Source organism: Chlorobaculum thiosulfatiphilum, from assembly GCF_006265165.1.
GTDB lineage: Bacteria > Bacteroidota > Chlorobiia > Chlorobiales > Chlorobiaceae > Chlorobaculum > Chlorobaculum thiosulfatiphilum.
In genome coordinates, this window is the sequence record NZ_VDCH01000003.1 from 1 (window position 1) to 162,615 (window position 162,615).

Annotated in this window: 166 protein-coding genes and 1 pseudogene; 85 read left to right on the forward strand and 82 right to left on the reverse strand. The window is 57.7% G+C overall.

Annotation, left to right across the window (positions count from 1 at the left end; genetic code table 11):
• Positions 1-221: 221 nt before the first annotated feature.
• The 5 genes from FGF66_RS02220 (at position 222) to FGF66_RS02240 (ending at position 3,990) form a co-directional block, all read left to right on the forward strand.
• Positions 222-1,904 carry a cation:proton antiporter gene (locus FGF66_RS02220; protein WP_211341965.1) on the forward strand — a complete coding sequence of 561 codons (1,683 nt, stop codon included), beginning with the start codon at positions 222-224 and terminating at the stop codon, positions 1,902-1,904.
• A gap of 43 nt (positions 1,905-1,947) precedes the next feature.
• Positions 1,948-2,145 carry a hypothetical protein gene (locus FGF66_RS02225; RefSeq protein WP_170181171.1) on the forward strand — a complete coding sequence of 66 codons (198 nt, stop codon included), beginning with the start codon at positions 1,948-1,950 and terminating at the stop codon, positions 2,143-2,145.
• 242 nt (positions 2,146-2,387) lie between these two features.
• The gene (locus tag FGF66_RS02230; protein ID WP_139456082.1) at positions 2,388-2,648 is read left to right on the forward strand and encodes a CopG family ribbon-helix-helix protein; all 261 of its coding nucleotides are present in this window, start codon (positions 2,388-2,390) and stop codon (positions 2,646-2,648) included.
• Positions 2,629-2,910, forward strand: coding sequence for a type II toxin-antitoxin system RelE/ParE family toxin (locus FGF66_RS02235; RefSeq protein WP_139456083.1), 282 nt, complete (start codon positions 2,629-2,631; stop codon positions 2,908-2,910). Before FGF66_RS02230 ends, FGF66_RS02235 begins: the two co-directional genes overlap by 20 nt.
• Positions 2,911-2,988: 78 nt before the next feature.
• Positions 2,989-3,990 carry a toll/interleukin-1 receptor domain-containing protein gene (locus FGF66_RS02240; RefSeq protein ID WP_170181172.1) on the forward strand — a complete coding sequence of 334 codons (1,002 nt, stop codon included), beginning with the start codon at positions 2,989-2,991 and terminating at the stop codon, positions 3,988-3,990.
• Positions 3,991-4,005: 15 nt separating this feature from the next.
• Here the strand turns inward: FGF66_RS02240 and modC are convergent, their stop codons facing one another.
• The 4 genes from modC to modD are packed head-to-tail and all read right to left on the reverse strand — an operon-like array spanning position 4,006 to position 7,390.
• Positions 4,006-5,061: a molybdenum ABC transporter ATP-binding protein gene (modC, locus tag FGF66_RS02245; RefSeq protein ID WP_139456085.1), complete on the reverse strand. Its 1,056-nt coding sequence runs from the start codon at positions 5,059-5,061 to the stop codon at positions 4,006-4,008.
• The gene (gene modB / locus FGF66_RS02250; protein WP_139456086.1) at positions 5,058-5,744 is read right to left on the reverse strand and encodes a molybdate ABC transporter permease subunit; all 687 of its coding nucleotides are present in this window, start codon (positions 5,742-5,744) and stop codon (positions 5,058-5,060) included. The genes modC and modB overlap by 4 nt, the downstream gene beginning before the upstream one ends.
• Before the next feature lie 22 nt (positions 5,745-5,766).
• A complete protein-coding gene (gene modA / locus FGF66_RS02255) occupies positions 5,767-6,516 on the reverse strand; it encodes a molybdate ABC transporter substrate-binding protein (RefSeq protein WP_139456225.1) in 750 nt (249 codons plus the stop codon).
• Between the two features lie 16 nt (positions 6,517-6,532).
• Complete coding sequence (modD, locus tag FGF66_RS02260) at positions 6,533-7,390, reverse strand: ModD protein (RefSeq protein WP_139456087.1); 858 nt, start codon at positions 7,388-7,390, stop codon at positions 6,533-6,535.
• 440 nt (positions 7,391-7,830) lie between these two features.
• Between modD and FGF66_RS02270 the strand changes: the two genes are divergently transcribed.
• The 6 genes from FGF66_RS02270 (at position 7,831) to FGF66_RS02295 (ending at position 14,175) form a co-directional block, all read left to right on the forward strand.
• Entirely contained in the window at positions 7,831-8,544 is a 714-nt protein-coding gene (locus FGF66_RS02270) for an ABC transporter ATP-binding protein (protein ID WP_139456089.1), read from the forward strand.
• Between the two features lie 19 nt (positions 8,545-8,563).
• Positions 8,564-10,102, forward strand: a complete 1,539-nt coding sequence (locus FGF66_RS02275) for an NAD(P)/FAD-dependent oxidoreductase (RefSeq protein WP_139456090.1) — start codon at positions 8,564-8,566, stop codon at positions 10,100-10,102.
• A 5-nt stretch (positions 10,103-10,107) separates the two neighbouring features.
• Positions 10,108-12,132: an NAD-dependent DNA ligase LigA gene (gene ligA / locus FGF66_RS02280; RefSeq protein ID WP_139456091.1), complete on the forward strand. Its 2,025-nt coding sequence runs from the start codon at positions 10,108-10,110 to the stop codon at positions 12,130-12,132.
• Positions 12,133-12,175: 43 nt separating this feature from the next.
• Complete coding sequence (locus FGF66_RS02285; protein WP_139456092.1) at positions 12,176-12,832, forward strand: DUF4145 domain-containing protein; 657 nt, start codon at positions 12,176-12,178, stop codon at positions 12,830-12,832.
• A gap of 33 nt (positions 12,833-12,865) precedes the next feature.
• Positions 12,866-13,498 (forward strand): LOG family protein, encoded by a 633-nt coding sequence (locus tag FGF66_RS02290; protein ID WP_139456093.1) that lies wholly within the window; start codon positions 12,866-12,868, stop codon positions 13,496-13,498.
• Positions 13,499-13,614: 116 nt separating this feature from the next.
• Positions 13,615-14,175, forward strand: coding sequence for a four helix bundle suffix domain-containing protein (locus tag FGF66_RS02295; protein WP_139456094.1), 561 nt, complete (start codon positions 13,615-13,617; stop codon positions 14,173-14,175).
• Positions 14,176-14,234: 59 nt separating this feature from the next.
• Here FGF66_RS02295 and ubiE read toward each other — a convergent pair whose 3' ends face one another.
• Together ubiE and hisI are read right to left on the reverse strand one after the other, a co-directional pair.
• On the reverse strand, positions 14,235-14,960 hold the full coding sequence (gene ubiE, locus FGF66_RS02300; RefSeq protein ID WP_139456095.1) for a bifunctional demethylmenaquinone methyltransferase/2-methoxy-6-polyprenyl-1,4-benzoquinol methylase UbiE: 726 nt from the start codon (positions 14,958-14,960) through the stop codon (positions 14,235-14,237).
• Positions 14,961-14,966: 6 nt separating this feature from the next.
• Complete coding sequence (hisI, locus tag FGF66_RS02305; protein WP_129051747.1) at positions 14,967-15,380, reverse strand: phosphoribosyl-AMP cyclohydrolase; 414 nt, start codon at positions 15,378-15,380, stop codon at positions 14,967-14,969.
• A gap of 227 nt (positions 15,381-15,607) precedes the next feature.
• Between hisI and FGF66_RS02310 the strand changes: the two genes are divergently transcribed.
• From FGF66_RS02310 to FGF66_RS02325, 4 genes and pseudogenes are all read left to right on the forward strand, one after another.
• Entirely contained in the window at positions 15,608-16,699 is a 1,092-nt protein-coding gene (locus tag FGF66_RS02310; RefSeq protein WP_139456096.1) for an efflux RND transporter periplasmic adaptor subunit, read from the forward strand.
• A gap of 9 nt (positions 16,700-16,708) precedes the next feature.
• Entirely contained in the window at positions 16,709-17,725 is a 1,017-nt protein-coding gene (locus FGF66_RS02315) for a ferrochelatase (protein ID WP_139456097.1), read from the forward strand.
• Between the two features lie 192 nt (positions 17,726-17,917).
• A pseudogene (locus FGF66_RS13085) lies at positions 17,918-18,715 on the forward strand (NYN domain-containing protein); the annotation flags it as partial.
• Positions 18,716-19,734: 1,019 nt separating this feature from the next.
• Positions 19,735-20,442 (forward strand): hypothetical protein, encoded by a 708-nt coding sequence (locus FGF66_RS02325; protein ID WP_139456099.1) that lies wholly within the window; start codon positions 19,735-19,737, stop codon positions 20,440-20,442.
• A gap of 97 nt (positions 20,443-20,539) precedes the next feature.
• Here FGF66_RS02325 and FGF66_RS02330 read toward each other — a convergent pair whose 3' ends face one another.
• The 9 genes from FGF66_RS02330 to FGF66_RS02370 form a co-directional block, all read right to left on the reverse strand.
• Positions 20,540-20,803, reverse strand: a complete 264-nt coding sequence (locus FGF66_RS02330) for a hypothetical protein (protein WP_139456100.1) — start codon at positions 20,801-20,803, stop codon at positions 20,540-20,542.
• Positions 20,800-21,126: a hypothetical protein gene (locus FGF66_RS02335; RefSeq protein WP_139456101.1), complete on the reverse strand. Its 327-nt coding sequence runs from the start codon at positions 21,124-21,126 to the stop codon at positions 20,800-20,802. The genes FGF66_RS02330 and FGF66_RS02335 overlap by 4 nt, the downstream gene beginning before the upstream one ends.
• A gap of 69 nt (positions 21,127-21,195) precedes the next feature.
• Positions 21,196-21,918, reverse strand: coding sequence for an energy-coupling factor ABC transporter ATP-binding protein (locus tag FGF66_RS02340; protein ID WP_139456102.1), 723 nt, complete (start codon positions 21,916-21,918; stop codon positions 21,196-21,198).
• A 27-nt stretch (positions 21,919-21,945) separates the two neighbouring features.
• Positions 21,946-22,698 (reverse strand): energy-coupling factor transporter transmembrane component T, encoded by a 753-nt coding sequence (locus FGF66_RS02345; protein WP_139456103.1) that lies wholly within the window; start codon positions 22,696-22,698, stop codon positions 21,946-21,948.
• Positions 22,695-23,714, reverse strand: coding sequence for an energy-coupling factor ABC transporter permease (locus tag FGF66_RS02350; protein ID WP_139456104.1), 1,020 nt, complete (start codon positions 23,712-23,714; stop codon positions 22,695-22,697). The genes FGF66_RS02345 and FGF66_RS02350 overlap by 4 nt, the downstream gene beginning before the upstream one ends.
• 22 nt (positions 23,715-23,736) lie before the next feature.
• A complete protein-coding gene (locus tag FGF66_RS02355; RefSeq protein ID WP_139456105.1) occupies positions 23,737-24,531 on the reverse strand; it encodes a transporter in 795 nt (264 codons plus the stop codon).
• Positions 24,532-24,654: 123 nt separating this feature from the next.
• Positions 24,655-25,059, reverse strand: a complete 405-nt coding sequence (nikR, locus tag FGF66_RS02360) for a nickel-responsive transcriptional regulator NikR (protein WP_139456106.1) — start codon at positions 25,057-25,059, stop codon at positions 24,655-24,657.
• Positions 25,060-25,063: 4 nt separating this feature from the next.
• Complete coding sequence (gltA, locus tag FGF66_RS02365; RefSeq protein WP_170181173.1) at positions 25,064-26,515, reverse strand: NADPH-dependent glutamate synthase; 1,452 nt, start codon at positions 26,513-26,515, stop codon at positions 25,064-25,066.
• Between the two features lie 120 nt (positions 26,516-26,635).
• Positions 26,636-27,481 (reverse strand): sulfide/dihydroorotate dehydrogenase-like FAD/NAD-binding protein, encoded by an 846-nt coding sequence (locus FGF66_RS02370; RefSeq protein WP_139456107.1) that lies wholly within the window; start codon positions 27,479-27,481, stop codon positions 26,636-26,638.
• A gap of 194 nt (positions 27,482-27,675) precedes the next feature.
• Here FGF66_RS02370 and hisH point away from each other — a divergent pair, with 194 nt between their 5' ends.
• From hisH to FGF66_RS02405, 6 genes are all read left to right on the forward strand, one after another.
• Positions 27,676-28,281 (forward strand): imidazole glycerol phosphate synthase subunit HisH, encoded by a 606-nt coding sequence (hisH, locus tag FGF66_RS02380; RefSeq protein WP_139456108.1) that lies wholly within the window; start codon positions 27,676-27,678, stop codon positions 28,279-28,281.
• A gap of 21 nt (positions 28,282-28,302) precedes the next feature.
• A complete protein-coding gene (gene hisA / locus FGF66_RS02385; protein WP_139456109.1) occupies positions 28,303-29,085 on the forward strand; it encodes a 1-(5-phosphoribosyl)-5-[(5-phosphoribosylamino)methylideneamino]imidazole-4-carboxamide isomerase in 783 nt (260 codons plus the stop codon).
• A 38-nt stretch (positions 29,086-29,123) separates the two neighbouring features.
• A complete protein-coding gene (scpB, locus tag FGF66_RS02390) occupies positions 29,124-29,750 on the forward strand; it encodes an SMC-Scp complex subunit ScpB (RefSeq protein WP_139456227.1) in 627 nt (208 codons plus the stop codon).
• The gene (locus FGF66_RS02395) at positions 29,747-30,490 is read left to right on the forward strand and encodes a pseudouridine synthase (RefSeq protein ID WP_139456110.1); all 744 of its coding nucleotides are present in this window, start codon (positions 29,747-29,749) and stop codon (positions 30,488-30,490) included. The genes scpB and FGF66_RS02395 overlap by 4 nt, the downstream gene beginning before the upstream one ends.
• A gap of 74 nt (positions 30,491-30,564) precedes the next feature.
• Entirely contained in the window at positions 30,565-32,565 is a 2,001-nt protein-coding gene (locus FGF66_RS02400; protein ID WP_139456111.1) for a ComEA family DNA-binding protein, read from the forward strand.
• A gap of 195 nt (positions 32,566-32,760) precedes the next feature.
• Positions 32,761-33,402, forward strand: coding sequence for a MarC family protein (locus tag FGF66_RS02405; protein WP_139456112.1), 642 nt, complete (start codon positions 32,761-32,763; stop codon positions 33,400-33,402).
• Positions 33,403-33,699: 297 nt separating this feature from the next.
• Here FGF66_RS02405 and FGF66_RS02415 read toward each other — a convergent pair whose 3' ends face one another.
• Positions 33,700-34,380, reverse strand: a complete 681-nt coding sequence (locus tag FGF66_RS02415; RefSeq protein WP_139456113.1) for a uracil-DNA glycosylase family protein — start codon at positions 34,378-34,380, stop codon at positions 33,700-33,702.
• A gap of 273 nt (positions 34,381-34,653) precedes the next feature.
• Here FGF66_RS02415 and FGF66_RS02420 point away from each other — a divergent pair, with 273 nt between their 5' ends.
• From FGF66_RS02420 to FGF66_RS02430, 3 genes are all read left to right on the forward strand, one after another.
• A complete protein-coding gene (locus FGF66_RS02420) occupies positions 34,654-37,050 on the forward strand; it encodes an endonuclease MutS2 (protein ID WP_139456114.1) in 2,397 nt (798 codons plus the stop codon).
• Between the two features lie 227 nt (positions 37,051-37,277).
• Positions 37,278-37,874 (forward strand): CDP-diacylglycerol--glycerol-3-phosphate 3-phosphatidyltransferase, encoded by a 597-nt coding sequence (gene pgsA, locus FGF66_RS02425; RefSeq protein WP_139456115.1) that lies wholly within the window; start codon positions 37,278-37,280, stop codon positions 37,872-37,874.
• The gene (locus FGF66_RS02430; RefSeq protein ID WP_342779627.1) at positions 37,846-38,355 is read left to right on the forward strand and encodes a phosphatidylglycerophosphatase A family protein; all 510 of its coding nucleotides are present in this window, start codon (positions 37,846-37,848) and stop codon (positions 38,353-38,355) included. Before pgsA ends, FGF66_RS02430 begins: the two co-directional genes overlap by 29 nt.
• A 180-nt stretch (positions 38,356-38,535) precedes the next feature.
• Here the strand turns inward: FGF66_RS02430 and dxs are convergent, their stop codons facing one another.
• The 3 genes from dxs to FGF66_RS02445 form a co-directional block, all read right to left on the reverse strand.
• Complete coding sequence (gene dxs / locus FGF66_RS02435) at positions 38,536-40,470, reverse strand: 1-deoxy-D-xylulose-5-phosphate synthase (protein ID WP_139456116.1); 1,935 nt, start codon at positions 40,468-40,470, stop codon at positions 38,536-38,538.
• A 308-nt stretch (positions 40,471-40,778) separates the two neighbouring features.
• Positions 40,779-41,204 carry a secondary thiamine-phosphate synthase enzyme YjbQ gene (locus tag FGF66_RS02440; RefSeq protein ID WP_139456117.1) on the reverse strand — a complete coding sequence of 142 codons (426 nt, stop codon included), beginning with the start codon at positions 41,202-41,204 and terminating at the stop codon, positions 40,779-40,781.
• A gap of 48 nt (positions 41,205-41,252) precedes the next feature.
• The gene (locus FGF66_RS02445; protein WP_170181175.1) at positions 41,253-42,701 is read right to left on the reverse strand and encodes an alpha-amylase family glycosyl hydrolase; all 1,449 of its coding nucleotides are present in this window, start codon (positions 42,699-42,701) and stop codon (positions 41,253-41,255) included.
• A gap of 241 nt (positions 42,702-42,942) precedes the next feature.
• Here FGF66_RS02445 and FGF66_RS02455 point away from each other — a divergent pair, with 241 nt between their 5' ends.
• A complete protein-coding gene (locus tag FGF66_RS02455; RefSeq protein ID WP_139456118.1) occupies positions 42,943-43,284 on the forward strand; it encodes a 4a-hydroxytetrahydrobiopterin dehydratase in 342 nt (113 codons plus the stop codon).
• Positions 43,285-43,468: 184 nt separating this feature from the next.
• Complete coding sequence (locus tag FGF66_RS02460) at positions 43,469-45,712, forward strand: ATP-dependent helicase (protein WP_139456119.1); 2,244 nt, start codon at positions 43,469-43,471, stop codon at positions 45,710-45,712.
• A 130-nt stretch (positions 45,713-45,842) separates the two neighbouring features.
• On the opposite strand, the gene FGF66_RS02465 is transcribed toward FGF66_RS02460, so the two are convergent.
• On the reverse strand, positions 45,843-46,583 hold the full coding sequence (locus FGF66_RS02465; protein ID WP_139456120.1) for a PmeII family type II restriction endonuclease: 741 nt from the start codon (positions 46,581-46,583) through the stop codon (positions 45,843-45,845).
• Positions 46,543-47,424: a DNA-methyltransferase gene (locus FGF66_RS02470; RefSeq protein ID WP_139456121.1), complete on the reverse strand. Its 882-nt coding sequence runs from the start codon at positions 47,422-47,424 to the stop codon at positions 46,543-46,545. Before FGF66_RS02470 ends, FGF66_RS02465 begins: the two co-directional genes overlap by 41 nt.
• A gap of 233 nt (positions 47,425-47,657) precedes the next feature.
• On the opposite strand from FGF66_RS02470, the gene FGF66_RS02475 reads away from it, so the two are divergent.
• The 8 genes from FGF66_RS02475 (at position 47,658) to FGF66_RS02510 (ending at position 56,705) form a co-directional block, all read left to right on the forward strand.
• Positions 47,658-48,707 carry a glycosyltransferase family protein gene (locus FGF66_RS02475; protein ID WP_170181176.1) on the forward strand — a complete coding sequence of 350 codons (1,050 nt, stop codon included), beginning with the start codon at positions 47,658-47,660 and terminating at the stop codon, positions 48,705-48,707.
• Positions 48,704-49,300, forward strand: a complete 597-nt coding sequence (locus FGF66_RS02480; protein WP_170181177.1) for a nitroreductase family protein — start codon at positions 48,704-48,706, stop codon at positions 49,298-49,300. Before FGF66_RS02475 ends, FGF66_RS02480 begins: the two co-directional genes overlap by 4 nt.
• 21 nt (positions 49,301-49,321) lie before the next feature.
• A complete protein-coding gene (gene aat / locus FGF66_RS02485; RefSeq protein WP_139456123.1) occupies positions 49,322-49,906 on the forward strand; it encodes a leucyl/phenylalanyl-tRNA--protein transferase in 585 nt (194 codons plus the stop codon).
• 212 nt (positions 49,907-50,118) lie between these two features.
• Entirely contained in the window at positions 50,119-50,529 is a 411-nt protein-coding gene (locus FGF66_RS13130; RefSeq protein ID WP_246046520.1) for a hypothetical protein, read from the forward strand.
• 118 nt (positions 50,530-50,647) lie between these two features.
• The gene (locus FGF66_RS02495; protein WP_170181178.1) at positions 50,648-51,334 is read left to right on the forward strand and encodes a hypothetical protein; all 687 of its coding nucleotides are present in this window, start codon (positions 50,648-50,650) and stop codon (positions 51,332-51,334) included.
• A gap of 413 nt (positions 51,335-51,747) precedes the next feature.
• Entirely contained in the window at positions 51,748-53,049 is a 1,302-nt protein-coding gene (locus tag FGF66_RS02500) for an ArsA family ATPase (protein WP_139456125.1), read from the forward strand.
• Positions 53,050-53,279: 230 nt separating this feature from the next.
• Positions 53,280-54,152: an enoyl-ACP reductase gene (locus FGF66_RS02505; RefSeq protein WP_139456126.1), complete on the forward strand. Its 873-nt coding sequence runs from the start codon at positions 53,280-53,282 to the stop codon at positions 54,150-54,152.
• A gap of 327 nt (positions 54,153-54,479) precedes the next feature.
• The gene (locus FGF66_RS02510; protein ID WP_139456127.1) at positions 54,480-56,705 is read left to right on the forward strand and encodes an NADP-dependent isocitrate dehydrogenase; all 2,226 of its coding nucleotides are present in this window, start codon (positions 54,480-54,482) and stop codon (positions 56,703-56,705) included.
• A 56-nt stretch (positions 56,706-56,761) separates the two neighbouring features.
• Here FGF66_RS02510 and FGF66_RS02515 read toward each other — a convergent pair whose 3' ends face one another.
• Both FGF66_RS02515 and FGF66_RS02520 read right to left on the reverse strand, forming a co-directional pair.
• Complete coding sequence (locus FGF66_RS02515) at positions 56,762-57,415, reverse strand: murein L,D-transpeptidase catalytic domain family protein (protein ID WP_407923804.1); 654 nt, start codon at positions 57,413-57,415, stop codon at positions 56,762-56,764.
• A gap of 88 nt (positions 57,416-57,503) precedes the next feature.
• Positions 57,504-58,412 carry a pirin family protein gene (locus FGF66_RS02520; protein ID WP_139456128.1) on the reverse strand — a complete coding sequence of 303 codons (909 nt, stop codon included), beginning with the start codon at positions 58,410-58,412 and terminating at the stop codon, positions 57,504-57,506.
• Positions 58,413-58,629: 217 nt separating this feature from the next.
• Between FGF66_RS02520 and FGF66_RS02525 the strand changes: the two genes are divergently transcribed.
• Positions 58,630-59,451, forward strand: coding sequence for a TIGR00282 family metallophosphoesterase (locus tag FGF66_RS02525; protein ID WP_139456129.1), 822 nt, complete (start codon positions 58,630-58,632; stop codon positions 59,449-59,451).
• Between the two features lie 146 nt (positions 59,452-59,597).
• On the opposite strand, the gene FGF66_RS02530 is transcribed toward FGF66_RS02525, so the two are convergent.
• Positions 59,598-60,281, reverse strand: coding sequence for a PEP-CTERM sorting domain-containing protein (locus tag FGF66_RS02530; RefSeq protein WP_139456130.1), 684 nt, complete (start codon positions 60,279-60,281; stop codon positions 59,598-59,600).
• A gap of 504 nt (positions 60,282-60,785) precedes the next feature.
• Positions 60,786-61,787: a class 1 fructose-bisphosphatase gene (gene fbp / locus FGF66_RS02535; protein ID WP_139456131.1), complete on the reverse strand. Its 1,002-nt coding sequence runs from the start codon at positions 61,785-61,787 to the stop codon at positions 60,786-60,788.
• Between the two features lie 201 nt (positions 61,788-61,988).
• Here fbp and recJ point away from each other — a divergent pair, with 201 nt between their 5' ends.
• Positions 61,989-63,704, forward strand: coding sequence for a single-stranded-DNA-specific exonuclease RecJ (gene recJ, locus FGF66_RS02540; protein WP_139456132.1), 1,716 nt, complete (start codon positions 61,989-61,991; stop codon positions 63,702-63,704).
• A gap of 83 nt (positions 63,705-63,787) precedes the next feature.
• On the opposite strand, the gene FGF66_RS02545 is transcribed toward recJ, so the two are convergent.
• The 4 genes from FGF66_RS02545 to FGF66_RS02560 are packed head-to-tail and all read right to left on the reverse strand — an operon-like array spanning position 63,788 to position 67,769.
• Positions 63,788-64,681 (reverse strand): lysylphosphatidylglycerol synthase transmembrane domain-containing protein, encoded by an 894-nt coding sequence (locus tag FGF66_RS02545; RefSeq protein ID WP_170181179.1) that lies wholly within the window; start codon positions 64,679-64,681, stop codon positions 63,788-63,790.
• Positions 64,665-65,600, reverse strand: a complete 936-nt coding sequence (locus FGF66_RS02550) for a glycosyltransferase family 2 protein (protein ID WP_139456133.1) — start codon at positions 65,598-65,600, stop codon at positions 64,665-64,667. The genes FGF66_RS02545 and FGF66_RS02550 overlap by 17 nt, the downstream gene beginning before the upstream one ends.
• On the reverse strand, positions 65,597-67,162 hold the full coding sequence (locus FGF66_RS02555; RefSeq protein WP_139456134.1) for an ArnT family glycosyltransferase: 1,566 nt from the start codon (positions 67,160-67,162) through the stop codon (positions 65,597-65,599). The genes FGF66_RS02550 and FGF66_RS02555 overlap by 4 nt, the downstream gene beginning before the upstream one ends.
• The gene (locus FGF66_RS02560; RefSeq protein WP_246046523.1) at positions 67,143-67,769 is read right to left on the reverse strand and encodes a phosphatase PAP2 family protein; all 627 of its coding nucleotides are present in this window, start codon (positions 67,767-67,769) and stop codon (positions 67,143-67,145) included. Before FGF66_RS02560 ends, FGF66_RS02555 begins: the two co-directional genes overlap by 20 nt.
• Positions 67,770-68,205: 436 nt before the next feature.
• Here FGF66_RS02560 and FGF66_RS02565 point away from each other — a divergent pair, with 436 nt between their 5' ends.
• A complete protein-coding gene (locus FGF66_RS02565; RefSeq protein ID WP_246046524.1) occupies positions 68,206-70,011 on the forward strand; it encodes a S8 family serine peptidase in 1,806 nt (601 codons plus the stop codon).
• Here FGF66_RS02565 and FGF66_RS02570 read toward each other — a convergent pair.
• Positions 69,990-70,199 carry a hypothetical protein gene (locus FGF66_RS02570; RefSeq protein ID WP_139456136.1) on the reverse strand — a complete coding sequence of 70 codons (210 nt, stop codon included), beginning with the start codon at positions 70,197-70,199 and terminating at the stop codon, positions 69,990-69,992. The genes FGF66_RS02565 and FGF66_RS02570 overlap by 22 nt on opposite strands.
• Here FGF66_RS02570 and purU point away from each other — a divergent pair.
• From purU to FGF66_RS02590, 4 genes are all read left to right on the forward strand, one after another.
• Positions 70,198-71,067 (forward strand): formyltetrahydrofolate deformylase, encoded by an 870-nt coding sequence (gene purU, locus FGF66_RS02575; protein ID WP_139456137.1) that lies wholly within the window; start codon positions 70,198-70,200, stop codon positions 71,065-71,067. The two genes, FGF66_RS02570 and purU, sit on opposite strands and share 2 nt — an antisense overlap.
• Positions 71,068-71,124: 57 nt before the next feature.
• The gene (locus tag FGF66_RS02580; RefSeq protein WP_139456138.1) at positions 71,125-72,048 is read left to right on the forward strand and encodes a cation diffusion facilitator family transporter; all 924 of its coding nucleotides are present in this window, start codon (positions 71,125-71,127) and stop codon (positions 72,046-72,048) included.
• Positions 72,049-72,198: 150 nt separating this feature from the next.
• Positions 72,199-72,381, forward strand: coding sequence for a hypothetical protein (locus tag FGF66_RS02585; protein WP_139456139.1), 183 nt, complete (start codon positions 72,199-72,201; stop codon positions 72,379-72,381).
• 99 nt (positions 72,382-72,480) lie between these two features.
• Positions 72,481-73,194 (forward strand): zinc ribbon domain-containing protein, encoded by a 714-nt coding sequence (locus FGF66_RS02590; protein WP_139456140.1) that lies wholly within the window; start codon positions 72,481-72,483, stop codon positions 73,192-73,194.
• Positions 73,195-73,265: 71 nt separating this feature from the next.
• On the opposite strand, the gene FGF66_RS02595 is transcribed toward FGF66_RS02590, so the two are convergent.
• Positions 73,266-73,928, reverse strand: a complete 663-nt coding sequence (locus FGF66_RS02595; RefSeq protein WP_139456141.1) for a DUF6988 family protein — start codon at positions 73,926-73,928, stop codon at positions 73,266-73,268.
• An 89-nt stretch (positions 73,929-74,017) separates the two neighbouring features.
• Positions 74,018-74,338: a hypothetical protein gene (locus FGF66_RS02600; RefSeq protein ID WP_139456142.1), complete on the reverse strand. Its 321-nt coding sequence runs from the start codon at positions 74,336-74,338 to the stop codon at positions 74,018-74,020.
• Positions 74,339-74,648: 310 nt separating this feature from the next.
• On the opposite strand from FGF66_RS02600, the gene FGF66_RS02605 reads away from it, so the two are divergent.
• Together FGF66_RS02605 and FGF66_RS02610 are read left to right on the forward strand one after the other, a co-directional pair.
• Entirely contained in the window at positions 74,649-75,182 is a 534-nt protein-coding gene (locus FGF66_RS02605; RefSeq protein WP_139456143.1) for a lipocalin family protein, read from the forward strand.
• A gap of 92 nt (positions 75,183-75,274) precedes the next feature.
• Entirely contained in the window at positions 75,275-75,727 is a 453-nt protein-coding gene (locus FGF66_RS02610) for a RipA family octameric membrane protein (protein ID WP_139456144.1), read from the forward strand.
• 59 nt (positions 75,728-75,786) lie between these two features.
• Here FGF66_RS02610 and cydC read toward each other — a convergent pair whose 3' ends face one another.
• Together cydC and cydD are read right to left on the reverse strand one after the other, a co-directional pair.
• Positions 75,787-77,508, reverse strand: a complete 1,722-nt coding sequence (gene cydC, locus FGF66_RS02615) for a thiol reductant ABC exporter subunit CydC (RefSeq protein WP_139456145.1) — start codon at positions 77,506-77,508, stop codon at positions 75,787-75,789.
• A complete protein-coding gene (gene cydD, locus FGF66_RS02620; protein WP_139456146.1) occupies positions 77,505-79,247 on the reverse strand; it encodes a thiol reductant ABC exporter subunit CydD in 1,743 nt (580 codons plus the stop codon). The genes cydC and cydD overlap by 4 nt, the downstream gene beginning before the upstream one ends.
• 32 nt (positions 79,248-79,279) lie before the next feature.
• Here cydD and FGF66_RS12550 point away from each other — a divergent pair, with 32 nt between their 5' ends.
• Genes FGF66_RS12550 through FGF66_RS02630 form a run of 3 tightly spaced genes read left to right on the forward strand, consistent with a single transcriptional unit; the run spans position 79,280 to position 82,059 of the window.
• A complete protein-coding gene (locus FGF66_RS12550; RefSeq protein ID WP_170181170.1) occupies positions 79,280-79,528 on the forward strand; it encodes a hypothetical protein in 249 nt (82 codons plus the stop codon).
• Positions 79,529-79,562: 34 nt separating this feature from the next.
• Positions 79,563-80,534 (forward strand): AccI family restriction endonuclease, encoded by a 972-nt coding sequence (locus tag FGF66_RS02625; protein WP_211341966.1) that lies wholly within the window; start codon positions 79,563-79,565, stop codon positions 80,532-80,534.
• A complete protein-coding gene (locus tag FGF66_RS02630) occupies positions 80,527-82,059 on the forward strand; it encodes an HsdM family class I SAM-dependent methyltransferase (protein ID WP_170181181.1) in 1,533 nt (510 codons plus the stop codon). The genes FGF66_RS02625 and FGF66_RS02630 overlap by 8 nt, the downstream gene beginning before the upstream one ends.
• A 182-nt stretch (positions 82,060-82,241) precedes the next feature.
• On the opposite strand, the gene cydB is transcribed toward FGF66_RS02630, so the two are convergent.
• The 26 genes from cydB to FGF66_RS02760 all read right to left on the reverse strand — a co-directional run bounded on the left by cydB (position 82,242) and on the right by FGF66_RS02760 (position 107,508).
• Complete coding sequence (cydB, locus tag FGF66_RS02635; RefSeq protein ID WP_139456148.1) at positions 82,242-83,264, reverse strand: cytochrome d ubiquinol oxidase subunit II; 1,023 nt, start codon at positions 83,262-83,264, stop codon at positions 82,242-82,244.
• Positions 83,265-83,282: 18 nt separating this feature from the next.
• The gene (locus FGF66_RS02640) at positions 83,283-84,638 is read right to left on the reverse strand and encodes a cytochrome ubiquinol oxidase subunit I (protein WP_139456149.1); all 1,356 of its coding nucleotides are present in this window, start codon (positions 84,636-84,638) and stop codon (positions 83,283-83,285) included.
• Positions 84,639-84,830: 192 nt separating this feature from the next.
• Positions 84,831-85,511 (reverse strand): sulfite exporter TauE/SafE family protein, encoded by a 681-nt coding sequence (locus FGF66_RS02645; RefSeq protein WP_139456150.1) that lies wholly within the window; start codon positions 85,509-85,511, stop codon positions 84,831-84,833.
• 185 nt (positions 85,512-85,696) lie between these two features.
• Positions 85,697-85,882 carry a cbb3-type cytochrome oxidase assembly protein CcoS gene (ccoS, locus tag FGF66_RS02650; RefSeq protein ID WP_139456151.1) on the reverse strand — a complete coding sequence of 62 codons (186 nt, stop codon included), beginning with the start codon at positions 85,880-85,882 and terminating at the stop codon, positions 85,697-85,699.
• A 10-nt stretch (positions 85,883-85,892) separates the two neighbouring features.
• On the reverse strand, positions 85,893-88,307 hold the full coding sequence (locus tag FGF66_RS02655) for a heavy metal translocating P-type ATPase (protein WP_281279042.1): 2,415 nt from the start codon (positions 88,305-88,307) through the stop codon (positions 85,893-85,895).
• A gap of 185 nt (positions 88,308-88,492) precedes the next feature.
• Positions 88,493-88,924, reverse strand: a complete 432-nt coding sequence (locus FGF66_RS02660; protein WP_139456152.1) for a hypothetical protein — start codon at positions 88,922-88,924, stop codon at positions 88,493-88,495.
• Positions 88,903-89,340: a FixH family protein gene (locus FGF66_RS02665; protein ID WP_139456153.1), complete on the reverse strand. Its 438-nt coding sequence runs from the start codon at positions 89,338-89,340 to the stop codon at positions 88,903-88,905. Before FGF66_RS02665 ends, FGF66_RS02660 begins: the two co-directional genes overlap by 22 nt.
• Positions 89,337-90,449, reverse strand: a complete 1,113-nt coding sequence (locus FGF66_RS02670; RefSeq protein ID WP_139456154.1) for a 4Fe-4S dicluster domain-containing protein — start codon at positions 90,447-90,449, stop codon at positions 89,337-89,339. Before FGF66_RS02670 ends, FGF66_RS02665 begins: the two co-directional genes overlap by 4 nt.
• 80 nt (positions 90,450-90,529) lie before the next feature.
• On the reverse strand, positions 90,530-90,991 hold the full coding sequence (locus FGF66_RS02675; RefSeq protein ID WP_139456155.1) for a c-type cytochrome: 462 nt from the start codon (positions 90,989-90,991) through the stop codon (positions 90,530-90,532).
• 39 nt (positions 90,992-91,030) lie between these two features.
• A complete protein-coding gene (locus tag FGF66_RS02680) occupies positions 91,031-91,192 on the reverse strand; it encodes a cbb3-type cytochrome c oxidase subunit 3 (RefSeq protein ID WP_129050744.1) in 162 nt (53 codons plus the stop codon).
• Positions 91,189-91,860, reverse strand: a complete 672-nt coding sequence (gene ccoO, locus FGF66_RS02685) for a cytochrome-c oxidase, cbb3-type subunit II (protein WP_139456156.1) — start codon at positions 91,858-91,860, stop codon at positions 91,189-91,191. Before ccoO ends, FGF66_RS02680 begins: the two co-directional genes overlap by 4 nt.
• A gap of 30 nt (positions 91,861-91,890) precedes the next feature.
• Positions 91,891-93,285 (reverse strand): cbb3-type cytochrome c oxidase subunit I, encoded by a 1,395-nt coding sequence (locus FGF66_RS02690; RefSeq protein ID WP_139456157.1) that lies wholly within the window; start codon positions 93,283-93,285, stop codon positions 91,891-91,893.
• A gap of 329 nt (positions 93,286-93,614) precedes the next feature.
• Positions 93,615-94,679 carry an S-methyl-5-thioribose-1-phosphate isomerase gene (gene mtnA, locus FGF66_RS02695; RefSeq protein WP_139456158.1) on the reverse strand — a complete coding sequence of 355 codons (1,065 nt, stop codon included), beginning with the start codon at positions 94,677-94,679 and terminating at the stop codon, positions 93,615-93,617.
• Positions 94,680-94,703: 24 nt separating this feature from the next.
• Positions 94,704-95,525 carry a purine-nucleoside phosphorylase gene (locus FGF66_RS02700; RefSeq protein WP_139456159.1) on the reverse strand — a complete coding sequence of 274 codons (822 nt, stop codon included), beginning with the start codon at positions 95,523-95,525 and terminating at the stop codon, positions 94,704-94,706.
• A gap of 225 nt (positions 95,526-95,750) precedes the next feature.
• Positions 95,751-96,440, reverse strand: a complete 690-nt coding sequence (locus FGF66_RS02705) for a YggS family pyridoxal phosphate-dependent enzyme (protein WP_139456160.1) — start codon at positions 96,438-96,440, stop codon at positions 95,751-95,753.
• A gap of 11 nt (positions 96,441-96,451) precedes the next feature.
• On the reverse strand, positions 96,452-96,940 hold the full coding sequence (locus FGF66_RS02710; protein WP_139456161.1) for a peptidylprolyl isomerase: 489 nt from the start codon (positions 96,938-96,940) through the stop codon (positions 96,452-96,454).
• Positions 96,941-96,973: 33 nt separating this feature from the next.
• Complete coding sequence (locus FGF66_RS02715; RefSeq protein WP_139456162.1) at positions 96,974-97,663, reverse strand: tetratricopeptide repeat protein; 690 nt, start codon at positions 97,661-97,663, stop codon at positions 96,974-96,976.
• A 124-nt stretch (positions 97,664-97,787) separates the two neighbouring features.
• Complete coding sequence (locus FGF66_RS02720; RefSeq protein WP_139456163.1) at positions 97,788-98,567, reverse strand: TatD family hydrolase; 780 nt, start codon at positions 98,565-98,567, stop codon at positions 97,788-97,790.
• Positions 98,564-99,046 (reverse strand): signal peptidase II, encoded by a 483-nt coding sequence (gene lspA, locus FGF66_RS02725; RefSeq protein ID WP_139456164.1) that lies wholly within the window; start codon positions 99,044-99,046, stop codon positions 98,564-98,566. Before lspA ends, FGF66_RS02720 begins: the two co-directional genes overlap by 4 nt.
• Positions 99,047-99,124: 78 nt before the next feature.
• Entirely contained in the window at positions 99,125-100,012 is an 888-nt protein-coding gene (aroE, locus tag FGF66_RS02730; RefSeq protein ID WP_139456165.1) for a shikimate dehydrogenase, read from the reverse strand.
• Between the two features lie 21 nt (positions 100,013-100,033).
• Entirely contained in the window at positions 100,034-101,431 is a 1,398-nt protein-coding gene (locus FGF66_RS02735; protein ID WP_139456166.1) for a tetratricopeptide repeat protein, read from the reverse strand.
• A 90-nt stretch (positions 101,432-101,521) separates the two neighbouring features.
• Entirely contained in the window at positions 101,522-103,396 is a 1,875-nt protein-coding gene (gene uvrC / locus FGF66_RS02740) for an excinuclease ABC subunit UvrC (RefSeq protein ID WP_139456167.1), read from the reverse strand.
• Positions 103,397-103,560: 164 nt separating this feature from the next.
• On the reverse strand, positions 103,561-103,785 hold the full coding sequence (locus FGF66_RS02745; protein WP_139456168.1) for a DUF6814 family protein: 225 nt from the start codon (positions 103,783-103,785) through the stop codon (positions 103,561-103,563).
• A gap of 27 nt (positions 103,786-103,812) precedes the next feature.
• Positions 103,813-105,438 (reverse strand): MFS transporter, encoded by a 1,626-nt coding sequence (locus FGF66_RS02750; RefSeq protein ID WP_139456169.1) that lies wholly within the window; start codon positions 105,436-105,438, stop codon positions 103,813-103,815.
• Between the two features lie 75 nt (positions 105,439-105,513).
• The gene (locus FGF66_RS02755; protein WP_139456170.1) at positions 105,514-105,951 is read right to left on the reverse strand and encodes a universal stress protein; all 438 of its coding nucleotides are present in this window, start codon (positions 105,949-105,951) and stop codon (positions 105,514-105,516) included.
• Positions 105,952-106,383: 432 nt separating this feature from the next.
• Positions 106,384-107,508, reverse strand: a complete 1,125-nt coding sequence (locus FGF66_RS02760; protein WP_139456171.1) for a porin — start codon at positions 107,506-107,508, stop codon at positions 106,384-106,386.
• Between the two features lie 444 nt (positions 107,509-107,952).
• Here FGF66_RS02760 and FGF66_RS02765 point away from each other — a divergent pair, with 444 nt between their 5' ends.
• On the forward strand, positions 107,953-108,474 hold the full coding sequence (locus FGF66_RS02765) for an NUDIX domain-containing protein (protein ID WP_139456172.1): 522 nt from the start codon (positions 107,953-107,955) through the stop codon (positions 108,472-108,474).
• 211 nt (positions 108,475-108,685) lie between these two features.
• On the opposite strand, the gene FGF66_RS02770 is transcribed toward FGF66_RS02765, so the two are convergent.
• Both FGF66_RS02770 and FGF66_RS02775 read right to left on the reverse strand, forming a co-directional pair.
• Positions 108,686-109,561, reverse strand: coding sequence for a hypothetical protein (locus FGF66_RS02770; RefSeq protein ID WP_139456173.1), 876 nt, complete (start codon positions 109,559-109,561; stop codon positions 108,686-108,688).
• 69 nt (positions 109,562-109,630) lie between these two features.
• Entirely contained in the window at positions 109,631-110,557 is a 927-nt protein-coding gene (locus tag FGF66_RS02775; RefSeq protein ID WP_139456174.1) for an aspartate carbamoyltransferase catalytic subunit, read from the reverse strand.
• 156 nt (positions 110,558-110,713) lie between these two features.
• Here FGF66_RS02775 and hypA point away from each other — a divergent pair, with 156 nt between their 5' ends.
• The 15 genes from hypA (at position 110,714) to FGF66_RS02850 (ending at position 125,786) form a co-directional block, all read left to right on the forward strand.
• On the forward strand, positions 110,714-111,055 hold the full coding sequence (hypA, locus tag FGF66_RS02780) for a hydrogenase maturation nickel metallochaperone HypA (RefSeq protein WP_139456175.1): 342 nt from the start codon (positions 110,714-110,716) through the stop codon (positions 111,053-111,055).
• An 80-nt stretch (positions 111,056-111,135) separates the two neighbouring features.
• Positions 111,136-111,966 (forward strand): hydrogenase nickel incorporation protein HypB, encoded by an 831-nt coding sequence (gene hypB, locus FGF66_RS02785; protein WP_139456176.1) that lies wholly within the window; start codon positions 111,136-111,138, stop codon positions 111,964-111,966.
• Positions 111,936-114,266, forward strand: a complete 2,331-nt coding sequence (gene hypF / locus FGF66_RS02790; protein ID WP_139456177.1) for a carbamoyltransferase HypF — start codon at positions 111,936-111,938, stop codon at positions 114,264-114,266. Before hypB ends, hypF begins: the two co-directional genes overlap by 31 nt.
• A 94-nt stretch (positions 114,267-114,360) precedes the next feature.
• A complete protein-coding gene (locus tag FGF66_RS02795) occupies positions 114,361-114,627 on the forward strand; it encodes a HypC/HybG/HupF family hydrogenase formation chaperone (RefSeq protein ID WP_139456178.1) in 267 nt (88 codons plus the stop codon).
• A 6-nt stretch (positions 114,628-114,633) separates the two neighbouring features.
• Positions 114,634-115,722, forward strand: coding sequence for a hydrogenase formation protein HypD (gene hypD / locus FGF66_RS02800; protein WP_139456179.1), 1,089 nt, complete (start codon positions 114,634-114,636; stop codon positions 115,720-115,722).
• Entirely contained in the window at positions 115,686-116,801 is a 1,116-nt protein-coding gene (locus FGF66_RS02805; protein WP_246046528.1) for a toll/interleukin-1 receptor domain-containing protein, read from the forward strand. The genes hypD and FGF66_RS02805 overlap by 37 nt, the downstream gene beginning before the upstream one ends.
• Positions 116,802-116,821: 20 nt before the next feature.
• Entirely contained in the window at positions 116,822-117,859 is a 1,038-nt protein-coding gene (gene hypE / locus FGF66_RS02810; protein ID WP_139456180.1) for a hydrogenase expression/formation protein HypE, read from the forward strand.
• A gap of 154 nt (positions 117,860-118,013) precedes the next feature.
• Positions 118,014-118,232 (forward strand): CsbD family protein, encoded by a 219-nt coding sequence (locus tag FGF66_RS02815; protein WP_139456181.1) that lies wholly within the window; start codon positions 118,014-118,016, stop codon positions 118,230-118,232.
• Between the two features lie 56 nt (positions 118,233-118,288).
• The gene (locus FGF66_RS02820; RefSeq protein ID WP_139456182.1) at positions 118,289-118,468 is read left to right on the forward strand and encodes a PLDc N-terminal domain-containing protein; all 180 of its coding nucleotides are present in this window, start codon (positions 118,289-118,291) and stop codon (positions 118,466-118,468) included.
• Between the two features lie 315 nt (positions 118,469-118,783).
• Complete coding sequence (locus tag FGF66_RS02825) at positions 118,784-119,806, forward strand: class I fructose-bisphosphate aldolase (RefSeq protein ID WP_139456183.1); 1,023 nt, start codon at positions 118,784-118,786, stop codon at positions 119,804-119,806.
• Between the two features lie 230 nt (positions 119,807-120,036).
• Positions 120,037-120,624 carry a LemA family protein gene (locus FGF66_RS02830; protein ID WP_139456184.1) on the forward strand — a complete coding sequence of 196 codons (588 nt, stop codon included), beginning with the start codon at positions 120,037-120,039 and terminating at the stop codon, positions 120,622-120,624.
• Positions 120,625-120,635: 11 nt separating this feature from the next.
• Positions 120,636-121,397: a TPM domain-containing protein gene (locus FGF66_RS02835; RefSeq protein WP_139456185.1), complete on the forward strand. Its 762-nt coding sequence runs from the start codon at positions 120,636-120,638 to the stop codon at positions 121,395-121,397.
• A 27-nt stretch (positions 121,398-121,424) separates the two neighbouring features.
• A complete protein-coding gene (locus FGF66_RS02840) occupies positions 121,425-122,060 on the forward strand; it encodes a TPM domain-containing protein (protein WP_139456186.1) in 636 nt (211 codons plus the stop codon).
• A gap of 108 nt (positions 122,061-122,168) precedes the next feature.
• On the forward strand, positions 122,169-123,266 hold the full coding sequence (gene gcvT / locus FGF66_RS02845) for a glycine cleavage system aminomethyltransferase GcvT (RefSeq protein ID WP_139456187.1): 1,098 nt from the start codon (positions 122,169-122,171) through the stop codon (positions 123,264-123,266).
• Positions 123,267-123,302: 36 nt separating this feature from the next.
• On the forward strand, positions 123,303-125,786 hold the full coding sequence (locus FGF66_RS02850) for a DNA translocase FtsK (RefSeq protein WP_281279043.1): 2,484 nt from the start codon (positions 123,303-123,305) through the stop codon (positions 125,784-125,786).
• A gap of 125 nt (positions 125,787-125,911) precedes the next feature.
• Here the strand turns inward: FGF66_RS02850 and FGF66_RS02855 are convergent, their stop codons facing one another.
• The 3 genes from FGF66_RS02855 to der all read right to left on the reverse strand — a co-directional run bounded on the left by FGF66_RS02855 (position 125,912) and on the right by der (position 128,896).
• Positions 125,912-126,163: a NifU family protein gene (locus FGF66_RS02855; RefSeq protein ID WP_139456188.1), complete on the reverse strand. Its 252-nt coding sequence runs from the start codon at positions 126,161-126,163 to the stop codon at positions 125,912-125,914.
• 141 nt (positions 126,164-126,304) lie between these two features.
• Positions 126,305-127,444 (reverse strand): Mrp/NBP35 family ATP-binding protein, encoded by a 1,140-nt coding sequence (locus tag FGF66_RS02860; protein WP_139456189.1) that lies wholly within the window; start codon positions 127,442-127,444, stop codon positions 126,305-126,307.
• A gap of 138 nt (positions 127,445-127,582) precedes the next feature.
• A complete protein-coding gene (der, locus tag FGF66_RS02865) occupies positions 127,583-128,896 on the reverse strand; it encodes a ribosome biogenesis GTPase Der (RefSeq protein WP_139456190.1) in 1,314 nt (437 codons plus the stop codon).
• A gap of 295 nt (positions 128,897-129,191) precedes the next feature.
• Here der and rplM point away from each other — a divergent pair, with 295 nt between their 5' ends.
• The 5 genes from rplM (at position 129,192) to pyrH (ending at position 132,712) form a co-directional block, all read left to right on the forward strand.
• Positions 129,192-129,644 carry a 50S ribosomal protein L13 gene (gene rplM, locus FGF66_RS02870; protein WP_139456191.1) on the forward strand — a complete coding sequence of 151 codons (453 nt, stop codon included), beginning with the start codon at positions 129,192-129,194 and terminating at the stop codon, positions 129,642-129,644.
• 15 nt (positions 129,645-129,659) lie between these two features.
• A complete protein-coding gene (rpsI, locus tag FGF66_RS02875; protein WP_139456192.1) occupies positions 129,660-130,049 on the forward strand; it encodes a 30S ribosomal protein S9 in 390 nt (129 codons plus the stop codon).
• A gap of 141 nt (positions 130,050-130,190) precedes the next feature.
• A complete protein-coding gene (rpsB, locus tag FGF66_RS02880; protein ID WP_139456193.1) occupies positions 130,191-130,937 on the forward strand; it encodes a 30S ribosomal protein S2 in 747 nt (248 codons plus the stop codon).
• Between the two features lie 85 nt (positions 130,938-131,022).
• Entirely contained in the window at positions 131,023-131,889 is an 867-nt protein-coding gene (tsf, locus tag FGF66_RS02885) for a translation elongation factor Ts (protein ID WP_139456194.1), read from the forward strand.
• A 103-nt stretch (positions 131,890-131,992) separates the two neighbouring features.
• Positions 131,993-132,712 (forward strand): UMP kinase, encoded by a 720-nt coding sequence (pyrH, locus tag FGF66_RS02890; protein ID WP_139456195.1) that lies wholly within the window; start codon positions 131,993-131,995, stop codon positions 132,710-132,712.
• Positions 132,713-132,799: 87 nt separating this feature from the next.
• Here the strand turns inward: pyrH and recX are convergent, their stop codons facing one another.
• Positions 132,800-133,264: a recombination regulator RecX gene (recX, locus tag FGF66_RS02895; protein ID WP_139456196.1), complete on the reverse strand. Its 465-nt coding sequence runs from the start codon at positions 133,262-133,264 to the stop codon at positions 132,800-132,802.
• Complete coding sequence (locus tag FGF66_RS02900; protein WP_170181182.1) at positions 133,257-134,678, reverse strand: B12-binding domain-containing radical SAM protein; 1,422 nt, start codon at positions 134,676-134,678, stop codon at positions 133,257-133,259. The genes recX and FGF66_RS02900 overlap by 8 nt, the downstream gene beginning before the upstream one ends.
• Before the next feature lie 306 nt (positions 134,679-134,984).
• On the opposite strand from FGF66_RS02900, the gene bchF reads away from it, so the two are divergent.
• From bchF to FGF66_RS02935, 7 genes are all read left to right on the forward strand, one after another.
• Positions 134,985-135,458: a 2-vinyl bacteriochlorophyllide hydratase gene (gene bchF / locus FGF66_RS02905; protein ID WP_139456197.1), complete on the forward strand. Its 474-nt coding sequence runs from the start codon at positions 134,985-134,987 to the stop codon at positions 135,456-135,458.
• Positions 135,459-135,502: 44 nt separating this feature from the next.
• A complete protein-coding gene (locus FGF66_RS02910) occupies positions 135,503-135,724 on the forward strand; it encodes a hypothetical protein (RefSeq protein ID WP_139456198.1) in 222 nt (73 codons plus the stop codon).
• Positions 135,725-135,772: 48 nt separating this feature from the next.
• A complete protein-coding gene (locus FGF66_RS02915; protein WP_139456199.1) occupies positions 135,773-137,893 on the forward strand; it encodes a bifunctional aldolase/short-chain dehydrogenase in 2,121 nt (706 codons plus the stop codon).
• A 53-nt stretch (positions 137,894-137,946) separates the two neighbouring features.
• On the forward strand, positions 137,947-138,828 hold the full coding sequence (gene lsrF / locus FGF66_RS02920; RefSeq protein ID WP_139456200.1) for a 3-hydroxy-5-phosphonooxypentane-2,4-dione thiolase: 882 nt from the start codon (positions 137,947-137,949) through the stop codon (positions 138,826-138,828).
• A 99-nt stretch (positions 138,829-138,927) separates the two neighbouring features.
• Positions 138,928-140,235 (forward strand): RuBisCO large subunit C-terminal-like domain-containing protein, encoded by a 1,308-nt coding sequence (locus tag FGF66_RS02925; RefSeq protein WP_139456201.1) that lies wholly within the window; start codon positions 138,928-138,930, stop codon positions 140,233-140,235.
• Between the two features lie 34 nt (positions 140,236-140,269).
• Positions 140,270-141,094 carry an SDR family NAD(P)-dependent oxidoreductase gene (locus tag FGF66_RS02930; protein ID WP_139456202.1) on the forward strand — a complete coding sequence of 275 codons (825 nt, stop codon included), beginning with the start codon at positions 140,270-140,272 and terminating at the stop codon, positions 141,092-141,094.
• 11 nt (positions 141,095-141,105) lie between these two features.
• Positions 141,106-141,615 (forward strand): LptE family protein, encoded by a 510-nt coding sequence (locus tag FGF66_RS02935; protein ID WP_139456203.1) that lies wholly within the window; start codon positions 141,106-141,108, stop codon positions 141,613-141,615.
• A gap of 88 nt (positions 141,616-141,703) precedes the next feature.
• Here the strand turns inward: FGF66_RS02935 and FGF66_RS02940 are convergent, their stop codons facing one another.
• From FGF66_RS02940 to FGF66_RS02965, 6 genes are all read right to left on the reverse strand, one after another.
• Positions 141,704-142,117, reverse strand: a complete 414-nt coding sequence (locus FGF66_RS02940) for a Clp protease/crotonase-like domain-containing protein (RefSeq protein ID WP_139456204.1) — start codon at positions 142,115-142,117, stop codon at positions 141,704-141,706.
• Positions 142,101-142,499: a phage holin family protein gene (locus FGF66_RS02945; protein ID WP_407923805.1), complete on the reverse strand. Its 399-nt coding sequence runs from the start codon at positions 142,497-142,499 to the stop codon at positions 142,101-142,103. Before FGF66_RS02945 ends, FGF66_RS02940 begins: the two co-directional genes overlap by 17 nt.
• A 27-nt stretch (positions 142,500-142,526) precedes the next feature.
• Positions 142,527-142,793, reverse strand: coding sequence for a DUF883 family protein (locus FGF66_RS02950; protein WP_139456206.1), 267 nt, complete (start codon positions 142,791-142,793; stop codon positions 142,527-142,529).
• A 213-nt stretch (positions 142,794-143,006) separates the two neighbouring features.
• Positions 143,007-143,744, reverse strand: coding sequence for an SDR family NAD(P)-dependent oxidoreductase (locus FGF66_RS02955; protein WP_139456207.1), 738 nt, complete (start codon positions 143,742-143,744; stop codon positions 143,007-143,009).
• A gap of 147 nt (positions 143,745-143,891) precedes the next feature.
• The gene (locus tag FGF66_RS02960; protein WP_139456208.1) at positions 143,892-144,659 is read right to left on the reverse strand and encodes a response regulator transcription factor; all 768 of its coding nucleotides are present in this window, start codon (positions 144,657-144,659) and stop codon (positions 143,892-143,894) included.
• 15 nt (positions 144,660-144,674) lie between these two features.
• The gene (locus FGF66_RS02965; RefSeq protein ID WP_170181183.1) at positions 144,675-147,074 is read right to left on the reverse strand and encodes a PAS domain-containing sensor histidine kinase; all 2,400 of its coding nucleotides are present in this window, start codon (positions 147,072-147,074) and stop codon (positions 144,675-144,677) included.
• Positions 147,075-147,089: 15 nt separating this feature from the next.
• On the opposite strand from FGF66_RS02965, the gene FGF66_RS12555 reads away from it, so the two are divergent.
• Complete coding sequence (locus FGF66_RS12555) at positions 147,090-147,422, forward strand: hypothetical protein (RefSeq protein ID WP_170181184.1); 333 nt, start codon at positions 147,090-147,092, stop codon at positions 147,420-147,422.
• A 140-nt stretch (positions 147,423-147,562) separates the two neighbouring features.
• Here the strand turns inward: FGF66_RS12555 and FGF66_RS02970 are convergent, their stop codons facing one another.
• From FGF66_RS02970 to FGF66_RS02980, 3 genes are all read right to left on the reverse strand, one after another.
• Positions 147,563-148,576 carry a UbiA family prenyltransferase gene (locus FGF66_RS02970; protein WP_139456210.1) on the reverse strand — a complete coding sequence of 338 codons (1,014 nt, stop codon included), beginning with the start codon at positions 148,574-148,576 and terminating at the stop codon, positions 147,563-147,565.
• Between the two features lie 37 nt (positions 148,577-148,613).
• Positions 148,614-149,996 carry a B12-binding domain-containing radical SAM protein gene (locus FGF66_RS02975; RefSeq protein WP_139456211.1) on the reverse strand — a complete coding sequence of 461 codons (1,383 nt, stop codon included), beginning with the start codon at positions 149,994-149,996 and terminating at the stop codon, positions 148,614-148,616.
• Between the two features lie 74 nt (positions 149,997-150,070).
• Positions 150,071-150,313 carry a bacteriochlorophyll c-binding family protein gene (locus FGF66_RS02980; protein WP_342779629.1) on the reverse strand — a complete coding sequence of 81 codons (243 nt, stop codon included), beginning with the start codon at positions 150,311-150,313 and terminating at the stop codon, positions 150,071-150,073.
• 430 nt (positions 150,314-150,743) lie between these two features.
• On the opposite strand from FGF66_RS02980, the gene FGF66_RS02985 reads away from it, so the two are divergent.
• From FGF66_RS02985 to FGF66_RS03000, 4 genes are all read left to right on the forward strand, one after another.
• Positions 150,744-150,971, forward strand: a complete 228-nt coding sequence (locus tag FGF66_RS02985) for a chlorosome envelope protein B (RefSeq protein WP_139456212.1) — start codon at positions 150,744-150,746, stop codon at positions 150,969-150,971.
• Positions 150,972-151,079: 108 nt separating this feature from the next.
• Positions 151,080-151,427: a hypothetical protein gene (locus FGF66_RS02990; RefSeq protein ID WP_139456213.1), complete on the forward strand. Its 348-nt coding sequence runs from the start codon at positions 151,080-151,082 to the stop codon at positions 151,425-151,427.
• Positions 151,428-151,450: 23 nt separating this feature from the next.
• Positions 151,451-151,687: a hypothetical protein gene (locus FGF66_RS02995; RefSeq protein ID WP_139456214.1), complete on the forward strand. Its 237-nt coding sequence runs from the start codon at positions 151,451-151,453 to the stop codon at positions 151,685-151,687.
• Positions 151,684-151,869: a hypothetical protein gene (locus tag FGF66_RS03000; RefSeq protein ID WP_139456215.1), complete on the forward strand. Its 186-nt coding sequence runs from the start codon at positions 151,684-151,686 to the stop codon at positions 151,867-151,869. Before FGF66_RS02995 ends, FGF66_RS03000 begins: the two co-directional genes overlap by 4 nt.
• A gap of 534 nt (positions 151,870-152,403) precedes the next feature.
• Here the strand turns inward: FGF66_RS03000 and FGF66_RS12560 are convergent.
• Together FGF66_RS12560 and FGF66_RS03005 are read right to left on the reverse strand one after the other, a co-directional pair.
• Entirely contained in the window at positions 152,404-152,631 is a 228-nt protein-coding gene (locus FGF66_RS12560; RefSeq protein ID WP_170181185.1) for a hypothetical protein, read from the reverse strand.
• Positions 152,632-152,677: 46 nt separating this feature from the next.
• A complete protein-coding gene (locus FGF66_RS03005) occupies positions 152,678-153,325 on the reverse strand; it encodes a PEP-CTERM sorting domain-containing protein (protein ID WP_139456216.1) in 648 nt (215 codons plus the stop codon).
• Between the two features lie 241 nt (positions 153,326-153,566).
• Between FGF66_RS03005 and FGF66_RS03010 the strand changes: the two genes are divergently transcribed.
• The gene (locus FGF66_RS03010; RefSeq protein ID WP_139456217.1) at positions 153,567-154,646 is read left to right on the forward strand and encodes a radical SAM/SPASM domain-containing protein; all 1,080 of its coding nucleotides are present in this window, start codon (positions 153,567-153,569) and stop codon (positions 154,644-154,646) included.
• 27 nt (positions 154,647-154,673) lie between these two features.
• The gene (locus tag FGF66_RS03015; RefSeq protein ID WP_139456218.1) at positions 154,674-155,468 is read left to right on the forward strand and encodes a methyltransferase domain-containing protein; all 795 of its coding nucleotides are present in this window, start codon (positions 154,674-154,676) and stop codon (positions 155,466-155,468) included.
• Positions 155,469-155,566: 98 nt separating this feature from the next.
• Here the strand turns inward: FGF66_RS03015 and FGF66_RS03020 are convergent, their stop codons facing one another.
• Positions 155,567-156,241: a peroxiredoxin gene (locus tag FGF66_RS03020; RefSeq protein WP_139456219.1), complete on the reverse strand. Its 675-nt coding sequence runs from the start codon at positions 156,239-156,241 to the stop codon at positions 155,567-155,569.
• Positions 156,242-156,399: 158 nt separating this feature from the next.
• Between FGF66_RS03020 and FGF66_RS03025 the strand changes: the two genes are divergently transcribed.
• The 3 genes from FGF66_RS03025 (at position 156,400) to FGF66_RS03035 (ending at position 157,843) form a co-directional block, all read left to right on the forward strand.
• The gene (locus tag FGF66_RS03025) at positions 156,400-156,585 is read left to right on the forward strand and encodes a DUF2023 family protein (RefSeq protein WP_246046532.1); all 186 of its coding nucleotides are present in this window, start codon (positions 156,400-156,402) and stop codon (positions 156,583-156,585) included.
• A gap of 330 nt (positions 156,586-156,915) precedes the next feature.
• Positions 156,916-157,122: a type II toxin-antitoxin system HicB family antitoxin gene (locus tag FGF66_RS03030; RefSeq protein WP_139456220.1), complete on the forward strand. Its 207-nt coding sequence runs from the start codon at positions 156,916-156,918 to the stop codon at positions 157,120-157,122.
• 166 nt (positions 157,123-157,288) lie between these two features.
• On the forward strand, positions 157,289-157,843 hold the full coding sequence (locus tag FGF66_RS03035; protein WP_139456221.1) for an NYN domain-containing protein: 555 nt from the start codon (positions 157,289-157,291) through the stop codon (positions 157,841-157,843).
• Between the two features lie 278 nt (positions 157,844-158,121).
• Here the strand turns inward: FGF66_RS03035 and FGF66_RS03040 are convergent, their stop codons facing one another.
• Genes FGF66_RS03040 through FGF66_RS13135 form a run of 3 tightly spaced genes read right to left on the reverse strand, consistent with a single transcriptional unit; the run spans position 158,122 to position 160,954 of the window.
• Positions 158,122-160,230 carry an intermembrane phospholipid transport protein YdbH family protein gene (locus FGF66_RS03040; RefSeq protein ID WP_139456222.1) on the reverse strand — a complete coding sequence of 703 codons (2,109 nt, stop codon included), beginning with the start codon at positions 160,228-160,230 and terminating at the stop codon, positions 158,122-158,124.
• A gap of 10 nt (positions 160,231-160,240) precedes the next feature.
• Positions 160,241-160,597, reverse strand: coding sequence for a YdbL family protein (locus FGF66_RS03045; protein ID WP_139456223.1), 357 nt, complete (start codon positions 160,595-160,597; stop codon positions 160,241-160,243).
• A 15-nt stretch (positions 160,598-160,612) separates the two neighbouring features.
• The gene (locus tag FGF66_RS13135; protein ID WP_407923806.1) at positions 160,613-160,954 is read right to left on the reverse strand and encodes a YnbE family lipoprotein; all 342 of its coding nucleotides are present in this window, start codon (positions 160,952-160,954) and stop codon (positions 160,613-160,615) included.
• A 446-nt stretch (positions 160,955-161,400) separates the two neighbouring features.
• Between FGF66_RS13135 and FGF66_RS03055 the strand changes: the two genes are divergently transcribed.
• Positions 161,401-162,330: a dihydrodipicolinate synthase family protein gene (locus FGF66_RS03055; protein ID WP_139456224.1), complete on the forward strand. Its 930-nt coding sequence runs from the start codon at positions 161,401-161,403 to the stop codon at positions 162,328-162,330.
• The last annotated feature ends 285 nt before the right edge of the window (positions 162,331-162,615 follow it).

Here is a 162,615-nt window from a genome sequence, read left to right on the forward strand (position 1 = left end):
GCAAAGTCGAAAAACTGTTTGATCATCCCAATGTTCGCTATGCCAAGAATTGATACCTTTATTGGCCGGAGTAATAAGCGTTTGGCATCTGGCCGTGACGGGTGGCGTCGAAGGTGCATGAAAGGCGGGGTCTGTCGGATCGATTGGCCGTGCCTCCTGAACGTACAAAATTCACCATGAGAACAGCCTCGGTCGTGGCGTTCTCGACCCGATAAACCATCATGGAGCATTTCGCGAGTATTCTCTTGCTGCTGTTCGTGGCGATTAGCGTTGTGCTGACCTTTCAGCGTATGCATGTTCCGACCAGCCTTGGCTATCTGCTGGTTGGCGTGATTCTTGGGCCGCATACGCTTGGGCCGACCGTCACGGTGCCGGAGCTTGAAACGCTCGCCGAATTCGGCGTCGTCTTTCTGATGTTTACCATCGGGCTCAATTTTTCCCTGCCGCAATTGCAGGCTTTGCGCCATCAGGTTCTCGGTCTCGGAACCGGGCAGGTCGCCTTCACCACGCTGCTTGTCGGCCTCATTGTGTGGCTTTCGGAGGTTCCGGCGGCCTCGGCCTTCGTGTTCGGCGCGGTGTTCGCACAGTCCTCGACCAGCATCATCGCCAGCCTTCTGAGCGAGCAGGGGGAGGACAACGCCAAACATGGACGGCTCGGCCTTGCCATGTCTGTGTTTCAGGACGTCACAGCGGTTCCTTTTCTGGTGATCATTCCCGTGCTGGGAACATCGGTCGCTGCGGATGTGCTTGCCGGGGCGCTTGGGTGGGCGCTGGCCAAAGCCGTGCTTGCGTTCGTGCTGGTGTTCATCGCTGGCCGCTGGTTGCTGCATCCGCTGTTTCATTTTATCTCCCGCCGCCGTTCGCTTGAAATGTTCACGCTCGCCGTGCTTCTGGTCGCCCTGGTCGCTGCGTGGGCTACCAACAGCCTCGGCCTGTCGCTCGCTTTTGGCGGATTTCTTGCCGGTATGATACTCGGAGAGACGGAGTTCCGCCATCAGGTCGAATCGAGCATCCGCCCGTTCCGCGATGTTTTGCTAGGCCTGTTCTTTATCGGCATCGGCATGAGGTTCGACCCTGCGGCGGTGCTTCCGATCTGGCATCTGGCCATGCTCGGCGCGTTGCTCATCATGGCGGCCAAAACGCTGATCGTCGCGGCGATGGTGCGGCGAATGGGCGTTGCCCTCCAGGACGCCTGGCGTACCGGCATATTGTTGAGCGTGGGCGGCGAGTTCGGCCTCGCGCTCGTTGCCATTGCGCTGGATTCAAAAGTCTTCGATCTTCGGCAGGGGCAGGTCGCGATCACCTCGGTGCTGCTGGCGATGGTGCTTGGCGCGGTGCTCGTCCGGTTCAACGGCGCGATAGCGTCCCGGCTGGTCAAGGCGCGTCCCGCCGAAACCGGAACGACGCCGGAGTTGCAGGAGGAGACCGGGCGGCAGGTCGTGATCGGCGGTTATGGCCGCGTGGGCCACGCCATCGCCGTGCTGCTGCATTCGAGCGGCATTCCGTGCGTGGCTTTCGATACCGATCTGGCCAGGATCGCGCAGGGCAAACAGGACGGTATTCCGGTATCGTTCGGCGATATTTCCGATCCCGAACTGCTGTCGGCCATTCATGTGGAGCGCTCGTCGCTCGTCGTGTTTACGATCGATTGTTCCGACACCGCGTTGCGAGCGATTTCCCACTTGAGGAGAATGTATCCGCAGGTTCCGGTGATCGCAAGGGCGCGTGACCTGAAGGCCAGCGGTCAGCTTCTGGAGGCCGGTGCGATACACGCCTATCCCGAAACAATCGAAGCGAGCCTCCGCCTCGGCGCAACGGCCCTGAAAATACTCGATGTTCCGACGGAGGATATCGATGAAGTGATTCAGGGCGTGAGAAACTGGGGATACAAGCCGGTGCTGTAATGATTTCGATGGATTCTGTCTTTGCCATCGCCGGTTTGTACTGTTGCGCGAGGCGTCGAGAGTGACCCGGCGCGGCGGCAAGGTGGTGACGGTCTTTTCGCACCGCTGGTTTCCGGGCAAGGAGATTCGGCTCTGGCCGGAGCGGCACCCCTTCGAGCGCCTCGGCCTGGTGCTCGGCTGCTACCGCAAGTCTGGCGGTCAGCACCGAAACCGTGCGCGGCAATTTGAGGCCGGACGATGACCGCCATATCCGGGAAAGTATCTATTCCGACCCGCTGTTCGCGGTGTGGGGGAGCGTCGGAGCATGAGGGTGACGGGGGCGGCGATGTCAGAAATCAGAAATATCGATTGATGCGACGGTCTGGCGGCAGGACGAGGGTTGCGTTCTTCTCTGCGATTGAACGCAGAATTGGAGAAGAGTCAGTGATCGCGTACTTTGATGAAGTGCGATGAAATACGATAAACTTCGATGGAGCAAGCACCATGACGACAACCGCAAAACGTGAACAGGTCAGCTTCAAGCTTGACGCCAACACCAAGAGGCGGCTAGAAGCCCTTGCCGTCGCCACCAGAAGAACCCGGACTTTTGTTCTCGAAGAGGCCATCAATCAATACCTCGATCTCAATGAATGGCAGCTCAAAAGCATCGAAGAGGGGTTGGCTGATGCGAAGGAAGGCAAGGTCATTGACAGCGAAACTCTCGTGAAGCAACTGGAGGCGCGAGTTGAAAGTAGTCTGGACTGAGACGGCGCTGAAACGCCTCGATGAAATCGAAGCGTACATCAAGCAGGAGAGTGAGCGGGCAGCCAGAAAAACGATTTTAAGTCTGGTCAACAAAACCATAGACCAGTTGACCCTCTATCCCGGAAGCGGCAAGCCCGGACGTCTCTACGGTACGCGAGAGTTGTTTTTTGTGGATATTTCTTATCTGGTTGTTTACACAGCCGATACCGAAAACGTGACAGTCATTACCGTGTTCCATACCGCTCAAAATTACCAGCCGTAGTTGGCGAGAGGCTTTTGATTGAGAGTTGGTGGAGTGATTTCTTATAATAAATTGTTTTTTTTCAAGAGGATGCGTGCTATGAAAGAGCATTTAAGGATTCTGGAATTGGCTGCAAAAAATGGTTTACCTGAAGAGATGGACAGCGCTTCTGAGCTGTCTATTGAAGTGGTTCAGGAGTTGGTTGAGGTGGGTTATCTTAAGGCAATTGATGCCTCGTCGGATGATGGAATATCTTATTTAGAACCTAAAATTACATTGGCTGGTAGAGAATATTTGCAAGGACTTATATCACGGAAGAAGCAAGAAAATATGCAAGAAAATAAATCAGAAATCCGTTTGTTCATTAGCCATAGCAGCACGGATTCAGTATTAGTTGAACACTTAGTTGAATTTCTGCAAGTGGCCCTAAATCTTTCAGCTTCAAAAATTAGATGTACGAGTATTAACGGTTATCGTCTTCCTGGAGGCGTGAATACGGACGAACAGTTAAAGCGTGAAGTACATGAAGCGGATGTGCTAATCGGCGTTATTTCTTCCGATAGTCTTCAGTCCTTGTATGTTGTTTTTGAATTAGGTGCACGCTGGGGCGCTGGTCGCCTATTGTATCCTCTGCTTGTTCCTGGCACGACTGCAAAAATCCTCGGAGGGCCTCTTGCAGGTCTCAACGCATTGAGTATTGGCGATCGATCACAATTGCATCAATTGGTTGCAGAGTTAGGACATGTTTTAGACATTCAACCAGAAATGCCTGCTGTATATGATCGATATATTGATGCTATTGTAAAGCAAAATAAATCAGTAACCTCCAAAGCCGAAGAGTCATCAAATCGCTTTGATTCTGATGATCTAACAGCGGAACAAACGAAGATATTACAGCTTCTTGCCCGCGCTGGTGACAAACAGTTATTTCTTCAGCAAATCTCAAAAACTATTCAAGAGAGTGATACTCGGGCAGAATACCATGTTGAACAACTAATTGACAAGACGCTAATAAGCCCTTCTTATGCAATAGGAGAACCTCCCACCTATTGTTTGTCGAAAAATGGTCGTGCTTATCTGGTTGAGAGAAATCTCGTATAATTATATCCTTCCCTCTCACCCCAACCGCCGGAACGCCGAGGCTTTGATCGCGGCGAAGAGCGTTGTGCCGGTCGCGATTTCCAGCTCTTCGGCGGCGGCGCGGACGATTTCGGCGACGAGCCTCTTGCCGCCGGATTCGAGCACCACGCCTTTGCGGCCGTCCGAGTCGAAGAGTTCGGCGACGCAGCATTCGAGCAGGTTGCGGGCGCTGATCGCTTCGGGGTGCTGCTTGAAGAGGATGATGTCGCGCGACGAAAGTTCAAAAAGCGACTCTTCGCCGGTGCGCCCCTCCGAGATGATCAGTTCGCTGTTGCCCCAAGGGCAGTGGAAGAGACCGTCTTGCTTCTTCGCGCCATTCAGGCGCAGCAGATTGAGATAACCTTTCGGGTTGCTTGCCATGCCTGCGCGGGCGAGCTGGTCGGGGGTCGAAATGCCCTCGATGCGCCCCTCTGAGACCACCATCACCTGGTCGGTCATAAGCTGCATTTCGGAGATCGAGTGCGAGATGAAGAGGTAGGGAACGCCAAACTCTTCGCTGACGCTGCGCAGGTAGGGGATGATCTGGTAGCGGAGCGAGTCGTCGAGCGCCGAGAGCGGTTCGTCCATGACGAGCAGGCGCGGGTTGGCGAGCACCGCGCGACCGAGGGCGACGCGCTGCTTTTCGCCGCCGGAGAGCTTGTTGACGCCGCGTGTCATCAGGTGGCCGAGGTTGAGCACCTCGATGAGCGCTTCGGGGCTGATTTTGCGATGTTCCGGGCGGCACCGCTTGTAGCCGTAGAAGAGGTTCGCCTTGACGCCGAGATGCGGGAAGAGCCGCGCATGTTGAAAAACGATGGCGATGCGCCGCTTTTCGGGCGAGAGGTTGATGCGCTTGCGGCTGCTGAAGAGGCAGATGTCGTCGAGGTGCAGCTCGCCGGAATCGGGCGTCATCAGCCCGGAGATCATGTGCACCAGCGTTGACTTGCCGCTGCCGGACGCGCCGAAGATGCCGGAGTGGTCGCCCTCGATGACGCTTTGCATGGCAAGGTCGAACGAACCGAGTCTCTTTCGGATGTCGATGCTGAGCTTCATGCCTCCCTCCTCGTTTCGAGCTGCTTGCCAATCACTTCATGCAGCAGCAGTATGATCACCGATAGCGCAACCGATACGCCGCAGAGCGACAGGGCCATCGACGTACCGGTCGGCGAGCTGGCGTAATCGTAGATGGCGAGCGGGATGGTCTGCGTCACGCCGGGAATGTTGCCCGCGACGATGATGGTCGCGCCGAATTCGCCGAGGCTGCGGGCGAACATGAGCGACGAACCGGCGATCATCCCCCGCAAGGAGAGCGGCAGCACGACCGTGAAAAGCGTGTCGTACCAGGTCGCGCCGAGGCTTCGCGACGCTTGGAGAAGCTGCCGGTCGATCGACTCCATGCCGAGCCGGATCGAGCGCACGAGCAGCGGAAAACCGACGGTGGCCGAGGCCACGACCGCGGCTTTCCAGGTGAAGATGAACTCGATGCCGGCGCTCTTGAGCATTGCGCCGCCCCAGCCGTTGCGCCCGAAGAAGAGCAGCAGGAAGTAGCCGATCACCACCGGCGGCAGGGTGAGCGGCAGATTGACCAGCACTTCGAGCAGCACCTTGCCCCGGAAATGCCGGAACATCATGAGCCATGCCGTCGCGAATCCGAAGGGCAACGAAAGAAGCGTTGCCGTCACGGCGATCTTCATCGAGAGCAGAATAGCCGTTATGTCTTGCGGCGACAGGTTCATGGTGTTCGTCAGGAACGAAAGATTACTTCAGGATAAAACCGTATTTCTTCAGGATCGATTTTGCCTCGCCGCCCTGAATCCAGGCGAAGAAGGCTTTGGCATCGGCATTGCCAGCTCCGCTCACCGTCAGCGCCATCGGATAGACCACTCGTGCGTGGAGCTTTTCGGGCACGACAAAGCGAATTTTCGCCTTTTTGGCCTGCATTGCGTCCGTGCGATAGACAAACGAGCCGTCAACCTCGCCCATCTCGGCGTAGGTCAGACACTCCCGCACATCCTTGGCCATCACGAGCTTCGCGGCGAGCTTCTTGTCGAGTCCCGAATTTTTCATCGATTCCATCGCATACTCGCCCGCCGGAACGCTTTTCGGGCTGCCGATGGCGATCCTGTCGAGCTTCGTCAGGTCACTCATGCCGGAGACCTTTTTGGTGGTCGCGCCAGCAAAGACGAGCGCATTATACGCGAAATTCTTCCGGCTTTTTGCGTCGAGCATTTTTTTGTTCAAAAGATAATCGATCCACTCGGTGCTTGCCGAAATGAAAATGTCGGAGGGAGCGCCGTTCTCGATCTGACCGGCCAGCGCGCCCGACGCGCCGAAGTTTTTCACGATGGTCGTGCCTGCGTGAGTGGCCGTGAATTTGTCCGCCATCTCGTTGATCGCCTCCTTGAGGCTTGCGGCTGCCGAGATGCTGACTTGTCCCGCCATAGCCGGAACGGCGGTTAACATGAGGGCGAGGAGCGCGGCGATAATGCGCGGCATTCGGAATTGCATGGTTTTCATGGTTGCGTCAGGGTTTTGGTTTTGGGTTGATGCCGGTGGAAAAATCCGCTGGTTTGCCGAAATAGACCGATGAGAGCACGAGAATGTCGATGCCGGTCGCGGCGTAGCTGGCGGCGTTCTCGCCGTTGATGCCGCCCGCCGCCGAGATGGCCACGCCGGGAAAGCGGCTGCGGATCTCCGTGACCAGCGCCGCGAGATCGGCGACGGGCATCTTGTCCACCTGCACCACGTCCGCTCCCGCCGCCGCGATGCGGAGCGCCTCTTCGGCGCTGTCCGCCTCGACGAGAATTTTCTGTTCTGGAGCGCGGCTCTTCAGCTCCGGGAGCTTTTCGAGGAACGCATCGAGTCCGCCGAGGAACGCCGTGTGCTGGCTGAAGACGAGGATCGACTCCGAAAGTCCGAGGCGATGGGGAAAGGCGCCGCCCGCCATGATCGCCTTGATGGCGATCTTTTTGGTGCCGGGAAAGGATTTGCGCGTCGTCACGACGCTGACGCCCTGATTGGCGGCGCGCGCGCGTTCGACGATGGAGGCGGTGCGCGTCGAGATGCCGGAGGCGTATTCGAGCAGGTTCATCGCCACTTTCCAGCCCGCGTGCAGCGCCGCCGCCGGGCCGGAGGCTCTCAGAATCACCGTGCCCGGCGCGGCGACCGTGCCCGACGGAAGCGCGAAGAGCACCTCCGCGCCGCATTTCGCGAGCACCCGCCCGGCCTCCTCGGTGCAGCAAAGCACCGTCCGCTCACGCGTGGTGAAGGCGATCTCGCCCGGCTCCGCGCCAATGCCGAGCAGGGTAGTCGTCAAATCACCGTAAGGCGCGTCCTCTTCGATATATCGTTCAATTTCGCTGTCGGGAGTGAGGCTGTACATTCGTGAATATTTTAGAACGTTATGTGATTTCTGTTATAGCGTAAAGCGCAGGTTCTGGAATTTCTGTGTCGTCCGCGTAATCGTTCTGTTCTCGTGCTTTTCGGTGATGGCCCTGATAAATTTAGGGATAAATGCGATTAATCCTAAGAATATTTGTGTTGCGCGTTGCGATGACTTTGAAAAACCTACGGATATGTTGTCGCGCCTGTTTTCGGTATGTTTTACGGGAAATAACGAATTCTTCCTGACATTGGCAAAAGTGTCCTGGAGCGATGGATTGTCAGGTGGAATGGAGGCTCCTGATCTGACTCCTTGTTCAGCGCAGTTGTTGCCGGGTAATAAACGGAGCTTTTTTCTTATACTTCAAGGCGCTCGGAGCTTTCGATTTCGATCTGAATGGAGTGGAGCGTGATCCGTAACGATGAACCAAACCCAAGTCGATGGCTGAATCGATTCTCAGGCTTGAAGGAGTCCGCAGGGAGCTCGAACTGTCGCGAGATGTGCGTCAGACGATCATTCCGAATCTTTCGCTCGATATTTTCGCGGGTGAGTTCGTGGCCATCACCGGGCCGTCGGGGTCGGGCAAATCGACGCTGCTCTACATCATGGGCGGCCTCGACAAGCCGACTTTCGGCAAGGTGTGGCTCGACGGGCAGGAGATTACCGGCCTCGACGAGGCCGAGATGACCGTGATCCGGAACCAGAAGATCGGTTTCATCTACCAGTTCCACTTCCTGCTTCCCGAGTTCAGCGCGGTCGATAATGTGATGATGCCGATGCTGATTCGCCGCAAATACGGCAAGAAGGAGATTCGCGAGCGGGCGATGCAGTTGCTCGACATGGTCGGCCTCGAAGACAAGTACACGAACAAGCCGAACCAGCTCTCCGGCGGCCAGCAGCAGCGCGTGGCGATTGCGCGGGCGCTGGCCAACGAGCCGAAGGTGCTGCTCGGCGACGAGCCGACCGGCAACCTCGACACCCGCTCGGCTAACAATGTCTATGAACTTTTCGCCCGGCTGAACCGCGAACTGAACCAGACCGTGATTGTCGTCACGCACGACGAGGAGTTCGCCAACCGCGCGGGCCGCCGCATCCACCTCGTTGACGGCAAGATCGAGAGCGATTCGCACACGCCGCAACCAGCATCCGCCTGAAACCACACGGAGACGATCCATGCTCGAACAGATCAGGAACACCCATCCGCTTGTCTATAAAAACTTTAGCGCCCTGCCCGACGGCGAGCGTCATCTTTGCGCCATCCTCGCCATCGACCGCTACTGGGAGAATCTCGACCTTCCGGTACCCGACGTGATCCGTGACGGCTCGCGTCTTCCTGTCGGCGTACAAATCGAAGGCGAGTTCGACATTCTCTACGCGGGCGGTACGCTGGGCCTGCTCCACGCGGCGGTAATGGCGAAAAAGTACGGGCGCAAGGTGACGGTGATCGACCGCGCCGAACCGGGGCGCACCACGCGCGACTGGAACATTTCGGAGGGCGAGCTTTTCCGGCTTGCCGACACCGGGGTTTTCTCGCGGTCGGAGCTAGACTCGACCATCGTGCGGCGCTACAAAACCGGCTGGGTCGAATTCCACGCGCCCGTCGAAAAGCGCAAGCGGCTCTACATCGACGAGGTGCTCGACTGCGCGGTCGATGCCGACAAGCTGCTCGGCATGGCTCGCGACAAGCTGCTCGCCAGCAGCGGCTCGCAAGTGCTGGGGCGCACCAGCTTCGTCGGCTGCTACCAGTTTTCGGATCATCTCGTCGTCCACGTCGAGGACTCATCCGGCCAGCCGCGCTACTTCCGGACGCAGGTGCTGGTCGATGCGATGGGCATCGTTTCGCCGATAGCGATGCAGCTCAACCAGGGCCGCCCGCAGACGCATGTCTGCCCGACGGCGGGCACTATCGCCAGCGGCTTCGAGGGGGTCGATTTCGAGGTGGGCGAAATTCTCGCCAGCACCGAGGACGCCGAGGTCTCCGGCAAGCGCGGACGGCAGCTCATCTGGGAGGGCTTCCCGGCCAGGGGCGACGAGTACATCACCTATCTCTTCTTTTACGACAAGGTCGATTCGCCGAACGACAAGTCGCTGCTTGCTCTGTTCGAGGCGTACTTCCGCAAGCTGCCGGAGTACAAAAAGCCGGGGGCGAATTTCAAGATTCACCGCCCGGTTTACGGCATCATTCCGGCGTATTTCCACGACGGCGCGGGGTGCACACGGGTGGTGTCGGATGAGCGCATCGCATTGCTCGGCGATGCGGCCTCGCTCTCATCGCCGCTCACCTTCTGCGGCTTCGGCTCGGTGGTGCGCAACCTCGACCGCATGACCTCCGGCCTCGATCGGGCGATGCGCGGCGGCCACCTCGGCGCGGCGGATCTCGCGAAAATCAGCGCCTACGAGCCGAACGTGGCCTCGATGGCAAACCTCATGAAATACATGTGTTACGACCCGGAGACCGACGAGCCGGGCTTCGTCAACGAGATGATGAACGAGGTGATGATCGTGCTCGACGAGCTGCCACAGCGCTACCGCCAGGCGATGTTCCGCGACGAGATGAAGGTCGAGGAGCTGGTGACGGTGATGTTGAAAGTCGCGTGGCGCTACCCGAAAATCCTCAAGGCGACCTGGGACAAACTCGGCGTCGGCGGGTCGGTCGGCTTCGTGAAGAACCTTGCCGGATGGGCAGTGTCGCAGAACGATAAACGCAGTTGAAATCGATGGATAAAGCGAAAGCACAGCAGGAGATTGGCAGGCTCCGGACGGAGATCGAGCGGCACAATCGGCTCTACTACGTCGAAGCCAAACCGGAGATTTCGGATTTCGAGTTCGACAAGCTGCTCGAACGGCTGATCGCGCTCGAACAGGAGTTCCCGGAACTCGTGACGCCCGACAGCCCGTCGCAGCGCGTCGGCGGCGGCATTACCAAGGAGTTCCCGACGGTCATCCACCGCGAGCCGATGCTCAGCCTCTCCAACACCTACTCCATCACGGAGGTGACGGACTTCTGCAATCGCGTCGAAAAGCTGGTCGAGGCCGAGGGGGGCGGTACGCCGGAATACGTCGCCGAGTTGAAGTTCGATGGCGTAGCGATCAGCCTGCTCTACCGCGATGGCCTGCTCGTTCGCGGCTCCACGCGCGGCGACGGTCGGCAGGGCGACGAGATTACGGCGAATCTCAAAACTATCTCGACCATCCCGCTCCGGCTCGACTCTCCGGGCGGCTCGCTCTTCGACTCGGTGGTCAGCGGCGAGATCGAGGTGCGCGGCGAGGTGTACATGCGCAAGGCCGATTTCGACCGGCTCAACGAGGAGCGCCCGGAGGAGGAGCGCTTCGCCAATCCGCGCAACGCCACCGCCGGAACGCTCAAGTTGCAGGACTCGGCGGAGGTCGCCCGGCGCAGGATGCACTTCGTGGCCTACTTCCTCAAGGGGATTGCCGACGAATCGACGCCGCACATCCAGCGCCTGCAACGACTTGAAAGCATGGGCTTCGCGACCGGCAAGCACTACAAGCTCTGCAAAAGCGTCGCGCAGGTCGCCGCCTTCATCGACGAGTGGGCTGATAAGCGCCACACGCTGCCGTACGAGACCGACGGCGTGGTGCTCAAGCTGAACGACGTCACGCTCTGGGATCGCCTCGGCGCAACCGCAAAAAGTCCCCGCTGGGCCATCGCCTACAAGTACCCGGCGCAGCAGGCCAAGACCGTGCTGCAAGGCGTGACCTTCCAGGTCGGGCGGCTCGGCACCATCACGCCGGTGGCCGAACTCAAGCCGGTGAAGCTCGCCGGATCGACCGTGTCGCGCTCAACGTTGCACAACTTCGACGAAATCGAACGGCTTGGCGTGCGGGTCGGCGATTACGTCATGATTGAAAAATCTGGAGAAGTAATTCCCAAGGTGGTGAGCGTCGTCCTCGACGAACGTCCGGAGGCGGCTGATGCCATCGAGGTGCCGGAAGAGTGTCCGGAGTGCCACACGAAGCTGGAGCGGCCCGAAGGGGAGGTGAGCTGGTACTGCCCGAACGAAGAGGCATGTCCCGCCCAGAGGCGTGGCCGCATTCTGCACTTCGCCTCGCGCAATGCCCTCGACATCCAGAACCTCGGCGAATCGCTCGTGGCGCAGCTCGTTGAGCGCGGCCTCGCGAGCGACGCGGGCGACCTCTACAAACTCACGCTGGAGCAGCTCGCGGGCCTCGATCGCATGGCCGCCAAATCGGCCCGTAACGTGCTCGACGCGCTCGAAAAGAGCAAGACGCGCCCCTACGCCCGCCTGCTTTTCGCCCTCGGTATCCGTCACGTCGGTGCGGCTACGGCGCGTGAGCTGGCCCACGCCTGCCCCTCCATCGACCACCTCCGCGAGATGGGCGAAGAGGAACTCGCCGCCGTGCCCGACATCGGCCCGGTCATCGCCGCCAGCATCCGCGACTTCTTCGCCAAACCCTGGGCGCAAGCGATGCTCGAAAAGCTCGCCAAAGCCGGACTGCCGATGCAGGCGGGAGCCGCCAAAGCGCTGATAAACAACAACTTCGAAGGCCAAAGCGTCATCTTCACTGGCGGCCTGGAACGCCACGTCCGCCAGCAAGCCGAAGAAATGGTGCGGGAAAGAGGCGGTAGAATCGTCAGCTCGGTGAGTAAAAAAACAACGCTCGTCGTTGCCGGGAGCGAGGCTGGAAGCAAGCTGGAGAAGGCGATAAAGCTGGGAGTGAAGGTGATAAGCGAGGATGAGTTTGAGCGGATGCTGTGAAATGTATATTTTTGATTGATAACATCATCAAGCAAGCAATATTATGCTACAAAAATTATCCGATAGATTTGATCAGCTTTTGTCTGAATTGACAGCAATAGAGTTGACAATAAAAGAAGGACGTAATGGACATGGAACACTCTACAAGTCTATGGATAAAGAGAAAGCCTTGACTTGGAAGGTTAAAGTCAAAAACTTGTTGATTGCTACTTGTGGCGAGAAGTCTCAGCATTTTCAAGAGATTACAAAGATTGAGGATGCAAAAGAATATTATGAAGTAGATCGGTTTAAAAAAATGAAAGCAGTATTTATTGCTGCGATGGATGATTATAAAGGTGGATATTTGACGTCGATTAAAAATCTCATTCAAGCGGATGTTTTCGATAGCGAACTTGACCAAGCCAATGGGCTTCTTTCGAATGGATATAAGCTTGCGGCAGCAGTGATTGCCGGTGTCGTTTTGGAGACGTCTTTAAGAGATTTATGCAACAAGGAAAGCCTTCCGATAGGGAAGCTTGATAAAATGAATGCTGATTTAGCGAAAGCAGGAATCTATAATAAGCTTCAACAAAAAAGAATTACTGCACTTGCTGATATTCGGAATAGTGCAGCTCATGGCAAACCCGAAGAGTTTACAGAGTCAGATGTAGAAACTATGATTCGCGACATAGAACAATTTTTGGCTACTCATTTAGCTTAATAATGTTTTTAAACTGGAATCAATCATAAATTCATGGAACCGCATTATCGTGTAACCATTTTCGGGTCGGCCCGGATCAGTGAGGGGGACAAGGAATATCGGGATGTTTTTGAAATCGCCAAGGGGCTGGCTGCCGAGGGATTCGACATTGTGACCGGCGGCGGGCCGGGGTTGATGCAGGCGGCGAATTCCGGGTCGAAGAGCGTGTCGAACGGTGGGCAGTCGATCGGGTTGAACATCAAATTGCCGCACGAGCAGCATTCCAATCCCTGGCTCGACATCAAAGAGGAGTTCGACCGGTTCAGCGGTCGCCTCGACGCCTTCATGGCCATTTCCGACGCGGTGGTCGTTGCGCCCGGCGGCATCGGCACGCTGCTCGAACTTTTCTACTCCTGGCAGCTCGTGCAGGTGCAGCACCTTTGCGAAACGCCGATCATCCTCTTCGGCGAAATCTGGACCAGCCTGCTGCTCTGGCTCGAAACCGAAGTGCTGCCGCGCCACCTCTTCGAGCGCAAGGACATGCACTCGATATTCCACGTCATGGAGCCGTCGGAGGTGGTCGATCTCATTATCAAAATCCACAAAGAGCGTTTTCAAATGGAGCATGTGTGCCGGAATTTCAACAAGTACCGGCTTGAGATTGCCGGGGAGGCAGGAAAAACGTGAAATATGCGTTCTGGGACGATAGGGACTTTTGGGACGAGTGGGATAAGAGGATGATGGGATTGTGGCGGGTTTTGTATATTGTGTGCAATACCCCTGCAATTTCCAAGTGACAACAGATGGCTGGTTCGGGGCGGATTATTCTGCCGCATGGCAGCTATAAAAAGCTGCATTCGTACCGGAAAACCGAGATCATCTATGATCTGACGGTACGGTTTTGCCGGAGATTTCTTTCGGTTCGCGACCGCACGGTTGACCAGATGGTTCAGGCGGCCCGCTCCGGCAAGCAGAATATCGTCGAGGGTTGCATGGCTTCCGGCACTTCAAAGGAGATGGAGATCAAGCTGGTGAATGTGGCCCGCGCGAGCCTTGAGGAGTTGCTGGAAGATTATTGCGATTTTCTGCGGACGCGCGATCTGTCGGTTTGGGAGAAAAATTCACGAGAAGCGCTGTTCGTCAGAAAGCTCTCGCGCGAGAGCGGCGTGAGTTACGAGTCGTTTCGCGAGTTCGTTGAAACCCGCCCTGCCGAAGTGGTTGCCAACATCGCGATCTGCCTGATCAACCAGGCAAGTTTTCTGCTCAAACGCCAACTCGAAACGCTCGAACAGCGGTTCATCGAAGAGGGCGGCATCCGCGAGCGAATGACCAAAGCCCGCCTCGACTCCCGTCAGAAAAGGTGAGAACCCATACATCTCTTCCGTCCCACCAGTCCCAATCGTCCCAAAAGTCCTACCAACCACTACTTCGTCGCCACGTACAAAATTGAGGTCTCGAAGGTCATCGGGAAATACTCAGCCTTTTTGAAGCCAGCGTTCTTCAGGATTTTCGTGAAGGCTTCGGTCTGCGGGAACTGCTCGACCGAGTTGGGCAGGTAGTCGTAAGCGAAGGTCGATTTGCTGAACATTCCGGCGATTTTCGGCAGGACGTTCTTGAAGTAGATCAGGTAGAGCTTTTTCATCACCGGGTTGCGCGGAATCATCGGCTCGATGATGTAGGCCCGTCCGCCCGGCTTGAGGACGCGGTGGAACTCCTTCATGCCCTGTTCGAGGTTCTCGAAGTTCCGGACGCCGAAGCCCGCGCTGACGACGTGGAAGCTCCGGTCGGCGAAGGGCATCTTTTCGGCGAAGCCTTCGATGAACTCGATTGACGGGTACTTCTTGCGCGCGATGGCGAGCATCTCTGGCGAGAGATCGTAGCCGGTCACTTTCGCGCCGGGAATCTTCGCCATCGAGGCGGCCAGGTCGCCCGTGCCGGTGGCGACGTCGAGAATTTTCGGCTCACGCTCGCCTTCCACCTGCTTCCGCGCCTTTTTTGCGGCAACGACGCGCCAGTAGTTGTCGATGCCGAGGCTCAGGAGGTGGTTGAGGAAGTCGTAGGTCGGCGCGACCTCGTCGAACATATTTTTGATCGAGGAGCGCGACTTGGTTTGTATGAGGGACTTTGCGGTCTCTTTGGAACTGCTCATCTGCGGTCAGCTTTGTTTGCCGTAAACCTCTTCGGGATCGAACATCAGCGTGTCGCAAATCTCCATCGACTCGCCGTCCACCGTTTTGCGGTAGAAGCAGGAGTGGTAGCCGACGTGGCACGCGCCGCCTTTCTGCGAAACTTTCAGCAAAAGCGTGTCGCCGTCGCAGTCGATGAGGATGTCGCGCACCTCCTGCATGTTGCCGGACGATTCGCCTTTGAGCCAGAGCTTGTTGCGGCTGCGGCTCCAGTAACACGCCTTTTTCTTTTCGAGGGTCATTTTGAGGCTTTCGAGGTTCATCCAGGCCATCATCAGCACCTTGCCGGTTTCGTGATCCTGAACTATCGCGGGAACCAGTCCCTTGCTGTCGAATTTGACCGTTTCGAGAAAGCTCTTCTGCGTCTCTTGATTCTCGCCCATTGAAGCTGTAGATTAGAATTTTTTCCGTAATGCCTGCGTTCAATTCAGCCGAAAGAGCCATTAGAAAACGCCCGGCAGAAAGATTTGCAAGATTGTTAAAAATATTGAAAAACCAAGGCTGCAACCGGGAAAAAATCACCAGCTTTCCGACGCGGCCTTTTTGAAAAAACTGCCTGGCCTCGTCCGCCTGGCAGATTGGTAACGCTCAATTCCCATTCTCTCACGATATGCAGAATTTGCAGAAGATGCTTCCGAAGTTCTCGATAGCCCTGGCCGTGGTGTTCGCCGCGACCATTGGCTATCTGCTTACCCGAGGCAACAGCGTCGATGTCGAGGCGCGCAAGATTTCGAGATCGGAACTGGTCGAGGCGATCTATGCAACCGGCTACGTCGAGGCGGAGAACATCGCCAACCTCAGTGCCGAGTTCTCCGGCACGGTTCGCTCCATCGGCGCGCTCGAAGGGCAGCAAGTCTCGAAAGGGCAGGCGATCATCGTCTTCGACAGCGTCCAGCCGCGCCTGGCTGTCAACGAAGCGCGGGCGGCGGTGGCCGAAGAGCTGGCCGCCGTGCGCGACAACAACCTCCGGCTGCAACGGAACCGCTCGCTGTTCCAGGCCGGCGCGATTTCCCGACAGGATTTCGAGGCGGCGGAGCGCAACAGTGTGCAGTCCGGCGAATCGCTCCGGCAGCGCCAGATGCAGCTCAAGAGCCGCGAGGATGACCTGAACAAGCTCCAGGTGGTCGCACCCTTCGCCGGGATTCTGACGCTTCAGAATGTCAAGGAGGGTGATTACGTCCAGTCCGGTACGCTCGTGGCGACCGTCACCGATCCCGCCCGCTACCTCGTGGTGGTCGAGGTGGATGAACTCGACGTGCCGCGCCTGCGCACCGGCCTCAAGGCGGTGATCGCCTTCGACTCGATGCCCGAAAAGCGCTTCAATGCCGCGGTGGTGCGGATCGTGCCGCAGACCGACCGCGTGACGAAGACCTCGCGCGTCTATCTGCGCCTCGCCGAGCCGGTTCCGGCGATTCAGGGCGGCATGACCGCGACGGCCAACATCGTTTACAACACGCGCAAAGGAGCGCTTCTGGTCAGCAAAAGCGCCGTGTTCGAGGAGGAGCGTCAGAGCTACGTCTGGAAGATCGTCGATGGCAAGCTGAAAAAGCAGCCGATTCGCACCGGCGACAGCGATCTCGTCTATATCGAGGTGGTCAAGGGCCTCGATGCCGGGGATGTCGTCGTGACCTCGCCGCAGGAAAACTTCCGCGATGGCATGGAGACGCGGCTCGTCAAGGATACGCCGAAAAAGCAGTCCTGAGCGTAATCCGTGAGCGCGAAGCGAATGGCCGTGGTGCTGGCAGCCCACGGAGAGGCCGAAACCAGCGGGTTTTTCGAGAATTATCAGGTGAGCCTGCACACCCTTCAACGCGCCTCGGAGGTGATTCACGTGCCCGCGCCTCTGCGCCATTTCATCTCCTTCAGCTCATCGGTCAGAAAAAAGATCGGCAGAAAAACATCCGGATCGCCGCAGAATCCCCTGACGCGCCTTCAGGCTCGCGCGTTGCAAGCGCATCTCGACGCGACGTGTGCCGACGTCGAGTTCGAGGTGATGGCGGCGTTTTCGGCTTCGGAACCGGGCGTCGAAGCGGTGCTCGACAAGCGCCACGGTTATGACGGCCTGATCGTGGCGCCAATGGCTCCGGTGGACAATGCCATGAGCTGCGGGTTGCTCTGCGCCCATCTTTCGAAGTGTTGCTCGCCCGGGGAGCTTGCCCGCACACGAGTGATCGGGCGGCTGTGGGAGGACGAAACGCTGCATCGCGGTTATCTCGACTATCTCTTCGGAAGCGGGCGGGCGCTGCCGAGTGGCCCGAAAGAGCGGAATGCGCTGATGCTGCTCTTTCACGGCACGCTCGTCGAGGATCGCAACGGCGCTCCGCCCGCGTTCCACACCGGTCACGCGGAGACGGTCGAGTTCGCGCGGCGGCTCACGGCTCTCATCGAAGCCGATCCGCGAACGCCGTGGGGCACGGTCACGACCGCATTTCTGAACCACGCCGTGGGCGGCAAGTGGAGCACTCCGTCATTTGACGAGGCCGCGCGGATGGTGATCGGCAAAGGATTCCGGCATGTGTCGCTCTTCGCCGCCGGGTACTTTTCCGATGGCAACGAGACGCTGCATCGTGAATCGGCGTTCTCCGCCATCGCGCCATCCGTGAGCGTCGAAACGATTCCCTGCCTGAACGATTCGCCGCATCTGATCGCGTGCCTTGCCGGAAGAGTCGTCGCCGCATCGCGGCAGATTCTGGCTTTTTCCGGCGATTTGCAAAGCCGGGCCGTATGAATCGAACATTCGCGGCTTTATATTGCAAAAGGTGAAAAATTTTGCTTACCGCTCAGTAAATGCCATTTGGGGAGCGGGGCTGCCGACACCTTTCAACTGCCCGCGTCTCCTTCTGTTAGAAAGATGCCGGGTTTTCAACTATTTCTTTCCGCTTCCTGACGAGGGGCCGGTAAGACCAACGAGGATACCATTATGGAGCATAGCCGGGAAACGATTGCAATGCTTATCGATGCCGACAATTCGCCGAGCGACAAAATCGATTTCATTCTGGCCGAGATGGCCAAATACGGCGTGGTCAACATCCGCAGGGCCTACGGCAACTGGAAGAGCCACTCGCTGAAGGGGTGGGAGGACAAACTGCACGATTACGCCATCCGCCCGATCCAGCAGTTCGATTACACCAAGGGCAAGAACGCCACCGACATGGCGATGACCATTGACGGCATGGATCTGCTCTTCAGCAAGAAGCTCGACGCTTTCTGCATTGTGTCGAGCGATAGCGATTTTACGCCACTTGTCATGCGTATTCTTTCGGAAGGTTTGAACGTTTACGGGTTTGGACAGAAATCGACCCCGTCGCCATTCGTGAACGCTTGCTCGACCTTTCTCTATATCGATTCGCTCGGTGGCGAGAAGGAGCAGACCAAAAGCGACAGCTTCCGCCGCAAGAGCAGCCACGAGCTGCGGAGCGACGGCAAGCTCCGGACGCTGCTGCTCAACGCCGTGGACAGCGCGCAGGAGGATGATGGCTGGTCGAACCTGGCCAAGATCGGCAAGAACATCGCCAACCAGGCGTCGTTCGATCCGAGAAACTACGGTTACAAAAGGCTTTCCGACTTGGTGCGCTCCATCGACATGTTCGATATCGAGTTCCGCAACAATCACTCTGAACTCTACATCCGCGACAAACGCAAGGGCCGGAAGCCCGATGCGCTGCCTGCCGAAGCTTCGGCGGCAGCTCCGGTTTCGGTCGCGTTTGAACCGGTAGCCGCAAAACCGGTTGCGCCGCAGGCGGAAGAGCCGAAACAGGCTGCGCCGGAACCCGCTCCGAAGAGCGCGTCCGTACTGTCGTCGGCCGCACCCGAAGCGGCTGCTCGAAAGTCCGGCGTTCCGGCATTGTCAGCTCCGAAGCAGGGTTCCGCGAAGCCAGTCAGGGCGGACGCTCCGAAATCCGCCAGGCCGGAGCCAGCGCCTGAAAAGCCAGTTGCGCCGGAAGCCTCCGCATCCGGGGCACAGGTGACGGAGTCCGCTGCCGAGCCTCCAGCCTCGACCGAAGCCAAGCCGAAGAGATCGACGAGGTCACGAGCGACCAAGCCGCGCGCGACCTCCACGCGGAAGCCGAAGGCTGCCGATGCGACGGCGGATGAAGCGCCAAAGCTCGCCGCGTCACCAGCGCCGAAACCAGCACCAGAACCCTTGAGCGTCGCAGTCCCCGAGGTTGTTCCGGCAACAGCCGAAGCGCCCGAGCCGGAGAAGAAAACCCGCCGTCCTGCACGTCGCCGCACGACTCGCAAAAAGAGCGAGCCGGAGAGCGGAGCTGCAACGGAAGAGTAGGACGGATAGGTCAGATAGGACGGAGGGGATGGAAGAGATGAAGAGGATTTTTTCGGATTTTTGATTTTACGCTGTAGGGGCGGGTTTTATGCCCGCCCTGTTTTTTTTGGCGCAGTAGTGTTGCAAGCATTTTGGCCACGTTGACCTAATAAAACCTGCATTTTATTAGGTCAACGTCTGTATAAATAACAATCTCACCCTATAATGAGCTATAGCCGACAAAAGCAAGGAGATAAAAATATTTACCTTGCTGTTTTATGAATCAAGTCACGATATTCTTGATAGAGCTTTTGATTAAAAAATGTAACAAATGGCTTAAGGGCATCTCTAAAAAGTCGAATACTCCTCTGAAAATCACCTAAAAAACTTTATTAATACATCTGTAAAATCGCTTACACACTGCAATTCTCACTAATTCAGCTACCTCATAAGACTTTTTAGAGATGCCCTTAAATATGAAAAAAATAAAAGAATCAACTGAAAGACTTATTGCCTATTTATCCCTTTGTGTTAATTTTGTATTTAAAGATTTTTTTAAAAAAGTTGATGCAGTTTTTGGAAGCATCTTTGTCACTGTGATTTTTTTATTTATTCAGCATTATCATTGGTTTTCGGATTCGGATTTTAAAAATTCACTATTCTGCATCATTTTTGGAATTCTTTTGCTGGTTTTTATTCGGTTTTCATTTGCTCCATATTATGTTTGGGGTAAAGACCAAGATGCAATTTATGAACTCTTAAAAATAGATAAAAGTGATTTGGAAAATATGTTGGGCGGAAGGTTTATTTTTCAAAACACATTTTTATATGGTGGTGATATTAATATATGCAAGAGCTATGTTGGGACAAAAGAGATTATGAGCTTAAATAATGTCTATACGGCCGTTAAAGTAAGAGCGCCAAAAAACTCTTTGGCAAAAATCAAGATAAATACGACATACTGTTCATTTTGTGGGCAATGCAGATTTTATTATAAGTCTAACAATAAGGAAGAATTTTTTATGGATGATGCTTGTGATTCACATGGATTTTTTGATGTTTACATAGATGATAATTCACGCTTTTTTTTGAAAATGATATGCGATGATAATATTACTGTTGAGAATGATAGTACTCTTTTGATTGAAATAAAATCATGGATTTATTTGTATTGTATTTTTTAAAATTCTCGCTTGCCTTAAAATGCACGAAGACATAAAGCCACTGGCTAATACGATTTTGAATAACTGTTCAACGAATTATCCGTTTTGTAAAGGCTATTCATTTTCGCATTTGAGGATGAACAATCTGTTGGAAACCCCCATTTGGGCAAGGATCATATTTTTCATTGTGTTTGTGTAAGTCGTAATTTTTTATGGTTAATCCATCAGTTAATTCTGACTCATCAATTTCCATGGTTTGTTGCTCGATACAAGTAGCGCCTAAACTTCTAATTGCTTCAGGCGTTCCCCAACGTCCAGATATTATGAATTCATCAGTACGAATATCATACATCTTAAATTTAAATACATGTACTATACTCACTGTATTTCCTCCTCATTTATGTTTTTGTTGTTCGTGATAATATCTGCAATTTCTTGCGGCTTCTTATTTGATAATTTTCTCATCCCATTGATGACAAGTAATTGTATTCCATCTTTTATAAAGCCAGATGCAATACTAAGAGCTAATGACTTTGAAATTGTGACAATAAAATGAAAATCTTGTGGAGACCCAAGTGCATGATCAAAAGCCATCGTTACTGGCTTGTAGATTTCCTTATATGATAGTGCTGCATTATCAAGATATTGAGTAATCTCATTTTTTCTTGCATAAACAGAAAGCTCAAATGTAATTTGGTCGTTCATGGCTTTGTTATTTAAATTATTGAGCGATAGCTTTAATCTAATAAAAAAAATCAAAGAACAACAATCACCCTATCCCCCCTGCAATCGCAGCGGCAGCTCCAAGCCATTCGCTTCCAGCAACTCACGATCCGCGAGAATATCTTTTGTCGGGCCGTCGGCGACGATCTTTCCTTTGTTCATGATGCAAACTCTCTCGCAGGTTTCCCAGATGAAATCGAGGTCGTGGGAGACGGTGAGTTTTGTTGTTTGCAAGTTGTTGACCAGGCCGATGAGCATCCGGCGGTTGCGGGGGTCGAGGTCGGAGGTGGGTTCGTCCATGACGAGCAGCTCCGGCTGCATGACGAGCACCGCCGCCAGCGCGGCGAAGCGCTTCTGCCCTTGCGACAGGTGCGCGGGCGGCTTGTCGCGCAGCTCCCACAGCCCGAACAGCCGCAGCAACCGCTCGGCTTCGGCGCGGCTCTGTGCTTCGTCCATACCGAGATTCGACGGGCCGAAAAGCACGTCGTCGTAAACCCTCGCCATGAAGAGTTGATCGTCCGGTTTTTGGAACACCAGCCCCACCATCTGCCGAATCTGCTCGACCGTTTTCCTTTCCACCGCGATGCCGCCGATTCGCGCCGATCCCGCCTGCGGCAGATGCCAGGCGTTCAGGTGGCTGACGAGGGTCGATTTGCCTGCGCCGTTCGAACCGGCGATGCCGACCGATTCGCCCTTTGCCACGCGCAGGCTGAGGCCGTCGAGCGCTTTGGCGCCATCGGGGTAGGTGAAGGCGAGCTGGTCGATGTCAATCAAATCGGGTGCTCCTGCCGGAAAAAGCGTTCAGAAAAAATAACGGACGAGAGCCAAAATCGCCGCCGCGCCCGCGATTGCAGCGAGGTCGCCGGGCTTCAGTGGCATGGCCGGGCGCGAATCCAGCGCCGCGCTGAAGCCGCGAGCACTCATTGCCATGTAGATCCATTCGGCCCGCGCCGTCGTGCGGATGAGCAGCGAGCCGATGAGCCGCGCCGTCACGAGCGGCCCTTTGCCGCGTCCCCCGAAGCTGCGCAGGTCACGAGCCTTCTGCATCATTTCGGCCTCTTCGGCAAGTAGGAAACTGTAGCGCCAGACCAGCAGCAACTGCGTGACGAACGGCTCCGGTACGCGTAGGCTTCGGAGCGCCATGCCGAAGCGGTGGAACGGCATCACCGCCATGAGCGAGAGCAGCGCGGCGAGCGTCACGAGCGTTTTCAGCACGATCACCGAGGCCGAAACCGCGCCGCCGGTGATGGCCAGTCCAGCGACGGTCACGGCGGTCGAGCGGTCGAGCGCGAGGTTGCTCGCCGCCATGAAGAGGATGAAGGGCGAAGCGATCACGAGGCGTTTCACCAGCGGCAGTAGCGGGATGCTGGCGGCGGTCGCGAGCAGCAGCGGAAAGGCGGCGAAGGCGATCACTCCGGCGAGGTCGAACTTCGGAACGGAGATCACGAAGAGGATGAAGAGCGCGAGCATGACGATGGCCGCGCCGTCGCCGACGGGCAGCTTGCGCGATGGATTGTCGTTGCGCAGAGTGCCGATGTCGAAACGCTTCGTCACAGTTTTTCGGACATTGGCGAGCGTTTGCGCAGGAAGAGGCCCGCCGCTCCGGCAAGCACGAGCACCATCAGGCTGCCCGCGATGCCGGAGAGCGAGGTTCCGGCGTTGACGGGCGATGCCGGGACTGTCGTCTTTTCACCGGTTTTCCTGAAATCGTAGTCGGGCAGGATGGCCAGCTTTTTCTGCAATCCTTCGAGGAACTCGTGAGCTGTTTCGGCGGGTGAGGCCAGCGCCTCCTTGCCGGTCACTTTGGCGACCGACCATTCCAGGCCGTCCGGATTCGACGAGGCGAACCACGAGAGCGCCCCGCCGATGGCGAGGGCGGCGGCGAAGAGGCTCGCCGTCACGATGCCGGTTTTCGGGGCGCGAGTTTCGGAGGCCGCGTGCAGAAGCCCCGGTTCGGTGGAGGCGATGAACGACAGTACGCCCCAGGTCAGCACTCCTTCGACGATGCCGATAACCGCGTGGATCGGCAGCATGAAGAGCATGAAGAGGTTGAACGGCAGGTCGGAGATGCCGGAAAGCATGGTCTGCGTCACCACCGAAAAGGCTCCGGCCAGCAGGCCGAGCGTGGCGGCGGCGATGCTCGCCGTGGCGAGTCGCATCGGAGCGCTGCCATCCCCCGCGATGGGGCGGAAGAGGAGCGGCCAGGCGACGAAGGCCGGGATGAAGGCGATGTTGAAGATGTTGCAGCCGAGGGCGAGCAGGCCGCCGTCGGCGAAGAAGAGCGCCTGGATGACGAGCACCGAGGCGAGCGCGATGAAGGCCCGCCACGGGCCGAGCAGCACCGAGAGCAGGAGGCCGCCGCCGATGTGTCCGCTCGATCCGGTGCCGGGAATGGTGAAGTTTATCATCTGCGCCGCGAAGACGAACGCCCCCATCACCCCCATCAGCACGGTCTTCGAGCCGTCCGGTTCCGCCGGGATTTTCCTCGACGACAGGCCGATCACGCCGGCGCTGATTGCCCAGAACGCGCCACCGACAACCGGCGAAAGCAAGGCGTCCGACATGTGCATGGTTCGCTCTCCCGTGGTCTGGTTAGAAGCGCATCGTCACGCCGGCGAGCAGCGTGGTGTCGGTCTCGGCGTCGTTCAGGCCGCCACGAATGCCGAGGTCGAGGTCGGCGTTGTCGGCGACCGCGTAGATCAGGCCGCCGAGAATGTAGGCCGGATCGGAATCGGCATCCTTGTCCGAATTGGTCTCGATGCCAATATCGCCTACCGCTCTGAGCTTCTCCGTTACGTTCAGCTCGGCGGCCAGCGAGGCTCGCCAGATGTTTTTTCTCGACGATTCGCTGAGTTCGTCGAGCTTGTACTCGCTACGGTTGTAGCCAAGGTTGATATGATAGCTGGCCAGTTTGGCCTCGCGCGTGGCGATGAGCGTCACGTTGCCGGAAACCTTGCCGGAGCCGAGGCCCTTCTTTTCATCGCCGGTCGGCAGGGTGAGACCGGGTTTGAGGGCAAGGCTGAAGCCGGTGTCGGGCAGTTCGTAAAAGCGCCACTTGATTTGCAGCGCGACGTCGCCAATGCCGTTCCCGTCTGCCATCTTCACGCCATCCTCTTTTTCGGTGTACCACTCCCACGGCATACCAGCGACCAGGTCGATAGTATCCGAAAGGCCGTAGCTGAGCGTGGTCGACACCGCGCCGCCGGTGGTTTTGCATGAGACGCCTGCTTCGCGCTCCTTGTCGCTGACGGATTCAAATCCGATTTCGATCTGGCTGTGGCCTTTTCCCTGAGTGCCGGTGTCATCGGTCTGGAGGGGCATGGCGGCAAAAAGCGGCGTCGAGCAAAGTATGAGCGCCGAGGCGAGCAGCGTGGTTTTTTTCTGCATGGCGAAGCGATGTTGTGGTTGTCGATAGCATGAAAATAAGATTTGTGCTATCGACAAGCAACAGGTAACGGCCTTGAAACTTGTCGCGGAGAGCGTTTCAAGGCCGTTATGTCCGGATGCCCGTCAGTCGGCAGAGGAGAGGGAGAGGTCGAGATGCTTCACGCCGACCAGCACCTTGAGGGCGCTGGAGAGCTTTTCGATTTCCGGGGCGTTGCCCTTGACGGCGATCACTTCGAGGCAGTTCTCGTGGTCGAGGTGCACATGCTGGGTCGAGATGATGAGGTCGTGGAAGTCGTGCTGGATGTCGATCAGGCGGTTGACCAGCTCGCGCTTGTGGTGGTCGTAGGTCATGACGATCGCCCCGGCCACCGTGCCGCCTTCGGCGGTCGTTTTGCGGAGCAGCTCTTCGCGAATGAGGTCGCGGAGGGCTTCCGACCGGCTCTGGTAGCCCTGGGCCTTGATGTGCCGGTCGAAAGCCTCGATCAGTTCCCTTTCGAGCGAAATGCCGAAGCGGTACAGGTCGCTCACGCGATTACCACTCCTCGAAGCTCTTTGCCTTGCCGGCGAGCTTTTCGTTGATGGCCGCCGCCGCCGTGCGTCCAGCGCCCATCGCCAGGATCACCGTCGCGCCGCCCGTGACGATGTCGCCACCGGCATAGACGTTCTCCTTGGAGGTCTGCATGGTGTTGATGTCAACGACGATGGTCTCCTTCTTGCTGACCTCGATGTCGGGCGTGGTCTGCCTGATGAGCGGGTTGGAGCCGTTGCCGATGGAGATGATCGCCATGTCGATGGGCAGCACGTACTCCGAGCCGGGCACGGCCACCGGACGGCGGCGTCCTGAATCGTCGGGTTCGCCAAGCTCCATCTTCTGGCACTTCACGCCAGTGAGCCACGCCTGCTCGTTGCCGATGAATTCGAGCGGAATGGTGAGCAGCAGGAACTCGACACCCTCCTGCAGGGCGTTGTGAATCTCCTCCTGGCGGGCGGGCATCTCCTTTTCGGAGCGGCGATAGACGATGTAGGCGTGCTCCGCGCCTAGCCGCTTGGCGGTGCGTACGGCGTCCATCGCGGTGTTGCCGCCGCCGAAGACCGCCACGCTCTTGCCTTTGCAGTCGAAGACCGGCGTGTCGCTGCTGTTCGGGAAGTCGTAAGCCTTCATGAGGTTCACCCTCGTGAGGAACTCGTTGGCCGCGAGTACGCCGACGAGGTTCTCGCCGGGGATGCCCATGAACCAGGGCAGGCCCGCGCCGACGCCGATGAAGACCGCGTCGAAGCCCTCCTCTTCCATCAGCTCGTCCACGGTGATGGTGCGCCCGACCACCACGTCCGTCCTGAACTCGATGCCCATGCGGCGCAGGCCGTCGAGCTCCTCGCGGACGATCTCCTTCGGCAGGCGGAATTCGGGGATGCCGTACATCAGCACACCGCCGAGTTCGTGCAGCGCCTCGAAGACCACCACTTTGTGGCCGAACTGCGCAAGGTCGTTGGCGCAGCTCAGGCTGGCCGGGCCGCTGCCGACGACGGCCACCGTCCTGCCGGTCGGAGGCGCGATTTTCGGATCGATCTTCTGACCGCTCATGCGCTCGTAGTCGCCGACGAAGCGTTCGAGGTTGCCGATAGCCACCGGCTCGTGCTTCTTGCCGATGACGCACACCTTCTCGCACTGATCTTCCTGCGGGCAGACGCGACCGCAAATCGACGGCAGCACGTTGTCCTCCTTGATCTTTCTGACCGCGCCCATGAAGTCGCCCTCGGCGATCAGCTTGATGAACTGGTCGATCTTGATGTTGACCGGGCAGCCCGCGATGCAGACCGGATCCTTGCACTGGATGCAGCGCAGCGCCTCCTGCCGGGCCTGCTCGGGAGTCAGGCCGAGGTTGACCTCGTTGAAGTTGCCGATGCGAACCTGCGGATCCTGCGCCGGCATCTCCTGGCGCGGAATGGCCATGCGTTCCTTGGCCGTGATAGTACGAGCGTCCATGATACGATTGCTGGTTTAGCGGTGAAACGTGTTTTCGTGACAGCCCAGCCCGCCGGAAGCCGCTCGAAACGGCTCCGGAAGTGGAACTGCCTGGATGAAAAATGTCAGATTATGCAGGAATTACGCCTGCCCGGTCAGATTGCACTGGTGGCCGGCGGCCTGGTCCGCCTCATGCTCCTCGTGCTGGTAAATCCTGTTCCTGTCGGCAAGATTCTTGAAGTCCACCTGGTGAGCGTCGAACTCCGGCCCGTCGATGCAGCCGAACTTGACCTCGCCGCCGACCGTGACGCGGCAGCCGCCGCACATGCCGGTGCCGTCGATCATGATGGGGTTGAGGCTCACCACGGTCTTGATGCCGTAGGGGCGAGTGACCTCGGCCACGGCCCGCATCATCGGAATCGGGCCGATGGCGAGCACGAAGTCGATCTTCTTGCCCGAATCGATCAGCTCCTGAAGCTTCTGCGTCACGAAGCCGTGGAAGCCGTACGAGCCGTCGTCGGTGGTGATGTAGGCTTCGTCGCTGACCGCCTTCATCTCGTCTTCGAGGATCACGAGGTCTTTCGACCGCGCGCCGTTGATGGTGATGACGTAGTTGCCAGCCTCTTTCAGCGCCGCCGCCGTCGGATAGGCGATAGCCGTGCCCACGCCGCCGCCGATGCTGACGGCCGTGCCGAAATTCTCGATGTGCGAAGGGGTTCCGAGCGGGCCGACCACATCGGCGATCGAGTCGCCTGCCTCCTTGCGGTTCAACTCACGTGTCGATTTGCCCGCGCCCTGCGCGATGATGGTGATGGTGCCCGTTTCGGGATTCGAATCGGCGATGGTCAGAGGGATGCGTTCGCCGTTCGGGTTGATCCTGACAATGACGAACTGGCCGGCTTTTCGCTTTTTTGCGATCCTCGGAGCCTCGATTTCGAATTTTTTAATATTTTCAGCTAAAAAAATAGCGGAAACAATCCTGTACATTGTTCTTGCGATTACTCGTGATATGTGGATTGGAATGACTTTCAGCAGGGAAGCAAGGCAGAAGGTGAAAGCCACATAAGCGTGTATAATACGGCGAGAACTTCTTAAAAAAAAGACGCGTTGATACTTTTTCGAGGTTTCATGCGCTTTTTTCTCCATCCGGAGCCCATCAGCAACGTTTTAATCTTTCTTTCATGGTATTTATCGCAGACTATGGCGCCGGAAATCTCAGGTCGGTGCACAAGGCTTTCGAGTATCTCGGCATCGAGGCGGTTGTCAGCGACAAGGCTTCGGAGATGAGTCGCTACGAAAAGGTGCTCATTCCCGGCGTCGGCGCGTTCGGTCCGGCGATGGAGGCGCTGAACCGCCAAGGGTTTGGCGAGGCGCTCAAGGAGCATATCGACAAGGGGCGCAGCGTACTTGGCATCTGCCTGGGGATGCAACTCTTTCTGTCGGAAAGCGAGGAGATGGGAGCGCATGAGGGCCTCGACATCTTGCCCGGCAAGGTGCTCCGTTTCACGAGCAGCACCGACAAGATTCCGCAGATCGGCTGGAACTCCGTCGATTACTGCAAGGACTCAGTCCTTTTCCGCAACATTCCCGACCAGTCGTATTTCTACTTTGTTCACACCTACTATTGCGTTCCCGAAGAGCCGGAAAGCGTGGCCGCGACCACCTTTTTCGCCGGGAAAAATTTTTGTTCGGCCATTGAGAAAAATGGTATTTTCGCGGTACAGTTTCACCCTGAAAAAAGCTCCGAAGCGGGCTTGCAGGTGCTGAAAAATTTTGCAGAATTTTAAGCTATTGAGGTTTTATACGTTATGCTCATCATACCCGCTATAGATATAAAGGAAGGAAAGTGCGTCCGCTTGACCAGGGGTGACTTTGCCCAGAAGAAAATCTATCTCGACAATCCTTGCGACATGGCGGTCATCTGGCGCAAGCAGAACGCCAAGATGATCCATGTGGTCGATCTCGACGCCGCCCTGACCGGCGAGACGGTCAACTTCGAGAGGATTCGCGAGATCGTCAACGTGCTCGACATTCCGATCCAGGTCGGCGGCGGTATCCGCTCCGTCGAGGCGGTCGAGAAGTATCTCGAAATCGGCGTCAGCCGCGTGGTCATCGGCTCGGCGGCGGTCACCAACCCCGGCCTCGTCGCCGATCTTCTCAAGAAATATCGCCCCTCGCAGATCGTCGTTGGCATTGACGCCGAGCACGGCGTACCCAAAATCAAGGGGTGGACCGAGAGCAGCAACATGCAGGATTACGAACTTGCCGCCGAAATGAAGAAGCTCGGCGTCGAGCGCATCATCTACACCGACATCACCCGCGACGGTACGTTGCAGGGGGTTGGCTACGAGAGCACCAAACGTTTTGCCGAGAAGGCGGGCATGAAGGTGACCGCGTCGGGCGGCGTGTGCAGCTCCGACGACCTGCACAAGCTTCGGTCGCTCGAAAAGTACGGCGTGGATTCGGTCATCATCGGCAAGGCGCTCTACGAGTGCAACTTCCCGTGCCAGGAGATGTGGTACGCCTACGAGGGAGGACTCGGCATCGACGGCGAGTTCTCCACGGCCCGCAAAAAGGAGTGCTGCTCCTGACCTCGTCGGCATCGCGTTCGCAACCATCGACAGCCACCGTGCAGGAGCCGCGCCAACAACAACTCCGGTCGCTCGAAGCGCTGATCTTCTCCTCGGAAGAGCCGGTGAACCTTCAGACGCTCTGCCAGATCACCGGCCAGAAGCTCACGCCCGGCGAACTTCAGGAGGCGGTCGATGAACTTAACCGGGACTACGAGGCGACCGGCAGAACCTTCCGCATTCACGCCATCGCCGGAGGCTACCGCTTCCTCACCGAGCCGGAGTTCGCCGATCTCGTTCGCCAGTTGCTCGCGCCGGTGATTCAGCGGCGGCTTTCGCGCTCCATGATCGAAGTGCTTGCCGTGGTGGCCTGGCATCAGCCCGTCACGAAGGGCGAAATCCAGCAGATCAGGGGCGCGAGTCCCGACTACCCGATCGACCGCTTGCTCGCGCGCGGGCTCGTCGAGGTGCGTGGCAGGGCCGATTCGCCCGGACGTCCGTTGCAGTACGGCACGACCGCGGCATTCCTCGACCTGTTCCACTTGCCGAGCCTGAAGGATTTGCCCAGGTTGCGTGAAATCAAGGAGATACTTCGGGAACACGAGGAGCAGCAATATCTGGCCGAAGGCATATCGCCGGAGGCTACGGATGACAATGATAACGGCCAAATTGAAGTAAACGAATGAAAAAGCAGGTACAGGAAGAGAAGGTCAGGATCAACAAATATCTCGCCATGTGCGGGGTCGCGTCGCGCCGGGCTGCCGACCAGCTCGTGCTCGAAGGCAAGGTGAGCGTGAATGGCCGCATTGCCGACGAGCCGGGCTTCAGGGTCGATCCGCGTAACGACGAGGTGATCGTCGATGGGCGGATCATGGCAAAGCCTGAAGCAAAAAAGGTTTACATCCTTTTCAACAAGCCCCGGAATGTCATTACCACCAGCCACGACGAGCGCGACCGCCAGCAGATTCTCGACTTTATCGATGTCCGCGAGCGGGTCTTCCCGGTTGGGCGGCTCGACCGGAAGAGCACCGGTCTGTTATTGCTGACCAACGACGGTACGCTGGCTCACCGGCTGATGCACCCGTCGTCGCAGGTGCAGAAGGAGTACCTCGCCGCGCTTGACGAGAAGTTTCCGCCCGCGATGCTCCAGAAGCTGACCAGCGGCATGAGGCTCAAGGACACCGGCGAAAAGGTGAGTCCCTGCCGGGCCAAAATTCTCGACGACGGCATGAGCGTGCTCGTCGGCATCCACGAGGGCAAGAACCATCAGGTGCGGCGCATGTTCAGCACGCTCGGCTTCGAAGTCAAGCGCCTCGACCGCGTGGCCTACGCCGGACTGACCCCCGGAGAACTCCGGCGCGGCGAGTGGCGCTTCCTCAGTCGCAATGAGGTCGAAAAACTCTATCGCTTGTGTGGCGGCCACTGATTATATTTGACAATTCCCGTTTCGTGTAACGGGAATTTCGCCTCTCTCTCTCCAACCTTCATCGACCCCTTGCGATGAAACCGACATACCTCACTCTGCTGCGCCGCATGACGGCGTCAGCCCTTCTTTTGGCGTCCGTGGCCTCGCCAGCTCCGGCGCTTGCCTTCGACTCGTTCGAAGAGCTTCTCGACCGCCCGGAGCCGGAGAGCACCGCCGAGGAGCTGTTCAGCGATCTCGAAGAGCTGCGCCGGAAGAAAATTCCGGTCAATCTCGCCACCGAAGAGCGATTGCTCGAACTGCCGCTGATGAGCGCCGCCGATGCGGCGAAGATCATCGAATGGCGGCGAAAGCGCGGCCCGCTCGACTCCATCGCCCAGCTCGAAGCGGCGATCGGCGTCGATGCCGCCCGCCGACTCGCGCCGTACCTTTCGTTCGAGCCGCCGCCCGCGGCAAAGAAAAAAGAGCCGTCCGGAAAACTCCGGGGCAGCGTGATCGGGCGCGTTTATTGGGAGGATCCGCCACGCGCGGGGATCGAAAACGGCAAGTATGCCGGAGGCAACCGGCACGTTTACAGCCGCTTCCAGGCGGCCACGCCGCACTTTGGCGCGCATCTCCTGTCGGACAGCGATGTCGGCGAGCCGGAGATCGACGACTTCCTCTCGTTCAACGTTCACGCCGAGCGGATCGGCATTCTGAGGCAGGCGGTCGCCGGAAATTACAAGCTCAGCTTCGGGCAGGGCTTGCTCTTCGGCCAGGGGCGCTACTTTTTCAAAGGCTCGGACGCCATCGACGGTGTGCTGTTCTTCGCCTCGGCGCTTCGGACCTACAACTCGGCGGGTGAGGACAACTTCCTGCAAGGTGCGGCGGCGACGCTCTCGCCGGGGCCATTCGAGGTGACGGCCTTCACTTCGAGCAACAAGGTCGATGCGAGCATCAAGAATGAGGTGGTCACGAGCATTGCCACCGGCGGCTATCATCGCACGGAGAACGAACTCAAAAAGAAGGACAACCTCACTCAGGAGGTCAAGGGCGTGAATCTCCGCTACCGCTATCGCGCCGGAGCGCTGAGCACCGCCATCGGCGCGACCTGGGCAAGCTACCGGTATGGCCTGCCTCTCGAACTGCTTGACGGCGAGCGTGGCGGCCAGCTCGCATCGGTCGAAGCGAGCGCCGTGTATCGCAACGCCCAGGTTTTCGGCGAAGCCGCATACGCCGATGCCTCCGACGCCACGTCATGGATCTGCGGCGTTCAGGCCGATCTGGCCGAGGGGATTACCGGCGTCATCTCCATGCGTGACTACGCCTTCGATTACTACTCCCCGTTCGCCGGGGCATTCGCCGAGCGGGGCGACAACGCGGCGAACGAGTCGGGCCTCTATCTTGGACTCAAGGCAAAGGTGCTCGACAACCTGACCCTTGCCGGTTTGTACGATAAATTCAGATTTCCGGTGCTCGACAAGCGGTATTACGCCCTCTCATCATCGGGCTACGAAACGCGATTTTACGCCACCTGGAAGCAGAACCGCTGGATGAGCTGGGACGTGATGTATCAGCACAAGGAGAAGGAGGAGGCCAAAAAGCAGTTCGATAAAAACGTCGGGTTTTCGCATTACGTGCCGGTACCCAAAATTACCAACCGGGCGCAGCTCAGCCTCGTGGCCCGGTGTTCTCCAGGCATCACGCTGAAATCGCGAGCCGCATTCAAGAGCCTCCGGAGCCACTTCATCAGCGGGACGGAGAGCGAAGAGGGGTGGCTTCTCTACCAGCAGCTCAACTGGAAAAGCGGCCCCGTCACCCTCAAAACCCGCCTGGCCCGCTTCGACACCGACAGCTACGACGCCGCGCTGTATGCCTACGAAGACGACCTCCCGCTGGTTTACACGATCAACGCCTACTATGGCCGGGGCAAAGCGTGGTTCATTTTGCTCGACTTCGAGCCGGTGAAAAACTTCAACCTGACCGCCAAATACGAAACGACGTGGTACGACGACCGCGAAGTTTACAGCAGCGGCAACGACCTCCGCAACACCGCCTCGCCAGCCTCGTATCACGTGGGGTGTATGCTGAAGTTCTGAGGTGGAAGAGCAGGACGAATGGGCGAACCAAACAGACAGGAGTGAATCGAAAATGGTTCGGTGCGCTCTCTTGTGGTTGCTGAATTCTTACATTGTCAGAAAGGCACAGGTTGAATTGTAACGGGGCAGGCCATCTTTTTTGTCAGAGAGCGGTTCGGGAGTTTTCCCGTTAACCCGGCAAGAACTGGATAGTGTATGGAAAATTTGTGGATTCACGCGCTGACGGTGTTCATGGGGTTTTTCGCGATTATGAACCCTATCGCCAGTGTGCCGATTTTTCTGAGCCTCACGGAGGGCGATGATGAAAAGACGACGGCGATGGTCGCGTCGCGCGCGCTGCTGCTGGCGTTTCTGATCGTGACGATCTTTTCGGTGGCCGGGAAACTCATCTTCGACCTCTTCGGCATCACGCTGCCCGCGTTTCAGATTACGGGCGGGTTGCTGTTTTTTCTGATTGGCTTTCACATGCTGCAAGGCGACCAGTCAAGTGTGCAGCACCCGAGCGAAAAGGACAAAAAGAAGTCGCTCGAAGCGGCGCTCAGCGTAACGGTCTCGCCGCTGGCGATGCCGATTCTGGCCGGGCCGGGCACGATCGCTACGGCGATGAACTTCTCGACGGGCGAGAATTTTATGGATATGGCCGTGACGATCGCCATGTTCGGCCTGCTCTGCATCATCACCTACGTGCTCTTCGTTTCGGGCGAAAAGTTCGTCACTTACATCGGAGCCAGCGCCCTCGGCGTCATTACGCGAATGATGGGTTTGATTCTTGCCGTCATCGGCTCCCAGATGGTGATAACCGGAGTGCGCGGCGCGTTCGGTCTCGCCGCCGGGTGATGATTTCGATGCGCCGGAAGACGATCTCGTCGAAATGGTTTACGGGGTTGCGAGAAGTGAGCTTGAAAAGGCGGATGTGGCAGTTTTTATGCGGAGGTGGGTAAGAAAGAGATGATCGTGGATGAGCAAATGCTGCGAGGTGTTGGGAGTCAGACTTTTTTCTCTCAGGCGATTATTTGTGCCAACCAGAATGACGTAAAAATCACCAGCCGTAAGCATAGCGGCGCAGCAATCCAGAGTGTGGCAGCGGACGTGTTGAGGGGCAAGTCAGGAAGCATAGCATGCCGCTGTTTGCGGTCAGGTGGATTTACTGGTTATACGATTTTTTAAATACGGTAGCATCACTTGCCAGTCTTGTGAAACCCTATCAACACCATTTCTATTTCTGTAGTTTTGACCATGTGGGCCTGTATGGGCTTGAAAAAAAATTTCCGTGCCTTGGTGTGAAAAATGTGATTTTACTGCTTCTTCCATGTCTTTTACAGATTCTAAACCGCAAGCCTTTCTGATTGCATCAAATGTAGCTCTTCCAAGACATATTGCAATTTGCGGTTTAATAATTTCAATGATAGGTAAAGTAAAATCTTTTGCGGCTTTAAGTAGATCTTTTTTGGGAATGTACGCATCCATTGGGCCAGGTTTTATATATGGAAAAAGATTGGTTGCATATGTTTGCTCAAAAGTTACATTAAGATGTTTTTTAAGTAATTTTTTAAGTTTTATGTTTGTTCTTACGGAGGGGGTATACCCATATTCCAATGTTTCCTGACATACATTTTCCTGAAAACTTTCTTTTGAACACCAATCCTGTAAGATTATGAGAATATCTGCATCAGTATTATGAGCTGATTTGCTATAGGGTGATACATAATCACACTCCCATATTCCACCGTTATAATCTCCTATCGCAGTGTACCCTTCATAAGTTATTGCTTTACGTTTTTCTGCTAGGGCAAATAATTTAGCTGATTTGCTCACTTTTACCTCTGTATAACATTAATTAGATTGATCCGCGCAAGACGTGGATTTTTGATTACTTAGAATTTAGTGTTTCATCAGAAAATCCCCACATAGTTCCGCCAATCTGAGCGCAACAGACCGCAGATTTTTTATCAGCTCGACGAAGCTCCTCGGCATCACTATCCCATTTCCTCATCCCCCAACAAAATCCTTCGCCCTCACCCTTTTTCAGGATTATCTTTTATCTTGGCGGCGGTAGTGTGAACGAAGTGAAACAGTGTTATGGTGAATATGGACGAAATGGCAACGAAAGAATCAGTCTCCCTGCTCAGAAAGCTTGAGTTTGACAAGGTGGCGCGTCATGCGGCGGGGTTTTGCATCTCGGCGATGGGGAGCGATCTCGTTATGGAGATGGGGCTTCCCGATGAGTGCGAGCGGGAACTCGTGCGGGTGCTTGAGTTGAAGAACTTTCTGCTCGAAGGCGAGCCGCTGCCGTTTTCGCGCCTGCCCGATACGCGCCACTTGCTCGACAAGCTCGAAGTGCTCGACAGTTGGCTCGATGCCGCCGAGCTGCTCGATATTTTCCATCTCCTGCAAAGCGCCGCGCAACTGCGCAAGTTCATGTTCGCCAGCCGCGAGCGCTTTGTGGAACTGAACGAATTCACCATCCGCCTCTGGCTCGAAAAGAGCATCCAGTTCGCCATTTCGCAGGCTATCGACGAGCGGGCCGTGGTGCGCGATACGGCCAGCGACGCCCTCTACGAAATCCGCAAAAACCTCGGCGAGGCGCGTGACGGACTGCGGCGCAAGATGGAGCGCATCCTGCGGCGCTGCCAGGCCGAGGGGTGGCTGATGGAGGAGACCGTGGCGCTCAAAAACGGACGGCAGGCGCTGGCGTTCAGGGTCGAGAACAAGCACCGGCTGCACGGCTACATCCAGGACTACTCGCAAACCGGCCAGACCGTCTTCATCGAACCCGCCGAAACGCTCGAAATCAGCAACCGGATTCAGGAACTTGAAATCGCCGAGCGGCGCGAGATCGAGCGCATCCTCAAGGCGCTCTCCGCGCAGGTGCGCCAGGAGCTGGAAAACGTGCGCCACAACGAGGGGATCATGGCCGCCTTCGACTCGCTCTATGCGCGGGCGAGGCTCGCCGTCGAGACCGCCTCAACGCTGCCGCAAATTTCGGCGGGGCGGCGGCTGAAGATCGTCAAGGGCTACCATCCGTGGCTCTTCATTTCGCACGGTTTTTCGAAGGAGAAGGTCTTTCCGCTCGATCTGGAGCTTGGCGAGGAGGAGCACACGCTGGTCATTTCGGGGCCGAACGCGGGGGGCAAGTCAGTGGCGATGAAGACTGCCGGGCTGCTCGTCTGCATGTTGCGCCACGGCTACCTCGCGCCGTGCAGCGAGAGCTCGGTTTTTCCACTCTTCAACGGCCTCTTCATCGAAATCGGCGACGAGCAGTCGATCGAGAACGACCTTTCGACCTTCAGCTCGCACCTCTCGGCGATCCGCGACATTCTCGACCACGCCGCGCCCGACAGCCTCGTGCTCATCGACGAGCTGTGCTCCGGCACCGACGTCGAGGAGGGGAGCGCCATCGCCCGCGCGGTGATCGAGGAGCTGCTCGCGCGCGGCGTCAAGACCATCGTGACGACGCACCTCGGCGAGCTGAAGCTCTACGCCCACCGGCGCGAGGGCGTCGTCAACGGCGCGATGGAGTTCGACCAGCACGGCCTCGCGCCGACCTTCCGCTTCCTGAAAGGCGTGCCGGGCAACAGCTTCGCCTTCGCCATGATGCGGCGCATGGGCTTTTCGGACGAGATCGTCAGCAGCGCCACGAGCTTTCTCGAAGGCGGCCACGCGGGGCTGGAGGAGATGATCGAGGATTTCCGGCAGGGGGTCGAGAAGAACCGCCAGCTTGTCGAGGGACTCGAAAAGGAGCGCCGCGAGCTTGACGCGATGCGCACGAGTGCCGCGTCCGAAAAGGCGGAGCTGCGCAAAAAGACGCAGGAGCTGAAAAGCCGCGGCCTGCGCGACCTCGACCGCCAGCTCGAACAGGCCCGCAAGGAGATTCGCGATCTGGTGCGCGAGGTGAAGGAGCATCCCGGCGACGAGGCCACGCTGCACAAGGCGCGGACGCGGCTGGCCGGAATGAAACAGGAGGCCGGGGCGAAGGAGGAGGCCGTCGAGCGGGAGCTGGCCCCGGCGGCCGACCTGAGCATCCGGCCCGGCGACACGGTCAGGATCGGCGACACTAACACCACCGGCGAGGTGGAGTTGATCCAGGGCGACTCCGCCGTGGTGCGGTGCGGCAACTTCCGGCTGACCACCGCGCTCAGGGGTCTCGAAAAGATTTCCCGCGCCGGAGCCAGGAAGCTGCAAAAGGATGCCACGACGGGCGCGGCGGCGGCAAAGAGCTGGTCGGTGCAGTCGGCGCCGCTCGAATCGACACGCCTCGACCTGCGCGGCCTGACGGGCGAGGAGGCCATCGCCGAAATCGGGCGCTTCATCGACGCGCTGGCCGTGCGCCGGATGCCGTCGGGCACGATCATCCACGGCAAAGGCTCCGGCGCGCTCCGGCTGCGCACGTCTGAATTTCTCAAGCAGCACCCGCGCGTCAAGAGCTTTCGTCTCGGCGACTGGCAGGAGGGAGGCGCGGGCGTGACGGTGGTGGAGCTGCGCTGAGGCGGCACTTGCAAAAGTTGCGTCCGCGCATGGCCGCAGGCGTTGAAAATAAGCGAGGGATGAAGTATCTTTCGCCCTTGCGAACGTCCGGGCAAGAATTTGTCATTCTGAATGGCACGGAGCGAACTCATGCGCAAGTCCCGACTTCGCCCGACTCAGAATGACAATCAGGGCTATCAGAATCGATAGCGCTCAGCGTCGGAATAATATCAGCCTTCATCACCAACATGACCTTTTCCAACCAGCTCACCATACTGAGAATCGTTCTTGTGCCGGTTTTCGTGATTCTGCTCATGCAGTCCGGCGCGTGGTACAAGCTGGCGGGGGTCATCGTGTTCGTCGTCGCGTCGCTGACGGACATCTACGACGGCTACCATGCGCGAAAGTACGGGCAGATCACCCGGCTCGGCGCGTTTCTCGACCCTCTCGCCGACAAGCTGCTCATCACCTCGGCGTTTCTTTTCTATGTCTGGCAGGGGTATCTGGCGCTCTGGATGGTGCTGCTGGTGGCCGCTCGCGACATCATGGTCACGGGGCTGCGGGTCTGGGCCGAGCATATCGACCATCCCGTGGTGACCAGCCAGGAGGCCAAGTACAAAACTCTCGCCCAGAACCTGTTCGCCTATTTCATCATGCTCTTCATCCTTTTGAAAGAGCAGAGCTTTTTCGGCCCGAAGGCGGCGGCGCTCATGGATGAAATCCTCTATTCGCCCTGGCTCGATTACGTGATGCTCGCCATCACGCTCTTCACGGTCTGGACGGGCGTTTCGTATCTCATCAGCAACCGGACGCTTTTTGTTCGCAAACCGGCGGGAGGCCGCTGACGTCATGCAGAAATGGCTGGCCAGAATTTTCGGGAGCGCCTTCGGCATCGGATACGTGCCGTTTGCTCCGGGCACCTTCGCCAGCGGAGCCGCTGCGCTTCTTTACCTTTATGTGCCCGCGATTCGTGAGTTGCCCTTGCTCGCGTTGCTGATCGTGCTTTCGACGGTGATCGGTGTCTGGGCAAGCGGGGTGATGGAGAAGGAGTATGGCGAAGATCCGTCGCAGGCGGTGATCGACGAGGTGGCGGGTCAGTGGATTTCGCTGCTCTTCATCCCGTTTTCGCCGCTCACGGTTTTATTGTCCTTCATCCTCTTCCGGCTCTTCGACGTGCTCAAGCCCGGTCCGGTTGATCGTGCCCAAAATCTCCCCGGCGGCTGGGGCATCATGACCGACGACGTGCTGGCCGGCATTTTCGCCAACCTCTCGCTCCGGCTCGTGCTGCTCGCGCTGCCGATGCTGCCGTTCGGCGTGGCGGTGTAGGGGCGGCCCTTGCGGCCGCCCGGATTCCGGAGCTGTAGGGGCGAACCTGTGTGTTCGCCCTTGCGGAAATGTCACAGTATTTCAGAAAAGGGCAACCGCAAGGGTTGCCCCTACAGAAGAATCACCATTATGCCTCAGACCGATCCGTCCGATCTGTCTGATTATTCCCTACACCGTGCTTTACCCCTTGTTCCCGTAAAACTCCAGAATTTTGCTTGCCAGCGTTCCGGCGTCGAGGCCGACTTCGCGGTAGAGTTCAGCCATGCTGCCGTGGGTGACGAAGTCGTCCGGGAGGCCGAACGACATGCACTTCACGCCGGGGTGGGCGTGGCTCAGGTAGCTCGTCACGCTGCTGCCGAAGCCGCCGATGATACTGTTCTCCTCGATGGTGACGATGTGCGAGCAGCGCGATGCGGCCAGGTCGATCATCTCCATGTCGAGCGGCTTGATGAAGCGCATGTCGCACACCAGCGGATCGAGACCCGCCGCATCGAGCAGTGCGGCGGTTTCGAGCGCCCGCGCGCTCATCGTGCCAATGCCGAGCAGCGCGACCGATTTGCCGTCCCGCAAGATTCGCCCTTTGCCAACCGGAACCGGCGTGAACTCCTTGTGCAGCACTGCGCCGCTACCGCTGCCTCGCGGGTAGCGGATGGCGACCGGGCCGTTGATTTCGTAGAGCGCCGTGTAGAGCATGTCGCGCAACTCCTGCTCGTCGCCGGGGGCCATCACCACCAGGTTCGGCACGGCGTTCAGGAACGAGAGGTCGAACGCTCCGTGATGGGTCGGGCCGTCTTCGCCGACGAGGCCCGCGCGGTCGATGGCGAAAATTACGTGCAGGTTTTGCAGCGCGACGTCGTGGATGAGCTGGTCGTAAGCGCGTTGCAAAAAGGTCGAGTAGATCGCGAACACCGGCTTGAAGCCGCCGCAAGCCATTCCCGCCGCGAAGGTGACGGCATGTTGCTCGGCGATGCCCACGTCAAAGAAGCGCGACGGAATGGCTTGCTGGAACAGGTCGAGCGAGGTGCCGCTCGGCATGGCGGCGGTGATGGCCGTGATGGTCGGGTCTTTCAGCGCCAGCTCCACCAGCGCTTCGCCGAACACCTCCTGATACTTCGGTTTGGCGGGCTTGCCGGGGGCGTTGATATTCTTGCCGGTCTCGATGTCGAAGCCGCCCGCGCTGGCGTGCCACTTGGGCTGGTTGTCCTCGGCGGGCTTGAAACCCTTGCCTTTCGTCGTGATGACGTGCAAGAGCTTCGGGTGGTGGAGCTGCCGCATTTCGCGGAGCGCCTTGGTGAGCTGCTCCATGTTGTGGCCGTCGATGGGGCCGAAGTAGCGGAAACCGAGCGCCTCGAAGTACGCGCCGGGCGTTAAGGCGGCCTTGATGCCGTCCTCGATGCGGTGCACCGCCTGCTTGGCCGTTTCGCCGAGATCGTTGTTCAGCAAGGAGATACTGTCCCAGACGAACTTGCGCAAGCGGTTGTAGGTTTTGTTCAGGGTGAGGTTGACCAGGTAGTCCTTCAGGCCGCCGGTGCTTGGCGAAATGGCCATCTGGTTGTCGTTCAGGATGACCAGCACGTCCGATTTCGTATCGCCGAGGTGGTTCATCGCCTCGAAGGCCATGCCGCCGGTGAGGCTGCCGTCGCCGATGATCGCCACCACCTTCTCCTTTCGCCCCGCCAGGTCTCGCGCCGCCGCAAGGCCCGCCGCCGCCGAGATCGAGGTCGAGGCGTGGCCGGTGTCGAAGGCGTCGTGCGGACTTTCGCTGCGCTTCGGGAAGCCCGCCAGTCCGTGGTAGCGGCGATTGGTCTCCATCTGCGCGAGCCGTCCGGTGAGAATTTTGTGCACGTAGGCCTGATGGCCCACATCCCAGACGATCCGGTCGGTCGGGCTGTTATAGACGTAGTGCAGCGCCACGGTCAGCTCCACGACGCCGAGGCTCGAACCGAAGTGTCCGCCATTCTGCGAGACCAGCTCGATCACCTTTTTCCGGCACTCCGCGGCCACCTGTTCGAGTTCGTGCAAATTCAGCTTCTTGAGGTCGGCGGGGGAGTGGATGGACGAAAGCAGCGGATAGGCCTGCGGCACAGTGGCCGGAGTCGAGACAAGGTCTGCCATGGCTTCAGGGAAGTGATGTTCAGGTGAAAATACTTGTGTTCTTCTAACCTCCTGTATCAGCCCACGGTTCCGGGCGGGAGTAGCTGATTATATGAGGTTATCGCTATTCATCGAAATCGGAATCCGGATCGGGGGACGGTTCGTGATAAATTTTTCCGTAGGGGCAATCCCTTGCGGTTGCCCGGCTATCAACACGGTTTCGGGTTCATCCGTACCGTAACAGGGTAACCGCAAGGGTTACCCCTACAAAGACATTGCATCATTTCACGCATGATCGAAATGATTGTCCATATCGATTCCGATCCCGATTATTCACCCTGGATGTGCACCAGCACCTCGCGCTTCGGGCGGGGGCCGTCGAGTTCAATGAAGAAGATCGACTGCCACTCGCCGAGCATGAGCTGGCCCTCGGAGAACGGAATCGTTTCCGAGCTGTTCATGAAAAGTCCCAGCAGGTGCGAGTGGGCGTTGTCGCGGCCATCAATCGTTTCGATGTTGTGCAGCCAGTCGCCGTCCTTGGGGATGAAGCGCTTGAGCCAGGTGGCCATGTCCTGCATGAGCCGCTCCTCGCGCTCGTTGATGTTGAGGCAGGCGGTGGTGTGGCGGCTGAGCAGCGTGAGGGTGCCCTGTTGCAGGCCCGACTCTTCGAGCGCCGAACGCACCTCGGCGGTGATGTCGATGATGTCGATTGGCCGGGTGGTCTGACAGGCGATGGTGGTGATATGGTAGTTCATGGATGCGCGTTCGAAAATGGGATGGTGGAAAACGCCGGTTGGGCCGCGTTAGCTGGTTTTGGCTATGAGCAGCACCCCCTCGTGAGGCGCGAGGCGAATGCTGAGGGACGAAGCGGCGAGTTGGCGTTCATGGGGACGCTCCGGGAAACGGGTCGAAAAAGCGGTGAGTTCGGAATCTTCCAGCCCGGCGAGCGCCGGATGGTTGACGCGCGTGTCGATGCCGGTGGCCGAGAAGTTGGCCAGAATGAAGGCATGGACGCCCGGAATCGTGCGGCAGTAGCCGAAACAGAGCGACTGGCCGTTGGTGTTCAGTTCGAGCCACTCGGTATGGCCCTCCTGAAACACTGTTTCGCGGTGGAATTCGAAGAGCTGGAGGTACAGGTGCAGAAGCGCTTTGTGTGACGGCTCTTTCGAGTGGCGGATGAGCTGCACGGGGATTTTTTTCTTCAGGCCAAACAGTTGACCCTGGTGCAGCAGGTTCATGCCGGGCGAGGTGAGCATCACCAGCGCCGCGACGGCGTGGTTCGGGCCGAAGCGCTCCGAGGCGCGAACTTCGTCGTGGTTTTCGATGAACCGGCACAGCTTTTCCTGGTAGTTCCAGTCGGCGAGCAGGTGGCCCTTGAGCTTCGCCACATTGACCGGCGACGCGCCGAGATAGTCGTAAAATGGCTTGTCGTAGGTGAAATCGAACCCCATCTGCTGCAACTCCCACTCGCGGTTCCAGTACGATTCGGCCAGAAAGAGGAACTCCGGATGCTTCTTCCGGATCGCCTGGATCGCTTTCGGCCAGAACTCCTCGGTCATTTTTCCGGCCAGATTTTCCCAGGTGGTGTTGAATACATCCTTCAAAATCAGCATGGCTACATCACATCTTACGCCATCGCACAGGTCGCTGATGTGCGAAAGATTGTGAATCATCATCTCGTGCGTGGCCGGATTGGCGTAGTTGATCTGTAACGTGTCGCTCCACGGCGGGAAGTACGGGTCTTTGCCGTGCGCCAGGTATTTGCCTCTGGTGTACTCGAAGCAGGATGACGGGTCATGGCACTGCTCGTGCTTCGAAACGGTGACGAAAAATTCGGGATGCTCCGGCAGCCAGCGGTTGTCGAGCGCCATGTGGTTCGGCACGAAATCGAGCATCAGCTTGACGCCCATGCCGGCAAGGCGCTGGCGGAACGCCACGAGCGCCTCGTGGCCGCCGATGGTTTCGCTGACCTCGTAGGCGGGGATGGAGTAGGGCGAGCTGACGATGTCCTCGGGTTGCAGATCCTTGAGGTGATCGAGCAGTTCCGGGCGTCCCTGGTGCGACGCCGCAATGGCCGCGCTGAAGCGGCTCGGCCTCCACACGCCCATGAGCCAGACATGGGTGAACTTGCCGTCGAGCAGTATCTGCAACTCCTCATCGGGCACCGCTTCAAGGGTGACAGGATGGCCAAGCCTCGCCGAAATATCTTTCAGCCAGACTCGCGTATTGATTTCGTAAACAAGAGGAAACATGCCTGTACCAGTTGAGCGGAGGCGGCCAGTGTCGTGGCCGGAAATTTTGGATGCCTAATATAGCAAGGAAAACCAAAAAGATAGGGGGCGATGGGATGTTTTACGGTTTCCTGAAATAGGCAGCGTGCAACTCTGGGGCGGATGGCGCCGTTGAGATAGCCAAAAGGCAGCGCAGTATTCCGGCAACATGTTCAGCAGGCGGCGGGCCTGATCCGCGGAAACCAAGACAGGAGAACACATCATGACACAGCTCGAAAACAAGCATTGCGTGCCCTGCGAAGGGGCGGAAGCTCCAATGGCCCAGGATGAGCTTGAGCGGCAACTTTCCTACCTTCCGGAGTGGAAAGTGATTGATGATTCCGGAACCCCGAAGTTGGTCAGGGTTTTCAGTTTCAAGGATTTCAAGGATGCGCTCGACTTCACCGTCAGGGTAGGCCAGCTTGCCGAATCCGAGGGGCACCATCCGGCGCTCCTGACCGAATGGGGCAAAGTGACCGTTTCGTGGTGGACGCACACCATCGGCGGCATCCACCTGAACGACGTTATCATGGCGTCGAAGACCGAAAAGCTGGTTTTAGGATGAGGGGGGAGGCTGGTTACTGTGTTGGCTCCGGCAGCCCTTTTCAACGATGTCAATACGCTCACGACTCTTTTTCAGGCTACCCTTGTAATTGCAACCCGGATGTGCGAAATTCTCCTGAGCTTTGTGATGGCTTGCCGTGTCCCGGTCGGGAGCGCGAGCCGCTAACCTGTAATTTTCAGAAGCTTTGACAGATTTTCTCCGGGAACTCAACGACGTCCAGCGTGAGGCCGTCCTCGCTACCGAAGGCCCCGTGATGGTGCTTGCGGGCGCGGGTTCGGGCAAGACGCGAGTCATCACCTTCCGCATCGCGCACCTCATCCGCAACCAACGGGTTTCGCCGCAAAACATCCTCGCACTGACGTTTACCAACAAGGCGGCGGGCGAGATGCGCCACCGCATCGACGGCATCCTCGAACAGGGCAGCTCATCCAGCCTCTGGATCGGCACCTTCCACTCCGTCTTCGCACGGCTGCTTCGCAGCTACATCCACCTGATCGGCTACGACCGCAACTTCTCGATCTTCGACGCCGACGACAGCAAGAGCCTCGTCAAGCAGTGCATGAAGGAGCTGAACCTGTCGCCCGAAACGCTGCCGGTGAACCTGGTGCACTCGACCATCAGCAAGTCGAAAAACAACTTCGTGCTGCCGCCGGAGTTTCATCGCAAAGCCATCGACGACCAGTACCAGAAAATTGCGCTGGTCTATGAGCGCTACGTGCAGCGGCTGCGCGAGAACAACGCGCTCGACTTCGACGACCTGCTCATCAAGCCCATCGAGCTGTTCACCGAGCATCCGCAAGTGCTTGAGCAGTTGCAGGAGTACTTCCGCTACCTGCTCATCGACGAGTACCAGGACACCAACCGGGTGCAGTACCTCGTGGCGAAGATGATCGCCGCCAAACACCGCAATATTTTCGTCGTGGGCGACGACGCGCAGTCGATCTACTCGTGGCGCGGGGCGGACATCTCCAACATGCTCAACTTCAACGACGATTACGGCGACGCGCAGCTCTTCAAGCTGGTCGATAACTACCGCAGCACCAAGACGATTTTGCAGGCGGCCAACAACGTCATCAGCCGCAACCAGCGCCAGATCAAAAAGGAGCTGGTGGCCAACGCGGGCACGGGCGAGCCGATCACGCTCATCGAGGCGTACAACGAGCGGCGCGAGGCCGAAAAGGTGGGCGACTGCATCCGCTCGATCCGCCTCGCCAACGGGGCCGAGTACCGCGCCTTCGCGATCTTCTACCGCACCAACGCCCAGTCGCGCGTGATCGAGGACGTGATGCGCCAGAACCGCATTCCCTACAAGATTTTCGGCAGCGTGTCGTTCTACAAGCGCAAGGAGATCAAGGACGCCGTGGCCTACATGCGGCTCGTCCTGAACGACCGCGACAGCGAGTCGCTCCTGCGGGTGATCAACTTTCCGCCGCGCAAGATCGGCGACGTGAGCATCAACAAGTTGAAGGAGTTCGCCGAGGAGCAGAACATTTCGCTCTACGACGCGGTGCGCCGCGCGGGCGAGGGTGGATTCCAGGCGCGGCTTGTTGGCGCGCTCACGCAGTTCGCGAGCCTCATCGAGGCGATGCGCAGGCAGGCCGAGGAGGGCACAGCCTACGACGTGCTCTCGATGCTCTACGATACGACCGGCCTGCTCTCGCTGCTGAAGGAGGAGAACACCCCGGAGTCGCTCGCCCGGCACGAGAACCTGCAAGAGCTGCTTTCCATGACGCGGGACTTCGCCGACCACAACCCCTCGTCGGCCACGCTCGGCGACTTCCTCTCGACCATCTCGCTCGCCTCGGACTACGACGAAACGCAGGAGTCGGACAATTACGTCTCGCTCATGACCGTGCACGCGGCGAAGGGACTCGAATTCCCGGTGGTGTTCGTTACCGGTATGGAGGAGAAGCTCTTTCCGCTCAACAGCTACGAGCCAAGCGAGGTGGAGGAGGAGCGGCGGCTCTTTTACGTGGCGATCACCCGCGCCCGCGAAAAGCTCTTCCTGTCGTGGGCGCAGAGCCGCTACATGTACGGCCAGCCGCAGATGTGTCTGCGCTCGACCTTCATCAACGAAATTGACCCCGACATCATCGTCACGGAAGGGGGCCGCAAGCTCTCCGAGAGTCCGAAAAAGGTTGCCGCAACAGCCATGGCCGGACGTCCGGTCTTCGGCTCCTCGCTCAGGCCGCAGCCCGGAAGCCCGTCAGCCAAAGTGCCGACCGTCAAGCCCGCCGGATCGGCAGCCCCCACCGGCGCGGCCAAAAGCGCGTATCGCGTCGGCACGAAAGTACAACACGCCATTTTTGGCCCCGGCACGGTGCTCGAAGTGCAGGGCAGCGGCGCGAAGCAGAAGGTGAAAATCAACTTCCGCACCGCCGGAGAAAAAACGCTGATGGTGCAGTACGCCAATTTGAAAGTGGTGTGAATGAAGCTGTCTGACTGGATGCTTCGCTTCGCTCAGCATGACAGAAGCGCGGCATCCGGAATTCCTCCCGGCTTCTCCTCCGTCCACCGCGTCCACGTCGTCCACACTGCACCGAACCTGCGCCAAAAAGCTACCCGCGCCCAGCCGAGGAGTTGAAGCGCACGAGCTTCGCCCAGTCGATCGCGCCGTTTTCGTTGCAGTACTCTTTGCCGAACTCTAGCGTGAAGCGGTTGAGCATCTGCGCGTAGGATTGCTGGAACTCCTCGTTTTTTCCCTGCGCCTTGTGGCCAAGCGGTTCGATAATGTTGGTGTAAAGCTCCGCTTCTCCCGAAATGAACGCCCAGAAATCCTGCCCGCAATATTTGAAATAGTCGCCCTTGTCGGGATTTCTGTCTCGCCCGTAACAGCATCCATTGACCGCTATCACCTGTATTCCGGAATTGCTGGTGCGAAGCGTTTTGTGTGCGGTCCTGAAATCCCCGATCATCTTTTTGATTTGACTGCTGTTTCCCCAGTTCGGGCCGGATTTGATGTTGACGATGTAACGGCAGCCATCACGGTCGAATTCGAGATCGATGCCCGGAATGCCCGATTTCCTGCCGTTGAAAACTATCGCATTGATAAAAATGGCGAGTCCTTCGAGCCAGTCTCCAAAAACGGTCTCCTCGTTCGAGGAAATATGCGCATCGACCAGTCCGCGCACGATCTGCTCGGCGGTCTGCATGTGCTTGGCCTTGAACAGGTAAGGGTTCTTCCGTTTCAGTACTGTCGAAAGGCGCAGGCTGTCGAGGCTGGCGATTCTTTTCTGGTGAAAGAGGCCGATGTTTTCTTCAACGTAGTTCGATACGTCGCCGAGGTTCAGTTGGGGCATAACTGTCCTTTTTATCAAGCAGATAGAGTTCCACCGGCTTGAGTTCGTTTTCAACCATCTCGTGATACTCCGGCATGATTTCGATGCCGATGGAGTTGCGTTTCATCCGCTGGGCGACGAAATTGGTGGTGCCGGAACCCATGAAGGGGTCGAGCACGGTGTCGCCCTCTTTCGTGAAGAGTTTGATGAACCACTCCGGCAATCCTTCGGGGAAGGCCGCGCTGTGGTTTTTGTTGTTGCACTCGGTGGCCAGGTGCAGCACGTTGGTCGGGTAGGCCATGTCGCGCTGGAGCCAGTTGGAGATGTTCTTGCCGAAGCCGCTGCCAACTTTCGATTCGTCGCGGGTCTTGTCCGTTTCGCTGAGATTTTTCAGGCGCGTTTTCGACCAGTCGCCCATCGGCACCATGACCGCTTCCTGATACATGGAGAATTGCCGGTTCTTGTTGAACTGGATGAGGCGCTCCCACGAATCCCTGAAGCGGTTCGGCCATTTGCCGGGGTAGCAATTTTTCTTGTGCCAGATAAACTCCTCGGTCCAGAGCCACCCCTGCTGCCGCCGCATTTCGATGATCAGCTCCATCACGTAGGTGCTGCGCTCGCCGTTGACCACTTTTTCCTTGATGTTGAGGATGAAAGTGCCGGTTGGTTTGAGCACCCGCTTCAGCTCCGCCGATATTGGCAGGAACCACTCGACATAGCGATCGGGATGGATGCCGCCGTAGGTCTTTTTCCGCTGGTCGGCGTAGGGCGGCGAGGTGAAGACGAGATCCACCGAATCGTCTGGCAGCGTTTTCAGAATCTCCTTGCAGTCGCCGAGAAGAATGTCGGTCTTGATTTCCATCGAAAAACAGGCATGAAAAGATTGCTTGAGCGCATCGCGGGCTTTCGGGCCGGGCTTTCGTAAACTAACACTTTTCACCGCTTCTCTCGCGCCGTCGCTTGATCTTTGATGCAACTGCGTTACGGCATGGCCGAGCTGTTCTATATTTCCGTAATAATTGTAATTTTAAGCTATTGACATCCGTCTTGGCCGCAACGGGACGTCCGGCGGCAGGCATTAAACAAACGCAGTGCATGAAGATCCTTTTCGGCGTTCAGGGAACAGGGAACGGCCATATCAGCAGAAGCAGGGAGCTGGTCAGAAAGCTCAAGGAGGATGGTCACGAGGTTCAGGTTATCATCAGCGGCAGAAAGGAGGAGGAGCTTCGCGAGATCGAAGTGTTCGCTCCTTACAAGGTGTTCAAGGGCTTTACCCTGGTGACGCATCGTGGCAAGATGAACTACATTGAGACCATGTTTCAGCTCGATTTCGTCAGCCTCTGGGCCGATGCCTTGACCATCGATACCGCTGGCGTCGATCTGGTGATCACCGATTTCGAACCGGTCACCTCGATGGCGGCGCGGCTCAAGGGCATCGTGAGCATCGGGTTCGGCCACCAGTACGCCTTTCCGTTTCATATCCCCATCGCGCGGGGCAGCTTGTTCGAGCGTTACACCCTGCTCAACTTCGCTCCGGCGCGTTACCATGCCGGTCTGCATTGGGATCACTTCAACCAGCCGATCTTTCCGCCGGTCATTCCCGAAACGCTCTATTGCGCCGCCCGCCCAGAGGAGGATTCGCGGAAAATTCTGGTTTACCTGCCCTTCGAGGAGGTTGAGGATATCGAAGCTTTTCTGAAGCCTTTCGAGGCCAATCGCTTTTTCATTTACGGCAAGGTGACGGAGGATCGCGACGATGGCCATCTCTCCTTTCGGGGCTACTCGCGGGAGGGATTCCTGCGCGACCTGATGGAGTGCTCCGGCGTGGTCTGCAACGCGGGCTTCGAGCTGCCGGGCGAGGCGTTGCATCTCGGTAAGAAGATGCTGCTTCGTCCGCTCGACGGGCAGATCGAGCAGGAGTCCAACGCGCTGGCGATGGTGCAGCTCGGTTACGGCATGTCGATGCACACGCTCGATGGCGATGTGCTCAGGGAGTGGCTCGCCATGGAGTCGGGCAAGCCGCTCAACTATTCGAGAACGGTCGATTACATCGCCGAGTGGATCGCCTCGGGCCGGTGGAGCGACCTGCGGGTCTTTACCGACGCGGCCTGGAAGGATCACTGTCGCGAGGAGTCGAAAGCATGAAGTTCAGGGAGCTGGTGACCCGGAGCCGCGCCATCCGGCGTTTCGATGAAGGCGCTGACGTGAGCGACGGAACGCTCCGCGAGCTGGTCGAGCTCGTCTGCTACACGCCGTCGGCGGCCAACCGGCAGCCGTTGCGCTTCCTGCCCGTCACGGGCGCCGACTTTCTCGACAAGGTGTTTCCCTGCCTGAAGTGGGCCGGATATCTGGCGGATTGGCCCGGCCCCGAGGCGGGGGAGCGTCCCGCCGCCGCGCTCGTCGTTGTGTGTCGCAACGAGGACGCTGCGGGCGCGGCTTGCGACAGCGGCATCGCGGCGCAGACCATTCTGCTCGGCGCGGCTGAAAAGGAGCTGGGTGGCTGCATCGTCGCCGCCATCGACCGCGAACGGCTCGCGGGCGAGCTTGGCATTCCCGATGGCTGGACGGTGCTGCTGGTGATCGCGCTCGGCAAGCCCGCCGAGACGGTCGTGATCGACCAGATCGGGCCGGGCGGCGACATCCGCTACTGGCGCGACAAGCACGGCATCCACCACGTGCCGAAACGGCGGGTCGACGAATTGCTCGTAAAGCCGGAACATCTGCGAGCGCATGAGTAACGCATTACAAAGCAGTACAGTATGATACGGGTCGAGGATGTGCTTCGCGCCTACCGGCACGGCTTTTTTCCGATGGCCGACTCGCGCGAGGGAACGGTGAGCTGGTGTCAGCCCTACCAGCGGGCCGTGGTGCCGCTCGACGCTTTTCGCCCGTCGCGAAGCCTCCGGCGCGTCATCGGCGAAAAGCGCTTCACCATCAAAATCGACTCGGCCTTCGAGCGGGTGATTCGCGCCTGCTCGCTGCCCCGCTCGACCGAAGAGGAGACCTGGCTTTCGGAGGAGATCATCGAAGTGTTTCTCAAACTGCGCCGCCTCGGCGTGGCGCACAGCATCGAGAGCTGGCAGGATGGCGAGCTTGCCGGAGGCCTGTACGGCATCTCCATGGGTGGGGCATTTTTCGGCGAGTCGATGTTTTTCATCCGCCCCAACGCCTCGAAGGTCGCCTTCGCCTGGCTGGTGGCCCATCTCAGGCGGAAGGGCTACCTCCTGCTCGACGCCCAGATCATGAACCCCCACCTCGAAAGCCTCGGCGCCATCGAAATTCCCCACGACGACTACATGGCGCAACTCGAACACGCGCTCGGGGAAAAAATTTTCTTTCTCTGAAAAGCAAAGGGGAAAAGAGCTACCTTTTTCTTTTAAAAGTAAGCAGAAGGTTATTCATACCGGATTTTCTCCTGGACAGCTTCCTGCGACTCAGGCTCCATTGAACGTTCGATCAGCCGCTGTTTTCGAAGTGCATCGAGAAAAATCAGCGCTTCGCAAGAGATGCGTGAAGGGCGTAATGGTTCATTAACCAATAACAAACGCAGACTGCAATGAAACAGAGATTTTTTCCAGCTCTCGTTATCGTGCTTGGCCTCAGTGGCTTTTTATGGAGCACATCGTTTGCGGCTGACTCATCAGCCCCGGTTTCCCGAAAAGCTGCTCCTGCACCTGAGAAGAAGGTTGTCAAGGAGGTTCCAAAAGCAGGAGGCTGGTCGAAGTTTGACATGCTTTCAGCCACGGATCGGGCAGTATTCAAAGAGACCATGGCTGGCCTCGCGGGTGTGGGTTATGAGCCTCTTGTTGTCAGAAAGCAGGTGGTTGCAGGCATGAACTACGAATTTTTCTGCAATGCCAGGGTTGTGTATCCCGGCACGGACTGGTATCCGGCAACGGTGCTGATTCACAAGCCGTTGCAAGGCAACGCGGTCATCAAGAAAATCAGCAAGATAGCGGCGCATTGAGTTGGTGATTCGAGATGGAGAATTCAGTTTTATCTGAAATTAAAATCTAAAAGCAGCAACTGATTTACTCTTTTATCGCTGTTTGTGCAACAATAACTTTAACGTGATAATAGAAGTTATGTATATGTATAATAATATTTTACGTGGTTGGTTTGTGCATCTGGCGCTGATAGTGCTGGTGCTCCAACTTGTTGCGTGCAGTGGCAAAGACAGTCTTTCCGATGGTGCTGCGGCCGAGGTGATCGAGCAACAAATTCTGACTGAGCTTTTTAACACAGGTGTACCCCTAGGTAGCGTTACCTTCATGGATGGATTTGAAGCTGCATTAGGGGGAAAAGAAAATCAAAAAAACAAAAAATTCCACCCCCGGCGTCTTGAGCTGGCCAAAAAACTTTCTCAGGCGGGCTTGATAAGCCTCACGGACAAATCATCGGTATTTGATGTAATGACGCTTAGGTACACGATTTCGCTTACCCCCGCAGGTGAACAGAAAGTAAAGCGAAAAGAACAGGATATGGCCTTTTTTGACCTCGTAACGGTCAAGGTTGAGCGGGTTGTCAGCAATACCCTGTTGGGAGAGCCGAAAGCAGACAATCCAGAGCCTCGTCGATTAGTGATGGCTGCATTTTCGATGACCCCGACTGATTTCGGTATTGAGCTGTTAGGAAAGCCCGATGAAAGTCAAACGAAGGGCAGGGTGCGAGCAAAACTGAAATTCGATAGTTTTGACAAGAAATGGAAGGTTGAAAGTTTCGATCTTGGCGATGATCAAGGAAACTGGTTGTCAAATAATGTCGAGATGTAAATGGCCACTGTCAGATGTTTGTGGCATATCCTGATAGAAGAGGGGGCGTGTGTACTGTTTGCTCATTTGGAAAATATGTGTATTTGTCACTTAAAAAGTTAAACTGATTATCATCCGTAAACGACTGCTAATTAATGGGTTATCTGATCCAGGCATAGTTCATGAAAAATTATCATTAACAGGCTTTAGTCTCTTGATAGGGGGGCATTTTCCCTTGTTGGTCCAAGCGTTTTCGGTATGATCTTCGAGAAAGTCTCCTTTTTATGCAACTGGCCTGTACACACTGTGGCCTGCTTGTTTATCTCGTTTTTTCGTAATGAATTATCGGTATTTTGAGAATGTTGCTTTAAATGTGCTAACTTCACAGTTCGTTTTATCGGGATCATTTTTCATCTCGTATCAAAGGAGAGTCCATGCTTTCGAGGGATTTAACCGACAATCAGGCGCAACCAAGGGTCATCATCTATTCCGGCAAGGGAGGAACAGGCAAGACCACCATCTCTTCCTCAACCGCCGTTGCCCTTGCCCGGCAGGGCAAGCGGGTGCTCATCATGTCCTCCGATCCGGCGCACTCGCTTTCGGATGTTTTCGATGTGCAGATCGGACGCAACGAGCCGTTGAAGATCGAGAAAAATCTCTACGGCCTCGAAGTCGATACCATCTACGAACTGAAGAAGAACATGTCGGGCTTCCAGAAGTTCGTCTCTTCGTCGTACAAAAATCAGGGCATCGATAGTGGCATGGCTTCGGAGCTGACCACGCAGCCCGGCCTCGACGAAATTTTCGCCCTCTCGCGCCTGCTCGACGAGGCGCAGTCCGGCAAGTGGGACACCGTGGTGCTCGACACCTCGCCGACCGGCAACACGCTCCGCCTGCTCGCCTATCCGGAGATCATCATCGGCGGCAACATGGGCAAGCAGTTCTTCAAGCTCTACAAAAGCATGTCGTCGCTGGCCCGTCCGCTCAGCGGCAACAACATTCCCGACGACGACTTTTTCAACGAGGTCAACGTGCTGCTCAAGCAGATGGAGGACATCAACGAGTTCATCCTCAGCCCGGAAGTCACCTTCCGCTTGGTGCTGAACCCGGAGAAGCTCTCGATTCTCGAAACGAAGCGCGCCTACACCTTCGTGCACCTCTACGGCATCAACATCGACGGCATCGTCATCAACAAGATTCTGCCGACCTCGCGCACGGTGGGCGAGTACTTCGAGTTCTGGGCCGACCTGCACAGCAAGTACCTGATGGAGATCGACAACTCCTTCTACCCGACGCCGGTTTTCCGCTGCCACCTGCAACGCACCGAGCCGATCGGCGCCGACGCGCTCTACGACATCAGCCAGATGGTGTTTGGCGACCAGGCTCCCGACCAGACCTTCTATTCCGGCAAGAACTTCTGGATCGAAAGCCAGAAAAACCAGGTCACTTCCGGCCATCGCGAGGTGCTCTGCATCAAGATTCCGTTCCTCAAGGACGCCGAGGATGTTTCGGTTGAGCGCATGGGCACCGACATCATCGTCACGGTCGATCGCGCCCAGCGGATCATCACCCTGCCGAGGGCGCTCTACAGCCTCGATATGGACAAATTCATCAGGGAAGACAACCTGCTCAAGGTGATCTTCAAGGAGGTTCAGGTCGAAAAAGAGGCGATGGAGCTGAACGTCAACAAGAACGTGCTCGACAAGCTCCGCTCCATGCGCCGCCTGAAAATCTGACGGCAACGCCGCCGAAAGCCGCGCCTCTCCTCATTTCCGGGGGCGCGGCCCTGAACGGAGTCCGGTCGATTTCCATACCGCTGTTTCTGTAGTATCGCATTTGCGTCAGGATGCAAATTTTACCGGTAACTGTTTAACAATTCACCGGAAACTTGTATCTTGACAGCTTTGAACGATCATCAAAGGGGTAACCGCTACCCTAATTTTTCTGAAAAGAATCAGATTGTACCATGCCCGAGAAAGCGCACTATGGTCTTTTGAAAGGGAAAAAAGGAATTGTATTCGGCCCGCTCGATGAAAGCAGCATCGGCTGGCAGATAGCGCTGCATGCCTACCGGGAGGGTGCGGAAATCGCCCTTTCCAATGTCGCGACGGCTATTCGCTTTGGCAATCTCCAGGAGCTGTCAGAACTCTGCGGCAACGCTCCGATTCTCGTCTGCGACGCCTCCAGAAACGAGGATGTCGATAACACCTTCAGGGAACTCAAGGAGAAGATGGGTTCCGTCGATTTCATCGTGCACTCCATCGGCATGTCCCAGAACATCCGCAAACAGGTGCCATACGAGGAGTTGAACTACGAGTGGTTCATGCGGACGCTCGATGTCTCCGGTATTTCGTTCCACAGGCTCGTCGCCTACGCGCTGAAGAACGAGGCGATCAATGACGGCGGTAGCATCATTGCGCTTTCATATATCGCGTCGCAGCGCAATTACTGGACATACTCCGACATGGGCGACGCCAAGTCGCTGCTCGAATCGATCGCTCGCAGCTTCGGCCCGAGACTCGCCAAACGCAGCATCCGCATCAACACGATTTCACAAAGCCCGACCTACACAAAGGCCGGCAGCGGCATCCCCGGTTTCGAGAAGATGTACGACTACGGCGAACTGATGTCGCCGCTCGGCAATGCGAGCGCTGAGGAGTGCGCCGAATATACCATGACGATCCTGAGCGACTTGACGCGCAAGGTGACCATGCAGAATCTTTTCCATGACGGCGGTTACAGCTCCATGGGGGCGACCATTCCTATGATCAAGCTCGCTTACGAAGTGCTTCATGACAAAGAGCTTGCCGACAGGGTTGGGCTCGAAGACCGTCAGTAATCCAGGTACGCTTTGATGGAGAGCCGGCCTCCGCCGGCCTCCCGTTTTCCTTCATCACTTCCATACCCATTTGTCAATAGGGCCTTGCTGACCAGGGCCAGAAGGCAGGTTTCACCTTTTTTTCAGGGCGGACTGCCATGCGTGGAGGTGAGCGTTTTTCAGGCACGATACGTGCATTTACAGAGCAACAGTCAATCCCGGGCCAACTTCGGGAGCATTCACGACAGTTATAGTACTGACAGGGGGTAGTGCGACTCCTGATCGGGGTGTAAGGTTTTCTTTTTCCCAGAAGTCATTCATAACCATAATACCTTTAATAGCAACGATATGGCAAGCAAATCGACCATCATCTACACCAAGATCGACGAGGCTCCGGCCCTGGCGACCTACTCGCTGCTTCCGATTCTCCAGGCCTTCACCCGCGGCACCGGCGTCGAGGTCGAGACGCGGGACATCTCCCTGGCTGGCAGGATCATCGCCAACTTCCCGGAGAACCTGACCGAAAGCCAGAGGATTCCCGACTACCTCAGCCAGCTCGGCGAACTTGCGCTCACGCCGGAAGCCAACATCATCAAGCTGCCGAATATCAGCGCTTCGATTCCCCAGTTGAAAGCCGCCATCAAGGAGCTTCAGGAGCACGGCTTCAATGTGCCGGACTATCCGGAAGCTCCGTCGAATGACGAAGAAAAAACGATTCAGACCCGCTACGCCAAGGTGCTCGGCAGCGCCGTCAACCCGGTGCTTCGCGAGGGCAACTCCGACCGCCGCGCCCCGCTCTCGGTCAAGGCATACGCCCAGAAGCATCCGCACCGCATGGCTCAGTGGAACGTCGATTCGAAGGCTCACGTCTCGCACATGAACGATGGTGACTTCTACGGCAGCGAGCAGTCCGTCACCGTGCCCGCCGCGACCACCGTCCGCATCGAGTATGTCAGCGGCGCCAACGAGGTGAGTGTGCTGAAAGAGAAAACCCCGCTGCTCGCCGGTGAAGTGATCGACACGTCGGTCATGAACGTTCGCATGCTCCGCGATTTCTATGCCGCCGAGATCGAGGAGGCCAAATCGCAGGGTGTGCTGCTGTCGCTGCACCTGAAGGCCACCATGATGAAGATCTCCGACCCGGTAATGTTCGGTCACGCCGTCTCGGTGTTCTACAAGGATGCGCTCGAAAAACATGCCGCCCTGCTTGCCGAGCTTGGCGTCAATCTGAACAACGGCCTCGGCGATCTCTATGCCAAAATCCAGACCCTGCCAGAAGAGAAGCGCACCGAAATCGAGGCCGACATCATGGCCGTTTATAAAACCCGTCCCGAGCTGGCGATGGTCGATTCCGACAAGGGCATCACCAACCTGCACGTACCGAACGACATCATCATCGACGCCTCCATGCCGGTCGTCATCCGCGACGGCGGCAAGATGTGGGGTCCCGACGGCCAGCTTCACGACTGCAAGGCCGTGATTCCGGATCGCTGCTACGCCACCATGTACGGCGAAATCGTGGACGACTGCCGCAAGAACGGCGCGTTCAATCCTTCGACCATCGGCAGCGTGCCGAACGTCGGCCTGATGGCGCAGAAGGCCGAAGAGTACGGCTCGCACGACAAGACCTTCATGGCCCCCGGCGACGGCGTGATCCGCGTGGTCGATGCAAGCGGCGAGGTGCTCATGTCGCAGAAGGTCGAGACCGGCGACATCTTCCGCATGTGCCAGGCCAAGGACGCTCCGATCCGCGACTGGGTGAAGCTTGCCGTTCGCCGCGCCAGAGCCACCGGCGCTCCGGCCATCTTCTGGCTCGACAGCGACCGCGCCCACGACAGCCAGATCATCGCCAAAGTCAACGAGTACCTCAAAGAGCACGACACCGATGGCCTCGAAATCAAAGTCATGGCTCCGGTCGAAGCGATGCGCTTCACCCTTGGCCGCTTCCGCGCCGGAGAGGATACCATTTCGGTGACCGGCAACGTGCTTCGCGACTACCTGACCGACCTGTTCCCGATCATCGAACTCGGCACCAGCGCCAAGATGCTCTCCATCGTGCCGCTGCTCAACGGCGGCGGCCTGTTCGAGACCGGCGCGGGCGGCTCGGCTCCCAAGCACGTGCAGCAGTTCCAGAAAGAGGGCTACCTCCGCTGGGATTCGCTCGGCGAGTTCTCGGCCCTGGCCGCTTCGCTGGAGCACCTCGCGCAGACTTTCGGCAATCCGAAAGCGCAGGTGCTGGCCGACACGCTCGACCAGGCCATCGGCAAGTTCCTCGACAACCAGAAGTCGCCCGCCCGCAAGGTCGGCCAGATCGACAACCGCGGCAGCCACTTCTACCTCGCCCTCTACTGGGCCGAAGCGCTGACCGCGCAGGACGCCGACGCCGAGATGAAAGCCCGTTTCGCCGGTGTCGCCAGTGCGCTCGCCGAGAAAGAGGAGCTGATCAACGCCGAGCTGATCGCCGCGCAGGGCAGCCCGATCGACATGGGCGGCTACTACCAGCCCGACGACGAAAAGACCACTCGCGCCATGCGCCCGAGCGGTACGCTCAACGCGATCATCAACGCCATGTGATTTGTCGCGAGACAGCACAGAGCAACACAGAAGCCCGGTTCATCGCCGGGCTTTTTTTATTTCCGGAAGTTATCGTCCGGTGTTGCCCACGCATAGATGAACCCGCCGCCGGCCAGCTTTTTGACCACCTCGACGATGTCGCCACCAGAGATGACAAAGCAGCCGTTGCTTCTGCCGATCATCGGGCCATAACCAGTCACGACGTTCAGCAGGATGAAGGGAATCGAGACATACCCGGCCTTGTGCAGCACGATGTCGCGCTTCGCGGCGTTGCCGTTGCGGAGCGAGTCGAGGCCGTCGAGACGGAGCGCGAGGCCGTGGTCGCCAGAGTATCGCGCTCCGACGCGGAACAGCCCGAGGCTGCTCATGTTCGACTCCGGGGTGTTCGAGAATCGCCGGGCGAAAAGCTCGCCGCTGTTTTTGCCGTGGGCGACCCGATAGAATGATTGGCGACCGGTTTTCAGGTCGATGATCGCCATGCGCTTCATGAACGAAGGCCTTGAGTAGTCGATGACCGCAAGCGCCCGAGGTGGTGCGCTTGCGTGGTTCCGGCGAAGGTACTCCCGCATGGCGGCAAACGCCTCTTTTGTCGCCTCCGCTGAAACATACCCGGAATCGAGCAAGAGAGCGATCATTCCGAGGTTCAGCAGAAGAAACAGAAGCAGAGGCAGTACGCCTGCCATGCGGGCCGCTCTCTTATCAGGATTCACGAACGTGGTTCTGGAGTTGATGGATCTCCCGGTGTGGAGTACTGTTCAAAATAGCCCGCCTCGTCGATTTGGTCAAGCGCAGCTCTGCTCATCGTTCTTTGATGAAGGCGCCGTTCCGGAACTCCTCAAAGGCGATGCGCAACTCTTCGCGGGTGTTCATGACGATCGGGCCATACCATGCGACCGGTTCGTTGAGCGGTTTGCCCGAGATGAACAGAAACCGGATCGGATCGTTTTCCGTGCTTACCGTCACGCTGTCTCCATCGCTGAACAGAATGAGGGTTTCATTATCTTGATATGGTTCAGGCTCCATGTCGAAATAGTTGACCCCCTCCGTATCATGGGAGAACGGTTCGTCAGCATGACAGAAGATTCCTCTGCCCTCGATGACGTAGGCCAGCGCCGTATGCCCTCGTTTGACCGGGTGGGTGAAGGAGGTCGATGGCGGAACGGTGATGTCGAGATATTCCGGGTCGATGGCGATGTCGTCAACCGGGCCGACCGTCTCTCCGATTCTGCCGCTGAAGACCGAGATGGTGACGCCGCTGTCAAGCTTCAGCTTCGGCACCTGCGAATCGGTGATGTCGCGGTACCGTGGCTTGGTCATCTTCTGTGATGCGGGCAGGTTCGCCCAGAGCTGGAATCCGCCCATCCTGCCGTGCCGGTCGCCCTCCGGCATCTCCTGATGGATGATGCCGCTGCCGGCGCTCATCCACTGCAATCCGCCCGGCCGGATCACGCCCCGGTTGCCCAGGCTGTCGCCATGCTCCACCTGGCCTTCGAGCATGTAGGTGATGGTTTCGATGCCGCGATGCGGGTGCCAGGGGAACCCCTTGCGATAGTCCTCAGGGTCTTCTGAACGGAAATCGTCAAGCAGCAGGAACGGGTCGAACAGCGGAACCTGGCTGAAGCCGAAGGCTCGTTTGAGCCGCACCCCGGCGCCTTCTATTACCGGTTTGCTTCTGAACACCTTGCTGATGGTTCTCTGGATAGCCATGGCATTCGCTCCTGTTCTGGATTTGCGAGGGCGCGATATCAGATAAGGAACGATCAGCCGGGGCCATTAAGTTCATGTCCGGCGACCTTTTGGGCATATTCGGGGAAGCGATGAATTTTCTGCCGATGATCGAAATAGGGCTGTTCAATATGGCGGTTAATGTGTAATTTCACGCCAACAAATGAATGAAAACAACAGATTTACCAAGGGAACCCGTATGTCAGCAAAAACCGCCAATATCCTCTTCATCGGCGACGTCGTCGGAAACTCCGGTCTGCAAATCGTCAGCCGGATGCTCAAAGGATTCATCTCGAAATACGAGGTCGATTTCGTTATCTGCAATGGCGAGAACGCCCACAACGGCAAGGGGATGAGTCTCGAAGCGCTGAACCAGATGCTCGAAGCGGGCGTCGATGTGGTGACCGGCGGCAATCACACCTGGAACAACTTCAACTTCTTCGAGACGCTCAAAACGCACGAGCGCGTACTTCGGCCCCAGAACTACCCGAAGGGCACCTACGGCAAGGGCCACGGCGTGTACAAACTGCCGCGCGGCCTCGGCAACATCACCGTCTTGAACCTGCAAGGGCGCACCTTCATGTACCCGATCGACTGCCCGTTCCGCACGGCGGACTGGGTCATCAAGCAGACCAAAGAGCAGTCGTCGCTGGTCGTGGTCGATTTCCACGCCGAAGCGACTGCCGAAAAGCTCGCTCTCGCCTGGTACCTCGACGGCAAGGTATCGGCGATCATCGGAACGCACACGCACGTGCAGACCGCCGACGAGCGCATCTTCCCGAAAGGCACGGCCTACCTGACCGACGTCGGCATGACCGGCCCGCACTTGTCGGTGATCGGAATGCAGGTCAAATCAGCGGTTGACCGGATGCTCTACCAGACCCCGCACAAATACGAATGCGCCACCGACGACGTGCATCTCTCCGCCGTCCTGCTCACGCTCGATGTGGAGACCGGCAAGGCCGTGGGGATCGAGAGGATATTTTATCCGGAGTTTGAAACAACAGTCCCGCAGGGGTGAGAGGTTCGAATCGAGTAGTTCAGCTTTTGTAAAGGCTGCTGTTTTTCCCTGTGCCGGGTATTTAGTATCTGCGCATAAAAAAACAACCCCGTGTTTGCGGGGTTGTTTTTTTATGCGGCAGTCATAGTGCTCGCGATTCCATACCGTTAAGCCATCGCATCAGTTTCTTTGCGTGCGCGCTTGAGATAACCGAACATCAGCAATGAGCCGACACCAATAAGCATCAGGGATTGAGGTTCAGGAACCGCTTCGACAGAGCCGTTAAATGAATAATTGTTAATGCTGAGTGTGCCACCATTATTACGTGCATTGTAACCATAAAGACGAAACGTGATGGGATCCTCCAGGTTCTGAATATCTGATATACCTGAAGTATCAAAGGAATATGCTGTTGCAGCTTGGTTTATGATTATAACTGAGCCAATGGTTTGAAATGTATTCCCCCCGTCTAGGCTGTATTCGACAACGGCCGAACTCGGACCGTTGCTGCTTCTCTGAGTGTTGAAATCAATACTGGAGAAGCTGATCTCGTAACCAGTGTTTGCGTCAATGGTGAAGCTTAAATAATCGGTGGCGCCAATTGATGCTCCTGTACTCCAGCTATTGGCTGTGTATGCTCCCGGTACACTGGCAGTTCCGCTAAGGCCCGCACCAATAGATATTCCTGATGCAAAGATGTTCGGATCACTCACCATTCCTGTTGTGTAAGGGGTAGTCGTTGGTGTTGGTGTAGTCGTAATATCGTTCATGGCTAAGACTCCCGCCGCATTCGCCTTTGTCCCGGCTATAGTGGCCAACAAGCAACCAATGAGTAGTATTTTCGCTTTCATGAAAAATTTTCTCCTTTATGTTTAAAAGAAGGTTAGGGGATCAATTGTTTGCTGCTTGTATTGGGGATACTACTAAGTATCTAATATAATAAATTCATGTAACAAAGCACAAATGCTTTGTTACATGAATAAACTGGCTCTTTGTAGGATTTGATAGTAGGTTATATAGTGTCGGTTGATTTATATCTACTTATAAAGTACTTTTTTAGCTTGGTTATTAAAGGCGTTATTACAGTTATTATAATCTCATAATAGGACTTACACGATGGCTTTGCTGGTTTTGACATGATTGCCTTATCGTTTTGTTATGTGAGCTTTCATGATCGTAACCACTAAATTCTACGAAGAACCATAAAGGCAATTCCCATCAATTTGACTGTACAGTGATAGTACAGATAATCCTTGCTCGCATTGTCTGATGAAGAGTTATTGCTTGAAGCTCTGGAGGAACATCCCCCCCGAAGCAAAGCTTTGGGAGGGAGTTGACCGGTGATTTTTCGTGTATCACCGCTTTCCCTGCTCGAACTCTTCGGCTACCAGCACGTCCTCCGTGCTGCCGATGTAGAGGGGGGTGCGCTGGTGCAACTCTGTGGGTTCGATGTCGAGGATCCGGCGCTCGCCGTCCGTTGCCCGGCCTCCGGCTTGTTCGCAGATGAAGGCCATCGGGTTGGCTTCGTACATCAGGCGGAGCTTGCCCTGTTTGTGCTTCTTCGTTGCCGGATAGACGAACACGCCGCCGGTGAGGAGGTTGCGGTGGAAGTCCGCGACGAACGAGCCGATGTAGCGAGTGCTGTACGGACGGCCCGTCGCCTTGTCCTCCTCCTTCAAATAGTCGAGGAAGCGCTTGGTGCCGTCGTTGAACTCCTGCCAGGAGCCTTCGTTGGCCGAGTAATATTTGCCGCGTTCCGGCGTGGTGATGTTCTCGTGCGAGAGCAGGAACTCGCCGATGGTCGGGTCGTAGGTGAAGCCGTGCACACCGTGGCCGGTCGTATAGACCATCACCACCGACGAGCCGTAAATGACGTATCCGGCGGCCACCTGTTCCGCGCCGCTTTGCAGGCAGTCTTCGAGGCTCGCCTTGCCGGGGTCGTCGCTCTTGATGCGGTAGATCGAAAAGATGGTGCCGACGCTGACGTTGACGTCGATGTTCGAGGAGCCGTCGAGCGGGTCGAAAAGCAGCGCGTAGTTGCCGGTTTCGTTTTGCGGCGGGATGATGATGCTGTCGTTCTCCTCCGAACCCATGATGGCGAAGCGCCCGTGCTGGCCGATGGCGCAGATGATTTTCTCGTTGGCGAACAGGTCGAGCTTCTTGACCTCCTCGCCCTGTACGTTGGTCGAACCGGCAAGGCCGAGAATGTCGGCGAGGCCAGCCCGCACGACTTCGCGCCGCACCAGCTTGGCGGCAAAGGCGACATCGTGCAGAAGGTCGATCACTTCGGCGTTGACCTCCGGATAGAGTTTCTGCTGCTGCAGAAAGTGGCTTTCGATGGTGATGAGCTTGTTCATTGCAGGATCATTCAGAAGGTTGAATGGAGGCCGGTTCAGCCGGAGCTTTCGTGCCGATTAACAGGATAGCCTTGAAATCTATGCTATTTTCAAAGGTATTCCAACGCCGCAGGATTCAGGTTTCGAAAACGGTTTTTTTGTAAAGAACCGATGAATAATCCGTACATTCACCGACCATTTTCCTGACTCAAGGACCCATTCATGAAACGATACCGATGGACGCGCCTCGAACCCGAACCAACGCTGGTTTTGGCACTTTCCGAAGCGATCAACGTCAGCTCGCCCATTGCCGCCGCGCTCCTCAATCGCGGCATTTCGAGCTTCGAGGAGGCCCGCCGGTTCTTTCGTCCTTCGCTCGACGAGATTCCCTCGCCATTCCTCTTCAATGACATGAAACGCGCCGTCGCGCGGCTCTCGAAGGCGATTGCCGGTGGCGAAAAAATCATGGTCTATGGCGATTACGATGTCGATGGCACCACCGGCACGGCGATGCTCTCGCTGTTTCTGCGTGAACTCGGGGCCGATGTCTGCCATTACATCAACGACCGCTTCACGGAGGGGTACGGGCTTTCGACGAGCGGCATCGCCTGGGCGTTCGAGCAGAAGGTCTCGCTTATCGTCACGGTCGATTGCGGCATCCGCGCCATCGACGAGGTGCAGGTGTGCGCCGCGCAAGGAATCGATGTCATTGTCTGTGACCATCACGAAGCCGGGGAGCTTCCGGCGGCCTGCGCGATTCTCGATCCGAAAGTCGAGGGGAGCGGCTACCCGTTCCGCGAGCTGTGCGGCTGCGGCGTGGCGCTCAAGTTCATTCAGGCGATGGTCGAGGCGAGGGGCGAAAGCCCGGCGGCGTGGCGGAAATATCTCGACTTCGTGGCCGTGGCGACCGCCGCGGACATGGTGTCGCTGCAAGGCGAGAACCGCGCCTATCTGCGCGAAGGACTCGAACTGATGCGGCGTTCGCCACGGGTCAGTTTCCAGGCGATGGCCGCGAACATGAAGGTCAATCTGGCCGATTTCAGCATGATGAACATCACCTACGGCATCGCGCCCCGCATCAATGCCGCCGGGCGGATGGAGTCGGCGGGCGCGGCGATGCAGTGGATGCTCGCTTCGGACGAACCGGAGGCGCGAGTTCACGCGGCGGAACTCGAAGCGCTGAACGGGCGGCGGCGGGAGATCGACGCGGAAATTACGTTGCGCGCCGAAACGATGGTGGCGGGCCATTGCGCCAGCCACTGCTCCTCGATCGTGCTCTATGACGAAGCGTGGCATCTCGGTGTGCTTGGCATCGTCGCCTCGAAGCTGCTCGACAAATATTTTTTGCCCACCGTGGTGATGGGGCGGATGAACGGTCTCATCAAGGGGTCGGTCAGGAGCGTCGATCAGCTCAACATTTACGATGTGCTGCACGAGTGCCGCGACCATCTCGAACAGTTCGGCGGCCACCACCAGGCGGCGGGGCTGACGCTCAGGCCGGAAAATCTCGAAGCGTTCCGCCGCCGCTTCGACGAGGTGTGCCGTGAGCTGCTGCCGGTCGAGGAGCGCCAGAAGTCGCTGTTGATTGACGCCGAACTCGCGCTCGACGAGATCACTCCGAAGTTCCTGAAGGTGCTCGAACAGTTCTCGCCCTTCGGCTTCGCCAACCGCGAGCCGCTCTTCGTCGTCACCGCCTGCCGCCTGGCAGGCAAGCCGAAGCTGCTGCGCGAGCGGCACGTCAAGTTCACGGTGCGCGGCGAGCGCGGCTCATCGTTCGAGGTGATCGCCTTCGACCGCCCCGACCTGTTCACCGACCTCGAATCTTGCGGAACTGCCGCAAACCTGCACCTCGTCTGCATCCCCGAAAGAAATCAATGGAACGGCCGAGAATACGTGCAGCTAAGATTGAAAGATTTGGCAGTGGACTTGGTGGACTGAGTGGACGGGGAAATGCGGAGGATTGTTTCTTCTTTTTCTTCTGTCCACCAAGTCCACAGCGTCCACTCAGTCCACTCTCCCCCTCACTTCGAGGCCAGCGAGTGGCCGGGTTCGTGTTTTATTTTGGCCAGAATTCCCACCAGCGACGAGATTGCCGAGATGGCGAAAAATATGAGCGAGAGCGCGATGCCGGTGTTGACGTCGAGGCCGAGGTGGTTCAGGGCGTAGAAGAAGGTGACTTCGCGCGCTCCGGCCCCGCCGACGGTAAGCGGCAAAATGGTGGCGACGCTCGAAATCAGGAAGATGGCGAGGTAGTCGATCTGGTGCGCCGTGGCCGACATGGCCATGAGAATGAACCAGGCAGAGATCACCTGCGTCGCCTGAATCACCAGCGACTCGAATGCCGTGATGAGAAAGACCGGCATGAACTGGCGGTAGAAAAGCCAGGTCAGCAAGAGCGAAAGCGGGTAGGCGACTCCGGCGATCACCCAGATCCAGAGTATTTCACCGGGGTAGAGCGCCGCGAACGAACTCGGTATGATCAGCAGCGCCGACAGGAAGATGAGCGCGAAAATGCCGCTGACCCGATCCCAGAAGACGGCGTTGAAGATGTTGATGACCGTCAGGCCGTGATTTTTTTTCAGCACGTAAATTTTATACCCGTCACCCCCGATGCCGCCCGGCAGAAAGAGGTTGTAGAACATGCCGAGGTAGTAGAGCTTCAGGTTGTACCACGCCGAGAGCTGCAAGCCGATTGCCGTAAAAAAACGGTTCAGCCGCACGGCGTTGACGATCTTGGAGATGTTGAAAAAGAGGATCGCGCCGAGAAGGTGCCACGGGTTGGCGTGGCCGATGAGCGAGGCGAGCCGGTTTGTATCGGTTTTGCTGAGCACGATGGCGAGCGCCGCTACGGTGAGCAGGAGCTGGATCGCCGTTTTGAACACCTTGCTTTTGATGGAGCTACTTGCTTTTGTCAACGATCTCTCTGATGATATAGGGTTTCTTGTTCTGCGACTCGTAGTAGGTGCGCATGATGAATTCGGCGATGAAGCCGGTGGTGATGAGCTGGATGCCGATGAAGGTCAGAATGACGCCGAGGCTGAGAAGCGGGCGTCCGCCGATGTCGTGACCGAGCACTTTGAGCGCGAGCAGGTAGAGGTCGATGCCGAGGCCGAGGAACAGCGTGATGAAGCCAAGCGAGCCGAACAGATGCATCGGCCGGTGGGCGTACTTCTGGTAAAAAACCATGAACAGGAGATCACTCAGCACTTTCAAAGTCCTGCCGATGCCGTACTTCGACTTGCCGTATTTCCTCGCATGGTGCCGCACATCGACCTCCTCCATCCTGGCGCCGTAGAGCTGCACGAGCACCGGAATGAAGCGGTGCAGCTCGCCGTACAGGCCGAGATTTTTAGCCACGTCGCGCTTGAATACTTTCAGTGTGCAGCCGTAATCGCGGATGTGGACGTTGGTCAGGTTCCGGATCATTGCGTTGGCGATCCTGCTCGGAATCTTGCGCAGCACCATGCCGTCTTTCCGGCCCGCCCGTCGGCCAGCGACAACGTCGAGCTTTTTCGATTCGAGGTGGGCGATCATCATCGGAATGTCGGCGGGGTCGTTCTGCAAATCGCCGTCCATCGTGGCGATCAGCTCGCCCTGGGCCTCGTCGATGCCTGCCGACATGGCCGCTGTCTGGCCGTAATTCTTGTTGAGCACCACCAGCCGGGCGTTCGCCGGCGCGAGTCGTTCGATTTCGGTAACGGTCGAGTCGGTCGAGCCGTCATCGACCAGAACGATTTCGTGCTCGATGCCGCGAAGCGCCGAGGCGAGCGCGTCGAAGAGCGGGCCGATGCTTTCGGCCTCGTTCATGAGCGGTATGACGACAGAGAGTTTCATCGGGAAGTCGGTTGAGTCGGCATTCTGACGAGCATGATTCCATGCTTGCCGTACAGCCGCTCGACCGGGCCGAGCTTTTCGAGACGGTCGATGCTGGTGAGCACCACGTCACCCGGTTCGGGGAAGCGCCGTTCGGCAAAAGAGCCTGAATATACAAAAAATGAGGGGTAATAGACCTTCCACATCACGATTTTGAGACCCTCCTTCCGGGCAAGTTGCGCGATCTCTTTGACCGGCTCCTGCATCACCCGCGCGGCCATCGGCATCGCCACGAAGTTGAACGAAAAGGTCAGCAGCGCTCCGCCGATGATGAAGCGCAACGGAGGCGCGATCACCGGCAGAAATTGCAGCAGAAGGCAGAGCGCCGCCGCCGCGATCATGAGCAGCGAGAAGTGATTGGCCGCCATCTCCGCGAGAAATCCCTGAAGCTGGGCTTGGATGAAGAGATTGTCCATCGACGGCATCAACTGCTCCAGCACGAGCGGCAGGGCGGCGAGAAGCAGCAACAGACCGGCGGGCCAGAGCGCGAGCAGCCACGAGCGCTCGATTTTCGCGAGTTCCGCGCCGAAGAGAATGAAGAGCGGCGTGTAGCCGTAGATCATGTAGTGCGGCAGCTTGGTGCCGGAGAGCGAGAAGAAGACGAAGACGAAGGCGAACCAGATCAGGCAGAACTGCCAGAGCGGCTCCGAGAGTCGCTGCCGGAGTTTCGTGAAGAGGCCGAAAAACAGCCCGGTCGATGGCATCAGTCCGATCAGCACCACCGGAATATAGTAAAGCAGCGAACCGGAGTGCCCCTCCATCGAACCCCCGAAACGGTTGACGTTGTGCTTCAGGAAAAAGCCGTCGATGAACGCCTGACCCTGCTCGCGGTATTCGAGCACGTACCAGGGCAGCGCGATGGCGAGAAAGAGCGCGATGGCCGTCGGGTTCAGCATCGCCCGGAACCACGCCTTCAACTCCTTCCGGGCGAGGAAAAAGAGAAACGAGACCGCGACCGGAATGAGAATCGCCACCGGCCCCTTGTCGAGCATTCCGAACCCCATCGCCGCGAACGCGACGTAAATCCACCGCCGGCGCTTGGTGCGCCAGTGGGTGAAGAGCGCCGTCAGCGTGACGGCCAGGCAGAGGTTGAGCACCGCGTCGGCGATGGCCGCCTTGGCGATGATGCTCACCTGCAACGACAGCGCCATCAGCGCCGTGGCGAACACTGCCTCGGTTTCGTTGCGCTCGCGGCGCACGAAGAGATAAATCGCGCCCGCCCAGAATGCCGCGGCGATGGCCGACGGCAGCCGGAAGGCCAGCTCGTTGATGCCGAAGGTCTTGACCGAGAGCAGTTGGAGCCAGTAGATCAGAATCGGCTTGTCGAACCGCAGCACGCCGTTCAGGTAAGTGGTGAGGTAATTTTTCGAGACGAGCATCTCGCGCGTCGCCTCGCTGAACGCGCCCTCGTCCACGTCGAAGAGCGGCCCGGAGCCGATTCCGGCGAAAAAGCTCAGGAAAACGAGAAGGGCCAATCCGGCGAGCAGGATGTTCCTGTTTGGCTTATATGGTTGCGGTTTCATCGAGGGCAGTTCGGAAATAACGTTGATAAAGCAGCACGGCCGTCACGCCGCCGAGCACCGAGCCGGCCACGATGTCGCTCAGGTAGTGCTGGCAGAGCACGATGCGGCTCGCGGCGATCAGGACTCCGGCGGCGATAAAAGCCAGCTTGAAGCGCGGAAACAGCAGCGAGAGCGTCAGCGCCGCGCTCAAGGCCGTGGCCGAATGGCCGGAGGGAAACGAGGTCCAGGCATGTTCGACATGCCACCCGAAAACGTCGAATCCATAGATGCCTTGTTGCAAGAGAAGCTTTGGTCTCGCCCGGCCAAAGATGATTTTGAGCAGATCCGCCGCCAGCCCTGAAACGGCCACCGTGCTGAAGAGCAGCAGGCCGCCCGTCGAGAACCGCCGGTTCCGCTTCCGGAATCCGGCGAAAAGCAGGAGTCCGCCCACGAGATACCATTCGGATTGCCCCGCCGTGGTGATCGTTTTCCAGACGCTATGCCAGAGTCCAGCGTCGAACTGATGGAAAAACAGGGTCAGCGGTTTGTCGAAGAGAAAAAAGGAGATAGCGCAGAACAGCAGGGTTGCGAAAAGCAGCAGGAGTTGTTTCTGAACTCGTTCATCCATCATGTTGTACTGCGGTTTGCTTCGATGACTTTCATGTCTGGCGCGGCCAGAACGATTCGGGCTGGTCTCCGGAGATTCATATCGTCACTCTTCTCGATGTAACTGTCTTTACGCGCTGGCCGGAGTGTTGCCGCCGTTGAAAATAACCATTTTTCGACGACTCTTCACCTCAAGCCGCCGTATTGCCATCCCGTCAGGCATCGACCTGGTTTTTGGACGAGAGTGGCTGTTGTTCATTTTATGAATTACGTGTTGCTGGCGTATATATTTTTCTTTTTGGATTGCGCGGCGTTTTGTATATTTTTCTTGTGTTTGATAATTATTGCGTGTGTATTGTGTTTGGTTTATCGTAGGAGGTACATGTAAAACATATATAATCATCAGTATGAGTAACAAAAATTTGTTGAACGGGACGCTAGGCGTTCAGGCCAGCGCAATGAACCGCGGTGTTGCCAGCACAGCCATCTTTACCGATGCCGGAGTCAGGCAGAACGAACGGGAGTCAACCCATCGTGACTGGGGCGATACGGTTTCCTTCAAGCATATCATGGAGTTGCCGAACCATCAGGCCGATGGTTTTCAGTCTTCGCTGGCTTGGGGCGATTTCAATGGATCGAATCACTTTGTCGGCGCATGGCCGGATTATCCCGGTCAGTCGCCCGTTGACGATTCGCCGGATAGCGGAGAAATGACCGCTGCCGCCCGGTCATTGAACAGCATCCATATTCGCGACAAGACAGCGCCCACGGTTGTCAGTTTCGATCCCGCCGATGGTAGCGGCGATGTCGATCCGGAAGCCAGTATCACGCTGACTTTCAGCGAAGCGATTCAGGCCGGAAGCGGCTCCATCGATATTCACGCTGGATCGCCGACGGGCGCGGTGCTCGAAAGCTTCGATGTGGCGTCGAGCAGCCATCTCGCCTTTTCGGGCAGTACGCTGACCATCGATCCTTCCAGCGCTCTTGCCGGCGAAACGCACTACTACGTGACCATCGGTTCCGATGCGGTGCACGATCTGGCGGGGAACAGCTACCTTGGCGCGGATGCCTACGATTTTACGACCGAGTCCACGATCGAGTCCATCACGCTCGAATCCGTTTTGTGGGATCCGGTCTCCGGCCATGGCCTGCTCGACATCGATGCCATGCTGGAAGCCGCCACCGGTCAGAGCATCGCCGACGCGCCGCTTTACGGCGACGGCTACGGTTCGTGGGACTGGGGGCTGAACGACATCCAGGCTCCGGACGCATGGCAGGCCGGATACACCGGCGAAGGCATTGTCGTGGCGGTGATCGACACCGGTGTGCTCTACACGCACAGCGATCTCGACGGGAACATCTGGATCAACACCGGAGAGATCTCCGGCAACGGCGTCGATGATGACGGTAACGGTTATGTCGATGATATTTACGGCTACGACTTCGTCAACTACGACGGCTACGCGCTCGACGACAACGGCCACGGCACACACATCGCGGGCATCATCGCCGGAGAGTATAACGGCACCGGCGTGACCGGCGTGGCCTACGACGCCACCATCATGCCGGTCAAGGTGCTCAGCTCTTCGGGCGGTGGCACCTTCACGGCGGTCGCCAACGGCATCATGTACGCGGTCAATAACGGAGCCGATGTGATCAATCTGTCGATGGGCGCGTATGGCTCATACTCCAGCAGCCTCACCAACGCCATCTCCTACGCGCTCGATCACGGCGTCATTGTCTGCATGGCCTCGGGCAACAACAGCCAGACCTCGCCGACCTACCCGGCAGTCCTCGCAAAAACCCTCGGCGGCATCGCGGTCGGCGCGGTCAACAGCAGCAACGTCGTGGCCTCGTGGAGCAACGACGCGGGCAACACCGATCCCTACGACTTTGTCGTCGCGCCCGGCGTGAGCATTTACAGCACCTATAAAAATGGCGGCTACGTCTCGATGAGCGGCACTTCGATGGCCGCGCCTTTCGCGGCTGGCGCGGCGGCCCTGCTGCTTTCGGCGGAAGAGGATTACGCCTCGGACTGGTCGCTCGAACAGCTCGAAAACATTCTCACCCACTCGGCGGAGTTCCTCGGCGCCATCGCGCTTTCCAGCTCGACCAGCGTTGAGTCGTCGCTTGGCGCGGCCTCGGCCGCCGGGTTTGATGCGGCCTCGGCGGCGGAGTTCCTCAGCGCTGTCGATGCCGATCCGGTCGCCCTCACCGGTGTGCTGGATGGGGTGCCGGATGGTTACGAAGTGTTCGCCGTGTGAGCCAGCGGACATCCTGCGCGGAATCCCGTCAGAATCAAAAAGAGCGGAAAGGAGCCTCGAGCCTTTTCGCTCTTTTTCATTTCAGCCAGCATCGTTGTGACTTTCACGCCCGGTGAAACCAATAAGTGCGCAAGTTCATTATCTTGCCGTAGTTTCATCGTTAACGCCAAGTTCAGTTTCGCCGCCATGACCGCTGCCGCCGACCCCTCCAAAGCCGTGCTTTTGCTCTCCTGCCCCGACCGCGTGGGGCTGGTCGCGCGGATCGCCAACTTCATCTACGAGCGCGGCGGAAACATTCTCGACCTCAACGAGCATGTCGATGTGGAGGAGCATCACTTCTTTCTTCGCGTTTCGTGGAGCCTCGAGCACTTCTCGATTCCCGCCGCCGACCTCGAATCGGCATTTACGCCGCTGGCCCGCGAATTCCGGGCGAACTGGCAGATTCGCCTCTCCGGCAAGCGGAACCGCATGGCGATCTTCGTTTCGAAGTACGATCACTGCCTGCGCGAAATTCTCTGGCGGCACAGCCTCGGGGAGTTCGACATCGACATTCCGCTCGTCGTTTCCAACCACGCCGACCTCGCGCCGCTTGCCGAAGCGCACGGCATTCCGTTCCACGTCATTGCGGTGACGGCGGAAACCAAGGCGGAGGCGGAGCGGCGGCAGATGGCGCTGTGCGACGAGCATGGCATCGACACGATCGTCTTGGCGCGGTACATGCAGGTGCTCTCGCCGGAGTTCACCGGGCGCTGGCCGGGCAGGATCATCAACATCCACCACTCGTTTCTTCCGGCTTTCGTTGGCGGCAACCCGTACCGGCAGGCCTACCGGCGCGGCGTGAAGCTGATCGGCGCGACCAGCCACTACGTTAGCGACGAGCTTGATGAAGGGCCGATCATCGAGCAGGACATTATCCGCATCTCCCACCGCGACACGCTCGACGACCTGGTGCGCAAAGGGCGCGACCTCGAACGCATCGTGCTGGCGCGGGCCTTGCGGCTGCACTGCGAGCACCGAATCCTGCTCAACGGCCGCAAGACCGTCGTGTTCGACTGAACTGCGCCGGTCGCGGAGTTTTTGTACCATGAAGTATCGTCAGAGACAGGAATCCAGATGAGCGAGCACGACCATAACCACGAGCACGAGCACGGTCACGCCGGGCATCATCACCACGCGGTCGGGAGCATCAAGAGCGCCTTTTTCCTGAACCTCGGCTTTACGATTTTCGAAGTGGTCGGAGGTGTGCTCACCAACAGCACGGCCATTCTCGCCGACGCCGTGCACGATTTCGGCGATTCCATCGCGCTCGGGCAGGCGTGGTATTTCGAGAAGCTTTCGGGCCGGACGGGCGACAAACGCTACTCCTACGGCTATCAGCGCTTCTCGATCTTCGGGGCGCTCGTAAGCGCTTTGCTGCTGCTCGTCAGCTCATTCGTGGTGCTCGTCGAAGCCGTGCCGCGCCTGATCCATCCCGAACTGCCGGACGCCAGAGGCATGGCTGCCATCGCGCTGGTCGGCGTGGCGGTCAACTCGCTCGCCATGCTGCGCCTCAAGGGGCAGAAGGGGATGAACGCCCGCGTCATTGCGCTGCACCTGCTCGAAGACGTGCTCGGCTGGCTCGCGGTGCTGCTGGTTTCGGTGGTGCTGCTTTTCGTCAACCTGCCCATGCTCGACCCGCTGCTCGCCATCGTCATCACGCTCTACATTCTCACCGGCGTGGTGAAAAACCTCCGGGCGCTCGTGCCGGTCTTCCTGCAAGCCGTGCCGAGCGAACTCAGCCTCGACAAGGTGGTCAGCGAAATCCGCCAGACAGAGCACGTCAGCGGAGTGCATCACGCCCACCTCTGGTCGCTCGACGGAGAGCGCACGGTCTTCACCGCCCACCTCGAAATCGACTGCGACGTCAACCTCGCCGAGTACGCCAGCATTAAAGAGGAGATTCGCAAGCTCGTCGCCCGCCACGGCATTTACCACTCCACCGTAGAACTCGAATACCCCGGCGAAGTATGCCGAAACGAGCCGCATAAAGGCGGGTAAAATAAGGGACGGTTGGCCCGAATTCTCCCCCGTAGGGGCGGCTCTTGCGGCCGCCCTTTTCTTGTACAGGCGTACGCCCCATGTGCTCTCATCGTATTTTTGCGTAATTTCCGCTTATACGAACGGCCTTTCAATTTCACCCCCTGAGCCATGCGAATCATCAAAGTGCTCATCGCCTCGCCTTCCGATGTTGGCGAGGAGCGCAAGATTGCCGAAGAAGTTATCACCGACTGGAATACTCGCCATAAAGGTAATAATGGGCTTTGGCTTGAACCGGTGCTGTGGGAACTCGACGCCGCGCCGGAGATGGGAAAGCTGGTCATTGCTGCATGAATTCTTGGCCCTTTTGTATTTTTTTATTTATAGATGTATCATCAAGAGAGAAGTATCCGAAGTACCGCTTTTATCTCTAAAACCAATAATTTTCCGGATATGAGCCTCTCAACTTGCCGCGAATGCGGCGGCCAAGTCAGTAAATCAGCTAAATCTTGCCCTCATTGCGGGGTTCCTTACCCAGCTACCTCGAAAAGGATTCGATTCGCTTCCGGTATTGCGGTTTTTTTTGGGATATTATTTATTGGCCTTATTTTTGTTGGAAGCTGCTCGTCAAAACAAGATCACCAACCGCCAGCATCAAAGGAACAAACACAAGTCGATTCATCAAAAAAATCTGCTGAACAGGATTCGATTCAAAGGGAAAAAGAATACCATGAAACAATTGCGGCAATGATTCCTAATGAATTTAAATGGTTGCTGGCTTATTCAGATCCATCAGGAAACACTGCCTATGTTGATTTATACAGTCTTAAATGTGTTGGCAATGCTATAATTCATGGAACAGGGACAATTGAGTATTGGGCTTTAAAAAACTTTTCTGATGATGAATCGGTAAATTCAGATTTAAAAGGGGTTAAAAGCGCTTTAATGCACTATACCGTTCAACTGAACTATTCGCCGGATTTAATCTTATGGAAAGCCGACATCGGAAGATTTTATTCAGAATCTGATATGAAAGGACGCATTGTCGTAGAACTCGTGAACCCATTCCCGGCCTCAAAGCATGGGATGAATGCTATCGATGCCGCTACCGCAGGAGTAGCTGTAAAAGCTGGAATTGTGAATTACGGCTGGAGTTTTATAGATTAGTATACGTAAGCAATGTTCAAAACGTGTTTTATAGAATCTCAAGTAAAAGAATCCCTTTTTTTGAACGAATATCATTTGGCAAGAAATAGACTATTATAGGCCGATAATACATCTCTTTTCATTTCATTGCTTTGCAGTAAATAGGCCCATTCAAGAAAAACATTTTTCGTTATTACACCAGCTAATTGCAGCATTTCTAAGATTTGTTTTTCCGAATAATTAGCCGTCTTGGCTGCCACTTGTAGATTCCCTCCATGAGTTAGGTTATGCATAGTATTGATAACGCTATCCGTAAATGCAGATAATTCACCACTTTTGTAAGGATCGAATTTTATGATCTCTTTAACGCAGCTTTTAACCCCAATAAACCCATTTTTGCTTGTATAAATTTTTTTTATTTCAGATTCATCATTTTTACAATGATAAATCCAAACGCCTCTGATGAAAGCTTCAAATTGAGGGCGAAGTAGAGCCGCCGCAGAACAGTAATGATTGCCAGAAACCAATGTTAGCATTGCAGAATGATGTTCTAAGGCTAAATTTAAAAAACCCATTGTAATGCCATCTTTTAATGTATGTATGCTAACCCCTGGATAAATATTTATGATGTTCAGGAATTTAGCAGAACGTGAAATATATTCGTTTACCTTCATAAGATTTTGGTATTGTTTTTTTTGCTTAATCAGATAAACAAGTTTTTCATATAAAAAATCACCTGCAGCGGCAAGTAACAAGTTGAGCTTTCCGACTTAAAACTGACTCAAATGTCCGAACCAAAGACTTCATCCGAAGACATTTTCCTTTTCACACATTATGCCATCGGTCAAATCGAAAAACTAACACCGAGTTCGGTATTCCTAATGCTGAAATTTCTATTCAAATGACCAGATAAAATAGAGTTGCCATCATTTTTGGTGATCTCAACACCCGTTACATCTTTAAAATCGGCAGACGAACCATGTAACCACTCAATCTTGTCGGGGTTGCGACCGGCGCTCAGGTGGCGATCGACACTCATTTTAGTTATTGTTTCCCCAAATTCAACCAAAACGGTTTGATCGGAAAAGGATTTTTCAATCCGCTTACGGCCAATTGATTCGGTAATGAGTTTAATCGTTACAGGAGAGTATCTTGAGTGTGACATAGTGAAAAAATTATTTTTTTGGTGATACCTTATCTCATTTCAATTTAAAATACCGTGAAGCAAGATTTCTCGCAACGCATAAAATAAATAAGTCAGAAATGAGTATGAGCCAACCTCCTTGTTCATGACTATCAAACTGCTCACGTCTCTCAAGCTTTTAGCGGGACATTCGTTGCCCGAAGATGTTCGATGACGCGCCGACCACCGTGCCGGTGTTGAAGTGGGTACTGATACCCTGAATCCCTGAGCACGCAAACCCGGAACTCTGAAGCGGGGATTTTGTTGTTCCTGAAAAAACTGGAGAACACCGATGAAAAAATTATTTTTGCCTTTGCTGTTGTGGATCGCCACGCTTGCCGGGTGCGCTGGCGCGCCGGAGGGGATCGTGGCGGTGGATAACTTCAAGCTTGACCGCTACCTCGGCACCTGGTACGAGATCGCCAGAATCGAGAACCGCTTCGAGCGCGGCTCCGAGCAGGTGTCGGCCAACTACACCCTGCGCAAGGACGGCATGGTGCAGGTGCTCAACAAGGGCTACTACCCTGACAAAAAGAAGTGGAAAACCGCCGAGGGCAAAGCCAAATTCGCCGGAGACCCGAACGTCGGCGCGCTGAAAGTCTCCTTTTTTGGCCCCTTCTACGGCCCGTACAACGTTTTCGCCCTCGACCGCGACAACTACTCCTGGGCAATGGTAACAGCCTCCAGCCGGGACTACTTCTGGATTTTAGCCCGCACCCCGCAAATGGAGCCAGCGCTCTACGCCAAACTGCTCGAAGAGGCAAAAGCGCAAGGCTTCGACACTTCGCGGGTTATGAGAACAAGGCAGGTGTCCGCAACACCCTGACATCGTAATGTTGTTTTATTTCATGTATTTCGCATGACTTGTTTAAGCGTATATGATTGCTTGCAGCTTCAGCATAAACGGAGGATATGAATATGGCAAATCAGGAATTCGAACCGTCGGTCTTTGAGCTTTACAAACTCTACAAAGAGACGACCGAAAAGGTGAGTGACAGGCGTGCGGTGGCGAATACCTGGATGCTTTCGGTCAATAGTGCTCTTGTAGCTTTTTATGTTCTCATGGAGAAAGGAAAGGAGATTGTTGGTTCATCCGGTCGTCATCTGTGGCTTTTCGCTCTTCCTGTGGCTGGATTCATCATCAGCATGGCATGGGCTGCCCTGCTTGTTTCTTACCGAAAGATCAACCATGCGAAGTTCAAGGTTCTCATGGAGATGGAACACCACTTCCCGTATGCTTTGTACACTCGTGAAGATCAGATTCTTCACGAGTCGAAGCGCTGGAATCTCAGCAATATCGAAAGCTGGATCCCTTGGGCGTTCGGCTTGCTTTATGCTTTTCTTGCTATAGTGGTATTGTGCGGCTGGTAGTAAAGTTGCTGCTTTTCATTGGCGATGTGGTTAGCGGTAACGTCGCCTAAAACATAAACTTACACATTTCCCTCCCCGTGCTGCAAGCGCCACATTCCCGCGTAAAAGCCGTCGAGCTTGAGCAGCTCTTCGTGGCTGCCGCGTTCGATTACCTTGCCTTCGTAGAGCACAATAATATCGTCGTAGCGCTCCATGTGGTGGAGGCGGTGGGTGATGGCCATGACCGTCCGGCCTTGGCTGGTGCGGTGGAGGGTGTCGAGCAGCGCCTCTTCGGTAACGGCGTCGAGGTTGGCCGTGGCTTCGTCGAGCACGATCACTGGGGCGTTCTGCAAAATCATCCGCGCGATGGCGAGGCGCTGCTGTTCGCCGCCGCTGAGGTTCATGCCGTGCTGGCCCGCCCAGTCATCGAGGCGGCCTTGCAGGCTGTCGAGTCCCGACATCGTGAGCGCCTGGCGGAGCTGCTCGTCCGTTGCGTCCGGCGCGGCGAGCAACAGGTTTTCGCGGATGGTCTGGCCGAAGAGGTACGTCTTTTGGGAAACGACCGCGATGTTGCGGCGCAGCGCTTCGGGATCGAGCCGGTCGATGTTCTGCCCGCCAATCGAAATCGTGCCCTGCGTCGGGTTCCAGAAGCGCACCATGAGCGAGGTGATGGTCGATTTGCCCGCGCCGCTCGGGCCGACGATGGCCGTCCGGCTGCCTGGCGGTACGCTGAACGATACGCCGTCGAGCGCGGGGCGATCCGAGCCGGGGTAGGTGAAAGTGAGATTTTTGACTTCGATGCCAGTTGATTTCGGGAAGGGTTCCGGTTTCGCTGGCGGAACCACTTCGGGTTTGGCGTCGATGATTTCGAACAGGCGCTCGCCCGCCCGGACGTCCGCCTCGATGTTCTGCACCGAGCCGGTGAGCGGCAGGAACGCCTCGAACGAAGCCATGACGCCGAACACCACCGAGGCGAGCGTGACGCCGTTCACCGCGCCGCTTCTGGCCAGCGGCAGCATCGAGTAGAGAATCCAGATCACCGCGCCGTTCATCGCAAGTCCGGTCAGCGATTCGTGCAGCCCCTCGATGAAGGCGGCCCGTTTCTGCAAGGCGAGCTTCTTTGCTTCGGCCTCGCGCAGCCGCGCGGTGTAGTCGCCGACCATGCCGAAAACGCGCAGTTCGCTCATGCCCTGCACCATATCGACCGCGAGCACCTGCTGTTCACCCTGGAGCGCGGTGATGCCGCGGGCCGTGCCTCTGGCGAGCCGTGCCGTCAGCATCGGCACGGCGATTCCGGCGACAAGCTGCGAGGCGAGCACCCCTTCGGCGGCCTGGATCGACCAGTGACCCACGATGAACCACATGAGCAGCGTCACCAGCGCGGCGGTGACGGGCGGCGAGAGCACACGGGCGTAGATGTTTTCGAGGCTCTGGATGTCATCGACGATCCGCTTGAGCAGGTCGGCGCTCCGGTAGGCGGCGAGCCGGGCCGGGGCGAGCGGCTCGACGGCGTCGTAGAACCAGACGCGCAGCCGGGTGAGTATCCGAAACGTGGTGTTGTGTGACATGAGCCGCTCGGCGTAGCGGATTACGCCGCGAGAGATGCCGAAAAAGCGTACGCCGGTGATGCCGATCTGCAACGCCGAGAGCGCGGGCATCAGCGCGGCGGTGGTGATGAGCCAGGCCGAAGCCATCAGGAGGCCGATGCCGCTGCCGATGGTGGCGAAGCCGATGAGCGCGGCGAGGAGCATCCACCAGGCGAAGGGGCGGGTGAGGCCGACGAGGCGGAGGAAGGTCTTCATGCTGCAACCTCCTCCATCGACGAGAAGATCGCCTGCCGGTAGAAACCCGCGTCCGCCATCAGTTCGCCGTGCGTACCGCTCTGCGCTATCCTGCCGCCGTCAAGCACCACGATGCGGTCGGCGTTGCGGATGGTTTCGAGCCGGTGCGCGATCATCACCACCGTGCGCCCGCGCATCAGCACCTCCATCGCCTTGCGGAGCTGCGCTTCGAGGATCGGGTCGGTGTGCGAGGTCGGCTCGTCGAGCAAGAGGAGCGGCGCGTCCTTCAGGAAGGCGCGGGCCAGCGACAGCCGTTGCGCCTCGCCGCCGCTCAGTCGCGCCCCCTCTTCGCCGATCATCGTCTCCAGCCCTTCGGGCAGCGAGCGCACCATGTCGAAGAGGCCGGCCTGCTTCAGCGCCTTGTCGATCTCATCCTGCGTGGCGTCGCGCCGGGCCATCAGGAGGTTGTCGCGGATGGTGGCGTTGAAGAGAAAGGGATGCTGCGGCACCCAGGCGATCTGCCGGTACCACGAGTCGAGGCTGAACTGGCGCACCCTGCGGCTGCCGAGCGAAATCGCGCCATCGGCGGGTTCGACGAAGCGCAGGAGCAGGTTCAGGAGCGTACTCTTGCCCGCGCCGCTGGGGCCGGTCAGGGCCGTCACCGTGCCCGGCTCGATGGTGAGACTGACGTCGTCGAGCGCCGCTTTGCCGCTGCCGGGAAAGCGGTAGCTCAGATTGTCGATGACGATGGGGCGCGTCGAAACCTCGTTGGCGTCGAGGTCGCACGAACCCGCTTTGGGAATCTCGCTTGCGCGGTCGAGAATTTCGTGCATCTCCTTCGAGGCGGTGACGCCCTCCATGCCCGCGTGGAACTTCGTGCCGAGCTGGCGGAGCACGAGGTAGAACTCCGGCACGAGCAGCAGCGCGAAGAGGCCGGGGCGGAAGGGCAGATGGCCGCCGAGCAGCCGCAGGCCGATGCTCACCGCCACCACCGCCGTGCCGAGCGTACCGACCAGTTCGAGCGTCAGCGAGGAGAGAAAGGCGATTTTCAGCACCTGCATCGTCGAGTGGCGGAAGTTCTCGCTCGCCTCTTCGATGCCGTCGCGCCGCGCCTTGGCCTGCGCGAAGAGCTTGAGCGTCGAGAGGCCCTGCAACATGTCGAGGAAGTGACCGCTCATGCGGCTCATGGTGTTCCACTGCTTTTCGGTGGCCGCGCTTGCCCGTTTGCCGATCAAAATCATGAAGAGCGGAATGAGTGGAGCCGTCAGCACAAGAATCAGCCCGGAGAGCCAGTCGGCGGGGAAGATCGCCACGAGGATCACCAGCGGAACAATAAGCGACAGAAGGAGTTGCGGGATGTACTGGCTGAACCAGGCATCGACTGACTCCACGCCCTTGAGCAGCGTGGTGACGATGCGCCCGCTCTGCGCCGAACGGGCGAACGACGGCCCCAGCGCCGCGATGGTGCCGGAGAGCCGTTCGGTCAGCGTTTTGCGGATGGCGAGTGTGCCCTTTTTGGCCTCGTGATGCCCCGCCCAGCCGAAGAGTACGCGCAACGTGCTGAAGAGCGCGAAGAGGCCCACGAGCGGCAGAACCTCCCGCCACGCCGGAGCCTGCCGGAACGCCATCTCAATGATGCCGCTCAGCATCCACGCCTGCGCCACCAGCATAAGCGCCCCCACCGCGCCCGCGAGGCCCGACAAAATGAAAGGCCGCTTCTGTTCCGAAAGCAGCCGCATGAGGTTCCGGTCAATGTTCATCGCACAGACTGTTTGGAGCCGGAAGGATAGTTATGTTCGTTCATGGTGAGAATTTACGAAATCAACCCGCTACCAATGGTAAAGAATTCCCACGAGCGATGCAACAGGCGGGCGAGGTCTGTTCATCACGCAATGCCGATCGCCTGAAGGGGCAGCTCTTTTTCCGTATATTTAAAAAAACAGAGGGGATTTCAAGACCTGCGGAGCCAAAATTGACTTATGAGTACTGTTTACAAGCAGAAAATCACCGGACTGATTCAATCTCTGGACCTTGGAATTGATCTCGATGTACAGGTTGGCTGGTGACCATCGACGATGGCGAGTTCGGAGTTCTTGACGAACAAAGCGCAGGGGGATTGGGCAGAACGCATTGTGCATAGCGCAATTAACGAGAATGAACTCGGGTTGCTTGCGGTTCAGTATGGCCGTTCGGACTCTTTGGCTGCTGGTGATGAAGGATTTGAGGGATTTTATACCTCCTATCAAAATGAACTCAATGAAATCGGGAAGCTGCCTGATATACTGGTTTTTGAACGATCACAATTTCCGGATGGGGTACCAGATACTTCAAGTGATGAGGTGGTGAGTCGCGCGATTGCCGCAATAGAGGTTCGTTCAAGTTCATTCCTTTCCAATCGGTATGCTGCGTATATGGAACAGCGGGCAATCGATTCGTTGGCAGCTTGTCATCGGATCAGAAATGACATTGTAAACGGCGACCTTGCAAATCTTCTCAGTGGGAAAAATGACGAGTTGTATCGTTTTTTATTGTCAGCGAACAACGAATCATTCAAACAACTCGATTTCAGAAGACCCTCATGGTCATCATCGGCAGAACTGCGGCGATTGAGCGATCTGCTTAGGGAACTCAAGAAAAATATCGAGGTTCTTCATAAACGTGATTATCTCAGCATCACTCCAAAAGTGGAGGATATTGCGCTTGTAAATCGCTGGATACAGCGTTTTGGCGTGAAGCACTACTATTTGCAGGTTTTCTTCGATAAAGCATATTTGATTCCGTTTGAGCACATTCTGGAGATTGCTGGAGATTCGGAGAAGGAGGGCGAAGTGTTTTCAATTGAACGTGATGTTAAAAATCAGGGAAAAACTACAATCAAGATCAATGTGCAAGTTGGCCAGGAAATCATTGGCCGAATCGATATGCCGGAACACTATTCACAAATGAAAGAGTTGGGGCGAGGTCGATTGTTGTTTTATGTGACGTTTCAAGGCGGACGCGGATACCTCGATGGAGAGTTGTTGAAGGAGGTGTTGCGTGTTGGCTGAAACTGTAGCGCGTTACCATAGCACAGTCGAATTGGAGCACAGGCAGCGCCACGGGCAATTCTTTACGCCACCGCTGGTTGCAAGGTTTATGTGCCGCTGGCTTCTGGAGAATGGTGCAAAAGAGTTGTTTGATCCGGCATTCGGTTTGGGTGCGTTTTATTTCGCGGGAACGGAGTTGAATCCGGAAATAAGATTTTCCGGAGTTGAAAAGGATGAAACGGTGCTGTCCCATTTTATTGAAGATTATCCAGACATTCACGCCGAAAACCTTTCATTGAGAAACGTCGATTACTTCTCGATTTGGGATAAGAAATATTCCGTAATTGTTTGCAATCCGCCATACATGCGGTTTCAGAATTTTTTGGAGCGTCAATCGGTCTTTCCGACAATTGAAAAACATCTTGGGCACAAGCTGTCCGGTTATACAAACATTGCATCTGCATTTCTCCTGAAATCTCTGCATGAACTTGCGCCTGGCGGTCGCCTGGCATACTTGATGCCATTGGAGTTTCTGAATACGGGTTACGGAGAAACAGTTAAACGTTTTCTTCTTGAAAAAGGCCGTCTCAAAGTATTGCTGCGAATCGAACCGGAGGGCGAAATATTTCCTGATGCGATAACATCTGTTGGTATCATTTTCGTTTCAGACGACGGGAAAAGCGACCCTGTCAAATTTTGCACGGTACAAACACTCGATCAGTTGAAATTCGGTCTTGGCGAAGTGCCGTGCAGAGATGTTCCGGCAGAGGAGCTTGATCCTGCGGACAAGTGGTTACGACATTTCGATGAACCATGCGATATAAATCATGAGGCGCTTCATCCGCTATCGATGTATGGCTCGTTTTCCAGAGGAATAGCGACAGGCGCGAACGAATATTTTCTCTTGTCCAGATCCGAGGCAATAGAAAATGGATTGCCTGAGTCGATCCTTCATCCTTGTATCTCAAGAAGTTCGCAGATCAGACAAGCTCTTGTAACGGATGCAGAGGTTGATTGTCTTGTTGAAAACGATGAACCCGTTCTTTTAGTGGATCTTTCCATGCTGCAAAACGAAAACAAAGCCGTCAGGAAATACATCGAGTTGGGGGAACGAGAGGGTTACGATACAAGATACTTGACTCGAATGCGAAAACCCTGGTTCAAACTGGAGCGGAGGCAGCCTGCTCCGATTCTGTTCGGGGTGTTTTCTCGAAATGGCTTCAAGGTTATCCGCAATAAAAGTCAGGTGTTGTCGTTAACCTGTTTTCACTGCTTTTATCCCAACCTTTTTGGATCGAGATTTGTCGATCATCTGTTTCTGTATTTTTGTTCGGCAGCCGGGCAGCAGATCATTTCGAGAGAGGTGAGGAAATATGGCGGAAAGTTGGACAAGTTTGAACCGCAAGACCTCAACAATGCGCTGGTTCCTTCTCCTGAATGGTTCGGCAGACTTTCGGATGATATGGTCAGGAAGAATATCGAGAACATCAACCACTCGGCAATGACCTCATGTCTGCAAGGGTTGTTTGATGATTTGATCAGATAGCAACTCAATCGTGGATAGTATCTGAAATACGATTGAATCGGGAATGCTCTAACCGAATGTACGGCAGTTATCGCTGAACAGCGCGAATATCATCTTTTGTCGAGGAAAATAGAAAAGGTGCGATCCCGATATGTCGAGATCGCACCTGCGGGATTCATCGTCTCAAATCAAAGCTCTCCCCATCAATACTCCAGCTTCGAGTTCTTCGTCACGCGCTGGCGGAAGATCCAGTAGCTCCAGCCCTGGTAGAGGAGCACGATCGGGACGAAGATCGCGGCGACCGTGGTCATGATGCCGAGGGTGTACTGCGATGACGAGGCGTTGTAGATCGTCAGGCTCCAGTCGGGGTTGGTGCTCGAAACCAGCACTCGCGGGAAAAGCCCCATGAAGATGGTGATGGTCGAGAAGGCAATCGAGACGGTGGTCATGACGAACGCCCAGCCGGATGCGCCCTTGTTGAGCAGCACGATCACCGAGAAGAGCGCCAGTACGCTGAAGATCGGAATCGCGCCGGGGTTGACGCCGAGGCGGGCGAAGAGGTCGGTCTCGACGAAGGTGTAAACCGCGAAGACCAGCGAGAGCGCGGTGGCCGGAATCCAGAGCTTTTTGGCCAGCCCCATCGCGCGTTCGTGCAGCTCGTCGGTGGTCTTGAGCGTCAGGAACACCGCGCCGTGCAACGTGAAGATCGTCAGCGACGCCAAGCCGCAGGCCAGCGCATACGGGTTGAGCAGGTTGAAGAAGCCGCCGGTGTAGTTCATCGAGGCGTCAATTGGTACGCCGCGGATGAAGTTGGCCATCGCCACGCCCCAGAGCAGGGCGGGAATGGCGCTGCCGAAAAAGATGCTCCAGTCCCAGAAGCTGCGCCACGCGGGGTTGTCGCGCTTGCTGCGGTACTCGAACGCCAGCCCGCGAAAAATGAGCGCCACCAGCATGAGCAGGAGCGCCAGGTAGAAGCCGCTGAAGAGCGTGGCGTACCAGTGCGGGAACGCCGCGAAGATCGCGCCGCCAGCCGTGATGAGCCACACTTCGTTACCGTCCCAGAAGGGGCCGATGGTGTTGATCACCGTGCGGCGTTCGAGGTCATCCTTGCCCATGAAGGGGAGCAGGATGCCGACGCCGAAGTCGAATCCTTCGAGAATGAAGAATCCGGTGAACAGAACGGCGACCAGAATGAACCAGATTATCTGCATGGTCTGCAAATCCATTGTTGTCTCCTTTTCGGTTTATTCGGCGCCGTGCAGGCCAGCCGTTGCATATTTTTTCAAGAGCAGCACATCGACGAGCGTCAGCGCGCTGTAGATGAGCGTGAACACCACCACCGAGGTGAGCAGTTCAGCGCCGCTGACCACCGAGGCGGGCGTCACCGCCTGTTCGGTTTTGAGCAGCCCGACCACGATCCACGGCTGGCGGCCCATCTCGGTCAGAATCCACCCCGCCGAGTTGGCGATAATGGGCAGCGTGAACGACGAGAGCAGGAGCGCTCCGGTGAGCTTGCCGAAGGTGTAGTCCTCGCGGATCACCTTGAAGAGCGCCACTGCGGCGGCGAGCAGCATCAGCGTACCCGCGCCCACCATGAAGCGGAAGCTCCAGTAGGCGGTGATGACCGACGGTATGTAGTCGCCGGGGCCGTATTTGGCGACCGCCTCCTCCTGAAGCTCGCTGATGCCTTTGACTTCACCGGAGAAGTTGTTGTAGGCGAGGAACGACAACATTCCGGGTACGCGGATCGAGAAGACATCCTCCATTTTCTTTTCGTCGCCGATGGTGAAGAGCGAAAAGCTGGCCGGATTTTCGGTGTGCCAGAGCGCTTCGGCGGCGGCCACCTTCATCGGCTGGTTGTGCACCATCTCCTGCATCTGCGTGTGACCGGCGAGGCTCACCAAGAGAGCGCCGATGAAGGCGTAGATCGCGCCGAATTTCAGCGAGGTTCTGAACTGCTCCTCGTCGCGGGTCTTGTTCATGAGGTGCCAGGCGCTGACGGCGACGACGAGAAAGCCGCCCGTGGCGACGCCGGCTGTGAGCACGTGCGGGAACTGCAACCAGACGTAGGGGTTGAAGAGCAGCTCGGAGAAGCTGGTCATCTCGGCCCGCGAGCCGTCAGCGGCCATCTGGAAGCCGACCGGCGACTGCATGAAGGAGTTGGCGACCAGAATCCAGAGCGCCGAGAGGTTCGAGCCGATGGCGACCAGCCAGATCGATGCGGCGTGCAGCCCTTTCGGGATGCGATCCCAGCCGAAGACCCAGATGCCGAGGAAGGTCGATTCGAGGAAGAAGGCCAGCAGCGCCTCGATGGCGAGTGGCACGCCGAAGATGTCGCCGACGAAGCGGGAGTACTGCGACCAGTTCATGCCGAACTGGAACTCCATGACGATGCCGGTCACGACGCCGATGGCGAAGTTGATGAGGAACAGGTGTCCCCAGAATTTGGCCAACTGACGGTACTTCTCCTTGCCCGTCCTGACCCACGCGGTTTCCATGATCGCCGTGAAAATGGAGAGTCCAAGGGTAAGGGGTACAAAGAAGAAGTGGAACACCGACGTCAGGGCGAATTGCAAACGCGCAAGAAACAGGGTATCCATATGGGTTGATAAGTGATTGATGTATGGTTGTCGAGAGTGACAACGATGAACCAACCACGCCCGGTCGCGAAAAATTCACCGGCGACGGTAAATTTTTGTTTTAACGATTGTTACGGCTGTAAATGGGGTATACGATGGCAGGGAATGATATAGAAATCTGATCTGTCGGAAAAGCGATTTCGTGGGAAGGCCTTAACCCCGGAAGGCGCTGTAGATGAACCATAACCCCGTTGCGATCATGATGAGGCTGGCGAGGCGGTAGAGGCGCTGGCGGGTTTTTTCGCCGATGAGGGCGGCGGTTTTGCCGACGACGAGCAGTGCCGGGGCGGTGCCGAGGCCGAAGAGGAGCATCATCAGCGCGCCCTGCACCATGCCCGCGAAGTGTTCGGGGGCGTTCATGGCGGCTCGCGCGGCGGCGAGCAGCGCGGTGAAGGTGAGGCCGCAGGGGAGGAAGCCGAGCACGAGTCCCAGCGGATACCATGCTCCGGCGGATGGCGAGTTTATGAAGAGGTTCATCGTTTTCCGCACGAAGGGCATGGCGGGCGTGCAGGCGAGCAGGCGCTTGCCAAAGGGGAGCCATCCCGCGGAAATCAGCCCGACCAGCACGATGAAGAGGCCGCAGAGCGCCATGACGGCGGTCTGGATCGGGTCGATTGAGGTGGCGAGCGCCAGGAACGAGCCGGTCGCGCCGACTGCCGCGCCGAGAATGGTGTAGGTCGTCACCCGGCCCAGGTTGTAGAGCAGGTGATGCGTCCAGCCGGGCCGAGCCGGGCCGAGCGACAGCGCCGCCACCACCGGCCCGCACATGCCGATGCAGTGGCCGAATCCTCCGGCCAGTCCGGCCAGCAGCATCGCAAGAAGTTCACCCGTCATGTTTTCGATGTTGATTTCTCCATTGTATTGATCGAAATCGACAGTGTCGTCGTGGAAAGAAATTGGGCTGAAACCCGGATCTATTTTGCGCTATTCATGAACCCCGGTTTGAAAACCGGGGCAATGTGAATGTAAGAATTCTGAATGTCCGTCGGGCTGAAGCCCTCCTGAAGACTTTGCACTCCTCACTTGTCCATATTCCCGGACTTTTTCTTCGGCTTGTTGCGAACCTCGTCGTCGTCGTCGAGCATCCGGTATTTCGGGGCTTCGGCGTCGTCGAACTGGCCGCTGCGGACGGCCCAGAGGAAGAGCGCCCAGCCGCCGAGGCCGATGACGAAGCCGAGGGCTATGAGGAAGAAGGTGCTTGCCATGCGTTGTCCGTCAAAGTTTTCTGAGCCTGAGCGAGTTGCTGACCACCACGAGCGAGCTGGTCGCCATGAGCAGCGCCGAGACGATCGGGTGCAGCACTCCACCGACGGCGAGCGGCACGGCGATGAGGTTGTAGCCGAAGGCCCAGGCGAGGTTCTGCCGGATCACCGCGAAGCATTTGCGCGAGTGGCCGAGGAGCGTGCCGAGCAGTTCGAGGTCGTCGGTCATGATGGTGACGCCCGCGCTTTCGATGGCGATGCCCGTGGCCGTGCCGAAGGTGACGCCGGTGTCGGCCTCGGTGAGCGCCGGGGCGTCGTTGATGCCGTCGCCCGCCATCAGCACGGTCTCGCCGTTGCGTTTCAGCTCCCTGATTGCGTCGGCCTTGCCGATGGGGTCGAGGCCGGAGCGCACCTCCGTGATGTCGCACTTTCCGGCAATATACCGCGCCACGCCCGCATTGTCGCCGGTGAGAATCATCAGCCGCAAGCCCTGCGAGCGGAGCGCCGCGATCATCCGTCCCGCGTCGTCGCGCAGCTCGTCGATCAGGCCGAACAGGCCCGCGAGCTTGCGGTCGCAGGCGACGAAGACCGTCGTTTTGCCCGACGCTTCGAGCCGGTCGGCAGCGTCGATGCAACTCTTGTCAATCACCACCCCCTCTTTTTCGAGCAAGGCGCGTGATCCGGCAAGCCACGCTTCTCCCTCGATCACACCCGAAACGCCCATGCCCGGCACGGCGCGGAATGCTTCTACCGGGAGGATTTCGCCATGCCATCCCTCCGCAATGGCGCGGCCCGCCGGATGCCTCGACAGGCTTTCGAGCGAGGCGCAGCGCTGTGTGAAATTGCCGGACGCGCCGTAGTCGAAGGCGTCGGTCAACGCCGGAGCGCCGCGCGTGATGGTGCCGGTTTTGTCGAGCACGACGGTGGTGGTTCTGGAGACCGATTCGAAAATGTCGCCCCCCTTGACGAGGATGCCTTTGCGGCTGACCGCCGTGGTGCCGACGAGGATGGCGAGCGGCGTGGCGAGGCCCAACGCGCAGGGGCAGGCGATGACGAGCACCGAGACGGAATTCATCAGCGCCGTGACCGGCGGTGCTCCGGCAAAGTGCCACCAGGCGAAGGTGCCCGCCGCGAGCAGGATGATGGCGGGCACGAACCATCCGGCGACGCGGTCGGCCACGCCCTGAATTGGCGCCTTGCGAGCCTGCGCCTCCTCGACGGTGCGGATGATGCTCGCCAAGAGCGTCTGCTGCGCGTTGCCGGAGACCCTGACGCGCAGCCGTCCGGTGATGGCGCAGGTGCCCGCATAGACCTTGCTGCCGGAGCTTTTCGTGATCGGCGCCGACTCGCCGGTGAGCATCGACTCATCGACGTCGGCCTCGCCGCTCGCCACCGCGCCGTCGAGTGGCACACGGTCGCCGGGCAGCACCTCAATGAGCGCTCCTTCGCCGATCCGTTCGAGCGGCGCGAGCGAGGTTTGTCCCTCCGCATCGACAAGCAGCGCTTCGCGGGGTTGCAGGTCGGCGAGCGCCGCCAGCGCGCTTCCCGCCTTGAGGCGCGATCCAGCTTCGAGGAAGCGTCCGAGCAGAATGAAGGTGACGATCATGGCCGAGGTGTCGAAAAAGACCTCGCCGCCGGTAAAGATCATCGCCACGCTGTAAAAATAGGCCGCGAGCGAGCCGAGCGCCACCAGCACATCCATGTTCAGCGCCCGGTTGCGCATCGAGCGCAGGGCGTTGGAGATGAAGGGGAAGCCGGAGTAGAAGACCACCGGCGTGGCCAGCGCCCACGAAATGAGCTGGAAGGCGAGGCGATAGGTCGATTCGATGCCCTGAAAGAATCCGGCGTAGAGGGCGGCGATGATGAGCATGAGCTGCATCGAAAAGAAGCCTGCCGTGCCGAAGCGAAGGAGCAGGTCGCGCTTTTCGGCGGCAAAGGCCTCGACCTCCGAGCCTTGCCGGAGGGGCCGGGGCAGGTAGCCGATTCCGGAGAGCGTTTTGAGGATTTTGTCGAGCGTTATCGAATCGTTTCGCCACTCGACGGTCGCGCGGTGCGTGGCGTAGTTGACCCGCGCCGACACGATGCCGTCGAGCCGCCCCAGCACCTTTTCGACGAGCCAGACGCACGAGGCGCAGCGGATGCCCGAGAGCAGCAGCTCGATGCGGCTTGTCGTGCCGTCGGTGACAACGTCGCCCGCGAACTCCCGCGCATCGACAGCGGCGAAGGCCGGGCGGCCCGGCTGCCAGTCGCAGCGCTGCTTGTAAAAAGCGTCGAGCGACTCGCCGTGGATCAGCTCGTACGCGCCGAGGCAGCCGTGGCAGCAGAAGTGGCGGGCCTCGCCATCGATCTCCGCCGTCACCGCCGCCGAAGCGGGCATCTCCAGAAGGCAGTGGTCGCAGCGGATGGTCTGATTACTCCGGAGGTTCAATGTATCACTATTGGTTTGCAACAAAACCTCGCTTTACGGTCATTCCGAGCGAAGCGAAGAATCCAGAAGTTATTGTCCGGAAACAAGATGGATTCTTCATTTCGCTACGCTTCATTCAGAATGACAAACGCTTTTCTTGCATGTTTTGACGATCTGTTGTCGCCAGGTAATAACAGCCTTTCGCTTCAGTCACGGACGTTGAAGGTGAAGGCGGGATTGCCGAGCTCCGGCGAGAGGATGGTCGCCTTCCAGAGGGTGCGGCCGCTCCTGCACTTGACGACGATGCCCGCGCCCTCCCATGCGCCGTCGGGTTGCCGCTTCAGCGTGACCTGGTTCTTGCCCATCATCATGCCTGGCATGGAGAGGTCGAGAATCAGGGTCGAGGGCAGCCCTTCCGCCGGGGCCATCGTCACTTTGAAGGTCAGCTCCTGCATGTGCCTGACCGGCCTCGGCGTAATGTCGAGGGTCACTTGTCGTTTGCCAGCCTGTTTGGTGCAGGGGCCGTTATGGATGGCGTTGCTGTCGGCGGCGTAATCGGCCAGCGCTGGCGTCGCGCCGAGGGTCATCGCCAGGAGGAGCGCCGTTCCGGCGCGTTTCAGTAAACGTCGTAAAACCATGATTTGCTGGTGTTTAGGTTGTTTGCGGAAAGATCGATCCTGACCAGCCATTTGCCCTTGGCGGGCACATCGACCGTTGCTTGATAAATGCCGGGCGCGGTTTCGCGCATGGCGCGGGTTACATCCTGGCCGCTGCTCTGAACCTTGCCGATGAAGAGCTTCACGGCGGCGTTTGTCAGCGGCTTGCCGTGTTCAGTGAGCACGAAGGTCAGTTCGTTCTCGCCCGGCCGGATCGACGCCGGTCTTCTGACTTCGAGGCCGATGCGCCGCTCCTCTGTTTTTTCGCGGAACCAGCTACTCTGCCTCAGGTAATAGTCTGGCTCCACGAGTCCATCGGCGTTGCGGAATGCCGCCACGAGGCCGCTGATCATGGCAAACAGAAACAGCGCGTAAATGGCGATAATGAATGGTTTCACAGAAATCCCGCCTCCCTGCTGATTGAAATATCCCTGCCTTTGAGCGTCAGCTTCACCGTGTCACGTTTTCCTTCCGCCCTGATGAGCACCTTGTTTCTCGCCTCGCCGAAGGGCTTGATGGAAACGGTGCGCTCGCCGATGAGCGTCGCGCCATCCGGTGCTTCGATGGTCAGTTCGAGCGGCTCGCCGGTGTTGTTGTAGATCGTGTAAGCGTAGCGGTTCAGCCCGGCGGGCAGCGGCTCCTGCACCCGGCTGAGGGTGAATTCGACCGGCGGACGCATGGCGAAGAGCAGCACGACCACCAGCGCCGAGGCGGCGGTGATGGCCGCGAGCCAGAAGGTTTTCGGGCGGATGATTTTGCCCTTGTAGTTCGGGAAGGGTGGCAGGTTGCGCTTGCCGCTCTTCAGCCAGCAGGCGTCGATGCACTCCGCGCAGGCGATGCAACTGTTGCTGAGTCCCTCTTTGATGTCGATGCCGACCGGGCAGATGCGTACGCAGTCGTCGCACTTCATGCAGGTGGAGTCGCGCGACTTGTCGTACTCGATCACCAGCGTATCCTTGTCGAACAGGGTGTTCTGCATGAAGGCGTAGGGGCAGATCGTGGTGCAGAATTTGCGCCCGAACAGGGCCAGTTCGAGCCACACCACCGCCCAGAGCACGATGAAGAATCCGGCGATCAAGGGCGAGGTGAACAGCCCGCGAATGGCTGCCGCCGGGGGCACGAAGTACCAGATCATGGTGATCGAGACCAGTGCCGAGACCGGCAGTAGCACGAGCTTTTGCAAGGTCTTGCGGTGCTGCTTGCCGAAAATCGCGGCGAGGCTTTCGGCCAGGTCGAGCAGCACGGTCTGCGGGCAGAGCCAGCCGCACCAGACCCGTCCGAAAATTATCGTGACCGCCGAGATGAAGAGCAGCAGAAAAAGGGTGGCCGCGAGGATGAGATAGAAGTCGCCGATCCGGATGACCGAGCCGAAAAAGTAGAGGTTCAGCTCCCGCAGGTCGAACCGGAAGGCGCTCTGCCCGTTGACTTGCAGGAACGGCAGGCCGGTGAGGAGAAGGGCCTGAAGGAGTTCGACGGCTCTCCGGTAACGTTTCCAGACAATCTGCATGGCGCTGAACAGTGTGTGGTTGAGAGCTTACAAGAGCGCAAGCCCCGGACCTGGTTCCTCCGGGGCTGCGTTTTCAGGAGCTATTTTCTCAGGCTTTCGATGAAGGCGACGATCTTGTAGATCTTGTCGTTGCCGAGCTGCTGGCCGAACGGCGGCATTCCGTTGGGCCGACCAGCCGAGATCGACTCGAACAGATCGCCGGGCGTCGAGCCGTACTTCAGCGCGACCTTCAGGTTCGGGCCGATGCCTCCGCTGGCGTCCGACATGTGGCAGGCCGCGCAGCTCGCTTCGTATTCACCCTTGCCCGCGGCGATGGCCTCCGCTTTGCCGACGTACATGCCGGGATTGGCAGGCGCGGCTGCCGCCGATTTCCGGGCGGCTTTCATCTCCTCGTCGTACTGCTTGTAGAATGACCAGCCAGAAATGGCGGGCGTGAAGCGTGCGACATAGACGACGAGAAAGACGATCACCCCGATAAAGAACGCAAACCACCCTTTGGGAATCTTGTTGTGACCCTCCTGCGGGACTCCGGAATCATTCATGTGAACCTCCTCGTAACAGGTTTCTTGAACGGTTGCTGATTAGTCGTGATGCTCTTTTTTGTCGTCGTCCTGGAGCATCCGGTATTTGGGTTCCTCGACCTTCTTCTTGCGCTTCGGGTTGAAATAGTAGGCAATGATGCCCGCCATCACAAGCGCAAGGATAATGGTGAAGGCGACATAGGCTATCTGCGAAAAGTTCATTGCTGACTCTCCATTGCCTTGACGTCACGCCCGAGCTTCTGCATGTAGGCGATGATGGCGTCCATTTCGGTCAGCTCGCCCCGCAGCGCCGCCGGAGTCACCTCGTCGCGCGTGGCTTTCGAGTCGTAATCGGGCGCGGTGACTCTTGCCTTGTAGTCGGCGATCTGCTGCTGAACCTCAGCCTCCGAATAGCCGTAGCCGAGAATCTGCGTTTTTCTGAATGACTCGGAGGTGTCGAGTTTGTTTTCGGCGAGCCAGCCGTATGGCGGCATGTTGGATTTTCCGAACATCGACTGCGGGCTGTGCATGTGCCGGTAGTGCCACGAATCGGGATATTTGCCGCCGATGCGGTTCAGGTCGGGGCCGGTGCGTTTCGATCCCCAGAGGAAGGGACGATCCCAGGCGAACTCCTCGGCCTTCGAGTACTCGCCGTAGCGCAACACTTCGGTGCGGAGCGGGCGGACGGTTTGCGTGTGGCAGTTGTTGCACCCCTCGCGCATGTAGAGGTCGCGCCCCTCCTGCTCGATCGACGTGTAGGGTTTGACGTAAGCGCTCACCGGCTGGGTCGATGGCATGAACATCGGCACGAACACCGTAACCACCGTGCCGACAAGGATGACCAGCGTCGCAATGACCGCGAAGACGACCGGTTTTGAATAGATCCCCATGATGCAAACTCCTTTTTCAGGTTTGGTGGTTTAAGCTTTCGAGGTGGCCGCTGGCGCCTGCCTGACGGTCTGGATGATGTTCCAGGCGAAGACAAGGATACCGATGAAGTAGATGACTCCCGCGGCGAAGCGCATCCTGTAGTAGGGATAGAGCGAGGTCAGTCCGTCGAGGAAGCTGTACATGAGCGAGCCGTCGGGATTGGTGGCTTTCCACATCGCGGCCATCTGGATGCCGCCGATCCACATCGTGACCGTCCAGGCGAGCTGGCCGACGAGGATGAGCCAGAAGTGCGCGTTGGCGAGCTTCACGCTGTACAGCTCGCGGTCCGTGATTCTCGGAATCATGTAGTAAAACGAGGCGGAGATGATCATCGTCACCCACCCCATCGTGCCCATGTGCACGTGGCCGATCACCCAGTCGGTGTAGTGGAAGAAAGCGTTGAGCGTCCGCAGCCCCTGCAACGGCCCCTGCAAGGTCTGAAGTCCGTAGAAGGTGATGCCGATGATGAAGAACTTGGTCAGGTAGTTGGTGCGCATCTGATCCCAGTTGCCCTGAAGCGTGTAGTAGCCGTTGACCACCGATCCCCACGACGGGGCGATGAGGAAGATGCTGAAGGCGATGGCCACCGTCTGGATCCACTCCGGCAGCGGGGTGAGCATCAGGTGGTGCGCGCCCGTCCAGAGGTAGGCGAAGATCAGCGCCCAGAACGAGACGATCGAGAGCCGGTGGCTGTAGATCGGCAGTCCGGTGGCCTTGGGCAAAAAGTAGTAGAACATCGCCAGCACCGGCACGGTAAAGATGAAGCCCACGATGTTGTGGCCGTACCACCACTGCACGTTGGCGTCGTTGCCGCCGGCGTAGATGCTGTAGGATTTGTAGAGGTTGAGTGGAATTTCGAGGTTGTTGACGATGTAGAGCACCGCGATGGTCACGGTCATGGAGACCAGGTACCAGAGCGAGATGTACATCTGCTTCTCCTGCCGCTTGATGAGAATGGCGAAGACGTTGATGGCGAACATCACCCACATGATGACCACGCCGACGTCGAGCGGCCACTCAAGCTCGGCGTACTCCTTGGTGGTGTTCATGCCCGCCATGAGGGTCACGGCGGCGGCGGCGATGGCGGCGTTGAAAACCCAGAGATGCGCTTTGGCCAGACGCGGAAAGGGCAGCGGCGTACGCGTGAGCCGTTGCAGCATGTAGTAGGCGGTGGCGAAAATGCCCGAAAGCCCGAAGCCGACGCCAAGCCCGTTGGTGTGCACGACGCGCAGGCGTCCAAAGCTGAGCCACGGGGTCAGGTTCAGCGCCGGGTCGAACATCTCGAAAGCGAGCCATAGTCCGATGACAAGCCCGATGACAAGCCAGAAAAGCGCTGAAAATGCGAAACCCCGGACAACGGAGTAATCATAACCGGTGTCGTTCATGCCCTTCTCCTGAATCTGGTTGATGAAAAGATAGTGAGGAAGGGCACCGCTGAATCAGCCGTTATCCAGGTTCTGAAGCAGTGGATTCCGGTGAAGTGAAACGCGAATGACGGGGGTCAGGGTGTCCCATGTTGATGAGCAATGGCCGCAATGTAAAGAACAGTGTTTATAACAATTGTATAATGCAAATGTACGAAACCGGCGTTTTAGGGGAAAGAAAAATCGACGGTTACGGCATCGTGTCGGGTGATTTGGCGGCGGGGCCGGAAACGCGAAAAGGCCCCCTTTCGAGGGAGCCTTTCGTTGTGCGTGAGCGTTGTGGCGATGGATCAGCCGTTGACTACGCGGGCAAGCCCTTCGTTGTAGTTGCCGACGACCGCCTCTTTTTCGGTGATGATGCCGCGGATGAGCGTGCCGGGGGTCACGTCGAAGGCGAAGTTCACCACCGGAGTCGTCGGCGTGGCGACCTGTGTGCCGAAGATTTTGCGCAGCTCGTCGGCGTCGCGCTCCTCGATCGGAATCTGCGACCCTTCCGACATGGTGATGTCGATGGTCGAGACCGGCGCGGCGATGTAGAACGGCAGGCCGTGATATTTCGCGCTGATGGCGTGGGCGTAGGTGCCGATCTTGTTGGCCGAATCGCCGTTGGCCACGATGCGATCCGCGCCGGTGACGGCGAAGTCGATCATGCCGCGCTGCATCAGAATCGCCGACGAGGAGTCGGAGATCGAGGCGAACGGAATGCCGTCGTGCTCCAGCTCCCAGGCGGTGAGGCGCAAGCCCTGCAAGAGCGGGCGGCTTTCGGCGGTGATGACGCGCTCGATCAGCCCCTCCTGATACGCCAGGCGGATCACGCCAAGCGCCGTGCCAATGCCGCAGCAGGCGAGCGTGCCGGTGTTGCAGTGCGTGAGCACGTTGAGCTTGCGGGTCTTGAGCACGTCGGCGAAATCCTGCTTCAAGAGCTCGACGCCGTGGCGAGCGATCTTGTCGCAGTTGTCGATTTCGTCGTTGTGGATTTTGTACGCCATGTCGGTCATCTTCGCGAAAAGCGCTTCGAGCGAATCGGCCTCGTAATTGGCGTCATAGACATCCTGCATCTTTCTCGTGGCGAAGAACAGGTTCACGGCGGTCGGGCGCGAGGCGTTGACCTCGGCGACGAGGTTCGCGAAATATGCCGGGAAGCCCGCCTTGTCGCCCTGGTAGGCGTTGATGCCGAGCATCACGGTGTAGCCCGCCGAAGCGCCGATGAGCGGAGCGCCACGCACGGCGAGAGTCTTGATGGCCTCGATGGCCTCAAGATAATTCTGTGTCTCGACATAGATCTCCTTCAGGGGAAGGTAGCGCTGGTCGAGGTATCGGAAGGTTCCGTTTTTAAAAGAGATAGCGTCTATCATGTATCGGTGTTGCCTTGTTTGGAATTAAAGGTTTGCGACGACGTTTCTGAAGATGGTGGTCATGTGTGGCTCGGCGCGGCTGGAGACCTCGATGATCTCCTCGATGCCGACCGGCACGAGGCAGTCCGGGAAGCACTCGTCGGTGACGATCGACATGCCGAACACCTCGGTGCCCTGATGCACGGCGGCGATCACCTCCGGCACGGTGGACATGCCGACCACGTCAGCGCCGATGGCGCGCAACATGCGGTACTCGGCGCGGGTTTCGAGGCACGGGCCGGTGACGGCGACATAAACGCCGCGCTGCACCTTGATGCCGTGTTCGAGCGCCACTTTTTCGGCGATGTCGAGAATCCTCGGAGAATATGGAGCGCACATGTCGGGGAAGCGTGGGCCGATTTCAGGATCGTTCGGGCCGATGAGCGGGTTTGTGCCGAGCAGGTTGATGTGGTCGTCGATGAGCATGATGTCGCCCTTGCTGTAGCCGGGGTTCATGCCGCCGCAGGCGTTGGTGATCCCGAGCGTCCTGACGCCCAGCTCCTTCATGACCCTGATCGGAAAGACGATCTGCGCCATCGCGTAGCCTTCGTAGAAGTGGAAGCGCCCCTGCATGGCGACCACCTTCTTGCCCGCGAGAGTGCCGAAGATCAGCTTACCGTGATGGGTTTCAACCGTCGAAATCGGGAAATAGGGAATGTCGGCATAGTCGAGCGCGAAGTCGATCTCGATCTCCTTGACGAGTCCGCCGAGGCCGGTACCGAGCACGATGCCCACCGGATACTCCGCCGTGGTTTTTTTTCTGATGTATTCTACGGCCTCCCGGATTTTCTGCCTTTGTTCAGTCATGATATTCCCTGTGATTTTAATGGTTTGAAACGGCGAGGAAAAAAAGACATTCAATATAAGCAGCAAGGGGGAGAAGAGGAAATTGGGGAAGAGGAGGAAGTGGGCGAATGTAATGTAAGATGTGGATTTGGTGGACGCTGTGAACATTGTGGACAGAAGATGAAGACGATACTTCGCAGCACTCTATTCTCTTACATTCGTCCACCAAGTCCACTTTCTCCCCACTCACCGCCACCCGAAAATCGCTGTGCCGATGCGAATCATCGTTGCGCCTTCGAGGATTGCCTCCTCGAAATCGCCGCTCATGCCCATCGACAGCTCGGTGAGGAGCGTCGGGTCGGGGGCGTTCTGGCGGAGCTTTTCGAGCGTCTGGCGGAGTTCCGCGAATTCGCGGCGGGCTTCCACCGGGTCGGGCGAGGCGATGGTCATGAGTCCCCGCAGCCGTACGTTCGGCAGGGCGAAGCACTCTTCGGCGGCTTGGAGCACCGATCCGGGATCGAGGCCGTACTTGCTGCCTTCGCGCGACGTGTTCACTTCGAGCAGGAAATCGACGTCGATGCCGTGTTGCTCGGCGCGTTTCGACAGCTCCTCGGCGGTGCTCACCTTGTCGATGCCGTGGATCATCGCCGCCTTGCCGACGATCTGGCGCACCTTGTTGGACTGGAGGTGGCCGATGAAGTGCCAGTCGAGCGGCAGCCCCGACAGTTCGGGCGCTTCGAGCTTTTCGAGAAACTCCTGCACGTAGCTCTCGCCGAACTCCCGCTGGCCCGCATCCCACGCCTCGCGCACGGCGGCGGCGCTTTTGGTCTTCGAGACGGCGATGAGCGTTACCTCATCTTCGCTCCGGCCCGCCTTTCGGCAGGCCTCAGCGATCTGTTCCCTGACGGCAGCGAGGTTCGACGAGACGCTTTCCATGCTTTCGACGATCAGGCGGTTACCGGGGTGATGGTTTCGATGGTCACCGGTTTGAGCGGGTTGTCGCGCATGTCGGTCTCCACCACAGCGATGGCGTCAACCACGTCGATGCCCGACTCCACGACGCCGAAGACGGTGTATTCGCCGTCGAGAAAGCCGTTGTCGGCCTGGTTGATGTAGAACTGGCTGCCGGACGAGGCTTTCTGCGGATTGTTGTCACGCGCGGCGGCAAGCGTACCTTTTTTGTTGGAGTGCTTGATTTCAGCCGGAACGCGGTAGTCGGGGCCGCCGGTGCCGTGCATCATCCGCTTCTCGTCGTGGCGGGAGAGCGGATCGCCCGTCTGGATCATGAAGCCTTCGATCACGCGGTGGAAGCGGATGCCGTCGTAGTAGCCCTCGCCGACGAGCTTGACGAAGTTGTCGCGATGCTGGGGAGTGTCGTCATGCAGGGCGATGGCAATATCGCCCATGCTGGTCTTGATGATGAATTTTTCTGGCATGATGATGTGGTTGTGTGTCGAAAAAATATCCTGTCAGATTTGCGGTATCTGCACACCTGCGCCGGAAAGACGCAAGAGTGTGCGCCGGGCGGCTCCGGCAGCCGATGTGGCGGGCCAGGTTTTGATCACCTGATCGAGCAGCTTGGCGGCTTTGTCGGGTTGACCTGCGGAGTCGTAGCTTTCGGCGGCTTTAGCGAGATACATCGATTTGAGCGTCTCGTTTTCAGCGGTCTCCGAAGCTTTTTCGTACTCCGGTGCGGCTTCGCCGAACGCCTTTTTCTGGACATGGCAGGCAGCGGCTCCGGCAACCGCCGATGCCTGAAGATCCTTGTTGTCGCTCTTGAAGCTCTTGTACATCGCGAGCGCTTCGTCCGGCTTGCCATTGTTGAGCAAAATGTTGCCCATGTAAAGCTTGGCCAGGTTGCCGCTCGGCGTACTGCCCCAAGTTTTGGCGATAGTGTTCAGTCCTTTGATCGATCCCTCGCCATTGATCGCCCGGTTGATGTCGCCGGTTTCGATCCACGGGGTGATCTTTGCCAGGGCGAGCGACGCTTCTGCCTGATCGACCCGGCTCTTCTGCATCCAGAAGAGCGTTCCGCCCGCTATAAGGCAGAGCGCGACAAACAGGACGGTAAGCTGCGTTTTGTACTTTATGCCGATTTCAAGCATCCGGTCGGAGAAGGTCGGTTCAGGAAGCGATTTCTGCGGTTGCGTGGTGTTCATATGGTTCGTGCTGTCGTTGCTTTAAATGAGGTGCTCTTGATCGTTCCGCTTCACCGGCGGCGTTCAGTCTGAGGCTCAACCTAAGCAAGTTCGCCTGAATTTCAAAATCGGCGAACCTCGCCTGTCACGGCAGGCTGAACAGGGTTTTGGCATTGCTCGCGAGCGCTTCCACGACCTTTTCGAATGGCTCTGGGCGGTGATCGGCGATTTTGCGCACCGTGTGGACGATGAAGGCCGGTTCGTTGCGTTTGCCGCGCTTGGGCGCGGGCGCGAGGTAGGGCGCGTCGGTTTCGGAGCAGAGATCGCCGAGGCTGACCGACGCCACTACGTCAGGCAGCGGCGACTTTTTGTAAGTGATGGTGCCGGGAATCGAAATCTTCAGGCCGAGAGCGATGCAGCGGCGGGCCATGTCGAGGTCGCCCGAAAAGCAGTGCATCGCGCCGCGCAAGGCGGAGGAGCGCTCCTCCGAGAGGATGCGCAGCATGTCCGGCCAGGCGTCACGGCAGTGGATCACCACCGGCAGGTCGAGCGAGATCGCCATCCGCAGCATTTCGCGGAAAGCAGCCTGCTGGAGTGCAGCATCGTGATCGGGCCAGTGGTAGTCGAGGCCGATTTCGCCGATGCCCACCACGTTTGGCGAGCGCGCCTGCGTCGCCAGTTCGTCGAACAGCTCCGGCGTGAGCGGCGCGTTCGTTTCGTGAGGGTGCAGGCCGACATTCGAATAGATGAAGTCGTGTCGGGCGGCGAGCTCGATGGAGCGCCGGTTTGTTTCGACGCCGGTGCCGGGATCGATCAGGCGCCGCACGCCCGCCGCGAGGAGATCGTCGATCACCCGGTCGCGGTCAAGGTCGAAATCGGGAAAGGAGAGATGGCAGTGGATGTCGCAGAAGGCCGGCGTACTCATGGCTTGCCGAAAATCTTTTCGTGAAACAGCACGAGCATACACGCGCCGATGCTGATGCAGGAGTCCGCGACGTTGAAAATCGGCCAGAGATCGAGCTGAAGCCCGAACAGCGCGCCATGATAGAGATCGAAATAGATGAAGTCCACCACATGGCCCAGCATGAGGCGGTCGAGCAGATTGCCCACGCCTCCGCCGACAATGAGCGCGAAGGCCGTGATGAAGAGCGGGGAGCGGTTGCCAGATCTCCAGACATACCAGACGACGCCTGCCGAAATGGCGAGGGTCAGGAGCAGCAGTCCTGCCGGCGGGAGGAGCCGGACGCTGAATGCTATGCCGAGGTTTTCGGCGTAGGTCAGCTTGAGCCAGTCAGGAATGATGACAATGCTTTGGTTGCCGTCACGCAGGTAGTGGATGGCGAGGAGCTTGGTCGCCCGGTCGAAGAGGGCTACCAGCACTGCGATCAGATAAAAGAGAGCCATGAAAGAGTGTCTTTGTCTGAAGAATCAATGAAGTTCAGCGAAATGTAACACCATTCAGGCCGCTTTCAAATCTCCGCGTCAGGCGTCGCTTTTTTCGATTTCAGCGAGTACGGTTTTTCTGACCAGATCGACGGGCAGCTCCTGGCCAGTCCAGATCGAGAAGGCGCGGGCGGCCTGGGCGATGAGCATCTCGATGCCCGGAATGATCGCCGCGCCTGCCGCGCGTGCTTCGGCGAGCAGTGGCGTTTCGAGCGGGTTATAGACCATGTCGTAAACGATCTGGCCGTCGTGCAAGAGGCCGTGCCCGGTCGGCAGGATGTTGTGGACGTGATCGGCTCTTCCGGCGGTGCCGACCGGCGTGGCGTTGACGAGCACACGGCAATTGCGGATCAGCTTGCTGCACGAGGGCTGGTCGATTTCTCGGCCCGAACAGATGGTGACGAGGTCGCGGTATGCGTACTCTTCGAGCATATCCTCGGCCTTCTGCGTGTCCCGCACCACGAGCAGCACCGACGAGGGATTGAAGTGGTGCCTGAAGGCTTCGACGGCAGCCAGCGCGGCCCCGCCGTTGCCGAAGATGCAGACCGGCCTGTTCCGGATCGACTCCGCCATCGGAAGCAGCGGGGCGGCGAAGCCGTCGATATCGGTGTTGTAGCCAAGGAGGCGGCCATTGTCGTTGACGATGGTGTTCACCGCCCCGATGGAGAGCGCTTCAGGCGAGAGTTCGTCAAGGAACGGCACGACGGTTTTCTTGTACGGAATGGTGACGCTGAATCCCGCGATGCCAAGCGCGCGACTTCCTTTCAGAGCGTCCTCGACAAGCTCCGGCGAAGCGATGTTGAAGATGGTATAGGCGCAGGGCAACCCGAGCGTCTCGAAGCCGGTATTATGAATCAGGGGTGACCAGGAATAATCGACATGCCTGCCGAGAAGCCCGAAAATTTTTTTGGACTGGGAGTTTGACACGATGTTCTTTTCGCTGGTGGTTCAGGAGATTTCCAGCAGCCTGCGCACGGCATCCTGCTGATACAGTTCAGGGAAGGTGCTCTGGAAAAGCTGCTTTTTGTCGGGATCGATCTTGAAAGCCTTGCTGAGCGCCTTGAGGGTGCTCTGGTTGTCGCCCATGGCGAAGTAGGTCGCGGCGATCTCGAAGTGCGCCTCCGCCGAGAGCGGCTGAAGCGAGATCGACTCTTCGAGCGCGCGGATCGATTCATCCATCGAGCCGGCCTCGCGCAGCACCATTGCGTAGTCGAGCCATATCTGCGAGCTGTCCGGCTCCATGGGGATGATCTTTTCGTAAGTCGCCAGCGACTGGTCGAGCCGTCCGAGGTTGTACTCGATCTCCGCCTTGAGCAGGAGGAACTCGATGCACTCAGGCATCTCCGCGATGGCGTAGCCGATGGCGTCGAGCGACGCTTCGTACTGTTCGAGCGCCTCGAAGCAGCAGGCAAGCGCGAACCAGGCGTCGGCAAACTCCGGGTTCAGCTCGATGCAGTGTTCGTAGCAGGCGATCGCCTCGGGGTACTGCTCCAGCTCCTCTTGCGCTATGCCGAGGTTGTAGAGCGCGTTGATGTCATCCGGCTCGATTTCGAGCGTTTTCGTATAGCTTTCGGCAGCCTCCTCGATTCTTCCCGTGATGGCCAGCACATTGGCCCGGTTGTACCAGGCCGAGCTGAAATCGTCGGAAATGGCAAGCGCCATGTCGTAGGATTCGAGCGCCTCCGGATAGCGTTTGAGCTTGCTCAGGACAAGCCCCTTGTTGTACCAGGCATTGATATTGTACGGGTCGAGATCGATGGCTTTGTCGTAGGCGACGAGGCTTTCATCGAGTTTGCCGAGAATGTCCTGGCTGTAGGCCAGTTCGTACCACGCCTCTCCGAACTCCTGATCGAGCTGCAATGTCTGCTCGAAATTTTTCTCGGCCTCTTCGAACCGTTCGAGGCGTTGCAGGATGAGGCCCCGGTAGAACGAGGTATCCCGCTCCGTCGTGGAATCGGTCACGACGCCGCCGATCTCTTCGAGCGCTTCATCGAGGCGTCCGGTATTGAAGTACGCAAGGGCGAGATTCAGGGTCATTTCGCTGTCGGCGGGACTGAGCAGAACGGCGCGCTGAAACGCTTCGAGCGCCTCCTCGAAAAGTCCGTTCAGTGTCAAACTGTTGCCGAGGTGAAACCAGGTTTCCGCGTTATAAGGGGCGAGTTCTTCCAGCCGTCGGGCTGCGACGAGCGATTTCTCGTGAAGTCCCTCCTCGTTTAGCTGGATGATAAGGTCGAGAAGTTCTTCAGGATCGTGGATAGAATCGGGGTCAACGGTCCCTTCCGGTTTGTTCAGAAAGAATCCGGCTGAATGGTTCAGGTCGTCATCGAAAAAATCAAGCAAACTCATACACTCCTGTTCGTGCAAATTTCACGATCATAAGAACATCGTCAATATAGCAGAATTTTCTCAAAAAAAGCGCCCCGCCCGGCCATTCTTTCAGGCTTGGGGAGCGCCGCCTCCGTTGAAATAGCAGTAAATGCTTTCGGCGGTTTTTGTTCCGGCGACGGCGGAGAGTTCTTCGAGAGAGGCTTTCGAGATGCTTTCCACCGAGCCGAAGTGCTTCAGCAGCTTTTCGGCGCTCTTTTGGCCCACGCCCCTGATTTCGGTCAATTCCGTGCGGATCGTCCGGTCGCTGCGGAGCTTGCGGTGGTAGGTGATGGCGAAGCGGTGCGCTTCGTCACGCAATTGTTGCAAAAGCTTGAGCGCTGGCGATGTTTTGGGCAGATTGTACGGGTCGCGCTCATTCGGCACGAAAATCTCTTCGAGCCGCTTGGCCAGGCCCGCCACCGGCAGGTCGAGGCCAAGCTCCCGGAGGGCTTGCCAGGCGACGTTCACCTGCCCCTTGCCGCCGTCGATGAGCACCAGATCGGGCAGCGGCAGTTCGCCCATGAGCGATCCGCCGTAGCGCCGGGTGAGCGCTTCGCGCATGGCGGCGTAATCGTCCGACCCCTCGAAGCTTTTCAGTTTGAACTTGCGGTAGTCCGACTTTTTCGGCTTGCCAGAGACGAAGGTGACCATCGAACTGACGTAATCGGTACCCTGGAAATGCGAGTTGTCGAAGCATTCGATCCGCTCGGGGAGCTTTTCCAGATGCAGCACCTGCTGGAGCGATTCGAGCGCGGGCGACTTTCGCGCGACTTCGCCCCTCAGCTTTTTCTGCGCCATGAACTCGTGCAGGTGGTGCTCGGCGTTTTCGAGGCACATGGCGATGAGATGCGCCTTTTCGCCGATGCGCGGCACCGTGAAGCGCACCTGCCGCCGCTCGCTCTGCCGCGACGAGAGCAGTTGCCGGAGCGTCTCGATCTCCTCCTCCGGCAGCTCCGCCTGGAGCATGATCTCCTGCGGAATCAGGTCGGGGGTTTCGAGGTAGTAGTGCTCCATGAAGGAGGCGAGCAAGTTCGGCAGGGGAGTGCTGCCGGTGTTGGTCAGGTACGTATGGCGCGAGCCGATCAGCTTGCCCTCGCGGATGCGGAACACCACGCCGCACGCATCATCGTCGCCCGCCGCCACCGCGAAGACATCGCGGTCGATCGCTTCGGTGCTCACGATCTTCTGCCGCTCGGCGTAGCGCTTCAGCCCCTCGATCTGCGCCTTCAGGGCGGCGGCCTCCTCGAACTTCAGCTCTGTCGCCTTCTGTTGCATTCGGGCGTTGAGGTCGCGAACGAGCGCCGAGGTCTTGCCCTTGAGCAGCGTGACGATTTCGCGGATCATCGCCTGGTACTCCTCCTCCGGCTGCAACCCTTCGCATGGCCCTTTGCACTTGTGAATGTGGTAGTCGAGGCAGACCCGGTGCTTTTTCGCCGCCACTGCCTCTTCGGTGAGCTTGTACTTGCAGCTCCGGACGGGAAAGATCGAGCCGATCAGGTCGAGGATGAGCCGGAGCTGGGAGGCTTCGGTGTAGGGGCCGAAGTAGAGCGAGCCGTCGCGCCGCACCTGACGGGTGAGGAAGATGCGCGGAAAGCGCTCCGCGGTGATCACCAGCCAGGGGTAGCTCTTGTCATCCTTGAGGCTGACGTTGTAGCGCGGCTTCAGCTCCTTGATGAGATTGTTTTCGAGGATCAGCGCTTCGACCTCCGAGGTGGTGATGATGACGTCGAGCGCGGCGATGTGGCTTACGAGCACGGCGGTTTTGCCCGACTGCCTCGACTGGCTGTTGAAGTAGGAGCGCACCCTGTTGCGCAGATTCCGCGCTTTGCCGACGTAGATCACCGTGCCCGCATCGTTGCTGAAGCGGTACACGCCGGGCGAGGTCGGCAGCGTGGCGAGTGTTTCGGCAAGAGCGGCGTTGGCTGGCAGTTGCTTGGCGTTCATGGGAGTGTTTCGATAAAGGACAGCAGGGACTCAAAAGACACCAAAGACAAATAAAACATTTCTGTCCTTATTGTCCCTGCTGTCCTTTGAGTCCTTTTTCTCCAAACACAAAGAGGCGCCATCTTGCGAGGCGCCTCTTTTGCGGTGAACTGTCCGGTTACCGATCAGTCTACGGAGTCATATTCACCTTTGAGGGCGAATACGCCGAAGGTGATCAGACTGAACGAAATGATCGGCATGAGCACGACGATCACGATGGACCAGAATATCCAGTTCTCTTCGCTGGGCTTTTTGGCGATCTCCGCCATGGCGCGCATGATGGCCAGCGGAATGATACCGACGCCAAGGGCCGCCCACACGATTCCCAATATTTTTTGAATTGCTGACATTGTGTTCTGATTTAGATAGTTACCTGTTTATTCGCCATCGATCACGGTAGGTTTGTTCTTAATGTACACGGTACCGATGATGAAGCAGACTCCAGCGATCAGGATCGGATACATGAGACCTGCGAGCGGATCGGCCTGACCGGCAACTGCGGAAGCATGTCCCGTAACACCATTGATCAGGTTGGAGAGCGGGTTTGAGTAGCCAGGCTCTTTGGATGCCTCGACAAGCCTTGTCGCGATGAGCGGCACCAGACCACCGAAGACACCGTTACCGATGTGGTAAGGCAGTGACATCGAGGTGTAGCGGATTCTGGTCGGGAACAGCTCGACGAGGAACGCGGCGATCGGGCCGTACACCATCGTCACAAAGAGCACCTGGATAAAGACGAAACCGATCATGCGGATAAACTGATCCTGCGGAAGGACAACCTCTTTCTTGGTATCCGGTTTCAGCTTGTCCTTCGGCAAGGCGGCTTTGGCGGCTGCGTCAACCGGGAACATCTCTTTCTTGGTCTCTTTGTAGGTCGTGCCATCTTCGAAGACCTTCTTGGTGATGGTGGTCTTCAGCGAATCGGCGCCGTTGACCGTGGCCTTGTGTTCGACGACCGTTTTTTCCTTGATTTCAACCTTGTTCTTGAGGTTGGCGGTGTCATACATCGCATTGTAGATCGGGCCATAGGAGAGGACGGCGATGAGCATACCGAGCATCATGATCCATTTGCGGCCGATCTTGTCGGAGAGCGCACCGAAGACCACGAAGAACGGAGTGCCGATAACGAGCGCGATGGAGATGATGATGTTGCTCTGCACGAACTCGATGTTACAGGCGTTCTGCAGGAAGGAGAGCGCATAGAACTGGCCGGTGTACCACACGACGCCCTGACCGGCGGTCGCGCCGAGAAGGGCCAGAAGCACCATCTTCAGGTTGTCTTTCTGCTTGAAGCTCTCTGCGAGCGGATTGGTGGACGTCTTGCCCTCTTTTTTGAGCTTCGAGAACATCGGAGATTCCGACATCTTCATGCGGATAAAGACCGAAACGCCGACCAGGAAGATCGAGAGCAGGAACGGCACGCGCCAGCCCCAGTCGTTGAAGACTTCGAGACCGAGCGTCTGACGGACGATCAGGATCACGCCGAGCGAGATGAACAGACCGAAGGTCGCGGTGGTCTGGATGAAGCTCGTCCAGTAGCCGCGCTGGTTGTCGGGCGAGTGTTCCGCGACATAGGTGGCCGCACCGCCATATTCGCCGCCGAGCGCGAGACCTTGCAGCAGTCGCAGAAGGAAGACAATCGCCGGAGCCACGAAGCCGATCTGCGCGTAGCCGGGAACGAGACCGATCACGAAGGTTGAGCCGCCCATGATGACGAGCGTCACGAGGAAGGTGTACTTGCGCCCGATGAGGTCGCCAAGGCGGCCAAAGAAGAGCGCGCCGAAAGGACGGACGACGAAACCAGCGGCGAAAGTGGCCAGCGTGGCCAGCAATGCGGCGGTCGGGTTGTCTTTCGGGAAGAACTGTTCGGAAATGATCTTCGCGAGCGAACCGAAGATGTAGAAGTCATACCACTCGATGAGGGTGCCGACAGAAGAGGCCGCAATGACCTTCCGCGTGCTCGATACCTCTTCGGAGTGGGAGGCAGAATAGTTTTGTGCCATACAAATGCTCCTGGGTTGATGAAAAAAAGACAAAAAAAACAGTAAAATGTTCGGTCAACGGTTGCCGTTAACGGATCAGTCGATGAACTCGTGTTCGTTCTCCTTGACTACGAGCACAGGGCAAGGAGCGCGCCTGACGATGTGTTCGGCCACGCTTCCGAGAATCATGCGTTTCAGCCCCTTGCGCCCGTGCGAACCCATGATGATGATGTCTGCCTCCTGGCGCTTGGCGTAGTCGAGGATGCACTCTTCAGGGAAGCCTTCATAAATGGCGAAGTCGGCTACGACGCCCGCCATCTGCTCTTCTTCGATGAGCGAGGCAAGCTTTTGCTCCTCATCGGAACTCTCTTTTTCGAGGCCGTGTGAGTAATTCATTGTTGGATCGTTTTCCACGACGCCGACCAGGAAGACTTTGGCATCCGACAGCCTTGCAAACTCGTTTGCGTATTGCATTGCCTTGCGGGAGAGGCCAGAAAAGTCAACCGGGCAGATGATTTTTTTGATGGTAATCATAGCCAGTCAGATTGTTTTGGTTGATTGAACGACGGAAAAATGCGCCGGATACCATGTAAAAACCCCATTGCCCTGCCTGAAGCGCAGGTGGAAATCCCATCAAGGGACACCGCTGTCCGGAAACAGGGTATTAAACGGTATTGGCGTGGTAAACTCTCGCCGGAATGATTGAAATGGCGAAAAGAACAGGATTCTTGTAGAGATGACGATGATTCTTATGTACGAGAAACCGAGTATCCGGCCTTAATGTAATCACCGTATCGGATGAACAAGCAGCGCATATTATGCGATGCCTCTAAGTGAATAATATAACTATATAACCTGTTTTGAGCAAGTATACAATTGTTTATTTGCGTCATTCCGGATGGATGAGGATGAGAAATAAAAAAGCCGCAGTTGCCTGCGGCTTTTTTTGAGTCCTGCGGAACAACCTTAGAAGGTGACGGTCGCAACAAGCTCGGTGCGGAGCCTGCTGTAATCTACGTCAGCGCTATTTCCGTCGTTGTCCTCGTATCCAGCAGCCCAGTAGCGGACGGTCGGGGTGAGGCTGAACGATCCAGCGGCTGATTCGTACACGTTGAACTTGTACTGCGCCCAGACGAACAGGTTGTCGTAGTCGTCATCTTTGCCATCGGTCTTGTCGCTGGTCTGGTTGTAGTCAACCCATGCAAGGAAGTTGCCTACTTCGCCCTTGAGCCTCAGGAGGTAACCGCTGTAATCGACCTCTTCACCTGCGTCAGAGGTATCGTCACAGGCAGTGTAGAGTGCGCTCATGCCGATCTTGGCGTCGCCGGCAGGAACGGTCATGTTGAGACCGAAGGTATTCGGGGTGATACCTTGATAAACAAGTCCGTCAAGGTTGGTGAGGCTGATGATCGCCTGCGGTTCGACGGTCACTTCGCCGAGTTTGTCCTTGTAAGAGAGGTGCAGCGCATAGCCATCGTTGAAGATGCCATTACCTTCTCCTGCATGATCACCTCTCATGTTGTTGTCAAAAACAACGAGGGTGGCGTTGGCTTCACCCGAACCGAGCTTGCCACCATAGTTGAGGCCATAGACGCGGTCCATGTTGTAGGTTGCCACAGCGGTGTCAGCAAGACCAACTGGGCTGCCTGAGCCAATACCATAAACGATCGGGTAGAGCGTCAGATCGAAGATCGGGTTGTTGACCGAGTTGAGCGGCAGGCGGCCAACCATCCAGTGGCAGTTTTCCTGCATGCGTCCGAAATAGAGCTGAGAAATGTCGAGTTCAGCATCTTCTCCGCCAGTAACGGTGTTCCAGCCATCAGCGCTGAGACCAAGATTATTTGTGGTATCGGTCGTCAGTAATGCTTTCACGAAGTAACCATTGCCAAGGTCGGCTGCCGCTTTCAGGCGCAGGCGATAGGCGAAGTTGAGATCGTCAGTATTCGTTGTTGCGTTGTCATTGACTTCAGTGTCTTCGAACTGGCCTCTGAGGCGCATGGAGGCGTCTCCGCTGAGCTTCAGTTCAGCCGAAGCGGGGGATGCGTATGCAAGTACTGCGAACATCGCAGCAAGAGATAGCATTTTTTTCATTGTGTGTTCTCCGTTAGGTTGTGTGATGCGTATTGTCAAGACAAAAACTCGACCGCCGATGGCGGCCAGTTGCCACGTTCACGAAATGGCAACATAAATATACAAAAGAACAGGTGTGGTTATGGTTAGAGCTAAATTAAGTAAATAGTATTGATTAGTCCAAAAAAAAGATGCGTTGCTTGGCTCTCGGCACATTTTGGTTATATGGTTAAGCAGTTTGCAACGTCTTGTCATTCAATGCGTTGTCTCGATGTTTACGGCGTTTAACAATCGTGAAAAAATCTCTGCCGGAATGATTGTAACCTGTTGAAGTAAATGGAGTAAATCTGTCGAAGAGTCTGCCGGTCAATAAAAATGAGCGCCTGCCGCGTGAGGTTCGGCTCTGACGAACTATCTTGTTCGCTTCCCGATCGATCTCTTGCCCACTGTAACTGCCGAGTATTTATGAGCTATCCTTCAAGAAAACCGGTCAATTTGAGAGTCAGCGCCCTGTGCGTCCGGGACGGCCACGCGCTGTTCGTCGAGCACCGGAGCTTCGCGCCGGACGATCCGGCCATGCCCGAAAGCTACTGGATTCTGCCGGGCGGGGTTGTCGAACGGGGTGAAACACTCCAGGAGGCGCTCAGGCGCGAGGTGATGGAGGAGACCGGACTTGAGTGCGCGGTTGGCGGGATGGTGTTCGTCAAGGAGCTGCTCTGGCCCCATCCGGGCTTGCCGGGGCAGGGGGAGCGGCACCACTCGGTTTCGCTCGGATTTCATTGCGAAGTGACCGGCGGCCAGCTCGTCACGGGCCGCGACCCGGAGCTTCCCGACGACCGGCAGATGATCCTCGAAACCCGCTGGCTGCCGCTCGACGGGCTGGCCGGTTTCCGCCTCTATCCGCCATTCCTCTACGAATTTATCGACTCGGGGCTCCGCCGTGGCTTCGACACCCTCTGCCCGGAGTTTTTCGACTCGACGCTGTGAGGCGAGATGAAGAGGGCAACCGCAAGGGATTGCCCCTACAACAGAATTGGTGCTGGTATTTTCGTAGGGGCGAACCTGCGTGTTCGCCCTTTCCCCAAGCATCGAATGCAGGGCAGACACGCAGGTCTGCCCCTACGGAATTGCGAGATGAATCCGGTTTCATTGCAGGCGCTTCCAGGTGCCGGGACGCCCTTTTCACATCATCTTAATCTTACAAATCCACGATCATTCCCAACGTCGTAAAGCTCTCCGGCTTGTAGAAGTACATGCCCTGACGGCTCATGCCGGAGAAGTAGTTGGCGGCGATTCTGACGTTTTCGAGTCCGATCGAAGTCAGGCGCATTCCGGCTTGCAGGTTCCAGGTGCCGCGGTAGCCGTCGGTTTTGGCTTCATCCCGCCGCCATTTCGGAAGCAGCTTGAAGTCGGCGGCCACGTAGGCGTTGTACGGCAAGCCGATCTCCGCGCCCGCCTGGAACGAGCTGGGGCTGATTTCGTCCGGCAGGGTGTTGTACATGTACTGGTAGCCCAGATAGACGCGGCGGCCCGGCGCGGAGAGCGCGCCCGTCACGTTGACGAACTCGCGGCTGTAGGTGAAGGGAATGCCGAACGGAGAATCGCCGGGGTTGAGCCAGTCGCCGTTGTCGTCGGTATGGCCATCCTCGAAATGGGCCGAGATGTGGCTCAGGCGAACCCGCACGCTCGCTTCATCGAAGGGCAGCGGGCTTTCCTTGATCTCGCGCCGGACAGTGGTGTTGATGCCGAACATGTAGTCGATGCAGTCCACCGGGAACTTGAAGTTGCTGGTGCGGTTCAGGAGCGACCAGGTGGCGAAATCGATGCCGACAGCGAAGGTCTTGCTGTCGTTCTGGTACAGGTCGGCCGAGGTGCCGATGTCGAGCTGGAGCTGCTTTTTGCCGAGCATCGGCATGACGGCGATGCGTGGCTCCATCGGGTCGGCGAGCAGCGGCTCGAAGAGCGTGTCGAAGGTCGGCTTGAGCGCCGATTCGGCCATTGCCGGCCGGGCAGGGGCCGAGATGCAGAGCGACGAGAGCACCGTGGCGGTCAGAATGGAGGTGCGTTTTTTCATGGCGTATGATTCTTGATCGATGATTGTAAGTAACAAATAAAGAGTTCGCTCAAAAGCGATCCAGCCAGACTATCTGGCCAGCAGCCGGTGCAGCACGGCCATGCGTACGGCCACGCCGTTGGTCACCTGCTCCATCAGCATGCTGCTCGAATAGCCCGGCGGCTGGATGCGGTCGGCCACGAGATTCGAGATTTCGATCTCGCGGTTGATCGGCCCCGGATGGAGCACCGGCAGGAGGCGTTTCAGGCGGTCGAGCTTCTCGTCGGTCAGGCCGTAGCGCGCGGAGTACTCTTCGAGCGACGGAATGAAGCCGCCGGTCGCCCGTTCGAGCTGGAGGCGAAGCACGATGGCCGCGTCGGCCCAGGCGAGCGCCTCGTCGATGCCGGTGAAGACCTGTACGCCGAGCTGGTCGATGCGGCCCGGCAGGAGCGTCGTGGGAGCGCAGACGGCGATTTCGGCGCCGAGCGTCTTGAGGCCGATGATGTTCGACCGCGCCACGCGGCTGTGCAGAATGTCGCCGAGGATCATGATTTTCAGCCCCTCGATCCGTCCGAAATACTCCCGGAGTGTGAGGATGTCGAGCAGCGCCTGCGTCGGATGCTCGTGCGTGCCGTCGCCCGCGTTGACGACGGGCCGGTCGGTGATCGAAGCCACGAAATCCGCCGCGCCGGAGGATGGATGGCGCAGCACGAAGGCATCGACCTTCATCGCTTCGAGGTTCCGGATGGTGTCCGACAGGGTTTCGCCCTTGCTGACGCTGCTCGACGCCGCCGTGAAGCTCAGCGTACTCGCGCCGAGATGCCGCGCGGCAAGCTCGAACGAAAAGCGGGTGCGGGTGGAATTTTCAAAGAAAACGAGGGCGACGCGCCGGTTGGCAAGCACCGGGGCGAAGATTTCCGGCTCTCTGTTGAGACCTGCGCGATACCCGGCGGCAAGGTCGAGAAGGTCGTGAAGCGTGTCGGCGGGCAGCCCGTATAATCCCGTGAGGTGATTCAAAAGTGCTGTAAAGGATAAGTGTTGGTTGTGCTCTGCGAAATTAAGAAAATTTTGACGATCATTCACCACCGCCCGAAACGCCGCTAAGGAACTGTTTTCGCCCGATTCGGGTACGTGGTGTCGAAAGTTTGTTTATCTGAAAATGACGGAAGGCCCATGCACGAAATGTCCATCGCCATGTCGGTGATCGAGGCCGTTCTCGGCAAGGCCTGCGAGGAGGGTGGCGTCAAAATTACCGGCATCGAACTGGTGGTCGGAAAGCTGGCGGGCGTACAGGTCGAGTCGCTGAAGTTCTGTTTCGACGCGGCCACGCGCGACACGCTTGCCGATGGAGCCGAACTCCTGATCGAAGAGCCGGAGGGGCGGGGCCGCTGCGAATCGTGCGGCGCGGAGTTTGCGGTGTCGAGCTTCTACGCGAAGTGCCCGCAATGTGGGCAGTTCCGGGTGCGAATCGAATCCGGCGAGGAACTCGCGGTGCGCTCGTTCACGATAGAATAAAAATTGATCCGACCGATCAGCCTGATCTGTCGGATCGAGGCTAAGAGAAATAATTACCAGATTCAACGGGAGTAAAGAATATGTGCGATACCTGCGGTTGTTCGGGCGATGGTGGTGCGGTGCTGCGCAAGCCGGGCGCGAAGGAGTATCACGTTCATGTCGGCGATGAGGGCGGCCATCATCACCATCACGAGCATGAACATGGTCACGACCACCATCATGACCACGGACACGATCATCACCACCATCACGGCGAGGCGCGCAAGGTCCAGGTCGAGCAGGATGTGCTGTTGCAGAACAATCTGCTCGCCGAGCGCAACCGCGGCTGGTTCGAGGCGCGGCGGGTGCTGGCGCTGAACTTCCTCAGCTCTCCCGGATCTGGCAAGACCTCGATTCTTGAAAAAACGATCCCGATGCTGCTGGAGCAGTCCCCCGTCACGGTGATCGAGGGCGACCAGCAGACCACCAACGACGCCGACCGCATCGACGCACTTGGTGTGCCGGTGATTCAGGTGAACACCGGCACCGGCTGCCACCTCGACGCGCAGATGGTGCAACGCGCTGTCCGCGAACTCGATCCGCCGGAGCGCTCGCTGCTTTGCATCGAGAACGTGGGCAACCTGGTCTGCCCGGCGCTCTTCGATCTCGGCGAAGCGGCGAAGGTGGTGGTCATCAGCGTGACCGAGGGCGAGGACAAGCCCATCAAATATCCCACGATGTTCCATCATGCGGATGTCGTGCTGCTCAACAAGATCGACCTGCTGCCGCATCTCGATTTCGACGTGGCCAAGTGCCGTGATTACGCCATGCAGGTCAATCACCATCTCGAATGGATCGAGGTTTCCGCGAAAACCGGCGAGGGTTTCGACCAGTGGACGGCATGGCTGACCTCGAAGCTCGCGGCGCTCTGAGCGCTCGTCCGAAGAGCGAACGTCGTCGTTTCGCCGTTGGCGGCATCGTGCAGGGGGTGGGGTTCCGCCCTTTCGCGTGGCGGCTTGCTGGTCGTTTCGAGCTGACGGGATTTGTCCGCAACACCGGCTCCGGCGTGGTGATCGAGGTTGAGGGCGAGCCGGACAATCTCGACCGCTTCGAAGCTGCTCTGCGCGACGAAGCGCCGCCGCTCGCCCGCATCGCCTCGCTCGTCCGCCAAGAGATTGCGCTGGTCGAAGGCGAACCGGGATTCGTCATTCTGGAATCGTCCAGCGGCGAATCGATGCAGACGCTCATCTCGCCCGACATCGCTGTCTGCGCGGCCTGCCTGCGAGACATCGCCGATTCCGCCAACCGCCGCTATCGCTACGCCTTCACCAACTGCACCGATTGCGGGCCGCGCTACACCATCGTCGAGCGCATTCCCTACGACCGCCCGTTCACCACGATGAAAGGTTTTTCGCTGTGCCCGGAGTGTCAGCGCGAGTACGGCGACCCCGCCGACCGCCGCTTCCACGCCCAGCCGAACGCCTGCCCGGTGTGCGGGCCGAAGCTCGAACTGCGCGACGTGTCCGGCCTCCGGCTGGAGTTTGACGACGAAATTTTGGCGGCGGGGGAGTTGCTGTCGGGTGGGAAGATTCTTGCCATCAAGGGCGTCGGTGGATTCCATCTCGCCGTCGATGCCTCGAACGAGGAGGCCGTCCAGCGGCTCCGAAGCCGTAAGGGGCGCGAGGAGAAGCCGTTCGCCGTGATGGTGCGCGACCTCGCCGCTGCCCGCGAGCTGTGCGAGATCGGCGCGGATGAGGAGGTCGCGCTCGCCTCGCCGCAAGCGCCCATCGTGCTGCTTCGCAAGCGCGCCGATTTGCGGCTCGCCGCGTCCATCGCGCCGGGCAACGACCGGCTTGGCGTGATGCTGCCCTACTCGCCGCTGCACTTTCTGCTCTTGCGCGAAGGGCCGGAGGCGCTGGTCATGACGAGCGCGAACTTCAGCGAGGAGCCGCTCGTCGCCGACAACGCCGAGGCGCTCGAACGGCTGGCGGGCATCGCCGATGCGTTCCTGATGCACGACCGCCCCATCGCCCGGCGCTGCGATGACTCGGTGGTTGTCCAACTCGCCGGAGCCGTGCGGATGATCCGCCGGAGCCGGGGCTACGCGCCCGCGCCGATCAGGCTCCTCGAAAGCGGCCCGCCGGTGCTCGGTACGGGCGGCGAGCTGAAAAATGCGCTCTGCCTCGCGAAGGGCGGCGAGGCGTTCATGAGCCAGCACATCGGCGATATGAAAAACTACGAGGCGTATCGCCACTTCGACGATGTGGCCGCGCACATGCAGCGTATCTTCAGGACGGAGGCGGAGTTACTCGTGCACGACCTCCATCCCGCCTACATGACCACGCGCTGGGCGCTGGAGCAGGGCAAGCCGACGCTCGGCGTACAGCACCATCACGCGCATCTCGCTTCCTGCCTCGCCGAGCATCGCCATAGCGGCCCGGCCATCGGCCTCATGCTCGATGGCGTCGGCTACGGCACCGACGACACCGCGTGGGGCGGCGAGGTACTGATCGGTGATGCCGCTGGAGCCGTCCGCTTCGCCTCGCTGGAGCCGATGCCGCTGCCCGGCGGCGATGCGGCGGTGCGGCAGGTGTGGCGCACGGCGCTCGGCTGGTTGCACCGAAGCGGCGTGTCGCCCGAGGGGCTGGAGTGCTTCCGCCAGCCGCAGGCCGCGCAGGTGCTCGAAATGCTCGATAAAGGAGTCGGCACGGCGGAAAGCTCCGGCTGCGGACGGCTCTTCGACGCCGTAGCCTCGGTCTCCGGCCTACGCCACGAAGCGCACTACGAAGGGCAGGCGGCCATCGAGCTGATGCAAGCGGCGGGCGGCAGAATCGCCGACGCGGGCTACAGCTTCGGCTTCGAGCGCCAGCACGGTCGCTGGCTGATGCTGCTCTCGCCCATGCTCCGCGAAATCGCCGCCGCCGTCCGCGCTGGCGCAGGAGCCACCGAGGTCGCCCAACGTTTCCACCGAACGCTCGTCGGAATGCTTGCGGAAGCAGCGCACATGGCCAGCCACGAAACCGGCCTGAAAACCATAGCCCTCAGCGGCGGCGTCTTCCAGAACCAGCTCCTGACCGAAGCCCTCGCCCACAACCTCGAAAGCAACGGCTATAAAGTGCTCATGCACGAGCAACTCCCCACGAACGACGGCGGCATAAGCCTCGGGCAGGCTGTGATTGGGCGGGAGTTTTTGCGAGGGCGGTACAAAGGAATTATGAATTGTGAATTGTGAATTATGAATTGAAAAAGAAATATTTGTCCACAAAGTCCACCTCGTCCACTTTTGTAAAAGACTCGCTATTTAACCTGAAACTACCATTGAAACCATGTGCCTCGCTATTCCGGGAAAAGTCATAGAAATTCGTGAAGAGAACGGCCTGAAGATGGGCACGGTCGATATCAGCGGCGCTCTCACAAAAGCCTGCCTCGAATACGTGCCGGAGATCGCCATCGGCCAGTACACCATTGTTCACGCAGGATTTGCGCTGAAGATCATCGATGAGGAGGAGGCTGCCGAGAGCCTCAAGCTCTGGGACGAGCTGATCCGTAGCGGCGCGTTCGATGTGAACGGCGAACCGAACGATGACCGTTGACCGCCCATGAAATTCATCGACGAATACCGCGACCCGGCTCGCGCTCGTGCTTTGCTTGATCGCATCCGGCAGGTGGCTCGGCGTGACTGGACGATCATGGAGATTTGCGGTGGGCAGACGCATTCGATCATGCGCAACGGCATCGACCAGCTTCTGCCGCCGAACGTTCGGCTCGTGCATGGGCCGGGGTGTCCGGTGTGCGTGACGCCGCTGGAAACCATCGAGCGGGCGCTGGCGATTGCGGCCATGCCGGGCACGATCCTCGCGAGCTTCGGCGACATGCTGCGCGTGCCGGGCAACTCGAAAGACCTGTTCATGGCGCGGAGCGAGGGGGCGGATGTGCGCGTCGTTTTTTCGCCGCTCGAAGCGTTGCAGATCGCGCGTGACAATCTCGAAAAAGAGGTGGTGTTTCTCGCCGTCGGCTTCGAGACCACGGCTCCGGCCAACGCGATGGCCGTTCGGCAGGCGGCGCGGGAGGGGCTTACGAATTTCAGCGAGCTGGTGAGTCAGGTGATGGTGCCTCCGGCCATGCGGGCGATTCTTTCGTCGCCCGGCAACCGGGTGCAGGGGTTCCTCGCCGCCGGGCACGTCTGCGCCATCATGGGGTACGAGGAGTACGAGCCGGTTGCCGAACAGTTTGGCGTGCCGATCGTGCCCGCCGGATTCGAGCCTGTCGATCTGCTCGACGCGATTCTGAAGACGGTCGAGCTGCTCGAAGCGGGCCGGAGTGGCGTGGTGAACGCTTACGGGCGCGTGGTCAGCCGCGAGGGCAATCCGCAGGCGCGGCGGGTGATGCAGGAGGTGTTCGAGGTGGCCGACCGTCCGTGGCGCGGCATCGGCGTCATTCCGGCAAGCGGCCTCGTGCTGCGCCGGGAGTACGAGCGCTTCGACGCCGAAAAGCGCTTCGACGTGGGCCACATCGCCCCGCGCGAGTCGCCCCTTTGCCGGAGCGGCGAGGTGCTGCAAGGCCACCTCAAACCCTCCGACTGCCCGGCCTTCGCGCGAGAATGCACCCCGCAAACCCCGCTCGGCGCAACGATGGTCTCCTCCGAAGGAGCATGCGCCGCGTATTACCGCTATCACCGCAAGAGCTGAAAAAAGATGATTTTATGGAAAAAAATATCCTGACGAAAGAGCTGCTCCTGAGATCGGTGGATGAATGGAATGCGGCGCGGGAAGCAAATCCGGATTTGAGGCCAGACCTTTGTTGCGCACAACTCAAAGGAGCAAATCTTAAAGGAGCAAATCTTGACTGGGCAAATCTCAGTGAAGCTGATCTTATCGAGGCTGACTTGAGCAATGCAAGTCTCAGCGAAGCTGATCTCCATAAAGCATTCTTATGGGATGCAAACCTGAGCGGGGCAAATCTCAGCAAGTCAAACCTGATCTATGCACGTCTCAGCGGAGCAGATCTCAGCGGTTCAAATCTTTTCAGTGCAAATCTCAGCTTCGCGGAACTTGACAATGCAAATCTCAGTAAGACAAGCCTCAATTGGACATACTTTAATGGGGCAGATATAAGTGGTGCTAAATTCACTGGAGCCTTTGCAGGACATACATTGTTTGGTGCCGTTGATCTCAGTAAAGCCATCGAATTGGAAACTATTAGACACGTCGCTCCATCCACACTCGGCATTGATACGATTTATGCATCGAATGGCGATATGCCGGATATCTTTCTGCGGGGATGTGGCTTGCCCGACATTTTAATTAAAAGCATTCATTCACTGAACCCAAAGGCGAGTGATTACTACTCGTGCTTTATCAGCCATAGCTCATTAGATAAGGTTTTTGTGGATCAGCTTTATGCCGATCTTCAAGAGAAAGGCGTTCGGTGCTACTATGCTCCCCATGATTTGCCTATTGGTGCAAAAACAAGGCCGACTCTTCATGAAGAAATTCGAAATCATGACAAGCTTCTTTTGGTTCTCTCGGAACATTCAGTTAAGAGTGGTTGGGTAGAGGACGAAGTAGAACATGCCTTTGAACTTGAGAAAGAGCGAGGAACGGATGTTTTATTTCCTATTCGTCTGGATGCTGCGGTTATGGACAGCAAAACAGGTTGGGCTTCCAGCGTTAGGACTCAACGCAACATCGGCGATTTCACCAAATGGGAAGAGCAAGATGCTTATCAGAAAGTGTTTAGCCGATTGTTGAAAGACCTGAAACAATAACACACCAATCCCTTACACCCATGCAGCTCAGTTGTCCGGCTCCAATTCTTCAGCATGAAACCGTCCAGATGGCTCATGGCGCGGGGGGGCGTTTGTCGCAGGAGCTGACGGCGCGGGTGTTCATGCCGCATCTCGGTAATCCGGTGCTCGACCAGCTCGACGACCAGGCGCGGTTCGAGGCCGAGCCGGGGCGCATCGCGTTCACCACCGACACCTACGTCGTTTCGCCGATCTTTTTCCCCGGCGGGAACATCGGCGATCTGGCGGTCAACGGCACGGTGAACGACCTCGCCGTCGGCGGCGCGGTGCCGCGTTACCTCAGCGCCGGGTTCGTGCTCGAAGAGGGGTTGCCGCTCGCCGACCTCGAACGGATCGTCGCGAGCATGGCCGAGGCCGCGCGGAAGGCCGGGGTGGTGATCGCGTGCGGCGACACGAAAGTGGTGCAGAAAGGGCAGTGCGACCGGATTTTCATCAACACCTCCGGCGTCGGCTTCATTCCGCCGGGGCGCGACGTGTCGTGCCGCAACCTCCGGCCCGGCGACGCGGTGCTGCTCTCCGGCACTATCGGCGACCACGGCATGGCGATCCTCACCACCCGCGAAGGACTCTCCTTCCAGAGCCGCATCCGGAGCGACTCCGCCGCCCTGAACGGCATGATCGCCGACCTGCTCGTTGTCGCGCCGAATGTCCACGCCATGCGCGACCCCACCCGTGGCGGCGTCGCGGCCACGCTCAACGAACTGGCGAACTCATCCTCCGTCGGCATCGAACTCGACGAAGCCGCCATCCCCGTGCGCGAAGAGGTGCGCGGAGCCGCCGAACTGCTCGGCATCGATCCGCTGACCGTCGCCAACGAAGGCAAAGTGCTGATTATTGTGCCCGCCGCCGAAGCCGATGCCGCGCTCGCCGCCATGCGAGCGCACGAGCACGGCAAAGAAGCCGCGATTGTCGGCAAAGTGGTTGAAGAGCACCCCGGCATGGTTGTCATGCGCACGCCATTCGGCAGCCGCCGCATCGTGGAGATGCCGCTCGGCGAGCAGTTGCCGCGGATTTGCTGAGGGCGGCTCTTGTGGCTGCCCGGTTACTATAACCCCTGATCATGCACACGGGGAACAATCATAAAGTACTCTCTGTTTTAACTGGTTGTGGTGATGTTCTGCCATGTCAGTATCGATTTCTCATGAACAGCAACTATCAACTATGGAGGTTATTATGAATTGGGATCGTATCGAAGGCAACTGGAAGCAGTTCAAAGGCAAAGTCAGGGAACAGTGGGGTGACCTTACCGATGACGACCTTGAAGTGGCGGCAGGAAAGCGTGAAAACCTCTCAGGAAAAATACAGGAGCGTTACGGCATTACGAAGGAGGACGCCGAGAAAAAGCTTGACGAATGGGCAGCCAAACTCGATGATATTATCAAGGGCAAATGAGGCCTCTTTTGTCACCTGAAAGGGCTTTATAGTCAAACCAAAACAGGGAGAATCTTATGGGACTCGAGCTTGGTGGATTGTTTTCGCTGGTCGTATTTGCCATCGATATCTGGGTTATCGTCCAGATTGTTCAAAGTCCTTCAGTGACCGGAAAGAAACTCCTGTGGGTGCTGATTATCCTGCTTTTGCCGCTCGTCGGCTTGCTGCTCTGGCTTTTGTTTGGCCCGAAACGGTAAGTTGCATGGCTTGTAAAAAAGCGTACGGCGACAATTTTTTTTGATGTCACCGTGCGCTTTTTCTTTTTCTCCTCTCGCTTCAAATACCCCTTTTTAGCATCGCTTTCCTCTCCGCACTTCCGGAATACCTGAAAAAAGCCTTCGCCTCAGCGTCTTTTGCGCCGCGTTCGGGTGCGGAACTCGTGCGGGACGGTGAGGATGATTTTCGATTGCAGCGCTGTGCTATACATGATCGGCAGTTCGGGAATCAAGGTGACTCGTTCATTGTTGGGGTGTTGGGCACAAGTTACGAATGCAAAATGAGAGGAGGATTGTATGGACAAGCAGAAGTTGAGCGTAGTGGCGTCTGCCATTGTGTCGCATGCGAAGGGAGTTTTGGCGGCTGATGAAAGCTCCCCGACCATCAAGAAGCGGCTCGATTCCATCGATGTCGAGTCAACGGAGCCGACCCGTCGGCGGTATCGTGAAATTCTGTTCACGACCGAAGGGATCGAGCAAGAGATCGGGGGCGTCATTCTGTTCGATGAAACGATCCGCCAGTCCACCCTTGACGGCGTTCCTTTCGCCAGATTGCTTGCGGATCGCGGCATCGTGCCCGGCATCAAGGTGGACAGGGGAGCCAGGGCGCTGGCTTGCTATCCCGACGAAAAGGTGACCGAGGGGCTGGATGGCTTGCGTGACCGGCTCGTCGAGTACCGGGAGCTTGGGGCCGGATTCGCGAAGTGGCGGGCCGTGATCCAGATCGACGAGCGCGATGTGCCGTCGCCGTTCGGCATCCGGGCGAACGCTTATGCGCTGGCGCGTTACGCCGCGCTGTGTCAGGAGGAGGGGCTTGTGCCGATTGTCGAGCCGGAGGTGCTCATGGATGGCGGGCACGACATCGAGCGCTGCGAGGCGGTGACGGCAAGGGTGCTCGAAGCGGTGTTTGCCGAACTCGATGCGCATCGCGTACTCTTCGAGGGAATGTTGCTGAAGCCGAACATGGTGATCGCGGGTAAAAATTGTCCGCATCAGAACAGTCCGGAGGAGATTGCCGAAGCCACGATTCGCTGCCTGAGCCGTTACGTTCCGGCAGCCGTGCCGGGTATCGTGTTTCTGTCCGGCGGCCAGAAGGCCGAGGAGGCCACCGCCAATCTCAACGCCATGAACAAGATGGGGCGGCACCCCTGGGAGGTCAGCTTTTCCTACGGACGCGCCCTGCAAGCTCCCGTGCTGGCGGCATGGAAAGGTCAGGAGAGCAACATGGCTGCCGCGCAACAGGCGCTGAAGAAACGCGCCCGCCTCAACGGGCTGGCCCGCGAGGGAAAGTATTCGCCGGAGATGGAGGCTGAGGCGTGAAGAGATGGGTGAAGGGACAGCAAGGACAACAAGGTGGGGAGAATCGATCTTCATTCTTCGTCCTTGAAGTCCTTTGAGTCCTTGCTGTCCTTTTTATTTTCCAGCCCATCTCTAACCCTGACGTGCCAAAAAAATACACCATCCTCAGCGGCGGGCCGGTTTGCATCGGGCACATGAATGTTCTATTTTGAGCGGTGTTACCAGACTTTTCAAACCGAAAATGCAATGCAATGATACGATATATTTCAAGGGTATTTCCCTTTCTGATGGCGCTCGTCATGCTGAGCGGGTGCGGTTACAATACGATTCAGCAGAACGAAGAGGCGGTCAATCGCGCGTGGGGCGATCTCGAATCGCAGCTTCAGCGCCGTTCCGATCTCGTGCCGAACCTCGTGGCCACGGTGAAGGGCGCGGCCAATTTCGAGAAGGAGACGCTTCAGGCGGTCATCGAGGCCCGCGCCAAGGCGACCTCCATCCAGCTCACGCCGGAGATGCTCAGCGATCCGGACGCCATGTCGAAGTTCCAGGCGGCGCAGGGCCAGCTCTCATCCTCGCTGTCGCGTCTCCTCGTCACCGTCGAGCGCTATCCCGACCTGAAGGCCACGCAGAACTTCCGTGACTTGCAGGTGCAGCTCGAAGGTACGGAGAACCGTATCAGCGTCGCCCGCCAGCGCTACAACGAAGCGGCGCAGGTTTTCAACTCCTCGATCCGCATTTTCCCGAACTCCATCACCAACAGCGTGGCGCTCAAGTTGAAGCCCAAGGCCTATTTCAAGGCGGACGAGGCGGCCAAAGTCGTGCCGCAGGTGAAATTCTGAGCTGTCTGTCGATGAGTATCCGCAACAGATCACGCTGGCTGTCGTCCGCACTTTTCGCGCTGGCGTTCATGCTGGCAGCCGCACCGCTCATGGCGGCTTTTCCGCCCGCGCCCGCGCTGAAGCAGCGGGTGAACGATTATGCCGGAATGATTTCGCCACAGGCCCGTCAGCAGATCGAGCAGAAGCTCGCCGCGCTCGAAGCCGAGGACGGGACGCAGATCGCGATGCTCACGGTGCCGTCGCTCGAAGGCGAGCCGATCGATGAGTTCTCGATCCGGGTCGCCGAGGCGTGGAAGCTTGGTGACGAAAAGCGGGACAACGGCGTCCTGCTGATCGTCTCGAAGGGCGACCGCAAGGTGCGCATCGAGGTAGGCTACGGGCTTGAGGGCACACTGACCGATCTCGAATCGGGCCGCATCATTCGCGGCGTCATCCAGCCTGCGTTCAAAAGCGGAGATTTCGACGCGGGGTTCACCGGCGCGGCTGACGCGCTCGTCGAGGCGGTGAAGGGCGAGTACAAGGCCGAACCCAAAAAGGGTGATAAAGACAAGCCGTCGGCTCTGGTCGTGCTCATCATCCTCGCCGTGCTGTTCTTCTATCTCCGCATGTTCGGTGGACGCCATCACGGCGGGCCGTTCGTCTCCGGCGGTTTTCCGGGGCCGGGCGGCGGCATCTTCACCTCCGGCGGCGGCTCGGGCGGCTTCGGTGGCGGGGGTGGATTCAGCGGCGGTGGCGGCGGCTTCGGCGGCGGCGGAGCATCGGGCGACTGGTAAGGCAACGAACTCCATTCCGGAAAACGCATGAAACAGAAGATTCAGAAATTTCTTAGCGACGAGGAGCGCCGCCGGATCGAAGAGACGGTCAGGGAGGCGGAGGCCTCGACCTCTGGCGAGATCGTGGTGATGGCGGTGGGCGAGAGCAGCAACTACCCCTCGGCGATCATGGCCGCGAGCGGCGCAATTTCGCTCGTGCTCGCCGTCGGCGGTACGATGTTGTACGGCAGCGAGAGCATGTGGGTTTTTCTCATGTTGTTCGCGCTTTTTTTCATTGCGTCGAACGAAGCGGTCAAGCGCTTTTCCGCCTTGAAGCGTCCCTTCGTGAGCCACGCCGAGATCGCCGAAGAGGTCGAGGAGGCGGCGATTCATTCATTCTACCACCGCAAGGTGCACGAGACGCGCGATCGCACGGGCATTCTCATCTACATCTCGCTCTACGAGCACAGCGTCAGGGTGCTTGCCGACAGCGGCATCGACGCCGTCGTGGGCAAGCAGGTTTGGCAGGGTGTGGTCGATACCATCACGAAAGGTATTCGTGACGGGCGGCAGGGCGAGGCGATCCGCCAGGCCGTGGGAATCTGCGGCAAGCTCTTGAGCCAGCACTTTCCCCGCAAGGCGGACGACGCCAACGAGCTTGCCGACTCGGTCATCATCGGCTGAACGAAGGCCGCAATCTCTTGCGCGGTATGGAGAAAAAGGCTTTGATCTTTTCGGCGAATTGTTTTTTTACAAGGAATTCCAACAGAGTTATCCAAATAAAGGAGATCAATGAAAAAGACTGCGCTCTCAGCCTGGCATGAAGCTGCCGGTGCGAAAATGATCGATTTCGGCGGCTTTCTGATGCCGGTGCAGTACACAGGAATTATCGCCGAACACAAGGCCGTGCGCGAAGCGGCGGGGCTTTTCGATGTGTCGCACATGGGTAATTTCTACGTCAGCGGCGAGCGGGCGCTGGAGTTCCTCCAGTACATGACCACCAACGATCTCGGCAAAGTCGTGGACGGACAGGCGCAATATACGCTGATGCTCTATCCCGATGGCGGCATCGTCGATGACCTCATCATCTACCGCGTCAGCGCCGATACCTTTTTCCTGATCGTCAATGCGAGCAACTGCGAAAAGGATTTCGACTGGCTTTCGAGCCACGTCGGCGAGTTCGAGGGTGTTTCGCTCGAGAACCACACCAGCGAGCTGTCGCTCGTCGCCTTGCAGGGGCCTAAAGCGATGGAGATTCTCGTGCGGGTTTTCCCCGGCGCAGGCATCGAACAGCTCGGTTCGTTCCACTTCATGAAGCTGCCGTTCGAGGGCGCACAGATCATGGTGGCCCGCACCGGCTACACCGGTGAGGCGGGCGTTGAAATCTGCCTGCCGAACGACAAGGCCGTGGCGCTCTGGTCGGCGCTGATGGAGGCCGGAAAGAGTGACGGCATCCAGCCTATCGGCCTCGGCGCGCGCGATACGTTGCGGCTCGAAATGGGCTACTCGCTCTACGGCCACGAGATCGAGAAGGATGTCAATCCGCTCGAAGCGCGGCTCAAGTGGGTGGTGAAGATGAGCAAGCCGAACTTCATCGGCAAGCAGGCCTGCGAGCAGGTCGAGATCGATCCTCGCAAGAGCGTTGTTGGCTTCAGCCTCGAAGGGCGCGCCATTCCTCGCCAGCACTTCAAGGTCTATAACTCCGATCATCAGGAGATTGGCGAGGTGTGCAGCGGCACCGTCTCGCCGACGCTCCTGGAGCCAATTGGCACGGCAAGTCTCCTGCTCGACTACGCGCAGAGCGGTACGCCGATCTTCGTCGAAATTCGCGGAACCATGCAACCCGGCGCGGTCAGGCGGCTGCCGTTCGTGCACACCGACCGTCCATGATCTGAAAAGGAGCCGATCTCCCTGTTGAAAAAAAAGATGGACATGAAGGCTTTCCTCAGGGATCGTCTCGTTACGGAAGCCGGCGGCATCGCCTTGATGCTCGCCGCGCTTTTTTGCATTGCCGCCGTGCTCGGTTTCCATGCCGAAGACGAGCCGTACATCGTGACGCTGCCCTGGTACGAGATTTTTTCGAACGCGGCCAAAGCTGTCGCCGGGACGATTCACAACCCCTTTGGCCTCTTCGGGGCGAGGGTTTCGGTCTTTTTCATCCGGGTGCTGCTTGGCTATCCGGTGGTGCTGCCGCTCGCCGGATTCCTCGCGCTCGGCTGGCATCTGTTCAGGCTGAAGCCTCTTGGCCCGGCGCTCTTCTTTCTGGTTTACTCGCTTTTGATGGCGCTCGACCTGTCGGCCATGATCGGCCTCTCCGCCGCGCCGTTCGCCGATGTGATGTCCGGCGCGACCGGGCGGATGATGGCCTCGTTCCTCTCGACGATCATCGGCTATCCGGGCGCGTGGACTCTCACCGCTGTCATTGGCGCACTTCTGACCTTCTACATGGGCCGCGATTTCATTACGGAGGCGATTGCCGCCGTGAGCGCATTTTTCGCGAAGGTGTCGGCGACCGTGCGGATGATCAGGGCCGAGCGGTCGAGAAAGCGCCGCGAAAAGGAGGAGCGCGAGGTCAGGAAAAAGGCGGCGCGGATGGCTGTCGCCCAGGAAAAAGAGCGGAAAAAGAGGGAGAAGAAGGAGCAGCGCGCCGCGAAAAGCAGCACTCCAAAGCCAAAGGCGGCTCCGGTTGAAAAACCGCTCAAGCCTCCGGTTTCCGTGAGGGAGGCGAAACCGGAACCCGAGCCTGCGCCGCCGCCCGCCAGGCTGCCCGCGCCCGAACCCATCGTCATTGCGGCGGAGGTCGAGGAGATCGAAGCGCCGGAACCGGCAATCGTCCGGTCGGAAGAGGGGCCGGATATGATCATCAATCCGGGCGTTCGGGAGGCGGAGGCCGACCTCGACGAGAGGAAGCTCAAGGTCAGGACGCACGACCATGTTCAGTACCGCTTTCCTTCGATCGATCTGTTGCAGCGCCCGAAGGACGAGGACGAGAGCTACGACGAGCGCCACCTGGCCGAAACCAAGGATCGCCTGCTCGAAAAGCTGAAAATTTACAAGATCGATGTCCTGCGTATCTCCACCACCGTCGGCCCGCGCGTGGCGCTTTTCGAGCTGGAACTCGCGCCGGAGGTGAAGATCAGCCGGATCAAGTCGCTCGAAAATGACCTCGCCATGGCGATGGCCTCCTCGTCGGGCGGCATCCGCATCATCGCCCCGATTCCCGGCAAGAACGCCATCGGCGTCGAAATACCGATCAGCAAGCCGAGGCCGGTGGTGATGCGCTCCGTGTTGCAGGTCGAAAAGTTCAAGAACAACACGATGGCTTTGCCGATCGTGCTGGGCAAGAGTATCTCGAACGAGGTGATTATCGATGACCTGGCCTCGATGCCGCATCTGCTGATCGCGGGCGCGACCGGCGCGGGCAAGTCGGTGGCGATCAACGTGCTGCTCACCAGCCTGCTCTACTCGAAGAAGCCGGACGAGGTGAAGTTCGTGCTGATCGATCCGAAGCGTGTTGAGCTGAAACCGTACAAACTGTTGAAAGATCACTTCTTGCCGAAAATTCCCGGCATGGAGGATCAGATCATCGTCACCGATCCGCAGAAAGCGGTCTCCGCGCTCCGCTCGGTGGTGCGGGAGATGGAGCACCGCTACGAACTGCTCGAAAAGTGCGGTGTGCGCAACATCGGCGAGTACAACAAGAAGATGAAGGCGGAGGCGATGTTCTACCTCGTCGTCGTCATCGACGAGCTTGCCGACCTGATGATCACGGCGGGTCGCGAGGTGGAGGAGCCGATCACGCGGCTCGCGCAGATGGCCCGCGCGGTCGGCATTCACCTGATCGTGGCCACGCAGCGCCCGTCGGTTGACGTCATCACCGGCATCATCAAGGCCAACTTCCCGTCGCGCATCGCCTTTCAGGTGGCCAGCAAGGTCGATTCGCGCACCATTCTCGACGTGTCGGGCGCGGAGCAGTTGCTGGGCAGCGGCGACATGCTCTTCCAGTCGGCGAAAATGTCCAAGCCGGAGCGCATCCAGTGCCCCTATATTTCGCTCTCGGAAGTCGATGCGATCACCGAGTTTATCGGCCAGCAAGCGCCATTGAAGACCGAGTGCATCCTGCCCGAACCGCCGTGGTCGAACGGCAACGGCTCCTCCTCCGGCTCCGGTCAGGAGCGGGACGCTCGCGACGCCATGTTCGAGGAGGCCGCCCGGCTTGTCGTCATGCACCAGCAGGCGAGCGTCTCGCTGTTGCAGCGTCGCCTGCGCCTCGGCTTCAGCCGCGCGGGCCGGGTGATGGATCAGCTCGAACGCAACGGCATCGTCAGCGCCGGAGACGGCAGCAAGCCCCGCGAAGTGCTCGTCAAGAGCGAAGACTCGCTGGAGCTGCTGCTGCGGAATCTGGATTGAAAATCTGGGTGCGGTTTTTTGTCCAATAAGACCAATAAGTCCTATAGGTCTGAAACCAACTGAAAACAAAAACGGCTGCCTCGGTAATTTCCGGGCAGCCGTTTTGCTGTTCTGTGCTGTTTTGCTCAGACCGATTCGACGCGGGCGATCTCCGGGTTGGCTTTCTTGATGGCCTGCTCGACGCCAGCGCGGAGGGTGAGGGTGCTCATCGGGCAGGAGCCGCAAGCGCCGAGGAGCTTCACATCGACCACCATATCCTTGGTGATGCCGACAAGCTGGCAGTCACCGCCATCGACCTGGAGGTAGGGGCGGACGGTTTCAAGGGCGCTGATGACTTTGTCGTACAGAGGGTCGGTTTTTGGCAGATAATCCTTCATGGTCTGTAAACTTGTTGTTGGTTTTGGATTATGAAAAAACGGGTTGCTGGTTCGTTTCTGAAATCAATGCCTAATATAACAACCGGGGCGCAACCCTGAAAAATCTGAAACGTTTCAGGGCTGCGCTCCTCGCCGCCGATTTCAGTTCATCGAACAGTTGGCGTTCAGAATCGAGATCTGCCGGGCGATTTCACCGGCGACGCGGCTGGCCGCTACCGAGGTCGGCGCGTCCGGGCTGGCGATGATTGCCGGTGTGCCGACATCTCCGCCTTCGCGCATCGAGCTGCTGATCGGAATCGAGCCGAGGAAGGCCAGCGCGTTGATCTTGGCGAACTTTTCACCGCCCTGGCGTCCGAAGATGTAGTCGCGCGAGCCGTCGGGCAGCTCGTACCAGCTCATGTTCTCGACGAGGCCGAGAATCGGTACGCCGACCTTCCGGAACATCGTGACCGCCTTGGCGACGTCGGCGAGCGCCACCTCCTGCGGGGTGGTGACGATCACCGCGCCGCTGATGGCGAGGTTTTGCACGAGGGTGAGCTGGATGTCGCCGGTGCCGGGCGGCAGGTCGAAGATCAGGTAGTCGAGTTCCTGCCAGTCAACGTCGGTGATGAGCTGGCGCATGGCGCTGGAGGCCATCGGGCCGCGCCAGATCAGCGCCGTCTCCGGGTCAACGAGGAAGCCGATCGACATCATCTTGACGCCGAACTTTTCGATGGGCATGAGCTTCTGGTTCTGCACCTCGGGCTTGACGTTCTGGAGGCCAACCATTGTCGGGATGCTCGGCCCGTAGAGGTCGGCGTCGATCAGGCCGACCTTGGCGCCCGAAGCGGCGAGGCTGACGGCGAGGTTGAGCGACACGGTCGATTTGCCGACGCCGCCCTTGCCAGAGGCGACGGCGATGATGTTCTTGACGTTCGGAAGATCGATCTTCTGCGGAGCGCCGTGGCCGCCGTGCGCGCCATGATTGCCATGCCCGTCGTGATTGCCGTGGCCTCCATGCGCGCCGTGGTGGCTGCACGAGGAGGTGACCTTCGAGGTCATGTTGACGTCGATCGAGCCAACCTCCGGCACGGCAGCCTTGATGGCGTCGATGCAGGAGTTCTTGATTTTCTCTTTCATCGGGCAGGCCGGAGTGGTGAGCACCACGGTGAACGAAACATTGCCAGCCTCATCGACGGCGATGTTTTCGACCATGCCGAGTGTCATGAGGTCACGCCCGAGGTCGGGTTCCATGACCGTGCCAAGCGCGGCCTCGATCTGCGATTTCTGTATTGACATAATTGATAATTGATAATGGATAGTTGATAATTAAAAAAATCAGAGGTAAGCATCAGCTCTTCCTTCTTCCTCCCACCTGTCCCACCTGTCCCGCACGTCCCAAAAGTCCCACTTGTCCCACGCTCCCCGGTTCCCCACGCCTCACTTTCGCAGGAAGCGCATGGTGATCGGGATTCCCGCGAAGTCGAAGTGCTCGCGCAGGCGCTTTTCGAGGAAGCGGCGGAAGTTGCTTTCGAGCAGCTCCGGGTCGTTGCAGAAGAAGGCGAAGACCGGATGGCCCGACTCGATCTGCGTCATGTACTTGATCTTCAGCTCTTTGCCCGATTTGGTGGAGGGGTGCCTCATCGAGATCGCCTCCTGCAGGAAGCGGTTCAGGTTGCTGGTGCTGATCTTCTGCCGACGATTCAGCGCGATCTGTGCCGCCGTGTCGATGGCGCGGTAGCAGTTCTTTTTGGTCAAGGCCGAGGTGAAGAGCACCGGAATGTAGCCGATGTTGCCGAGCTGCTGCTGCAAGTTATCGGTAAATGCCTTGCTGGTTTTGGAATCTTTCTCGACCAGATCCCATTTGTTGACCAGAATCAGCACTCCCTTCTTGCGCTCGATGGCCATGTGGATGATCTTCATGTCCTGGCTTTCGAGGCCGAGCCGGGCGTCGAGCAGCACCAGCGCCACGTTGCAGCGCTCGATGGCGCGTGCGGTTCTGATCGAGCTGTAGAACTCGATGCCGGCGTCGATCTTGGTGCGTTTGCGCAGGCCCGCCGTGTCGATGAGCGTATATTCCTCGCCGTTGCGCTTCAGGACGGAGTCGATGGCGTCGCGCGTGGTGCCTGGCACGTCCGAAACGATCTGCCGTTCCGCGCCGAGCAGGGCGTTGACCATGCTCGACTTGCCGACGTTGGGGCGTCCGAGCACGGCGAGCTTGATCGAATCGTCCTCTTCGATTCCCTCGCCTTCGGGGCAGGGCAGGCTCGCCAGCACGTCATCGAGCATGTCCGCCACCCCCGCGCCGTCACGGGCCGAGATGAAATAGGGTTCGGTAAAGCCGCTCCTGACCAGCGACTGCGCTTCGAGCGCGACCTGTGGATTGTCCACCTTGTTAGCCACGAAAAAGATTTTCTTGTCCTTGAAGGTCTTTTGCAGGATTTTCGTGATGTCGAGGTCGAGATAGGTCAGACCCGCGCGGGCATCCACCATGAAGATGATCGCGTCGGCATCCTCGAAGGCGCGCAAGGTCTGTTCGAGCATGGACACGCTGAGCGAGTCGTTTTCGGGCGCGTAACCGCCAGTGTCCATGAGCAAAAACTGCTTGCCCTGCCACTCGCCGGGGCTGATATGGCGATCTCGGGTCACGCCCGGCGTGGGATCGACGATGGCGCTTTTCTGCCTGAGAATGCGGTTGAAGAGGGTCGATTTGCCGACGTTGGGTCGGCCTACCAGGGCGATCAGTGGTTTCATCTCTAAGCGGCGTGAGAACGTCCAAAGGACGTTTTCGGGTTGAATAACTGTCACCTCTAAAAAGCTGTTACGAACCCCGATTGCGGCGTTGGGTGGTGCTCAAAATCCTCACGTACTGTCGTGTACGTTCCGGTTTTTCCGCTCCAGCCGCCTTGCACTCGGGTCTCTCATGACGCTTTTCAGAGGTGTCAAACTTCTTGCAAAGAGAACAAGGTAATAGTTTGTAGAATTAATCGGAATAAATTACATTGTTCGACCTTATTTTTCGGAATAGACCAGATAATCAAAGAGAAGCATGAGCAAGACGTTAAGTTTTAAAACATACTCAGCCAAACCGGGCGAGGTGGAAAGGACATGGCACATCATTGATGCGGAGAACCAGGTGCTCGGCAGAATGGCTACCCAGATCGCGAATGTTCTGAGGGGAAAGCACAAGCCGCAGTTTACCCCCCACATCGACACCGGTGATTTCGTGGTCGTGACCAACGCCGCCAAAGTTGCGCTGAGCGGTAAGAAACACGACGACAAAACCTACTTCTCGCACTCCCACTATCCCGGTGGCGTCAGAATCGACAGCGTGAAAGACCTTCTCCAGAAAAAGCCGGAAAAGGTGATCGAGCACGCCGTTTGGGGTATGCTTCCGCACAACAACCTCGGCCGCCAGCTCTTCAAGAAGCTCAAGGTCTATGCAGGCCCGGAGCATCCGCACGCTGCCCAGATGCCGGTGGAAATGAAAGTCAATCACTAAACATAACGCATACTGATGAAAGAGGTTATCGATACCGTAGGCCGCCGCAAGACTTCGGTTGCACGGGTGTTCATGTCGCCGGGCAAAGGCAAGATCGTGGTCAACAAGCTGCCGGTCGAAGAGTATTTCAAGGATGAGTTCAAGAGAAGCCAGGCGCTGAAGCCGCTGGTTGTCGCCGAGAAGCAGAACGATTTCGATATCACGATCAATGTCAAAGGCGGCGGCATCACCGGTCAGTCCGGCGCGGTCAGCCTGGCCATCGCCAGAGCACTGGTCGAGTTCGACGAGTCGATCCGCGCTACGCTCAGGCCTGATCGTCTGCTCACCCGCGATCCCCGCATGGTCGAGAGGAAGAAATATGGCAAGAAAAAGGCTCGCAAATCCTTCCAGTTCTCGAAACGCTGATTTTTTCGTAGCAACACTCATCTCGCATACCCTGTCATTCCGGCTTGCCGGAGAACGCTTTGGGGAAGTGTCCCGGATTTTTTCGGGATCCCTCGGGCGGCGGCAGGGTAGAGGATTCAACTAAACAAAGGAGACATCACCATGTCAACAAAATTCCAGCTCGAAGAGATGCTTCGCGCAGGCGTGCACTTCGGTCACCTCGCCCGCCGTTGGAGCCCGAAAATGAAGCCGTATATCTTCATGGAGAAGAACGGCGTTCACATCATCGACCTCAAAAAGACCGTCGTCATGGCTGACGAGGCGTTCAAAGCCATCGAGGCCATCGCTTCGACCGGCCGCGAAATCATGCTGGTCGGCACCAAGAAACAGGCCAAGGTCATCATCGCCGAACAGGCCGAGCGCGCCGGTATGCCGTACGTTTGCGAGCGCTGGCTCGGCGGTATGCTGACCAACTTCTCGACCATCCGCCAGAGCATCCGCCGCATGAACTCTATCGACCGCATGGAGACCGACGGCACCTTCGACATGATCACCAAGAAAGAGCGCCTCATGCTGCTTCGCGAAAAGGACAAGCTCGTGCGCATCCTCGGCGGCATCGCCACCATGAACCGCCTGCCCGCCGCTCTGTTCGTGGTCGATATCAAGAAAGAGCACATCGCCATCAGGGAAGCCCGCTCGCTCGGCATTCCGATTTTCGCGATGGTCGATACCAACTGCGATCCTGATGAGGTCGATTACGTCATTCCGGCCAACGACGACGCTATCCGCTCCATCGCGCTGATGGTCAAGGCTGTTGCCGACACCATCCTCGAAGCCCGTTCGCTTCAGGTCGAGCAGGAAGTGCTCGCCGAGATGGACGAGGTCGCCGAAGAAGCCTCGAACGACTGATCTTAACGCTACCGGAACGAGGCCGGAACCCCATGTTCCCGCCTCGTTTTCCGCAACCAATCACGATACATACCCATAGTTTATTATGAGCCAGATTTCCGCCAAAGACGTCAAGGTTCTCAGGGATACCACCGGCGTTGGCATGATGGAGTGCAAGAAGGCCCTCGAAGAGACCGGGGGTGACATGCAGAAAGCCATCGAATATCTCCGCAAGAAGGGCGCGGCGATGGCCGCAAAGCGGGCTGACCGCGAAGCTTCCGAAGGCATGATCTGCATCCGGCTGAGCGACGACCAGAAGACGGGCGTGATTGTCGAAATCAACTGCGAGACCGATTTCGTGGCTCGCGGCGAGGTGTTCACCGGTTTCGCCAGCGAACTGGCAGGCCTGGCGCTCGCCAACGACTGCGAGTCGCGCGAAGAGCTGCTCGCCATCAACCTCGGTGAAGCCTACGGCAACGAGAGCGTCGAAGAGGCGCTCAAGTCGATGACCGGCAAGGTCGGCGAAAAACTCGAACTCAAGCGCATGGCTCGCCTCACCGCTGAAGCAGGTGTGCTCGAAAGCTACATCCACCCTGGCTCGCAGCTCGCCGCCTTGATCGCCGTCGATACCGACAAGCCGGAAGAGACCAGGGCGCTCGCCAAAGACCTCGCCATGCAGGTCGCGGCCGCCGCTCCGATTGTCACCGACCGGTCGTTCGTACCGGCTGAATATGTTGAGAAGGAGAAGGAGATTTACCGCCAGCAGGCGCTTTCCCAGGGCAAGAAAGAGGAGTTTGTTGACAAGATCGTCATGGGCCGTCTCGACAAGTACTACCAGGAGGTGGTGCTGACCGAGCAGACCTTCATCAAGGATCAGAATGCCCGTGTTTCGGCTGTGCTCGACGACTTCATGAAGAAGAACCAGGCGCAAGTCAAGGTCAAAGCCTTTGTCAGGTATCAGTTAGGAGCCTGAAACAGAAAAAAGCCTCGTTGACGCGAGGCTTTTTTTTTGCTTATTTGAAAAAGATACCCGATCAATTCCGTCGTACAAGTCAATCAGTAAAAGGAGAAGCGATATGTTAAAGTACCGGAGAATCCTGCTCAAGATCAGTGGCGAATCTCTCGCTGGAGAGAGTGGCTATGGTATCGATGCCGGAGTTCTCGAAAGCTTTGCCGACGAGGTCAAGGAGGCTTGCGACCTCGGCGCGGAAATAGCGCTGGTGATCGGCGGAGGCAATATTTTCCGGGGGCTTTCCACGGCCGCGGCCTCGATGGATCGCGTGCAGGCCGACTACATGGGAATGCTCGCCACGGTCATCAATTCGCTGGCGCTTCAGGACGCGCTCGAACGGAAGGGCATCTACACCCGCTTGATGACCGCCATCAAGATGGAGCAGATCGCCGAGCCGTTTATCCGCCGCCGCGCAGTGCGCCACCTCGAAAAAGGGCGCGTCGTGATCTTCGGCGCGGGTACCGGCAATCCCTACTTCACCACCGACACTGCCGCCTCGCTTCGCGCTATCGAGATCGAGGCCAGCGTCATCATCAAGGGCACCAGAGTCGAGGGGGTTTACGATTCCGACCCCGAAAAGAACCCCGACGCCGAGTTTTTCCCGCGCATCTCCTACTTCGACGTGATCCGCAAAAACCTCCGGGTGATGGACATGACCGCCATCACGCTCTGCCGCGAAAACACTTTGCCAATCGTCGTGATGAACATGAATACGAAAGGTAACCTGACCAGGTTGCTCAAGGGCGATCAAATTGGTACGCTCGTGCACACGGGGGACGAATGAGGAAATTATGAATGCTGAATGATGAATTGCAAGAGAGGGCGAGCCAGCGGGTTCGCCCTTTTAGCTTTTGTGTGGGGGCTTGCCAGATCAGACCGATTCTCCGCCAATCACCAGTTCCACGGTATCGCGTATCGTTTCCCAGTCGAAGCCCCGGTTTTTCAGGAAAGCGATGAGCTTTTTCTTTTTCAGTTCGGGCGGGCCGGAGAGGGTGCGCAGTTTCTTTGCAGCAGCGGCGTGGCACAGTTCGGTTTGGCTGTAGCCGGTGATCGCTTCGTCGATGATTTTGTCGGGGAGTCCTTTCTGCCTGAGGCGGGCGCGGGTCTTGAGTTTGCCTTCCGGCTTGCGGCGGGCCATGCTCGTCATGCAGCTTTGCGCGAAGGCGCGGTCATCGGTCAGGCCAAGCTCGTCGAGCCTTTGCAGTGCTTTCGAGATCGCTTCGGCCTCGAACTTTTTTTTCTTCAGCTTGGCTTCGAGTTCGGCTCTGCCGTGCGCCCTTCCGGCCAGCAGCCGGAAAGCATGGTCGAGCGCGGAACTCTTTTTTTGCTCATCCATTCAGGGCCGGTTTGACACCTGCGAGCATACCGGAATTCATCTTGTGGTCGCGCTCGAATATCTTTAACTGGGCTGTCAGATGCGTTTTGAACGCGATACTCGTGACGAGGTTGATCATTTTTCTCGGATTGTGGAAAGTTCTGAGCAGAATCTCCCTCCACGTGTAAACGTTGACGTAGCTCTTGAGCACCTTGTACTGGAAGAGCAGCGGCTCGTAACGGTCAGACTTGATAACCAGATGCAGGGCGTTGTACTTTTCCCAGTCCTCGATGGTGATCAGCCCGTTTTCCTTGTATTCGAGGTACATCTGCGTACCGGGGTATGGCGTGATGATCTGGAAGATGGGCATGAAGATGTGATTCTTCTTGACGAACTGCACCAGCTCGTCGATGTCCTCGAAGGTATCGATGGCCGGGTTGAACAGGAAGTTGCCCTGGATGTTCAGCCCCGCCTTGCGGCAGTCGTCGATGATCTTCGAGTACTTCTCCGCCGAGTTGACGTGGCCCTTGTTGTAGGCTTCGAGCGTACTCTGCTTGATCGATTCGAGACCGGCCAGCACGAAGTTGCAACCGGCCTCCACCAGCTTTTTGACCGTGGTCGGGTCTTCGAGGAAGTTGATGCTGAGGAAGACGCTGAAGGTGATGTCGCACTCCTTGAGCAGGTCGAGCGACGCCCAGAGCTTGTTCTTGTTGATGCCGAGGTTCTCGTCGGTGAGCATGAACCACGGCTTCGAGTTCTTGCCGCTCGACTTGAAGAAGTACTTTTTCGCCTCCTCGACCTGATGCTTCAGCGATTCGGGATCCTGCACACGGTACTGCTTGCCGGTGAAGTTCGGCGTGACGCAGAAGGAGCAGTTGAACGGGCAGCCGCGGGTGACGTAAATCGGAATCGACTTGGTGCCATCAACCTTCGAGCGCTTCGAGGCTTTGGCGATTCTGGCGTAGTCGAGTGGCGTAATCGCTTTGACCGGCGGGAAATCCTTGGAGTCGTAGCGCTCCTTGAGCCGGTTGTTGGCCACGTCGTCGAGCAGCGTCGTCCAGAGATTGTCGGCCTCACCGACCACGATGCAGTCTGCGTGAACCGCCGCCTCGTCGGGATTGAACGAAATGTGCAGGCCGCCGAGCACCACCTTCTTTCCGTGCTTGCGGAACTCGTCGGCGATTTCGTAGGCGCGGGTCGCCTCGATCGTTCGCGAGGTGATGCCGACCATGTCGTAGTCGCCATCGTAATTGACCTTGTCGTGGAAGTGTTCATCCACGAGTTCGATGTGATGCTGTGGTGGAGTCAGGCTTGTCAGCACACCGAGCGCCATGTGGAAAAGAGGCTTCTGGTTGCTGTCGTCATCCATTTTGCCCTGCGGAGATACGAGCAGGATTTTCAGGGGCCGGGTGGCTGCTGGGTCAGGAAATTGCATCAGGTGAAAAAAACCGGATTGATCGAAAAAGCCATGACTCTGTATTGCAGGATTGTCCGATTTTGAAAGGCGCTGGAAGCGGGCGTACAACCTGTCTGGTGAAACCTACGAAACCTGCCGAATTTAGCAAAATATTCGATAGTTGACAATTTCGTCAGCGCCGTAAAAAAGGTTGTCGAAGAAGCGCAATTTCGCTTTTCAGAGGTTTTTCAGGGTAACCGGATTTTGCTATATTCCCTGCTTCATACAGCCAAGCAGGCTGTTGCCATCATTCCAATTATCAGTTGCAAGCACAAGAAAGACTTCATGCCTCGCTACACACCTGAACAGCTCGCTAAACGCAACGCCTCGGTCTGGACCGATATTCAGATTATTCTGGCTCCGCTTCAGTTTTTCATCTTTCTTGCCGGCGTAACGCTCAATACCCTCTACGCATTCAACATCGCCAGCATCGATTTTTACTGGATCAGTCTCGCCATTCTGTTCAAGACTCTCTTTTTCGCCATTCTGTTCATCACGGGCATGTTTTTTGAAAAGGAGATTTTCAACCAATGGGTCTATTCCAAAGAGTTTCTCTGGGAAGATGTGGGCAGCACGGTGGCGGCCTTTTTCCACCTGCTCTATTTCGTGATGGCGTGGATGGGCTATCCGCCAGAGGTACTGGTCGTCGAAGCCTACATCGCCTACATGACCTACGTGCTCAACGCCTTGCAGTATCTGGTGAGGATCATTCTCGAAAAAAACAATGAACGAAAGCTGAAGGGGCAGGGGGCGATCTGATCTCCGTCCTGTTCTGCCGCTTGTCAGCATAGCTTGCGCCGATTATGAATTACAGTTTCAAGACGCTCTGGAATGTGATGTTTCTGGCCATCGGGCCGGTCTGGTTTTTGCTGGTCTGGATGATCTGGTCTTCCGGACAGCTCAAAACAGAGGCCGATCAGATGCTTTATTTCGCCCTGATCATTCCGGGCTTTATCCTGATCTATCTGTCAGGCTTTCTGATTCAGAAGCGTCATGCGAAAAAAATACAGGGTCTGCACTCCTGAGCAGCGCATCGCAACTTTAACCGTGATTACAGGAATAGTTCAATCCTTATGAAGAATCTCTGGAACGAGTCCGATCTGAACATGACGGCGGCTGGCCGCATCGACGCCGCCGATACTCCCGCCGAACTGGTGGAGCTGGTCTATGCGTCGAGGCTGCTCGGCATGGATGACCGGCTGGTCATGCACGGCGGCGGCAACACCTCCGTCAAGAGCGTCCTGACCGATTTTATCGGCAATCACGCCAACGTGATTTACATCAAGGCCAGCGGCGTCAACCTCGCCTCGGTCGATGTGCAGGACTTCACGCCGGTGCGCATCGATCCCTTGCGCAAGCTTCAGCAGATGTACGAGTCCGGCCAGCGGCACAGCGAGGAGGATATCAGGGAGTTTTCAAACCGGGAGTTCAAGAATTTCCTCTTCCTGAATCTCTTCACCCTGACCGATCACATGGTCAGCCGCTCGCTCAGCCCCTCCATCGAGACGCTCCTGCACGCTTTCTTGCCGCACCGTTACATCATGCACACCCACTCGCTGGCGCTGCTCACGCTGAGCAACCAGACCGAGGGGGATCGCCTGTGTCGCGAGGCGCTTGGAGATGGCTACGGCATGGTTCCCTACATCCAGCCGGGACTCGGCCTGGCCAATCTCGCCCATGACGCCTATGAGAAAAATCCTTCGATCGAGGGGATGGTGTTGCACAAGCACGGCCTGGTGACCTTCGGCGACACGGCGCGGGAGGCGTATGACCGCATGATCGACGGCGTCAACCGCATCGAGGAGCGCATCGCTTCCACCGGGAGCAAGGTGTTCGCCGTGGCTGAAATGCCAGCCCAGATCGCCAGCGTCGAACAGGTCGCGCCCATCGTGCGTGGCGCGTGCTCGTTCGAGAAGACGCCCGGCGAAAAGGATTACCAGAGCTTCGTGCTCGAGTTCAGAACCTCGCCCGCGCTGCTCGACTACCTCAAAATCGCCGATCTCGAAGCGTTCAGCAAAAAGGGCGCGATGACGCCGGACTTCATCATCCGCACCAAGAATCACCCGCTCGTCGCGCCCGCGCCGGACGGCGCCGATCTCGAAGGTTTCGGCAAGGCGCTCCGGGAGCGCGTCGAGCGCTTCACCGAGGAGTACCGCGCCTACTTCGAGCGCCAGCAGGCGGTGACCGGCATGGAGGTTTCGATGATCGATCCGATGCCGCGCGTCGTGCTGGTTCCGGGCCTCGGCCTGTTCGGCCTCGGCCGCTCCGTCGCCGACGCCAGGCTCACGGCGGACATTGCCGAGCACTCGGCGGTGGCGATGCTCGATGCCGAGTCGATCGGCTGCTTCGAGTCGATCTCCGAGAAGGACGCCTTCGAGATCGAGTACTGGGACATGGAGCAGGCCAAAGTGCGCAAGAGCCGCAACGGCGGCGAGTTCGCCGGAAAGGTGGCGCTCGTCACCGGCGGCGCGGGCGCGATCGGCCTGGCCACGGCGAAGGCGTTTAAGCAGAAAGGCGCGGAGATCGTGCTGATGGATCTCGATCCGGCGGCGCTCGAAAAGGCGGCGACGGAACTCGGCTCCGGTACGCTCACGATTCCCTGCGACGTCACCAACGCCGCCGCGGTCGGCGAGGCGTTCGACGCGGTTTGCCGCGCTTTCGGCGGTCTCGACATCGTCGTCTCCAACGTCGGCGTTGCATGGCAGGGCAGGATCGGCGACGTCTCCGACGAGCTGCTCCGCAGGAGCTTCGAACTCAACTTCTTTTCGCACCAGACCATTTCGCAGAACGCCGTCAGGATCATGCGCCGTCAGGGCACCGGTGGCGTGCTGCTCTACAACGTTTCGAAGCAGGCGGTCAATCCCGGCCCGGACTTTGGCCCGTACGGCCTGCCAAAAGCCGCGACGCTCTTTTTGCTTCGCCAGTACGCGCTCGATCACGGACGCGACGGCATTCGCGCCAACGGCGTCAACGCCGACCGCATTCGCAGCGGCCTTCTCACGCCGGAGATGATCAAGGCCCGTTCGGCGGCGCGCGGACTCTCGGAGCGGGATTACATGGCGGGCAACCTGCTTGGCCTCGAAGTTTCAGCCGAGGACGTTGCGGACGCGTTCGTGCATCTGGCGCTCGAAACCAAGACGACCGGCTCGATCACCACGGTTGACGGTGGCAACATCGCCGCCGCGCTGCGGTAACTATGAACGTAGTTTCACAATCAAAACCCTAACCGAATCAGGAGATCACGACGATGGCGGAGTACGATAAGGACAAACAGGCCAAAGAGTATTACACCGATATTCCGGTCAATACCCACGGCTTTTTTCTGAAAGGCGCTCACTCGCTCGACTGGGGCATGAAGAACCGCCTGTCGAGGATTTTCCGTCCCGAAACCGGTAAAACGGTGATGTTCGCCATCGACCATGGTTACTTCCAGGGGCCGACCACCGGCCTGGAGCGTCCCGACGTGAACATCGTGCCGCTCATGAAACATGCCGACGCCATCATGCTCACCCGCGGCATCCTGCGCACCACCGTGCCGCCTAGCCTCACCAAGGCTGTCGTCATGCGGTGCAGCGGCGGGCCGAGTATCCTCAAGGAGCTTTCGGACGAGGAGCTGGCCGTTGACATCGAGGACGCCATCCGCATGAACGTGGCCTGCATCACGCTTCAGGTCTTCATCGGCGGCGAGTACGAGACCCGCTCGATCCACAACATGACCAAACTCATCGACATGGGCCTGCGCTACGGCATCCCGACGATGGCCGTGACCGCTGTCGGCAAGGACATGGTGCGTGACGCGAAGTATTTCCGCCTCGCCACCCGCATCTGCGCCGAGCTTGGCGCGCAGATCGTCAAAACCTACTACGTGCCGGAAGATTTCGAGACCGTCGTTGCCTCCTGCCCGGTGCCGATCGTGATGGCTGGCGGCAAGAAGCTCCCCGAGATCGAAGCGCTGACCATGTCGTACAACGCGATCCAGGAGGGCGCTGCTGGCGTCGATATGGGCCGCAACATTTTCCAGAGCGACAATCCCGAGGAGATGATGCTCGCGGTCAACAAGATCGTGCACGAGGGGTACAATCCGAACGAAGCCTACGAGTACTTCAACACGCTCGTGGCCGCGAAGTAATTTGCCCGGCGGCACTGTTCCGCCTTGATTGTCAACAGGGAGGTGGTTGTATCTGCCTCCCGCTTTTTATAACTGTGCAGCGGCTGATCGAATCAAATTATGAATGCTGAAGACGTCAAAGGTTTTTTTGCTTCCAGGGAATCGCTCGACATGGAGCAATACCTTGTTCTCGACTATTACCTCGAATGCGTTGGTGATATCGAGACCGCTCTCGCCCACTTTTGCAGTGAACAGTCAACCGCTCAGTGGAAGAGGGTAGGCGTTGACGAAGACTTCAGGCCGATGCACGCCGCCAAGGTGATCGATTACGATGTGATCGAAGAGCTGGAGCAGCTCAGCTATCCGGTCAAGCACTCCGAGACCGGCAAGATTCATGCCTGCCGCGTGACCATCGCCCATCCGCACTGCAATTTTGGCCCGAAGATTCCCAATCTTCTCACCGCCGTCTGCGGCGAGGGCACCTACTTCACGCCGGGTGTGCCGGTGGTGAAGCTGATGGACATTCACTTTCCCGACACCTACCTGGCCGATTTCGAGGGGCCGAAGTTCGGTATCGATGGGCTGCGCAATATTCTCAACGCTCACGGACGCCCGATTTTCTTCGGCGTCGTCAAACCCAATATTGGCCTCAGCCCCGAGGAGTTTTCGGAGATCGCCTACCAGAGCTGGCTTGGCGGACTCGATATCGCCAAGGATGACGAGATGCTGGCCGACGTGACCTGGTCGAGTATCGAAGAGCGCGCGGCTCATCTCGGCAAGGCGAGGCGCAAGGCCGAGGCCGAGACCGGCGAACCCAAGATTTACCTGGCCAACATCACCGACGAGGTGGACAGCCTGATGGAGAAGCACGACATCGCCGTGCGCAATGGCGCCAACGCGTTGCTCATCAACGCGCTTCCGGTGGGACTGAGCGCGGTGCGGATGCTCAGCAACTACACGCAGGTGCCGCTCATCGGCCACTTTCCGTTCATCGCCTCGTTCAGCCGGATGGAAAAATACGGCATCCACTCCAAAGTGATGACGAAATTACAGCGCCTTGCCGGACTCGACGTGGTTATCATGCCCGGTTTCGGCGACCGCATGATGACTCCCGAGGAGGAGGTGATCGAGAATGTCATCGAGTGCACCAAGCCGATGGGGCGCATCAAACCCTGCTTGCCGGTGCCCGGCGGCAGCGATTCTGCGCTCACGCTCGAAACGGTCTGGCGCAAGGTCGGCAGCGTTGACTTCGGCTTCGTGCCGGGGCGCGGCGTGTTCGGCCATCCGATGGGGCCGCGGGCTGGCGCGAAAAGCATCAGGCAGGCGTGGGAGGCTATCGAGCAGGGGATTTCAATTGAAACCTGGGCCGAGACCCATCCCGAACTTCAGGCCATGATCGACCAGAGCGCGCTGAAAAAGCAGGACTGAAGCGCGGCGCTGCCGGAAGCTGAAACGTGCCGTCATGAAACAGCTTGAGAACAGGGTCGTCGTCGTCACCGGCTCGACCAAAGGCATCGGCAGGGCCATCGCCCGCGAGTTCGTCCGCGAGGGCGCGAAGGTGGTCATCACCTCCAGCCGCCGGGAAAATGTCGAAGCCGCCCTCCGCGACTTTTCCGGAGAGTCGGTTTACGGCCACGTCTGCGACGTCTCGTCGTACGCCAGCGTCGAGGCGCTCGTCGAAGCAGCCGTCAGGCGGTTCGGCGCAATCGACTGCTTCGTCAACAACGCAGGAATCTCCGATCCCTTCGCCAGCGTCTGCGACAGCGACCCGGAAGCCTGGGCGCGGGTGATCGACACCAATCTCAAGGGAACCTACCACGGCAGTCGCGCCGCCGCCCGCTACTTCCTGTCATCCGGCAGGCGCGGCAAGATCATCAACATGGCCGGATCGGGCACCGACAAAGGCTCGAACACCCCCTCCATTTCAGCCTACGGCTCGACCAAGGCGGCCATCGCTCGCTTCACCTACGCCATGGCCGAAGAGTATCGCAAAACCGACCTTTCGGTCATGCTGCTCCATCCGGGCCTTGTCAGGACGGAGATCAACAGTCCGGAGCATCCGACGCCGGAATTGGAAAAACAGCTCAGTACCTTCAACGTCATCCTCGACATCTTTGCCCAAAGCCCCGACAGGGCGGCGCGATACGCCGTGAAGATGGCCTCGCCGTGGAGCGACGGCAAGACCGGCCTCTATCTGTCGGCGCTCGACGGAAAACGCAAGAAGATGATGCTCTTGAGTTATCCGTTTCGTAAACTGCTGAATAGCATCGATCGACAAACCTATTAACCGTGAAAGCCATGCGGAAAACGACAGGAACCCTTTTCGTACTGCTCACTCTCGTGACGCTTCTTTTTCAGGGATGCTACAGCTTTTCGGGCGCATCGATTCCGCCGCATTTGAACACGGTCGCGGTGCCTTTGTTCGATGACACCTCGCAGGCCGGCATAGCAGAGATCAGGGAACGTATTACCCGCAGCCTGACCAACAAGATCGAATCGCAGAGCACGCTTTCGATCGAAGCTGATCCCGACCGAGCCGATTCGGTACTGAGAGGCGCAATCGTCTCCTACAGCGACGAGCCGAGCCAGCTTGGAGGCGCGACCGAGCGAGCGGTGACCTACCGGATCACGATCGTTCTCAAAGCCGATTTCGACGATCAGGTCAAAAACACGAAACTCTTCTCGCAGACGTTCGTCGGATTCGCCGACTATCAGGCAGGCGATTACGCCGCCCAGCAAGGTGCTATTCAGAGTGCTTACGACATGGCTGCTGACGACCTGTTCAACCGGATGATTTCGAACTGGTAGGGAAGAAGGGAATGATGAATTGAAGAGCGGTGGGACAGGGGGTTCTTTGGCTCTTCATTCTATAGGACTTATTTCCACCATAGCCCCGCTAACCTTTGCGCTTTTTGCTTTCAACCTGGCTTTTGAGCCAGGTGATGGCCAGGTCTTTGGCGGTGTGCAGCAATTCCGCCCCAATGGCTCCGGCCGCGACGGCGATTGGCGAGGGTTGATTTGCCTGAAAAGTCTGCGGTCTTGCTTGCGTGGTTTCAACGGCGGCGGGCTGGCGTTTCGGGCTGAAGAGCGACCTGATGACCCGGCCCGCGACAATGCCGGTGACGAAGGAGACTCCGGTTGCCTCCAGCGGATGTCTCCTGAGCATCTCGACCGGTGACAGCTCCTCCTGCAAATCCTCCTTCAGTTGCCGCGTTCTGGCTTTGATCTGCTCCCCGCGGTCGCTGATGGTCTGCTCCAGCTCGTCGATTCTCGACTGGATGCTTTTGATCGGGTCATTTGCGGTAGTCATTGGCGGAGAGAAGGATTTTATGGATAAAGTTTTTCAGCGCATCCGGCTTGACTTTGGTGAAGAAGGCGAAAGTCAGGATGAACACCATGCTTACCAGCAAGTAGCCAAGCCAGACGTGGCCGAAGAGTTCGCCAAAAAGCAGGGCGATGGTGGTGATCAGGTAGGCCACGCCGATCATGAGGACGACGAGTAGCAGCAGCAGAGCGCTGACAAGCGCCACCTTTTCGGTCATCTCTATCTTGAACAGTTCGAGCTTGGCGTCGATGATCGCCTTCAGGTCTTCGATGGTCGAGGTGACCGTACTGTCAATCAGCCCCGGAATGCCTTTCTTCGTGCGGATCTGATTTTCTTTACGGCCACCGCTGGCTGCTTCCTGTTTCATCCGGCTCATGCGATAATTGGTTTCCTGTTATTTTCTCTTGAGCAGAAAGCCAAGAAATACACCTGCGCCAAGGGCGTAAAAGAACGAATTTACCGGATTTTCCGTGATGTAATCGCGAGCCTTGTCGCGCGTGTCGAGCATTTTCTCCCAGGTTTCGCTCTCCTTGAACTCGTTGAACGCTTCCGAAACTTTCTGGCCGACCTCCCTGAGCGGTTCAGGAATGTTATCGTGCGTCTCCGGGCTTGTTTTGGTCTCTTCCTGAGCCATGTCGTTGACCGGTATCTGGTGTTCCATGGTAGTGGATGGGATAGGTTCGCGGGCCGATTACTGCTTGAATATAGAAAAAATAACGGAGGCAACGGCTCGCTTGTTCCCGGTTGGCGGGTTAATCGTTTTGAGCAATGGGACGTGTGGGACTTACAGGACGTATGGGTCAAATGGGAGGAACAGGAAACGGCGATTGAAATTCCGTTTTCAATTCATCATTCGACACTCATAATTCATGATTCAAAACAACAGCCGTCCGCCGTCCACGTTGATGACCTGGCCGGTGATGTATTCGGTCTCCATCAGAAAGCGGATCGCCGCGACGATGTCCATCGGGTCGCCGAGTCGCTCCAGCGGGATTTTGCCGACGAGGTCGGCTTCCGGCTCCTCGCCGCGGCCCGAGTAGGCCGAGATGGTGCCTGGCGCGATGGAGTTGACGAGAATTTTTGGCGCCATTTCCTTGGCGAAAATCCTCGTGATGTGCTGGACCCCTGATTTGGAAACCGTGTAAGGCGCGTAGTTCCGCCACACGAGGTTCGCCGAAATGTCGGTCATGGTGATCATGTGCGAGACGAAGGACTGCTTCATCATGATCCGCGCGGCGGACTGCATGGTGAAAAATGTTCCTTTCAGGTTGGTATCGACCAGGCTGTCCCAATCCGGCTCGGTCACTTCGAGCAGGCCGGTGCGGAAAAAGTTCGAGGCGCTGCTGATGAGCAGGTCGAGCCGGTCGAAGTGGTCGCTGAAGGAGGCGAAGGCCCGCTCGATCTCGGCGACGCTCGAAACGTCGCACTGCGCCATCTGCGATTCGGGACTGACCCAGCGGATTTTTTCGAGCGTCTCCTTGGCCTTCTGTTCCGAGTGCTGCCAGGTGAAAAAGATCGAGTAACCCTGTCCGGCCACGGCCAGCGCGATTTCGCTGCCGAGCTTGCCCGAAGCTCCAGTCATGAAGCACACCTTTTTTCCTGAATTTGGCATGGCGGCAATAGCTGGTTGAAATAGTGCTTTTTTCAAGGTAACAAAAAATAAGACCTATAGGACTTACAGGTCGTATAAGTCCTATAGGAGAAGAGCTTGTTGGAAGGAGTGCGTACTCAGTTCACGCAAATGTGCGGGTGCTGCGGTTCACTTGATCGTCAGCGGTTCCGATAAACGGAACCCTTTTCCGCGAACGGTTCTGACTGGCAGCTTTATGCCATGTTCCGCGCCTTTTTGGCGAAGTCTGTGAACCACGACGTCCAGCGCCTTGCTTCCTGACGTCGCGTCAGCATAGCCGAGAGCCTCTGTAAGCTCGTGACGTGAAACATAGTTTGGATTGGAGGCAAGGTGCGCCAGAAAATCCACCTCTTTTGATGACAGGTTGAGCTTGTCTCCCGTGGGCGTGATGATGGTTGCCGTGGCTCTCAACAGTTGCCAGCCGGAAGATAACGGTTCAAGCGGATTCATGCCGCGCGCCTGTTCGTCGTCTCCTTTTTGGGAGAACCGGCCCAGGTTGCTTTCGATCGATGCGATCAGCTCGTCGGTATTGACCGGCTTGAGCAGATAGGTGTCGGCTCCGGCTTTGTATGCCGAAACGCGGCTTTCAATTGAAGAGCGGGCGGTGAGAATGATGATCCGCATGTCGGTGTTTTGCCGGATAAACTCGGCCAGCACCACGCCGTTCTGGTCGGGAAGCCCGAGGTCGAGAATCACCAGCGCATAGGGTTTCTGGGCGACCTTGTGGTAGAAATCCAGAGCGCTTTTCGCGCCGGTCGCCTCGTAACCGTAAAGCGTGAGTGTTTCGACAACGCTGTCACGGAAATCGCTGTCATCTTCAACGACAATAATTCTGCCCCGGTCAGCTTCATTGCCGACGGGCGCGGCCTGTTCAACGGTGAGCGAATCCATAGTCATGCGGTATAGTCCTGATTAATCCTGCGGGTTATCGATAATGACCGGCAAGATAATGGCGGCCTCGACCCGCTTTCCGGTTTTGGCGAGCGTAATCGAGCCGTCGTGCTGCGTGACGATATTTTTCACCAGCCAGAGGCCGAGGCCCGCGCCGGCAGTATTGCTCGTGTGGTTGCCCCGGTGGTATTTTTCAAAAAACATCTCCAGCTCCTCTTCGCTGAGGTCATACAAAAGCTTGTTTCCGACCACGATTTTAACGCTGTTTTCATCTTTGCTGATGCATTTGATCGTGACGGTTGACTCTTCGGGAGAGTACTTGCGGGCGTTGTCGAGAAGGTTGAAGATTGCAAATTTGATGCCCGATTCCTCGCCGTAAATATTGATGTTTTCCGGGCAGTTTTCAAAAACCACTTTTCGTTCTTTCCAGATTCCCGAGAAGGTATCGACCTGCGATTTGATGATTTTCGACAGAGGCAGCTTGTGGCGGTTCGTCAGCGACTTGTGGCGATCGGCCATGCGGCTCTCCTGAATGGAAACTTCGAGGACCTCGACCAGGCGCGAGATGCTTCGCTCGATCTTCGAGAACTCCTGCTTGTTGGTATAGTTTCCCATCTTGTGCTTGATCTTGATGAGGTCGAGGTTCGTCCTCATGATGGCAAGCGGAGTGCGGTATTCGTGGGAGATCATGCTCAAAAAGCGGTGAAGCCGCTCCACCTCCTTCTGCAACTGGATGTTCCGGTCGGCGATGGACTGTTCGAGGCGGCTGATGTTCTGCTGCTGCATCTTCTCCAGCGTGATGTCAACCATCATCACCAGCAGCACCGCCGCGCCATCGAGCTCGATGAATTCAGTCGAAAAGAGCACGTCGATAATGTCACCGCTTTTGTCGTACAGAAGGAGCGGTTTATTGCAGATTCTTTCGCGTTTGGCAACGGTCGAAAGCAGCTCTTCGTAATCCGACTCGTTGTAATGCATGCCCAGTTCCAGCCCGGTCTTGCCGGTCACCTCTTCGAGCGAGTAACCAAGCAGTTCGAGCCAGGAGTCGTTGACATCGATGATGCTGCCGGTTTCGATCTCCTTGATGCTGATGGCGATCGGCGCATTGTCGAAAATGCTCCTGAACTTCCGCTCGTTTTCGCGGAGTTCGTCGTCGAGCCGCTTTCTTTCGGTAATGTCCATGACCGTTCCGATATACCGGTCAAGCTCGCCCGCCTCGTTGAGCTGCGGCTTGCCGCGGCAGGCCAGCCAGTGCAGGGAGCCGTCTTCGGGGTGGCAGACCCGGAACTCGATATCGATATTGATTTCTCTGTTTGCCGCCTCCATGACGATGCCGAAGGTCTGTTCCCGGTCATCGGGATGGACGGTGCTTTCGCACAGCTTGTGGTTGTGCGGCTTGCTGTCGGGGGTGAGGCCGTAGAGCCTCCAGATACGATCCGACCAATAGACCTCGTCATTTTTGAGGTTCCATTCCCACACCCCGGCTTTGGTGGCTTCAAGAGCCAGGGCCATGCGCGCCTCGTTTTTAACGAGTTTCTCTTCGAGCGTTTTTTGCCGGGTGATGTCGATGATCGTTCCAAGGTATCTTTCGATGGCTCCGCTCTTGTTCTTCACGGGTTTGCCTCTCGAAAGAAGCCAGTGAATCGAGCCGTCGGAGTAACGAACGCGATAGTTTATGGAAATATCGCCGCCTTCGGTCGCGGCCTTGCGAACAGCCTGACAGGTCGCCTCGTGGTCTTCAGGAACGATCGTCTCCGCCCAGAGCGCGAATGACGGGGAGTGAGCATGTGGTTCGAGTCCATAAAGCTTCCAGACTTCGTCTGACCAGACATTGTCGCCTTTTATCAGATCCCATTCCCAGATTCCCGCCCCGGCGGCTTCGAGCGCCTGATCGAGCCGCGCCTTGTTTTCAAGCAGGGTGGTTTCTGCAAGCTTGCGTTCGGTGATGTCGGTAATCAGGCCGATGTATTTGATGAGCTTGCCGTCGGCGTCATATTTCGGCGATCCCTGCGAGAGCAGCCAGTGCACGGAGCCGTCCGCCGGATAAATCACCCGGTACTCCACCGAAGCGGCGCGACCCTGGTGAAGGGCGTCGGTGATCACGGCTCTCACGAAGTCGCGATCCTCTTCGTGCACGGTGATGACGCACAGCTCATTGCTGAGTTCCCGGCTGCCGGGCGTCAGTCCGTAGAGCGCCCACACCTCCTTCGACCACATCAGCCGGTCTGTTTCGGCCTCCCACTCCCAGATGCCGGAGCGAGCTGTTTCGAGGGCGAAGGAGATGCGCTCCTTGTGTTCGAGCAGCTCCCGACGTATCGATGCGCTGTCGAAACCCGTATTGGCCTCTGCAGGTTTGGCAAGATTGCCGTTGAGGGGTTTTGCTGTTGGAGGATCGACAGAAAGGGAGACAACAAGCCTCATTTCGGACGTCCCGTTTTGCGGCAGCACCTGAACCATGCCGCTCGGCTGGCCTGTCGAGCAAGCCGTGCTCAACCGGTCAGATATCTCTCCTGCCTGGGGGCGCCAGAGGGGAGAATCGCAGATGAGACGGGCAAAGGTTTTGCCGATGCAGAGATCGGGTTTTTTGCTAAGGTGGGCAAAAAAAATCTTGTTCGCATGAAGGAGATTGCCTGCGCAATTCACGACGGCTACCGCATCCTCTATCAGTTCAATCAGGATGTGGATGGTTTTTTCGTCAGAAAAAGATACAGGCATGGGCCGCGCCGGTTGCTTGTCGGTTATAAAGCGAAACTCCTTTGTAATAAATGAAAGTTTTCAGACAACGCAAAGAAGATCATTTCCGAAAAGCCTCGCGAGCGTACCGGTCGGGTCGAGCTTTTCAGCGTGAGCGCTTCTGTCATTTCGTCATCGCAGTCGATTCCGATTTCGATCACGATAACCGCTATCGATCACATGTACTTCATGCCGATCAGTGCCGCGGCCACGAACTGGTTGATGAGGAAAAGGATGTTGTTGATCACCTGAAAGCGCAGAAATGCGTTGTGTTCATGGACTTCGCTCTTGCCGATGGCGTTGCCGAAGCCGTCGCTGACCGCGCCCTGCATGAACGACGCGCCGGTTTTCGGGTCGCGATAGATCGGAATCTGCACCATGATGTTGACCACGAGCGAGACGAGAATCATGTACATCAAGACATGAAAACCCCACTGCCACGCAAGAACGGCGAACCCGGCAAAGACCAGGTCGATGATGATGAAGGCCGTCAGGAAGGTGTAGCGCGAACCGACGAGCACGGTCAGCGATTTCATGCCGCTTTCGGCATCGCCTTTCTCTGACTTGAAGTCGTTCATGATGATCAGCGAAATCGCCATGAAGAAGTTCAGTACGGCCAGCCACGCCACTTCGGGCCTGATTTCGCTGAACAAGACGTTTGCCGAAAGGTAGGTGATGACGCCGTAGGACATGCCGACAGCCGGAGCTGAGAGAAAAATGTTCTTTTTCAGCTTGAATGGCGGCGCTGAATAGACATAGCCGAAAATCAGGCCGCTTGCCATGCAGATGCTCAGGATGAGGCCCCGCTGGCCGCCGATATGGATCGACAAGGCGATGCTGATGGAGAGCGCGGCGAACAGCACGATGCCCCAGTTCCAGATCGCCTCTCGTTCGGAGATTCGCCCGGAAGGGATTGGCCTGGTCGGTTCGTTGAGGCGGTCGAGTTCGAGATCGAAATAGTCGTTGACCGACTGGCTGAATCCCGTGCCGAGAGGCCCGTACATGATGAACAGTAAAAAGAGCAGCAGGTAGTCGTGCCAGCTCGATTGCATCGCCCCGGAACCCATCACGCCACCGGCAAGGCAGGGGAAAACGCTGATCCAGGTGACCGGGTCGAGCAGTTCGATGTGGGCCTTGATCTTCTCTTTAAGGCCCAGTGAAGGGACGGCGGTCAGTGTGGCGATGTTCATGAAATGTCTCGATTGGTGCCGGTTTGTTTGAGTGCTGTCACAGATACATAGCTGGTTTCAGGGCGCGGGTGAACCGGTTCATCTGGAGGTTGGCAAGCCATACCCAGTTCAGCGGCTTGCCCTTCATGCGCCGCATGATGGCCTGTGCGCCATACACCTCCCGCTGAATTTTGACGAACTGTTCGAGAAAGGTGTCTGTGCCGATGCCTGTTGGCTCGAACATGTAGTGATAGGTGTCGTATTTATCCCAGTCGAAGTGGCGCAGACGCGGCTTCATCTCCTCGTAATAGGGGGTGCCGGGAAAGGGGGTGACGAGCGAAAAGACCGGAAAATCGATCCGGTTCTCCATGATGAAATCGTAGGTCAACTGGAAGCTTTCGCGGCTGTCGTTGTCGAATCCGAACATGAAGTAACCCTGGATGGCGATTCCCTGATCGTGCAGGTTTTTGACCACCGTGGCGTAGTTGTCGAGCCGGTTCGATCCCTTGTGCATGGTTTTGAGCGTTTCGGGATTCAGCGACTCGAAGCCGATGCTCATGAGTTCGCATCCCGACCAGGCCGCAAGCTCGGCAATCTCCGGATCGTGAAGGAAATTCATCGAGATGTTGGCGTTCCAGCGAACTTTCAGCCACCCCATCTGGCCGAGCAACTCCTTGAAATATCTCGGGCGGAAACTGATGTTGTCGTCCATGAACGAGAAGTTGATCTTCTCCTTTCCGAGCCGCTCCTGATGATAGCGCATTTCGTCGAGTACGCGCTCGATGTCGCGGTAGCGGTAGTTCTTGCCGTAGATGGTGGGCGTCGTGCAGAAGTCGCAGCCGACCGGGCACCCTTTGGTGGCCAGAACGGGAATCCGCGAGCTGTATTTCCGGCTGTTGCGGCTGCCGAGCGCGTAAGAAAAATCGGGCCGGAGCATCGCATTCATCGGCTTCAGCGCCTCGGCGCGATAGAGTGGCTTCATCGTGCCGTCAATGATGTCTCGCGACAATTCCGGCCAGACCGACTCTATTTCACCATAAACGACGCTGGTGGCGTGCGCTTGGGCTTCATCGAGGGACATGGTGGGATGGACGCCGCCAAGCAGGACGATTTTACCTTGTTTTTTCGCGGCATCGGCAATCCGGTAGGCTTTCCTGGCGTTCAGGGTGCGAGAGGTGATGGCAACGACATCGTAGCCTGAAAAATCCTCCGGAATGCGGTCGCCCAGCCGTTCATCGATGAAATCGACCTCGAAAATCTGACCCGCCAGCGTTGCCACCATCATGAGGTTCAGCGGCATGCTGACGCTCCCCGAATCGACCATCATGCTGGTGTTGCTGACCGGCTGAACCAGCAACCATTTTTTTCGTGATTTTCCGTTGACGCCTGCCAATCGCGGCTGGGCAACTGTTGATTCAAAGGCGGGATTTTCGTTTGCCATTACAGGTCAGATCGAAATACTGAAGAGGAATACTGCAACAAAGCGCTGGACTTGAGAGTCAGGAGTCGAATTTTCTACCAGTCTCCTTGCTTGGCCTGGCATAGCCGGAAACGGCAGGCGAGCCGCCACGGAAAATGCCTCCCGCCGGAGCGTTGCCGTAGAGGTGAAGAATAAGCGTTCGCTCCAGGATGCTCGGTGCATGGACCAACATTTTCCAGATAATCGCCGACAACCTGCCCGTGTCCGTCGATGACCACTTCGAGAAACTTTCTGCAAGTTTCGGCTCCGCGGACAAATGCGCCGTTGATGTCTTTCATGCCGGGTTGATCTGATTGAAAGAAAGTGTTGCCGGGTTGCGAATGATTGAATGTAATAAACGTAAGTAAATTTTTCCAAGCATTATTGTTTCAATAGGCATTGCCGGTAGCGAACCCGCATCGGCTGTTGGGCGAAGGATTCCTGTCTTGTTCAGAGGCTGTGCTTGGGCAGATCGTGGATGATTCTGTGCTGTTTGTGTAACTAATTATTTTTAAATGTTTTATGGTGCTATTCTGTGTGCGCTTTTTCGAGAATGCCTCAAGAGATGTTGCCAGTTGGGTGGTCGCGAGGATGGTAAGGTAATCGCGGGTTTTCATGGTTATTGGCGCGGGTTTCATTTTTTTCTTTTTTAAATCACATGATTGAACTATGTTTTGCGTAAGAAAAGAAACTTTTTAAGCTTCCCCAACCATAAAAAACGTGAGAGCCATGGCACAAGAGACTACCAGCACTTTAGCCCAGTCACTCAATGACCTCATGGGAGCCGTAGGAAAAATCGGACAGATGCAGTTTGACCTCCTCTCTTCGGTACTCAACTCGGCGGTTTCTGCTATCGAGCCGATGAGTAAAACCGCAAGCGAGCTTGTCGGCAACATTGCCAATACCGCAACCCAGGCGGTTCAGAATGTTGTTTTGACAATCACTCCCAAAAAGTGATTCGCGTTCCATCCAGGCAAGGTGACTCATGCGGCCAAGGCGTGGGTCGCCTTACTTTTTTTGTTTAGCGGGCCTTTTCAAATCACTCAATGCTACCGTAACAGAGCCATGTCAGAGTCTTTCAGCACAACGCTCAAAACCTCTCCGAACGGCGTCCAGGGATTGGCCATGATGGCCCCGATCATTGGCCTCCCGATCGGCATTCATGTCTTGGGTGGCGCGTTGGTCGCCGTTGCCGGGATTACCGTTGCCGTCGCTCCGATTGTCGTTCCGGTTGCAATTCCCCTTCTCTACAACGTTGCCTCGAAAGGCGGCTTCGATTCTATCACGAAAAAGATTTTTCCATCTGCCGGGACGGCGGGAGCCGTACAAAAGGTTGTCATCAACAAAGTGGCTGATGTCACCGGAAAGAAGGCGGAGCCAGGCACCTGTACCGTCATCGCGGCAAGCGTTTAATCAGTAAACCGGAACAAGCCCATATGATCAGGCAGTTATGGCTCCATGCGGTTAACCTGGCATGGAAAGGCTACATCAAGCAAATCGACAAGTGCCAGACCGACAAGAAGTTCAGCGAGTATCTCAAGCAGAGGCTTGAGCTTGACATGACTCTCGAAGAGTTTGGCGAGATGGTTTTTATTGCGGGCTTTACGGCGGGAGAAGAGTATTCCGGCAAACTTCCGTTACTCAAGGAAAGCCAGAGAGCCAGGATTAATTGACTGGCGACGGCCAACCTCTTTCAGAAGAATTACCGCAGAGCTATAATAGGCAAAATCAGCATGAAGCAGCGTCCGATGGTTACGGCATTGCTGTCGTTGGGCTTGGCGTTTTTGCAACGAGAACAGCGGTTTTTAACGCAACGCGCTTCATCAGTGAAAAAGCGACGGGGATTTTGAAATGACGGAGCAAGAGCGGTAGAATTGTTCAAAGGGAGCTTCCCGTCGAACCCCAGACCGAAGGCCCTGGCAAAGGAGGTTCCGTTCATGCGCAAATGAACCGGATTTGACCGTCAAGGAGTGACCGATGGATGAATCCCTGCCTGCGAGCTGGTTCAGAATCGATGCTCCTTACTCGCGCTACCATGCAGTAAAACTCCCGATTTCGCGAATCACCCGGCTTCCGCTTGCCGATATTCCCGGCACTTGCAATCTCTACGACGGGCGGGGTAGCAGGGTTTTTTTACAGGTAAAGACAGGAGGCATCGTTCCGCGCAAACTGCTCGAAAAAAAAGTCTCCGGGAGGTTGTTCATATCCGTCCGGAGACCCTGTCTGCCTGATATGTTCCTGTCATGCACCGACCGGTCTTGAGAGACTTCGTGATTGCGCGGCGCCTGAATCAGGTGCCCGCAGCCGGGATCGAGGGATTGACGGTGAAGCTCTGGCACTGCTTGCCGGGTTCTGCCTTCTGTTTGTACAGGATCTCCATTATCGTCAATCAATTTATCGGTTCAAAAGTACATTGGCCCGTCTCGTGACGGACGGCGGGGATATACGTTTCCATCTGAATTTTCACAGGTGCATGAGCTTGTTTCAGGCGATTTGCTTTTGTGGAACAATGGAATTCGATTGGTCGAATGTGGCGCACTCTTCTTTTCTTATTCAGCAAAAAAGCGCCTATGACAACGATCCCGGCTGCTCTCGGGATGGCGGTTTTGGCAGCCATTCCTGAAGAGCCGGGATCGGTGAGCTGTTTTGGCGAGGGTCTGCCGTTACGCTAAGATTTCGGACGACTTGCGTGTGCGATGCCTGCTTGCAAGCATCAGCAGCGAGCCGACTCCGACAAGCGCCAGTGTGCCGGGTTCGGGAACGGCTTCAACAGCACCGTTAAAGGTATAGTCGTTGACGCTGAAGGTGCCTGTCCCGCCGGTTGCCCCGTAGCCGTACAGGCGAAACTCGACGGGCGTCGTGAGGTGCTGGAACTGCGATGCGGTCAGGGTGATCGTTGTGCCCGTTGCGGTCGGTGATCCGATATTTGCGGTGAATTCGTCAATGCTTGACCTTAACGCAAAAGTAGTTGGCCCTGTGCCAGATGCCGCGCCGGTGTAAACGACACTGTCGAAGTTGATCTCGTAGCCATCCTTTGCATCCAGGGTGAAGGTGAAATAATCGCTGGAGTCAAATGTCGATGACCAGTTTTTTGCGCTGTATCGGTCATTTGCCGTGCTTGCTGTGATTCCAGAGCCACGGCCAAGTCCGGATGCCGTGATGTTCGAGTTTCCGGAAAGTCCAGTCACATAGGGATTGTCAACGCTTGGATTTGTACCGGTAATCGGGTTTGTGCTGATGACGGTTGCATTTCCGCCTGTCCAAGACAGGGAAGTAAACAAAATGCCGATGCAAGCGGTTTTGGCTTTCATGGTTTTTCTCCGTTTGGTTTGTAGGTAAGGGGTACCATACGTGAAGGGGTATATGCACGGGAGTGCGTTATTAATATAGTATTTTGTCGTATGAATGGCAACATGATTTTGAGTGCTTCGATGACGTGACCTTAGAAATCAGCCGCGCCTGCCCGAAGGAACCTTTTTTATCGTTAAAGACTTGTTCGATGAAAGTTTACAGTCATTACAACCACATCATTCAACCGGGGAGTAAAAAAATATGGCGGGTTGCATCAACGATCATCTGAAGCGGTATGGCGGGCTGGCTGCCGGGCGGGAGGAGGAGCAGAAACGGTACTTCGAGGAGCGGCGGCTCTACGCGCTGCAAATCGAAACCACCGACGCCTGCCAGCAGGGTTGCGTCTATTGTTACGCGGGTTCGACTCCGCGCGAGCATCACGGACTCACGTCGCACGAAATCCGCGGCTTGCTCGATGACGCGGCGGCGCTGGAAATCCGCGCCATCGACTGGCTGGGCGGCGATCCACTCCTCCGCCCGGACTGGTACGAACTGATGCAGTACGCCCGCTCGCTGGGCCTGGTCAACAACGTCTGGACGAGCGGGCTGCCGCTGAAGAGCAAGGAGATCGCGGCCCGCGTCCATGAAGTGACCGAGGACGGCTTCGTCTCGGTGCACGTCGATTCCGTGACGCCGGAGGTTTACGCCCGGCTGCATCGCGGCGGCAATGCGCACTTCATCGACGCCATCGTCGAGGGGGTGGACAACCTGCTCGCGCTTGGCAAGCCCGCCGACAACATGATCAACTGCATCACTTACACCGCCGAGCAGGGGCCGGAGGACGCCATCAAAACCATGCGCTGGTGGTTCGACAACAAAGGCCTGCGCACCTGTCTGACCATGTTCAATCCCGCCGGAATGGGCGCGGAGTGGCGGGCGTTCGAGCCGCAACTCGACGAGGTGCAGCGCGTTTACACCGAGCGCGACCGCATCGATTTCGGCGGTGACAACATCTCCATCGCGGCGATGGACACCGATAAATTTTACTGCGGCACGATGGCGACGGTGACCTTCACCGGCGACGTAACGCCCTGCTCGGTCATCCGCGACGGCGTGGCCAACATCCGCGCGACGCCGTTCCGCGAGATCATCGCCCGCCATCTCGACACGCTCATCCACGCGAAGCTGCACGACGTGCGCAACCTGCCCGCGCCTTGCGACGCCTGCCCGAACAATCCGCACTGCTGGGGTTGCCGCGCCAGCGCGTACCACTACAACGGCGACGCAGACGGCCTCGATCCGAAGTGCTGGCTCGTCCGCTCAAACCTTCAGGAACAGTAACGCCAACAATCAAAAGGAGATGCGCATATGACGAAAAGGAAACTCGATGTCACGATAGGCAACGTCAGCGAAGTCTATGACGGCGCTGGCGGAATCCTGTGGGAGATGCTCATGGGCGAGCAGATTCACGTCGGCGCGGAAGCGGAAACTGACGTATTGGCGCGGAAGGCGGGGATCACAGCGGAGACGCATCTGCTCGACGTGTGCAGCGCCCTCGGCGGCCCGGCGCGGTATCTGGCGAAAAATTACGGCTGCCGCGTGACCGGCCTCGACGCCACCCGGCGGATGGATGAAGAGGCCAACCGCCGGACGGCAGAGGCCGGGCTGCTTGGCAAGATCGACTACGTGCTCGGCAACGCGCTCGACATGCCGTTTCCGGCGGCAACCTTCGACGTGGCGTGGGGGCAGGATGCGTGGTGCTACATCACCGACAAGCAGCGGCTCATCGAGGAGTGCGCTCGCGTGCTGAAGCCGGGCGGCGTACTCGCCTTCACCGACTGGCTGGAAGCCGGGCCGATGACCGACGAGGAGTGGAGGGCGCTGAACGCCTTCATGGTGTTCCCCTACATGGAAACGCTCGACGGGTACGCGGCGCTCGCCGAAGCCGCCGGGCTGACGGTCGTCGAGAAAGAAGACCTCTCGCCCGATTTCGCGGCACACGTTCAGGGCTATCTCGACATGGTGCGGAACGACTTCCGCCAGGCGATCATCGACAACTACGGACAGGAGATGTACGACGCCGTCGAAGAGGGCATCACCCTCTGGCGCGACGCCTCGGCGGCAGGCAAGGTGGGGCGGGGGAGGCTGGTCGCCCGGAAATAGCCGAGTCGAATCGCTGAACGTATCCGCCATAAAAAAAGCCCCGGAACCGATGATCTCACAGTTCCGGGGCTGCTTTTTTTACGTCCGGTTTCAGCGGCTCACTTGTCGAGCGGCTTGTGGCAGAACCACCAGTCGTAGCAATCTTTCTGCCCCTTGCGCCGGTTTGCCTCTTCGACATTGTTGGCCGGCGGAATGATCACCCGGTCTTTGAGCAGGGCGTTGTTCGGCCAGTCGGCAGGAATGGCGACTTTGTCCCTGTCGGCAATCTGCAAGGCCTTGACGGCGCGAACGATTTCATCGATGTTGCGCCCGATCTCCTGCGGGTAGTAGAGCACGAGGCGCACCTTGCCATTCGGGTCGCCAACGAAGACGGCGCGTACGGTGTTTGTGCCCTTGCCGGGATGCAACATGCCGAGCTGGTTGGCGATGCGGTCGTTGGCCGCCACGATGGGAAAGGTGATCTCGACGTTCAGGTTCTCCTTGATCCACTCGACCCACTTGATGTGCGAAAAGACCTGATCGACGCTCATGCCGATGAGCTTGCAGCCGAGTTTTTCGAACTCCTCCGCGCGTTGCTGGAACGCCACGAACTCGGTCGTGCAGACCGGCGTGTAGTCCGCCGGATGGCTGAAGAGGACGAACCACGAACCCTTCAAATCTTCCGGAATGTTCATCGGGCCGTGGGTTGTCTGAACCTTGAGTTCAGGGAATTCGTCTCCAAGCAGCGGCATGGAGATTTCAAAATACGCTTCGTCGTCGAAGTGCTGTGACATGGTTTCGTGCTCCTCGTGATTGGTTGTGTCGCTGGATTTTCGTTTTGAATCAGTACCTGATAAAGCCCGGAAACGGTCTTGATGGTTCCTGTAAACGAGCGAATCCTGTTTTCCCTCGCTGTGCGAGTCGCTCCGTTGAACCATAAAATCTCAGCTCGATGAACCGTTCCTTCTCCAAAACGCTTTCGCTTGCGCTGGCGGGCATGTTGTGCTCGACGGCAACCTTCGCGGTCGTCCGCTCGATCTGCGGCGGCAAGAAGCTCAACGATTTGAAGCCGGAAGCGGATTTCGTGCTTGGCTCGATGCTCGGCTACGACATCCGCAAGCAGTGGAGCGCCTCATGAAAAAGCGGTCGGCCCGGTCGAAGGAGGCCGTCATGCACAAATGCGCGTGAGTGCGGATGGCCGCGAAGTGAGTGGCTTTTTCGACCTCCGCCTGAGTCTGCGGCTCGCCGTCAGCGCTGATGCCTTTGCCGGGTTCAGCGCTGTTTTGGTTTCTGTATCAGGTTAGATGATTGCGGTTGTTTGGTTGCGTATTTTGCGCTAATATTTCAAGTGATTGATTTTGCGGATTAACGGCTGATGAATCTGCGGTGAGCTGTGCTCGTGTTTTCAACCGTTTCGCAGTCCATCGGGCTTGGCGACGCATGAACGACAACCAACAGGTGATCTCCCATGAAATTTTCAGTGACCATTGATCGGGATGAAGACGGCGTCTGGATCGCGGAGTGCCCTTCGATTCCGGGTTGCGTCAGTCAGGGCGCAACCAAAGATGAAGCGTTAGAAAACATCAAGGAGGCCATTCAACTGTGCCTGGAGGTTCGCGCGGAAAAAGGAATTCCATTGACGATTGAAACAAGGCAAGTCGAGGTAAACGCCTGATGCCTCCGTTGCCAACATTGAGCGGGAAGGAAGTCGTTCGGGCCCAAGGTTGCGTCGTCATGCATGTAAAGCTTCGCGGTTGCGTCTTATATGGGCTGTAATTCAAAAATCCGTAGTTTAGGCGGATCAGTATAAACAATGTTATGTTCAATAAGGAAGGTGACACATGGGGCTAAATGTATTTTGGGATAACTCGAATATTTGGCTTGTTGGACGTGGTGTATGTGAACAGAGAGAGCCCGGGGATGAAGCTGACTTTCGTATCCATTTTGCAAAGCTATTTGACTTTGCAGTTGATAATCGCCAGGTCGATTTTGCTTATTTGGGCGGTTCTATTCCGCCGAACAATGATAACCTGTGGAATAGGTTTAACGATCTAGGGGTTGCAGTAGAAAAGCAAGAAAGAGGTGTTGCAACAGGAGGCGAGGTCGCAGTTGATGAGGCAATTCAACTTGCTATGGCAAATAGAATTCTTGATTGTGATGAACCTTCCAGAATGGTGTTGCTAACAGGAGATGGCAATGGTTACGACGAAGGGAAGGGCTTCATAAAACAGCTGGAAAGAGCCGTCAAACATGGCTGGGAAGTAGAAGTCATTAGTTGGGAGCACGGTTGCAACCGGCATTTACGAAAATTTGCTCAAGAGAAAGGGATTTATCGCCCCTTAGAGCCGGTGTATGAAAATGTATCCTTTATTAACAACAAACGATGGGCCAAATAGAACATAACACGGCACTTCAAGTCGACCCGCTTCTTGCGTCGCTCAACGGTAGCGGCCGCTTGAGCTTGTCGTTAGACGATAAGAGTAGCTGTTGGACCCCGGATTTTTATTTGTCAAAAACATCTACAATCTAAGCAGAGCTGACAGCTCTTTTGCATCAGGTGAACATACAAAAGAAAGCCATGTGAATTATTTCGTCAGCTTTCATGATTTTTCAATTGACGCCATCGCAGAAAGATATTTTGGAATAAACCCCCTCCTGACGCTATCACCTCTCCTCACTTCTCTCCCTTCTTTCCCCCGCTTTGTTCCAGCACCTTTTTCGAAATCTCCTCTTCGATTTCCGAGGAGATGGTGAGGCTTCTGAGGAGGTCGAGCAGGTTCTGTTCGATGTTGAGGTTCAGGTTCACCGGACGGTTGTTCTGGAATTCAGGATTGCGACCCTTGAGCTGGATGGAGATGCGGGAGTCGCCGTCGGGGGTCATGGTGATGGTCGATACCAGCTCCGAGTAGAAGAAGTTGCCGAGCGCTTCGTAGGTGAGGCGCAGACCGGCTCCGGCGGCGGCCCGCTCTTCCGGCGTACTCGAATAGATGATGAGGCCGCTCTTCTCCGCGTCCATGCTGCCGTCGGGAATGCTGAAGGCGTTGTTGTCGAGCACGACCGGAATGGCGGCGCGGATGGTGCCGGTGGCGGAGAGCTTCGAGGCACCTTGCAGGTCGAGCAGCGACTGGATCGGAATGCCGTCGAGCTGCACCACGGTTTCGGCGTGTTTCGTTGCGAGGTTGTACTCCATGCGATCGAACGAAACCGTACCGTCGAGCAGTCCTGCCGAAAAGCCGGATATGCTGAGCAACGATGGCTTGCCAGTGCGGTCGAACATCGTGAGCGTACCTTTCGGCGCGGCGAGGAGCAGCTTGCCGCCGCCGGTTTTGCGCTCGATGCTTTTGAGCGCGACGTTCATCGTCAGCTTGCCCGCCGCTTCCCGGCTCAGCGTGACGGCGGGGTCGCTCAACTCCCAGAGCACCACGCTGCTTAAGGCGTTCGAAAAAAGCTTTTCCTCGCCGGATGGATTCCTGGGCAGCCTCTGCCGGATCGAGCCGCCCCCTTGCGCGGAGAGCCGGGCGCTGGTGATCGTGACGCCGTTGCGGTCGAGGCGGATCGGAATCGTGCCGGAAATCTGTCCTCGCATCGAACCGCTGAACTCTCCGCTCAGGCGGAGGCGGTCGAGAATCGGGGCGTTGTCGATTTTGATCGTGACCGCAGTCTTGCCCGATTCGAGATCGTAGCGGGCTGGTGTCGATTCGATCCGCCCGCCGAAAAGCCGCGCCGAGAGCGAGTCGAGGCGGATCGCCGATACCGCGCCGCTCGTGGCGTCGAGCGTCACTTTGGCGTTGAGGCCTCCGATGAGCGGCGGGCCGCCCGGACGGCGTCCGGCATCGAAGGAAAGTTTCGTTTTGCCGGTGCCGAAGGTGATCGCCGCGCCCTTGGCGGCATCGACGATGCCATCGCTGACGCGGATCGTGGAGCCGAGGTATTCGACCGGCACGGAGCCGCTGACCTCGCCGGTGAGCGTGGCTCGTCCCGAAGCGGGCGAGAACCGGTCGAGCGGCACGTTGTCGAGCTTGAGGACGAACGCCGTGCGCTTGTTCCTGAGGCTGTACTCGACTTCAGGCGTCGTGGCCCTGAGGCCGAAGAGTTCGACTGAACAGTTCCTGAATTTCAGCGTGCAGGGTTTACGGGGATCGCGTTGCAGGCCGAAGGTCGCCTCTAAATTCGAGAGCGGCGTTTTGGCGCTGCCGGAAAAGAGCGACCGGGCGGTGAAGCGGGCGGGTTGCTGCACCCAGTCGCGCGAGCGGGCGAGCAGCAGGTCGTATGAAATTTTATTGAGGCGCAACTGCCCGACTTCGGCCTGCCCGTGCCTGATCGCGACGGCTATTGAATCGGGCGCAATCGATGGCAGGAACCCCTCCGCGTCAAGGAAATCGAGGCGCGCCCGGAGGCTTGGGTTGGCTTGCCGGAAGCGGATCTCCGACGGCATCTGCCGCCCCGAAACGGCGTCGGCGTCGAGCCGGAGCGCGAGCGCTGGCGTTGCGCTTCCGGCGATGCTTCGCCATGAGAGGCGGCCATGCTGAAGCGTGAGCGTGAAGGTCGAAGGAGTGGTCGAGCAGGAGTCCGGCTTGACGTTTATCGTGGCGTCGAGCCGGTCGAAGCGGATGCCCGACAGCCCCGGACGTCCAGGGCTGTGCAGTTTCACGACGATGCCTTTGCCAGCGGTCGCGCGGTCAATGAGCGTCTGGGCGTACCACGGAAAGGCCAGCCACGCTCCGAAACCCGCAAGAGCCGTGAGCAGCAGCACTGTTCCGATGATGCGCGCAAGCCACTTCACGTCAGCCGGGTTACTTCTGCGACCACGCGCCCTTTATCTTCACCCACGTTCCGGAGGGAAAGGCGGGATAGCGCTTCTCAAAGGTGCGCTGGCCGGTCACTTCGACCGGGATGCCGTTCTTTTTGGCGATGTCGATGTAAACGGCGCGGCGTTCCTGATTGACGGTTTCGACAAGTTGTTGCGCCTCGCCGCCCTTGCCCGGCGGAATGGCGATGTAGCCGTCGTCAACCTCGCCGACGAGCCCTTTCGCCCGAGCCGTTTCGAGGTCGAGCGCGAAAGCCGATGCCGCCGACGCGGCAAACAGCGTGAGGAAGAGGACGAAGGTTTTGGCCAGCGTCGCGAGGCGATACGTTTTGAACATGTGCATGGTGATTCTCCCTTATTAGAAAATGTCCGTTCTCTTGTTGAGCGCGTTGTCGATGTCGCGATCGACCCTGATCCTGATTTCGTGGTCGATCTTGATGTTCATGTTGATCGTGATCGGCTTGTCGGGAGCCTCCACCTTCACGGTGGGGCTGCAACCGCCGATGACGAGGCCCGCAAGCGCAAGCATGATCGCGGGCAAGGCGTGAGCACTCAATCTTTTCATGTGGTTCCGTATTGGTTGGTCGAAGTTACGGCCCTGAACCGCCCCGACGTTGAAAAAGTTCATGCCGCTCCAGAGGCCGGAGCCTCCTGCCAACAGCTTCAGCGCCTCCGCCGCAATGGCCGAATCGTGCGGCATGTTACCGAAAGATAAAAAGCCAGCCCGTTTTTCCGCTACCGGGAAAGGAGGTCGTTTCAGTTCGATCAGCGTTCCGGCAACCCGGTTGTGCAGTGCGAGGGAGAGTCCGGATTCGTCGATGATTCAGCGGTCGCTTTTTTGAATTTGTGACAATAAAGTGAATATTTATATATGCGATTTGGGTGTTGATTCTGATTCGATCTTTTTCCGGATGAGCTGTCGAAAACCGTTTGTTTCGTGACTGACGCAAGCTTATTGCCCCGGACTTCAGTCCGGGGTATGTGGATAAAACAAAATAAATCGGGGCTTTAGCCCAACATCTTTCAGCGGCAGCGATGGCGATTTTTTGTTGCCGGAGTAATAACGGTTTCACTTCGTCTGACCCAGCGCATTCCGTTCTGTCGGAGATGCAACGCTCATCATAAAAACAGTAAAAACAACATGCTATGCACCATGCAAGTGAAGCTCCGGGAGCGCCGTTGAGGGGCATCATACCGCCGCTCGTCACCCCTCTCGCCGACCGCTCGACGCTCGATCTGCCGGGACTGGAGCGGCTGACGGAGCATGTGATCGGCGGCGGCGTGCACGGAATTTTCATCCTCGGCACGACCGGCGAGGCTCCGGGCCTCGGAGCGGCGCTCAAGCACGAGCTTGTGCGGCGGATTTGCAGCAGCGTCGCCAGGCGGGTGCCGGTGCTGGTGGGCATCAGCGAAACGGCGATCACCGAGTCGCTCGCCATCGCCGAAAAGGCGCACCGGTGCGGCGCCGACGCGCTCGTGCTCGCTCCGCCCTATTACTTTCCCGCCACGCAGTCCGAGCTGCTCGACTATCTGGAGCGCCTCGCGCCGCAGCTTCCGCTTCCGCTGTTCCTCTACAACCTGCCTTACCGGCCTCCTGTTTTTGCGCCGGAGACGGTCAGGCAGGCCATGACGATTCCGGGCATCGCGGGGCTGAAGGACAGTTCCGGCGACATGTGCTATTTCCAGAAACTCCGGGCGCTGTTCGCGGAGCTGCCCCATGCCAGCCTGTTCATCGGCCCCGAACAACTGCTCGCCGAGTCCGTGCTGACGGGCGCGCACGGCGGCGTCTGCGCGGGGGCGAATCTGTTTCCGAAGCTCTACGTCGCGCTCTGCCAGGCCGCCGCCTCGGGCGACCTGCCACGCACCGTCGAACTTCATGGCAAGGTGATGGAGGTGTGCCGCCTCATCTATGAAGCTGGTCAAGGAGCCTCCAGCGTCATCAAGGGCCTGAAATGCGCCCTCGCCAGCCTCGGCCTGTGCAGCGACATCATGGCCGAACCGTTCCAGCGCTTCGCCGAACCCGAACGCAGCCGCATAGCCGAAGCCGCGCAAAGTTTGAAAGCGTCGCTGGAGTGATGAATTTGCCCGTTACCTCGACGTTTCCGAACAGTCATCGTATTCAGCTTGATCATGCTCGCGCCGGTGGTAAAGTTTTGAATGAAAAGAGGTTACGAATGATTCTGCCTCACGGCGATGTATGATTCGTAAAGCGTGAGGGGAGATTTAGGAGCGGCTTTTTAAGCGTCTGGACTTGATAAATGCAGTGATTATTCGTACTTATAAAGGGCATCTCTAAAAAGAGCGATTTGAAATATTCTTCTGACCAGCGACATCGAAACAAGGCGATATTGCCCTGCAAAC

Bases quoted from the DNA above. Each gene is read 5' to 3' on its own strand.
- FGF66_RS02220 (WP_211341965.1), top strand. From the start codon at position 222: ATGGAGCATTTCGCGAGTATTCTCTTGCTGCTGTTCGTGGCGATTAGC.
- FGF66_RS02230 (WP_139456082.1), top strand. From the start codon at position 2,388: ATGACGACAACCGCAAAACGTGAACAGGTCAGCTTCAAGCTTGACGCC.
- FGF66_RS02240 (WP_170181172.1), top strand. From the start codon at position 2,989: ATGAAAGAGCATTTAAGGATTCTGGAATTGGCTGCAAAAAATGGTTTA.
- modC (WP_139456085.1), bottom strand. From the start codon at position 5,061: ATGAAGCTCAGCATCGACATCCGAAAGAGACTCGGTTCGTTCGACCTT.
- modB (WP_139456086.1), bottom strand. From the start codon at position 5,744: ATGAACCTGTCGCCGCAAGACATAACGGCTATTCTGCTCTCGATGAAG.
- modA (WP_139456225.1), bottom strand. From the start codon at position 6,516: ATGCAATTCCGAATGCCGCGCATTATCGCCGCGCTCCTCGCCCTCATG.
- modD (WP_139456087.1), bottom strand. From the start codon at position 7,390: ATGTACAGCCTCACTCCCGACAGCGAAATTGAACGATATATCGAAGAG.
- FGF66_RS02270 (WP_139456089.1), top strand. From the start codon at position 7,831: ATGGCTGAATCGATTCTCAGGCTTGAAGGAGTCCGCAGGGAGCTCGAA.
- FGF66_RS02275 (WP_139456090.1), top strand. From the start codon at position 8,564: ATGCTCGAACAGATCAGGAACACCCATCCGCTTGTCTATAAAAACTTT.
- ligA (WP_139456091.1), top strand. From the start codon at position 10,108: ATGGATAAAGCGAAAGCACAGCAGGAGATTGGCAGGCTCCGGACGGAG.
- FGF66_RS02285 (WP_139456092.1), top strand. From the start codon at position 12,176: ATGCTACAAAAATTATCCGATAGATTTGATCAGCTTTTGTCTGAATTG.
- FGF66_RS02290 (WP_139456093.1), top strand. From the start codon at position 12,866: ATGGAACCGCATTATCGTGTAACCATTTTCGGGTCGGCCCGGATCAGT.
- FGF66_RS02295 (WP_139456094.1), top strand. From the start codon at position 13,615: ATGGCTGGTTCGGGGCGGATTATTCTGCCGCATGGCAGCTATAAAAAG.
- ubiE (WP_139456095.1), bottom strand. From the start codon at position 14,960: ATGAGCAGTTCCAAAGAGACCGCAAAGTCCCTCATACAAACCAAGTCG.
- hisI (WP_129051747.1), bottom strand. From the start codon at position 15,380: ATGGGCGAGAATCAAGAGACGCAGAAGAGCTTTCTCGAAACGGTCAAA.
- FGF66_RS02310 (WP_139456096.1), top strand. From the start codon at position 15,608: ATGCAGAATTTGCAGAAGATGCTTCCGAAGTTCTCGATAGCCCTGGCC.
- FGF66_RS02325 (WP_139456099.1), top strand. From the start codon at position 19,735: ATGAAAAAAATAAAAGAATCAACTGAAAGACTTATTGCCTATTTATCC.
- FGF66_RS02335 (WP_139456101.1), bottom strand. From the start codon at position 21,126: ATGAACGACCAAATTACATTTGAGCTTTCTGTTTATGCAAGAAAAAAT.
- FGF66_RS02350 (WP_139456104.1), bottom strand. From the start codon at position 23,714: ATGCACATGTCGGACGCCTTGCTTTCGCCGGTTGTCGGTGGCGCGTTC.
- FGF66_RS02355 (WP_139456105.1), bottom strand. From the start codon at position 24,531: ATGCAGAAAAAAACCACGCTGCTCGCCTCGGCGCTCATACTTTGCTCG.
- gltA (WP_170181173.1), bottom strand. From the start codon at position 26,515: ATGGACGCTCGTACTATCACGGCCAAGGAACGCATGGCCATTCCGCGC.
- FGF66_RS02370 (WP_139456107.1), bottom strand. From the start codon at position 27,481: ATGTACAGGATTGTTTCCGCTATTTTTTTAGCTGAAAATATTAAAAAA.
- hisH (WP_139456108.1), top strand. From the start codon at position 27,676: ATGGTATTTATCGCAGACTATGGCGCCGGAAATCTCAGGTCGGTGCAC.
- hisA (WP_139456109.1), top strand. From the start codon at position 28,303: ATGCTCATCATACCCGCTATAGATATAAAGGAAGGAAAGTGCGTCCGC.
- FGF66_RS02395 (WP_139456110.1), top strand. From the start codon at position 29,747: ATGAAAAAGCAGGTACAGGAAGAGAAGGTCAGGATCAACAAATATCTC.
- FGF66_RS02400 (WP_139456111.1), top strand. From the start codon at position 30,565: ATGAAACCGACATACCTCACTCTGCTGCGCCGCATGACGGCGTCAGCC.
- FGF66_RS02405 (WP_139456112.1), top strand. From the start codon at position 32,761: ATGGAAAATTTGTGGATTCACGCGCTGACGGTGTTCATGGGGTTTTTC.
- FGF66_RS02420 (WP_139456114.1), top strand. From the start codon at position 34,654: ATGGACGAAATGGCAACGAAAGAATCAGTCTCCCTGCTCAGAAAGCTT.
- pgsA (WP_139456115.1), top strand. From the start codon at position 37,278: ATGACCTTTTCCAACCAGCTCACCATACTGAGAATCGTTCTTGTGCCG.
- dxs (WP_139456116.1), bottom strand. From the start codon at position 40,470: ATGGCAGACCTTGTCTCGACTCCGGCCACTGTGCCGCAGGCCTATCCG.
- FGF66_RS02440 (WP_139456117.1), bottom strand. From the start codon at position 41,204: ATGAACTACCATATCACCACCATCGCCTGTCAGACCACCCGGCCAATC.
- FGF66_RS02445 (WP_170181175.1), bottom strand. From the start codon at position 42,701: ATGTTTCCTCTTGTTTACGAAATCAATACGCGAGTCTGGCTGAAAGAT.
- FGF66_RS02455 (WP_139456118.1), top strand. From the start codon at position 42,943: ATGACACAGCTCGAAAACAAGCATTGCGTGCCCTGCGAAGGGGCGGAA.
- FGF66_RS02465 (WP_139456120.1), bottom strand. From the start codon at position 46,583: ATGCCCCAACTGAACCTCGGCGACGTATCGAACTACGTTGAAGAAAAC.
- FGF66_RS02470 (WP_139456121.1), bottom strand. From the start codon at position 47,424: ATGGAAATCAAGACCGACATTCTTCTCGGCGACTGCAAGGAGATTCTG.
- FGF66_RS02475 (WP_170181176.1), top strand. From the start codon at position 47,658: ATGAAGATCCTTTTCGGCGTTCAGGGAACAGGGAACGGCCATATCAGC.
- FGF66_RS02480 (WP_170181177.1), top strand. From the start codon at position 48,704: ATGAAGTTCAGGGAGCTGGTGACCCGGAGCCGCGCCATCCGGCGTTTC.
- aat (WP_139456123.1), top strand. From the start codon at position 49,322: ATGATACGGGTCGAGGATGTGCTTCGCGCCTACCGGCACGGCTTTTTT.
- FGF66_RS13130 (WP_246046520.1), top strand. From the start codon at position 50,119: ATGAAACAGAGATTTTTTCCAGCTCTCGTTATCGTGCTTGGCCTCAGT.
- FGF66_RS02495 (WP_170181178.1), top strand. From the start codon at position 50,648: ATGTATATGTATAATAATATTTTACGTGGTTGGTTTGTGCATCTGGCG.
- FGF66_RS02500 (WP_139456125.1), top strand. From the start codon at position 51,748: ATGCTTTCGAGGGATTTAACCGACAATCAGGCGCAACCAAGGGTCATC.
- FGF66_RS02505 (WP_139456126.1), top strand. From the start codon at position 53,280: ATGCCCGAGAAAGCGCACTATGGTCTTTTGAAAGGGAAAAAAGGAATT.
- FGF66_RS02510 (WP_139456127.1), top strand. From the start codon at position 54,480: ATGGCAAGCAAATCGACCATCATCTACACCAAGATCGACGAGGCTCCG.
- FGF66_RS02520 (WP_139456128.1), bottom strand. From the start codon at position 58,412: ATGGCTATCCAGAGAACCATCAGCAAGGTGTTCAGAAGCAAACCGGTA.
- FGF66_RS02525 (WP_139456129.1), top strand. From the start codon at position 58,630: ATGTCAGCAAAAACCGCCAATATCCTCTTCATCGGCGACGTCGTCGGA.
- FGF66_RS02530 (WP_139456130.1), bottom strand. From the start codon at position 60,281: ATGAAAGCGAAAATACTACTCATTGGTTGCTTGTTGGCCACTATAGCC.
- fbp (WP_139456131.1), bottom strand. From the start codon at position 61,787: ATGAACAAGCTCATCACCATCGAAAGCCACTTTCTGCAGCAGCAGAAA.
- recJ (WP_139456132.1), top strand. From the start codon at position 61,989: ATGAAACGATACCGATGGACGCGCCTCGAACCCGAACCAACGCTGGTT.
- FGF66_RS02550 (WP_139456133.1), bottom strand. From the start codon at position 65,600: ATGAAACTCTCTGTCGTCATACCGCTCATGAACGAGGCCGAAAGCATC.
- FGF66_RS02555 (WP_139456134.1), bottom strand. From the start codon at position 67,162: ATGAAACCGCAACCATATAAGCCAAACAGGAACATCCTGCTCGCCGGA.
- FGF66_RS02560 (WP_246046523.1), bottom strand. From the start codon at position 67,769: ATGGATGAACGAGTTCAGAAACAACTCCTGCTGCTTTTCGCAACCCTG.
- FGF66_RS02565 (WP_246046524.1), top strand. From the start codon at position 68,206: ATGAACCGCGGTGTTGCCAGCACAGCCATCTTTACCGATGCCGGAGTC.
- purU (WP_139456137.1), top strand. From the start codon at position 70,198: ATGACCGCTGCCGCCGACCCCTCCAAAGCCGTGCTTTTGCTCTCCTGC.
- FGF66_RS02570 (WP_139456136.1), bottom strand. From the start codon at position 70,199: ATGGCGGCGAAACTGAACTTGGCGTTAACGATGAAACTACGGCAAGAT.
- FGF66_RS02580 (WP_139456138.1), top strand. From the start codon at position 71,125: ATGAGCGAGCACGACCATAACCACGAGCACGAGCACGGTCACGCCGGG.
- FGF66_RS02585 (WP_139456139.1), top strand. From the start codon at position 72,199: ATGCGAATCATCAAAGTGCTCATCGCCTCGCCTTCCGATGTTGGCGAG.
- FGF66_RS02590 (WP_139456140.1), top strand. From the start codon at position 72,481: ATGAGCCTCTCAACTTGCCGCGAATGCGGCGGCCAAGTCAGTAAATCA.
- FGF66_RS02600 (WP_139456142.1), bottom strand. From the start codon at position 74,338: ATGTCACACTCAAGATACTCTCCTGTAACGATTAAACTCATTACCGAA.
- FGF66_RS02605 (WP_139456143.1), top strand. From the start codon at position 74,649: ATGAAAAAATTATTTTTGCCTTTGCTGTTGTGGATCGCCACGCTTGCC.
- FGF66_RS02610 (WP_139456144.1), top strand. From the start codon at position 75,275: ATGGCAAATCAGGAATTCGAACCGTCGGTCTTTGAGCTTTACAAACTC.
- cydC (WP_139456145.1), bottom strand. From the start codon at position 77,508: ATGAAGACCTTCCTCCGCCTCGTCGGCCTCACCCGCCCCTTCGCCTGG.
- cydD (WP_139456146.1), bottom strand. From the start codon at position 79,247: ATGAACATTGACCGGAACCTCATGCGGCTGCTTTCGGAACAGAAGCGG.
- FGF66_RS12550 (WP_170181170.1), top strand. From the start codon at position 79,280: ATGTTCGTTCATGGTGAGAATTTACGAAATCAACCCGCTACCAATGGT.
- FGF66_RS02625 (WP_211341966.1), top strand. From the start codon at position 79,563: ATGGCGAGTTCGGAGTTCTTGACGAACAAAGCGCAGGGGGATTGGGCA.
- cydB (WP_139456148.1), bottom strand. From the start codon at position 83,264: ATGGATTTGCAGACCATGCAGATAATCTGGTTCATTCTGGTCGCCGTT.
- FGF66_RS02640 (WP_139456149.1), bottom strand. From the start codon at position 84,638: ATGGATACCCTGTTTCTTGCGCGTTTGCAATTCGCCCTGACGTCGGTG.
- FGF66_RS02645 (WP_139456150.1), bottom strand. From the start codon at position 85,511: ATGACGGGTGAACTTCTTGCGATGCTGCTGGCCGGACTGGCCGGAGGA.
- ccoS (WP_139456151.1), bottom strand. From the start codon at position 85,882: ATGGCAAGCACCTTCTTCCTCATAGCCCTCGGCTTCGTCATCGGCCTC.
- FGF66_RS02660 (WP_139456152.1), bottom strand. From the start codon at position 88,924: ATGGTTTTACGACGTTTACTGAAACGCGCCGGAACGGCGCTCCTCCTG.
- FGF66_RS02670 (WP_139456154.1), bottom strand. From the start codon at position 90,449: ATGCAGATTGTCTGGAAACGTTACCGGAGAGCCGTCGAACTCCTTCAG.
- FGF66_RS02675 (WP_139456155.1), bottom strand. From the start codon at position 90,991: ATGAATGATTCCGGAGTCCCGCAGGAGGGTCACAACAAGATTCCCAAA.
- FGF66_RS02680 (WP_129050744.1), bottom strand. From the start codon at position 91,192: ATGAACTTTTCGCAGATAGCCTATGTCGCCTTCACCATTATCCTTGCG.
- ccoO (WP_139456156.1), bottom strand. From the start codon at position 91,860: ATGGGGATCTATTCAAAACCGGTCGTCTTCGCGGTCATTGCGACGCTG.
- FGF66_RS02690 (WP_139456157.1), bottom strand. From the start codon at position 93,285: ATGAACGACACCGGTTATGATTACTCCGTTGTCCGGGGTTTCGCATTT.
- mtnA (WP_139456158.1), bottom strand. From the start codon at position 94,679: ATGATAGACGCTATCTCTTTTAAAAACGGAACCTTCCGATACCTCGAC.
- FGF66_RS02700 (WP_139456159.1), bottom strand. From the start codon at position 95,525: ATGACTGAACAAAGGCAGAAAATCCGGGAGGCCGTAGAATACATCAGA.
- FGF66_RS02705 (WP_139456160.1), bottom strand. From the start codon at position 96,440: ATGGAAAGCGTCTCGTCGAACCTCGCTGCCGTCAGGGAACAGATCGCT.
- FGF66_RS02710 (WP_139456161.1), bottom strand. From the start codon at position 96,940: ATGCCAGAAAAATTCATCATCAAGACCAGCATGGGCGATATTGCCATC.
- FGF66_RS02715 (WP_139456162.1), bottom strand. From the start codon at position 97,663: ATGAACACCACGCAACCGCAGAAATCGCTTCCTGAACCGACCTTCTCC.
- FGF66_RS02720 (WP_139456163.1), bottom strand. From the start codon at position 98,567: ATGAGTACGCCGGCCTTCTGCGACATCCACTGCCATCTCTCCTTTCCC.
- lspA (WP_139456164.1), bottom strand. From the start codon at position 99,046: ATGGCTCTCTTTTATCTGATCGCAGTGCTGGTAGCCCTCTTCGACCGG.
- FGF66_RS02735 (WP_139456166.1), bottom strand. From the start codon at position 101,431: ATGAGTTTGCTTGATTTTTTCGATGACGACCTGAACCATTCAGCCGGA.
- uvrC (WP_139456167.1), bottom strand. From the start codon at position 103,396: ATGAACGCCAAGCAACTGCCAGCCAACGCCGCTCTTGCCGAAACACTC.
- FGF66_RS02745 (WP_139456168.1), bottom strand. From the start codon at position 103,785: ATGTCAGCAATTCAAAAAATATTGGGAATCGTGTGGGCGGCCCTTGGC.
- FGF66_RS02750 (WP_139456169.1), bottom strand. From the start codon at position 105,438: ATGGCACAAAACTATTCTGCCTCCCACTCCGAAGAGGTATCGAGCACG.
- FGF66_RS02755 (WP_139456170.1), bottom strand. From the start codon at position 105,951: ATGATTACCATCAAAAAAATCATCTGCCCGGTTGACTTTTCTGGCCTC.
- FGF66_RS02760 (WP_139456171.1), bottom strand. From the start codon at position 107,508: ATGAAAAAAATGCTATCTCTTGCTGCGATGTTCGCAGTACTTGCATAC.
- FGF66_RS02765 (WP_139456172.1), top strand. From the start codon at position 107,953: ATGAGCTATCCTTCAAGAAAACCGGTCAATTTGAGAGTCAGCGCCCTG.
- FGF66_RS02770 (WP_139456173.1), bottom strand. From the start codon at position 109,561: ATGAAAAAACGCACCTCCATTCTGACCGCCACGGTGCTCTCGTCGCTC.
- hypA (WP_139456175.1), top strand. From the start codon at position 110,714: ATGCACGAAATGTCCATCGCCATGTCGGTGATCGAGGCCGTTCTCGGC.
- hypB (WP_139456176.1), top strand. From the start codon at position 111,136: ATGTGCGATACCTGCGGTTGTTCGGGCGATGGTGGTGCGGTGCTGCGC.
- hypF (WP_139456177.1), top strand. From the start codon at position 111,936: ATGGCTGACCTCGAAGCTCGCGGCGCTCTGAGCGCTCGTCCGAAGAGC.
- FGF66_RS02795 (WP_139456178.1), top strand. From the start codon at position 114,361: ATGTGCCTCGCTATTCCGGGAAAAGTCATAGAAATTCGTGAAGAGAAC.
- hypD (WP_139456179.1), top strand. From the start codon at position 114,634: ATGAAATTCATCGACGAATACCGCGACCCGGCTCGCGCTCGTGCTTTG.
- FGF66_RS02805 (WP_246046528.1), top strand. From the start codon at position 115,686: ATGCGCCGCGTATTACCGCTATCACCGCAAGAGCTGAAAAAAGATGAT.
- hypE (WP_139456180.1), top strand. From the start codon at position 116,822: ATGCAGCTCAGTTGTCCGGCTCCAATTCTTCAGCATGAAACCGTCCAG.
- FGF66_RS02815 (WP_139456181.1), top strand. From the start codon at position 118,014: ATGAATTGGGATCGTATCGAAGGCAACTGGAAGCAGTTCAAAGGCAAA.
- FGF66_RS02820 (WP_139456182.1), top strand. From the start codon at position 118,289: ATGGGACTCGAGCTTGGTGGATTGTTTTCGCTGGTCGTATTTGCCATC.
- FGF66_RS02825 (WP_139456183.1), top strand. From the start codon at position 118,784: ATGGACAAGCAGAAGTTGAGCGTAGTGGCGTCTGCCATTGTGTCGCAT.
- FGF66_RS02830 (WP_139456184.1), top strand. From the start codon at position 120,037: ATGATACGATATATTTCAAGGGTATTTCCCTTTCTGATGGCGCTCGTC.
- FGF66_RS02835 (WP_139456185.1), top strand. From the start codon at position 120,636: ATGAGTATCCGCAACAGATCACGCTGGCTGTCGTCCGCACTTTTCGCG.
- FGF66_RS02840 (WP_139456186.1), top strand. From the start codon at position 121,425: ATGAAACAGAAGATTCAGAAATTTCTTAGCGACGAGGAGCGCCGCCGG.
- gcvT (WP_139456187.1), top strand. From the start codon at position 122,169: ATGAAAAAGACTGCGCTCTCAGCCTGGCATGAAGCTGCCGGTGCGAAA.
- FGF66_RS02850 (WP_281279043.1), top strand. From the start codon at position 123,303: ATGGACATGAAGGCTTTCCTCAGGGATCGTCTCGTTACGGAAGCCGGC.
- FGF66_RS02855 (WP_139456188.1), bottom strand. From the start codon at position 126,163: ATGAAGGATTATCTGCCAAAAACCGACCCTCTGTACGACAAAGTCATC.
- der (WP_139456190.1), bottom strand. From the start codon at position 128,896: ATGAAACCACTGATCGCCCTGGTAGGCCGACCCAACGTCGGCAAATCG.
- rplM (WP_139456191.1), top strand. From the start codon at position 129,192: ATGAGCAAGACGTTAAGTTTTAAAACATACTCAGCCAAACCGGGCGAG.
- rpsI (WP_139456192.1), top strand. From the start codon at position 129,660: ATGAAAGAGGTTATCGATACCGTAGGCCGCCGCAAGACTTCGGTTGCA.
- rpsB (WP_139456193.1), top strand. From the start codon at position 130,191: ATGTCAACAAAATTCCAGCTCGAAGAGATGCTTCGCGCAGGCGTGCAC.
- tsf (WP_139456194.1), top strand. From the start codon at position 131,023: ATGAGCCAGATTTCCGCCAAAGACGTCAAGGTTCTCAGGGATACCACC.
- pyrH (WP_139456195.1), top strand. From the start codon at position 131,993: ATGTTAAAGTACCGGAGAATCCTGCTCAAGATCAGTGGCGAATCTCTC.
- recX (WP_139456196.1), bottom strand. From the start codon at position 133,264: ATGGATGAGCAAAAAAAGAGTTCCGCGCTCGACCATGCTTTCCGGCTG.
- FGF66_RS02900 (WP_170181182.1), bottom strand. From the start codon at position 134,678: ATGCAATTTCCTGACCCAGCAGCCACCCGGCCCCTGAAAATCCTGCTC.
- bchF (WP_139456197.1), top strand. From the start codon at position 134,985: ATGCCTCGCTACACACCTGAACAGCTCGCTAAACGCAACGCCTCGGTC.
- FGF66_RS02910 (WP_139456198.1), top strand. From the start codon at position 135,503: ATGAATTACAGTTTCAAGACGCTCTGGAATGTGATGTTTCTGGCCATC.
- FGF66_RS02915 (WP_139456199.1), top strand. From the start codon at position 135,773: ATGAAGAATCTCTGGAACGAGTCCGATCTGAACATGACGGCGGCTGGC.
- lsrF (WP_139456200.1), top strand. From the start codon at position 137,947: ATGGCGGAGTACGATAAGGACAAACAGGCCAAAGAGTATTACACCGAT.
- FGF66_RS02925 (WP_139456201.1), top strand. From the start codon at position 138,928: ATGAATGCTGAAGACGTCAAAGGTTTTTTTGCTTCCAGGGAATCGCTC.
- FGF66_RS02930 (WP_139456202.1), top strand. From the start codon at position 140,270: ATGAAACAGCTTGAGAACAGGGTCGTCGTCGTCACCGGCTCGACCAAA.
- FGF66_RS02935 (WP_139456203.1), top strand. From the start codon at position 141,106: ATGCGGAAAACGACAGGAACCCTTTTCGTACTGCTCACTCTCGTGACG.
- FGF66_RS02940 (WP_139456204.1), bottom strand. From the start codon at position 142,117: ATGACTACCGCAAATGACCCGATCAAAAGCATCCAGTCGAGAATCGAC.
- FGF66_RS02945 (WP_407923805.1), bottom strand. From the start codon at position 142,499: ATGAAACAGGAAGCAGCCAGCGGTGGCCGTAAAGAAAATCAGATCCGC.
- FGF66_RS02950 (WP_139456206.1), bottom strand. From the start codon at position 142,793: ATGGAACACCAGATACCGGTCAACGACATGGCTCAGGAAGAGACCAAA.
- FGF66_RS02955 (WP_139456207.1), bottom strand. From the start codon at position 143,744: ATGCCAAATTCAGGAAAAAAGGTGTGCTTCATGACTGGAGCTTCGGGC.
- FGF66_RS02960 (WP_139456208.1), bottom strand. From the start codon at position 144,659: ATGACTATGGATTCGCTCACCGTTGAACAGGCCGCGCCCGTCGGCAAT.
- FGF66_RS02965 (WP_170181183.1), bottom strand. From the start codon at position 147,074: ATGAGGCTTGTTGTCTCCCTTTCTGTCGATCCTCCAACAGCAAAACCC.
- FGF66_RS02970 (WP_139456210.1), bottom strand. From the start codon at position 148,576: ATGAACATCGCCACACTGACCGCCGTCCCTTCACTGGGCCTTAAAGAG.
- FGF66_RS02975 (WP_139456211.1), bottom strand. From the start codon at position 149,996: ATGGCAAACGAAAATCCCGCCTTTGAATCAACAGTTGCCCAGCCGCGA.
- FGF66_RS02980 (WP_342779629.1), bottom strand. From the start codon at position 150,313: ATGAAAGACATCAACGGCGCATTTGTCCGCGGAGCCGAAACTTGCAGA.
- FGF66_RS02985 (WP_139456212.1), top strand. From the start codon at position 150,744: ATGGCACAAGAGACTACCAGCACTTTAGCCCAGTCACTCAATGACCTC.
- FGF66_RS02990 (WP_139456213.1), top strand. From the start codon at position 151,080: ATGTCAGAGTCTTTCAGCACAACGCTCAAAACCTCTCCGAACGGCGTC.
- FGF66_RS02995 (WP_139456214.1), top strand. From the start codon at position 151,451: ATGATCAGGCAGTTATGGCTCCATGCGGTTAACCTGGCATGGAAAGGC.
- FGF66_RS12560 (WP_170181185.1), bottom strand. From the start codon at position 152,631: ATGGCTGCCAAAACCGCCATCCCGAGAGCAGCCGGGATCGTTGTCATA.
- FGF66_RS03005 (WP_139456216.1), bottom strand. From the start codon at position 153,325: ATGAAAGCCAAAACCGCTTGCATCGGCATTTTGTTTACTTCCCTGTCT.
- FGF66_RS03010 (WP_139456217.1), top strand. From the start codon at position 153,567: ATGGCGGGTTGCATCAACGATCATCTGAAGCGGTATGGCGGGCTGGCT.
- FGF66_RS03015 (WP_139456218.1), top strand. From the start codon at position 154,674: ATGACGAAAAGGAAACTCGATGTCACGATAGGCAACGTCAGCGAAGTC.
- FGF66_RS03020 (WP_139456219.1), bottom strand. From the start codon at position 156,241: ATGTCACAGCACTTCGACGACGAAGCGTATTTTGAAATCTCCATGCCG.
- FGF66_RS03025 (WP_246046532.1), top strand. From the start codon at position 156,400: ATGAACCGTTCCTTCTCCAAAACGCTTTCGCTTGCGCTGGCGGGCATG.
- FGF66_RS03030 (WP_139456220.1), top strand. From the start codon at position 156,916: ATGAAATTTTCAGTGACCATTGATCGGGATGAAGACGGCGTCTGGATC.
- FGF66_RS03035 (WP_139456221.1), top strand. From the start codon at position 157,289: ATGGGGCTAAATGTATTTTGGGATAACTCGAATATTTGGCTTGTTGGA.
- FGF66_RS03045 (WP_139456223.1), bottom strand. From the start codon at position 160,597: ATGCACATGTTCAAAACGTATCGCCTCGCGACGCTGGCCAAAACCTTC.
- FGF66_RS13135 (WP_407923806.1), bottom strand. From the start codon at position 160,954: ATGCCGCACGATTCGGCCATTGCGGCGGAGGCGCTGAAGCTGTTGGCA.
- FGF66_RS03055 (WP_139456224.1), top strand. From the start codon at position 161,401: ATGCACCATGCAAGTGAAGCTCCGGGAGCGCCGTTGAGGGGCATCATA.